The organism is Streptomyces sp. NPDC002896 (genome assembly GCF_040295225.1).
Lineage (GTDB): Bacteria > Actinomycetota > Actinomycetes > Streptomycetales > Streptomycetaceae > Streptomyces.
The window spans coordinates 1-204,761 of sequence record NZ_JBEOVA010000016.1 but is presented as its reverse complement, the minus strand read 5'-3'; the positions used below and the strand labels follow the sequence as shown (position 1 = coordinate 204,761).

General features: G+C 70.7%; 164 protein-coding genes, 7 tRNA genes and 1 pseudogene. 61 read left to right on the top strand and 111 right to left on the bottom strand.

The features are described 5' to 3' along the window. Window positions 1–189: 189 nt before the first annotated feature. Together ABT009_RS28340 and ABT009_RS28335 are read right to left on the bottom strand one after the other, a co-directional pair. On the bottom strand, window positions 190–1,080 hold the full coding sequence (locus ABT009_RS28340; RefSeq protein WP_351300757.1) for an ATP-grasp domain-containing protein: 891 nt from the start codon (window positions 1,078–1,080) through the stop codon (window positions 190–192). Between the two features lie 124 nt (window positions 1,081–1,204). Next, entirely contained in the window at window positions 1,205–1,924 is a 720-nt protein-coding gene (locus ABT009_RS28335; protein ID WP_351300755.1) for a FadR/GntR family transcriptional regulator, read from the bottom strand. 305 nt (window positions 1,925–2,229) lie between these two features. Here ABT009_RS28335 and ABT009_RS28330 point away from each other — a divergent pair, with 305 nt between their 5' ends. From ABT009_RS28330 to ABT009_RS28320, 3 genes are all read left to right on the top strand, one after another. After that, entirely contained in the window at window positions 2,230–3,534 is a 1,305-nt protein-coding gene (locus ABT009_RS28330) for an SLC13 family permease (RefSeq protein ID WP_351300752.1), read from the top strand. A 172-nt stretch (window positions 3,535–3,706) separates the two neighbouring features. Continuing rightward, window positions 3,707–5,179 carry an acyl-CoA synthetase gene (locus ABT009_RS28325; RefSeq protein ID WP_351300750.1) on the top strand — a complete coding sequence of 491 codons (1,473 nt, stop codon included), beginning with the start codon at window positions 3,707–3,709 and terminating at the stop codon, window positions 5,177–5,179. Continuing rightward, complete coding sequence (locus ABT009_RS28320; protein ID WP_351300747.1) at window positions 5,172–6,662, top strand: carboxyl transferase domain-containing protein; 1,491 nt, start codon at window positions 5,172–5,174, stop codon at window positions 6,660–6,662. Before ABT009_RS28325 ends, ABT009_RS28320 begins: the two co-directional genes overlap by 8 nt. A gap of 80 nt (window positions 6,663–6,742) precedes the next feature. Here ABT009_RS28320 and ABT009_RS28315 read toward each other — a convergent pair whose 3' ends face one another. Continuing rightward, window positions 6,743–10,477, bottom strand: a complete 3,735-nt coding sequence (locus ABT009_RS28315) for a S8 family serine peptidase (RefSeq protein WP_351300745.1) — start codon at window positions 10,475–10,477, stop codon at window positions 6,743–6,745. A gap of 323 nt (window positions 10,478–10,800) precedes the next feature. On the opposite strand from ABT009_RS28315, the gene ABT009_RS28310 reads away from it, so the two are divergent. Then, complete coding sequence (locus tag ABT009_RS28310) at window positions 10,801–11,838, top strand: rod shape-determining protein (RefSeq protein WP_351300742.1); 1,038 nt, start codon at window positions 10,801–10,803, stop codon at window positions 11,836–11,838. A gap of 64 nt (window positions 11,839–11,902) precedes the next feature. Here the strand turns inward: ABT009_RS28310 and ABT009_RS28305 are convergent, their stop codons facing one another. The 5 genes from ABT009_RS28305 to ABT009_RS28285 all read right to left on the bottom strand — a co-directional run bounded on the left by ABT009_RS28305 (window position 11,903) and on the right by ABT009_RS28285 (window position 14,429). Then, window positions 11,903–12,262: a VOC family protein gene (locus tag ABT009_RS28305; RefSeq protein WP_351300739.1), complete on the bottom strand. Its 360-nt coding sequence runs from the start codon at window positions 12,260–12,262 to the stop codon at window positions 11,903–11,905. A 116-nt stretch (window positions 12,263–12,378) separates the two neighbouring features. Beyond that, on the bottom strand, window positions 12,379–13,734 hold the full coding sequence (locus tag ABT009_RS28300) for an FAD-binding oxidoreductase (protein WP_351300737.1): 1,356 nt from the start codon (window positions 13,732–13,734) through the stop codon (window positions 12,379–12,381). Window positions 13,735–14,005: 271 nt separating this feature from the next. Beyond that, window positions 14,006–14,079 (bottom strand) — tRNA-Ile (locus ABT009_RS28295). 199 nt (window positions 14,080–14,278) lie between these two features. After that, a tRNA-Asn gene (locus ABT009_RS28290) sits at window positions 14,279–14,351 on the bottom strand. A gap of 5 nt (window positions 14,352–14,356) precedes the next feature. Then, window positions 14,357–14,429 (bottom strand) — tRNA-Asn (locus ABT009_RS28285). A 151-nt stretch (window positions 14,430–14,580) separates the two neighbouring features. Between ABT009_RS28285 and ABT009_RS28280 the strand changes: the two genes are divergently transcribed. From ABT009_RS28280 to ABT009_RS28265, 4 genes are all read left to right on the top strand, one after another. Next, the gene (locus ABT009_RS28280; RefSeq protein ID WP_351300734.1) at window positions 14,581–14,877 is read left to right on the top strand and encodes a YtxH domain-containing protein; all 297 of its coding nucleotides are present in this window, start codon (window positions 14,581–14,583) and stop codon (window positions 14,875–14,877) included. A 129-nt stretch (window positions 14,878–15,006) separates the two neighbouring features. Beyond that, the gene (locus ABT009_RS28275; protein WP_351300731.1) at window positions 15,007–16,455 is read left to right on the top strand and encodes an FGGY family carbohydrate kinase; all 1,449 of its coding nucleotides are present in this window, start codon (window positions 15,007–15,009) and stop codon (window positions 16,453–16,455) included. Window positions 16,456–16,667: 212 nt separating this feature from the next. Next, window positions 16,668–18,401 carry an ABC transporter ATP-binding protein gene (locus ABT009_RS28270; protein ID WP_351300728.1) on the top strand — a complete coding sequence of 578 codons (1,734 nt, stop codon included), beginning with the start codon at window positions 16,668–16,670 and terminating at the stop codon, window positions 18,399–18,401. Then, window positions 18,401–20,329: an ABC transporter ATP-binding protein gene (locus tag ABT009_RS28265; RefSeq protein WP_351300726.1), complete on the top strand. Its 1,929-nt coding sequence runs from the start codon at window positions 18,401–18,403 to the stop codon at window positions 20,327–20,329. The genes ABT009_RS28270 and ABT009_RS28265 overlap by 1 nt, the downstream gene beginning before the upstream one ends. 119 nt (window positions 20,330–20,448) lie before the next feature. Here ABT009_RS28265 and ABT009_RS28260 read toward each other — a convergent pair whose 3' ends face one another. Then, window positions 20,449–21,801, bottom strand: coding sequence for an RNA polymerase sigma factor (locus tag ABT009_RS28260; protein WP_351300723.1), 1,353 nt, complete (start codon window positions 21,799–21,801; stop codon window positions 20,449–20,451). 102 nt (window positions 21,802–21,903) lie between these two features. Here ABT009_RS28260 and ABT009_RS28255 point away from each other — a divergent pair, with 102 nt between their 5' ends. Next, on the top strand, window positions 21,904–22,566 hold the full coding sequence (locus ABT009_RS28255) for a hypothetical protein (RefSeq protein WP_351300720.1): 663 nt from the start codon (window positions 21,904–21,906) through the stop codon (window positions 22,564–22,566). A gap of 40 nt (window positions 22,567–22,606) precedes the next feature. On the opposite strand, the gene dnaG is transcribed toward ABT009_RS28255, so the two are convergent. The 4 genes from dnaG to ABT009_RS28235 form a co-directional block, all read right to left on the bottom strand. Then, window positions 22,607–24,517, bottom strand: coding sequence for a DNA primase (gene dnaG, locus ABT009_RS28250; protein ID WP_351300717.1), 1,911 nt, complete (start codon window positions 24,515–24,517; stop codon window positions 22,607–22,609). 81 nt (window positions 24,518–24,598) lie between these two features. Further along, on the bottom strand, window positions 24,599–25,861 hold the full coding sequence (locus tag ABT009_RS28245; protein WP_351300714.1) for an NAD(P)/FAD-dependent oxidoreductase: 1,263 nt from the start codon (window positions 25,859–25,861) through the stop codon (window positions 24,599–24,601). A 308-nt stretch (window positions 25,862–26,169) separates the two neighbouring features. Further along, window positions 26,170–27,465 carry a deoxyguanosinetriphosphate triphosphohydrolase gene (locus tag ABT009_RS28240; protein ID WP_351300712.1) on the bottom strand — a complete coding sequence of 432 codons (1,296 nt, stop codon included), beginning with the start codon at window positions 27,463–27,465 and terminating at the stop codon, window positions 26,170–26,172. Between the two features lie 90 nt (window positions 27,466–27,555). Beyond that, on the bottom strand, window positions 27,556–28,479 hold the full coding sequence (locus ABT009_RS28235) for a sirohydrochlorin chelatase (RefSeq protein WP_351300709.1): 924 nt from the start codon (window positions 28,477–28,479) through the stop codon (window positions 27,556–27,558). 203 nt (window positions 28,480–28,682) lie between these two features. Here ABT009_RS28235 and ABT009_RS28230 point away from each other — a divergent pair, with 203 nt between their 5' ends. Both ABT009_RS28230 and ABT009_RS28225 read left to right on the top strand, forming a co-directional pair. Continuing rightward, on the top strand, window positions 28,683–29,432 hold the full coding sequence (locus ABT009_RS28230) for a SanA/YdcF family protein (RefSeq protein WP_502989972.1): 750 nt from the start codon (window positions 28,683–28,685) through the stop codon (window positions 29,430–29,432). A 241-nt stretch (window positions 29,433–29,673) separates the two neighbouring features. Further along, window positions 29,674–31,944 carry a molybdopterin oxidoreductase family protein gene (locus ABT009_RS28225; RefSeq protein ID WP_351300706.1) on the top strand — a complete coding sequence of 757 codons (2,271 nt, stop codon included), beginning with the start codon at window positions 29,674–29,676 and terminating at the stop codon, window positions 31,942–31,944. 99 nt (window positions 31,945–32,043) lie between these two features. Here the strand turns inward: ABT009_RS28225 and ABT009_RS28220 are convergent, their stop codons facing one another. Then, entirely contained in the window at window positions 32,044–32,451 is a 408-nt protein-coding gene (locus ABT009_RS28220; protein WP_351300803.1) for a gamma-glutamylcyclotransferase family protein, read from the bottom strand. After that, window positions 32,451–32,813, bottom strand: coding sequence for a divalent-cation tolerance protein CutA (cutA, locus tag ABT009_RS28215; RefSeq protein ID WP_351300801.1), 363 nt, complete (start codon window positions 32,811–32,813; stop codon window positions 32,451–32,453). The genes ABT009_RS28220 and cutA overlap by 1 nt, the downstream gene beginning before the upstream one ends. A gap of 324 nt (window positions 32,814–33,137) precedes the next feature. Between cutA and ABT009_RS28210 the strand changes: the two genes are divergently transcribed. The 4 genes from ABT009_RS28210 to ABT009_RS28195 all read left to right on the top strand — a co-directional run bounded on the left by ABT009_RS28210 (window position 33,138) and on the right by ABT009_RS28195 (window position 37,443). Beyond that, window positions 33,138–34,829: a M4 family metallopeptidase gene (locus ABT009_RS28210; protein WP_351300703.1), complete on the top strand. Its 1,692-nt coding sequence runs from the start codon at window positions 33,138–33,140 to the stop codon at window positions 34,827–34,829. Between the two features lie 84 nt (window positions 34,830–34,913). Next, window positions 34,914–35,726, top strand: a complete 813-nt coding sequence (locus ABT009_RS28205; protein ID WP_351300700.1) for an aminotransferase class IV family protein — start codon at window positions 34,914–34,916, stop codon at window positions 35,724–35,726. A 255-nt stretch (window positions 35,727–35,981) separates the two neighbouring features. Further along, window positions 35,982–36,500 (top strand): GVDTG sorting domain-containing protein, encoded by a 519-nt coding sequence (locus tag ABT009_RS28200; protein ID WP_351300698.1) that lies wholly within the window; start codon window positions 35,982–35,984, stop codon window positions 36,498–36,500. A gap of 238 nt (window positions 36,501–36,738) precedes the next feature. Continuing rightward, window positions 36,739–37,443 (top strand): class F sortase, encoded by a 705-nt coding sequence (locus ABT009_RS28195; RefSeq protein ID WP_351300695.1) that lies wholly within the window; start codon window positions 36,739–36,741, stop codon window positions 37,441–37,443. 73 nt (window positions 37,444–37,516) lie between these two features. Here the strand turns inward: ABT009_RS28195 and ABT009_RS28190 are convergent, their stop codons facing one another. Continuing rightward, window positions 37,517–38,299, bottom strand: a complete 783-nt coding sequence (locus ABT009_RS28190; protein WP_351300692.1) for a sulfite exporter TauE/SafE family protein — start codon at window positions 38,297–38,299, stop codon at window positions 37,517–37,519. Window positions 38,300–38,552: 253 nt separating this feature from the next. Between ABT009_RS28190 and ABT009_RS28185 the strand changes: the two genes are divergently transcribed. The 3 genes from ABT009_RS28185 to nirD are packed head-to-tail and all read left to right on the top strand — an operon-like array spanning window position 38,553 to window position 42,731. Next, entirely contained in the window at window positions 38,553–39,773 is a 1,221-nt protein-coding gene (locus ABT009_RS28185) for an NAD(P)/FAD-dependent oxidoreductase (RefSeq protein ID WP_351300689.1), read from the top strand. A gap of 1 nt (window position 39,774) precedes the next feature. Beyond that, window positions 39,775–42,366 (top strand): nitrite reductase large subunit NirB, encoded by a 2,592-nt coding sequence (gene nirB / locus ABT009_RS28180; protein WP_351300686.1) that lies wholly within the window; start codon window positions 39,775–39,777, stop codon window positions 42,364–42,366. Further along, window positions 42,363–42,731: a nitrite reductase small subunit NirD gene (gene nirD, locus ABT009_RS28175; protein ID WP_351300683.1), complete on the top strand. Its 369-nt coding sequence runs from the start codon at window positions 42,363–42,365 to the stop codon at window positions 42,729–42,731. The genes nirB and nirD overlap by 4 nt, the downstream gene beginning before the upstream one ends. A 99-nt stretch (window positions 42,732–42,830) precedes the next feature. Here the strand turns inward: nirD and ABT009_RS28170 are convergent, their stop codons facing one another. Next, window positions 42,831–43,763, bottom strand: a complete 933-nt coding sequence (locus ABT009_RS28170) for an oxidoreductase (RefSeq protein WP_351300680.1) — start codon at window positions 43,761–43,763, stop codon at window positions 42,831–42,833. A 215-nt stretch (window positions 43,764–43,978) separates the two neighbouring features. Between ABT009_RS28170 and ABT009_RS28165 the strand changes: the two genes are divergently transcribed. Further along, window positions 43,979–45,139 (top strand): PhoX family protein, encoded by a 1,161-nt coding sequence (locus tag ABT009_RS28165; protein ID WP_351300678.1) that lies wholly within the window; start codon window positions 43,979–43,981, stop codon window positions 45,137–45,139. A 94-nt stretch (window positions 45,140–45,233) separates the two neighbouring features. Next, complete coding sequence (locus ABT009_RS28160; RefSeq protein ID WP_351300675.1) at window positions 45,234–45,836, top strand: nucleotidyltransferase family protein; 603 nt, start codon at window positions 45,234–45,236, stop codon at window positions 45,834–45,836. 163 nt (window positions 45,837–45,999) lie between these two features. Here ABT009_RS28160 and ppdK read toward each other — a convergent pair whose 3' ends face one another. Together ppdK and ABT009_RS28150 are read right to left on the bottom strand one after the other, a co-directional pair. After that, entirely contained in the window at window positions 46,000–48,729 is a 2,730-nt protein-coding gene (gene ppdK / locus ABT009_RS28155) for a pyruvate, phosphate dikinase (RefSeq protein WP_351300672.1), read from the bottom strand. Between the two features lie 440 nt (window positions 48,730–49,169). Then, the gene (locus tag ABT009_RS28150) at window positions 49,170–50,381 is read right to left on the bottom strand and encodes an ROK family protein (RefSeq protein ID WP_351300670.1); all 1,212 of its coding nucleotides are present in this window, start codon (window positions 50,379–50,381) and stop codon (window positions 49,170–49,172) included. A gap of 130 nt (window positions 50,382–50,511) precedes the next feature. Here ABT009_RS28150 and ABT009_RS28145 point away from each other — a divergent pair, with 130 nt between their 5' ends. Then, the gene (locus ABT009_RS28145) at window positions 50,512–52,125 is read left to right on the top strand and encodes an MGH1-like glycoside hydrolase domain-containing protein (RefSeq protein WP_351300667.1); all 1,614 of its coding nucleotides are present in this window, start codon (window positions 50,512–50,514) and stop codon (window positions 52,123–52,125) included. Then, entirely contained in the window at window positions 52,122–54,110 is a 1,989-nt protein-coding gene (locus ABT009_RS28140; RefSeq protein ID WP_351300665.1) for an amylo-alpha-1,6-glucosidase, read from the top strand. The genes ABT009_RS28145 and ABT009_RS28140 overlap by 4 nt, the downstream gene beginning before the upstream one ends. A 34-nt stretch (window positions 54,111–54,144) precedes the next feature. Here ABT009_RS28140 and ABT009_RS28135 read toward each other — a convergent pair whose 3' ends face one another. Together ABT009_RS28135 and dusB are read right to left on the bottom strand one after the other, a co-directional pair. Next, on the bottom strand, window positions 54,145–54,381 hold the full coding sequence (locus ABT009_RS28135) for a hypothetical protein (RefSeq protein ID WP_351300663.1): 237 nt from the start codon (window positions 54,379–54,381) through the stop codon (window positions 54,145–54,147). 31 nt (window positions 54,382–54,412) lie between these two features. Continuing rightward, on the bottom strand, window positions 54,413–55,576 hold the full coding sequence (gene dusB, locus ABT009_RS28130; RefSeq protein ID WP_351300660.1) for a tRNA dihydrouridine synthase DusB: 1,164 nt from the start codon (window positions 55,574–55,576) through the stop codon (window positions 54,413–54,415). A 76-nt stretch (window positions 55,577–55,652) separates the two neighbouring features. Between dusB and ABT009_RS28125 the strand changes: the two genes are divergently transcribed. Next, window positions 55,653–57,110: an MFS transporter gene (locus ABT009_RS28125; RefSeq protein ID WP_351300657.1), complete on the top strand. Its 1,458-nt coding sequence runs from the start codon at window positions 55,653–55,655 to the stop codon at window positions 57,108–57,110. On the opposite strand, the gene ABT009_RS28120 is transcribed toward ABT009_RS28125, so the two are convergent. Continuing rightward, window positions 57,077–58,090: a helix-turn-helix transcriptional regulator gene (locus ABT009_RS28120; RefSeq protein WP_502989974.1), complete on the bottom strand. Its 1,014-nt coding sequence runs from the start codon at window positions 58,088–58,090 to the stop codon at window positions 57,077–57,079. The two genes, ABT009_RS28125 and ABT009_RS28120, sit on opposite strands and share 34 nt — an antisense overlap. Window positions 58,091–58,200: 110 nt before the next feature. On the opposite strand from ABT009_RS28120, the gene ABT009_RS28115 reads away from it, so the two are divergent. The 3 genes from ABT009_RS28115 (at window position 58,201) to ABT009_RS28105 (ending at window position 61,394) form a co-directional block, all read left to right on the top strand. Then, window positions 58,201–59,640, top strand: coding sequence for an MFS transporter (locus ABT009_RS28115; RefSeq protein ID WP_351300653.1), 1,440 nt, complete (start codon window positions 58,201–58,203; stop codon window positions 59,638–59,640). A 101-nt stretch (window positions 59,641–59,741) separates the two neighbouring features. Then, window positions 59,742–60,758, top strand: a complete 1,017-nt coding sequence (locus tag ABT009_RS28110; RefSeq protein WP_351300651.1) for an aldo/keto reductase — start codon at window positions 59,742–59,744, stop codon at window positions 60,756–60,758. A 24-nt stretch (window positions 60,759–60,782) separates the two neighbouring features. After that, window positions 60,783–61,394 carry a TetR/AcrR family transcriptional regulator gene (locus tag ABT009_RS28105; RefSeq protein ID WP_351300648.1) on the top strand — a complete coding sequence of 204 codons (612 nt, stop codon included), beginning with the start codon at window positions 60,783–60,785 and terminating at the stop codon, window positions 61,392–61,394. A 36-nt stretch (window positions 61,395–61,430) separates the two neighbouring features. Here ABT009_RS28105 and ABT009_RS28100 read toward each other — a convergent pair whose 3' ends face one another. Continuing rightward, on the bottom strand, window positions 61,431–61,640 hold the full coding sequence (locus tag ABT009_RS28100; RefSeq protein ID WP_351300798.1) for a hypothetical protein: 210 nt from the start codon (window positions 61,638–61,640) through the stop codon (window positions 61,431–61,433). Between the two features lie 248 nt (window positions 61,641–61,888). Beyond that, complete coding sequence (locus tag ABT009_RS28095) at window positions 61,889–63,271, bottom strand: glycine--tRNA ligase (protein WP_351300645.1); 1,383 nt, start codon at window positions 63,269–63,271, stop codon at window positions 61,889–61,891. Window positions 63,272–63,467: 196 nt separating this feature from the next. Between ABT009_RS28095 and ABT009_RS28090 the strand changes: the two genes are divergently transcribed. The 4 genes from ABT009_RS28090 (at window position 63,468) to ABT009_RS28075 (ending at window position 66,787) form a co-directional block, all read left to right on the top strand. Then, the gene (locus ABT009_RS28090; RefSeq protein WP_351300796.1) at window positions 63,468–64,457 is read left to right on the top strand and encodes a metal ABC transporter substrate-binding protein; all 990 of its coding nucleotides are present in this window, start codon (window positions 63,468–63,470) and stop codon (window positions 64,455–64,457) included. Window positions 64,458–64,506: 49 nt separating this feature from the next. Beyond that, the gene (locus ABT009_RS28085) at window positions 64,507–65,295 is read left to right on the top strand and encodes a metal ABC transporter ATP-binding protein (RefSeq protein ID WP_351300642.1); all 789 of its coding nucleotides are present in this window, start codon (window positions 64,507–64,509) and stop codon (window positions 65,293–65,295) included. Window positions 65,296–65,305: 10 nt separating this feature from the next. Then, a complete protein-coding gene (locus tag ABT009_RS28080) occupies window positions 65,306–66,268 on the top strand; it encodes a metal ABC transporter permease (RefSeq protein ID WP_351300639.1) in 963 nt (320 codons plus the stop codon). Window positions 66,269–66,370: 102 nt separating this feature from the next. After that, a complete protein-coding gene (locus ABT009_RS28075; RefSeq protein ID WP_351300636.1) occupies window positions 66,371–66,787 on the top strand; it encodes a Fur family transcriptional regulator in 417 nt (138 codons plus the stop codon). A gap of 28 nt (window positions 66,788–66,815) precedes the next feature. Here ABT009_RS28075 and ABT009_RS28070 read toward each other — a convergent pair whose 3' ends face one another. The 6 genes from ABT009_RS28070 to ABT009_RS28045 form a co-directional block, all read right to left on the bottom strand. Further along, window positions 66,816–66,989, bottom strand: a complete 174-nt coding sequence (locus ABT009_RS28070; RefSeq protein WP_351300634.1) for a YcxB family protein — start codon at window positions 66,987–66,989, stop codon at window positions 66,816–66,818. Next, a complete protein-coding gene (locus tag ABT009_RS28065) occupies window positions 66,946–67,356 on the bottom strand; it encodes a hypothetical protein (RefSeq protein WP_351300631.1) in 411 nt (136 codons plus the stop codon). Before ABT009_RS28065 ends, ABT009_RS28070 begins: the two co-directional genes overlap by 44 nt. A 52-nt stretch (window positions 67,357–67,408) precedes the next feature. After that, complete coding sequence (locus ABT009_RS28060; protein ID WP_351300628.1) at window positions 67,409–68,242, bottom strand: isoprenyl transferase; 834 nt, start codon at window positions 68,240–68,242, stop codon at window positions 67,409–67,411. A 68-nt stretch (window positions 68,243–68,310) separates the two neighbouring features. Beyond that, window positions 68,311–69,057, bottom strand: a complete 747-nt coding sequence (recO, locus tag ABT009_RS28055; protein WP_351300625.1) for a DNA repair protein RecO — start codon at window positions 69,055–69,057, stop codon at window positions 68,311–68,313. Between the two features lie 39 nt (window positions 69,058–69,096). After that, a complete protein-coding gene (locus ABT009_RS28050) occupies window positions 69,097–69,312 on the bottom strand; it encodes a hypothetical protein (RefSeq protein ID WP_067285121.1) in 216 nt (71 codons plus the stop codon). Next, window positions 69,309–69,593 carry a hypothetical protein gene (locus ABT009_RS28045; protein WP_502989971.1) on the bottom strand — a complete coding sequence of 95 codons (285 nt, stop codon included), beginning with the start codon at window positions 69,591–69,593 and terminating at the stop codon, window positions 69,309–69,311. Before ABT009_RS28045 ends, ABT009_RS28050 begins: the two co-directional genes overlap by 4 nt. A 114-nt stretch (window positions 69,594–69,707) precedes the next feature. Here ABT009_RS28045 and ABT009_RS28040 point away from each other — a divergent pair, with 114 nt between their 5' ends. The 3 genes from ABT009_RS28040 (at window position 69,708) to ABT009_RS28030 (ending at window position 72,375) form a co-directional block, all read left to right on the top strand. Further along, window positions 69,708–70,541 (top strand): helix-turn-helix domain-containing protein, encoded by an 834-nt coding sequence (locus ABT009_RS28040; protein ID WP_351300619.1) that lies wholly within the window; start codon window positions 69,708–69,710, stop codon window positions 70,539–70,541. Beyond that, on the top strand, window positions 70,523–70,810 hold the full coding sequence (locus tag ABT009_RS28035) for a DUF397 domain-containing protein (RefSeq protein ID WP_351300617.1): 288 nt from the start codon (window positions 70,523–70,525) through the stop codon (window positions 70,808–70,810). Before ABT009_RS28040 ends, ABT009_RS28035 begins: the two co-directional genes overlap by 19 nt. A gap of 155 nt (window positions 70,811–70,965) precedes the next feature. Next, window positions 70,966–72,375: a hypothetical protein gene (locus ABT009_RS28030; RefSeq protein WP_351300614.1), complete on the top strand. Its 1,410-nt coding sequence runs from the start codon at window positions 70,966–70,968 to the stop codon at window positions 72,373–72,375. Between the two features lie 26 nt (window positions 72,376–72,401). Here the strand turns inward: ABT009_RS28030 and ABT009_RS28025 are convergent, their stop codons facing one another. Next, complete coding sequence (locus ABT009_RS28025) at window positions 72,402–73,151, bottom strand: FadR/GntR family transcriptional regulator (RefSeq protein WP_502989970.1); 750 nt, start codon at window positions 73,149–73,151, stop codon at window positions 72,402–72,404. Window positions 73,152–73,420: 269 nt separating this feature from the next. Here ABT009_RS28025 and ABT009_RS28020 point away from each other — a divergent pair, with 269 nt between their 5' ends. The 5 genes from ABT009_RS28020 to ABT009_RS28000 are packed head-to-tail and all read left to right on the top strand — an operon-like array spanning window position 73,421 to window position 80,107. Next, window positions 73,421–75,058, top strand: coding sequence for an ABC transporter substrate-binding protein (locus ABT009_RS28020; protein ID WP_351300611.1), 1,638 nt, complete (start codon window positions 73,421–73,423; stop codon window positions 75,056–75,058). Between the two features lie 24 nt (window positions 75,059–75,082). Next, on the top strand, window positions 75,083–76,042 hold the full coding sequence (locus ABT009_RS28015) for an ABC transporter permease (RefSeq protein ID WP_351300608.1): 960 nt from the start codon (window positions 75,083–75,085) through the stop codon (window positions 76,040–76,042). Further along, the gene (locus ABT009_RS28010) at window positions 76,042–78,096 is read left to right on the top strand and encodes a dipeptide/oligopeptide/nickel ABC transporter permease/ATP-binding protein (RefSeq protein WP_351300606.1); all 2,055 of its coding nucleotides are present in this window, start codon (window positions 76,042–76,044) and stop codon (window positions 78,094–78,096) included. Before ABT009_RS28015 ends, ABT009_RS28010 begins: the two co-directional genes overlap by 1 nt. Beyond that, window positions 78,093–79,172 (top strand): oligopeptide/dipeptide ABC transporter ATP-binding protein, encoded by a 1,080-nt coding sequence (locus tag ABT009_RS28005; RefSeq protein ID WP_351300603.1) that lies wholly within the window; start codon window positions 78,093–78,095, stop codon window positions 79,170–79,172. Before ABT009_RS28010 ends, ABT009_RS28005 begins: the two co-directional genes overlap by 4 nt. Continuing rightward, window positions 79,172–80,107 carry a dihydrodipicolinate synthase family protein gene (locus ABT009_RS28000; RefSeq protein ID WP_351300600.1) on the top strand — a complete coding sequence of 312 codons (936 nt, stop codon included), beginning with the start codon at window positions 79,172–79,174 and terminating at the stop codon, window positions 80,105–80,107. The genes ABT009_RS28005 and ABT009_RS28000 overlap by 1 nt, the downstream gene beginning before the upstream one ends. A gap of 82 nt (window positions 80,108–80,189) precedes the next feature. Here the strand turns inward: ABT009_RS28000 and ABT009_RS27995 are convergent, their stop codons facing one another. The 5 genes from ABT009_RS27995 to leuA form a co-directional block, all read right to left on the bottom strand. Next, window positions 80,190–80,906 (bottom strand): response regulator, encoded by a 717-nt coding sequence (locus ABT009_RS27995; RefSeq protein WP_351300598.1) that lies wholly within the window; start codon window positions 80,904–80,906, stop codon window positions 80,190–80,192. Beyond that, a complete protein-coding gene (locus ABT009_RS27990) occupies window positions 80,903–82,144 on the bottom strand; it encodes a sensor histidine kinase (RefSeq protein WP_351300790.1) in 1,242 nt (413 codons plus the stop codon). The genes ABT009_RS27995 and ABT009_RS27990 overlap by 4 nt, the downstream gene beginning before the upstream one ends. 112 nt (window positions 82,145–82,256) lie before the next feature. Then, the gene (locus tag ABT009_RS27985) at window positions 82,257–84,365 is read right to left on the bottom strand and encodes an MMPL family transporter (RefSeq protein WP_351300595.1); all 2,109 of its coding nucleotides are present in this window, start codon (window positions 84,363–84,365) and stop codon (window positions 82,257–82,259) included. Between the two features lie 195 nt (window positions 84,366–84,560). Beyond that, window positions 84,561–85,265, bottom strand: a complete 705-nt coding sequence (locus ABT009_RS27980) for a TerB family tellurite resistance protein (RefSeq protein WP_351300592.1) — start codon at window positions 85,263–85,265, stop codon at window positions 84,561–84,563. 173 nt (window positions 85,266–85,438) lie between these two features. Further along, the gene (gene leuA, locus ABT009_RS27975) at window positions 85,439–87,187 is read right to left on the bottom strand and encodes a 2-isopropylmalate synthase (protein ID WP_351300589.1); all 1,749 of its coding nucleotides are present in this window, start codon (window positions 87,185–87,187) and stop codon (window positions 85,439–85,441) included. A gap of 296 nt (window positions 87,188–87,483) precedes the next feature. Between leuA and ABT009_RS27970 the strand changes: the two genes are divergently transcribed. Both ABT009_RS27970 and ABT009_RS27965 read left to right on the top strand, forming a co-directional pair. Then, window positions 87,484–88,575 (top strand): M4 family metallopeptidase, encoded by a 1,092-nt coding sequence (locus tag ABT009_RS27970; protein ID WP_351300586.1) that lies wholly within the window; start codon window positions 87,484–87,486, stop codon window positions 88,573–88,575. Between the two features lie 177 nt (window positions 88,576–88,752). After that, window positions 88,753–89,019 (top strand): protealysin inhibitor emfourin, encoded by a 267-nt coding sequence (locus ABT009_RS27965; protein ID WP_351300584.1) that lies wholly within the window; start codon window positions 88,753–88,755, stop codon window positions 89,017–89,019. A gap of 42 nt (window positions 89,020–89,061) precedes the next feature. Here ABT009_RS27965 and era read toward each other — a convergent pair whose 3' ends face one another. Continuing rightward, window positions 89,062–90,030: a GTPase Era gene (gene era, locus ABT009_RS27960; RefSeq protein ID WP_351300581.1), complete on the bottom strand. Its 969-nt coding sequence runs from the start codon at window positions 90,028–90,030 to the stop codon at window positions 89,062–89,064. 211 nt (window positions 90,031–90,241) lie between these two features. On the opposite strand from era, the gene ABT009_RS27955 reads away from it, so the two are divergent. Continuing rightward, on the top strand, window positions 90,242–91,576 hold the full coding sequence (locus ABT009_RS27955) for an ammonium transporter (protein ID WP_351300578.1): 1,335 nt from the start codon (window positions 90,242–90,244) through the stop codon (window positions 91,574–91,576). Then, on the top strand, window positions 91,573–91,911 hold the full coding sequence (locus tag ABT009_RS27950) for a P-II family nitrogen regulator (RefSeq protein ID WP_351300575.1): 339 nt from the start codon (window positions 91,573–91,575) through the stop codon (window positions 91,909–91,911). The genes ABT009_RS27955 and ABT009_RS27950 overlap by 4 nt, the downstream gene beginning before the upstream one ends. A gap of 65 nt (window positions 91,912–91,976) precedes the next feature. Here ABT009_RS27950 and ABT009_RS27945 read toward each other — a convergent pair whose 3' ends face one another. Beyond that, a complete protein-coding gene (locus tag ABT009_RS27945) occupies window positions 91,977–92,330 on the bottom strand; it encodes a cytidine deaminase-like protein (protein WP_351300572.1) in 354 nt (117 codons plus the stop codon). 89 nt (window positions 92,331–92,419) lie between these two features. Continuing rightward, a complete protein-coding gene (locus ABT009_RS27940) occupies window positions 92,420–93,241 on the bottom strand; it encodes a helix-turn-helix transcriptional regulator (protein WP_351300787.1) in 822 nt (273 codons plus the stop codon). A gap of 157 nt (window positions 93,242–93,398) precedes the next feature. Here ABT009_RS27940 and ABT009_RS27935 point away from each other — a divergent pair, with 157 nt between their 5' ends. Continuing rightward, window positions 93,399–94,880 (top strand): MFS transporter, encoded by a 1,482-nt coding sequence (locus ABT009_RS27935; protein ID WP_351300569.1) that lies wholly within the window; start codon window positions 93,399–93,401, stop codon window positions 94,878–94,880. A 37-nt stretch (window positions 94,881–94,917) separates the two neighbouring features. On the opposite strand, the gene ABT009_RS27930 is transcribed toward ABT009_RS27935, so the two are convergent. The 6 genes from ABT009_RS27930 to ABT009_RS27905 form a co-directional block, all read right to left on the bottom strand. Beyond that, a complete protein-coding gene (locus tag ABT009_RS27930) occupies window positions 94,918–95,274 on the bottom strand; it encodes an MmcQ/YjbR family DNA-binding protein (protein ID WP_351300566.1) in 357 nt (118 codons plus the stop codon). Further along, window positions 95,271–96,572, bottom strand: coding sequence for a hemolysin family protein (locus tag ABT009_RS27925; RefSeq protein WP_351300563.1), 1,302 nt, complete (start codon window positions 96,570–96,572; stop codon window positions 95,271–95,273). Before ABT009_RS27925 ends, ABT009_RS27930 begins: the two co-directional genes overlap by 4 nt. 4 nt (window positions 96,573–96,576) lie before the next feature. Further along, window positions 96,577–97,074, bottom strand: a complete 498-nt coding sequence (gene ybeY, locus ABT009_RS27920; RefSeq protein WP_351300560.1) for an rRNA maturation RNase YbeY — start codon at window positions 97,072–97,074, stop codon at window positions 96,577–96,579. Between the two features lie 41 nt (window positions 97,075–97,115). Next, window positions 97,116–98,195 carry a PhoH family protein gene (locus tag ABT009_RS27915; RefSeq protein ID WP_351300557.1) on the bottom strand — a complete coding sequence of 360 codons (1,080 nt, stop codon included), beginning with the start codon at window positions 98,193–98,195 and terminating at the stop codon, window positions 97,116–97,118. Between the two features lie 237 nt (window positions 98,196–98,432). Continuing rightward, entirely contained in the window at window positions 98,433–99,548 is a 1,116-nt protein-coding gene (locus ABT009_RS27910; RefSeq protein ID WP_351300554.1) for a carbohydrate kinase family protein, read from the bottom strand. A 121-nt stretch (window positions 99,549–99,669) separates the two neighbouring features. Beyond that, a complete protein-coding gene (locus ABT009_RS27905; protein WP_351300551.1) occupies window positions 99,670–100,971 on the bottom strand; it encodes a glucarate dehydratase family protein in 1,302 nt (433 codons plus the stop codon). 246 nt (window positions 100,972–101,217) lie between these two features. Here ABT009_RS27905 and ABT009_RS27900 point away from each other — a divergent pair, with 246 nt between their 5' ends. Both ABT009_RS27900 and ABT009_RS27895 read left to right on the top strand, forming a co-directional pair. Further along, window positions 101,218–102,084: an IclR family transcriptional regulator gene (locus ABT009_RS27900; protein ID WP_351300548.1), complete on the top strand. Its 867-nt coding sequence runs from the start codon at window positions 101,218–101,220 to the stop codon at window positions 102,082–102,084. A gap of 305 nt (window positions 102,085–102,389) precedes the next feature. Then, the gene (locus ABT009_RS27895; RefSeq protein ID WP_351300545.1) at window positions 102,390–103,754 is read left to right on the top strand and encodes an MFS transporter; all 1,365 of its coding nucleotides are present in this window, start codon (window positions 102,390–102,392) and stop codon (window positions 103,752–103,754) included. Window positions 103,755–103,952: 198 nt separating this feature from the next. Here the strand turns inward: ABT009_RS27895 and ABT009_RS27890 are convergent, their stop codons facing one another. The 9 genes from ABT009_RS27890 to hrcA all read right to left on the bottom strand — a co-directional run bounded on the left by ABT009_RS27890 (window position 103,953) and on the right by hrcA (window position 114,520). Further along, window positions 103,953–104,951, bottom strand: coding sequence for an adenosine deaminase (locus tag ABT009_RS27890; protein WP_351300542.1), 999 nt, complete (start codon window positions 104,949–104,951; stop codon window positions 103,953–103,955). Window positions 104,952–105,118: 167 nt separating this feature from the next. Then, complete coding sequence (locus ABT009_RS27885) at window positions 105,119–106,069, bottom strand: ribonuclease Z (protein WP_351300539.1); 951 nt, start codon at window positions 106,067–106,069, stop codon at window positions 105,119–105,121. Between the two features lie 6 nt (window positions 106,070–106,075). After that, complete coding sequence (locus tag ABT009_RS27880; protein ID WP_351300536.1) at window positions 106,076–106,435, bottom strand: histidine triad nucleotide-binding protein; 360 nt, start codon at window positions 106,433–106,435, stop codon at window positions 106,076–106,078. A gap of 188 nt (window positions 106,436–106,623) precedes the next feature. Continuing rightward, complete coding sequence (locus ABT009_RS27875) at window positions 106,624–109,839, bottom strand: S41 family peptidase (protein ID WP_351300533.1); 3,216 nt, start codon at window positions 109,837–109,839, stop codon at window positions 106,624–106,626. 101 nt (window positions 109,840–109,940) lie between these two features. Then, window positions 109,941–110,333, bottom strand: coding sequence for a VOC family protein (locus ABT009_RS27870; RefSeq protein ID WP_351300530.1), 393 nt, complete (start codon window positions 110,331–110,333; stop codon window positions 109,941–109,943). Between the two features lie 73 nt (window positions 110,334–110,406). Beyond that, window positions 110,407–111,153: a 16S rRNA (uracil(1498)-N(3))-methyltransferase gene (locus ABT009_RS27865; RefSeq protein ID WP_351300527.1), complete on the bottom strand. Its 747-nt coding sequence runs from the start codon at window positions 111,151–111,153 to the stop codon at window positions 110,407–110,409. Beyond that, window positions 111,150–112,223, bottom strand: a complete 1,074-nt coding sequence (locus tag ABT009_RS27860; protein WP_351300524.1) for a nitronate monooxygenase — start codon at window positions 112,221–112,223, stop codon at window positions 111,150–111,152. Before ABT009_RS27860 ends, ABT009_RS27865 begins: the two co-directional genes overlap by 4 nt. Window positions 112,224–112,366: 143 nt before the next feature. Beyond that, on the bottom strand, window positions 112,367–113,503 hold the full coding sequence (gene dnaJ, locus ABT009_RS27855) for a molecular chaperone DnaJ (RefSeq protein ID WP_351300521.1): 1,137 nt from the start codon (window positions 113,501–113,503) through the stop codon (window positions 112,367–112,369). Beyond that, a complete protein-coding gene (gene hrcA / locus ABT009_RS27850) occupies window positions 113,504–114,520 on the bottom strand; it encodes a heat-inducible transcriptional repressor HrcA (protein WP_351300518.1) in 1,017 nt (338 codons plus the stop codon). It lies immediately after the preceding gene. Between the two features lie 270 nt (window positions 114,521–114,790). Between hrcA and ABT009_RS27845 the strand changes: the two genes are divergently transcribed. Together ABT009_RS27845 and ABT009_RS27840 are read left to right on the top strand one after the other, a co-directional pair. Beyond that, window positions 114,791–115,528, top strand: a complete 738-nt coding sequence (locus tag ABT009_RS27845) for an MBL fold metallo-hydrolase (protein ID WP_351300784.1) — start codon at window positions 114,791–114,793, stop codon at window positions 115,526–115,528. 34 nt (window positions 115,529–115,562) lie between these two features. Then, window positions 115,563–116,360, top strand: coding sequence for a DUF3097 domain-containing protein (locus ABT009_RS27840; protein ID WP_351300515.1), 798 nt, complete (start codon window positions 115,563–115,565; stop codon window positions 116,358–116,360). Between the two features lie 72 nt (window positions 116,361–116,432). On the opposite strand, the gene hemW is transcribed toward ABT009_RS27840, so the two are convergent. Further along, window positions 116,433–117,665: a radical SAM family heme chaperone HemW gene (hemW, locus tag ABT009_RS27835; RefSeq protein WP_351300512.1), complete on the bottom strand. Its 1,233-nt coding sequence runs from the start codon at window positions 117,663–117,665 to the stop codon at window positions 116,433–116,435. Between the two features lie 102 nt (window positions 117,666–117,767). Next, window positions 117,768–119,969 (bottom strand): SpoIIE family protein phosphatase, encoded by a 2,202-nt coding sequence (locus ABT009_RS27830; protein ID WP_502989973.1) that lies wholly within the window; start codon window positions 119,967–119,969, stop codon window positions 117,768–117,770. A 161-nt stretch (window positions 119,970–120,130) separates the two neighbouring features. On the opposite strand from ABT009_RS27830, the gene ABT009_RS27825 reads away from it, so the two are divergent. Continuing rightward, window positions 120,131–124,216, top strand: a complete 4,086-nt coding sequence (locus ABT009_RS27825) for a HAMP domain-containing protein (protein WP_351300510.1) — start codon at window positions 120,131–120,133, stop codon at window positions 124,214–124,216. Between the two features lie 56 nt (window positions 124,217–124,272). Here ABT009_RS27825 and ABT009_RS27820 read toward each other — a convergent pair whose 3' ends face one another. Together ABT009_RS27820 and lepA are read right to left on the bottom strand one after the other, a co-directional pair. After that, the gene (locus tag ABT009_RS27820) at window positions 124,273–126,162 is read right to left on the bottom strand and encodes an AMP-dependent synthetase/ligase (protein WP_351300507.1); all 1,890 of its coding nucleotides are present in this window, start codon (window positions 126,160–126,162) and stop codon (window positions 124,273–124,275) included. Between the two features lie 401 nt (window positions 126,163–126,563). Further along, window positions 126,564–128,435, bottom strand: a complete 1,872-nt coding sequence (gene lepA, locus ABT009_RS27815; protein ID WP_351300504.1) for a translation elongation factor 4 — start codon at window positions 128,433–128,435, stop codon at window positions 126,564–126,566. Window positions 128,436–128,676: 241 nt separating this feature from the next. On the opposite strand from lepA, the gene rpsT reads away from it, so the two are divergent. Further along, window positions 128,677–128,943 carry a 30S ribosomal protein S20 gene (rpsT, locus tag ABT009_RS27810; RefSeq protein WP_030042978.1) on the top strand — a complete coding sequence of 89 codons (267 nt, stop codon included), beginning with the start codon at window positions 128,677–128,679 and terminating at the stop codon, window positions 128,941–128,943. A gap of 922 nt (window positions 128,944–129,865) precedes the next feature. On the opposite strand, the gene holA is transcribed toward rpsT, so the two are convergent. The 8 genes from holA to leuS all read right to left on the bottom strand — a co-directional run bounded on the left by holA (window position 129,866) and on the right by leuS (window position 141,343). Beyond that, complete coding sequence (holA, locus tag ABT009_RS27805) at window positions 129,866–130,861, bottom strand: DNA polymerase III subunit delta (protein WP_351300500.1); 996 nt, start codon at window positions 130,859–130,861, stop codon at window positions 129,866–129,868. A gap of 82 nt (window positions 130,862–130,943) precedes the next feature. Beyond that, window positions 130,944–131,189, bottom strand: a complete 246-nt coding sequence (locus tag ABT009_RS27800) for a hypothetical protein (protein ID WP_351300497.1) — start codon at window positions 131,187–131,189, stop codon at window positions 130,944–130,946. Between the two features lie 49 nt (window positions 131,190–131,238). Beyond that, complete coding sequence (locus tag ABT009_RS27795; protein WP_351300494.1) at window positions 131,239–132,120, bottom strand: YceI family protein; 882 nt, start codon at window positions 132,118–132,120, stop codon at window positions 131,239–131,241. A gap of 140 nt (window positions 132,121–132,260) precedes the next feature. Next, on the bottom strand, window positions 132,261–134,936 hold the full coding sequence (locus ABT009_RS27790) for a ComEC/Rec2 family competence protein (RefSeq protein WP_351300779.1): 2,676 nt from the start codon (window positions 134,934–134,936) through the stop codon (window positions 132,261–132,263). 146 nt (window positions 134,937–135,082) lie between these two features. Then, window positions 135,083–136,285 carry a ComEA family DNA-binding protein gene (locus tag ABT009_RS27785; RefSeq protein ID WP_351300491.1) on the bottom strand — a complete coding sequence of 401 codons (1,203 nt, stop codon included), beginning with the start codon at window positions 136,283–136,285 and terminating at the stop codon, window positions 135,083–135,085. Window positions 136,286–136,444: 159 nt separating this feature from the next. Beyond that, window positions 136,445–137,290, bottom strand: coding sequence for a DegV family protein (locus tag ABT009_RS27780; RefSeq protein ID WP_351300489.1), 846 nt, complete (start codon window positions 137,288–137,290; stop codon window positions 136,445–136,447). A gap of 216 nt (window positions 137,291–137,506) precedes the next feature. Beyond that, on the bottom strand, window positions 137,507–138,274 hold the full coding sequence (locus tag ABT009_RS27775; RefSeq protein WP_351300486.1) for a hypothetical protein: 768 nt from the start codon (window positions 138,272–138,274) through the stop codon (window positions 137,507–137,509). Window positions 138,275–138,436: 162 nt separating this feature from the next. Beyond that, entirely contained in the window at window positions 138,437–141,343 is a 2,907-nt protein-coding gene (gene leuS / locus ABT009_RS27770; RefSeq protein ID WP_351300483.1) for a leucine--tRNA ligase, read from the bottom strand. Window positions 141,344–141,775: 432 nt separating this feature from the next. Between leuS and ABT009_RS27765 the strand changes: the two genes are divergently transcribed. Together ABT009_RS27765 and ABT009_RS27760 are read left to right on the top strand one after the other, a co-directional pair. After that, window positions 141,776–143,266 (top strand): ferric reductase-like transmembrane domain-containing protein, encoded by a 1,491-nt coding sequence (locus ABT009_RS27765; RefSeq protein ID WP_502989969.1) that lies wholly within the window; start codon window positions 141,776–141,778, stop codon window positions 143,264–143,266. After that, a complete protein-coding gene (locus tag ABT009_RS27760) occupies window positions 143,263–144,873 on the top strand; it encodes an NADH-ubiquinone oxidoreductase-F iron-sulfur binding region domain-containing protein (protein WP_351300478.1) in 1,611 nt (536 codons plus the stop codon). The genes ABT009_RS27765 and ABT009_RS27760 overlap by 4 nt, the downstream gene beginning before the upstream one ends. A gap of 219 nt (window positions 144,874–145,092) precedes the next feature. On the opposite strand, the gene ABT009_RS27755 is transcribed toward ABT009_RS27760, so the two are convergent. Next, window positions 145,093–145,165 (bottom strand) — tRNA-Ala (locus ABT009_RS27755). A gap of 113 nt (window positions 145,166–145,278) precedes the next feature. Here ABT009_RS27755 and ABT009_RS27750 point away from each other — a divergent pair. Then, a complete protein-coding gene (locus ABT009_RS27750; protein ID WP_351300476.1) occupies window positions 145,279–146,499 on the top strand; it encodes a glycosyltransferase 87 family protein in 1,221 nt (406 codons plus the stop codon). Here ABT009_RS27750 and ABT009_RS27745 read toward each other — a convergent pair. From ABT009_RS27745 to ABT009_RS27735, 3 genes are all read right to left on the bottom strand, one after another. After that, window positions 146,468–146,701 carry a hypothetical protein gene (locus ABT009_RS27745; protein ID WP_016643127.1) on the bottom strand — a complete coding sequence of 78 codons (234 nt, stop codon included), beginning with the start codon at window positions 146,699–146,701 and terminating at the stop codon, window positions 146,468–146,470. The two genes, ABT009_RS27750 and ABT009_RS27745, sit on opposite strands and share 32 nt — an antisense overlap. Window positions 146,702–146,704: 3 nt before the next feature. After that, window positions 146,705–146,959 carry a hypothetical protein gene (locus ABT009_RS27740; protein ID WP_351300812.1) on the bottom strand — a complete coding sequence of 85 codons (255 nt, stop codon included), beginning with the start codon at window positions 146,957–146,959 and terminating at the stop codon, window positions 146,705–146,707. Window positions 146,960–147,046: 87 nt separating this feature from the next. Beyond that, window positions 147,047–148,411, bottom strand: a complete 1,365-nt coding sequence (locus ABT009_RS27735; RefSeq protein ID WP_351300474.1) for an MFS transporter — start codon at window positions 148,409–148,411, stop codon at window positions 147,047–147,049. 199 nt (window positions 148,412–148,610) lie between these two features. On the opposite strand from ABT009_RS27735, the gene ABT009_RS27730 reads away from it, so the two are divergent. Next, entirely contained in the window at window positions 148,611–149,534 is a 924-nt protein-coding gene (locus ABT009_RS27730) for a helix-turn-helix transcriptional regulator (protein ID WP_502989968.1), read from the top strand. A gap of 54 nt (window positions 149,535–149,588) precedes the next feature. Here the strand turns inward: ABT009_RS27730 and ABT009_RS27725 are convergent. The 7 genes from ABT009_RS27725 to ABT009_RS27695 all read right to left on the bottom strand — a co-directional run bounded on the left by ABT009_RS27725 (window position 149,589) and on the right by ABT009_RS27695 (window position 154,543). Continuing rightward, window positions 149,589–149,661 (bottom strand) — tRNA-Ala (locus ABT009_RS27725). A 182-nt stretch (window positions 149,662–149,843) separates the two neighbouring features. Continuing rightward, complete coding sequence (locus ABT009_RS27720; RefSeq protein WP_351300773.1) at window positions 149,844–150,461, bottom strand: histidine phosphatase family protein; 618 nt, start codon at window positions 150,459–150,461, stop codon at window positions 149,844–149,846. Window positions 150,462–150,628: 167 nt separating this feature from the next. Continuing rightward, complete coding sequence (rsfS, locus tag ABT009_RS27715; protein ID WP_181660141.1) at window positions 150,629–151,084, bottom strand: ribosome silencing factor; 456 nt, start codon at window positions 151,082–151,084, stop codon at window positions 150,629–150,631. Between the two features lie 295 nt (window positions 151,085–151,379). After that, on the bottom strand, window positions 151,380–153,248 hold the full coding sequence (locus tag ABT009_RS27710) for an LCP family protein (RefSeq protein ID WP_351300471.1): 1,869 nt from the start codon (window positions 153,246–153,248) through the stop codon (window positions 151,380–151,382). A gap of 16 nt (window positions 153,249–153,264) precedes the next feature. Continuing rightward, window positions 153,265–153,897, bottom strand: a complete 633-nt coding sequence (nadD, locus tag ABT009_RS27705) for a nicotinate-nucleotide adenylyltransferase (RefSeq protein WP_351300468.1) — start codon at window positions 153,895–153,897, stop codon at window positions 153,265–153,267. Between the two features lie 67 nt (window positions 153,898–153,964). After that, window positions 153,965–154,126, bottom strand: coding sequence for a hypothetical protein (locus tag ABT009_RS27700; protein WP_351300465.1), 162 nt, complete (start codon window positions 154,124–154,126; stop codon window positions 153,965–153,967). A 174-nt stretch (window positions 154,127–154,300) separates the two neighbouring features. After that, window positions 154,301–154,543: a hypothetical protein gene (locus tag ABT009_RS27695; RefSeq protein ID WP_351300809.1), complete on the bottom strand. Its 243-nt coding sequence runs from the start codon at window positions 154,541–154,543 to the stop codon at window positions 154,301–154,303. 134 nt (window positions 154,544–154,677) lie between these two features. Here ABT009_RS27695 and ABT009_RS27690 point away from each other — a divergent pair, with 134 nt between their 5' ends. After that, the gene (locus tag ABT009_RS27690) at window positions 154,678–155,775 is read left to right on the top strand and encodes a M48 family metallopeptidase (protein ID WP_502989967.1); all 1,098 of its coding nucleotides are present in this window, start codon (window positions 154,678–154,680) and stop codon (window positions 155,773–155,775) included. Here ABT009_RS27690 and ABT009_RS27685 read toward each other — a convergent pair. From ABT009_RS27685 to proB, 5 genes are all read right to left on the bottom strand, one after another. After that, window positions 155,772–156,848, bottom strand: a complete 1,077-nt coding sequence (locus ABT009_RS27685; RefSeq protein WP_351300459.1) for an SCO2583 family membrane protein — start codon at window positions 156,846–156,848, stop codon at window positions 155,772–155,774. The genes ABT009_RS27690 and ABT009_RS27685 overlap by 4 nt on opposite strands. Window positions 156,849–156,972: 124 nt before the next feature. Then, complete coding sequence (locus tag ABT009_RS27680) at window positions 156,973–157,581, bottom strand: SCO2584 family spore wall biosynthesis protein (protein ID WP_502989966.1); 609 nt, start codon at window positions 157,579–157,581, stop codon at window positions 156,973–156,975. An 84-nt stretch (window positions 157,582–157,665) separates the two neighbouring features. Continuing rightward, window positions 157,666–158,949 carry a glutamate-5-semialdehyde dehydrogenase gene (locus ABT009_RS27675; protein WP_351300453.1) on the bottom strand — a complete coding sequence of 428 codons (1,284 nt, stop codon included), beginning with the start codon at window positions 158,947–158,949 and terminating at the stop codon, window positions 157,666–157,668. A gap of 114 nt (window positions 158,950–159,063) precedes the next feature. After that, the gene (locus tag ABT009_RS27670; protein WP_351300766.1) at window positions 159,064–159,534 is read right to left on the bottom strand and encodes a DUF8830 family protein; all 471 of its coding nucleotides are present in this window, start codon (window positions 159,532–159,534) and stop codon (window positions 159,064–159,066) included. Window positions 159,535–159,662: 128 nt separating this feature from the next. Continuing rightward, window positions 159,663–160,790, bottom strand: coding sequence for a glutamate 5-kinase (gene proB, locus ABT009_RS27665; protein WP_351300450.1), 1,128 nt, complete (start codon window positions 160,788–160,790; stop codon window positions 159,663–159,665). Between the two features lie 372 nt (window positions 160,791–161,162). Here proB and ABT009_RS27660 point away from each other — a divergent pair, with 372 nt between their 5' ends. After that, entirely contained in the window at window positions 161,163–163,259 is a 2,097-nt protein-coding gene (locus ABT009_RS27660; RefSeq protein WP_351300447.1) for a CDP-glycerol glycerophosphotransferase family protein, read from the top strand. Window positions 163,260–163,353: 94 nt separating this feature from the next. Continuing rightward, window positions 163,354–164,334, top strand: coding sequence for a phage baseplate protein (locus tag ABT009_RS27655; protein WP_351300444.1), 981 nt, complete (start codon window positions 163,354–163,356; stop codon window positions 164,332–164,334). A gap of 62 nt (window positions 164,335–164,396) precedes the next feature. Here the strand turns inward: ABT009_RS27655 and obgE are convergent, their stop codons facing one another. From obgE to ABT009_RS27560, 19 genes are all read right to left on the bottom strand, one after another. Further along, window positions 164,397–165,833 carry a GTPase ObgE gene (gene obgE, locus ABT009_RS27650; protein ID WP_351300441.1) on the bottom strand — a complete coding sequence of 479 codons (1,437 nt, stop codon included), beginning with the start codon at window positions 165,831–165,833 and terminating at the stop codon, window positions 164,397–164,399. A gap of 159 nt (window positions 165,834–165,992) precedes the next feature. Further along, window positions 165,993–166,247, bottom strand: a complete 255-nt coding sequence (gene rpmA / locus ABT009_RS27645; protein WP_023550764.1) for a 50S ribosomal protein L27 — start codon at window positions 166,245–166,247, stop codon at window positions 165,993–165,995. A gap of 14 nt (window positions 166,248–166,261) precedes the next feature. Beyond that, complete coding sequence (rplU, locus tag ABT009_RS27640) at window positions 166,262–166,582, bottom strand: 50S ribosomal protein L21 (RefSeq protein WP_067272111.1); 321 nt, start codon at window positions 166,580–166,582, stop codon at window positions 166,262–166,264. Window positions 166,583–166,852: 270 nt separating this feature from the next. Next, window positions 166,853–168,202 carry a phospholipase D-like domain-containing protein gene (locus ABT009_RS27635; protein ID WP_351300438.1) on the bottom strand — a complete coding sequence of 450 codons (1,350 nt, stop codon included), beginning with the start codon at window positions 168,200–168,202 and terminating at the stop codon, window positions 166,853–166,855. 415 nt (window positions 168,203–168,617) lie between these two features. Next, the gene (locus ABT009_RS27630; RefSeq protein WP_351300435.1) at window positions 168,618–172,889 is read right to left on the bottom strand and encodes an Rne/Rng family ribonuclease; all 4,272 of its coding nucleotides are present in this window, start codon (window positions 172,887–172,889) and stop codon (window positions 168,618–168,620) included. Between the two features lie 237 nt (window positions 172,890–173,126). Further along, complete coding sequence (locus ABT009_RS27625; RefSeq protein ID WP_351300432.1) at window positions 173,127–173,936, bottom strand: TIGR03936 family radical SAM-associated protein; 810 nt, start codon at window positions 173,934–173,936, stop codon at window positions 173,127–173,129. Window positions 173,937–173,984: 48 nt separating this feature from the next. Further along, window positions 173,985–175,142, bottom strand: a complete 1,158-nt coding sequence (locus ABT009_RS27620) for a hypothetical protein (protein WP_351300429.1) — start codon at window positions 175,140–175,142, stop codon at window positions 173,985–173,987. Between the two features lie 15 nt (window positions 175,143–175,157). After that, window positions 175,158–175,685: a GNAT family N-acetyltransferase gene (locus tag ABT009_RS27615; protein WP_351300427.1), complete on the bottom strand. Its 528-nt coding sequence runs from the start codon at window positions 175,683–175,685 to the stop codon at window positions 175,158–175,160. Window positions 175,686–175,755: 70 nt separating this feature from the next. Further along, window positions 175,756–177,681 (bottom strand): TIGR03960 family B12-binding radical SAM protein, encoded by a 1,926-nt coding sequence (locus ABT009_RS27610; RefSeq protein ID WP_351300424.1) that lies wholly within the window; start codon window positions 177,679–177,681, stop codon window positions 175,756–175,758. 141 nt (window positions 177,682–177,822) lie between these two features. Beyond that, window positions 177,823–179,331, bottom strand: a complete 1,509-nt coding sequence (locus ABT009_RS27605; protein ID WP_351300422.1) for a CYTH and CHAD domain-containing protein — start codon at window positions 179,329–179,331, stop codon at window positions 177,823–177,825. Between the two features lie 96 nt (window positions 179,332–179,427). Further along, window positions 179,428–180,627, bottom strand: a complete 1,200-nt coding sequence (gene rodA / locus ABT009_RS27600; RefSeq protein WP_351300419.1) for a rod shape-determining protein RodA — start codon at window positions 180,625–180,627, stop codon at window positions 179,428–179,430. Beyond that, a complete protein-coding gene (gene mrdA, locus ABT009_RS27595; protein ID WP_351300417.1) occupies window positions 180,624–182,879 on the bottom strand; it encodes a penicillin-binding protein 2 in 2,256 nt (751 codons plus the stop codon). Before mrdA ends, rodA begins: the two co-directional genes overlap by 4 nt. Beyond that, window positions 182,876–183,547, bottom strand: a complete 672-nt coding sequence (gene mreD, locus ABT009_RS27590; RefSeq protein ID WP_351300414.1) for a rod shape-determining protein MreD — start codon at window positions 183,545–183,547, stop codon at window positions 182,876–182,878. Before mreD ends, mrdA begins: the two co-directional genes overlap by 4 nt. A 12-nt stretch (window positions 183,548–183,559) precedes the next feature. Continuing rightward, window positions 183,560–184,507, bottom strand: coding sequence for a rod shape-determining protein MreC (gene mreC, locus ABT009_RS27585; protein WP_351300411.1), 948 nt, complete (start codon window positions 184,505–184,507; stop codon window positions 183,560–183,562). A gap of 196 nt (window positions 184,508–184,703) precedes the next feature. Then, window positions 184,704–185,723 (bottom strand): rod shape-determining protein, encoded by a 1,020-nt coding sequence (locus ABT009_RS27580; RefSeq protein WP_067272106.1) that lies wholly within the window; start codon window positions 185,721–185,723, stop codon window positions 184,704–184,706. A 333-nt stretch (window positions 185,724–186,056) separates the two neighbouring features. Then, complete coding sequence (gene ndk, locus ABT009_RS27575; protein ID WP_351300408.1) at window positions 186,057–186,470, bottom strand: nucleoside-diphosphate kinase; 414 nt, start codon at window positions 186,468–186,470, stop codon at window positions 186,057–186,059. 81 nt (window positions 186,471–186,551) lie between these two features. After that, window positions 186,552–186,920 (bottom strand): DUF4233 domain-containing protein, encoded by a 369-nt coding sequence (locus ABT009_RS27570; RefSeq protein ID WP_351300405.1) that lies wholly within the window; start codon window positions 186,918–186,920, stop codon window positions 186,552–186,554. A gap of 6 nt (window positions 186,921–186,926) precedes the next feature. Further along, a complete protein-coding gene (gene folC, locus ABT009_RS27565) occupies window positions 186,927–188,462 on the bottom strand; it encodes a bifunctional tetrahydrofolate synthase/dihydrofolate synthase (RefSeq protein ID WP_351300402.1) in 1,536 nt (511 codons plus the stop codon). 187 nt (window positions 188,463–188,649) lie between these two features. Beyond that, entirely contained in the window at window positions 188,650–191,274 is a 2,625-nt protein-coding gene (locus tag ABT009_RS27560; protein ID WP_351300399.1) for a valine--tRNA ligase, read from the bottom strand. A 139-nt stretch (window positions 191,275–191,413) separates the two neighbouring features. On the opposite strand from ABT009_RS27560, the gene ABT009_RS27555 reads away from it, so the two are divergent. Next, window positions 191,414–192,370 (top strand): hypothetical protein, encoded by a 957-nt coding sequence (locus ABT009_RS27555; protein WP_351300396.1) that lies wholly within the window; start codon window positions 191,414–191,416, stop codon window positions 192,368–192,370. 78 nt (window positions 192,371–192,448) lie between these two features. Here ABT009_RS27555 and clpX read toward each other — a convergent pair whose 3' ends face one another. From clpX to ABT009_RS27530, 5 genes are all read right to left on the bottom strand, one after another. Then, window positions 192,449–193,735: an ATP-dependent Clp protease ATP-binding subunit ClpX gene (gene clpX / locus ABT009_RS27550; RefSeq protein ID WP_351300393.1), complete on the bottom strand. Its 1,287-nt coding sequence runs from the start codon at window positions 193,733–193,735 to the stop codon at window positions 192,449–192,451. Between the two features lie 155 nt (window positions 193,736–193,890). Beyond that, window positions 193,891–194,586 carry an ATP-dependent Clp protease proteolytic subunit gene (locus ABT009_RS27545; RefSeq protein WP_309484446.1) on the bottom strand — a complete coding sequence of 232 codons (696 nt, stop codon included), beginning with the start codon at window positions 194,584–194,586 and terminating at the stop codon, window positions 193,891–193,893. Between the two features lie 52 nt (window positions 194,587–194,638). Beyond that, window positions 194,639–195,247 carry an ATP-dependent Clp protease proteolytic subunit gene (locus ABT009_RS27540; RefSeq protein ID WP_351300763.1) on the bottom strand — a complete coding sequence of 203 codons (609 nt, stop codon included), beginning with the start codon at window positions 195,245–195,247 and terminating at the stop codon, window positions 194,639–194,641. A gap of 410 nt (window positions 195,248–195,657) precedes the next feature. Beyond that, window positions 195,658–197,043 carry a trigger factor gene (gene tig / locus ABT009_RS27535; RefSeq protein ID WP_351300389.1) on the bottom strand — a complete coding sequence of 462 codons (1,386 nt, stop codon included), beginning with the start codon at window positions 197,041–197,043 and terminating at the stop codon, window positions 195,658–195,660. Between the two features lie 186 nt (window positions 197,044–197,229). Further along, a tRNA-Pro gene (locus tag ABT009_RS27530) sits at window positions 197,230–197,306 on the bottom strand. A 244-nt stretch (window positions 197,307–197,550) separates the two neighbouring features. Here ABT009_RS27530 and ABT009_RS27525 point away from each other — a divergent pair. Beyond that, a tRNA-Gly gene (locus ABT009_RS27525) sits at window positions 197,551–197,621 on the top strand. Window positions 197,622–197,817: 196 nt separating this feature from the next. Here the strand turns inward: ABT009_RS27525 and ABT009_RS27520 are convergent. Continuing rightward, on the bottom strand, window positions 197,818–198,012 hold the full coding sequence (locus ABT009_RS27520) for a hypothetical protein (protein ID WP_351300386.1): 195 nt from the start codon (window positions 198,010–198,012) through the stop codon (window positions 197,818–197,820). Between the two features lie 624 nt (window positions 198,013–198,636). Between ABT009_RS27520 and ABT009_RS27515 the strand changes: the two genes are divergently transcribed. After that, complete coding sequence (locus ABT009_RS27515) at window positions 198,637–199,863, top strand: acyltransferase family protein (protein ID WP_351300383.1); 1,227 nt, start codon at window positions 198,637–198,639, stop codon at window positions 199,861–199,863. On the opposite strand, the gene ABT009_RS27510 is transcribed toward ABT009_RS27515, so the two are convergent. Together ABT009_RS27510 and ABT009_RS27505 are read right to left on the bottom strand one after the other, a co-directional pair. Continuing rightward, complete coding sequence (locus ABT009_RS27510) at window positions 199,860–200,291, bottom strand: HD domain-containing protein (protein WP_351300760.1); 432 nt, start codon at window positions 200,289–200,291, stop codon at window positions 199,860–199,862. The two genes, ABT009_RS27515 and ABT009_RS27510, sit on opposite strands and share 4 nt — an antisense overlap. A gap of 120 nt (window positions 200,292–200,411) precedes the next feature. Beyond that, the gene (locus ABT009_RS27505) at window positions 200,412–201,560 is read right to left on the bottom strand and encodes a PP2C family protein-serine/threonine phosphatase (RefSeq protein WP_351300380.1); all 1,149 of its coding nucleotides are present in this window, start codon (window positions 201,558–201,560) and stop codon (window positions 200,412–200,414) included. A 163-nt stretch (window positions 201,561–201,723) separates the two neighbouring features. On the opposite strand from ABT009_RS27505, the gene ABT009_RS27500 reads away from it, so the two are divergent. After that, complete coding sequence (locus ABT009_RS27500) at window positions 201,724–202,953, top strand: GNAT family N-acetyltransferase (protein WP_351300377.1); 1,230 nt, start codon at window positions 201,724–201,726, stop codon at window positions 202,951–202,953. 61 nt (window positions 202,954–203,014) lie between these two features. Here ABT009_RS27500 and ABT009_RS27495 read toward each other — a convergent pair whose 3' ends face one another. Further along, entirely contained in the window at window positions 203,015–203,827 is an 813-nt protein-coding gene (locus tag ABT009_RS27495; protein WP_351300374.1) for an Fpg/Nei family DNA glycosylase, read from the bottom strand. A 70-nt stretch (window positions 203,828–203,897) separates the two neighbouring features. Beyond that, window positions 203,898–204,386, bottom strand: coding sequence for a ribose-5-phosphate isomerase (locus ABT009_RS27490; protein WP_351300371.1), 489 nt, complete (start codon window positions 204,384–204,386; stop codon window positions 203,898–203,900). A 195-nt stretch (window positions 204,387–204,581) separates the two neighbouring features. On the opposite strand from ABT009_RS27490, the pseudogene ABT009_RS27485 reads away from it, so the two are divergent. Continuing rightward, window positions 204,582–204,761: pseudogene (locus ABT009_RS27485) on the top strand (amino acid transporter); the annotation flags it as partial.

Below are 204,761 nucleotides of genomic sequence, written 5' to 3'. Positions count from 1 at the left end.
TGGTGATGCTCTACCAGGGCTGGACCTACTGGGTGTTCCGGAAGCGGATCGGTACGCAGCACATCGCGGACGCGCACTGATCGCCCGGCTTTTCGGGGGCGCGGGGCCGGGGCGGGTTTGGGCGCCTACCCCGGCCGCCGCCTCAGGACCCACGGCCTCGGCGGCGGTGTGGCGGTCGGCCGGCGACGGTCAGCCGGCGGCCGCCGCCTCGACGATCGCCTCCGCCACGACGGGCACCGAGTCCGTGTGCAGCGACAGGAAGATGTTCGGCTCGACGAGTTCCAGCTCCATCACGCAAGGCTCGCCGTCCTCGCCGTCGACGAGATCCACGCGCGCGTAGAGCAGTTCGGGTGATCCGGGTACGGCGGCCAGCGCGCGCTCCGCGACGGAGAGTTCCGCGAACGTCGGTTTCCAGGCCTCCAGCCGCGGGTGGGCGACCTTGTCCCCGTCGTACGGCGTGCCGGGAGTGAGCACGGCGCCCTTCCGGCTGGCGTGCAGGAAGCGACCGCCGATGAACTGGAGGGCACGCTCGCCACTGACGTCGATGTTCTGCAGGTAGGGCTGCACCATGGCGGTGAGCCCCTCGTGGTGCATCCGCGCGAGCTGGCGCCCGGCGGTCTCCCGCTCCTCGGGTGCGTACCGGGCGGCGAAGCGTGCGCCCGCTCCGGAGGTGGGCTTGACGACGTACTCGTGGTCGTCGGGCAGCTCGACGGGGTCCCCGGGCGCCACGTACCGGGTGGGCACGACGGGGATCCCCGCCTCGGCCAGGTCCCCGATGTACCGCTTGTCGGTGTTCCACCGCACGACGTCCGCCGGGTTGGCGAGTCTCGTGGCCTTGCCGCACCGCTCGGCCCACTCCGTGAACTCCGCCGCCCGCCAGCTGTAGTCCCAGGTGGAGCGGATCACGGCGAGGTCGAAGGAGCCCCAGTCGACATCCGGTGCGTCCCACGGCACGGCGACGGCCTCGCCCCCTGCCTCCGCCACCGCACCCACCAACACCGGCAGGTCGCGATCGACGCTGACCTTCGGGCCCGGACGGCAGGTGACCAGCGCGATCCAGGTGCGGGTGGGTACTGTCACTGCTGCTCCTCGCGTCGGGACGATTCCGACGCAGGCTAACAATCGCCTCGGCCGAGCAGCGACGGAGTTCGGGGCTCCGGACGGTGACGGGGTAAGCGTCAGGGCAGGGCACGGCAGGGCAGGGTCAGTCGACCGGCTCGCGTCCGTCGTCGGGGTTCCAGTCCAGCAACCGCACCTTCGCGACCGTACGCACATGGCGGCGCATCGCCGCGGCCGCCTGCTTGGGCTCCTGGGCCTCGATCGCGCGGAGGATCGCGCGGTGCTGAGTCAGGGAGCGGGCGGGTCGGCCCGGCTGGCGGAGCGACTCGTTGCGGCTCTCCGTGATCTGGTCGGCGATGGAGCGCATGAACTCCGCGAGCAGGCTGCTGTGCGCCGCGGCCGTCACCGCCGCGTGGAACAGGCGGTCGCCCTCGACGCCGGGTGCGCCCTGGGCGATCTCGTCGGCCATCTGGGAGAGCGCGAAGCGCAGGGCGTCGAGATCCTCGTCCGTACGGCGCTCCGCGGCGAGTTCGGCGAGCTTGGTCTCGAGCGCCTCACGTGCTTCGAGTACGTCGGGGAGGCGCCGGCGCCGTTCGACCAGATGCTCCACGGGCTCCGCGTCGAGGCTGTCCCGCACGAGGTACGTGCCGCCGCCGTGGCGGACCTCCACCAGGCCCTGGACCTCGAGGACCACGATCGCCTGCTTCACGGAGGCACGGCTGACTCCCAGGCGCTGGGCAAGATCGCGTTCGGGTGGCAGGCGGTCGCCGGACTGCAGGCCACCTTCCGCCGCGTAAGTGCGCAGCCGCTCGAGAACCTGCTCGTACAGGCGCGGTTTGGCCATCGGGCGCAGTGCGTCGGTCATGTGGTTCCCCCTCGCGTGATCCCGCCCGTCGGGAGCGTAACACCGGTGGTCGAGCTGCCTGGTGAGCCCTCGAGAAGTGGCTGGGTGGATCGGTGGCCAATTGACTCAGTGGACGAGTGGCTCAGCCAATTTCGTCCCACCTCTTGACGCTCCATCCAGCCAACACCCACTGTGGTTCAGCCACTTGGCCACCGAGTCCGCCAAGTGGCTCAGCCACTCTGCCACTTAGTCATCGGCATCGCACCACTCTGCCATCAAGTCACCTGTCACCGACCTCGACAAGGGACCCAGGGACGGGAGCCCGCATGTCCGCCGAACTGATATCGATCCTCGTGCTCGTCGTGGTGTTCGTCATCGCCACCACCCGCTCCATCAACATGGGGGCGCTCGCCTTCGCCGCCGCGTTCGCGGTCGGTGAGCTGGTCGCCGGCCTCGACGCCGACGGCATCTTCGCCGGCTTCCCCGGGGACCTCTTCGTAGTCCTCGTCGGCGTCACGTATCTCTTCGCGATCGCCCGCGCCAACGGCACCACCGACTGGCTGGTGCACGCCTCGATCCGGCTGGTGCGCGGTCGTGTGGCGCTGATCCCGTGGGTGATGTTCGCCCTCACCGGTGCGCTGACGGCGATCGGCGCGGTCAGTCCGGCCGCCGTCGCCATCGTCGCGCCGATCGCGCTGAGCTTCGCCGCCCGCTACTCGATCAGCCCGCTGCTGATGGGTGCGATGGTGGTGCACGGCGCGCAGGCCGGCGGCTTCTCGCCGATCAGCATCTACGGTTCGATCGTCAACGGCATCGTCGAGCGCGAGAAGCTTGCGGGCAGCGAGATCACGCTCTTCCTGGCCTCCCTCGTGGTAAATCTCGTCATCGCGGGCATCGTGTTCGTCCTCTTCGGCGGGCTCAGGCTCTGGGCGAAGGGTGATGTGACGGCCACCGGAACCGGCACGGCCACGCGAACCGGCACGGCCACCGACACCCGTGAGAACGAGGACGCGGACGAGGGGGCCGATACGCGGCTGACGCCCGCCCGCGGCGCGACGCTGGCCGCTCTGGTCGCGCTCGTCGTCGCCGTCCTCGCCTTCGACCTCGACGCCGGTCTGACGGCGATCACCCTCGCCGTGCTGCTCAGCGCCTGCTGGCCGGAGGACAGCCGGCACGCCGTGGGCCAGATCGCCTGGCCGACGGTGCTGCTGATCTGCGGTGTCCTCACGTACGTCGGCGTACTGGACGAGATGGGCACCATCAAGTGGGCCGGCGAGGGCGTCAGCGACATCGGCATCCCGCTGCTGGCGGCGGTCCTGCTCTGCTACATCGGCGCGATCGTCTCGGCGTTCGCCTCCTCCGTCGGGATCATGGGCGCGCTGATCCCGCTCGCTGTGCCGTTCCTCGCGCAGGGCGAGATCGGCGCGGTCGGCATGGTGGCGGCGCTCGCGGTGTCGGCGACGGTCGTGGACGTGAGCCCGTTCTCGACGAACGGCGCCCTGGTCCTGGCGGCGGCGCCGGACGTCGACCGCGACCGTTTCTTCCGGCAATTGATGATCTATGGGGGAATCGTGGTGGCCGTGGTACCCGCCGTGGTGTGGCTGGCGATGGTCGTACCGGGGCTCGGGTGACCTGCGGCACGGCGCGGGCCTGCCGCGGCGCGGAACATTACGGGTAGACCACACCGGAACACGTTCGACGGCCGAGGCCCCTCAGACAGCTACGAGCCACATCGACAGCGACAGCGACAGCGACAGCGACAGCGACAGCGACAGCGACAGCGACCAACAAGGAGTACGACGCGTGTCCTCTCTCTTTCCGGCCATGACCGCAGGTCCCGGCGGCGGTGCGGACCGGCCCGCCCTGCGTTTCGGTGACCGCGCCCTGACGTACGGCGAACTCGCCGCCGTGACCGGCTCCCTCGCCGAGCGCCTCCGCGGTGCGGGCCGGGTCGCCGTCTGGGCCACGCCCAGCCTCGAGACGGCGGTCGGTGTGGTGGCCGCGCTGGAGGCCGGAGCCGCCGCCGTGCCGCTCAACCCGAAGTCGGGCGAGAAGGAGCTCGCGCACATCGTGTCCGACAGCGCGCCGTCGCTGGTGCTCGCGGCACCCGGCGAAGAGCTTCCTCCGGCGCTGGGTGCGCTGACCCGTATCGATGTGGACGCCGACGTACGGGCGGCGGAAGCGGAGGGCCCGAAGCCGCTCCCCTCAGGGGAGACCGACGACGCAGCCCCGGCCTTCGTCGTGTACACCTCCGGCACCACCGGCCCGCCCAAGGGCGCCGTCCTCCCCCGCCGCGCGGTCGCCGCGACGCTGGACGCGCTCGAGGACGCCTGGCAGTGGACGGGCGACGACGTGCTGGTGCACGGGCTGCCGCTGTTCCATGTGCACGGGCTGATCCTCGGGATCCTCGGTCCGCTGCGGCGGGGCGGCTCGGTGCGGCATCTCGGCCGGTTCGGCACGGAGGGCGTGGCACGGGAGCTGAACTCCGGCGCCACGATGCTGTTCGGCGTGCCGACCATGTACCACCGCATCGCCGAGGCGCTGCCCGACGAGCCCGAGCTGACCAAGGGGCTCGCCCAGGCGCGGCTGCTCGTGTCGGGGTCGGCCGCGCTGCCGGTGCACGACCACGAGCAGATCGCGGCCGCGACCGGCCGCCGCGTCATCGAGCGGTACGGCATGACGGAGACGCTCATGAACACGAGCGTCCGGGCGGACGGCGAGCCGCGCGCGGGCACGGTCGGCGTACCCCTGCCGGGCGTCGAGCTGCGGCTCGTCGACGAGGCGGGTGCGGCGATCGAGGCGTACGACGGGGAGACGGTCGGCGAGATCCAGGTGTGCGGACCGAACCTGTTCACGGAATATCTGAACCGGCCGGACGCGACGGCGGCCGCCTTCGCGGAGGGCGGCTGGTTCCGCACCGGTGACATGGCGGTACGCGATGCCGACGGGTACGTGCGCATCGTCGGCCGCAAGGCCACCGACCTCATCAAGAGCGGCGGATACAAGATCGGTGCGGGCGAGATCGAGAACGCGTTGCTCGAGCACCCGGGGGTGCGGGAGGCCGCGGTGACCGGTGAACCGGACGCGGACCTCGGCGAGCGCATCGTGGCCTGGATCGTCCCCGCCGCACCGGAGGCCCCGCCGTCCGCCGACGAGCTGGCCGACCATGTCGCCCGCCGCCTCGCCCCGCACAAGCGGCCGCGCACCGTGCGCTACCTGGGCGCACTGCCGCGCAACGACATGGGCAAAATCATGAAGAGGGCACTCCATGACTGACGACGGCACCGGGCCTGCGGACAGCGGGTCCTGGAACGGCATGCCTGTGAGCGGCGGTCCCGGCGGGACCGGCAGGCCCGGGACCGGCAGGCCCGGGACCGGCAGCCACGGGACCACCCCCACCCGCCTCACCGCCCGCGAAGCCATCGCCCTCCTCGCCGACGACTTCTGCGAACTGCCCTCCCCCACGGCCGAGTACGCCCCCGACGGCCCCCTCGCCTGGCAGGGCTACGACGACTCGCGCGCCCAGGCCGCGGCCCGTACCGGCGAGCAGGAGTCGGTGGTCTGCGGCACGGCCACCGTGGGTGGTACGGGCGGCACGCGCGCCGTCCTGGTCTCCTTCGAGTTCGGCTACCTCGGCGGTTCGCTCGGCGAGCGCACCGGCGACCGCATCGAAGCGGCCTACACGTGCGCGCGCGAACAGCGCCTCCCCGTCGTCTCCCTCGTCGCGACGGGCGGCAGCCGTATGCAGGAGGGCATGCGCGCCCTGGCCCAGCTGCAGCGGGTGGCCCGGCAGTCGGTCCTCACCCGCGAGGCGCGCCTGCCGCAGCTCGCCGTCATCCGCGACCCGACGACGGGCGGCGGCTGGGCCACGCTCGGCGCGGGCGCCGACGTGATCCTGGGCCTCCCGGGCGCCCAGGTGGGCTTCGCCGGATCGCGGGTACGCCCACCGGACGCGGACCCGTACGCGTACACGGCCGAGGCCCAACTGGAGGCGGGCGCGATCGACGCGATCGTGGCCCCGGGCCGGCTCCGGGCCGAGGTCTCCCTGTGGCTGGAGCTGCTGACGAGGGTGGCCCCGGCGACCAGACGGGTCGCCCCTCCCCCGCCCCGCGCCCTCGCCGCCACCCCGCTCCCCCGCACGGGCTGGGACGCCGTCCTGCAGGCCCGGTCACCCGGGCGCCCTCGCGCCGAGGCGTACCTCGACGCGTACTTCACCCGGCGGGCCGCCATCAGCGGTGACCGCTGCGGCGGCGTCGATCCCGGCATGCTCTGCGGCTTCGGGGAGCACGCCGGGCGGACCGTCGCGTACGCCGCTCAGTGCGGTACGGCGACCCGGCCCGCGGGGTACCGGACGGCGGCCCGGCTGGTCCGGCTGGCCGGACGCCTGGGAATTCCCGTGCTCACGCTGGTGGACACGCCGGGCGCCGCCAATGACGCGGAGGCCGAGCGAGCCGCGGCCGGAGCGGCCATCGCGGACCTGTTCGCGGCCGTCGCCGCATCACCCGTGCCGATCACCAGCCTCGTCATCGGCGAGGGCGGCTCGGGCGGCGCGCTGGCACTGGCGGCGCCGGGCAACACCTGGGCCGCCCCGGACAGTTACTTCTCGGTCATCGCCCCCGAACTGGCGGCCGCCATACTCAAGCGCCCGCAGGACGAGCTCCGCTCCACGGCGGACCAACTCCGCCTACGCCCCCAGGACTTGGTGGAACTCGGCGTCGTACGCGGCATCGTGCAGCCGGAACGGGATCAGGAACCCTAGGGCGCAACGCGCGGTGCCGCCTCCCTCCACGTCCCGAGGGAAGACGGCACCGCAGCTCACGCACCTGGTGCGCCAGAGGACTACCTCACCCCCACCGCCCGAATGATCTCCTGCGTGACAGACCCGCCCCGGTCGTCGCTCACCGACGCGCGCAGCGACACGAACTCCGCGCCGCCCGGCACCTTCAGCAGCCCCTGCCACGCGGCCTTCGCACCATCGCGGTCCAGGTCGACGGCCGTCCAGGTCGCGCCGTCGTCGTACGACACCTCGAGCGAGCCGCCCCCGATGGTGCCGGTGCCCTCGGCCCCCTTCACGTACTCGGAGTAGATGCCGACGGGGATGCGCTGCCCGCCCCGCACGTCCCCGGCGAGGTCGGTGTCGATGTCGAAGCCGAGGTTGAGCAGCGGCAGGTAGGTCCACCGGTCGTCCGGGGTCTCGGCGGACTTGAAGGTCCACTCGGAGTGACCCTTCGTCGCCAGCTTCCAGCGCTCGGCGTCCAGGGCGGTGTCGGTGACGACCTTGTACGTGCGTTCGTCCGGAGAGGCGTTCCGGACGTACGCGCCCGAACTGGTGCGGCGGTCGACCCGCACGCCATCGACGTACACCTCGGTGACCTGCTTCATGGTGTCGTCGCTCCACACGTCGCCGAAGCCGGTGTGGTCGGGCCCGGAGTCGCCCCAGCCGGGGGTGTTGAACTGCAGGGTGTTGCCGCTGCGCTGCTGTCCCCAGCCGAGGCCGGTGCCCAGCCAGGGGTGCCAGACCGGCTTGAACCAGTCGAGCTCCGGATGCGTGCCACCGCGGTACGTCACAAGACCGCCGCGCTCCTCGATGGCGCCGGGACCGGTGGTCACGGACTCGTGCCACAGCTGGCCGGGGCCCGTGGAGACGTAGTCGGTGCGTTCGACGGGGTAGTCGATCTTCTGCTGGAAGCCGAGGCCGATGGAGAAGGTGTCGGTGAGGGAGTACCGGTACTCGCTGCCCGCCGCGGGCTTGACCGCGTGGAACTTCGCGTCCACGGCGGCCAGGTCGCGCGCGCCCGGCCGGTACGCCAGGTCCCGGGGGATCGCCCCGGGGTGGCCCTCGGACAGGTCGTACACGTAGGGGGTGTTGCGCGTCCCGGTCGTCTCGATGCGCGTGCCGTTCCCGGCGGCCGCGATGAGCCGGGCCGCGTCGGCCGCGTTGACGGTGGCGATCTGCAGCGGCCGGTCCGCGTTGTCGTCGGTGCCGAACCACGCCATGCGGCGGCCGGGCACGTCGTCGGTGACGAACAGCGCCTTCACGCCCGCGTCCTGCGCGGCCTGGGCGAGCTCCTCCGGTTCGGCTCCGGCCTCCAGGCGTACGATCACGGCCTTGCCCTGCACGTCCTTGCCCGCGTACTCGGCGGCCGTCCCCGTGCCCGCGTCGGCCACCGGGAGCTGGGTGCGTCCTTCGAGCAGGGTGCCGCCGGGCTGCGCGACGGCCTCGCCGAGCCGCTCCCCGTCCTCGGTGCGCACCTCGATCAGCGGCTTGCCGAGCCGCCACACCGTGCGGTACTCGAAGCTGCCCTCGGTCACTTCGGAGGTGGGCGTGGCGAAGATGCTGTCGTAGGTGAGCGGGACCTGGACGGCGCCGAACAGGTCTGCTCCGTTCGCCTGCCGGTCGTACTCCATCACCAGCTGGCGGGTCTCGGTGCGACGGCCGACGTCGGCGGTTATCTCCCGCAACTCCCGTCCGTCGAGGGTGACTTCGCGGTCGCGGGTGAGGTCGATCTCAGGGGCGGCGAGGAAGCCGAGGCCGAGCGAGTCCTCGCCCTTGCTGCCGCGCACGTCGAGGAACGACGTCAGGCTGTACGTGCCGGGCTTCAGCCGCAGCTTCAGGGTGCCGGATTCGCCGACCTGCGCCCGGTACGGGTCGACGCCGTCGGCCAGCTGCTGCACGACGAGCCCGGCTGCGGTCGCGGCGCCGTCGCGGTCCTTGACGTGGACGGTGAGCGTGTACCGCTCCTCCTCCTTGACCAGGCCGAACGCGGTGTGCGCCACCGGCGTGCCGGCCACGGAGGCGACGATCTGCCCCGAGGTGTTGCCCACGGGCGCCTTCGCTCCGTCGCCCGTCACGGTGGTCGACTCGGTGCCGTGCGCCGGCACGGTGAGAGTCGAGTCGGCGAGCGTGGCGACGCCGTCGGCCGCGCCCTGCACGGCGAGGCTCAACTCCACTGGCTCATCTGAGGAGTTGGAGTACGTGACCGTCCTGGTGACCGGCTTGTTGTCCTCGTACGGCCAGCTGTAGAAGCCCAGATCGGCGCTGCCCGTAGCGGTGATGAGCGCTGTGGTGGCGTCCGGCACGCTCACCCGCCCGGCACCCAGCTCGTAGACCGAGGCATCGAGCTGCTTCGACGTGGACATCAGCGCGTCCTTGAGCTGCGCGCCGGTCCAGTCGGGGTGCTTCTCGGCGAGCAGCGCGGCTACGCCCGCGACATGTGGAGTGGCCATCGACGTACCGCTCATGGACGTGTAGGAGCCGCTGCCGGAGTCGAACTGGGAGCGCGCGGCGAGGATGTTCACACCGGGCGCGGACAGGTCGGGCTTGAGAGCGTTGTCGCCGTAGCGCGGTCCCCGGCTGGTGAAGTACGCGGCGGTGTCGCCGGAGTCGACGGCGCCGATGGTGAGTGCGCTGTCGGCGGCGCCGGGCGAGCCGATGGTGCCGGGGCCCCCGGAGTTGCCGGCCGCGACGACGAAGAGGGCGCCGGTCTCCGCGGACAGAGTGTTGACGGCCTGCGCCATGGGATCAGTGCCGTCACTGGCCTCGGACGAACCGAGGCTCATGGACACGATCTTGGCGTGGATGTCCCGCGTGGCCCACTCCATGCCGGCGATGATCTGCGATTCGCTGCCGGATCCCTCGTCGCTGAGCACCTTGCCGACGGCGAGCGTCGCGCCGGGCGCGACGCCCTTCTCAGTGCCGTCGGACGCGGCCCCGCTGCCGCCGACGGTGGAGGTGACATGGGTGCCGTGCCCGTTGCGGTCGGCGACCTCCTGCCCTTCGATGAAGCTCTTGGCGGCGGATACGCGCCCGGTGAGGTCCGGGTGGTCCGCGTCCACGCCGGTGTCCAGCACGGCGACGGTGACGCCCTTGCCGGTGAGCCCGGCCTCCCACGCCCTCGGGGTGCCGATCTGCTCGTTGCTCTCGGCCATGTCGGCCTTCACGCGTCCGTCGAGCCAGACGCGCTCGATGCCCTGGGCGAACGCCGGGCTGCCCGTGCCGCGAGCCGACCCGCCGGCGGCGGGCGCCACGGACCGCCAGAACGTCCGTCCCTTGTCCGCCTCCACGGCCGCCCCACGGATGCTCGCCAGGGACCGCACCTTCTCAGCCCCGCGCGGCGCCCCGGCCGCGTCCCGCGCCACGCTCTTCTTATAGGTGACGATCAGCGGCAGCTCGTCGGCCTTCCGGTCGGCGAGCCCCTGCCGTATCAGCTCGGTCACATCGAACAGCCGCTCATCGAGCGTCCCGGCCTGCAGATACGGCAGCGCCTCGTCCGGTACGACGGTGATGCTGCCGCCGGACATCTGCGTACGGACGGCTCCGGTCGCGCCGTCCGGCCGGTCGACGGTGACGGTCTTCTTGCCGCCGCCGAGTTCGGTGACGGTCACCTTGTCGCCGGTCACCAGGGTCACGGTGTGTGCTGACCGGTCGGTCTTGGTGCGCCCGGCAGCCGGAGTGCCGTCGGCGCCCGTTCCGGCTGCGACGGCGGGTCCCACCGTGCTCACCGGGAGCAGAACGAGCGCGAGCCCGGCTGGCAACAGCCTTGCTCTGCGCCTCGCGGGTGCTGCTCTGGTCATGACACCTCTCTTCGTCGTCGGCCCCGGGAGGGGTGGTTCCCGAGTGCTGCGAAGAGTGTCAATGGGCTTGTGTTGCAGGAGAGTTGACGCGGCCTGGCGGAAAGGTGCCCCGGCGGCTTTCCGCCAGGCGGTTCCTGCCCTGCCGTCCGGAACCGGGGGATCCGCCCCCAGAGGGGCTCAAAGCACCGCGCCCGAGATCACCCGTTCGGCGCTCCCCCCGCCTGGCCCATCCCAGCGCGCGCACTCCGCACCGCCGCCTGACGATGCAGAGGAGGACCGCCGTCCGGCGGCCCGAACGGTCTGTGCTCTCGGGAGGACTCGCCATGACCGTCAATCTGGATCAGCTGCGCCGCTGCCATGTCGCAGTCGACCTGGGGGCTGCCAGGACCCGGGTGTTCGTGAGGGGGGCGGGCCTCGTCGTGGACGAGCCGAGCGCCGCCGCCGTCAACACCCGGACCGGCGCGCTGATCGCGGTCGGTGCGTTCGCCGAGCAGATGACGGGCCGCACACCCTCGTACATCCGTGTCGTACGCCCCGTCACCGGGGGTACCGTCGTCGACATCGACATGGCCCAGCGCATGCTGCGCGGCCTCATCGGCGAGAAGCTCCGCCGCAACCTGCGCCGCAAACCCCGGCTGCGGGCCGCCGCCTGCACCCCGCACGACGCCGACCCGCTGGCGCAGCGCGCCGCCGTCGAGACGCTGGTGGGCCTCGGTGCGCGGCGCGTGGAGTTGGTGGACACCCTGATCGCCGCCGCGGTCGGCTGCGGACTGCCCGTGGAACTCCCCGAAGCCACCATGATCATGGTGTGCGGGGCCGCCACCACGCAGGTCGCGGTGCTCTCGCTGGGTTCGATCGTGACCGCCGAGCGGATCCCGGTGGGCGGTGAGGCCATCGACCACGCGATCGTGCAACACCTGCGCCACCACCACGAGTTGATGCTGCCGTCACAGTCGGTACGCCCGCTGCAGATCGCGCTCTCCGGCAACGGTCTCACGCCGTACGGCCCGGAGACCACGGAGATCCACGGCCGGGACGTGGCCACGGGCCTCGCCCGCTCCGTATACGTCGACACCGCGGCCGTGCGCGACGCCATCCACACCCCGCTGACCGCCGTACTCGACGGCATCGGGAAGGTGCTGCGCGACTGCCCGCCGGACCTGGTGGCCGATCTGGCGGACCGCGGCATCATGATGGTCGGCGGCAGCGCCCTGCTGCCGGGACTCGACCAGATGCTGCGGAACGCCACGGGGATGCCGGTGACCATCGCTGAGCGTCCGGACGTGTGCGCGATTCTCGGCCTGGGCGCGATGCTGGAGGGCAGGGTTCAGCCGCTGGTCCTGAACCCGCTGGCCGGCTGACGGCCACGCCGGGCCGACCGCATGGCCGGCTTGAAGGGCTGGTCGCGGGTGAGCCGCGCGCCCCTCAGACGCCGCCGGCCGCCCCGTGCGCGACGGTGTGCCGCGGCTCGTACAGGCCGAGTTCCGCCCCACTGGGCAGCGTGATCGCGGTGAGCAGCCCCCACCCCTGATCGGTCACCGGCCCCACCGTCACGCCCTTCTCCCGCAGCTGCGCCAGCGTGCCCTCGATGTCGTCGCACATGAGATACAGCTCGTGGCTCGGCCGTTCCGTGGAGGGATGGACCGCGACCTCCGCGGGCGGCAGCGCGAAGATCAGCCAGCCGCCGCCGGCGTCGACTCCCGGAAACCCGAGCACGTCCCGGATGAAGGCACGATCGGCGACCGCGTCCCGGCTGTAGAGGATGACGTGAGCGCCATTGATCATGGCTTCATCCTCACATGGGTCCGGGGCCCGGGCCACACGGCCTACGCGCCCGGACGACCGGTCAGCGGGTCCGCATGATCGATCTCAAGACGTGACCGCAGGGCCCGCACCCCTGCTCACGGCGCAAGATACGTATGGAAGACCCCTTCGGGGTCGTACCGCTCCCGCAGCGCCTGCAGTCGTCGCCAGTCCTCGGGCGTGTACGAGCGCTCGGCGCGGGAGGGGTCGGCCGTCAGGTCGGCCTCGCCGACGTAGTGCCCGGTGCCCAGCGGTTCGGCGGCGCCCATCACGTCGCGGAGCCAGCGGATGTTGAGGGCGTCGTCCTCGGGATCGCTCCAGATGGCGAAGGGGGCGACATAGCTGTCGCCGAGCACGGAGAAGGCCATGTCCCGCGACAGGCCCCTGTCCCGGGACGCGGGCCAGAAGGGCGCGAGGACGAGCGACTGCTCGGAGGGGGCTTCCGCAACGAGGGGCGCGAGCCTGCGCAGCAGCGTCTCGAAGCTGTCGTCGGACCACAGGGTGTCGACCGCGCAGCGGCGGCCCTCGGGCCACAGGGTCTCCGAGGCGGTGTAGAGGGACTCGTACGACGCCGGCTCGTCGACCTTCCGTGAGAGGGCGCGGTCGGCGAGGGGACAGGTCCGGATCGGTTCCATGGACCGGAACGCTTCGTCCTCCGAAGCGGCGAAGGCGGTGGCGGTGACCTTGATCACCTTGGGCCGGTACGGTGCGGCGGAGTCGGACGGGTCGGCCGTCCCGAGCAGGAACGACGCCTCGACGTTGGGCGGGAGCCGGTCCGCGGCTTCGGTGGCCCACGCGGCGACGGCCCCGAGTTCGGCGAGCGGGAAGGTGTAGGCGGTCTCCAGGATGGCGGCCGGGAGCTCCCAAAGCCGCAGGTGGAACCGTGTGACGACGGCGAAGAAGCCGGGGCCGGCGCCGCGGGCGGCCCAGAACAGGTCGGGGTTCTCATGCTCGCTGCACCGGACGCCGCGCCCGTCCGCGGTGATGGCCTCGATCGCCCGGACACTCGCGCAGCCCGGCCCCCACGCACCGGAGTTCCAGCCGAGCCCGCCACTCAGCAGATAGCCGCTCATGGCGACGCTCCCGCAGTGCCCGGCCGGGAACGCGAGCCCGTACGGGGCGAGTTGGGCGGCGAGCGAGCTGCCGGTGACGCCGGGCTGCACGGCCGCCGTCCGCGCCTCCGGATCGACGACGCACTGACGGAGCCCGGACAGGTCGATCAGCATGCCGCCGTCACGCACCGGAGAGCCGATCCAGCTGTGACCGCCCGCGCGTACGGCGATCCGCAGCCCGTTCGAGCGGGCCAGCCGAACGGCCTCCTGAACGTCCTGCTCCGACTCGGCCCGGACGATCATCTCGGGAAACCGCTGCGGTTTGAGCTCGTTCCAGACCATCTCCGACCGGATGGCTTCATACGCGCTGTCGCCTCGCCGGACGATCTTCGTCTCGGGCATGATCACAGTTCCTTCAGCACAGCCGGTGGTCAGGCCAGGATGCGATGCACCAAGGGCATGAGCAACCGCGTCACACGCACGGCCCTTGACGGACGACTTCAGACGACTTCGCCGCGGAAACGCCCGCCGAAAGAGTGTCCCGAGCGCGACACGCGCCCGACGTACCCACATCCGCACGGAGCCCCGCCCTATGCTCGGGCTGAGCTTCGCCACACCCCGCAACGGGCATAAGCGTGCGCAGGTCAGAACGTTTCACCTGACCTGCGCTCGGTGGGGCGGGTGGGACTCGAACCCACGGCCGACGGATTATGAGTCCGCTGCTCTAACCGGCTGAGCTACCGCCCCGTTACGGCGCGTCGCGCACATTTGTACGCGCCGTCTGCCGCAGCATAGCCGTTCATACGATCTCCTGCGTCCCATGGTCGGCGTAGCCGCGACCATGAGGACACCAGGCATGCCCACGCGGTTCCCGCGGACGGTCCGATCATGCTCCGAAGATCGGACCGGACATGAAAAAGGACCCCTGAGGGGTCCTTCCCGGCAGCTCCCCCGACTGGACTCGAACCAGTAACCTGCCGGTTAACAGCCGGCTGCTCTGCCAATTGAGCTACGGAGGATCGAGCTCCCCCGACTGGACTCGAACCAGTAACCTGCCGGTTAACAGCCGGCTGCTCTGCCAATTGAGCTACGGAGGATCGCCTCGTTGCATCGAACGTACCTACCTGGGTATTCGCCAGGCGGCGCGCGCTCGCTGCAGCACATACATTAGCGCAAGCAGGGGGGTGCTCCGCCAATCGGTACTTCCGCGACCGACTCCGACGCCGACGCAAGGGAAGGGTGGCAGCCATGCGCTACCGGCTCACATTCATCGCCGGGGTTGTCCTCGGTTACGTGCTGGGTACGCGGGCCGGACGGGAGCGCTACGAGGAGCTGAAGAAGTCCGCCCGTTCGTTCGCGCAGAATCCGGCCGTCCGTAATGCCGCCGAGTCCGCGGCCCAGCAGAGCCGTGTCTATGCGGGCAGGGCTCTGCACGTGGTGGGCGAGAAGGTCGGCGACCACGTGCCCGACTCCGTGGCCGAGCGCGTACGGGCGCTGCGCGAGCGGACCGGCACCGACGATGACTGGGGCACCAGCAACACCTGAGCCGGCGCCCCGGACTGGGGGCTCCGCCCCCAGTCCCCCGTAATCGCCCTTCGGGCTCGTCCTCAAACGCCGGACGGGCTGAATCACTGTGGTACGGAACACTTCCCCTGGTGCGGCAGAATTTCTGCCATGGGGATAGTCGCCGGGTTGGACAGTTCGCCCGATTTCACTCGCATCATCGTGTGTGACACGGACACGGGGGCCGTGCTCAGGCAGGGGTACGCCCCTCATCCCGTCCCGGGCGGCGGTGACGGCGGGCGGCTCTCCGACATCGATCCGCAAGCGTGGCTGCTGTCTCTGGGCGAGGCCGCCGGCGGCGGGCTGCTCGAGGGTGTGCAGGCCATCGGTGTCTCCGCGCAGCAGAACGGGGTCGTGCCGCTGGACGCGCAGGGCGGCATCGTGCGCCCCGCGATCGTGGGCAACGACAAGCGGGCCCAGGTCGCGGCCGCCGACCTGATCGACCAGCTCGGCAGCCGGGAGGCGTGGGCGGCGGCGGTCGGGTGTGTACCGCAGGCGGCGCACCCGGTGACCAAGCTGCGCTGGCTTGCGAAGACCGAACCCGAGGCCGCACAGCGCACGGCCGCGATCATGCAGGCCCACGACTGGCTGGTCTGGCAGTTGCTCGGGCGGCCCGCGCGGCGTACGACGGACCGGGGCGGGGCGTCCGGCACCGGTTACTGGTCGGCGGCGACGGGTGCGTACCGGCCGGATCTGGTGGAGATGGCGCTGGGGCGGCAGGCCGCGGTGCCGGAGGTGATCGGGCCCGCCGAGGCCGCGGGGACCACGCCCGAGGGGCTGCTGATCTCGGCAGGCACGGGTGACACGATGGCGGCGGCGTTCGGGCTCGGGGTCGGGCTGGGTGACGCGGTGGTGTCGCTCGGGGCGTCCGGTTCGGTGATGGCCGTGCACCAGGAGGCGCTGATCGACTCGACCGGCATGATCACATCGCTGGCGGACGCCACGGGCGGGCATCTGCCGGTGGTCCACACGCTCAACGCCGTACGGGTCCTGCGCGGGACGGCGGAGCTGCTGGGCGTGGACCTCGAGGGGTTGTCGCAGCTGGCGCTGAAGTCGACGCCGGGCTCGCACGGGCTGGTGCTGCTGCCGTATCTCGAGGGCGAGCGCACCCCGAATCTGCCGCACACCGCAGGCACGCTTGCCGGGCTGCGCCGGGAGTCGATGAAGCCCGAACACCTGGCGCGGGCCGCGTTCGAGGGCATGCTGTGCGGACTCGCGGACGCGCTGGACGTGCTGCGCGGGCGGGGTGTGGAGGTGCGGCGGGTCTTTCTGCTGGGCGCGGCCGCGGAACTGACCGCGGTTCAGGTCGCGGCGCCGTCACTGCTCGGCGTGCAGGTCGTCGTGCCGCAGCCCGCGGACTACGCGGCGCTCGGCGCGGCGCGCCAGGCCGCCTGGGCGCTGGGCGTCTCGCAGGGCACGCTCGACCCGGGGACCCCGCCGGCCTGGCAGGGTGCCACCGCCCAGGTGTTCGAGCCGGGCGAGGAACTGGCGGTGGGTCAGGCGGTGCGGCAGCAGTTCACGGCGGTGCGAGAACAGACACATCCGGCCGCGTTCGGCTGACCGGCGTACCGGCGCGAGCGGCCGGTTGTTCGCATCGACTCCTCCATTTGCCCTACTTGGCCCAGCCTTGGGGCAAACATGAGGCAATCATGGGTGCGTCTCCCGGCGTAATTGCTTGAGGTAACGCAGGTGGAGTGTCGGACGATAGTGGGGTGGTGCACCCGACCCGTGGCCGGTGCACCGACCCTCCTGCCGACACCGAGAGACGAAGCGTGCTCATACGACTTCTGCGGACCTACCTCGGTCCGTACAAGAAACCGATCGCCCTGCTGGTGGTGCTGCAGCTGCTGCAGACCTCCGCCACCCTCTATCTGCCCACCCTGAATGCGGACATCATCGACAACGGTGTCGTGAAGGGCGACACCGGCTACATCCTGAGCTACGGCGCCTTCATGCTCGCGGTGGCCGTGGTCCAGATGACGTGCAACATCGGCGCGGTGTACTTCGGTGCGCGCACGGCGTCGGCGCTCGGACGCGACGTGCGCGCCGCGGTCTTCGACCGTGTGCAGTCCTTCTCCGCGCGCGAGGTGGGGCACTTCGGGGCACCGTCCCTGATCACCCGGACCACGAACGACGTGCAGCAGGTGCAGATGCTCGTCCTGATGTCGTTCACGCTGATGGCGTCGGCGCCCATCATGTGCGTCGGCGGCATCATCTTGGCGCTCGGTCAGGACGTGCCGTTGTCCGGTGTCCTGCTGGCGGTCGTCCCGCTCCTCGGCATCGGTGTGAGCCTCATCGTGCGCCGGCTGCGGCCGCTGTTCCGGACGATGCAGGAGCGCCTGGACACGGTGAACCGTGTGCTGCGCGAGCAGATCACGGGCAACCGCGTCATCCGGGCCTTCGTCCGGGACGCCTACGAGACGGATCGGTTCCGCGGCGCGAACGAGGAGCTGACCGAGGTGTCGCTCGGCACGGGCCGGCTGCTCGCGCTGATGTTCCCCATCGTCATGACCGTGGTGAACGTCTCGTCGATCGCGGTGGTCTGGTTCGGTGCGCACCGGATCGACAGCGGTGGCATGGAGATCGGCGCGCTGACGGCGTTCCTCATGTATCTGATGCAGATCGTGATGTCCGTGATGATGGCCACCTTCATGTTCATGATGGTGCCGCGTGCCGACGTCTGCGCCGAGCGCATCCAGGAGGTGCTGGGCACCGAGAGCAGCGTGGTGCCTCCGGCCGCTCCGGTGCGAGAGCTCAGGCGCCACGGCCATCTCGAGATCCGTGCGGCCGGGTTCCGCTATCCGGGTGCCGAGGAGCCGGTCCTGAAGGCCGTCGATCTGGTGGCGAAGCCTGGTGAGACGACCGCCGTGATCGGGTCCACGGGCAGCGGAAAGTCGACGCTCCTCGGCCTCGTGCCGCGGCTGTTCGACGCCACGGACGGCGAGGTGCTCGTCAACGGCGTGGACGTAGGGACCGTCGACCCGCAGCTGCTGGCGAAGACCGTGGGCCTCGTGCCGCAGAAGCCGTACCTGTTCGCCGGGACCATCGCGACCAACCTGCGCTACGGCAACCCGGACGCGAGCGACGAGGAGCTGTGGCACGCGCTGGAGGTGGCGCAGGCCAAGGAGTTCGTCGAGCGGCTCGAGGGCGGCCTGAACGCGCCCGTCGCACAGGGCGGGACCAATGTCTCCGGCGGCCAGCGGCAGCGGATCGCGATCGCGCGGACGCTGGTGCAGAAGCCGGAGATCTATCTCTTCGACGACTCCTTCTCGGCTCTGGACTACGCAACGGACGCGGCCCTGCGCGCGGCTCTGTCGCTGGAGACGGCCGAGGCGACCGTCGTGATCGTCGCCCAGCGCGTCGCCACGATCCGCGACGCCGACCGGATCGTCGTCCTCGACGAGGGACGGGTCGTCGGCACGGGCCGCCACCACGAGCTGATGGCGGACAACGAGACGTACCGGGAGATCGTGCTCTCCCAGCTGACGGAAGCGGAGGCAGCCTGATGGCCGGGCCTGGAGGGCGGATGATGGCCGGGGGCGGCCCGGACCAGCGCTCGATGGACTTCAAGGGGTCGGGCAAGCGCCTGATCGCCCAGTTCAAGCCGGAGCGCACCACGATGTACGCGATGCTGGCGGCCGGTGTGCTGAGCGTCGCGCTGTCCGTGCTGGGCCCGTGGATCCTGGGCCGGGCGACCGACCTGGTCTTCGCGGGCATCATCGGGCGGCAGATGCCCGACGGCGTCACGAAGGAGCAGGCGCTGCAGGGCCTGCGTGAGCGGGGCGACTCGGGCATCGCCGACATGCTCTCCGGGGTCGACTTCACTCCGGGTCAGGGCATCGACTTCGGCGCCGTGGGCTCCGTACTGCTGCTCGCGCTCGGCACGTTCCTGGTGTCCGGTCTGCTGATGCTGGTGGCCACCCGGCTGTCGACGTACGCCATCAACAAGACCGTGTACCGGATGCGCGAGGACATCCAGGCGAAGCTGTCGCGGCTGCCGCTGTCGTACTTCGACAAGCGGCAGCGCGGCGAGGTGCTCAGCCGCGCCACGAACGACATCGACAACATCGGCCAGACGCTGCAGCAGTCGATGGGACAGCTCGTCAACTCGGTGCTGAGCATCGTCGGCGTGCTGGTGATGATGTTGTGGATCTCGCCGCTGCTGGCGCTGGTCGCGCTCGTGACGGTGCCGCTGTCCTTCCTGATCGCGACGAAGATCGGCAAGCGGTCGCAGCCGCACTTCGTGCAGCAGTGGCGTACGACGGGCAAGCTGAACGCGCACATCGAGGAGATGTACACCGGCCACACGCTGGTGAAGGTGTTCGGGCGCCAGGACGAGTCGGCGAAGCAGTTCGCCGAGCAGAACGACGCGCTGTACGAGGCCGGGTTCAAGGCGCAGTTCAACAGCGGCATCATGCAGCCGCTGATGTTCTTCGTGTCGAACCTCAACTATGTGCTGGTGGCCGTGGTCGGCGGGCTGCGCGTCGCGTCGGGTGCGCTGTCGATCGGTGACGTGCAGGCCTTCATCCAGTACTCGCGGCAGTTCTCGATGCCGCTCACGCAGGTCGCGTCGATGGCGAACCTCGTGCAGTCCGGCATCGCGTCCGCCGAGCGGATCTTCGAACTCCTCGACGCCGAGGAGCAGGAGGCCGACCCCGTACCGGGCGAGCGGCCCGAACGGCTGCGCGGCCGCGTCGCGTTGGAGAAGGTGTCCTTCCGCTACGAGCCCGACAAGCCGCTCATCGACGGCCTGTCGCTCACTGTGGAGCCCGGCCACACGGTCGCGATCGTCGGCCCGACCGGCGCGGGCAAGACCACGCTGGTCAATCTGCTGATGCGGTTCTACGACGTGACGGGCGGCCGGATCACGCTGGACGGCGTCGACATAGCGAAGATGTCGCGCGACGACCTGCGCTCCGGCATCGGCATGGTCCTCCAGGACACCTGGCTGTTCGGCGGCACCATCGCGGAGAACATCGCGTACGGGGCCGCCAAGGACGTCACCCGTGAGCAGATCGAGGAGGCAGCGCGGGCTGCCCACGCCGACCGCTTCATCCGCACCCTGCCGGACGGTTACGACACGGTGCTCGACGACGAGGGCACGGGGGTCAGCGCGGGCGAGAAGCAGCTGATCACCATCGCGCGGGCCTTCCTGTCCGATCCGGTGATCCTGGTGCTCGACGAGGCGACGAGCTCCGTCGACACCCGTACCGAGGTGCTCATCCAGAAGGCGATGGCCAGTCTTGCGGACGGGCGGACGTCGTTCGTCATCGCGCATCGGCTGTCGACGATTCGGGATGCGGACACGATTTTGGTGATGGAGAACGGGGCGATTGTGGAGCAGGGGTCGCATGAGACCTTGCTTGCCGCCGATGGGGCCTATGCGCGGCTGTACAAAGCGCAGTTCGCGCAAGCTGTGGCTGAGGTGGACTGAACAGTTGCCCGGCGTCGGGGTGCCGCTGCCGCTGTGCCAACCCGTGCCGCCACAGCGGCACGATTGCCCACAGCGGCAGCAGCGGCGGCGCGACTGCCCACAGCGGCGCGCCGCGCGCCTCAGTCCAAGTAGCCCCGCAGCTGGTCCGCGTATGCGTGGTCCCTCAGTTTGTTGAGGGTCTTGGATTCGATCTGGCGGATGCGTTCGCGGGTCACGCCGAAGATGCGGCCTATCTCCTCGAGGGTGCGCGGGCGGCCGTCGGCCAGGCCGTAACGGAGCTGGACGACCTTCCGCTCGCGCTCCCCGAGGGTGGAGAGAACCGCATCGAGGTGCTCGCGCAGGAGCAGGAACGCGGCGGACTCGACGGGGGACGCCGCGTCCCCGTCCTCGATGAGGTCGCCGAGCGCGACGTCGTCCTCCTCGCCGACGGGGGCGTGCAGCGAGACCGGTTCCTGGGCGAGCCGCAGCACCTCGCTGACCCTCTCGGGCGGCAGTTCGAGATGGGCGGCGACCTCTTCGGGCGTGGGTTCGTATCCGCGCTCCTGGAGCATGCGCCGCTGGACCCGCACCACGCGGTTGATGAGCTCGACGACATGGACCGGGACGCGGATGGTGCGGGCCTGGTCGGCGAGGGCCCGCGACATCGCCTGGCGGATCCACCAGGTGGCATACGTCGAGAACTTGTAGCCGCGCGCGTAGTCGAACTTCTCAACGGCCCTGATCAGGCCGAGGTTTCCTTCCTGCACCAGGTCGAGCATGGTCAGGCCGCGTCCCACGTATCGCTTGGCGACCGAGACGACGAGCCGCAGGTTCGCCTCGATGAGGCGGCGCTTGGCCATGCGCCCCATGACGACGAGCTTGTCGAGGTCCATGGCGAGCTGGGAGTCGAGGTCGGGGGTCGAGCCGAGCTTCTCCTCGGCGAAGAGACCGGCCTCGACGCGGCGGGCGAGCTCGACCTCCTCGGCGGCGGTGAGCAGGGGGATGCGGCCGATCTCGCGCAGGTACTGGCGGAACAGATCGGCGGAGGGGCCCGCGGTCTCGGTGCGGCCGGAGGGTACGGGGACCTCCACGGGGTCGGCGACGTCCACGAGGTCGGGCTCCGGCTGCCCGTCCGCGGCGGCGTCCTCAGGCGCGGGAGGCTGGTCGGCGGGGTGCTCGGGCGGGCCCTGCGGATCATCGGGGCTCATCACTGGCGCTCCGATTGCGGGATGACGGCGAACCGCGCCCTGCGGCGGCATCGCCGTCAGCACATCGGTCTCCGCCTCCGGGTCCAGGGCGGTGTCGGTCTGGGCGAGGGTCTGGGTCTGCACGGGGGCGACCTCCAGGGTGATCGCTGCTGAGGCGTGCGACAGCGGTACGACGGGACCGGCGTGGGCGGCCTTGCCGCTGTCCGTCCCGTACGCGATGAGCGGAACCGCGGGGGTGTCGGGCCCGCCGTCTGCGGGCCGGCCGCGCTCCGAGGACTCAGGCACCGGAACCCAGTGTGGGGTACGACACATCACCGCCACGAGGGGCGTGCGGTGACTTTTTGAGTCCGGTCCGTGACTGGGTGGTGACACCCGCGGAAAACCCGAATGCCTGTGCGTGGACCGATCTGGCACGATCCCGGGGTGTCCGGTTCCCTCTACGAAACGCATGTGACCGTCCGCTGCGCCACCGCTGCCGACGCGGACCGGCTCGACCGCTGCGCGACAGCGGCGGGCCTCAAGCTGACGCACATCGTGCTGGCCCGCGGTCGGATGGCCGCGCAGCCGATGCTCACCCTGACCGGTTCCGCGTCGTACGCCGAGGAATCGGCGCGGGCGCGTGACGTGGCCGTACGGCTGCGGGCGGACGGCTTCGAACCGGTCCGTATCAAGATCGAGTGCTCCCCGTGGGCGCCCGAGGTGCCGCGCGAACCGTGCGGCGGCGGACGGTACTTCGAGCACCATGCGAAGCTGCTGATCGACGCAGACACGGACCTCGACGCGCTGGCGGCGCGGGGCGTCCCGCACGGCGCGCACCTTTCGTGGAACGCCCGGCGGGTGCGCGGCGGAGGCCGACACGAGCGGTTCGTGACGCAGCGGTGCCGCGGGGTGGACGCGGAGGGGGCCGGGCAGGCGCTGGACCGGCTGCTCAGGGAGCTACGCGATTACGAAGTGATCGATGTGGAGCGGGAGTTCGTGCTCCATGACAGCGACGCCTCGGTCGACGACGGGTGGATCGAGGAAGCGGTGCCGCAGGAGGTGCGGGGATGAGCGGAACGTGGCGGCGGGCTGACATCGCCCCCGGTCCCGGTCAGAGCGCGTCCGCGCCACGCTCCCGCAGCGCCTGCCCGTACTGCTGCAGCACCCACAACTCGTTCTGCACGGCGGCCAGATGGGCCGGGTCGGCGTGCGGGCCGAGGCGGGTGAGGGTGCCCTGGATCTCGCGGATGCGGCGGTCCACGGCGCGCAGGCGGACCTGGACGAGCTGGATGCCCGCATAGATCTCGTCGACGGTCTTGCGCAGGATCGGCTCTACCGCGAGCTCGGTGACCATGGCGCGCACCACGTCGTCGGGCGCGGCCTCGCGTACGCGGGCGAGGTACGCGGAGGCGTCGTGGGCGCCGAGCTCGGCGCCGCCCGCCACCTCGATGGTCTGCCGGACGGCAGCGTACGGCGGGGCGGTGAACTCGTCGACTCCGTACGCGTCGAAGGCCGGGGAGACCAACTGCGGGTACTGCAGGGCGAGTTTGAGCAGTTCGCGTTCGGTGCGGTGGGCCGGGCTGCGCAGGTTCAGGGCGGGGCCCGACGGCGCGCGCACCGGAGCGTACGACTGCGGGGCCCGCTGCTGTGCCGCCGCTGATTCCGTCGCCGGGCCGCGGCCGCCGCGGTCCCGGGCCCAGCGCGCCAGCTGCGCGACCCGCCGCACCACGAACTGGATGTCCAGGATGCCGAGCATGCCGGCGAGCTGCACCGCGACCTCGTGCTGCGTGGCGGTGTTCTTGATACGGGCGACGATGGGCGCCGCCTCGTCCAGCGCTGCCGCACGTCCGGCCGGCGTCTCCAGGTCGTAGCGGTTCACGATCTGGCGCAGGGCGAACTCGAACAGCGGGGTGCGCGGTTCGACCAGGTCGGCGACCGCTTCGTCGCCCTTGGCGAGCCGCAGATCGCAGGGGTCCATGCCGTCCGGGGCGATGGCGATGTACGTCTCGGCGGCGAACTTCTGGTCGTCCTCAAAGGCGCGCAGGGCCGCCTTCTGGCCCGCCGCGTCGCCGTCGAAGGTGAAGATCACGCGTGCGCTGCCGTTGTCCATCAGCAGCCTGCGCAGGATCTTGATGTGCTCGCCGCCGAAGGCCGTGCCGCAGGTCGCGATAGCAATGGTGACGCCTGCGAGGTGGCAGGCCATGACGTCTGTGTAGCCCTCGACCACGACCGCGCGGCTGGCCTTGGCGATGTCCTTCTTGGCGAGGTCGATGCCGTAGAGGACCTGGGACTTCTTGTAGATCGCCGTCTCGGGGGTGTTCAGGTACTTGGGGCCGGTGTCCGCCTCGTACAGCTTGCGGGCGCCGAAGCCCACCACCTCGCCGCCGATGTCGCGGATCGGCCACATCAGGCGGCCGCGGAAGCGGTCGATGGGGCCGCGGCGGCCCTCCTGGGAGAGGCCGGAGAGGAGCAGCTCCTTGTCGGTGAAGCCCTTGCCGCGGAGGTAGCGGGTGAGGTGGTCCCAGCCCTGGGGGCTGTAGCCGACGCCGAAGTGGGCCGCGGCGGCCTGGTCGAAGCCGCGCTCGGCGAGGAACTTGCGGCCGGTCTCGGCCTCCGGGCTGGTGTCGAGCTGCTCGACGTACCACTGGGCGGCGATCTTGTGGGCCTCGACCAGGCGGATGCGCTCGCCCCGCTGGTGGGCGGGGTTGTACCCGCCCTCCTCGTACCGCAGCGTGATGCCCGCCTGTGCGGCGAGCCGCTCGACCGCCTCCGAGAAGGAGAGGTGGTCGATCTTCATCACGAACGTGATGGTGTCGCCGCCCTCCTGGCAGCCGAAGCAGTGGAACAGCCCCTTGCTGGGGCTGACCTGGAAGGAGGGGGACTTCTCGTCGTGGAAGGGGCAGAGGCCCTTGAGGTTGCCGCCGCCCGCGTTGCGCAGCTGGAGGTACTCGGACACCACGGCGTCGATCGGGACCGCGTCCCGTACAGCCTTCACGTCCTCGTCATTGATCCTGCCTGCCACGCAGGAATTCTACGGGGACGGGCCGACAGCCATGAGACGACGGCCTCCTCCCGGTGGTGAGCGCGGCGAGGGCCCGGCAGCTCAGCCGGCGAGGCCCTCCAGCGGCACGGACGGGTCGGACAAGGCCTCGGGGCCGACCTGCGCGCGGGACCGGATCAGCCGCTGGATCGGCTCCGTGACATCCCACACATTCACGTTCATCCCGGCCAGCACCCGCCCGTCCGCGAGCCAGAACGCGATGAACTGCCGCTTGCCGACATCACCCCGGATCACGACCTCGTCGTACGTCCCCGGCGGCGCCCAGCCCGAGTACTCCATGCCCACGTCGTACTGGTCGGAGAAGAAGTACGGCACGCGGTCGTACGTCACCTCTTGACCGAGCATGGCGCGGGCCGCGGCCGGGCCGCCGTTCAGCGCGTTCGCCCAGTGCTCGACGCGAATCGGGAAGCCGAGCAGCGGATGGAGGGTGGAGGCCACGTCTCCGGCGGCGTAGATGTCCGGGTCGGAGGTGCGCAGCGACGCGTCCACGGCGATGCCGCCGCCGTGCGCCCGGTCGGCGATGGTGAGGCCCGCGGCCTCGGCGAGTGCGATGCGCGGGGCGGCGCCGATCGCGGCGAGCACGTCGTGCGCGGGGTGCTCCTCGCCGTCGTCGGTGCGGGCGGCGAGCACGACGCCGTCCTGGCCGGCGATCTCGGTGAGCCGACGGCCGAAGTGGAAGCGCACGCCGTGTTCGCGGTGCAGATCGGCGAAGAGCTGGCCGAGCTCGGGGCCGAGGACGGAGTGCAGCGGTGTCGGCAGCGGTTCGACGACGGTGACCTCGGCGCCGTACTCGCGCGCGGCCGCCGCGACCTCCAGGCCGATCCAGCCCGCGCCCGCGATCACGAGGTGGCCGTTGTCGCGGCCGAGCGAGGTGAGGACGCCGCGCAGCCGCTCGGCGTGCGCGAGCCGCCGCAGATGGTGCACCCCCGCCAGGTCCGTGCCGGGGACGTCCAGGCGGCGCGGCTCGGCGCCGGTCACGAGCAGCAGCTTGTCGTACTCGATGAGGGCGCCGTCACCGAGGCGCACCGCCTTGGCGTAGCGGTCGATGGACACCACGACCTGTCCGAGGTGCAGCTCGATTTCGGCCTGCGTGTACCAGGCCGGTTCGTGCACGAAGACGCTGTCGCGCTCCTCCTTGCCGAGGAGATAGCCCTTCGAAAGGGGCGGGCGCTCGTACGGGTGTTCGCGTTCGTCGCAGATAAGGATCACCCGTCCGGTGAAACCCTCCGCACGGAGCGTCTCGGCCGCCTTCGCACCGGCCAGCCCTCCCCCGACGATGACGAACGTCTGATCAGCGTCGACCACTTGATGCCTCCTCGTCGGGATCCGGCGACATCGGCGGAGACCGCTGATGTCGGAGCCCGGAACAACACGGTGCCGCCACTTGAGCGTCCCGCACGGAGCGTGAGGGGGGAAGAGGGAGTGGCCCGATCAGGCCACGCTGGGTCACGTCCGTGTGGCTCAGGCCCTGCCGTAAGGCGGCTCGGCTGCCTTCTGCCGCTGCATGGCCGTGAGCCGGACGACGAAAACGGCGCCCGCGGAAGAGCGTGCGCTGGGGGAAGATATGCCAGCCGTGACCTGCTCGTCCAAGAGGAATCCGAGGGCCGGAAGGCTCAGGGACGGGGCGCTGTGAGCCTGTCGTGCAGGGAGCGGGCCGAGGCGTCGGTCAGGGAGGCGATCTGGTCGACGATGACGCGCTCGCGCGTGCGGTCGTCGTCCGCCGCGTCGAAGAGCGCGCGGAACTGCGGGTCAAGGCCTTCGGGCGCCCGTACGGTGAGCGCCTCGGCCAGCTCGGCGACGACGATCCGCTGGTCGGCGCGGAGCCGTTCCTGTTCGGCGCGCTGCATGACGTAGCGGTCGGCGACGGCCTTGAGAACGGCGCACTCGTGGCGGGTCTCGCGGGGTACGACCAGCTCGGCCGCGTACCGCGTGAGCCGCCCTGAGCCCCATCTCGCGCGCGTGGCGCCCTCGGCGGCCAGGCAGAACCGCCCGATGAGCTGGCTCGTGGCGTCCTTGAGCCGGGCCTGGGCGACGGCCGAGCCGTCATAGCCGTGCGGCCACCACTCCTGGTCGAGGAGGCGGTCGAGGGCTTCTGCGAGCTCCTCGGGGTCCGTGTCGGCGGGCACGTACCGCCCGATGGCCACCGCGAAGATCTCCCTGCGCTCCGGATCGGCGTGCAGGCAGTTGGGGTCGATGTGCCCGGCGTGCAGGCCGTCCTCGACGTCGTGCACCGAGTACGCCACGTCGTCCGCCCAGTCCATGACCTGGGCCTCGAAGCAGGCGCGGGTGGCCGGGGCGCCTTTGCGGATCCAGTCGAAGACGGGACGGTCGTCCTCGTAGACCCCGAACTTGGGCGACGCGGGGTCGGCGGGATGGGCGCCACGCGGCCACGGGTACTTGGTCGCGGCGTCGAGCGCCGCGCGCGTGAGGTTGAGCCCGACGGGGACGAGCTCGCCGCTCTCCTCGTCCTGCACGAAGCGCTTGGGCTCGATACGGGTGAGCAGCCGCAGCGACTGGGCGTTGCCCTCGAAGCCGCCGCAACTCTGGGCGACCTCGTTGAGCGCCTGCTCGCCGTTGTGCCCGAAGGGCGGGTGGCCGAGGTCGTGGGAGAGGCACGCGGTCTCCACCAGATCCGGGTCGCAGCCCAGCGCGGCCCCCAGCTCACGGCCGACCTGGGCGCACTCGAGCGAGTGCGTCAGCCGTGTACGCGCGCTGGGGTCCCACGCCTGACTGCGCGTCCCGGGGGTCACGACCTGCGTCTTTCCGGCGAGGCGGCGCAGCGCGGCGGAGTGCAGCACCCGCGCGCGGTCGCGCTGGAACGCCGTACGCCCCGGCCTCTTGTCGGCCTCGACGGCCCACCGCTCGACGGCCGCCTCGTCGTAGTACGCGTTCAGCTCCGTGCCTTCCATGCACCGACAGTAGACGCAGGTGGCGACAGAGGCGGTAACAGAGAGAGCACGGACAGTGAGCTGCTTGGGATCCGGGGGGTTCAGGCGGGTTCAGGCCGTGGCGAGGTGCAGGGACGCGGTGGCGGCGGCCGACACGCGGGCCTCGTCGTAGCGGTGCAGGACGAGGCGGGCCATCGCGGCGTGCGCCCCCATCGGTTCGGCGGCGATCCAGGGTGCGGCCTCGGCGCACTCCGAGGCGAAACGTCCCGGCGCAGTGAAGTACGAGGCGACGGCCACGCGGTGGCGGCCGCGGGCCGCCAGGGCGCGCACCGCGTCGGGCACGGTGGGGGCGGCCGCGGAGGCGTACGCGGGGACGACCGGCACTCCGAGGCGCTCGGCGAGCAGCTCGGCGGTGCGCTTGGTGTCGGTGGCGGAGTCGGGGTCGCGGGATCCGGCCGCCGCCAGCACGACGGCGTGGCTGCGCCGGTCGGCCGCGCTGAGCCGGGTCCGCCATCCGGCCTCGACGAGCCGCGCGTACAGGGCCTCGACGAGGAGCGGGTGCGGGCCGAGCGGCGCCGCGATGCGTATGTCCAGGTGGGACGCACCGGCGGCGGCCTCGGGAATGTCCTGCTTGATGTGGTAGCCGCGGCTGAGCAGCAGCGGTACGAGGACGGCTCGGCCGGGCCGGAGAGCGGCGAGCGTGTCGGGGAGCAGCGGCTCGTTCAGCTCGATGTGGCCGAGTCGGACGGAGAGACCGGGGCGCAGCTCGCTCACGCGCTCGGCGAGGGTCTCGACCGTGCTCAGCGCTCTCGGGTCGCGGCTGCCGTGCGCCACGAGGACGAGGGCGGGCGACTCGGGGCGGCGACGCCTTCCGTCGAGCGCGACGAGGCTGAGCTGGCTGCCGAGCTGGCTGGTGATCCGGTTCATGAGTTGCGCCGTACTGTCGAGGTGGCCGTCGGTGCGCGCCGTGCCGGGCGGCAGGCTGCTGCCCGAGGGCTGGGTGGACTCGTCGCGAGGAGGGTTCGACGCCGTCATGAACCGATCGTGGCTGCGGCAGGTTGCCGCATCATTGCGCGACGGTGACAGCTCTTTTCCTCTGGGCTCACGCGGCGGGGAACGCCACTGTCAGCCGGGCCGCAACCCGGGGCCGTCCGGCGGCGTGATTGTCGGTGGGTTCGCCTACGGTTGATCACAGCTGGCCCGGAGCCGGGCGAGCACGGGGACACGGGGGGATTTGGATGCTACGGCAAGGCCGGCTGCGGAGGCTGGGCCAGGCGGTCCGTCTGCGTATCGGGCGGCCGCAGAGACCGGCGTGGCCGCCGTCCTGGTTCCGCCTGCCGCGGACGCGCTCGGGGCAGCGCCGGGCGGTGCAGGCGCTGATGCTGGCCTGTGTGCTGGCGCTGCTGCCCGCCACCTGGCTGTTCGTGTCGGCGGACAGCCGGCTGCGGACGACGGCGGACGTACCGCGGACCCCGGTGGCCGTGGTCTTCGGCGCCGGCCTGTGGAACGGCGAGCCGTCGCCGTACCTCGCCCACCGCCTGGACGCGGCGGCCGAACTGTACCGCGCGGGCCGGATCCAGGTGGTGCTGGTCACAGGCGACAACAGCCGCGAGGAGTACGACGAACCGGACGCCATGCGCGCCCATCTGACGGCTCACGGCGTCCCGGACGGGCGGATCGTGAGCGACTACGCGGGCTTCGACACATGGGACTCGTGTGTGCGGGCCAAGAAGATCTTCGGCGTGGACCGGGCGGTGCTGATCAGCCAGGGCTTCCACATACGCAGGGCGGTCGCGCTGTGCCGGGCAGCGGGGGTCACGTCGTACGGCGTCGGGGTCGACGACCGGCACGATGTCACGTGGTACTACGGGGCGGCTCGGGAGGTGTTCGCGGCCGGGAAGGCGGCGGTGGACGCCGCGCTCCGGCCGGATCCGCGGTTCCTGGGGCCCCGGGAACCGGGGGTTACGGACGCGCTGGCGTCCGGCTGAACGACGTCTATGGGTGCGCCCACCGCACGGCGCGGCCCCGACCCGGCCACCGGCAGGTGGCGCACCAACCGACGACGACCCGCAGACGCCGACGGCGCACGCCATGCCATGGGTAGTGCGCGGCACGGTCACGGAGTGCAACGGCACCTCACGTCGCCGCCCACCCGACCGGGAGGTCCCCGTACCTGCCGTGTAACGGGCCACACCGCGGCACGTAACACGCCCGACGCATGCTGGCAGCATGCACTCTGCCCCAGCGACGCCGACCCCGACGCCGGCCCCCGCGCCGACCCTGACGCCGACGCACTGCCCGTACTGCTCCCTGCAGTGCGGCATGAACCTGTCGGCGAACGAGGGCGGCGGCGTGGAGGTGGTGGAGCGCACCGAGTTCCCCGTCAACCGGGGAGCGCTGTGCGGCAAGGGCCGCACAGCGCCCGCACTGCTCTCCTCCCGAGTGCGCCTGACAGAGCCGCTGGTCCGCCGCCCTGCCACCGGCGAGCTCGAACCGGCCACCTGGGAGGAGGCCCTCGACCGTATCGCCGAGGGGCTGACCCGCACGCGCACGGAGCATGGCCCGGACGCGTGCGGGGTCTTCGGCGGCGGGGGCCTGACGAACGAGAAGGCGTACGCGCTCGGGAAGTTCGCGCGGGTCGTGCTCGGCACGTCGCAGATCGACTACAACGGCCGGTTCTGCATGTCGTCCGCGGCGGCCGCGCACAACAAGGCCTTCGGCCTGGACCGCGGCCTGCCGTTCCCGCTCGAGGACATCCCGCGGGCCGGCTGCGTGATCCTGGTCGGTTCGAACCTCGCGGAGACGATGCCGCCGGCGCTGCGCTTCCTGACGGAGCTCAAGGAGAACGGCGGCAAGCTGATCGTCATCGATCCGCGCCGTACGCGCACCGCCGAGCAGGCCGATCTGTATCTGGCCCCGCGCCCGGGGACGGACCTGGCACTGGCGCTGGGGATGCTGCACCTGGTGGTGGCGGAGGGCCGGACGGACGAGGAGTTCATCCGCGACCGTACGACCGGCTGGGAGGACGCGCGGGCGGCGGCGATGGCGCACTGGCCGGAGTTCGTGGAGCGGATCACGGGGGTGTCCGTTCCCGAACTCCGCGAGGCCGTACGGATGTTCTGCGACGCCGAGTCGTCGATGGTGCTCACCGCCCGCGGACCCGAGCAGCAGTCGAAGGGCACCGACACGGTGGGCGCGTGGATCAACCTGTGCCTCGCGACGGGCCGCGCGGGCCGCCCGCTGTCCGGCTACGGCTGCCTGACGGGCCAGGGCAACGGCCAGGGCGGCCGCGAACACGGCCAGAAGGCCGACCAGTTGCCGGGCTACCGCAAGCTGGACGACCCCGAGGCGCGTCGCCATGTCGCGGAGGTGTGGGGCGTCGACCCGGACAGCCTGCCGGGCCCTGGCCGCAGCGCGTACGAGCTGCTCGACGCACTGGGCCACGACGTGCGGTCGCTGCTGCTGATGGGCTCCAACCCCGTGGTGTCGGCCCCGCGCGCCGCGCACATCGAGGAGCGGCTGCGCTCCCTTGACTTCCTCGCCGTCGCGGACGTGGTCCTGTCGGAGACGGCCGCGCTGGCGGACGTCGTGCTGCCGGTGACGCAGTGGGCCGAGGAGACGGGCACGATGACGAACCTGGAAGGGCGGGTCCTGCTGCGCCGCCAGGCGCTGACACCGCCGCCCGGTATCCGCTCCGACCTCGTCGTACTGAACGAACTGGCCTCACGGCTGGGCGTGGAGAAGGGCTTCCCGACGGACCCGGAGGAGGTCTTCGAGGAACTGCGCCGGGCGTCGGCGGGCGGTCCCGCCGACTACTCGGGCATCGACTACGGCCGGCTGGCGCGGGAGCAGGGCGTGTTCTGGCCCTGCCCGGCGACCGAGGGGCCGCAGGAGGACGGGCCGCTGGAGGACAGCGAGGACGCCGCGTGCGACGTGCTGCCGGACGACCCGGCGGGGGATGCCGGGAGCGCGCGGGATACCGGGACTTCGGGGGACGCCGGGAGTACGCGGGGCGCAGCCGAGCACCCCGGGACCCCGCGCCTCTTCCTGGAGCGTTTCGCGACCCCGGACGGGCGGGCCCGGTTCGTGCCGGTCACGCACCGGCCGCTCGCGGAGGAGCCGGACGCCGAGTACCCGGTGCTGCTGACGACCGGGCGGGTCGTCTCGCAGTACCAGTCGGGCGCTCAGACGCGGCGCGTCGACGAGCTCAACTCGGCCGCGCCCGGGCCCTTCGTGGAGATGCATCCGCGGCTGGCCGAACGGCTCGGGGCCGCGGAGGGGGACGCCGTGGCCGTGGTGTCCCGGCGCGGGAAGGCCGTCGCGCCTGCGCGCATCACCACCGGCATCCGGCCCGACACCGTCTTCATGCCCTTCCACTGGGCGGGTGAGGGGCGGGCCAACACCCTTACGAATCCGGCGCTTGATCCGACGTCGCGCATGCCGGAGTTCAAGGCGTGCGCGGTACGCCTCGAACTCGCGCCCGCCCCGACACCGGCCTAGCGGCCGACGCCGGCCCGCCGCCGCTGTGGGCAGTCGTGCCGCTAGAGGGCTGCACGGGTGGGCACAGCGGTGTGGGTGCGGCGCGGCGGCGCGGGTGGCTCAGGACGCCCTCCAGTCGCCGCCGTCGATCGGCTTGCCGTTCGCGCGTAGGTCCGTTGCGATCGCCGGCGCTGCCACGTACACCCAGGCCCGCACCACCCTGCCGTCGCCGCACGTCACGGGCCGGGCCACGCGCTCGTAGAGGTTGGCGGGGTCGCCCGGGGCGTACCCCTCCAACCGGTCGAGCCTGGCGAGCAGTCGGACGTACTCGTCGGGCGCGGCGGTCACCAGTTCCCCGCGCACGACGCCCTCGTCCTCCTCGACGGCGTACGGGAAGCCCGGCCCCTCGTACAGCACCGCTCCCGCGAGCCGGGCCGGTTCCTCGGTGACCGTGCGTCCCCTCAGGAACACGTCGTGATTGCATTCGCCGGGGCGCAGCGTCCCGTAGACGAAGAACGGCAGCTGCATCACGCGCCGCTCTTCCCGGTCTTCCCGGTCTCCCCGTCTTCGCGGGTCTCTCGGGTCACCCACTCCAGATAGGCAGCGCTCCCCCGCACCACCGGCGTGGCGATGATCTCCGGCACGTCGTAGTCGTGGGCCTCGATGAGCCAGGACGCCAGCGCCTCGTACCGGTCGGCCGTCGTTTTGAACAGGACCTGCCACTCGTTCGCGGTCTCGACGGTGCCCTCCCAGCGGTAGACGGAGGTGACGGGCGCCGGGATCTGGGCGCAGGCCGCGAGCCTCGCCTCCACCGCTCCGCGGGCGAGCCGCCGCGCCTTCGCCTCGTCGTCCGTGGTGGTCAGCACGGTCAGCCACTCGGCCGTGGTCATGTACGGGTTCCCTTCCAACGGCAGATCCGGTCCGACGGGACCGCGGGTCCGGTCCACGCAACCGATTGTCGCCCCCCATCGCCGTCGCCTGCGCACCCTCCCCACCTGCACCTCTCCCCCACCCCCGCACCACAGCTCCACGACAGCGGCACAGGACCGCTATGGACATGACATGTCATGAGCCCGTAAACCTGAGCGAACGTCAGTGCGCTTCCCAGGCCACCCATCCGGGCTCACCCCCAAGCGCCCTCACCCCCAACCGTCCCAGCCCCCCACCGTCCCCAGCCACCAGGCCCATCCGCCAGGCCCCAGCCGAGGAGACCGATGAGACGACCGACGACTGCGACGCGTTCGACCCCGCCGGCCCCGAAGACCCCGCCGGCCCCCACGACCTCGCATCGCAGCGCCGCAGGCATCGCCGTGGCGGCCACCGCCCTCCTGGCCGGTGCCCTCACCCCCACCGCGGCCGCCGCCGACCAGCCGCTGCCAGGCCGGGCCGACGCGATCCGCCACGCGCAGACCGCGATCGCCTCGCTCGCCGGGCAACTCGGCATCACCGACGCGCAGTCCACCGCGGTGCGAGACGTCGTCGTCGACGCGGACGGCAGCCAGCACGTCCGCTACGACCGTACGTACCGTCAACTGCCTCTGCTCGGCGGCGACTTCGTCGTCCACCTGGCCCCGGACGGCAGCTACCGCAGTGCCGACCGGGCCGTGCTCGGCGATCTCGCCGTGCCGACCGTCAAGCCCTCGCTCTCCGCGCCGAAGGCCGCGAACCTGGCCACGGCGGCTCTGCGCGCGGCGAACCTCGGCGAGACGCTGCGCAAGGTCGTCGCCACGCCGCAACTGGTCGTCGACGCACTGCACGGCGAGCCCACGCTCGCCTGGCGCACCCAGGCCACCGGCCAGGACTCGCTCGGCAACCCGGTAGCACGCGTCATCCTCACCGACGCCCGCACCGGCCGGCAGATCGACGCCTGGGACAGCATCGAGACAGCGACCGGCGACGGCCAGTCCCTCTACAGCGGTACGGTGCCGCTGCAGACGACCCTGTCCGGCTCGACGTACCAGCTCAAGGACGCCACGCGCGGCAGCACGTACACCGGCGATGCGCAGAACAAGACGGACACCTGTCTCCTCACCATCTGCCTGGAACGCGCGCCCGCGGTGCTCTTCACGGACGCCGACAACCACTGGGGAACCGGGGCCGCTTCGGACCGTGCGACCGCGGCGGTCGACGCGCAGTACGGCACGGACACCACCTGGGACTACTACAAGAACGTGCACGGGCGCAACGGCATCGCCGGCGACGGCAAGGGGTCGTACAACCGTGTGCACTACGGGACCGACTACAACAACGCCTTCTGGGACGACACCTGCTTCTGCATGACGTACGGCGACGGCGACGGGACGACGTTCGGGCCGCTCGTGTCCCTGGACGTGGCCGGGCACGAGATGTCGCACGGCGTCACGTCCAAGACCGCGGGCCTCACGTACTCCCGTGAGCCCGGGGGCCTGAACGAGGCGACGTCCGACATCTTCGGCACGCTGGTGGAGTTCTACGCGGCCAACGCCTCCGACCCCGGCGACTGGCTGATCGGCGAGAAGATCGTGAAGCCGGGCTTCGGCAAGTCGGCGCTGCGCTATATGGACCAGCCGTCCAAGGACGGCAAGTCCGCGGACTGCTGGAGCTCGTCGGTCGCCGGTCTCGACGTGCACTACTCGTCGGGCGTCGCGAACCACTTCGCGTATCTGCTGGCCGAGGGCAGCGGCCCGAAGACGATCGGTGGGGTGCTGCACAACGGCACCACGTGCAACGGCGCGGCGGTGAACGGCATCGGCAGGGACAAGCTCGGGAAGATCTGGTACCGGGCGCTGACGGTCTACATGACGTCGTCGACGAACTACGCGGGCGCCCGCACGGCGACGCTGAATGCGGCGAAGGACCTGTACGGGGCGGGGAGCGCGGAGTACGCCGCGGTGGGCGCGGCGTGGTCGGCGGTGTCGGTGGGCTGACCGATCCGGCGGGGGACGGCCTGCGCGCCCGGGCCGTCCCCCCGCCCCATACCGTGCGGCGCATGCGCCTCGTACCGTGACGTCATGACGACCTCACCGGAGCTCCGGACGCAACCGGAACCGCCCCTCGTCCAGCGCATCGAGATCGACGGGCACCCCGCCACCGCAGAGCAGCTGCTGTGGCCGGCCCTCGTCAACGACGGGCACTTCACCGCGATGCAGGTCAGGGGCGGCCGGGTGCGCGGGCTCGGGGTGCATCTGGCGCGGCTGGACTCGGCGACCCGCGAGCTGTTCGGCCGCGAGCTGGACGGCGGGCGGGTGCGCGAGCTGGTCCGGCACGCGCTCGGGGACGACATCGCGGACGCCTCCGTACGGGTCTATGTGCACGCGCCGGGCGGCGAGCCGCGGATCATGGTCACGGTCCGGCCGCCCGCCGAGATGCCGGCGGCCGCGCAGTCGCTGATGTCCGTGCCGTATCTGCGGCCCGTGCCGCACATCAAGCATCTCGGCGGCTTCGGCCAGATCCACTACGGGCGGCTGGCCCGCCGGGCCGGCTTCGACGACGCGCTGCTGACCGGCACCGACGGCACGGTCAGCGAGGGTGCCGTCGCGAACATCGTCTTCTACGACGGTACGGACGTCGTACTGCCCGACGCGCCCTGCCTGGCGGGCACCACGCTGCAGCTGCTCGAGCCGCGGCTGGGCGACGCCGGACTCCGCTCCCGGCGCGCTCCCGTGCGCCTCGCCGACCTGGCCTCGTACGCCTCCGCCTTCGTGATGAACTCGCAGGGCATCGCTCCCGTGCGGCGGATCGACGACACGGACTTCACGGTCGACGAGAAGCTGATGGGCGCATTGGCGGACCTGTACGCCTCCGTGCCGTGGGAGGCGCTCTGACGCGCCGGGCGGCGCGGCCGAGTCACCCGTTCACAGCCTCGCCGCGCCCTTTGGGGTTTCTTTTCGCCGACACGCCGGTGACCTGCTGGAACGTTCGCGCTCGAGTGTCCGGAAAGGGCCCGCCCCCGGATTTCTGATGGCTCATCAGCAGGCGGGTGCCGCCGAGTGCCACTTACCTCGGAAGGGCAGGGACGCGACCGACTCGGCGGCACATGGGGATGCCGCGGGCCGCGCCCTCTCGGAGGTGCAAGCACCATGCGCAGACGCCGCCTGCTGACCGGTACCGTGCTCGCCGCCGCCGTGGCGGGCCTGTCGGCCGCCCCTGCCTACGCGGGCGACGCAAACGCCCTGGACCTGTATCCCTCCACCACGGCACCGGGCGCCACGGTGTCGGTGAACACCAAGGCGTGCGGCGCCGGCGAAACCGCGACGGGGGACGCGAGCGCGGTGGGCGCGGGCATGTTCACGCTGGCGCCGAGCGCGCACGAGGGTGAGGCGATCGGCCAGTTCAAGGTGCCGCCGTCCGCGCAGCCGGGCACGTACGAGATCGTCGCGAAGTGTTTCCGCGGAGACAAGCAGGTGGCGGGCGATCTGAAGGTCATCCTGGCCGTCGCCGGGGAGCAGCTGCAGCCGAAAGGACGTGTGGAAACGGGGGTCGGCGGCGCGCTCGGCCCCGACCCCGTGAAGACCGCGGCGGGTGTGGCGGCGCTGGCCGTGGCCGCCGCGGGCGGTACCTGGCTCCTGCATCGCCGGGCGAGAGGCGACAGGATCTGACGGACGCCCTCCGCTGTCCACCGGTACCGCTTCCCCTCCCCCTCCGGGCCCGTAGCCCCTCGCGGCGCCCGGAGGGGGACGCGGAAACCCCGCATCCGGACGGCCGCCGACCGCCGGGCAGCCGGCGCGACAGGCGGCCGGCGCAAGCCACGACCGGCCATCACCAGCGACAACCGGCCACCACCAGCGACCATCAGCCACCGGATCAGCCACCCGGACGAGCCACCCGGAGGTGCCCATGCGCAGGATCAGCGGGGCAAGGCCGGCCAGGGCCGGCAAGGCGCGGCCGGCACACGGCGCTCGCCGCCGAAGGGTCGCCGACGCCGCGATAGCCACCGTCACCGCCGTCGCCCTCTGCTCCGGCATATGGCTGGTGCGCGACGGCACCGAGGGCCACCTGCCGCCGCAGCCGTCCGCCGCGCAGGCCGACGACGCCGCGTCGGCCGGGCCCGGCACCGGCGGCGAAGCGCCCGCGGCGCCCCCGCTGCCGCCCTCGCCGCCCGACCGCATACGCATACCCGCGATACGTGTGAACGCGCCCCTCATAGGCCTCGGCCTGACGTCCTCGGGTAGCCTCGAGGCCCCGCCGCCCGAGCAGAAGAACGTCGCCGGGTGGTACGAGGCCGGGACGAAGCCCGGCGAGACCGGAACCGCCGTCGTGGCCGGACACGTCGACGACGCCGAGGGCCCCGCCGTCTTCTACAACCTCGGCGCGCTGAAGAAGGGCAACACCATCGAGATGGACCGGCGGGACGGATCTGTCGCCGTCTTCACGGTAGACGCCATCGATGTGTTCGACAGCCGGAACTTCCCGGACGAGAAGGTCTACGGCGCCGCCCGCCGCCCCGAGCTACGGGTGATCACCTGCGGCGGCGGCTATTCGAAGAAGACGGGCTACCAGGGCAACGTCGTGGTCTTCGCGCACCTGACCGGAAGCCACTAGACACAGACGGATACCCACCGGATAGACACAGACGGATACCCACCGGACGCGGGCAGACGCCGGTGGACGGGCCTCACGCCACCCACTGCTCGTACGCCAGGTTCGCGACCAGCGCGAGGACCACCGTCAGCAGCACGACGCGGACGAAGCCGCTGCCCTTCTTCAGCGCCGTGTGCGCGCCGAGGGTGCCGCCCGCCAGGTTGAACACCGCCAGCAGCGCCGCCAGTTGCCACAGCACCGTGCCCTGCCAGGCGAATATCGCGAGCGCTCCGGCGTTGGTGCAGCAGTTGACGATCTTGGCGGTGGCCGAGGCCGTCACCAGGTCCAGGTGGAGCACGGCGGTGAGCGTGAGCACGAGGAACGTGCCGGTCCCGGGGCCGATCAGCCCGTCGTAGAAGCCGATGCCCAGACCGGCCAGGCCGATGGCGGCGAGGATGCGGCGGCGGGACGCAGGGCCGGTCGCGGGTGCGGTGCCGAACGCGGGCTTGAGGATCACGAAGGCCGCGACGCACAGCAGCACGACCATGATCACCGGTTTCAGCACCTCCGTGCTCATCCCGGCCGCGAAGAACGCGCCGCCCATCGACCCGGCCATGGCGGCGAGACCGATACGGACCGCCGTCCACACGTCCACGGGCGCTTTGCGCACATACGTCACCGCCGCGCCCGTGGTGCCGACGATCGCGGCCGCCTTGCTCGTGCCGAGGGCGTACGCTGCCGGAGTGCTGCCCGGCAGACCGAGCAGCAGGGCGGGAAGCAGCAGCAGTCCGCCGCCGCCCACCACGGCGTCGACCCATCCGGCCGCGCCCGCGGCGAGGCAGAGCACGAGCACGGTCATCAGGGATATGTCAGGCATGATCGCGACCCTATGAACGCGATACATGCGCCGTCCATGGAATACGGCGAGTCTTGAGGCCCATCTGAGGTTGGACGACCGGAAACGGCCCCGACCAGGACAGACGGGCCTGGGGAGCAAGCCCCAGGCACCCCCACAACGGACCCCCTCACCCAAACCCTCACACCCGCCCCCGGCCACTGCTGAGCGCAGCGTTCCTCTCGGGAAACAGAGGGGATGCCGACGGGTAACACCCACGACGCACGCTCAAGTCATGACCTCGAAAACGCGTGTGGTGGTGATCGGCGCCGGCCCCGCGGGCGCACGGCTCGCCCAGCGGCTGGGCCCCGACGCCCTGCTCATCGGCGAGGAGGAGCACGCGCCGTACAACCGCCTGCTGCTCGCCGACGTGCTGGCGGGCAAGTACGCGCCCGAGATCATCGCGCTGCCCGCTCCGACGAGCCCCCAGCTCCGTGCCCGCGTCGTCCGCGTGGACCGCGAGGACCGGCTGGTGCACTGCGACGACGGCAGCGTGATCGCATACGAGACGCTGGTCCTGGCGACCGGCTCCAACCCGGTGCTGCCCGCGCTGCGCGGCCTGTTCGAGCCGGGCGCCCGCGACCTCCCCAAGGGCGTGCACGCCTTCCGCACGATGGACGACTGCCTGGCGCTCTCCTCGGCGGTACGTGAAGGGACACGCGCCGTCGTGATCGGCGGCGGCCTCCTCGGCGTCTCCGCGGCCCGGGCGCTCGCCGAGCGCGGCGCCCAGGTGGTCATGGCCCAGCAGGGCGAGCGCCTGATGGAGCGCCAGCTGGACGCGAAGGCTTCGGAACTGGTGCACCGCCACCTGACCGGCATGGGCGTGGAGATCCACACGGAGAACCGGGTCCGCGGCATCCACTGCGCCGACGGCGCGGTGCACGCTGTGGAGCTCGCCGACCACTATCGGCTCGGGGCCGACCTGGTCGTCCTCGCCTGCGGTGTCCGCCCCCGCACCGGCCTCGCCGTCGCGGCGGGCCTCGAGGTGCGCAAGGGCATCGTCGTCGACGACGAGCTGCGCACCTCCGACCCGCACATCAGGGCCATCGGCGACTGCGCCGAGCACGACGGTCACGTATACGGCCTGGCCGCACCGGCCCTCGACCAGGCCGACATCCTCGCGGCGCTCCTCACCTCGGACGCCGCACCGCGCTACACCGGCACCCGCGCCCTGACCCGGCTCACCCTCGCCGAACAGGGCACAGGCCCACTGGACGTCGCCGCCTTCGGGGAGACCGAAGCACTGCCCGGCGACGACGTCGTGCAGCTCACCGACGCCACCCGCCGCACGTACCGCAAGGTCGTCGTCCGCGGGAACCGGCTGGTCGGCGGGCTGCTCCTCGGCGAGCTCCGCAGTGTCGGGGCGCTCGCCCGGGCGTGGGAGAGCGACGAACCGCTCACGGAGTCCCCGTCGGCTCCGCTGCTCCACCTGCTCACCAACGATGGAGGCTTCTGAGATGTCCACGTCCACCCCCACGATCGTGGTCGTCGGCCACGGGATGGTCGGCCAGCGGTTCCTGGAGGCCCTCGCGGACAAGGGAGTCACCGAGCGGTCCCGCGTCGTCGTGCTCTGCGAGGAGCCGCGCCCCGCGTACGACCGAGTCCAGCTCACCTCGTACTTCTCCGGCCGCACGCCCGAGGAGCTCTCGCTCACGCCGGCCGGCTTCATGGAGGAGCACGGCATCGAGCTGCGCGTCGGCGACCCGGCCGAGCACATCGACCGGGACAGCCGGACCGTGACGGCCCACTCCGGGTTCACCGTCACCTACGACCACCTCGTGCTCGCGACCGGCTCGTACCCGTTCGTGCCGCCGGTGCCCGGCAAGGACGCCGCGGGCTGCTTCGTGTACCGCACGATCGAGGACCTGTTCGCGATCGAGGAGTACGCGAAGAACCACGCCACGACCGGCGCGGTCGTCGGCGGCGGTCTGCTGGGCCTGGAGGCCGCGGGCGCGCTGAAGGGCCTCGGGCTCGACACGCACATCGTGGAGTTCGCACCGCGCCTGATGCCGGTGCAGGTCGACGACGCGGGCGGCGCGGCGCTGCTGCGCACCATCACGGACATGGGCCTGACCGTGCACACCGGCACCGGCACCCAGGAAGTCGTCGCGAACGACTCCGGTGCGGTCACCGGGATGAAGCTGTCGGACGGCTCGGAGCTGGCCACCGACATGGTCGTGTTCTCCGCGGGCGTGCGCCCCCGCGACCAGCTCGCCCGCGACTGCGGCCTGACCGTGGGCGAGCGCGGCGGCATCACGGTGGACGAGCAGTGCCGCACCAGCGACGCGCAGGTGTTCGCGATCGGCGAGTGCGCGCAGGCCGTGGACGGCCGCGTGTACGGCCTCGTCGCGCCGGGCTACGAGATGGCAGAGACCGCGGCCGCCGCGATCGCGGGTGATTCTGCGGCGGCCGCTTTTACGGGTGCCGACATGTCGACGAAGCTGAAGCTCCTCGGCGTGGACGTGGCGTCCTTCGGCGATGCGCACGGCACGGCGGAGGGCTGCCTGGACGTCGTCTACTCGGACTCGCGTTCCGGCGTGTACAAGAAGCTGGTCATCGGCCAGGACGGGGAGCTGCTCGGCGGCATCCTCGTGGGTGACGCGGAGACGTACGGCACCCTTCGGCCGCTCACCGGTTCGATTCCGCCCGTCGCTCCCGAGCAGCTGGTCCTCCCGGCCGGCGCGGGCGGCCCGGTGCAGATCGGCCCGTCGGCGCTGCCGGACTCGGCCGTCATCTGCTCCTGCCACAACGTCACCAAGGGCACGATCCGCGGCGCCGTCACGGACCACCAGTGCACGACCGTGCCCGAGGTGAAGAAGTGCACCAAGGCCGGTACGGGCTGCGGCTCCTGCGTGAAGGTGCTGGGCCAGCTGGTCACGGCCGAGCTGGAGGCGTCCGGCGTCGAGGTCGACAAGGGCCTGTGCGGCTGCTTCGGCCAGACCCGCCAGGAGCTTTACGAGATCGTCCTCGCCCTGCGCATCACCTCGTACCAGGACCTCCTCGACCGCTACGGCCGGGAGGCGGCGCGCGGCGGCGACGGCTGCGAGATCTGCAAGCCGACGGTGGGCTCGATCATCGCCTCGCTCGCGCCGACGCTGGGCGCCAGCGGCTATGTCCTGGACGGCGAGCAGGCATCGCTGCAGGACACCAACGACCACTTCCTGGCGAACCTGCAGAAGAACGGCTCGTACTCGATCGTGCCGCGCATCCCCGGCGGTGAGATCACCCCGGAGAAGCTGATCGTGATCGGCGAGGTGGCCCGCGACTTCGGCCTCTACACGAAGATCACGGGTGGTCAGCGCATCGACATGTTCGGCGCGCGCGTCGAGCAGCTGCCGATGATCTGGGCGCGGCTGGTGGACGCCGGCTTCGAGTCGGGCCACGCGTACGGCAAGGCGCTGCGCACGGTGAAGTCCTGCGTGGGCCAGACCTGGTGCCGCTACGGCGTGCAGGACTCGGTCCGCATGGCCATCGACCTGGAGCTGCGCTACCGGGGCCTGCGCTCCCCGCACAAGCTGAAGTCGGCGGTCTCCGGCTGCCAGCGCGAGTGCGCGGAGGCCCAGTCCAAGGACTTCGGCGTGATCGCCACGGCCAACGGCTGGAACCTGTACGTGGCGGGCAACGGCGGCGCGACCCCGCGCCACGCGGACCTGCTCGCCCAGGACCTGTCCGACGCCGAGCTGATCCGACTGATCGACCGCTTCCTGATGTTCTACATCCGTACGGCCGACCGGTTGGAGCGCACCTCGACCTGGCTGGAGCGCATCGAGGGCGGCCTCGACCACGTGCGCGACGTAGTCGTCCACGACTCGCTGGGCATCTGCGACGAGCTGGAGAAGCTGATGGCCGACCACGTCGCGAACTACCGCGACGAGTGGGCCGAGACCATCAACGACCCCGAGAAACTGTCCCGCTTCGTCTCCTTCGTGAACGCGCCCGACACCCCGGACCCGACGGTCAGCTTCGTCCCGGAGCGCGACCAGATCAAGCCGGATCTGCCGCTGCTGTCCATCGGCACCCGACCCCTGGAAGGAACCGCCACCCGATGACGCTCGCCCCGGAAACCACGGATCTGAAGGTGCAGCTGCTACTCGACGGGACCGGTGACTGGTTCACGGTCTGCGATCTGACGCTGCTGACCCCCGGCCGCGGTGTCGCGGCCCTGCTGCCGGACGGCCGGCAGGCCGCGATCTTCCTCGACCGGACCGGCCGCCTGTACGCGATCGACAACCGTGACCCGTTCACGGGCGCCGCGGTCCTCTCGCGGGGCCTGCTCGGCTCGGCGCAGGGTCGCCCGTTCGTCGCCTCGCCGCTGCTCAAGCAGCGCTTCGACCTGGAGTCCGGGCGGTGCCTGGACGACGACGAGGTCGCGGTGACGGCGTACGAGGTGCGGAGCGCGGGCGTCGCGGTCTGAGCACGGACGATCGAGTGACGGCTCCGCGGTTCCTCCGCGGAGCCGTCACTGCGTTCCCTCGGGTGTCCGTCACTCCTTGAGCGTTCCGGCTGCAGGCCGTCACTCCTTCAGGGCGTCGTACGTGACGCCCGTCAGCCGCTCTGATGCGGCCCACAGCCGCTCGCCCGCCGTGTCGTTCAGCGTCCACGGGGCGCGCCACGACGGCGCGGGGGCTCCGCGCCAGCCCTGGAGGCGGGGGCCGGTGAAGGAGTCCGGGGCGACGCCGGGTGCCGTGGCCGCGTACAGCGTGGGCAGCGCGCCGGCCTCGGCCGACTGGGCGAAGACCCGGTTGCCGATGGCCACGAGACGCTCGACGGCCTTGCGGCCCTCCATTTTCGGGGCGCGGGTCTGCAGGTTCGTCGACGCGTAGCCGGGGTGCGCGGCGGCCGCGACGACGCCGGAGCCGGCGGTGGCGAGACGGCGTGCCAGCTCGTGGACGAACAGCAGGTTCGCGGTCTTGGAGCGGGCGTACGCGACCCAGCGCCGGTAGCCGCGCTCGCTGTTCAGGTCGTCGATGTCGATGTTGGCGAACGCGTGGGCGCCGCTGGAGACGGAGACGATCCGGGCCTCGGGCGCGGCCAGGAGCCGCGGCAGCAGCAGCCCGGTGAGCGCGAAGTGCCCGAGGTGGTTGACGCCGAACTGCGTCTCGAACCCGTCCGCCGTCCGGCCGTACGGCAGGGCCATCACGCCCGCGTTGTTGATGAGCAGATCGAGCCGCCCGTGGTCACGGTCGTAGCCGGAAGCGAACTCCCGTACGGAATCCAGCGAGCCGAGATCGAGCGGGACGAACTGCACGTCGGCGTCCCGGACTTCCGACCGGATCCGGTCCGACGCCTCGATGCCACGCGTCTCGCTTCGGCAGGCGAGCAGCACTCTGGCGCCGCGCCGGGCCAGTTCACGTGCCGTGACGTATCCGATGCCGCTGTTGGCGCCGGTGACCACGGCGACACGACCGCCCTGGTCGGGGATGTCGCCCGCGTTCCAGCCCGTCATGGCGAAAGCTCCCTCGTGATGACGTTGGTCACCTCACCGTACGACGGCCGGGCGATCCCTTCTCGGCCGTCCGACGCCAGAACAATGCCAAGACGCCGCCAAGACACCGTCATGAATTGGCCATGACCCGTCTACTCAGCGCGCCTAACGTCCATGACCGCTCGACCCCGGCGCCGACCGGTGCCCGGGGCCGTCACAGCACCCCTGGAGCGACAGTGGAACGTCGTACCTTCCTGCGCGGAGCAGTCATCGGCACCTCGGCCGCCGCCTTCGGCGGCACGCTCATGCACGGCGCCGCCTACGCGGCCCCCGCCCAGCCGGGCCCCGGCCCGTACGGGGCCCTCGGCGCCGCCGACGCCAACGGCATCCAGCTGCCCGCGGGCTTCACCAGCCGGGTGATCGCCCGGTCCGGCCAGCAGGTCGGCAGCACGTCGTACACCTGGCACAACGCCCCCGACGGCGGAGCCTGCTTCGCCGACGGCACCGGCTGGATCTACGTCTCCAACTCCGAGATCAACCCGAGCGGCGGCGCCAGTGCCGTCAGATTCAACTCGTCCGGCGCCATCACCGGCGCGTACCGCATCCTCTCGGGCACCCGGCAGAACTGCGCCGGCGGCAAGACGCCCTGGAACACGTGGCTGTCCTGCGAGGAGGTCAGCCTCGGCTACGTCTACGAGACGGACCCCTACGGCGTGAACGCCGCCACCCGCCGGGACGCCATGGGCAAGTTCAAGCACGAGGCGGCCGCCGCCGACCCGGTCCGCAAGGTGATCTACCTGACCGAGGACGAGTCGGACGGCTGCCTCTACCGCTTCGTCCCGTCCACCTGGGGCAACCTGTCCTCCGGCACGCTGCAGGTCCTCAAGGCGGGCACCGGCACCTCCGGCTCGTTCACCTGGGCGAACGTGCCCGACCCGGACGGCTCGCCCACCACGACCCGCAACCAGGTCTCCGGCGCGAAGCGGTTCAACGGCGGCGAGGGCTGCCACTACGCCAACGACACCGTCTGGTTCACCACCAAGGGCGACAACCGCGTCTGGCAGCTGAACCTCGCCAACAGCACCTTCGAGCTGGCCTACGACGACTCGCTGGTCTCGGGCGGCGGCGCGCCGCTGACGGGTGTCGACAACGTCACCGGCTCCTCCTCCGGCGACCTGTTCGTCGCCGAGGACGGCGGCAACATGGAGATCTGCATCATCACGCCCGACGACGTCGTGGCACCGTTCCTCCGCATCACCGGCCAGTCGGGCTCGGAGATCACCGGCCCGGCGTTCTCCCCCGACGGCACCCGCCTGTACTTCTCCTCGCAGCGCGGCACGACGGGCAGCTCGTCCGGCGGAATCACGTACGAGGTGACGGGGCCGTTCCGGTCCTGACCCCCTCCGGGGTGGGCGGCGCCCGTCCCGTACGGGCGCCGCCGCCCTTCGCTGTGTGCGGACGATTGTCGGCGGCCGGTGATAGGCATGGGCGATGACCGGCCGCCTGCCTCTCGACGAGCAACTCTCCGCATTCCAAGCGGCGCTGTCCCGCAACGACGTGTTGCTGGAGGTGCTGCACCGGACTGCGGCCATGCGCCTCCCGGGCTGGTATCTGACGGCCGGGTGCCTGTTCCAGACCGTGTGGAACGTCGTCACGGGGCAGCCGCCGACCGCCGGGATCAAGGATTACGACGTCTTCTACTTCGACGACGGCGACCTGTCCTGGAAAGCCGAGGACGCGGTGATCAGAACGGGACAAGAAGCCTTCGGTGATCTCCTGGCGCAGGTCGAGATCCGGAACGAAGCACGCGTCCACCTCTGGTACGAGCAGAAGTTCGGCGTACCCTGCGCCCCGCACACCTCCACGGAGTCGGCCATCGACTGCTTCGCCGCGACGACCTGCTGTCTCGGGGTCCGCCTGGAGCCCGACGGGCGGTGGCGCGTCTACGCGCCCCACGGTCTGGCCGACGTGTTCAACCTCGTCATCCGCCCGAATCCGGTGCTCGCCCCACGGGAGGTCTACGAGACCAAGGCCGCCCGCTGGAGGCAGCAGTGGCCCGGTCTCACGGTGCTGGACTGGCCGGGAGCGGTCTGAGTCCGAGCAGCACGGCCCGACGCACACAAAGGGGCGGCACCCCCGCACAGGGTGCCGCCCCTCCTGGTGAACCGGAGCCTTCGTGAGTCGGTGAGGGTCGGGGACCGACGGTGGCTCCGGGGCTCATGCGGTGGTCGGCGAACCGTCGCCGACCACCAATGAATCAGCGGTTGTCGCTGCCCTTCGCCGTGGATGCCGCGCGCCCCGCCTCCAGGCGCGCCACCGGGATCCGGAACGGCGAGCAGGAGACGTAGTCCAGGCCCACCTCGTGGAAGAAGTGGACGGACTCCGGGTCGCCGCCGTGCTCACCGCAGACGCCGAGCTTCAGGTCGGGACGGGTCTCGCGGCCTGCCTTCACGGCGTTCCGTACGAGCGAGCCCACGCCGTCCTTGTCGATGGTCTCGAACGGGGAGACCCCGAAGATGCCCTTCTCCAGGTAGGCCGTGAAGAACGAGGCCTCGACGTCGTCGCGGCTGAAGCCCCAGACAGTCTGCGTCAGGTCGTTCGTGCCGAAGGAGAAGAACTCAGCGGCCTCGGCGATCTGACCGGCCGTGAGCGCGGCCCGCGGCAGCTCGATCATCGTGCCGAGCGCGAGCTTCAGCTCGATGCCGGTAGCGGCCTGGACCTCGGCGATGACCTGCTCGGCCTCGTCGCGGACGATCTCCAGCTCCTGGACGGTGCCGACGAGCGGGATCATGATCTCGGCGCGCGGGTCGCCCTTGGCGTTCTTGCGCTCGGCCGCGGCCTCGGCGATCGCCCGTACCTGCATGGTGAACAGGCCGGGGATGACCAGGCCGAGGCGTACGCCGCGCAGGCCCAGCATCGGGTTCTGCTCGTGCAGCCGGTGCACGGCCTGCAGCAGCCGCAGGTCGTTCTCGTTGGCGTCCTTGCGGGACTCGGCGAGCGCCACGCGGACCGACAACTCGGTGATGTCGGGCAGGAACTCGTGCAGCGGCGGGTCGAGGAGGCGGACGGTGACGGGCAGGCCGTCCATCGCCTCGAAGAGCTCGACGAAGTCCTGCCGCTGGAGCGGCAGAAGGGCCTTGAGCGAGTCCTCGCGCTCTTCGTCGGTGTCGGCGAGGATGAGCCGCTCGACGTACTCGCGCCGCTCGCCGAGGAACATGTGCTCGGTGCGGCACAGGCCGATGCCCTGGGCGCCGAACCGCCGCGCCCGCAGGGCGTCCTCGGCGTTGTCGGCGTTGGCGCGGACGCGCAGCCGGCGCACCCGGTCCGCGTAGGCCATGATCCGGTGCACGGCGGCGACCAGCTCGTCGGCGTCGTCGGCGCCCGCGTGCATGCGGCCCTCGAAGTACTCGACGACCGGGGACGGGACGACGGGCACCTCACCGAGGTAGACCTTGCCGGTCGAGCCGTCGATGGAGACGACGTCGCCCTCCTCGACCACCGTGCCGTCGGACGTGGTCATCCGGCGCCGCTTGGTGTCGACCTCGAGCTCCTCGGCGCCGCACACACAGGTCTTGCCCATGCCGCGCGCGACGACGGCGGCGTGCGAGGTCTTGCCGCCGCGGGAGGTCAGGATGCCCTCGGCCGCGATCATGCCGTCGAGGTCGTCGGGGTTGGTCTCGCGGCGGATCAGGATGACCTTCTCGCCGGACCGCGACCACTTGACGGCCGTGTACGAGTCGAAGACCGCCTTGCCGACCGCCGCGCCCGGGGACGCCGCGATACCGCGGCCGACCTTCTCGACCTTGGCGGACTCGTCGAAGCGCGGGAACATCAGCTGCGCGAGCTGCGCGCCATTGACGCGCTGCAGCGCCTCGGCCTCGTCGATGAGGCCCTGGTCGACGAGCTGCGTCGCGATACGGAAGGCCGCGGCCGCGGTGCGCTTGCCGACGCGGGTCTGCAGCATCCACAGCTGCCCGCGCTCGATGGTGAACTCGATGTCGCAGAGATCCTTGTAGTGGTTCTCCAGGGTCTCCATGATCTGCATGAGCTGGTCGTACGACTTCTTGTCGATCTGCTCCAGCTCGGCGAGCGGCACGGTGTTGCGGATGCCCGCGACGACGTCCTCGCCCTGCGCGTTCTGCAGGTAGTCGCCGTACACGCCCTGGTGGCCGCTGGCCGGGTCACGCGTGAAGGCGACGCCCGTGCCGGAGTCGGGGCCGAGGTTGCCGAAGACCATCGAACAGACGTTGACGGCGGTGCCGAGGTCGTGCGGGATGCGCTCCTGGCGGCGGTAGAGCTTGGCGCGGTCGGTGTTCCACGAGTCGAAGACCGCGTGGATGGCGAGGTCCATCTGCTCGCGCGGGTCCTGCGGGAAGTCGCGCCCTGCCTCGGTCTTGACGATCCGCTTGAACTTCGTGACCAGCTTCTTCAGGTCGGCGGCCTCGAGGTCGGTGTCGACCGTGACCTTCTTCGCCTGCTTGGCCTTCTCCAGCGCCTCCTCGAAGAGTTCGCCGTCGACGCCGAGCACGGTCTTGCCGAACATCTGGATGAGGCGGCGGTACGAGTCCCAGGCGAACCGCTCGTCGCCGGCCTGGGCCGCGAGGCCCGTCACGGACTTGTCGGAGAGCCCGATGTTGAGGACGGTGTCCATCATGCCGGGCATGGAGAACTTGGCGCCCGAGCGGACCGAGACGAGCAGCGGGTTGTCGGCCTGACCGAGCTTCTTGCCCATCTTCTGCTCGAGGGCGTCGAGGTGCGCACTCACCTCGTCACGCAGTGCCGCCGGCTCCTCGCCGCTGTCGAGGTAGACCTTGCAGGCCTCGGTGGTGATGGTGAAGCCCGGAGGGACCGGAAGACCGAGGTTGGTCATCTCGGCGAGGTTCGCACCCTTCCCGCCGAGCAGATCCTTGAGGTCCTTGTTGCCCTCGGTGAAGTCGTAAACGAACTTCACGCCCTGAGGTACGTGGGGATCTTTGTTTTCCGACACGGGACTCGACTCCTCGAGGACGCGGTGGCTGCCCTGACGGCGAGGAACATACCCAGATCGAAGGCACCTCGGTACGTCCACTTGCGCGTCATACGGCTGTAACCACCCGTCCGCCAGCAGATCGAAAGTGATGGGGCCGTTCAAGTTTGGGTGTCGATGTTTTCAGATCTTGAAAGAATCAACGCCCGTAGATGCCTCATTGCGCTCATTCGAGCGCCTGTTATCACACCTGCTTCCACTTCTTGAAGTCAAGATCGATGGCACTCAGTGCCACCATTTGGAGAAGTGCAGCCGCCCAAGATCCGCTCATCTGAGCGCACCAGCTATCAAGGGTGGCGAGAATCACGCTACAGACGGGGACTGGATTTCACTATCCGGACGGGGGCGGAACCCCTTCCGGTGCGCGGATGGGGCGGGACACGGTCCCGGTGCGCAGACCGTCACAGGCCCATGGCCAGCAACCGCTCCTCCACGCGCTCCGGCGCGTACAGATGCTCCACGACCAGCGCCCCCGCTCCGATGAGCCCCGCCCGCTCGCCGAGCCGCGAGGTGACCACGTCCAGGCGGGCCGTCGAGCGCGGCAACGCCCGCTGGTACAGCAGCTCGCGGACACCGGTCAGGAACGGGGTTCCGGCCAGGTCGCCCGCGATCATCAGCACGCCGGGGTTGAGCAGCGTGACCACGGTGGCCAGCACCTCGCCGACCTGGCGGCCCGCATCGCGCGCCAGCCGCACCGCCTCCGGATGCCCGGCCGCCAGCAGCTCCCGCACGTCCGAGCCGGACGCCGCCGGCACACTCCCCTCGGTCAGCCGCTGCGCGACGGCGCGCCCGCTGGCCACGGCGGCCAGACAGCCGTACGAGCCGCACTTGCACAGCGCGTCAGCGCCCTCCGGTACCCGTATGTGCCCGATGTCCCCGGCGCCCCCGTCGATGCCCCGGTAGATCGCCCCGTCGACGACGACGCCCGCGCCGATGCCGGTGGAGACCTTGACGAGCGCGAAGGCCGAGCAGTCCGGGTATCCGGTGCGCTGTTCGCCGTACGCCATGAGGTTCGCGTCGTTGTCGACGAGCACCGGCACGTCGGCCGGACCGCCCGCGTGCTCGGCGAAGGCGCGGCGCAGCCGCCCCCGTATGTCGTAGCCGTCCCAGCCCGGCATGATCGGCGGCTGCACGACGCGGCCGGTGTCGCTGTCCACCGGTCCGGGCACGGCGAGGCCTATGCCGCACACGCGGTCGGCGTGGGTGCCGGTCTGCTTCAGCAAGTCGGCGAACCAGCCGCCGAGTTCGGCGAGGACCGCTTCCGGACCCTCGTCGACGAGCAGCGGGCCCGTGTGCTCGGCGCGTACCTCGCCGGCGAGGGAGAGCAGCGCCACGCGCGCGTGGCGGGTGTCGAGGTCGGCGGCGAGCACCACCGCGTGGGCGTCGTCGAACTCGAGCCGGATGGAGGGACGCCCGCCGAGCGGCGAGGCCGACTTGTCGAGAGGGCCGGCCTCGCCCTCGCGCAGCCAGCCCGCCCTGAAGAGCCGGTCGAGCCGCTGGCCGACCGTGGCCCGGGACAACCCCGTCACCTGCTGCAGCGCACCACGAGTCGTCGCCCGTCCACTGCGCACCAGGTGCAGCAGATCTCCGGCGCTCGCCTGGCCCCCGGCCATGTTTCCTCCTTCTGAACCCTCTTGCGTTGGGCAACTCCACATTACATATTGGGTTTTGCGTGTTAAATAGACGTAACCCTACGGTACCCATTGCCGAACTGGTCGGCCGGACGTCTTCGGGGAGACCTGCGTGGAACGCACAACCCAGCTCACCGCCCGTCGCAGCGGGCACGGCAGCACCGTGCGCACCGCCGCCTCACCCCCTGTTCCCAGCCATGGTGAGATCGCGCATACCGGAGCGATTGCATTCAATCCCGCGGACTCCGCACGGTCGCTGCACCTCAGCGCCGCCCGGGTACTGGGGGCCAACTGGACCGGAACGTCCACCGTGCCCTCGCGCGGCCTGTATCCGCACCAGTGGTCGTGGGACTCCGCGTTCATCGCCATCGGGCTGCGCCATCTGTCGCCGTTGCGCGCGCAGGTGGAGCTGGAGACGCTCCTGGACGCCCAGTGGAGTGACGGCCGCATCCCGCACATCGTCTTCAACCCCGCCATCCCCCTGGATGCCTACTTCCCCAGCCCGGACTTCTGGCGCTCCTCCACCGCGGGCAGCGCGGCCGGCGCCCCGCGCACCGTACAGACGTCCGGCATAGTGCAGCCGCCGGTGCACGCCCTGGCCGCCTGGCTGGTGCACCGGGCCGACCCCGAGCTCTCCCGCGCCCGCTCGTTCCTCCCGCGGCTCTATCCGCGGCTCGCGGCCTGGCACCGCTATCTGCTGCGTCGCCGCGACCTGGGCGGCCACGGCCTCGCGGCCGTCGTCCACCCCTGGGAGCAGGGCATGGACAACAGCCCCGCCTGGGACGCGCCCCTCGCGCGCGTGGAGCCCGCGTCCACCCGCACCTTCCGCCGCGCCGACCTGGACCACGGCGCCGCGGAGGACCGCCCCACCGACCTCGACTACGGGCGGTACGTGCGCCTGGCGGCCGACTACCGCGACGGGCGGTACGCGGACGGGGCGGGGGAGTTCGCGGTCGAGGACCCGGCGTTCAACGCGCTGCTGATCGCCTCCGAGCACGCCCTGGCCCGGATCGCCGGCGAGCTGGGAGCGGCCGGAACCGCGCGGCACGCGCGCGCGGAGCGGCTGACGCACACGCTCGTGGAGCGGCTGTGGGACCCGGCCGAGGGGCTCTTCTTCTGCCGCGACCTGCGCGATCCCGCCGCCCGCGGCCGGGGCTCGCTCGTCCCGGCGCGCAGTGTCGCGGGGCTGCTGCCGCTGATCCTGCCGGCGCTCCCCCGGCCCGTCGCCAGGGCACTCGTGGACACCGCGCGCGGGCCGCACTTCGAGCTCGGCGGCAGCGCCCGCCTGGTGCCCAGCTACGACCTGAAGGGCCCCGCCTTCGACCCGCACCGGTACTGGCGCGGCCCGGCCTGGTTCAACACCAACTGGCTGCTTGAGCGGGGCCTTCGGCTGCACGGCGAGCGCCCGCTCGCGGACGGGCTGCGCTCGGCGCTGCTGAGGACGGCGGCCGACTCGGACTTCGCGGAGTACGTGGATCCGTACACGGGCGAGGGGTGCGGCGCGCACGGCTTCAGCTGGACGGCCGCGCTCACCCTCGACCTCCTGCACGGCGACGCGCGCGCCAGGAGGTTCCAGCGCGACGGGTCCGGTCGGTACGACGGGCTCCACCGCCACGACGGCTTCGACCAGTGCGACGGGTTCGGCCGGTACGACGGCATCGACAAGCACGACGACCTCGACAAGCACGACCGCTTCGACAAGGACAAGGGAGGGGACCGGCGATGACGGACCGGCATCATCTGCTCGTGCACGGCGGGACGTTCGCGGCCGTGGGCCACGGCGGCGACATCAGCGGGGTGCGCGGCAGCACCTCGCCCGACGGGCTGTTCGTGCGCGACGCTCGGCATCTCAGCCGGTGGCAGCTGACGGTCGACGGGGCCGTGCCGGACGTCCTCACGCCGGTCGCGGACGGGCAGGACGGGCTGCGCGGACCGGACGGCTGGGGCGTCGCGGACGGGGCTGCCGCGGGCACGGCCCGCTGTGTGCTCGTGCCGCGCGGCGGCCGCCAGGAGCCGCCCGCGTACACGCTCTTCCGCGAGCAGGCCGTCGCGGACGGCTCGTTCGTCGAGGTGCTGCGCATCGCCTCCAACCGCCCCGTCCCGGCGACGGTCCGCGTCGGGCTCACCGTCGACGCCGACTTCACCGACCAGTTCGAGCTGCGCTCGGACCACCGTACGTACGCGAAGACGGGCGCGGTCCGCAGCCGGCGGGTCCTGGAGGACGGTGTCGAGTTCAGCTACCGGCGCGGGGAGTGGCGGTCCTGTACCACCGTCACCTCCGAGCCCGCGCCGGACGGCGTCGAGGAGACCGGGACCGGCGCCCGGCGCCTCGTCTGGACGCTGGAGCTGGAGCCGGGCGCCACGGCCGAGCTGACCCTGCGCGTCGCGGCCTGCCCGCACGGCGCCGCCGAGCCGCGCGTGCCGCTCTCCCCGTCCGCGGCCGCCTCCCAACTGGCCGACATCGAGCGGGATTTCACCGACGGCATCGCCCTCCCCGACGGCTGGCCGGAGCTGGCCGCCGCCTGCGCACGGGGCCTCTCCGACCTGGCCGTCCTGCAGGTCCCGGCGACCGGGCCCGACGGCGAGGAACTGCGCGTACCGGCGGCGGGCGTCCCGTGGTTCCTCACACTGCTCGGCCGCGACGCGCTGCTGACCTCGCTCTTCGCGCTCCCCTACCGTCCACAGCTGGCCGCCGCAACGCTTCCCGCGCTGGCCGCGGTGCAGGCCACGGAGGCATCAGCGGGCACGGTCGCCCAGCCCGGCAAGATCGTGCACGAGGTGCGCCACGGCGAGCTGGCGCACTTCGGCCAGGTTCCGTACGGCCGGTACTACGGCTCGGTCGACGCGACCCCGCTGTTCCTGGTGCTCCTCGGCGCCTACGTCGAGCAGACGGGCGACGCGGCCCTGGCCCGCCGCCTCGAGCCGCACGCGCGCGCGGCGGTCGGCTGGATGCTGGACCACGGCGGGCTCACCTCGCGCGGCTACCTCGTCTACCGCGCGGACGAGGGCGGCCTCGCCAACCAGAACTGGAAGGACTCACCCGGCGCCATCTGCTCGGCCGACGGCAGCCGCGCCACAGGGCCGGTGATGGCCGCGGGCGCCCAGGGCTACGCGTACGACGCCCTGCGCCGCACCGCGCAGCTCTCCCGCACCGTCTGGGGCGACGAGGTGTACGCGGACCTGCTGGAGCAGGCCGCCGCCGACCTGCGCGACCGCTTCCAGCGCGACTTCTGGATGGCCGACCACGACTTCCCCGCGCTCGCCTTGGACGGCGACGGCCGGCACGTCGACGCGCTCGCGTCGGACGCGGGCCATCTGCTGTGGTCGGGGCTGCTCGACAAGGAGTACGGCAAGCTGGTCGGCCGCCGTCTCCTGGAGTCGGACTTCTTCTCCGGCTGGGGCGTCCGCACGGTCGCCGCGGGCCAGCCCGCGTACCACCCGCTGTCCTACCACCGGGGCTCGGTCTGGCCGCACGACAACGCCCTGATCGCCCTGGGCCTGGCCCGGTACGGCCTGCACGACGAGGCGCGGGTGGTGGCCCACGCCCTGGTCGACGCGGCGAAGGCCGACGGCCACCGCCTCCCGGAGGTCCTCGCCGGCTACGACCGCACGACGCACCCGTCGCCGGTTCCGTATCCGCACGCGTGCGTACGGGAATCGCGGTCGGCTGCGGCGCCGTTGGCGCTGCTCACGGCGGTGGGGGGCGCGTAGGGCCAGGGCTCGGTGGCCGATGGTCCGCAGCGCGTCAGGTCCGAGCTGAGCGCTTCTCTGCGCGCCGGTTCGCACGCCTCTTGCGATGGTGTTCGCCCCATGTGCCGAGCGTTATGGCGATGGCGGCGAACACCCCGGCCTCGATCACGTTTGCAGGCTCGTCGTCGATGACGTGGGAGACGCCCCAGACCATGATCGTCGTCACGCCCCATGCCACGGCCCAGTCAGCCAGCTGCTTCCTAGTGGGCCGGCGCCGCCCCCCGTTCACCATGGCCAGAGGATAGGCGGGGAGTCGGGCCGCGTCAGCCCCCGGAGGTGTCAAGCTCCGCCTCTTCGCCCACCCCGGCACAGTCATAGGGGTCGGCCAGCCATCCGTCCGGCAGCGCCACCCGGTTCTTCCCGGACGTACGCCCCCGGGGCCCATCCGCCCCCGCGGGCCACTCCTGGTCGAGATCCAATTCGGAGAGCCCCGCCTCGAGATCGGCGAGCGACGAGGCGACCGCGAGGCGCTTGCGCATCTCGGAGCCGACCGAGAAGCCCTTGAGATACCAGGCGACGTGCTTGCGGAAGTCGATGACACCGCGCGGCTCGTCACCGAGCCACTCGCCGAGCAGCGTCGCGTGCCGCACCATGACGGCCGCGACCTCGCGAAGAGTGGGGCGGGCAAGATCCTCGCGCCCCTCGAAGGCGGCGACCAGGTCCCCGAACAGCCACGGCCGCCCGAGGCACCCGCGCCCGACGACCACGCCGTCGCACCCGGTCTCGCGCATCATCCGCAGCGCGTCCTCGGCGGACCAGATGTCGCCGTTGCCGAGGACGGGGATCTCCGGCACATGCTCCTTCAGCCGCGCGATGGAGTCCCAGTCGGCGGTGCCGCCGTAGTGCTGGGCGGTCGTCCGCCCGTGGAGGGCGATCGCGGTCACGCCCTCCTCGACGGCGATACGCCCCGCGTCCAGGTAGGTGATGTGGTCGTCATCGATGCCCTTGCGCATCTTCATTGTCACGGGCAGGTCGCCGGCCCCGCCGACCGCCTCGCGCAGGATGGCCCGCAGCAGGTTCCGCTTGTACGGCAGGGCGGAACCGCCGCCCTTGCGGGTCACCTTGGGTACGGGGCAGCCGAAGTTGAGGTCGATGTGGTCGGCCAGGTCCTCTTCGACGATCATGCGGACGGCCTTGCCGACGGTCGCCGGGTCCACGCCGTACAGCTGGATCGACCGCGGGGTCTCGCTCGCGTCGAAGTGGATCAGCTGCATGGTCTTCTCGTTGCGCTCGACCAGCGCCCGCGTCGTGATCATCTCGCTCACGAACAGGCCCTTGCCTCCGCTGAACTCACGGCAGAGGGTGCGGAACGGTGCATTCGTGATACCCGCCATGGGAGCGAGCACGACGGGCGGCTGCACCGTGTGCGGACCGATCGAGAGCGTGGAGGCGGTCATGGCGGACTGTGCGGTGGACGGCGTGGGCATTTCCTCATTGTCGCCCACTCGTCCCGCGTCGGACGAAAGTTTTTAGTTAGGCGTACTACAGGAGTACCTTTACGGCATGCCCGAGCTGAGCCATCGCCAACGGATGCTCGTCCTGACCATCTGCTGTCTGAGCCTGCTGATGGTCAGCCTCGACAACACCGTCCTGAACGTCGCCCTGCCGTCCCTGCAGAGAGACTTCGACGCGAGCGTCGCGGGACTGCAGTGGACCATCGACGCATACACGCTGGTGCTGGCGTCGCTGCTGATGCTCGCGGGTTCGACCGCCGACCGCATCGGCCGCCGCCGGGTCTTCCAGACCGGTCTTGTCGTCTTCACCATCGGCTCGGCGCTCTGCTCGCTCGCGCCCAGCCTCGACCTCCTCGTCGTCTTCCGGATGGTGCAAGCCGTCGGCGGTTCGATGCTCAACCCGGTCGCCATGTCGATCATCACGAACACCTTCACCGAGCCGCGCGAGCGCGCCCGCGCCATCGGCGTCTGGGGCGCTGTCGTCGGCATATCGATGGCGGCCGGACCGCTGGTCGGCGGCCTTCTGGTGGAGTCGGTCGGCTGGCGCTCCATCTTCTGGGTGAACGTGCCGGTCGGCCTCGCCGCATTCCTGCTGACCGCGCGGTACGTCCCAGAGTCCCGTGCGCCGAAGCCCCGCCGCCCCGACCCCGTCGGGCAGCTGCTGGTGATCGCACTGCTCGGCAGCCTCACATACGCGATCATCGAGGCGCCCGCCGCGGGGCTCACCTCGCCGCTCATCCTGGCCTGCGCCGCGGTCGCGCTGTGCGCGCTCGTCGGGCTGCTTGCCTACGAGCCGCGGCGCGACGAACCGCTCATCGACCTGCGGTTCTTCCGCAGCGCTCCGTTCAGCGGGGCCGTCGGGATCGCCGTGAGCGCGTTCGCCGCACTCGGCGGCTTTCTCTTCCTGTCCACGCTCTACCTCCAGAACGTACGCGGCCTGGACGCCCTCCACGCCGGTCTGTGGATGCTGCCCATGGCAGCGATGTGCTTCGTGTGCGCCCCGCTATCCGGGCGGCTGGTCGGCAGCCGTGGGCCGCGGCTTTCGCTGCTGGTCGCGGGCGTGACGATAACGGCGAGCGGCCTTCTCTTCGCGGCGTTCGAAGCGGAGACGGCGAACTCCACGCTCCTGATCGGCTATGTCCTGTTCGGCGTCGGCTTCGGCTTCGTGAACGCGCCGATCACCAACACCGCGGTCGCCGGGATGCCGCGCGCGCAGGCCGGCGTCGCCGCCGCGGTGGCCTCCACCAGCCGGCAGATCGGCGCGACGCTCGGCGTGGCGGTGATCGGCGCGGTGCTGGCATCGGGCGTGCGGGGCTCCGCGTACCGCGACAGCTTCGTCGCCGCCGCGAGCCCCGCCTGGTGGATCATCACGGCCTGCGGCCTGGCCGTCCTCGTCGTGGGCGCCCTGACGAGCGGCGCATGGGCACGTCGTACGGCCCGGCGCACGGCGGAGCGCCTGGAGACGGCGGAGATTCAGCAGGCGGCGGGGGTCCCAGACCGCGCATAACCAGCGTCCGCGTCCTGCCCGTCGGCGAGCGCCAGCGCGTGCAGCTTCTCCAGCCGCTCGCGCGACTCGGCGTCCGTCGGCGCGTACGTCACCAGGCGCGGGCCGTGCGCGGGGCCCAGCCAGAGGTCGGTGTGGTCCAGGGTGAGCAGCCCGACGTCGGCGTTGCGGAACTGCTTGGTCTTGCTCTGCGCCCCCAGCACCTCGTGCCGCTCCCACGCCTCGCGGAACTCCGGCGACTCCGACTCCAGCCGCTTGAGCAGCATCTTCCAGGCGGGCTCGGCGAGATGCCCGGCCATCGCCGCCCGGAACTTGGCGGCCATCAGCCGCATCGTCTCGTCGAGCAGCACGATCGACGACCGCCACTCCGCGTTGGTGAACGCGAGGATCATGCCGTTGCGGTCCTCGGACGGGATCGTGTCGAGGTTGCACAGCAGCCGCCCGTACGTGCGGTTGTACGCGAGGATGTCGTACCGGCTGTTCTGAATGCAGGCCGGCAGCGGCTCCAGCTGCTCCAGCACCTGGCGCAGCGCCGGGGTGATCGACGGGCAGGGCGTGCCGGGCGCGGGGTCGGCGGCGCCCGCCAGCTTGAAGAGGTGGGCGCGCTCGCTGGGATCCAGCAGCAGGGTGCGGGCCAGCGCGTCGAGGACCTGGCCGGACACCTGGATGTCCCGGGCCTGTTCGAGCCAGGTGTACCAGGTGACGCCGACCGCGGAGAGCTGCGCTACCTCCTCGCGTCGCAGGCCTGGGGTGCGCCGGCGGCGTCCGCGCGCAAGCCCGACCTGCTCGGGTGTGATGCGCTCACGGCGGCTGCGCAGGAACGCGGCGAGCTCGTGCCGCCGCACCTCGGCCGCTCCCTCCGCGACCTCTGCGGACTCCAGGGGCTCCGCGGACTCCACGGCCTCCGTGCCGGCCGCGGTCTCCGTGGCCGCCACCAGGGACTCCCGCTCCCTCGCCTGCGGCGTCATCATCTGTGGCGTCATGGTCGTCATGCCTCCAGCCTGCCGAACCGCCGAGCCTGTTTCCAGGTACTCCTTCTACCAGGATAAAGAGACTCTGGTACCAGTCTGAGTTCCGGACCAGGCTGACGTACGTGAGCGAATCCGGAACAACAACCCTGGCAACCGCAGTCCGCTCCCCGACCGCCGCGCCGCCTGCGCTCGACGGACTCGGCCTCTTCACCGTCCTGCTCGGTGCGGCACTCCCCCTCATCGACTTCTTCATCGTCAACGTCGCCCTGCCGACGATCGGCCACGACCTGGCCGCGAGCGAGTCGGTACTGGAGCTGGTCGTCGCCGGATACGGCGTCGCGTACGCCGTGCTGCTGGTCCTCGGCGGCCGGCTCGGCGACATGTTCGGCCGGCGCAGGCTCTTCATCGGCGGCATGGCGGCCTTCGGTCTCACCTCGCTGGCGTGCGGTCTCGCCCCGGACGCCTGGACCCTGGTCCTGGCACGGGCGGCACAGGGCGCCTCGGCCGCGCTGATGCTGCCGCAGGTGCTGGCAACGATCCAGGCGGCGACGGCCGGGCAGCGGCGCGCACGGGCGATGAGCCTGTACGGCGCCACCGCGGGCCTGTCCATGATCGCCGGGCAGATCCTCGGCGGCGTCCTGGTATCCGCCGACATCGCGGGCTCGGGCTGGCGGTCGGTCTTCCTGGTGAACGTCCCGGTCGTACTGGCCGGTCTTCCGCTCGCGGCACGCGTCGTACCGGAGACCCGCTCCCAGCACCCGGAACCGATCGACGGACCGGGCACCGCACTGCTGGCCGTGTCCCTGCTGACGCTGCTCGCGCCGCTGACCGAGGGGCGCGCGGCCGGGTGGCCGCTGTGGACCTGGGTGTCGCTGGCCGTCTTCCCGTTCGCGGCGATCGCGTTCTACCGGGTGGAGCGCGGCGCGGAGCGAAAGGGGCGTACGCCGCTGGTGCCGCCGAGCCTGTTCGGGCTGGTGTCGCTGCGGCGCGGCCTGGTGATGATCGTGCCGTTCTCGATCGGGTTCAGCGGATTCATGTTCGTCATCGCGGTGTCGCTGCAGCAGGGTGCGCGGCTCGACCCGGTGGCGGCGGGGCTCGCGCTGACGCCGATGGCGGTCGTCTTCTTCCTGACATCGCTTGCGGGACCGCGGCTCGTCGCCCGGTACGGGACACGCGTGGTGACCGCGGGCGGGCTGATCCAGGCGGTCGGCCTCGCGCTGATCGTCCTCGCGGCGTGGCGGAGCTGGCCGCACCTGGGCTTCGTGGAGCTCATGCCGGGCGCGGCGGTGGCGGGCATGGGCCAGGCGATGCAGCTTCCGCTCCTCTTCCGGATCGTCCTCTCCGAGGTCCCGGCGGCCCGCGCGGGCGTGGGCAGCGGCGTCATGATCACCACCCAGCAGTCGGCCCTGGCTCTGGGCGTCGCAACGCTCGGCACGCTGTTCGTGTCACTGGTGCCGGGCATGGGCATGCGGGACGCGCTGATGGTGACGCTGCTGGTGCAGCTGGCGGGGGTGGCCCTGACGACGGGGCTGAGCCTGCGGCTGCCGCGCGTGATCGGGTGACAGGACACCGAAATGACAGCTGACAGATATTGAAATCTGTCAGCTGTCATGCCATGGTGGGGGTGTCCTGCTTTTCCCAGCGAATGAGCCATGGAGCCACCATGCAAACGCGCACCCTCGGGTCCACGGGCCCGCGCACCTCCGCTCTCGGCCTCGGCTGCATGGGCATGTCCGCGCTGTACGGCGATGCGGACCGGGCCGAGTCGATCGCCACCATCCATGCCGCTCTCGAAGCGGGCATCACCCTGCTCGACACGGGCGACTTCTACGGCATGGGCCACAACGAACTGCTGATCAACGAAGCCCTGCGCACCGCCCCCGCCTCCCTGCGCGAACAGGCCCTCACCAGCGTGAAGTTCGGCGCACTGCGCGACCCGGACGGCCGCTGGTCCGGATACGACGGCCGTCCGGCCGCGGTGAAGAACTTCGCGGCGTACTCACTGCAGCGGCTCGGCGTCGCCCACATCGACATCTACCGGATCGCGCGAGTGGACCCCGAGGTGCCGATCGAGGAGACGGTCGGCGCCATAGCCGAACTGGTCGAGGCGGGACACGTCCGGCACATCGGCCTCTCGGAGGCGGGCGCCCACACCATCCGCCGGGCCGTCGCCACGGCTCCCATCTCCGACCTCCAGATCGAGTACTCGCTGATCTCCCGCGGCATCGAGGCGGAGATCCTCCCCACGGCCCGCGAACTGGGCGTCGGCATCACGGCGTACGGCGTGCTGTCCCGCGGTCTGATCTCCGGCCACTTCACCCGGGACCGGCAGCTGGCCGCGAACGACTTCCGCGGGATGAGCCCCCGCTTCCAGGGCGAGAACCTGCAGCACAACCTCGACCTCGTCGACGCCCTGCGAAAGGTCGCCGAACAGAAGGGCATATCGGTCGCCCAGACGGCGATCGCCTGGGTGCTGGCCCAGGCCGGCCGGCACAACGCCGACATCGTGCCGCTCATCGGCGCCCGCAGCCGCACACGGCTGACGGAGGCGCTCGGCGCCCTGAACGCCGTCCTCGACGAGGCCGACCTGAGGGCGATCGAGGAGGCCGTGCCGGCCGGATCCGCCGCGGGCGACCGCTACCCCTCGGCACAGATGGGACACCTCGACAGCGAGCACTGATCCACGACCGGTACGGTCAAGCCCATGGCACCCGAGCCCCTGACCGCCGAGCGCATCCTCGAAGCGACCGAGGAGGTGCTGCGCCGCCACGGCCCGGCAAAGGCCACCGTGGTCGACGTGGCCCGCGCACTCGGCGTCAGCCACGGCAGCGTGTACCGCCATTTCCGTACGAAGGCGGAGCTGCGGGAGGCGGTGACGAAGCGCTGGCTGGACCGCACGACCGAGACGCTGCAGCAGATCGCCCAGGCCGAGGGCGAACCGACACCGAAGGTGCTGAGGCAGTGGCTGGCCGAGCTGTTCGCGGCGAAGCGGCACAAGGCGGGCGGCGATCCCGAGCTGTTCGCCACGTATGAGGTGCTGCTCGATGAGAACAGCACCGTCATCGAGCAGCACATCGCCGATCTCGTGGGCCAGCTCACCCATATCGTCGAAGAGGGCGTCCAGCGGGGCGAGTTCACGGCCGGGGACTCGGATGCCACCGCGACGGCCCGTGCGGTGTTCGACGCGACGGGCCGCTTCCACGACCCGGCGTACGCGCCGGAGTGGTCGCGCCCCGGCATCGAGGACGCCTTCACGTCCGTGCTCGAGCTCGTGCTGCGCGGGCTGGGCGCCGACACCCACGGTTCCGCCGGCTGACCGCCAGACCTCGATCGCCCGGGCCTGCTACGGCCGCTACGCCTCGGCCGACGGATCCAAGGTCGCCTGGTGCGCCTCCGCCAGATGCTCCTGCGCCTTGAGCCAGGGCAGGAACTGGGCACCCTTGCGCCAGCCACAGGTGTCACAGACGAGCGAGCGCTGGACCCCCGCCCGCCGCACCCGGACGATGTGCTCCCGCCCGTGCTGGTCCCATCTGCTGACCTTGCTGGTGGTCATCGACGGCATCATGCCTCCCGGCCCTGGATACGTCGCGCCCAGTGTGCCCGAACACGAAGACGAACAGGACCACTTCCGCCGTTGTGGGCAATCGTTCCGCAGGGCGATGGGGGTCCCCCTGCAGCGAAGCCGAGAGCTTGGGGGAAGGTGGGCACAACCCACGACGGCGGGTGCGCTTCAAATGGGGGTGGGCCCAGGCATACGACGGTGCCGGGCCCCATTCAGGAACCCGGCACCGTACAAGCACAGCGCAGCGCCTAGCAGCCGATCAGTCGGCTGGCCAGATACCCCTCGATCTGGTCGAGAGAAACCCGCTCCTGCTTCATCGAGTCACGCTCACGAACAGTAACGGCGTTGTCCTCAAGCGTGTCGAAGTCCACGGTCACACAGAACGGCGTACCGATCTCGTCCTGGCGACGGTAGCGACGCCCGATGGCGCCGGCGTCGTCGAACTCGATGTTCCAGTTCTGCCGCAGCGTCTGCGCAAGGCCCTTGGCCTTCGGCGACAGCTCCGGGTTCCGCGACAGCGGGAGCACCGCGACCTTCACCGGGGCGATGCGGTGGTCGAAGCGCATGACCGTGCGCTTCTCCATCTTGCCCTTGGCGTTGGGCGCCTCGTCCTCGTTGTAGGCGTCCAGCATGAAGGCGAGCATGGTGCGGCCGACACCGGCCGCGGGCTCGATGACGAACGGCGTGTAGCGCTCGCCGGCCTCCTGGTCGAAGTACGACAGGTCCTGGCCGGAAGCCCCCGAGTGCGCCGACAGGTCGTAATCGGTGCGGTTGGCGACGCCCTCGAGCTCGCCCCACTCGCTGCCGCCGAACTGGAAGCGGTACTCGATGTCAGCGGTGCGCTTGGAGTAGTGGGAGAGCTTCTCCTTCGGGTGGTCGTACCAGCGCATGTTCTCCTCGCGCAGGCCGAGGCCCGTGTACCAGTTCCAGCGCTCCTGCATCCAGTACTCGTGCCACTTCTCGTCCTCGCCCGGCTTGACGAAGAACTCCATCTCCATCTGCTCGAACTCGCGGGTGCGGAAGATGAAGTTGCCCGGCGTGATCTCGTTGCGGAACGACTTGCCCATCTGGGCGATGCCGAACGGCGGCTTGCGGCGCGAGGTCTGCTGGACGGCAGCGAAGTTGGTGAAGATGCCCTGCGCGGTCTCGGGGCGCAGGTAGGCGATGGAGCCGCTGTCCTGCGTCGGGCCGAGGTGCGTGGACAGCAGACCCGAGAACTGCTTGGGCTCGGTGAACTGGCCCTTGTTGCCGCAGTTCGGGCAGTTGATGTCCGCGAGGCCGTTCTCCGGGAGACGGCCGTGCTTCGCCTCGTACGCCTCCTCCAGGTGGTCCGCGCGGTAACGCTTGTGACAGGAGGTGCACTCGGTGAGCGGGTCGGTGAACGTGGCGACATGCCCGGAGGCCTGCCAGACCTCGGTCGCAAGGATCACCGACGAGTCGATACCGACGACGTCCTCGCGCGAGGTGACCATGTAGCGCCACCACTGGCGCTTGATGTTCTCCTTCAGCTCGACGCCCAGCGGCCCGTAGTCCCAGGCGGCGCGCTGGCCGCCGTAGATCTCACTGCACGGGTAGACGAAGCCACGGCGCTTGCTGAGGCTGACGATGGTGTCGATCTTGTCGGCGGCCACGGTGCTCTCTTCATTACGACGGCGATGAAGCGGAGTGCTTCAGAGCGATAGCGATTGGTTCAGGTTACCGGCGCTCACACCCCCCGGATCAAATCGGTTCGCCCCTCCACGGCCCTCTGACCGCGCAGTGGCCGTGCACAGGGCTTTCCAAGACCTTTATTGACAATCGTTTCCAGATTTGTTGAAAATGACTGTCATGAACGTACGCCGCAATCCGGCCACCCCCCGACCCGGTTCCCGAATACGTACCGGCATCGCTGTCGCCGCCGTCACCGCGCTCGGCCTCGGCGCGCTCTCGGCCTGCTCCACCTCCAACGCCGCGGAGGGCAACAGCAGCGGCAAGCTCGACGTCGTGGCGTCGTTCTACCCCATGGAGTTCCTCGCCGAGGAGATCGGCGGGAACCACGTGGCCGTGACCACCCTCACCGAGCCGGGTCAGGAGCCGCACGACCTGGAGATCAGCGCCCGCCAGACCGCGCAGCTCCAGGAGGCCGACGCCGTCCTCTACCTCAAGGGCCTCCAGCCCGCCGTCGACGACGCGGTTCAGCAGTCCGAGGTCAAGACCAAGATCGACGCCGCCACGCTGACCAGCCTCGAGAAGCACGGCAACGAAGTCGGCGGGCACGCCGAGGAGCATGACGACCACGCGGCCGAGGAGGGCGGCGGCACGGACCCGCACATCTGGCTCGACCCCGTGAAGTACGCCCAGGTCGCAGAGGGCGTCGGCAAGGCCTTCGAGAAGGCCGACCCGGACAATGCCGCGGAATACAAGAAGAACACCGCCGCGTTGGTCAAGAAGCTCGACGGCCTGAACACGCAGTTCAAGGACGGTCTGGCGAACACCGACTCCAAGGTCTTCATCACCACCCACGCCGCCTTCGGCTACCTCGCCGAGCGCTACGGCCTCACCGAGGAGGCCATCACCGGTCTCGACCCCGAGACCGAGCCGAGCGCCGAGCGCGTCAGGGAGCTCCAGGAGATGGCCAAGGCCGACGGCGTCACCACCGTCTTCTACGAGACGCTCGTCAGCGACAAGACGGCGAAGACCATCGCGAACGACGCGAACCTGAAGACCGATGTGCTCGACCCGATCGAGGGCATCACCGACAAGTCCAAGGGCGACGACTACTTCGAGGTGATGGAGTCCAACCTCCAGGCACTGAAGAAGGCACTCGGCGCCAAGTGACGCCGGTACCCCCTCCGCACCGCCGGAGCAGCACGGAAAGGCGCAAGCCATGAAGGCCACCCGGGCCGAGAACCCCACCGACCCCGTCATCACACTGCGCAGGGTGACGGCGGAGCTCGGCTCGCGCCCCGTGCTGCGGGGCATCGACCTCACCGTGCACCGCGGTGAGGTCGTCGCCCTGCTCGGCGCCAACGGCTCCGGCAAGTCGACGGCGGTCCGGACGGTCATCGGCCAGGTGCCCGTCAGCGGCGGCGAGATCGAGATCTTCGGCACCCCGCGCCGCCGCTTCCGCGACTGGGCGCGCGTCGGCTACGTACCGCAGCGCACCACGGCCGCGGGCGGCGTGCCCGCCACCGTGACCGAGGTGGTCTCCTCCGGGCGCCTCTCGCGCGCCCGCTTCGGCATGCTGCGCAAGGCCGATCGGGAGGCCGTGCACCGGGCCCTGGAGCACGTCGGCATGGCGGACCGCGCGAAGGACTCCGTCAACGCGCTCTCCGGCGGCCAGCACCAGCGCGTACTGATCGCGCGTGCCCTCGCCGCCCAGCCCGAGCTGCTGATCATGGACGAGCCGATGGCCGGCGTCGACCTGGCCAGCCAGGAGGTGCTCGCGGCCACCCTGCGCGAGCAGGTCGCGGCCGGCGCCTCCGTCCTGCTCGTGCTGCACGAGCTCGGACCTCTGGAGCCGCTCATCGACCGCGCCGTGGTCCTCCGTGACGGCTGCGTCGTCCACGACGGGCCACCCCCGGCCGCGGTCGGCCAGCACGCGCTGCCCGGCCACGACCACGTCCACCCGCACACCGCCGACGCCGAGCCGGTACGTACCGGCCTGCTGAGTTAGGACCCCGGCGATGGAAATCCTGAACTACGCCTTCATGCAGCGGGCCCTGCTCGCCGCCGTCCTCGTCGGCATCACCGCACCCGCCGTGGGCATCTACCTCGTCCAGCGCCGCCAGGCCCTGATGGGCGACGGGATCGGCCACGTCGCGATGACCGGCGTCGGCCTCGGCTTCCTGCTGTCGACGTCCCCGGTGTGGATGGCGACGGCGGTCGCCGTGCTCGGCTCGGTGATCATGGAGCTGATCCGCTGGTACGGCAGGACGCGCGGCGACATCGCCCTCGCCATGCTGTTCTACGGCGGTATGGCGGGCGGTGTGATGCTGATCAACCTCGCGCCGGGCGGCTCCAACGCGAACCTCAGCTCCTACCTGTTCGGTTCCCTGTCGACGGTGTCGCAGGGGGACGTGCTCGCCATCTGCCTGCTCGCCGCCTTCGTCGTACTCGTCACGCTGGGCCTGAGGCGGCAGCTGTTCGCCGTCAGCCAGGACGAGGAGTTCGCGCGGGTGACGGGCCTGCCGGTACGAGCCCTGAACCTGCTCACCGCCGTCACCGCGGCGGTCACGGTGACCGTCGCCATGCGGGTCGTGGGCCTGCTGCTGGTCAGCGCGCTGATGGTGGTGCCCGTGGCGGCCGCCCAGCAGCTCAGCCGGAGCTTCGCCGCGACCTTCGGCATCGCGGTGACCATCGGCGTAGGCGTCACGCTCGGCGGCACGGTCACGTCGTACTACCAGGACGTGCCGCCCGGCGCGACCATCGTGCTGCTGACCATCGCCGTGTTCATCGCCCTGACCGCACTGGCCACGCCGCTCGCCCGGCGCAGGGCGCGGGCCGCCGCGGCCGCTGCCGGGGCCGAGGCGGGGGCGACGGACTGCGCGCTTCCGGAGGCCGGGACGGGGGCCGGAGCCGGGGCAGACGCGGCTCCGCAGCCGGCATCGGAGAAGGTGCCGGCCGGCGGCGCCGCGGCGCCGCGGTGAGTATCTGCCGGCACCGGGACGGGGCGCTTGGCGTGGACAAGCGTCCCACTGTGCCGGGGCCACCTGGCACAATGGCCCGGCAGCTGATGTGAGGAGGAACCGGTGACGACCGCTGGACCAGTACGGGGCCGATCCACCCGGCAGCGTGCAGCCGTGGCAGCCGCGCTGGACGAGGTGGACGAGTTCCGCAGCGCGCAGGACCTCCACGACATGCTCAAGCACCGGGGCGACTCTGTCGGGCTGACCACGGTCTACCGCACCCTGCAGTCCCTCGCCGACGCCGGTGAGGTCGATGTGCTCCGCACGAACGACGGCGAGGCCGTCTACCGCCGCTGCTCGTCCGGCGAGCACCACCACCACCTGGTCTGCCGCGTCTGCGGCAAGGCCGTCGAGGTGGAGGGCCCGGCCGTCGAGAAGTGGGCCGAGGCCATCGCGTCCGAGCACGGCTATGTGAACGTCGCCCACACGGTGGAGATCTTCGGCACGTGTGCGGAGTGCGCGGCGCGGGCCGAGAACTGAGCCCCGCCCCCGCGCTTTCGGGCCCTTCTCAGACCCGGCTCAGATGCCGGTCGAAGAGGGCCCGCAGCCGTTCCGCGTCCTGCGGGGAGCTCAGGCCACGCTTCGGCAACACCTCCAGGACCAGGATGTTCGGGTCGCGACTGAGCAGCACCAGGTGGTCACGCGTCTCGCGGTAGCCGCGGAACAGCGACCACCGCTGCACCAGGGTCGTGTGCTCGGTCTCGGCCCGCTATCCCGGCGTCGGTCACCGTCGTGCGGTATTCGCCCTGCCAGGAGACGAGCCGCAGTACGTGGTGGGCCTGGAGGTGCGGGAGGGACCAGATCAGCACCGGAAGCATGACCGCCAGGGCCAAGGAGAACGCGGCGGACGCGCTGTTCACCGCGTCCGCGGTCATTACGTGCCGAACGGCCAACGCCAGGAACATCAGCACGAAGGCCCACCGCAGCACCACGAGGCGCCGGATGCGGTCCCGCACCCCGATGCCCGTGCGTATGTCCCTACGCGTCGGCCGGTAGACCAGCTCGACGACGTCCGTGCCCTGGATGGTGTCCCGCCCCTGGTGAACCATGGGCGGAACCCTAACGTCCCGTTCCGCCTTCCGAAACCGAAAGCCGGACGCACTACGCCTGCTTGCCCTCCATGGCGAGCAGCTCCTCGTTCGGGATCGCCCCGCCGAAGCGGCGGTCGCGCGAGGCGTACTCCAGGCAGGCCCGCCACAGGTCGCGACGGTCGAAGTCCGGCCACAGGACGTCCTGGAAGACCATCTCGGCGTAACTGGACTGCCAGATCAGGTAGTTGGACGTGCGCTGCTCGCCGCTCGGGCGGAGGAAGAGATCTACGTCCGGCATGTCCGGGTAGTACAGATACTTCTGGATCGTCTTCTCGGTGACCTTGGCCGGGTCGAGCTTTCCGGCCGCGACGTCGGCCGCCAGCTTCTGCGCGGCGTCCGCGAGCTCGGCCCGCCCGCCGTAGTTCACGCAGAAGTACAGCGTCATCGCGTTGTTGTCCTTCGTCTGCTCCTGCGCGATCTGGAGCTCCTGCACGACGGACTTCCACAGCTTGGGCATGCGACCCACCCAGCGGATACGAATGCCGAGTTCGTCCATCTCGTCACGTCGGCGCCGGATGACGTCCCGGTTGAAGTTCATCAGGAAGCGGACCTCGTCCGGCGAACGCTTCCAGTTCTCCGTCGAGAAGGCGTACAGGGAGAGGTTCTTCACGCCCATCTCCAGGCAGCCCTTGAGCACGTCCATGACGACGCTCTCGCCGACCTTGTGGCCCTCGGTGCGCGGCAGACCGCGCTCCTTCGCCCACCGGCCGTTCCCGTCCATGACGATCGCCACGTGGTTCGGGATCAGCTCACCGGGCAGCTTCGGCGGACGCGCCCCGGACGGGTGCGGCTCGGGGGCCTTGTACTCGCGGCGGGGGCGTCCGAGGATCCCGCGTCGTGCCATGAGGCTCACGTCTCTCTGCTCTCGACTTTCTGCTTGCTGGGTGAGGGTCGTCGCTACTTGTCCACGTGCTACTTCTCCACGTACCGCAGGGAGCGCAGTCCCCGCTCCAGGTGCCAGTGCAGATACGCCGACACCAGGCCGCTGCCCTCCCGTACGTGCCGAGGCTCGCACGCGTCCGCGGTCTCCCAGTCGCCCGTCAGCAGCGCGCCGAGGAGGACGAGCGCCTCCGGCGAGGGTACGACGCTGCCGGGCACGCGGCAGTCGGCGCATACGGAACCGCCCGCCGCGACCGAGAAGAACCGGTTCGGACCGGGCATTCCGCACCGGGCGCAGTCGCCGAAGCTCGGCGCGTAGCCGTTCACGGCCAGCGACCGCAGCAGGAAGGCGTCCAGGATGAGATTCGGCGCGTGCTCGCCACGGGCGAGGGTGCGCAGGGCACCGACGAGCAGCAGGTACTGCTGCACCGCCGGCTCACCTTCATGATCAGTGAACCGTTCCGCCGTCTCCAGCATGGCCGTGCCGGCGGTGTAGCGGGCGTAGTCGGTGACGATCCCGCCACCGTACGGAGCTATCGTCTCGCTCTGCGTACAGAGCGGCAGCCCGCGACCGATCAGCTCGCTTCCGCGCGCGAAGAACTGCACGTCCACATGGGAGAAGGGCTCGAGCCGCGCCCCGAACTTCGACTTCGTCCGGCGCACTCCGCGGGCGACGGCACGCACACGGCCGTGTCCGCGGGTCAGAAGCGTGATGATGCGGTCGGCCTCACCGAGCTTCTGGGTCCGCAGCACGATGCCGTCGTCCCGGAACAGACTCATGGAGCCATTCTCTCCCACGGCCGGGCGTGCCGTGGCGGGTCACGGCACCTCGCCCCGGCTGCGCGCGTTCGCGTACGCGGTGGCCGCGCGCAACCGTTCCGCCGCGGTCGCGGCCCGTACGGCTCCGGGTTCGCAGTCCCACTCCCGGCCGCCGCCGAGCGGTCTGAGCTGAACGTACGACCCCTCGTGGCCCACCACCCGGCCCACCTTGCCGGTACGGGTGTCGACGGCGTACGAACCGATGGGGGGCTTCATCGTGCGGCGCCCCCGTTCGCGTCGGGGGCCGCATCCGGCGTCTCGGCCGCACTCGGCGCCCGGCCTCTGAGGGCCGCCGCCAGGCGCGCGGCGGTGTCGACCGAACATCGGCCCAATTCGATCAGCGGGCATGGGGCATCGCGCGCCACGGTCACCGGGTCGATCCGCAGGGAAGGCAATGCAATTCCCGCCCGCGCAAGCGCCATGCGCAATTCCGTCACCGTCTCCTCCGCCTCCTCGACACACCGCGCCGAGTGTCGTGTTCCATCTTCCGCCTTCACCGGTTCCCTTTCCCTCCGACTTTCCATGCTTCACATCTCCACGATGCCGTTCCACGCCTACACTCGACAGGAGCCGGATCTCTACAAGTGCGGTGCGCACCAAGGGGGTTGGCCATGGCCAACGGTTCACAGCAGGCGGCTTGGGAGTTCTTCGGGGCAGAACTGAAACGACGCCGCGAAGACACGGGTTTCACCCAGGTGGAGCTGGGTGCCCGGGTCTTCGTATCCGGTGCATACATCGGCCAATTCGAACAGGCAATTCGCAAGCCCCAGTTGGATGTCGCCCAACGGATCGACGACGTCCTGCAAACCGGCGGTTTTTTCGAGCGGATGTGCAAGAAGCTCATCAATGACCGGCGCTATGCGGATTACTTCGCGCCGGTAGCAGAACTGGAAGCTTTGGCCACGAAAATCTGTGAGTTTGCCCCCGCGGTCGTCCCGGGGCTGTTGCAGACAGCCCCGTACGCACAGGCCGTCACCATCGCGGCAAACCCGTTCGTCACGGACGAGTACGTGGAGGAGAAGGTGTCGGCCCGAGTGGAACGGGCCCGCATTCTCAGGGACGCCACAAGGCCGGAGTATTGGGCGATCCTGCACGAGAACGTGCTGCACGTGCCTGTGGGCGGCGCGGACGCCATGGCCGAGCAGCTGGAACACATCGCCGCGCTGGCTCGCGAACGCAAGGGGCTGGTGACGGTGCTCCCTCGCTCGGAGGGGGCACACGCCTCTATGGCCGGTGCCCTGAAGCTCATGGAGTTCGAAGACGCGCCGCCAACCGCCTATACAGAGACGTCGTTTTCCGGAGATCTGCTCGACGATCCGGCAGTGGTGAAGCGGGCCCTGCGCGCCTACGATCTCGCCAGGGCCGCCGCACTGTCGCCCAAGGCGTCCCTCGCTCTGATCGAGTCGACGGCTGAGGACTACAGACGATGCACCAGTACGACCTGACCGCCGCCCGGTGGCGCAAGAGCACCCACAGCAACGGCGAAGGTGGCGACTGCCTAGAAGTGGCCTCCGACTTCGCAGGCGCCGCCCGCTGGCGCAAGAGCACCTACAGCAACGGCGAAGGCGGCAGCTGCCTCGAGGTCGCCGACGGTCACCCCGGCGTCGTCCCCGTCCGGGACAGCAAGGTCCCGGACGGTCCCGTGCTGGTGGTGACCGCCGAGGCGTGGGCGCCGTTCGTAGCCGAGGTGGCGAGGACCGGCTGTTGCGTTTGAAGATCTATGTCGCAGAGGGAGACTCGCCCGGTCTGCGGAGTCGCCCAGGCCACGATGCGTACGCCAGCTTGTTCGACGGTGACGGAGCGGCTGTCACGCGAGATGGCGACGGCCTGACACGCTGGCAGACCGCCGACCTGCACGCTTCCACGAAGATGATCGAGGTCTCCGTGCCGGAGACCTCGACCGTCGACCAGTTCACGCAGACGTGTTTAGCCGAGGCACGCTCGGCACAGCTCGCCTGCTGGCCGACGGATCCGCTGGACGTATGGCTCGTCGATGCGGTCACGGGCAAGAGGCTGGAGGCTGGGCAGCGCGTCACCGACCTCGATCTGGCAGAGGGCGACGTGCTGGTGCTGTGTATCGAACATCCGCCCCAGGCTCTCTATTCGCTCGCACCCATCCCCGACTCGGCCGCGCTGATCCGCAGGCTGCAGCTCGCTGAAGGCGTACTCCCGCCGGACGGCGGCCCGCGTCTGTGGGGGGTGCTGCTGTACACCGACGCCGACGCGGAACTCGCGGCCTATGTCCGTACGCATTTCGAGGATCTGAACGCCCTCTCCGGGCCGGCGACCCGGGTCTTCGTCATCGAGCGTCCCGCCGACTGGCGTACGGCCAAGAGGTACTGGCGCAAGAACCTGGAACCGGAGTTGTACCGGGTGCTGTCCACGATGAGATGGCTCACCTGGCAGCCCTACGACCGTCAGGGCGCGTACGAGATCGCCGACCTCATGGGCGTGGACCGGGACCTCCTGCCATGCCTGGTGTTCTTCCACCCGTCCGGAGGGCCGCTGGCCGAGGCGGAGAAGGTCGTGTTCTGCATCGAGGATGTCTCGGTCGGCTACTTCCGCTCCCTGTTCGGCGGTATCTCGGCAGCCCTGCGGCCGGCCGATGGCGCGCCCTCCCCGAGCCTTCGGGAGCAGATGTCCGCCGAGGAGCGGGCGGCTCACTCGCGGTTCGAGGCATGGTTCGCGGAACTGCAGCGGCGTGATCCGGAATGGTGGCGCGGGCCGCTGCCGACCATGCCCGAGCCATCGCTGGAGGAGACGCTGCACACCCTCGCGGCCAGGGGGCGCGGCGCCGACGCCGAGGCATTCGCGCGGGTACGCTCGGCGGCGCAAGCCATCAGAAGCCGGCTGAGTCCCGCGCAGCCGACCCGTCCTGATCACACGCACACGTTCCACAACTGCCGAGTCGTCGTCACTTCAGGAGCAGCGGTGTCGGAGAACTTCTACTTTCAGGGCGAGAACACCACGTTCATCAACCGCCCGCAGGACACGGTCATCCGCGACTTCCAGAACACGTACGGGGCGGGCGCAGACGCCGAGGACCTGACCAGGCTGCTTGAACTGGTCCTGTCCAGCCGGGACTTGACGGACAGCGAGCGCAACGAAGCGGCAGGCGCGGTACACGACGTGGCCCGGCTCAGCGCCGAACCCGAACCCGACGCGCCCGCCGTCCGGACCCGGCTCCAGCGCCTTCGGGAGCTGCTGTCCAGCAGCGCGGACATCGCCCAGCCCGCGCTCGCCATCATCGCGTCGGTGACGGCCCTCTTCGCGGGCTGAACCACGTACGACCAAGGCGCGGCGCGTCAGCCGACCCCGCGAGTCGCCTGACCCGTCCGCGCCTCGATTCCCCTGAAATGGTCCGCCATCGCACGCTGCGCGCCCTCGACGTCGCGGGCGCGCAGCGCCGTCAGGATGTCGCGGTGGCGGCGGACGGTGAGGCCCGGGGTCGGGTCGTCGGTCCAGCCGCGGGCCGCGGAGACGCGGCGGAAGACGTTCCAGAAGGCGCCCAGAAGCTGGGGTACGAGCGTGTTGCCGAGCGACTGGTAGAGCACCTCGTGGAACTCTCGGTCGAGTTCCGGGAAGGGACTGCCCGTACCGCCGGTCTCCTCCATGCGGACGACGATCGCTTCAAGCCGGTCGAGTTCCGCGTCGGTCAGCGAGGCCGCGACCCTGCGTATGAGCCCCTCCTCCAGTACCTCTCTGACCTGCAGGATCTCGCCCAGGGCCCGGGTGTCGTCGTCGAGCTGGGAGAGCGCCCGGAAGGTGAGGCCGTCGACGAGAGGGGTCAGCGAGGCCTGGCCGACGTACGTGCCGTAGCCGTGGCGGATGTCGACGATGTCGAGGGCCTGGAGCGCCTTGAGGGCCTCGCGGACGGAGTTGCGGCTGACGCCGAGGTCCTCCATGAGCTCGGTCTCGGTGGGCAGCGGGGCTCCCGGCTGGAGCTTGCGGTCGAGTATCAGCTCCATGACCTCGCGCTGGATCTGGCCGCTCACGCGTCGCTCGCGGGCGGACCGGGGGCCGGGGTTCCTCGGCCCCGAGGGCTGCTCGGACATGCGGCACATCGTACGCGCGTGGACGTCCTACGTCCCACGTCTGCCGGAAACCTGTTCCCCGATCCGCCTGCGAGATCCACTCGCCAACTGCCCTGATTTCAAGGTGCCATTGGTCGCACCTCTGGAGGAAGTGCGATTCGTGCGCGGTCCCTTGACCGCCCTCGGACCCCCTCTTATGGTCACGCTGCTGGGCATGACGTAGGACGTCGTATCTCCCCCACTCCGCCCCCAGTCCCCCTCCCCCCAAACCTCTCCTCCCAGGAGGAACCGTGCGCGACGTGACCCATGTACCGGCGCTGCACCGCCGGTCGTTCCTGAAGTACACCGGCGCGCTGGGCGCGGCCGCCGCCGTCACCTCGACGCTGTCGGCCTGTTCGGCGGGGCCGGAGTCCACCAACGAGACCGACGACGGAAACGGCAAGGGCGGTCTCGACACGCTCACCGCGGTCATCGGCTATGGCAACGACCAGAGCTGGGATCCGCTGATGACGGCGTCGGCGTTCAGCATGGCCGCCAACCACCACATCTACGAGGGTCTCCTTGACACCGACCCGATCACCCGGGAGCCGTATCCCGCGCTGGCCACGGCGGTTCCGTCCGACCTGTCCGCGACGACCTGGAAGTTCACGCTGCGCGACGGCGCCAAGTGGCACGACGGGAAGCCGGTCACGGCCGACGACGTCGTCTTCACCTTCGGCCGGGTCCTGGACCCGGACACACAGACGCTCGCCAAGAACTTCTTCGGCTCCTGGCTGAAGGAGGTCAAAAAGGTCGACGACCAGTCCGTGGAGCTGGTGCTGAAGTTCCCGTTCCCGGAGGGCGCTCCCCGGCTGACGCTCGCCAAGATCATGCCGAAGCACGTGTACGACCAGCCGGGTGCGCTGGACGAGGCCGCCAAGGGGAAGGCGGTGGGCTCGGGACCGTACCGGCAGACCGCGCACCATCCGAAGTCAAACACCACGTTCGAGGCCTTCGCGGACTACAACGGGCCGCGCAAGGCCAACTTCAAGAAAATGAACTGGCTGTCGATCGTGGACGCCGCGCCGCGCGTCGCCAAGATCTCCGGCGCGAGCGCGGGCGCGCAGATCTCCGACAACATCCCGTACGCCAACATCGACCAGCTGAAGAAGGACGGGCTGACGGTCGAGGGCGGCGCCGGGATGAACCATCTGTTCCTGCTCTTCAACACCGCTCACAAGCCGTTCGACGATGTGCGGGTGCGGCAGGCGCTGCACTACGCGATCGACACGGAGAAGATGATCTCGGCCGCGCTGCGGGGGCACGGCAAGCCGGCGACCTCGTACCTCAACGAGGGCAACCCGACGTACCGCAAGGCGAAGACGGTCTACGCCTACGACCCGGACAAGGCCAAGCAGCTGCTGGAGGAGGCGGGAGTCAGCGGGCTGAAGGTCAATCTGATGGCCGTCAACGTCAGCTGGATCGTGGACTGCCTGCCGACCATCAAGGCCTCGTGGGACGCGATCGGGGTGAAGACGACGCTGGAGCCGCAGGAGACGGCGGCGCTGTTCACGAAGCTCGACCAGAAGCAGGACTTCCAGGTCGTCGCGGCCGCGTCCAACCCGAACCAGTTCGGGCTCGACGCGGACCTGATCATGCATTACAACTACGGGCCCGGCAACACCTGGATGCGGTACGCCCGCTGGGAGGACAGCTCCGAGGCCAAGGCCCTGTTCAAGATGATGGACCAGGCCACGCGCGAGCCCGACGCCGAGAAGAAGAAGCAGATGACGCAGGAGTACATCGACGTCGTCGCCGAGAACGCCGTGATCTACCCCGTCGTCCACAACGAGCTGATGACTGCCTGGGATCCGAAGAAGATCACCGGTATCAGGCCGCAGCCGTATCCCGGGATCAACGTCCTGCAGGCCAAGCCCGCCGCCGGCTGACCCGCCCCACACGGAGGCCTGACCGTGGTCGCGATCGCCAGGATCCTCGTCCGCCGTATCGCCCTGCTCGTCCCGCTGATGCTCGGCATCGTGCTGTTCGTCTTCCTCGTGATGCGGTTCTCGGACAGCGATCCGGCATCGGCGTACTTCCAGGGCGCGAACCCGACCGAGCAGCAACTGCACGACTTCCGTGAGGCGAACGGGCTGCTCGATCCGCTGCCGGTGCGCTACGTCGACTTCGTCGGCGACCTGCTCCGCGGCGACATGGGCATCAGCGTGCTGACCAGGGCACCGGTCGTCGACCAGGTCACCACCGCGCTACCGCTCACCATGCAGCTGACGTTCATGGGGCTCGGGATCGCGGTGGTGCTCGCCCTGCTCGGCGGGGTCACCGCCGCGATCTACCGGGACCGGCTGCCCGACCAGCTGATCCGGGTCGTGTCGCTCACCGGGGTCGCGGCGCCCGGCTTCTGGCTCGCGCTGCTGATGATCCAGTACCTGGCCGTCGACCGGGGCTGGTTCCCGACCGGCGGATACATCAACCCGGCGGACTCGTTCAGCGGCTGGCTGAAGACGATGACGCTGCCGGCGTTCGCGCTGTCGCTGCCGGTCGCCGCGCAGCTCATCCGCATCGTGCGTACGGCGGTGGTGGAGGAGCTGGACAAGGACTACGTGCGCACGGCGATCGGCAGCGGACTGCCGCCGGTCGTCGTGGTCGGGCGGAACGTGCTGCGCAACGCGCTGATCAACCCGCTGACCGTGCTCGGCCTGCGGGTCGGCTATCTGCTCGGTGGCGCCGTCGTCATCGAGACGATCTTCTCGTTGCCGGGGATGGGGAAGCTGATGATCGACGCCGTGAAGAACGGCGATCCGGCCGTCGTGCAGGGGGTCGTGCTGACGACGGCCTTCGGATTCGTGATCGTGAACCTGGTCATCGACATCCTCTATCTGCTGGTCAATCCGCGTCTGAGGGGTGCCGCGTGATGCCCGCTTTCCTTACGAGGGGGCGGCTGGCCGAGCGGCTCTCCCGGCCCGGCATACGGCTGCGCGGGTTCCGGGCACTGCCCGTCGTCTCGCGGATCGCCGTCGTGGTCATCGGCGTCGTCGTCCTGATGGCGCTGCTCGCCCCGCTCATCGCCCCGCACGACCCGCTCGACCAGGCCCCGCTGATCGACCGCGGCCACGGCGAGGGCGCCCCGTCGGGCGAGCACTGGATGGGGCAGGACAGCCTGGGCCGCGACATCCTCAGCCGGCTGATGTACGGGGCCCGCTGGTCGCTGGCCATCGGCCTTGGGGCCACCGGTCTCGCCCTCGTCGTGGGCGCGCTCCTCGGCGCGATCGCCGCGACCTCGCGCAAGGCGGTCGACGAGACGCTGATGCGGTGCCTGGACGTGGTCATGGCGTTCCCGGGGATCGCGCTGGCGGCCGTGCTCGTGGCCGTGTTCGGCGGTGGCATCCCCGTCCTGATCTGCGCGATCGCGTTCCTCTACACACCACCGGTGGCCCGGGTCGTACGGGCCAACGTGATGGACCAGTACGGCGAGGACTACGTCACCGCGGAACGCGTCATCGGGGCGCGGACGCCGCACATCGTCCTGAAACACGTGGCGATCAACTGCGCCGCTCCGGTGCTCGTGTTCTGCACCGTGCAGGTGGCGGAGGCGATCGTCTTCGAGGCGTCGCTGTCCTTCATCGGCGCGGGCGTGCGGCCGCCGGACCCGTCGTGGGGCAGCGTCATCGCCGACGGCAAGAACATGGTGCTGACCGGCGGCTGGTGGGCCACGGTCTTCCCCGGGCTGCTGATGCTGGTCACCGTCCTGTCGCTGAACATCCTCTCGGAGGGGGTGTCGGACGCGTGGGCCGCGCCCGCCGCCCGCGACGTACCGGCGGCGAAGGCGCGTACGGAGGACCGGTTGGAGGCGGCCGAGCCGGGGACAGGTGTGGTGCTCGAGCTGCCCGGGCTCACAGAAGCGGCGGCCCGGCTGCGTGAACGCGCCCGTCCGTTGCCGCAGGGCCCGCCCGTGCTGGAGGTGTCCGGGCTCGCCATCGGCTTCGACGCACGTCACGACGGCGTCGACATCGTCGACGGGATCAGCTTCGACGTACGCCCCGGTGAAGTCCTCGGCCTGGTCGGCGAGTCCGGCTGCGGCAAGTCGCTGACCGCGCTGACCGTGATGGGCCTCGAACCGAAGGGCACCCGCATCCGCGGCAGCGTCACGTTCGACGGCCGGCAGCTGATCGGCATGCCCATGCGCGCGCGGCGCCGCCTCCTCGGCCATGACATGGCGATGATCTACCAGGACGCGTTGTCGTCGTTGAACCCGGCGATGACGATCCGCGCGCAGCTGAAGCAGGTCGTACGCCGCGGAGGGAAGCGTTCGGCGACCGAGTTGCTGGAGATGGTGGGCCTCGACCCCGAGCGGACCCTGCGCAGCTATCCGCACGAACTGTCCGGCGGCCAGCGCCAGCGCGTACTGATCGCCATGGCCCTGTCGCGCAGCCCGAAACTGATCGTCGCGGACGAGCCGACGACCGCGCTGGATGTGACGGTTCAGGCGCAGGTCATCGAGCTGCTGTTGCGGCTGCGCGCGGAGCTGGGCTTCGCGCTGATCCTCGTCTCGCACGATCTGGCGCTGGTCGCGGACGTCACGGACCGGGTGGTGGTGATGTACGGCGGGCAGATCGTCGAGACCGGTGTGACCGCCGACCTCGTCGAGGCCCCGGCGCACCACTACACGCGCGGGCTGCTGGGTTCGGTGTTGTCGCTGGAGTCGGCGGCGGAGCGGATGACGCAGATCAGGGGCGTCGTGCCGTCGCCCGCGGACTTTCCGGCGGGCTGCCGGTTCGCCGACCGGTGCCCGATGGCGAGCGGGGTGTGCCGGGAAACGGCGCCGGATCTGGTGGGGCCGAGGGAGCTGGGGGACCGCGAGCCACGGGATCTGGCGGACCGCGGCCGCCGGCACGCCGTGGCCTGCCACCATCCCGCGGTCGGGGTGGACCTGGCCGGGCCCCGAGGGAACGAGGAGGCCGTCAAGTGAGTCTGCTCTCGCTTTCCGACGTGCATGTCGTGCACAAGGCGCGTACGGGCGGGCTGTTCTCCCGCGACCGGGTGTACGCGCTGACCGGCGCGGATCTCACCCTCGAGCCCGGCGAGACCCTCGGTGTCGTGGGCGAGTCCGGGTGCGGCAAGTCGACGCTGGCCAAGGTCCTGGTGGGAGTGCAGAGGCCGACGGCCGGCGCGGTGTCGTTCCGCGGCCGCGACCTGTGGGCCATGAAGCCCGCCGAGCGCAGGGCGACGATCGGCAGCCGCACCGGCATGATCTTCCAGGACCCGTCGACGGCGCTGAACCGCCGGCTGACCGTACGGCAGATCCTTCGCGATCCCCTGGACGTCCACCGACGAGGGACACCCGCCCAACGGGAGGAGCGGGTACGGGAGCTGATGGCGCTGGTCGGCCTGCCGCGCGTCCTCGCCGACGGGCTGCCCGGGCAGCTCTCCGGCGGGCAGCGGCAGCGCGTCGCCATCGCCCGCGCCCTCGCGCTGGAACCCGACCTGGTCGTTGCGGACGAACCGACCAGCGCCCTCGACGTGTCCGTACGGGCCCAGATCCTCAACCTGCTGCTGGATTTGAAGGAGCGGCTGGGGCTTGCGCTGGTGTTCGTGTCGCACGACATCCAGACGGTGCGGCGGATGAGCGACCGCGTGATCACGATGTACCTGGGGCGGATCGTCGAGGAGTCACCGGCCGGGGAGGTCACCGACCGGGCCAGGCATCCGTACACACGCGCGCTGTTCTCGGCGACCCCGGGGCTTCTGGACCCCATCGACCCGATCCCGCTGGTCGGGCCCGTCCCGTCGGCGACCCGCCCGCCGAGCGGCTGCCCGTTCCGTACGCGCTGCTGGAAGGCCGACGACGCGTGTGCGGTGGCCATGCCGGACTTCGCGGACGCGGCGACGCCCGGACACCGGTTCCGCTGCCACCATCCGGTGGGCGACGGCCAGTCGACGCACGAGCTGGTCGCCCAGGCTGCGACCCTCGATACAGCGGATGTCCGTATCGCGGCGGATGTCTCGCCGGACATCCCCACACAGATGAACGCCAGGGAGCCTTGATGACCTTTCCCGCCCCGCTGACCGGTGTCGTCCCGCCTGTCTGCACCCCCCTGACACCGGACCGCGAGGTGGACACCGCCTCCCTCATCAGGCTCGTCGACCATCTGGTGCAGGGCGGCGTGGACGGCCTGTTCGTCCTCGGGTCCTCGTCGGAGGCCGCGTATCTGCCCGATCGGCAGCGCCGGGCCGTCGTCGAGACGGTCGTGGGGCATGTGGGCGGGCAGCTGCCCGTACTCGCCGGGGTCATCGACATGACGACGCCCCGCGTCCTGGACCACGTCCGGTACGTCACCGAGGCGGGCGCCGACGCCGTCGTCGCCACCGCGCCCTTCTACACGCGGACCCATCCCGCCGAGATCGCCCGCCACTTCCGGCTGATCGCCGCCGGGTCGCCGGTGCCGGTCTTCGCGTACGACCTGCCGGTGTCGGTGCACTCGAAGCTGGCCGCCGGGCTGGTGCTCGAGCTGGCCGCCGAGGGGGTGCTGGCCGGGCTCAAGGACTCGAGTGGCGACGAGGGCGGGTTCCGGCAGGTGGTGATGGGGGCACGCGCGCGGAGTGATGTCGCCGGGTTCAGCGTCCTCACCGGGTCCGAGCTGGTCGTGGACTCGGCGCTGGCGATGGGGGCGGACGGCGTCGTACCGGGGTTGGGGAACGTTGATCCCGAGGGGTATGTGCGGCTCTATCGGTACTGCCGGGCGGGCGACTGGGAGCGGGCTCGGGCCGAACAGGAGCGGTTGTGTGGGCTGTTCGGGATGGTGGGGGTCGGGGATGCGGGGCGGATGGGGGGTAGTTCGTCGGCGTTGGGGGCGTTCAAGGCGGCGCTGTATCTGCGGGGGGTGATCGACTGTCCGGTGACCGCCGAGCCGCAGGTTCCGCTGTCCGCGGGGGAGGTGGAGCGGGTGGGGAAGTTCTTGGCGGGGGCGGGGTTGTTGTAGGGGGTTTCTCTTCCTCGATCCCGCCCCTTCCCGAACCTGGGGGCGCTGCCCCAGACCCCCGCATCGCCCTTCGGGCTCGTCCTCAATCGCCGGACGGGCTGAAATTGCGGGGTTGGGGAGAAACCAGCCCCGACTCATACGCCACGATCACCAACTGCGCCCGATCCCGCACCCCCAACTTCCCCATGATCCGACTGACATGCGTCTTCGCAGTAAGGGGACTCAACCCCAGCGCATCAGCGATCTCCGTGTTGTTGAGCCCCCGCGCAACCAACATCAGAACCTGCCGCTCACGCTCGGAGAGACAGTCGGGCCCGCCCGTCGCTGACGGAACCGTGTGCGCCCCCGGCCCGCGCAGGACACGGGCGATCAGCCGGGCCGTGGGCCCGGGCGAGAGCAGCGACTCCCCCGCGGCCACCGTACGGATGGCATCAAGCAGTTCCGCGGGTTTCACGTCCTTGACGAGGAACCCGGAAGCCCCTGCCCGCAGCGCCTCGATGATGTGCTCGTCCGTGTCGTACGTCGTGAGCACCAGGACCTTGACGCCCGCCAGATCCTCGTCCGCGGCGATGATGCGCGTCGCCTCGATGCCGTCCAGGTCGGGCATGCGGATGTCCATGACGACCAGGTCGGCGCGCGCGGACCGGGCCAGTTCGACGGCTTCCCGCCCGGTGGCCGCCTGGCCGACGACCTCCATGTCGCGGGCCGACTCGACGAGCATCGCGAAGGAGGCGCGCACCAGGGTCTGGTCGTCGGCGAGCAGCACCCGGATGGTCCCCGGCTCATGCGGCGGATTCATCGCACCTCATCTCGTATCGAAGTTCCCGGAGTTCGCAGAGGAAGGACGGCCCTGACCGCGAACCCACCCTCCGGCCGCGCCCCCGCCTCCAGCGTGCCGCCCACGCTGCGAGCCCGCTCCCGCATGCCGACGAGCCCGAACCCGGGCGTGCCGCCGGGCGCGGCCGCCCCGTCATCGGTCACCTCCACATGGAGCGCGCCCTCGGCCGCGCGAAGGCCGACGCTGACCGTGATGTCCGGGCCCGCATGGCGCACGGCATTGGTCAGCGCCTCCTGCACGATGCGGTAGGCGGCGGCGCCCACGGCGGGCGGCACATCCTCGGCAGCCACCGTCAGGTCGACCTTGGCGCCGGCGGTCCGTGCCGCCTCCGCCAGGTCCGGTACGCCGTCGAGGCCGGGCAGCGGGCCGCGGGCGTCGGCGGTCTCGGTGTCCCGCAGCACCTCGAGCGTGGCGCGCAGTTCGCCGCGCGCGGTACGGCAGGTCTCCGCGATGTCGTCCAGCGCCCCGGCGACGGCCTCCCGGTCGAGCCGGCCGGGGTCGGCGGCCAGCACATGCGCGGCCACCGAGGTCTGCACTCCGACGAGTGTGATGCTGTGCGCCAGCAGATCGTGCAGGTCCCGGGCGATGCGCAGCCGCTCCTCCGCGACCCGGCGGCGGGCCTCCTCCTCGCGGGTGCGTTCGGCGCGTACGGCACGCTCCACGATGGACGCGTGGTACTGGCGGTAGAAGCGGACGTCGACCCCCAGGAACAGCACCGCGATGAGCCAGCCGGAGATCCGCAGCAGTTCGAGGGCCTCGTGGGTGCTGACGGTGAGCATCACGCTCAGGGCGATGCCGAGGACGGCGAAGCCGGTCAGCATCGTGCGCAGCGGGCGGCCGGTGACGGCCACGGTGTAGAGCACGATGTACGACGCCGGGATCGGCGCGAGGTGGTTGTTGTCGAGGGCGTGGTACGGAGCGGCGCACACCACCAGCGCGGCCAGGGCCCGCAGCGGATGTCTGCGCCGCCACACGACCGGCGCATGGACCGCGAGCAGCAGCACCCAGCCGAGGGCGTCGGGCCTGCGCGCGTCGTCGGTCAGCAGCGCGATCAGTACGGCGGCGACCGCGACCGCCCCGGCGAGCAGGGCGTCCTTGCGCAGCGCGTGCGGCGCGGTCAGAGGGTCGCGGCTGATCGCCTCGATGATCCGCTCGCCCAGTAACGACCGCCGCTCCTCCGTTGACGATCGCGGGCCGATCCCGGCCGCCCCGCCCTGTGTCGCCGTCGTGCTCTCCCCGTCCTGCACGGCTTCATCCTCCCGTACGGAGACGCTCCTCCGGCAGGGTTCGGCCGGAGGAGCGTCCAGGCGGTCAGGGCACACGCACGGCCACTGGCTCGGGAGCGCGGGGCTCCGGGGCCTGCGGTGCCCGCGACAGCTTCCCCGGCCACCACACGGTCCGGCGCAGCAGCACGCTGGCCGTCGTCACCAGGTACGTCCGTACGAGGAACGTGTCCAGCAGGACGCCCACCGCGATGACGAAGCCGAGTTCCACCAGGCCCACGAGGGGCAGCGTGGTCAGGACGGCGAACGTCGCGGCGAGTACGACGCCCGCGGAGGCGATCACGCCGCCGGTCGTGCGCAGTGCGGTGAGCGCCGCGGTCTCGGGTTCCGCGCCCGACCGCGACTCCTCGCGCATGCGGTGCATCAGGAAGATGCCGTAGTCGACGCCGAGGGCGACGAGGAACACGAAGGACAGCAGCCCGAGTCCGGGGTCGGTGCCCGCGAAGCCGAGGACGGGTTCGAAGACCAGGCCGCCGATGCCGAGGGCCGCGCCCCACACGGCGACGACGGCGACGAGCAGCATCAGCGGCGCGACGATGCTGCGCAGCAGCGCCATGAGGATGACCAGGACGGCGCCGAGGACGAGCGGCACCACGACGCTACGGTCCCTCGCCTGACTGTCGGCCAGGTCGATCTGCTGGGCGCTGGGCCCGCCGACGTATGCGCCGTAGTCGTCGTCGAGCCCGTCGCGCAGCGCCTTGATCGTGCGGGTCTCGCCGGCCGTCTCGGGCGCGTCGGTGGCGAAGACGGAGATCTCGGTCCAGCCGCCGCCGCTGCGTCCGCGGACCGCCTCGGCGACGCCGTCCGTCGAGCGGGCCTTGTCGAGTGCCGCGCCGGCCCGGTCGGTGGGCGCGATCACGCTGATCGGCTGGCTGCTGCGCCCGGGGTACTCGCGGGCCAGCGTCTGCATCGCGGCGATCGACTCGGGCTTGTCCGTGAAGGAGTCCTCCTGCTTGAGGCCGCCGGGCAGGTTGAGCGCCCCCAGCGCCAGCGCGCCGAGCAGCACGGCCCCGCCCACGAGCACCACCGCGGGCCTGCGCGTCGCCGAGGTGCCCATGGCGGCGAACAGGGACCGGCGGGCCTTGGGTTCGCTGCCGAACGCGGGCACGAGCGGCCAGAACACGCGGCGGCCGAGCAGGACGAGGACCGCGGGAAGCAGCGTCGTCATCGCCACCAGCGCGGCCAGTACGCCGACCATGCCGACCGGGCCCATGCCGCTGCTGCTGTTGAGGTCGGCGGCGAGCAGGCACAGCAGCCCGGCCGCGACGGTGCCGGACGACGCGAGGATCGCCGGGCCGCAGCCGCGCAGGGCTGCGCGCATGGCGTCGTACGGCCGCTCGTGGCGCCGTAGTTCCTCGCGGTAGCGGGAGACCAGCAGTAGCGCGTAGTCGGTGCCGGCGCCGAGGACGAGGACGGTCATCACGCCACCGCTCTGGCCCGTGATGGTCACGTCGAAGGCCCGGTTGAGCCCGTACGCGGCGGCCATCGCCGTGCTCGCCGCGGCGCCCGCGACGGCGAGCGGCACCAGCCACAGGAACGGGCTGCGGTAGATGAGGATCAGCAGGACCGTGACGACGCCGAGCGTGGCGTACAGCAGCGTGCCGTCGATGGCCCCGAACACCTCGGCCATATCGGTGTTGAGGGCCCCGGGCCCGCCGACCTCGACGCTCAGTCCCCCGCCGCCGTCGGCGATGTCGCGGACGCCGTCGACGAACGCGTCGCGGGCCTCCTCGTCCTGGCCCGGGCCCGTGCTCGACACCGGGTACATCAGGGTGCTGCCGTCCTTGGACGGGACGCCCTCGGGCTTCGCCGTCAGGTCGTACGCCGACGCGACCTCACGGACCTGGTCGGCGGCCGTGTTCCGGTCGGCTGCGGTCAGTCCGCCCTCGCGGTGGTACACGAGGACGAGATCGGTGGACTCGCCGCCGGGCAACTCGTCCTGGATCCGGGCGACCTGCGTGGAGTCGGCGCTGTCGGGCAGGTAGTCGACCGCGCGGTTCTGCTGCGCGTCGCTGAACTTGCCCGCGAGCGGCCCGGCCAGCAGGAACACGGCCACCCACAGTCCGAGCACCACCCAGGGCACGGCTCGCCGGCGCCGTGCCGACGCCGGTCGCTTCATGGTCGTTGCGGGCCCCATCGACGGGCCTCCCTCCGCCAGAGGAGTCTGGATGATGTCCAGACTCCCGGCGGGGCGAGGTCGATTCGTCGCGCTCGAGGGCGAGTTCGCGGCTACTGCCGGGGGCGTCCCGGACCGGGAATTACTCCCCCGGGAGTACCGCCGGGCGCGGGCTCCGGCCCGCTGGGAAGGCCCCAGGCCCCCGAGACGCAGGCGTCAGAACGGCGCCCGCGCCGCCGCCAGCAACCGCGTCACATCGTCATCCGGAATCGTCAGCGCCCGCCCCACCGTGGTGAGGACGTCCCGCTCGGCGGGCGTGTACGGGCCGTCGGCCAGGGCGATGCGGGCGGCCTGCAGCACTACCGACTCCCGGCCCGCGGGGACGAGGTGGGGCGCCAGCGGATCGAGGGCTTCGTGAAGCTCTATGGCGAGACCGGCGAGGCTGGAACCGCACTGTTCGGGCAGCAGCCGGCCAGTATCGGCGGCCAGTGCCTCGATGAGCGCGGCGAGCTGTTCCTCGGTGCAGTCGTCGGATCCGGCGCAGCGCACGGCGGCGACGGCGGTCTCCAGCGCCGCACGCGAGGGGACACCGCCCGACGCAAGGACGGCTAGGGCCACGGTGTGGACGGCGTCGCGGAGCATCGCGGCGAGGCGGGTGGTCGTCGGGTGGCCGAGGACGTCCGTGCCGAAGCGGTGGCCGCACGCCGTGCATTCGACGACCGGTCCGATGGCACCGCGCGCCTGCAGTGGGACACCGAGCAGGATGAACCGGCGCCGCCCGGTCCTGCGCTGGTAGTTGCGGTCGCCCCCGCAGCCGGGGCAGAAGAACTCACCGTCGCCGACGGTGCTCCACACGGTGCGAATGCCGAGAATGCGCGCCATGGCAGAACTACGGCCGTTTCGTCCCCATCCTGGCAGCACGTCGTCGCACCTCCGTAACCCCGCGGCAACATCGTCGCGTTGGCGTGATGTTAGCCACATCGATGATGCGGCGTCAGTACGTAGGACCCACATGGCGCCGACATGGCCAAGACACGACGCGGCCCCGCCCGCCTCGAAGGCGGACGGGGCCGGACAATCCCAGGTGAACGGGGTTATCGCGCCGCGCGGTTGACGGCGGAGACGACGGCCTTCAGCGACGCGCGTGTCGTATTCGCGTCGATGCCGATGCCCCACAGCACCTTGTCGTCGATCGCGACCTCGATGTACGAGGCGGCCTGCGCGGAGGCGCCCTCGCTCATCGTGTGCTCCTGGTAGTCGAGCAGGCGGGCGTCGACGCCGATGGCGCCCAGGGCGTGGAAGAACGCGGAGATCGGACCGTTGCCGGTGCCGACCAGGGTCGTCTCGACGCCGTCCACCTCGGCCTCGACGGTGAGCGTGTCCACGCCGTCCTTGTCCGTCGTGGACTGGCCGGTCTTGACCTGGATACGGCCCCACGGGTTGTGGGGGTTGGGCAGGTACTCGTCCTGGAAGGTCGCCCAGATGTCCTTCGGCGTGACCTCGCCGCCCTCGGCGTCGGTCTTCGCCTGGATGATCTTCGAGAACTCGATCTGCATCCGGCGCGGCAGGTCCAGCTTGTGGTCGTTCTTCAGGACGTACGCGATGCCGCCCTTGCCGGACTGCGAGTTGACGCGGATCACGGCCTCGTAGGAGCGGCCGACGTCCTTGGGGTCGATGGGCAGGTACGGAACGGCCCACTCGATGTCGTCGACGGTGACGCCCTTGGCCTTCGCGTCGGCCTCCATCGCGTCGAAGCCCTTCTTGATGGCGTCCTGGTGGGAGCCGGAGAAGGACGTGTAGACCAGGTCGCCCACGTACGGGTGGCGCGGGTGGACCTCCATCTGGTTGCAGTACTCCCACGTACGACGGATCTCGTCGATGTCGGAGAAGTCGATCTGCGGGTCGACGCCCTGCGAGAACAGGTTCATGCCCAGGGTGACCAGGTCGACGTTGCCGGTGCGCTCGCCCTGCCCGAACAGGCAGCCCTCGACGCGGTCGGCGCCGGCCATCAGCGCCAGCTCGGCGGCGGCGACGGCCGTACCGCGGTCGTTGTGCGGGTGGATCGACAGGCAGACGTACTCACGGCGGGACAGGTTGCGGCCCATCCACTCGAAGCGGTCCGCGTGCGTGGACGGCGTCGAACGCTCCACGGTGGCGGGCAGGTTGAGGATGATCTCGCGGCCCGGGCCGGGCTGCCAGACGTCCATGACCGCCTCGCAGACCTCCAGGGCGAAGTCCAGCTCGGTGTCGGTGAAGATCTCCGGGCTGTACTGGTAGCCGAACTCGGTCTCGGGGCCCAGCAGCTTCTCGGCGTACTCCATGACCAGCCGCGTGCCGTCGACGGCGATCTGCTTGATGTCGTCCTTTGAGCCGCGGAAGACGACCCGGCGGAAGACCGGGGCGGTGGCGTTGTAGAGGTGGACGGTGGCGCGCTTGGCGCCCTTCAGCGACTCGACGGTCCGCTCGATCAGGTCCTCGCGGGCCTGGGTCAGTACGGAGATCGTCACGTCGTCCGGGATCGCGCCCTCTTCCTCGATGATCGAGCGCACGAAGTCGAAGTCGGTCTGACCGGAGGCCGGGAAGCCGACCTCGATCTCCTTGTAGCCCATCTTGACCAGCTGGTCGAACATCCGGCGCTTGCGCTCGGGCGACATCGGGTCGATCAGCGCCTGGTTTCCGTCGCGCAGATCCGTCGACAGCCAGCGGGGGGCCTTGGCGATCCGCGTGTTCGGCCAGGTGCGGTCCGGGATGTCCACGGCCTCGTACTGGCCGTACTTCTGGATCGGCATCGCGGTCGGCCGCTGGAAATGCGTCCCATTGGTGATGGGCGTGGGATTCGACATGATGCGTGGGGCTCCTCAGGGGTCCGCGGGGGACGGCCGACGGGTCGAAGCGCAACACCGAACTCCGCGGGGAGGGGGTCGGCCTACGACTACAGGCCCTCGCCGCGGCAGCTAAGGAGAAGCAGCCCGAAACGCATGATGCTCCGCAGCCTAGCCGAGACAGCGCTGTCTGGGGGGCCCGTATCAGTATGCGGGATCGTCGGCCGGTAACGGGCAAGAGGTGATCTGTCACTCCATTTCAGCAATCACCGTTGCAACTAGTGACAGCGGCATGACCCAGTGCCACATTTCACGCCATGACCGCCAACGCCATGACCCCCCACCCGGCAGACTTCGAGCCGGTTTTCTGCACCATCGTGCCGCCCCACGTCCTCGACACCCTCGCCCGGTACGAGGACCCCGCGCTCGCCGGTCCCGCACGCCGCACCCTGGAGCGGGATGCCCTCGAACGCACGCGCCGCCGGCTGACCACGGTGATCGGCGCACCCTCGGCGGCCCTGCCCTCTCAGGCCGCCGCCGAACAGCCGCACCGCACGGTCTACGACGCCGGTCACGGCACCGACCTGCCCGGCCGCAAGGTCCGCGGCGAGGGCGCCGAACCCGGCAACGACGCGACGGTCAACCGCGCGTACGCCGGTCTCGGCGCGACCTTCGACCTCTTCCTCAAGGCGTACGGACGCAACTCCATCGACGGCGAGGGCCTCGCGCTGAACGCGACGGTCCACTACGACGAGGACTACAACAACGCCTTCTGGAACGGTGAGCAGATGGTGTTCGGCGACGGTGACGCCGAGATCTTCCTCGACTTCACCATCCCCGTCGACGCCATCGGCCACGAGCTGACGCACGGCGTCACGCAGTACACCGCGAACCTGACCTACTTCGGACAGCCGGGCGCGCTGAACGAGCACTTCTCGGACGTCTTCGGCTCGCTGATCAAGCAGTACACGCTCGGCCAGACCGCCACCGAGGCGGACTGGCTGATCGGCGCGGGCCTGCTGGCGCCCCGCGTCACCGGCAAGGCCCTGCGCTCCATGAAGGAGCCCGGCACGGCCTACGACGACGACGTTCTCGGCAAGGACCCGCAGCCCGCGACGATGGACGGCTACGTCCGCACCGGCCGTGACAACGGCGGCGTCCACATCAATTCCGGCATCCCCAACCACGCCTTCTACCTGGTCGCCGACGCGCTCGGCGGCAACGCGTGGGAGCGCGCGGGACAGATCTGGTACGACGTGCTGACCGGCGGCAAACTGGACTCGCAGGCGCAGTTCACCGACTTCGCGCGGCTGACGGTCGCGGCGGCGGTGAGCCGCTACGGCGAGGGCGTGGAGCGGCAGGCCGTGCTCAAGGCGTGGGAGCGGGTCGGGGTGGCTGCGACGGAGTGAGGCCGACCGCCTGGGGGCACGGGCCGGCCACCGCCCGTGATATCGCTACGGCGACCCGCCGGGTTTCCGGCGGGTCGCATGCTCCTCGGGCGGTGGTCAGAGCCTTCCGGCGGGTGGGACACTCGCGCGCCGGGGTGGCTACTACCCCCGAGGCCCTCCGCGTACTAGACAGGGCCCATGCGTATCCAGGTGAAGCGCACGGGCGGATTCGCCGGCATCGACCGCCACGCCGAGGTGGACACCGCGGGGCGGGCCGACGCCCAGGAGTGGCAGGCGCTGGTCGAGGAGGCGGTGGCGGCCGCACGGGACACACCGCCGATCGGGGTGCCGGACGGGTTCAGCTACCAGATCACGGTCGACGACCGCACCGTGTACTGCGCGGATCCGCGGCTCACCGAGCCGCAGCGGAAGCTGATCTCCCGGGTGCTGAAGGAAGGGGCGTAGCCCCGGCTGGGGGCGTCGACCGCCTCGCGGCACTGCCGTGTCTCAGAACCCCAGGCGGCGAAGCTGCTTGGGGTCCCGCTGCCAGTCCTTCGCGACCTTCACGTGCAGATCGAGGAAGACCGGCGTGCCGAGCAGGGCCTCGATCTGCTTGCGGGACTTGATGCCGACGTCCTTCAGGCGCTTGCCCTTGGGGCCGATGACGATGCCCTTCTGGCTGGGGCGCTCGATGAACAGGTTGGCGTGGATGTCGAGCAGCGGCTTGTCCGCGGGGCGGTCCTCGCGCGGCAGCATCTCCTCGACGACGACTGCGATCGAGTGCGGCAGCTCGTCCCGTACGCCCTCGAGCGCCGCCTCGCGGATCAGCTCGGCCACCATGACCTGCTCGGGCTCGTCGGTCAGGTCGCCCTCGGGGTAGAGCGTCGGGCCCTCGGGCAGGAGCGGCACAAGCAGGTCGGCCAGCAGCTGCACCTGCTTGTCACCCACCGCCGACACCGGGACGATCTCCGCCCACTCGATGCCGAGGTCCTTGCCCATCTGGTCGACCGCGATGAGCTGTTCCGCGAGGGCCTTCGAGTCGACCAGGTCGGTCTTGGTCACGACCGCGACCTTGGGGGTCCGCTTGATCCTCGCGAGCTCCTTGGCGATGAAGCGGTCGCCGGGGCCGATCTTCTCGTTCGCCGGCAGGCAGAAGCCGATCACGTCGACCTCGGCCCACGTGGCGCGTACGACGTCGTTGAGGCGCTCGCCGAGCAGCGTGCGCGGCTTGTGCAGGCCGGGGGTGTCGACGAGCACCAGCTGAGCGTCGGGACGGTGCACGATGCCGCGTACCGTGTGCCGCGTCGTCTGCGGGCGGTTCGAGGTGATCGCCACCTTCTGACCGACCAGAGCGTTCGTCAGCGTGGACTTGCCGGCGTTGGGTCGGCCGACGAAACAGGCGAAGCCGGACCGGTGGACGGCCTCGGACGGCTCGGATGCCTCGGATGCAGGGGTGCGAACGCTCATGGCGCCCATTCTCCCTGATCATCCGGGCCCGCCGTACACACAGGCGTACACCGCCATGCGCAGCCTTGCGCAGCCGTGCACCACCCTCTCCCGGTGAGATTCCGGAAACTCCCACGCAACACGAAACATGCCGGAAACGCGAAGGTACCCATTGCGAAATGTGCGCCGGTGAGGCTCTCCGTCGCCGACGTCCCCCCACCGCATCCCGAGGAGAGACCTCTTGCCTCCCGAGACCCTGGCCGCGGCGCGCATCGACTCAGGCGACACTGCCTGGCTGCTCGCCTCCACCGCGCTCGTCCTGCTCATGACGCCCGGGCTGGCCCTCTTCTACGGCGGCATGGTCCGCACGAAGAGCGTCCTCAACATGCTGATGATGAGCTTCGTGTCGATTGCGCTGGTCACGGTCGTCTGGCTGGTCGCGGGCTACTCGCTCGCCTTCGGCGACGACGCGTTCGCCGGGATCATCGGCAGCCTCGACCACCTCGGCATGGCGGGCATCGGCCCGGACAGTGTCACGGGCACCGTCCCGACCCTCCTCTTCACCACCTTCCAGCTCACCTTCGCGATCATCACCGCGGCGCTGATCAGCGGCGCGATCGCGGACCGCACAAGGTTCGCGGCCTGGCTGGTCTTCGTACCGGTGTGGACGCTGCTCGTATACGTTCCCGTCGCGCACTGGGTGTGGGGACCGGACGGCTGGATCATGAACTCCCTCGGCGCCCTGGACTTCGCCGGCGGACTCGTCGTCGAGATCGCCTCGGGGGCGTCGGGCCTGGCCCTCGCCCTCGTGCTGGGCCCCCGCATCGGCTTCAAGAAGGACGCGATGCGCCCCCACAACCTGCCGATGGTGCTGATGGGCGCGGGGCTGCTCTGGTTCGGCTGGCTCGGCTTCAACGGCGGCTCGGCGCTCGGTGCCAACGGGCTGGCCGCGGCCTCGCTCCTCAACACCGTGGTCGCGGGCTGCACGGGCCTGCTCGGTTGGCTCTTCGTCGAGCAGCGCCGCGACGGCCACCCGACCACCTTCGGCGCGGCCTCGGGCGCGGTCGCCGGCCTGGTGGCCATCACGCCCGCGTGCGGCACGGTCGGCATACTCGGCGGCGCCGTGGTCGGGCTCGCCGCGGGCGTCGTCTGCTCCTACGCGGTCGCCTGGAAGTTCCGCTTGAACTACGACGACTCGCTGGACGTCGTCGGCGTGCACTTCGTCGGCGGAGTCGTCGGCACGCTGCTCATCGGCCTGTTCGCGACGGCCTCGATGACGGGCGGCAAGGAGGGCCTCTTCTACGGCGGCGGCCTTGCGCAGCTCGGCAAGCAGGCCGTGGCCGTGGTGGTCGTGGCCGCGTACACGTTCCTCGTGACGTACGGGATCGGCAAGGCCATCGACAAGGCCATGGGCTTCCGCGCCTCGGCGGAGGACGAGCTCACGGGCCTGGACCAGACAGTGCACGCGGAGAGCGCCTACGATCACGGCGTTCTGGGTCACGCTGCCCCGCAGACCGCGGCCCTCTCGGCCCACGTACCGGCGCCCGTTTCGAAGGACAGGAGCCCCTCCGCATGAAACTCATCACGGCCATCGTCAAGCCGTACCGCCTCGACGAGGTGAAGACCGCGCTCCAGGAACTCGGCGTACAGGGCCTGACCGTCTCGGAGGCCAGCGGCTACGGCCGCCAGCGCGGCCACACCGAGGTCTACCGGGGCGCCGAGTACCAGGTCGATCTCGTACCCAAGGTCCGCATCGAGGTCGTCGTCGAGGACGCCGACGCGGACCCGGTCATCGACGCGATACTGCAAGCCGCCCGCACCGGCAAGATCGGTGACGGCAAGGTCTGGGCAGTACCGGTGGACACGGTGACCCGGGTCCGAACGGGCGAACGGGGCCCGGACGCGCTGTAGCGAGCCGAGCCCCCTGCTGTGGGCAGGCGTTTCCGACCCCGTGGCTGTGCCCGGTCGACCCGGGCTCAGCCGGCGCTGACGGTGGCCCGGACCGTCCCATCGGGCCCGGCCACCAACACCGGCGTCCCCGCCCCACCCAGATCGCGGACGGCCGCAAGGTCGGCACCCGAGGCGGCCTCCGCCTCGGTCACGACCGCCGCGGCCTCAAGCGACTTCGCCCCGGACGCCACAGCCATGGCAACAGCCGTCTGCAACGCACTGAGCTGCAGCGACTCGAGCGCAACGGTCCCGGCAACATACGTACGCCCGGTCTCATCCCGCACGGCAGCCCCCTCAGGCACACCATTGCGGGCCCGTGCGGAACGGGCCAGTGTGACGATCTTGCGGTCCTCGGGATCAAGCGCGGTGCTCTCGGTCATGTGCCGAGCATACGAAGCGCTCCGCGGCCCCTGCCCAAGGGGCCGCCGGAACCGGCGGTAAGGGCCGCTCACCGGACCCGATGAGCCGGCTACCCCGCGACCGGATACATCGCCTCCCGCCGCCCCTCCGGCGTGGCCAGCCGCTCCAGCTTCGCGGCGGTTTCCGTGTCCGGCTGGGGCGTGTGCAGCACGATCGTCAGATCGGGCCGGGCAGGCACCCGCAGCTGCGTGGACTCGAAGAACAGCGTGCCGGCCACCGGGTGCTCGAGCTCCTTGGCGAGCTGCCCGCCCGGTGCGATGTCCCGCCGCTCCCACAGTTCGGTGAACTCGGGGCTGGCCGCCTTCGCCTCCGCCACCACGGCCTGGAAACCGTCGTCGTCCGGGCACTCCGAGCACGCTGCCCGGAACTGCGCGACGACCTGGTGGGCGTTCTGCTCCCAGCTCTTGGACCGCGCACGGTAGATCGGGTCCGTGAAGAACGTGATCAGACAGTTCTGCGAGGTCTCGGGCCGCATGCCGAGCACCATGGCCGCCGCGTCGTTGTACATCACGCAGTTCCAGTAACCGTCCATGATGTGCGCCGGGTACGGCATCCACGCGTCGATCAGCCGGTGCAGCCCCTCGCACATGTCCTGGTCGGCCTCCGCCGTCTCCGGCGGGGGCGGGTTGAGCCCGGCGAGCACGTACAGATGGCGCCGTTCGGCGCTGGTCAGCTTGAGCACCCGCGCGACCGAGTCCAGAACCTGCGGCGAGACCGAGATGTCCCGGCCCTGCTCCAGCCACTGGTACCAGGAGGCGCCGACGCCCGCGAGTACGGCAACCTCTTCACGCCGCAGACCCGGCGTACGCCTGCGGGCGCCGCCGTCCGGAAGACCCGCGTCGGCCGGGGAGACCCGGGCACGGCGGCTCATCAGGAACTCGCGCAGTTCACTCAGGCGGCGTGCCTTGGCTGCGTCCGTTTCCGCACTCGCCACGTACAACTCCCCCTGTACTCGTTGTCTGGTGGTGCGACCACCAGCATAAGTTCCCGCTCCCCACGGTTATTCCGGACGCACGAAGCTCATGGCCATGGCGATCGAGACCTCCTCATCCACCAACACCCATGCTGTCGCGGACACTTCGACGACCCCGGCGGTCTCCGTGCCGCACCCGTCCGGGACGGCTGGGCTGTCGACCCGGCTGTCGGCCCGCGACAAACTCGTTCTGTTCGTGCTGTGCGCGGCCCAGTTCATGGTCGCGCTGGACTTCTCCGTACTGAATGTGGCGCTGCCCGAGCTCGGCCGGGATCTCGGTATGAGCCAGGCCGCGCTGCAGTGGGCGGTGACGGCGTTCGCGCTGCCGTCCGGCGGTTTTCTGCTGCTGTTCGGCCGGATCGGCGACCTGTACGGGCGGCGCCGGCTGTTCGTTTTCGGGCTCGCCCTCTTCGGTGCGGCCTCCGTGCTGGCGACTTTCGCCTGGGATCCGGCGTCGTTCCTGGCCGGGCGGGCGCTGCAGGGTCTGGGCGCGGCGGTGATCGTGCCGACCGGCATGTCCCTGCTGACCACCACCTTCCCGGAGGGCCCGCAGCGCGACCGCGCGCTCGGCATCTCCGGCACGCTGCTGTCGCTCGGCTTCACGATCGGCATGGTGGCCGGCGGGGTCCTGACCGACACGGCCGGCTGGCGCTCCACGATGGGACTGCTCTCCGTCTTCGCGCTGCTCGTGCTGCCGCTCGCACCCGGCCTGCTGCCCGAGTCGCGCACTCCCGAGCGGCCGCACCTGGACGTACCGGGCGCGGTGACCGTCACCGGCGGCCTGCTCTCGCTCATCTACGCCCTGTCGACCGCCGCCGACCGCGGCTTCGGCGGCACGGACGTCATCGTCACGCTGGTCGCGGGCGTGGCCCTGCTGGCGGCCTTCGTCTATGTCGAGTCACGCACAGCGGCCCCGCTCGTCTCCCTGCCGATGCTGCGCCGCCGCACGGTGGCGTGGGGCAACCTGGGCGGTCTCGTCACCTTCTCGATGATGTCGACGGTCGTCTTCGTACTCACCCTCTACCTGCAGGAGACCCTGCAGCTGTCGGCCTTCGAGACGGGCCTCGTCTTCGGCGTGCAGGGCGTGCTGTCCGTGGTCGCCGGAACGTACGCGCCGAAGGTCATCGGCCGCTTCGGCGCCCGCCGGACACTGGTCGGCTCGCTGCTCGGCCAGGGCGCGTTCGTGACGACGCTGCTGGGTCTGGGCGAGGGCGGCTGGTCGGTGTGGCTGGCCGTGGCGGGCGTCTCGCTGGCGAGCATGTGCCACCTGGGCGCGATCATCTCGTACGGCCTGACGGTCACGTCCGGCGTGCCGGACGAGGAACAGGGCCTGGCGACGGGCCTGGTCACCTCGACCCAGCAGGTCGGTATCACGATCGGCATCCCGCTGCTGGGCGTGGTCGCGACGACGGCGCCCAACCTCATGCGGGGCGTCCACACGGTGCTGGCGGTGGACGCCGCGGTCGTGCTCGTGGCGGGGGTTCTGGTGGCCCTCGGCCTGGGCCTGGGTCGCCGACGGGAGGCGACGGCGAGCTGACCGGAGCCGCCCGGGAGGGGCCGCTCGGCCTGCTCCGTTACGGCCGGTCGAGGCGGAGGCGTTCCGCCCGTGGCAGGCCCGCGACCACCAGGTCGTAGGAGTCCTCGATCAGTTCACGGACGAGGCGGTCGGGCAGAGGCCCGACCGTCACCGTGTTCCAGTGGCGTTTGTTCATGTGCCAGCCCGGCAGGATCCGCCCAGGATGGTCGGCGCGCAGCCGCAGCGCGTCCTCGGGGTCGCACTTGAGGTTGACGGTGAGCGGCCGCCCGCCGAGGTTGCTCAGGGCGAACATCTTGCCGCACACCTTGAAGACCGAGGTCTCCGGATTGAAGGGGAAGTCCTCGACCGCAGCGTTGAAGGAGAGGCAGAAGGCGCGCAACTCGTCCGGGCTCACGCGGCGTCGTCCTCCTCCGGGGCCACCGGCTTCACCGGCTCGACAAGGACCGTCACGATCTTGTTCCGGCGGCCCGCGGCGGCCTCGGCCGTGAGCCGGAGCTCGCGGCCGTCGGGCAGCTCGACGTGCGCGGAGGCACCGGCGATGGGGACGCGTCCGAGCGCCTTGGCGAGCAGTCCGCCGACGGTCTCGACGTCCTCGTCGTCGTAGGACTCCAGGCCGTACAGCTCGCCGAGGTCGCCGATGTCGAGCCGGGCCGTGACCCGGTACCGGCTCTCGCCGAGCTCCTCGACAGGCGGCAGCTCACGGTCGTACTCGTCGGTGATCTCGCCCACGATCTCCTCGAGGATGTCCTCGATGGTGACGATGCCGGCCGTGCCGCCGTACTCGTCGATGACGACGGCGACGTGGTTGCGGTCCTGCTGCATCTCGCGCAGCAGGTCGCCGGCGTTCTTGGTGTCGGGCACGAAGGCCGCGGGCCGCATCGCGCTCGACACGAGCTCGGACTCGGCGTCCCGGCTGATGTGCGTCTTGCGGGCCAGATCCTTCAGATACACGATGCCGACGATGTCGTCCTCGCTCTCCCCGGTCACCGGGATGCGCGAGAAGCCGGAGCGCAGCGCCAGCGTCAGCGCCTGCCGGATCGTCTTGAACCGCTCGATGACGACCAGGTCCGTGCGCGGCACCATGACCTCTCGTACGAGGGTGTCGCCGAGCTCGAAGACGGAGTGCACCATGCGGCGCTCGTCGTCCTCGATCAGCGACTCCTGCTCGGCGAGGTCGACCAGCGCGCGCAGCTCGGCCTCGGAGGCGAACGGGCCGCGGCGGAAGCCCTTGCCGGGCGTGAGCGCGTTGCCGATGAGGATCAGCAGATACGGGATGGGGCCCATGATGCGGGCCAGCGGGACCAGGACGTACGCCGCGATCGTCGCCGTGTTCAGCGGGTGCTGGCGGCCGATGGTGCGCGGCGAGACGCCGACCGCGACATAGCTGACGAGCACCATGACCGCGATGGCGAGGGTGAGCGCCTCCCAGGTCTCGTCGAACTCGATCAGGCACGCGTACGTGACGATCGCGGCCGCCGCCATCTCGCAGGCCACGCGCACGAGCAGCGCGACGTTGAGATAGCGGGTGGGGTCGGACGCGACCTGGGCGAGCTTGGCGGCGCCGCGCCGCCCGCTGCGCACCGCCTCCGCCGCACGGAAGCTGGAGACGCGAGCGAGGCCCGCCTCCGCGCAGGCGGCGAGCCAGGCGACGACGACCAGCAGGACGGCGCCGATGATCAGTTGTCCGCTCACGGCACTATGAGACGGTCGGGGCCGGGGAGGGGCCGGTCATGCCCTTCTCCGCCCGCCAGCCGTCCACGATCGCCAACTGCAGGCCGAACATCTCGGCCTTCTCGTCGGGCTGCTCGTGGTCGTATCCGAGCAGGTGCAGCACTCCGTGGACGGTGAGCAGCTGGAGCTCCTCGTCCATGGAGTGCTGCGTCTCAGCCTCCTGGCCCTGCTTGGCGGCGACCTCGGGGCAGAGCACGATGTCGCCGAGCAGGCCCTGCGGGGGCTCCTCGTCGTCCTTCGACGGCGGGCGCAGCTCGTCCATCGGGAAGGACATGACATCCGTCGGTCCCGGCAGGTCCATCCACTGGATGTGGAGCTGCTCCATGGCGTCGGCGTCCACGACGATCACCGAGAGCTCGGAGAGCGGGTGGATGCGCATCCGTGCGAGGGCGTAGCGGGCGATGTCGAGGATCGCCTGCTCGTCGACCTCGGTTCCGGACTCGTTGTTGACGTCGATCGACATGGTCGTGCTGGTCTCCTGCTGGTGGACTGTCACTGCCCCGGTCACTGCCCCCGGGAGGCGCGGCCCTGGTGGGGGCCATGGGGACCGTGGGGGCCGTGGTCGGTGCCGTTGCGGCGGTCGTACTGCTCGTAGGCGTCGACGATACGGCCGACCAGCTTGTGCCGTACGACGTCGGACGAGGTGAGCAGAGAGAAATGGACGTCCTCGACGCCATCGAGGATCTCCCGGACCTGCCGCAGACCGCTCTTGGTGCCGCCGGGCAGGTCGATCTGCGTCACGTCACCCGTGATCACGATCTTCGAGTCGAAGCCGAGGCGGGTGAGGAACATCTTCATCTGCTCGGGGTTCGTGTTCTGCGCCTCGTCGAGGATGATGAACGCGTCGTTGAGCGTCCGGCCTCGCATGTAGGCGAGGGGGGCCACCTCGATGGTCCCCGCCGCCATGAGCCGCGGGATCGAATCCGGGTCGAGCATGTCGTGCAGCGCGTCGTACAGCGGGCGCAGGTACGGGTCGATCTTCTCGTAGAGCGTGCCGGGCAGGAAGCCGAGCCGCTCGCCGGCCTCGACGGCCGGGCGGGTCAGGATGATCCGGTTGACCTGCTTGGACTGCAGGGCCTGGACCGCCTTGGCCATGGCGAGATACGTCTTGCCCGTGCCGGCCGGACCGATGCCGAAGACGACCGTGTGCTTGTCGATCGCGTCGACGTACCGCTTCTGGTTGAGCGTCTTGGGGCGGATGGTGCGGCCGCGCGAGGACAGGATGTTCTGCGTGAGGACCTCGGAGGGGGTCTCCTGGGTGCCGCCGCTCTCGCCGTTCTCGCTCGCTCGGAGCATGGCGATCGAGCGTTCCACTGCGTCCTCCGTCATCGGTTGCCCGGTGCGGAGCACCAGCATCATCTCGTCGAACAGGCGCTGGATGAGGGCGACCTCGTGGGAGTCGCCGACGGCGCTGATCTCGTTGCCCCGGACGTGGATGTCGGTCGCCGGGAAGGCCTTCTCGATCACGCGCAGGAGGGAGTCTCCGGAACCCAGCACGGTGACCATCGGGTGCTTGGCCGGGACGGTGAAGTGCGCTCGTGCCTGCCCCTGCGCGGGGGTGTGAGCTGTGGGTGTCTGAGTCATGGGCCGGCTCTGAATGCCTGCTCATCCTCCTCAATACGGAACGCCTGCCTACCGCTTCGGCAGCCTGTGCACTGCCCAGGGTACGACGACCCACGGACATGCCCGTAGAACTTTTCGTACCGCTCCCGGTCACCGCTGTGGGCGGTCGCGCCGCGCGACACCGCTGTGGGCGGTCGCGCCGCGCCGCATCGCTGTGCCCACGACGCACGGTGCCGCTACTAGTAGGGCAACGAACGACTACCGGGCGGCGCGAAAGCCAATAGTCGGCACGGCCCGCCGAAGGGGCCAAGGCCGGGCAACATCGGGAAGCAACGCTTCCAGGAACGCGTACCGCCGCAACGCGGCGGGATCCTGGTCGTCATACGCCCGCACCCGCCGCCACCACGCGGCAATCTCCGCCCACCCGGGCGCCGAAAGCGACCCCCCGAACTCCTGCACGGACAGCGCCGCGGTCAGCCCCGCAAAGGCGACCCGGTCGGCCAGCGGCCACCCGGCCAGCGTGCCGGTGACGAACCCGGCGACGAAGACGTCCCCGGCCCCGGTCGGATCAAGCTCCTCCACCTCGATCGCGGGCACCTCCGCCGTCTCGCCCGTCCGCCCGTCCACGGCGTACGCCCCCTGCGCGCCGAGGGTCACCACGGCGAGCGGTACGTAGTCGGTGAGAGCGTGCGCCGCGGCACGCGGGCAGTCGGTGCGGGTGTACCGCATGGCCTCCTCGGCGTTCGGCAGGAACGCCTCGCAGTGCTCGAGGTCGGCCAGTCCGGCGAGGTCCCAGCGGCCGGTGTCGTCCCAGCCGACGTCCGCGAAGACCAGGGTCCCGTTGCTCGCGACCTCTGCGATCCACGGCGCGCGCCTGCCCGACGTGAGCGAGGCGATGGCGGCACGCGCGCGTGGCGGGCATTCCGGAGCGGGCCCGTCCGGTGGCGGCTCGTGCCCGTGGGACACCATGGCGCGTTCGCCTTCGTACGCCATGGAGACGGTCACCGGCGAGTGCCACTCCGGCACGCTGCGTGACGCCGAGAGGTCGATGCCCTCGCCCTGCTCCAGGGCGTCCCAGCAGTACTCGCCGTAGTGGTCGTCGCCGAAGGCCGCGGCCAGCGAGGTGCGCAGGCCCAGCCGGGCGAGCGCGGTCGCCATGTTGGCCACGCCGCCCGGGCTGGAGCCCATGCCCCGTGCCCAGGACTCCGTTCCGCGCTCGGGCGCGGAGTCGAGTCCGGTGAAGACGATGTCGAGGAAGACGGTGCCCGTGAGGTAGACGTCCCAGGGCGGGTCGTCGGCGGTACGCAGCTCGGCAAGCGGGTCCACATGGGCTCCGTGATACGCCCCTGGCGGCTCTCGGTCGTACGCGCTCACGACACGCTCCCGGTGAAAGGTGCTGGTGAGCCAAGTGTGCCGGAACCCGGGGCCGACGAACCGCTCCGAGCAGCAGTTGTCAACCACCCTGCCAGGGGCCTGTTGCCCGCCTTCGGAGGGGCTACCAGCGCGGCACAGCCGGCGGCGTCCACTCCGGGTCGGCGACCCGCATCGCCGCCTCGTCGTCGCGGTCGCGCATCGTCCCGTCGTCGTCGAGCCACCGCTGGTGCAAGAACGCCAGCTTGTCGCGGTCGAGTTCGACACCGAGGCCGGGAGCGTCGGTGACCTTCACGGTGCCGCCCTCGAAGGCGATGCGTTCGGTGAGGACGTCCTCGGACTGCCAGGGGTAGTGGGAGTCGCAGGCGTGATGGAGGTTCGGGACGGTCGACGCGACATGGGTCATCGCGGCAAGGCTGATCCCCAGATGGGTGTTGGAGTGCATGGAGACGCCGACGCCGAAGGTGCGGCAGATGGCCGCCAGTGCACGGGTGTTGTGCAGCCCGCCCCAGTAGTGGTGGTCGGAGAGCACCACCTGGACGGCGTCGCGTGTGAACGCCTCCTTGATCTCCGCGAAGGTCGTCACGCACATGTTGGTGGCGAGCGGGACGGACGTCTGCGCGGAGACCTCGGCCATGCCGTCGGTGCCGACCGTCGGGTCCTCCAGGTACTCGAGGACGTCGCCGAGTGCGGCGGCGATCTTCAGCGAGGTCTCCACGGACCAGGCGCCGTTGGGGTCGAGTCGCAGCGGGTGGCCGGGGAAGGCCTCGGCGAGCGCCTTGATCGCGGCGATCTCCTCGTCGGGCGGGAAGACACCGCCCTTGAGCTTGAAGGATGTGAAGCCGTAGCGCTCGGTGAACCTGCGGGCCTGCTCGACGATCCCGGCGGGGTCGACGGCCTCGCCCCAGTCGTCCTTCTCGCTCGCCACGCCCGCGGGGTGGTCGGCCCACTTGTAGAAGAGGTAGGCGCTGTACTCGACCGCGTCGCGCACCTTGCCGCCGAGCAGCGCGTGCACGGGCAGGCCGAGAGCCTTGCCGAACGCGTCGAGGCAGGCCACCTCGAAAGCGGACACGACGGACAGCCGCAGCTTGTCGGCGGTCTGGACGCCGCGCTGGCCGCCGACGTCGAGCGCGTTCTCGACGCGGGCGGCGTCCACGGCGACCTCGTCGGCGACGGTGAAGAGTCCGTTGAGTTCCGAGACCTGGCGCCCGACGAGCCGGTCGGCGAAGGGCCGGGCCAGCTCCAGGTACTTGGTGTCGCCGTACGTCTCGCCGACGCCCGTGATCCCGCCGGCGGTCACGACCTCCACGATCAGGCGGGGGGTGTAGGGCTGGTGGACGCCCTGCGCGTTCAGCAGCGGCGGGTCGGCGATGAGGACCGGCGTGAGCCGCACCTCGCTGATGGTCAGATCGCGTCCTGTCGTCATCCTCGCCCTCCCTGCCGTCCACGGCGTCCCGCCACTGACAGCGGCCACACCATCTTCATATGTAGATGATGTCCGTGCATGAGAATGGAGGCTAGAGAGACGAGCGGGCACCGTCAAGGACAAGCCGGACACGGGCCGCGCAATGTCCGCGACGACCGGCCGACCGGCACACACGCGGTCGCCCGGCCCGCCCCGACCACGCCCGCACCGGACCCCGCCCGGCCCACCTGCTACTACGATCGACGCATGTCGGAAGACGTCCGCCGGCGAACCGGCTCAGATGCCCCGCGAACCGGCCCGGATGCCGGACCGGCAGCGCGCCCGGCGTCCGAGCAGGGCGGCGTCCGCGAGGTGAAGTCCGCCGCACGCACGGTGGAGTTGCTGGAACTGCTGGCCGCGCGCGGCGACCGGCCTGCGCGCCTGCAGGAGCTCGCCGACGAGCTCCGCGTACCGCGCAGCTCGATGTACGCCCTCCTGCAGACGCTGATCAGCCGCGGCTGGGTCCGCACGGACACCACCGGCTCCCTCTACGGCATCGGCATCCACGCCCTGCTCACCGGCACGACCTACCTGGACTCCGACCCGCGCGTGCGCCTCGTCCGCCCCTACCTCGACGAGGCGTCGGAGGCGCTCGGCGAGACCATCCACATGGGCCGGCTCGACGGGGCGGACGTCGCATATCTGGCCACCCGCGAGTCGCACGAGTACCTGCGCACGATCACCCGGGTGGGCCGACGGCTCCCCGCCCACATGGGTGCGCTCGGGAAGGCACTGCTCGCCGAACGCCCGGACACCGAGCTGCCCGACGGCCCGTACGAACGCGCCACCCCGGACACCCTCACCGACCGCGCCTCACTCGCCGCCGACCTGGCCGCGGTCCGCGAACGCGGCTACTCCACGGACCGCGAGGAGGGCGTCATCGGCATCGTCGGCTTCGGCTTCGCACTGCGCTACGACGCGCCCGCACCCGCGCAGGACGCGATCAGCTGCTCGGTACCGGTGGCGCGACTCACGGACGAGCACGAGCAGCAGATCATCACCGTGATGCAGGAGATCCGCGCCAAGATCGAGGCGACCGCACCGCGGGCGAACGGCGCGCCGAACTGGCGCTGAGCCGGCCGCCGCACCTCACCCGCAACTCGCCGACGAGGAACCGGCACTCGGCGACCAGACACCGGCAACAGGCCCGAGCGGGCACCCGGCAACGCGCCGCCCGAGCCCGAGGCACTCGGCCGCGTAAGGCACTGCTGCTACCCGGGCCTTCGCACCGCAAACCCAATGTGCCGTAGATCACGCCACCCCGGCTTCTTCGCGGCTCTACGTGCTTGATACAAATTGGCGCGCGTTCCTGTCCGTCGACAGCCGCTCCACCCCTCTTCACCCCTCATCTGTCGTTTTCGCATGCCCTGGGAACGCCCGTGTCGCCGCGCCGCAACTCCGTGCCGCCCGCTGCCTCCTGGCCGCTCGTCGCCCTCTTCACGGCCGGCTACCTGGCCGCCTATCTCCTGCCCACCGTGGTGGGCCGTCTCGGCGCCGGCCTCGGCCTCGGCCCCACACAGGCCGGAGCCGTCGGCAGCGCACTGCTGCTGTGTTCCGCCTCCGCGGGCTTCGTCCTCGCCTCCCGCGTGGAAGCCTTCGGCCCGCGACGGCTGGCCCGGGCCGGGCTGCTGCTGGCGGCCGCCGGCTATGGCTGCGCCGCACTGTCCTCGGCCGTACCGCTCGTCGTGGCCGGCGCGGCAGCGGGCGGATTCGGCTCCGGTACGGCGACGACGGTCGCCGCGGCGGGCATCGCCGGCCGACGCGATCCGCACCGGACCTCGACGTTCGGACTGCTCGGCGTGTCGGCACTGGCCGGCGCCCTGTATCTGACGATCCCTCACCTCGGCGACGGGCACGGCCTGCCGTTCGCCGCACTCGCGCTCACGGCGCTGCTGGTCTGGCCCGCGACGGGCCGACTGGCCGAGCCAGGCGCCACGGCCGGCACCGCCGCCGCACCCGGCACTCCCCTCCCCCACCGCCGTTCGGGACTCGCCCTCGCAGGCGCCATGCTCTGCTGGTCGCTGGCCCAGAACGCCCTATGGGGCGTGAGCAGCCGTATCGGCACCGGCCAGGCGGGACTCGGCGAAGCCACCGTGGGCGCCGTCTTCGCGGCGGCACTGGGCGCCGCACTCCTCGGCGTCATCGGCGCCGGTGCGCTGGGCGCGCGGCTGGGGCGTGCACTGCCGATCGGCGCGGGCACCGCGCTGATCGCCTGCTGCATCGCGGTCAGCGCATCCGCCGACGACCTGCCGTCCTTCGCGACCGGCGAGATCGCCTGGAACACGGTCTACCCCGTGGTCCTGTCGTACCTCATCGGTCTGGCCGCGTCGCTGGATCCGCGCGGCCGCTGGGCGGTGCTGTGCGGCTCGGCCTCATCCCTCGGTACGGCGTGCGGACCGCTGGCCGGCAGCCTGCTGTCGGCATGGGCGGGCTACCCGGCGATGGGCGCCCTCCTGGGCGCCGGGCTCCTCGTCCTGGCCGCACCGCTGACAGCGGTCGCCCTGCACACCGGCGGCCGCCCGCTCGTACCCGGCGCCGTCCGCCGCCGGGGCGGCGCGCCCGCGGCGGTACTCGCCGCCAAGACCGGCGCCCCGACCGGACCGCTCCCCCAGATCGGCACACCGGAACAGCCGGTCGTGGAGATCGCGGTCCGGCGCCCACGACGCCCCCTGTCCCAACGGCCGTTCGCCCCGGCGGCCCCGGAGCGGACGCCCCAGAGGAAGACGCCGACGGCGGCCCGCTGAGCCGAGGAGGGGGCCAGGCGGAGCGGCGTGAGGGTGGCCGTGGAGCGGCCGGGGTCGGGGCCCGGCAGGGCCAAAGGGGCCGGGTGGGCGGGAAACCCGCCGCGGAGCGGCGAAGAAACCAGCCGCGGAGCGGCGTGATCCAGGGCCGCGGAGCGGCACAGCCCCGCCGCGGAGCGGCGTAAAGGCCCCCCAACGGCGTCACCCGACGCCGAACTCGTACGCCTCCACCTCCGCGAGATACCGCGCCCGCCGCCCCTCGTCATGCTCAAGGAACGCCGCCTCGAAGGAGTTCCGCGCAAGCACCCGCATCTGCTCCAGCTCAAGCCCGAGCGCATCCCGAACCGCATGGAAGTTGTCCCCGACGTACCCGCCGAAATAGGCGGGATCGTCGGAGTTGACCGTGCACATCAGCCCGGCGTCGAGCATCCGCCCCAGCGGGTGCTGCTCGAGGACGTCCACGGCACGCAGCCGTACGTTCGACAGCGGGCACAGCGTCAGCGGCACGCGTTCCCGCACCAGCCGCTCCACCAGCTCCGGGTCCTCCATGGCCCGCAGCCCGTGGTCGACGCGCTCGACGCCGAGCACGTCGAGGGCTTCCCAGATGTACGCGGGCGGCCCCTCCTCGCCCGCGTGGGCGACACGTCGCAGCCCGAGGGCGGCCGCCGCCTCGTACACCTCGCGGAACTTCACCGGCGGGTGCCCCACCTCGGCCGAGTCGAGCCCGACGCCCACGATCCGGTTCAGATACGGCTTCGCGGCCTCGAGGGTCTCCATCGCGGACTCGGCGGACTGGTCCCGCAGGAAGCACATGATGAGCTGCGTCGATACGCCGTGCCGCTCCTCGGACCGGTCCAGCGCCCGCGCCAGGCCCTCGATCACCGTGCCGATGCCGACCCCGCGCGCGACGTGCGCCTGCGGGTCGAAGAAGATCTCCGCATGCCGCACACCCTGCGCGGCGGCCCGCTCGAGATAGGCGTCCGCGAGCTCCTCGAAGTCCTGCTCGGTACGGAGCACGGCCATCAGCTCGTAGTACAGGTCGAGGAACGACTGCAGATCACTGAACTGGTACGCCTTGCGTAGCTCTTCGGTGTCCGCGTACGGCAGCTCGACGCCGTTGCGCGCAGCGAGCGCGAAGGCGAGCTCGGGTTCGAGGGTGCCTTCGATGTGGAGGTGGAGTTCGGCCTTGGGGAGGGGCACGGGCGCGCCTTACGTCGAGTCGTGGGGTGCGTGCCATGGGGCGGCACGGGATCTTCATCGTACGAGGAGCGCCGCACAGCGGAGAAAACGGCCCAGACACGGACGACCCACGCGGACGACCCACGCGGACGAGACGAGCAAAAACAGAGGCACGCGCGCGTGCGTACTCATCCCGCGCCGGCGCCGCGCCTCGGCAGCGGCACCCGCATCAGATCCGCGGCCACCGTCAGCTCCCCGTCGAACCCCGCGACGCGCGCCTCGCGCTCGAACTCGTCCGCGACTCCGGCCCCCGTCCCGGTCGGGCCGCCACGGTCGTTGTAGCGCTGGCTGAAGTGCGTGAGTACGAGGTGCCGTACGCCGGCATCCCTCGCCACCCGGCCCGCCTGCAGGGCGGTCAGGTGACCGTGTTCCACAGCCAGGTGCTCGTCCTCGTGAAGGAACGTCGACTCGATGACGAGCATGTCGCACCCTTCGGCGAGCGCGTGCACGCCGTCGCACAGCCGAGTGTCCATGACGAAGGCGAACCGCTGGCCGCGCCGCACCTCGCTGACGTCCTCGAGCGCCACGCCGTCCAGCACGCCCTCGCGCTGGATGCGGCCCACGTCCGGCCCTTTGATGCCCTGTGCGGCGAGCCGCTCGGGCAGCATGCGGCGGCCGTCCGGTTCGACCAGCCGGTAGCCGTAGGACTCGACGGGGTGGGAGAGCTTGCGCGCCTCGAGGGTGTACGAGGGAGTGGCGGCCACCACCCCGTCGGCGGAGACCGGAACCTCGGTCAGGCCGACCGTCTCGCGGTACGCCGTCGCGTACCGCAGACGGTCGAAGAACCGCTTCCCCGACCGCGGATAGTGCGCGGTGATCTCGTGCGGCACCCGGTCGAGGTTGATCCGCTGGATCACCCCGGCGAGACCGAGCGAGTGGTCGCCGTGGAAGTGCGTCACGCACAGCCGGTTCAGGTCGTGCGCGGCGACCCCGGCGCGCAGCATCTGCCGCTGGGTGCCCTCGCCGGGGTCGAAGAGCAGACCCTCGCCGTCCCAGCGCAGCAGATAGCCGTTGTGGTTGCGGTGCCGGGTCGGCACCTGACTGGCGGTGCCGAGCACCACCAATTCACGTACGGACACCGGCTGTTACCCGGGGGGCCACTGGAGGCCGCGGCCGCCCAGCACGTGCAGGTGCGCGTGGAACACGGTCTGGCCCGCGCCCGTGCCGGTGTTGAAGACGACCCGGTAGCCACGGTCCTCGACCTTGTCCCCGGCGGCGACCTCGCGGGACTCACGCAGTATGTCGGCGATGATCGTCGGCTCGGCGGCGGCTAGCGTCGCGGCGTCCGGGTAGTGCACCTTGGGGATGATCAGCACGTGGGTCGGTGCCTGGGGGTTGATGTCGCGGAAGGCGACGGTGGTCTCGGTCTCCCGTACGACGGTTGCCGGGACCTCTCCCGCGACGATCTTGCAGAACAGGCAGTCGGCCTGCGCTTCGCCCGCCATCTGCGGCCTCCTCACGACGCTGATCGTTTACAACGGCATGGTATCCACCACGCCCAGCCCACGGCCGCGCCGCTCCCACCCTCCGCTGTGGGCAATCGTTCCTCTGGGGCGGAACGCCTGCCCACAACGGGAGCGGCGTGCCCGCGCACAGCGAGTGGGCGCTGCCCCGCCAAGGGGCAGGCGGCGCGTCAGTCCAGCGCCGGCAACCCCGGCGCCCCCTTCGCCGGATTCTCCGCCAGCGCCGCCAGCGCAATCCGTATCGCCTCGTCCAGCTGCGGATCCCGCCCCGCCGCATGGTCCTGCGGCGCCTGGACGACCTCGACGTCCGGGTCGACGCCGTGGTTCTCGACGCCCCACCCGTACCCCTCCAGCCAGAAGGCGTACTTGGGCTGGGTGACGAGCGTGCCGTCGACGAGCCGGTACCGGCTGTCGATGCCGATGACCCCGCCCCAGGTCCGCACGCCCACGACGGGCCCGATGCCCAGCGCCTTGATCGCGGCGTTGACGATGTCGCCGTCCGAGCCGGAGAACTCGTTGGCGACGGCGACGACGGGCCCGCGGGGCGCGTCCAGCGGATAGCTGTACGGCTGCATTCCGCGCGGCAGGTCCCAGCCGACGATGCGCCGGGCGAGCTTCTCGATGACGAGCTGCGAGGTGTGGCCGCCGCGGTTCTCACGGACGTCCACCACCAGTCCCTCGCGGGCGACTTCGACGCGCAGGTCGCGGTGGATCTGGGCCCAGCCGGGCGCTTGCATGTCGGGGACGTGGAGATAGCCGAGCCTTCCGCCGGACTTCTCGTGGACGTACGCACGGCGGTCCGCGACCCAGGCGTGGTACCGCAACGGCTCCTCGTCGTCGATGGGCACGACCACCGGATGGCGCAGGTCTCCCCCGCCGACCGGTGAGATCGTCAGTTCGACGGGCTTGCCCGCCGTGCCGACGAGCAGCGGTCCGGGCCCGGCCACCGGGTCGACGGGCTGCCCGCCGACCGCGACGATCGCGTCCCCGGCGCGCACGGCGACGCCGGGCGCGGCGAGCGGCGAGCGCGCGTCGGGGTCGGACGTCTCCGACGGCAGGATGCGGTCGATGCGCCAACTGCCGTCCTCGTGCCGCGAGATGTCGGCGCCGAGCAGCCCCTGCCGGGTCCCGGAGCCGCCCCAGCCGCCGCGCGGTGTGACGTAGGCGTGCGAGGTGCCGAGCTCGCCCTGGACCTCCCACAGCAGGTCGACGAGGTCGTCGTGGGTGGCCACGCGCTCCAGGACGGGCCGGTAGCGGTCGAGTACGCCGTCCCAGTCGACGCCGCCGAGGTCGGGCCGCCAGAAGTTGTCCCGCATGAGGCGGCCGGTCTCGTCGAACATCTGCCGCCATTCGGCGGCGGGGTCGATGGTCCGCCGGACGCGGGACAGATCGACGGTGATGTTGGTGTCGCTGTCGTCGTCGTTCGAGGCGCGCCGATCGCTCGGCACCACCTTGAGCCGTTCCCCGGTCCAGAGCAGGACGCGTTTGCCGTCGCCGGTGACCGCGAAGTGGTCGGCGTCCCCGGCGAGTTCCTCGAGGCGCTGCTGCACGAGGTCGTAGCGCTCGAGCTCGGTCTTCGGTTCGGGGTCGGAGGGCGTGGCGCGGGAAGTGCCGAGCGCCCCCAGCACCGGGTGGCGCAGCCACAGCACGCCGTCCTTGGCGGCCCGCAGGGTCGTGTAGCGGGCGGCCTCGACGGGGAACGGCACGATGCGGTCGGCAAGTCCGTCCAGGTCGATACGGGTCACGGGGGCGCCCTCACTGTCGGGCGTCTCGTCCTTGTCGGGCGCGTCGAAGGGCCTGCCGTGCCGCTGCGGCCCGAAGGGCGAAGGAGTCGTGGCGGCCAGGGTGATCAGATGTGGCCGCGATCCGCCCACGAACGCCAGGTCGAAGACGTGCTCGTCGTAGACCGGGTCGAAGGACCGTGCCGAGAGGAACGCCAGGTGCTTGCCGTCCAGCGTGAACGCGGGCGAGTAGTCCTGGAACCGCAGGGGGGTCGCCTCGGTGACCGACAGGTCCGCGGTGTTGGCGAGTTTGAGCTGGCGCAGCGGTTCGGGGCCCGCGTGGGACCAGGCGAGCCACGCCGAGTCGGGTGAGAAGACCAGCCCGCTGGCATCTGCGTGTTCGCTGCGGTCGACCTCCCGTACCTCTCCGGTCTCGCGTTCGACGAGCAGGACCCGCCCGTCGTGCGAGGCGACGGCGGCGCGGCTGCCGTCGGGGGCCATCGCGAGGCTCAGGACGCGGCCGAGCTGCCCCGCGGCGAGCCGCCGCGGTGTCGCGCCGGGTGCGAGGCCGGTGGCGGGGGCGAACTCCAGCGCGTCGTCGCCTTCGGCGTCGGTCACCCACACGGCGTGTTCCTCGCCGTCCACCCGGAAGGTCCGCGGCAGCCGGGCGCGTACGCCGTGTGTGGCGGCGAGCGCGCGGGTGGGGCCCTCGCGGTGGGTGACCCAGTGGACGGCGCCGCGGACGGAGACGGCGCTGCCGCGCCCGGTGTGGTCAGGTGCGGCGGCGCCGAACCAGCGGGCGGCGCTGACCGGGTGCGGCTGGAGGTCGACCCGCTGCCCGCCGAGGCGCAGGTCGAGCCGGCGGGGCTCCGCGGCGTCGAGGTCGTCCAGAAGCCACAGTTCACCGGCGGAGGCGTAGACGACCCGGCTGCCGTCGGTCGAGGCGTGCCGTGCGTAGAAGCCGGTCGCGGTGTCCACGGGGGTGTGTCGCCGCAGGTCGGAGCCGTCGGCGAGGGACGAGTAGACGGCATTCGTGCCTTCGTGGTCGGAGAGGAACGCGACCCTCTCGCCGACCCACATCGGGTACTCGATGTTCCCGTCGAGATCGGCATGCAGCCGGACGAACTCGCCGTCCCCCTCGCGGTCGATCCACAGCTTGCCCGCGGTGCCGCCCCGGTACCGCTTCCACCAGGCGGCCTCGCGTCCCATCGTCGCGGACAGCAGCACGACCTGGGACTCGGGGCCGTACGCGACGGCGCCCACGGGCCCGTACGGAAGGGTGGCCGCGGGACCGCCGTCGAGCGGTACGGCCCGCGCCCAGCTGCGGCGCAGCGAGGCCTGACCGTGCGTGGTGAGCGCGAGGACATGCCCGTCGGGGGTCCAGCCGCGGACGGTCGTGCGCTGGCTGCCCCAGTACGTCAGCCGCCGGGACGGTCCCCCGTCGACCGGTGCGACATGCACCTCGGGCGCCCCGTCGCGGGTGGAGGTCCAGGCGACGGTGGTGCCGTCCGGAGAGATCCGGGGGTGGTTCACGGGCACGTTGTCGGCGCTGACCCGCCAGGCGCGGCCGCCGTCGAGGGGCGCGACCCAGACGTCGTCCTCAGCGGTGAAGGCGAGCAGGTCGCCGTGCAGATGCGGGAACCGAAGGTACGCGGGCTGTGTCACCCGATCACACTAAGCAGTCACCGCCGTCCAGGTCAGCCTTTTCGATCAGTTCGGGCCGCGGACCTGCGCGGTCACCTGCCCTGTCGTGCCGCCCGGGGCCCTCAGCCGCGCATCAGCAGCCACTCCTGAAGCTCCACCAGATTGCCCTCGGGGTCCTTGAGATGGGCGACGCGCATACGGTCCGTCATGGCGGCAGGGCCGTGCTCGAGGATCGCTCCACGGCCCACGAGTTCCGCGCAGTACGCGTCGAGGTTGTCGACGCGCAGCACCACCAGGGAGCGGTGCCCGTTCACGGAGTCGGCGAGTTCCCCGAGCACCTCGGCCATCATGGCGCGGTCCTGCAACGCGATGCCCGCCGAGCCGACGGCCGGGCTGAACTTCTCGTACGGGCCGTGCTCCGCGCCCGACTGCGGCTTCAGCCCGAGCACGTCGGCGTAGAAGCGGTAGCAGGCCTGGAAGTCAGAGACGAGCAGCCTCACCTGGGCGAGTTCCAACGGGGCCTCCTTCGTGGCGCACATCCGGGGCCGCCCTGCGGTGACCGGTGAGGTCGCCGGGATCGGCCAGGCGTCAGGACCAGCGGCCGGTGCGGCCGAGCAGCAGCGCGACCGCCGCCGTCCCCGCGGTCGACGTACGCAGCACGGTACGCCCCAGCCGGTACGTCCTGGCGCCTGCCGCCGCGAAGACCTGGAGCTCTTCGGGTGAGACTCCCCCTTCGGGCCCTACGACGAGCACGATCTCGCCGCTCGCGGGGAGTTCGACGGTGGCCAGCGGCTCGCTGTCGTAGTCCCGTTCCTCGTGCAGGACGGCCGCGAGGTCGGCCTCGGCCAGAAGCGCGGCGACCTGTTTGGTCGTCATGGCGTCCACGACCTCGGGGAAGCGCACCCGGCGCGACTGCTTGCCCGCCTCGCGCGCCGTCGCCCGCCACTTGCCGAGCGCTTTGACGCCCCGCTCGCCCTTCCACTGCGTGATGCAGCGCGACGCCGACCACGGCACGATCACGTCGACGCCGGTCTCGGTCATGGTCTCCACGGCGAGCTCGCCCCGGTCGCCCTTGGGGAGGGCCTGCACGACGGTGATCCTGGGCGTGGGCGGCGGCTCCTCCTCGACGGCCGTCAGGTCCGTCACGACGAGCCGGTCCTTGCCCTCGGCCGCCTTGACGACGCCTTCCGTCCAGCGGCCGCGCCCGTCGGTGAGCACGACGTCCTCGCCCGGCCGCAGCCGCTTCACCGATACGGCGTGTCGCCCCTCGGGCCCGTCCAGCACGTACTCGGGGCCGCCCGGGACCTCGTCCACCACGAACACCGGCGCGGTCATGAGCCGGCCTCCGCCGACAACGCCGCCTTCGCCGCGTCCAGTTCCGCGGCCAGCACCTCGACGAGCTGCCCGGCCGGGAGCTCCCGCGCCAGCCGGTGCCCCTGCCCGGCCCACAGCGCCATGCCCTGCGGGTCACCGGCCGCCGCGGCGGCCTTGCGCAGACCGGAGGTGAGGTGGTGGATCTGGGGGTACGCGGCCGGGGCGTACGGGCCGTGCTCGCGCATGAAGCGGTTGACGAGACCGCGAGCCGGGCGCCCGGAGAAGGCGCGCGTCAGTTCGGTGCGGACGAAGAGGGGGTTGGTCAGCGCGTCCTTGTGCAGGGCGTTGGCGCCCGACTCGGGCGTGACCAGGAACGCCGTGCCCAGCTGCGCCGCCTGGGCGCCGGCCGCGAGCGCCCCGGCGATCTGCGCGCCGCGCATCATTCCGCCGGCCGCCACGATCGGCAGCCGCACGCTCTCGCGCACCTGCGTGATCAACGACAGCAGGCCGATGCCCGCGGCGTCGTTCTCCGGGTTGTCGCGATGGGTGCCCTGGTGGCCGCCTGCCTCGACGCCCTGTACGAGCACGGCGTCGGCGCCGGCCCGCTGCACGACCTGGGCCTCCTCGACCGTGGTGGCGGTGACCATGGTCAGCGTGCCCGCGCGCGAGAACGACTCGAGCACCTCGGGGGTCGGGCAGCCGAAGTGGAAGGAGACGAGCGGGACCGGGTCGTCGAGGAGGATCGCCAGCTTGGCGTCGTAGCCGTCGTCGCGGCCGCTGTCGGGGTCACCGAGCTCGGTCCCGTACCAGGCGGCCTCACCGGCGAGCTGATTGCGGTAGACGTCGACGGCCGCCGGGTCCGCGTAGTCGGGCTGCGGCATGAAGAGGTTGACGCCGAACGGCCGGCCCGTCAGCGAGCGAAGCTGTTTGATCTCCTGGTACATCCCGTCGGCGGTCTTGTACCCGGCCGCGAGGAAACCGAGCCCGCCGGCCTCCGAGACGGCCGCGGCAAGCTGCGGCCGCGACACACCACCCGCCATGGGGGCCTGCACGATCGGAACAGGAAAGAGATCGCTCAGTGCGCTGAACATGACCGCATGTTGTCACGTCCCACAAACAAGACCGAATCGACCCTTCCGCATAGCGCTGACAGTCGCTGGTAGCGCTGTGGGCTGTGCCTATCCGTTCCGCCGGGGCAGAACGGATAGGCACAGCCCACAACGCACAGCAGCCGTCACCGCCCGTTGAACGCGTCCTTGAGCCGAGAGAAAAGCCCCTGCTGCCCCGGCTGGAACTGCCCCGTGGGCCGCTCCTCCCCCCGCAGCTGCGCCAGCTCCCGCAGCAACCGCTCCTGCTCGGGATCAAGCTTCGTAGGCGTCATCACCTCGACATGCACGACAAGATCGCCACGCCCGCCGCCCCGCAGATGCGTGATACCGCGCCCGTGCAGCGGAATCGACTGCCCGGACTGCGTACCGGGCCGGATGTCGACCTCCTCCAGCCCGTCCAGCGTCTCCAGCGGCACCTTCGTGCCGAGGGCCGCGGCCGTCATCGGAATGGTGACCGTGCAGTGCAGATCGTCGCCGCGCCGCTGGAACACCGGATGCGGCAGCTCGTGGATCTCCACGTACAGATCACCGGCCGGCCCGCCGCCGGGCCCGACCTCGCCCTCACCTGCGAGCTGGATCCGCGTGCCGTTGTCGACACCGGCGGGGATCTTCACGGTCAGCGTCCGCCGCGAGCGCACACGCCCGTCGCCCGCGCACTCCGGGCACGGCGTGGGCACGACCGTGCCGAAGCCCTGGCACTGCGGGCACGGCCGCGAGGTCATGACCTGGCCGAGGAAGGACCGCGTGACCTGCGACACCTCACCGCGGCCGCGGCACATGTCACACGTCTGCGCCGAGGTGCCAGGGGCGGCACCCTCGCCGTTGCAGGTGTTGCACACCACGGCCGTGTCGACCTGGATGTCCTTGGTGGTCCCGAACGCCGCCTCGTCCAGCTCGATCTCGAGCCGGATCATCGCGTCCTGACCGCGCCGCGTACGCGACCGCGGGCCCCGCTGGGACGCCGTACCGAAGAAGGCGTCCATGATGTCCGAGAAGTTGCCGAAGCCACCGGCGCCGAAGCCGCCTGCGCCCGCGCCGCCGCTCGCCGAGAGCGGGTCGCCGCCGAGGTCGTAGACCTGCTTCTTCTGCGGGTCCGACAACACCTCGTACGCGGCGTTGATCTCCTTGAAGCGCTCCTGCGTCTTCGGGTCCGGGTTGACGTCCGGGTGCAGCTCGCGGGCGAGCCTCCGGAAGGCCTTCTTGATCTCGTCCTGGGAAGCGTCGCGGCGCACGCCGAGTACGGCGTAGTAGTCCGTGGCCACTTACGACTCCGCCAGGATCTGTCCGACGTAACGTGCCACTGCGCGTACTGCTCCCATCGTTCCCGGGTAGTCCATGCGGGTCGGGCCGACCACGCCGAGCTTGGCGACTGCCTCGCCGCCCGAACCGTAGCCCACCGACACCACAGACGTGGAGTTGAGCCCCTCATGGGCGATCTCGTGACCGATTCGTACGGTCATTTGCGAATCCTTGGCCTCGCCGAGCAGCTTGAGAAGCACGACCTGCTCCTCCAGCGCCTCGAGCACCGGCCGGATGGTGAGGGGAAAGTCATGTCCGAAGCGGGTGAGATTGGCGGTGCCGCCGATCATCAGCCGCTCCTCGGTCTCCTCGACCAGGGTCTCGAGCAGCGTCGAGAGCACGGTCGAGACGGTGCCGCGGTCCTCGGTCTCGAAGGCCTCCGGCAGATCCTGCACCAGCTGCGGGACGTCGGTGAAGCGGCGGCCGACGACCCGACTGTTGAGCCGCGCCCGCAGATCGGCGAGCGAGGTCTCGCCGAAGGGTGCGGGGCAGTCGACCATGCGCTGCTCGACACGGCCGGTGTCCGTGATCAGTACGAGCATCAGCCGGGCCGGAGCCATCGACAGCAGCTCCACATGGCGCACCGTCGACCGCGTGAGCGACGGGTACTGCACCACCGCGACCTGCCGGGTCAGCTGGGCGAGCAGCCTCACCGTACGTGCCACGACGTCGTCGAGGTCGACGGCGCCGTCGAGGAAGTTCTGGATGGCCCGGCGCTCGGGCGGGGTCATCGGCTTGACGCCCGCGAGCTTGTCGACGAAGAGGCGGTACCCCTTGTCCGTGGGGATCCGCCCCGCGCTGGTGTGCGGCTGGGCGATGTACCCCTCCTCCTCCAGCACCGCCATGTCGTTGCGTACGGTCGCCGGGGAGACACCGAGACTGTGCCGCTCTGTCAGGGCCTTGGAGCCGACGGGCTCCTCGGTGCCGACATAGTCCTGGACGATGGCGCGCAGTACTTCGAGTCTGCGTTCACTGAGCATCCGCGCACACCTCCAGGTCGTGTCGTCCCTTGCCGCCTCTCGCCTGGCACTCACTGTGCCCGAGTGCCAGCCTTCCCGGGCCAAGTGTACGGCCGGTGGGTACGGCCCCGGCAAGGGCGGTCACACCGGAGCGCTGCCGATATGTGCGGTCTGGGCTGGGGTGTCGCGCCGCGACAGGCCCCGGGGACTAGCGTCGCCGGTAGGGAAGTGGCAACCGGATGGTGAAGGTCGTGTCGTGGGACTCGTGACGGACGTGGCGTGGGGAACCTGATGGACGTGGCGTGGGGAACACGGGGCTGGGAAGGGATGTCGCCCCGCGTGGGCAGGCGCCGGCTGCCGGTGTGGGACTGCACGGTGGGCCTGATCGTGGGCGAGGGGGCGGCGCTCATGGTCGACGCGGGGTCGAGCCTGCGGGAGGGTGCTCAGTTGCGCCAGGAGGCACAGCAGCTGCTCGGCCCCGGCCGGCGCGTGACGCATCTCGCACTGACCCATCCGCACTTCGACCATGTGCTGGGCGCGGCGGCGTTCGCGGGGGTCGAGGTGTACGGCCCGGTGGGGCTCGACTGGGTCTTCGCGGCGGGCCGGAAGGATCTCCTGGCCGACGCGGTACGGCACGGGCTCGACCCGGCGGACGCGGCGGAGGCCGCGGACCTCCTCGTCGCTCCGCGTCACCGGGTCAGCGGCGAATGGACCCTCGACCTGGGCGACGGCCACCAGGTGCTCCTTGCGAATGTGGGCCCCGGCCACACAGGACACGACATGGTGGTCCTGGTCCCCGCCACCTCCGCAACTCCCGAGATCGTCTTCTGCGGAGACCTGGTCGAGGAGTCGGGCGAACCACAGGCGGGCCCGGACGCGGTGCCGTCCCACTGGCCCGCCGCCCTGGACCGGCTGCTCAGTCTGGGCGGCGAGGACGCGGTGTACGTACCCGGCCATGGAGCCGCGGTGAATGCGGCGTTTGTCCGGGCGCAACGCGATCAGCTGGCGGCCCGATTCGGCGTGTCGTAGTCACGGCCCGCGCCTTCTCCCTATCGTCATCCGAATGCGCCAGTACTCCCCGGATCTGACCCCGCCCTGGAAGAAGCCGAAGCCGGCACCGGAGGTCCCTGCGGAGCCAGGACTGGTCGTCGAGGAGCCGGGGACCGGCTTCTGCGGCGCGGTGATCCGCTGCGAGGCGGGCACGGTCACGCTGGAGGACCGCTTCGGCAAGCACCGGGTGTTCCCGCTGGAGCCCCGCGGGTTCCTGCTGGAGGGCAAGGTGGTGACCCTGGTCCGGCCGTCATCGGCTCCGGTAAGGCCCACCCGTACGGCATCCGGCTCGGTGGCTGTCCCGGGCGCACGAGCGCGTGTGGCACGCGCCGGGCGCATCTACGTCGAGGGCCGCCACGACGCCGAACTGGTCGAGAAGGTGTGGGGCGACGACCTGCGCATCGAGGGCGTCGTCGTCGAGTACCTGGAGGGCGTCGACGACCTTCCGGCGGTCGTCACGGACTTCGCACCCGGCCCGGACGCCCGCCTCGGTGTCCTGGTGGACCACTTGGTCCCCGGCACGAAGGAGTCCCGCATCGCGGAGTCGGTCACGAGCGAGTACGCGCTGGTGGTCGGCCACCCGTTCATCGACATCTGGGAGGCGGTGAAGCCGTCGGCGGTAGGCATCCGCTCGTGGCCGACGGTGCCGCGGGGCCAGGACTGGAAGACGGGCGTGTGCCGGGCACTGGGCTGGCCGGAGAACACGGGCGCGGCGTGGCAGCACATCCTGTCCCGGGTCCACTCGTACAAGGACCTGGAACCGGCGTTGCTGGGCAGGGTGGAGGAGTTGATCGACTTCGTGACGTCGTAGCTACCGGGCGATCGTGCCGCTGGGGCGGCACGGGTAAGCGACCCCCACCCCCGCCCCCCAATCGGGCGCGCCTCAGTCCACCAGGTCCCGGACCACCGCGTCCGCGAGCAACCGCCCCCGCAGCGTGAGAACGGCATACCCGTCCTCGTACGGACCGCTCTCGAGAAGCCCCTCGGACAGCGCCCGCCGGGACGCGGCGAGGCCGTCCGGGCGGAGGAGGGACAACGGGCACCCCTCCCGGAGCCGCAGCTCCAGCAGGACCCGCTCGACACGCCGGTCCTCCTCGGAGAGGACCTCGCGTCCGGCCCCGGGCGACCGCCCCTCCGCCAGAGCAGCCGCATAAGCCCCGGGATGCTTGACATTCCACCACCGCACCCCGCCCACATGGCTGTGCGCCCCGGGTCCGGCGCCCCACCAGTCGGCGCCCCGCCAGTACAGCTCGTTGTGCAGGCACCGCCCGGCCTCCGAGGTGGCCCAGTTGGACACCTCGTACCAATCGAAGCCGGCCCCGGACAGCACCTCGTCCGCGATCAGATAGCGGTCCGCGTGCACGTCGTCGTCCGTCATCGGGATCTCGCCGCGGCGGATCCGCCGGGCGAGCTGGGTGCCCTCCTCGACGATCAGGGCGTACGCCGAGACGTGGTCCGGGCCGGCCCCGATGGCCGCGTCGAGGGAGGCCCGCCAGTCGTCGTCGGACTCCCCCGGCGTGCCGTAGATCAGGTCGAGGTTGACGTGGTCGAAGCCCGCCGCGCGGGCCTCGGCGACGCAGGCCTCGGGGCGTCCGGGGGTGTGCGTGCGGTCCAGGATCTTCAGGACGTGCTGCCGGGCGCTCTGCATGCCGAAGGAGATCCGGTTGAAGCCGCCCTCGCGCAGGGCCGCCAGGTACGCCGGGTCGACGGACTCCGGATTGGCCTCCGTGGTGATCTCCGCGTCGTCAGCGAGCCCGAACTCGTCGCGGATCGCTGCCAGCATGCGTACGAGATCGTCGGCGGCCAGCAGGGTCGGCGTACCGCCACCGACGAAGACAGTCCGCACCTGCCGCGGGTCGTCGCCCAGCACCTTGCGGGCGAGGCGGATCTCGTCGGTCAGGGTCGCCGCGTAGTTGTCGCGGGACGCGAGCACACCGCCGGTGCCGCGCAGCTCGGTCGCGGTGTACGTGTTGAAGTCGCAGTAGCCGCAGCGGGTGGCGCAGTACGGGACGTGCAGATAGAACCCGAGGGGGCGGTCGGCGGCGCCGGCCAGGGCGTGCGCGGGCAGCGCGCCGTCCTCGGGCACGGGCTCGCCGTCGGGGAGTGCGGAAGGCATGCGTTCCATTGTCCCGTACCGGAGGAATCGGCCGGACCGCGCCGAGTCACCGCGCCGTTCCGCCGGGCTGCCGCCGGGCCGCCGGGAGCCTGAAGGGGCAGCTCACTGCGCCTGGAGCACCAGCAGCGCCAGATCGTCCTCCGGCGGCCCGTCCGCGAACTCGTGGACCAGCCGCCGGATCCGCTCGGCCACGAGGGGCGCGCTCAGCCCCGCGCAGTCGGCGAGCGCGGCCGCGAGCCCGTCGCCGTCGTCGAACTGGCGCCTCCCGGAGCGGCGCTCCGTCACCCCGTCCGTGACGCACAGCAGCGTGTCGCCGGACCGCAGGTCGAAGCTCTCGCTGTGGTACGCCACGTCCTCGACGACCCCCAGCAGCACCTGCGGCGCGGCCGTGGGTCGTACGTCGCCGTCGGGGCGCAGCAGCAGCGGCAGCGGGTGCCCGGCGGAGGCGAGGGTGCAGCGCACTCCGTCGCCGGTGGGGACCAGCTCGCCGTAGAGGACGGAGAGGAAGCGGGGCATGGAGCCCTCGGGCGGTACGTCGGGGCCGCCCACCGCGGCGATGGCGCGCGCGGCGGCGTCCGCGGCCTCCGTGGCGTCGTCGAGCAGCATCTGGTTGAGGCGGTCGAGGACCTCGGCGGCCTGGTAGCCCTCGCGGGCCAGCAGCCGCAGCCAGGGCCTGGCAAGACCGATGACGACGGCGGCCTCGGGCCCCTTGCCCTGGACGTCGCCGAGCGCGAAGCACCAGCGTCCGTCTCCGGCGGGGAACACGTCGTAGAAGTCGCCGCCCGGGCCGCCCTTGTCGCGCGGCTCGTAGACGAGGGCGGACTCGACGCCGGGGATCTTCGCGACCGCCGTGGGCAGCAGGCCGCGCTGCAGGACGCGGCTGATGGTGGCCTGGCGGGCGTACTGCCGGGCCGCGCCGATGGCGAGCGCGACGCGGCGGCAGAAGTCCTCGACGAGCCCGGTGATCTCGTCGGGGAAGCGGGCGAGACCGGACCTGCCGATGACCAGGGTGCCGAGCGGCCGCCCACCAGCGATGAGCCGGTACGCGAGAGCCGCCCCGGGCGCCTCCGACGCGTCCTCCGGCAGGCCGGCGGATGCGCCGTCCGATGCGCCGGATGACGCCTCCGCGCCGGGCCAGGGCACCGGAACCGCTCCCGAGCGCAGCGTGTCGGGCAGCATCGGCGGTTCCTTCTCCAGGAGGCGGCGGAGCTCCTCGATGCGGTTCTCGCTGACGTGCCAGACGCGGGCGAGCCGAGGCCAGCCGGACGGTCCCGTCCCGGCGCCGGCGTGCCCGTCGCCCCCGCGCCGGCCGCCCGTTCCGGCGTCCGTGCCCCAGCCCGCCCTGCCGTCCTCGTCGTTCAGCCACACGGCGCACCAGTCGGCGAGCCGCGGCACCAGGAGCTGTCCGGCGAGGGCCGCGACGAGGTCCTCGTCGAGCTGCCCGGCCAGCAGATCGGACGCCTCGGCGAGGAACGACAGGGCACCTCGGTTGACCCAGTCCTGATCAGCGGAGGTGCGCCCGGGCGACGGGAAGGGATCGCCGACCGCGCTTGACCCGCGCTGCACGGCGCTCTGCCCTGCGTACTCCTCGGTCTCCGGCACGGCGGGCATGCCGGCGATCGGCAGCCGCGCCCAGACGGTCTTGGTGCCGGTGCGGTAGGTGACGCCCCAGGACGTGGAGAGCGCGGAGACCAGATGCAGACCGCGCCCGAACTCGGGGGTCCCCTGCGCCACGGCGAGCCCGTCGCCGCGCACCTCGCGCGCGGGGTGCTGGTCGGAGACCTCGATGACGAGAGATCCGGAGGCGGCCTCTGCCGTGTACGCACTCGGCTCGGTGGCCGCCGTGTCGTCCGACGCGTACTCGGCAGTTTCCGTGTCCTGACCGTTCGGAGGGTACGCGGCGGGCTCCGCGACCCGGGCACCCGAGTCATACGCGGCGGCTTCGAGCGGCTCGTCGGGTTCGAGCCGGCACAGCAGCTCCACGTCGGTGCCCGCGTGCACAACGGCGTTGGTGACGAGCTCGCTCACGAGGACCATCGCATCGTCGGCGAGACGTTCGGCGACGGACGCCGCCAGAAGGGCCTGCGAGGTGGACTGATCCGTGGCCACGGCTTCGGCGGCCACGGCGTCCGCGGCCGCGACGTCGGCAGCGACCGCCGATGCCATGCCGGCGGTCCCGCAGCCGGCCGTCCCGTCGACCCCCGCCCACTCCGCCAGCACCGCCCGCACGAAGCGGCGCGCCGCGGCCGGTGCGAGCGGGTTGCCGGGCAGCGACGTACGCGCGACCGGCGGTGTTCCGGGCAGGTGCGCCGGTGACGCAGCGGCACGGAACGCAGTCTTCCGTTGCCTCGGGATGGGCCCCACGGTGCGGCTCCTGAGCAGTTCGGGGAATACGCCTCAGGCGACTCGGACAGAGTGACAGACTGGCCGCGCCCATAAGCACCGAGTTACCGAAGTGGCCGGTCATGACTGAGAACAGTGCTATGCGCGTGCTCGAAACGGGACAGATTCCGCCATCGGATCTGCGCCCTCTGCTCGCCGCCATGACGGCTCTGCGCGACGGTGACTTCCGTGTGCGGGCCCCCGAGGGAGCCGACGGAATCACGGCCGAACTGAACGCCGTCTTCAACCAGATCGCCGACCGCGAGCAGCATCTCAGCGATGAGCTGACGCGCGTGCGCCGGGAGGTCATACGGCACGGCCGGCTCGACGAGCGGCTGTCGGCGAGCCCGGGCCAGGGCCACTGGTCGACGTGTGTGACGGATGCGAACACGCTGATCGACGCCCTGGTGGCGCCCGTGGCGAACGCCACGCGCGTGCTGGACGCCGTCGCGGGCGGCGACCTGACGCAGCGGGTCGATCTGCACGACGGCAACCGCCAGTTGAGAGGCGATCTGCGCCGTCTGGGCCGCACCGTCAACAGGACGGTGGATCAGCTGTCGCTCTTCACGGGAGAGGTGACCCGGGTCGCGCGCGAGGTCGGCACCGAGGGGCGGCTGGGCGGCCGCGCGAAAGTGCAGGGTCTGTCCGGAAGTTGGCGTGATGTGACCGAAGCGGTCAACACCATGGCCTCCCGGCTGACCGCACAGGTGCGCGACATCGCGCTGGTGACCACGGCGGTGGCGCGCGGCGACCTGACACGTACGGTCACGGTCGAGGCGACCGGTGAGCTGCTGGAGCTGAAGCTCACCGTGAACACGATGGTGGACCAGCTGTCGGCGTTCGCGGCCGAGGTGACCCGCGTCGCCCGCGAGGTCGGCACGGAGGGCCAGTTGGGCGGCCGCGCGCAGGTGCGCGGCGTGTCGGGCGTATGGAAGGACCTCACCGACAACGTCAACTTCATGGCGTCCAACCTGACCTCGCAGGTCCGCAACATCGCCCAGGTCACCACCGCCGTCGCCAACGGCGACCTCAGCCAGAAGATCACCGTGGACGCGCAGGGCGAGATCCTGCAGCTCAAGTCCACGATCAACACGATGGTGGACCAGCTCTCGGCCTTCGCCGACGAGGTCACCCGCGTGGCCCGCGAGGTCGGCACGGAAGGCAACCTCGGCGGCCGTGCTCAAGTACGCGGCGTGTCGGGCGTATGGAAAGACCTCACCGACAACGTCAACTTCATGGCCGACAACCTCACGTCCCAGGTGCGGAACATCGCGCTCGTGTCGACGGCGGTGGCCCAGGGCGACCTCGGCAAGAAGATCACGGTCGAGGCGAAGGGCGAGATCCTCGAGCTGAAGTCGACGATCAACACGATGGTCGACCAGCTCTCCGCCTTCGCCGACGAGGTCACCCGCGTGGCCCGCGAGGTCGGCACCGAGGGCAACCTCGGCGGTCAGGCCCAGGTCCGCGGTGTCTCCGGCGTATGGAAAGACCTCACCGACAACGTCAACTTCATGGCGCTGAACCTGACCTCGCAGGTCCGCAACATCGCCCAGGTCACCACCGCCGTCGCCAACGGCGACCTGTCCAAGAAGATCACCGTCGACGCGCGCGGCGAGATCCTGGAGCTCAAGGACACCGTCAACACGATGGTGGAGCAGCTGCGCGCGTTCGCCGACGAGGTCACACGCGTGGCCCGCGAGGTGGGTACGGACGGACGGCTCGGCGGCCGCGCCCAGGTGCTCGGCGTCTCCGGTGTGTGGCGGGACCTCACCGACAACGTCAACTACATGGCGGACAACCTCACATCGCAGGTGCGGAACATCGCACAGGTCGCGACCGCCGTGGCCCAGGGCGACCTGTCGAAGAAGATCGACGTGGACGCGCGCGGCGAGATCCTCGAGCTGAAGACCACCATCAACACCATGGTGGACACGCTGTCGTCATTCTCCTCCGAGGTCACGCGCGTGGCCCGAGAGGTCGGCTCCGAGGGGCAGCTCGGCGGCCAGGCCCGCGTCGAGGGCGTCTACGGCACGTGGAAGCGCCTGACGACGAACGTGAACGAGCTCGCATTGAACCTCACCACCCAGGTGCGCGCCATCGCCGAGGTCGCCTCCGCCGTGGCGCAGGGCGACATGTCCCGCTCCATCACCGTGGAGACGCAGGGCGAGGTCGCCGAGCTCAAGGACAACATCAACCTGATGGTGGCCAACCTCCGCGAGACCACCCGCGCCAAGGACTGGCTGGAGTCCAACCTGGCCCGCCTCGCCGCGCTGATGCAGGGCCACCGCGACCTGATGGAGGTCGCCGACCTGATCCTGCGCGAGCTGACCCCGCTGGTGAACGCGCAGTACGGCGCGTTCTTCCTGGCCGACCCGGACGAGGACGGCGCCGCGCTGCGCACCTCCGTCCCCGCCAAGGGCCTGGCCTTCATCGCCGGTTACGGCTCGGCGCAGGGCTCCGTCGTCGACACCGGCGGCATGCCGGTCCACGGCCTCGTACGGCAGGCGGCCCGCGAGAAGAAGCGGATCCTCGTCGATGAGGCCCCGCCCGGCTACATCAAGATCAATTCGGGTCTCGGGGAGGCGGCGCCCGCCAGCGTCGTCATCATCCCGATCCTCTTCGAGGACAAGCTGCTCGGCGTGATCGAGCTGGCTTCCTTCTCGCGCTTCTCCGACGTCCACCTGGCGTTCTTCGACCAGTTCGTGAACACCATCGGCGTCGCGATCAACACCATCATCGCCAACTCCCGCACCGAGTCACTGCTCGGTGAGTCCCAGCGGCTCGCGATGCAGTTGCAGGAACGCTCGGACGAACTCCAGCGCCAGCAGGCCGAACTGCAGCGCTCCAACGCCGAGCTGGAGGAGAAGGCGGCACTGCTGGCCACGAGCTCCCAGTACAAGTCGGAGTTCCTGGCGAACATGTCGCACGAGCTGCGCACCCCGCTGAACTCGCTGCTGATCCTCGCCCGCCTGCTCTCCGACAACCCCGACGGCCATCTCTCCGACCAGGAGGTGCAGTTCGCGGCCACGATCCACCGCTCGGGCTCCGATCTGCTCCAGCTGATCAACGACATCCTGGACCTGTCGAAGATCGAGGCGGGCCGCATGGACGTCCGCCCGAAGCGGCTGCCGCTGATCAAGCTGCTCGACTACGTCCACGCGACGTTCCGCCCGGTCACCCTCGACCGCGGCCTCGCCTTCGACGTCAAGGTCGACGAGGACGTACCGCGCGAGATGTACTCCGACGAGCAGCGGCTCCAGCAGATCCTGCGCAACCTGCTGTCCAACGCCATCAAGTTCACCGCCCACGGCCGCGTCGAGCTGCGCGTGAGCCGCGTCAAGGACCCCGAGCACCGCTTCGTACGCGACCACGACGAGGTGGTCGCCTTCGCCGTCAGCGACACCGGCATCGGCATCGCGGCCGAGAAACTCCCGGTGATCTTCGAGGCGTTCCAGCAGGCCGACGGCACCACCAACCGCAAGTACGGGGGCACCGGCCTCGGCCTGTCCATCAGCCGCGAGATCGCGGGTCTCCTCGGCGGCCGCATCATCGCCGAGTCCACGCCCGGCGCCGGCTCCACCTTCACGCTGTACGTCCCGGTCGTCAGCCCCGGACACACCGCGACCGGCCCGTCGCCGGACGCGCGCACACTCGCCCTGCCCGGACAGCAGAGCACGGACCTCCAAGCCGTCCACGACCAGGACGACAACTGGCCGACGCCCACCAAGCTGGAGGAGTGGAAGTCTGGCCGTGCCGGCCGGGTGCTCGCGGGACGCCGGGTGCTGATCGTCGACGACGACATCCGCAACGTCTTCGCCCTCACCCATGTGCTGGGACGCGTGGGCATGCCGGTGCTGTACGCGGAGAACGGCCGCGAGGGCATCGAGGCCCTGGAGCGCAATCCGGACGTCGAGCTCGTCCTGATGGACATCATGATGCCGGAGATGGACGGCTACGAAACGATCTCCGCCATCCGCCGCACCCCGCGCTGGACCGGCCTGCCCATCGTCGCGCTCACCGCCAAGGCGATGCTGGGCGACCGCGAGAAGTCCATCGCCCGCGGCGCCAACGACTACGTACCCAAGCCCGTGAACGTGGACCAGCTACTGACGGTCGTCTGCACCCTCCTGGACCCGGAGGGCGCGGAGCCGTCCGCCGAGGCCGAATAGCCGAACCGTTGGCGGGCCCGGGCGCCCATCAGGCGCCCGAGCCGCCCACCGTACGGTCACGCCTCCCGCGCCCCCGCGTACATCTCATCAATGAGGTGCTGATACTCCCGCTCAACAACCGGCCGCTTGAGCTTCAGACTGGGCGTCAACTCCCCGTGCTCGACGTCCAGATCCCGCGGCAGCAACTTGAACTTCTTGATGGTCTGCCAGCGCTGCAGCCCCTCGTTCAGCTGCCTGACGTACCCGTCGATGAGCTCGACCGTCTCCGGCGCCGCGACCACCTCGGCGTACGACTTGCCGGCCAGGCCGTTGTCCTTGGCCCAGCCGAGGACCGCGGCCTCGTCGAGCGCGATCAGCGCACTGCAGAAGTTCCGGTCGGCGCCGAGCACCACGATGTTGGAGGTGTACGGGCACACCGCCTTGAAGTGGCCCTCGATCTCGGTCGGCGCGATGTACTTGCCGCCGGACGTCTTGAAGAGGTCCTTCTTGCGGTCGGTGATCTTCAGGTACCCGTCCGGGGACAGCTCGCCGATGTCGCCGGTGTGGAACCAGCCGTCCGGCTCGAGGACCTCGGCGGTCTTCTCGGGCAGCCCGTGGTAGCCCTCCATGATGCCCGGGCCACGCAGCAGGATCTCGCCGTCCTCCGCGATGCGCACCTCGCAGCCGGGCAGCGGCTTGCCGACCGTGCCGGTGCGGTACGCCTCACCGGGGTTGACGAAGGACGCGGCGCTGGACTCGGTGAGTCCGTAGCCCTCCAGGATGTGGATGCCGGCGCCGGCGAAGAAGTAGCCGATCTCGGGCGCCAGCGCGACCGAGCCGGAGACGCACGCGCGCAGCCGGCCGCCGAAGGCCTCCCGCAGCTTCGCGTACACGAGCGCGTCGGCGATCTTGTGCTTGGCGGAAAGGCCGAAGGGCGCCGAAGCGGCACCGGTGCGGCGGAAGTTGTCCTGGGTGACCTTGGCGTACTCGCGGGCGACCTCGGCCGCCCACTGGAAGATCTTGTACTTGGCCGGGCCGCCCGCACGGGCCTTCGCGGCGACGCCGTTGTAGACCTTCTCGAAGATGCGCGGCACCGCGGCCATGTACGTCGGCTGCACGACCGGCAGATTCTCGATGATCTTGTCGACCCGGCCGTCGACGGCGGTGACGTGCCCGACCTCGATCTGGCCGCTGGTCAGCACCTTGCCGAAGACGTGCGCGAGCGGCAGCCAGAGGTACTGCACGTCGTCGGCCGTGACCAGGCCGGTCGCCGCGATGGCCTTCGCCATGTACGACCAGTTGTCCTGCGGCAGTCGCACACCCTTGGGACGGCCGGTGGTGCCCGACGTGTAGATCAGTGTCGCAAGCTGGTCGGCGGTGATCGCCGAGACCTTCTTCTTGATCAGGTCCGGGTTCTTCTCCAGGTACGCGGCGCCGCGTACCTCCAGCTCGGCGAGCGTGAGGACCCAGCCCTCGGGGTCGTCGTCGGAGGGCTCGACACCCTTCGGGTCGATCACCACGACATGTGTGAGGTCCGGCAGCTCGGGGCGCTTCTCGCGCGCCTTGGCGAGCTGCGCGGCGTCCTCGGCGATCAGCACCCGGCTGTCCGAGTCGGACAGGATGAAGGCGGACTCCTCGGCGTTCGTCTGCGGATAGACGGTCGTCGTCGCCGCACCCGCACAGAGGATGCCGAGGTCGGAGAGGATCCACTCGACCCGGGTCGAGGAGGCGAGAGCCACCCGCTCCTCCGGCTGCACGCCCAGCTCGATCAGTCCGGCCGCGATGGCGTAGACCCGGTCGGCCGCCTCCGCCCAGCTCAGCGACTTCCAGTCGTCCGGCCCCTCACCGGAGGCCGGCGGCACGGGATAGCGGTAGGCCTCGGCGTCCGGTGTGGCCGCCACGCGCTCCAAGAAGAGAGTCGCCACGGACGGCGGTCGGTTCTCGATCAGGGTCTGTGTGTCGCTCACGACATCCTCCGGGCCCGCGGCAGTGCGTCTCCACTGACTCACAGTGCGTGCGACTGACTAGTGCGGCTGGTGTTGTTTAACTCACGAGTAACCATCGAGCAGTGATCAGGGTAGAGCGGAGAGGCCCCGCACGTAAGAGGCCACGGCCTGTCACTTCCTACAGAGACGGGGCATGCCCTGCGGAGAGAGGGCGTGCCCCACGGAGGGGGAGCGCGACGGGAGCCACGCAACGACGAACTCACGACACAGGGCATATACGCCCACATATACGGACGGGCCCGTCGCGCCGTGGTGGCGCGCCGGACCCTCCCCCAGTGCCTTAAGGGCCTGGGAGGTACCCCCGCCTCGTCCTGATGCCCGGCCGTGGGCCGGTGTCTGACCCCGGCCCCGGTCTCTCGGCCCTACTTCTTGCCCTTGGACTGGCCGCTGTCGTCGCTGGACAGCACCGCGATGAAGGCCTCCTGCGGGACCTCCACGGAGCCGACCATCTTCATCCGCTTCTTGCCTTCCTTCTGCTTCTCCAGCAGCTTCCGCTTACGGGAGATGTCACCGCCGTAGCACTTGGCGAGGACGTCCTTGCGGATGGCGCGGATGGTCTCGCGGGCGATGACCCGGGAGCCGATGGCGGCCTGGACGGGCACCTCGAACGCCTGCCGCGGGATTAGCTCCTTGAGCTTGGCGACGAGCCGCACCCCGTAGGCGTATGCCTGGTCCCGGTGCGTGATTGCGGAGAACGCGTCGACCTTGTCGCCGTGCAGCAGGATGTCGACCTTGACGAGGTGGGCCGTCTGCTCGCCCGTGGGCTCGTAGTCGAGGGACGCGTAGCCGCGGGTCTTGGACTTCAGCTGGTCGAAGAAGTCGAAGACGATCTCGGCGAGCGGCAGCGTGTAGCGGATCTCGACGCGGTCCTCGGAGAGGTAGTCCATGCCGAGCATCACGCCGCGCCGGCTCTGGCAGAGCTCCATGATCGAGCCGATGAACTCGGACGGGGCGAGGATCGTCGCCCGTACGACCGGCTCGTAGACCTCCCCGATCTTGCCCTCCGGGAACTCGCTCGGGTTGGTGACGATGTGCTCGCTGCCGTCCTCCATGATCACGCGGTAGACCACGTTGGGCGCGGTGGCGATCAGGTCGAGCCCGAACTCGCGCTCCAGGCGCTCACGGATCACGTCCAGGTGCAGCAGGCCCAGGAAGCCGACGCGGAAGCCGAAGCCGAGCGCGGCCGAAGTCTCCGGCTCGTAGACGAGGGCTGCGTCGTTGAGCTGCAGCTTGTCGAGGGCGTCGCGCAGCTCGGGGTAGTCCGAACCGTCGAGGGGATACAGCCCGGAGAACACCATGGGCTTCGGGTCCTTGTAGCCGCCGAGCGCCTCGGTGGCCCCCTTGGACTGCTGGGTGATCGTGTCACCCACCTTGGACTGCCGGACGTCCTTCACACCGGTGATCAGGTAACCGACCTCGCCGACGCCGAGGCCATCCGCGGGCAGCATCTCGGGCGAGTTCGTCCCGATCTCGAGAAGCTCATGGGTCGCGCCCGTCGACATCATCCGGATCCGCTCACGCTTGTTGAGCTGGCCGTCGACGACTCGTACGTACGTCACGACGCCGCGGTAGGAGTCGTAGACCGAGTCGAAGATCATCGCGCGGGCGGGGGCGTCGGCCACGCCGACCGGGGCCGGGATCTCGGCGACGACCTTGTCCAGCAGCGCCTCCACACCCAGGCCGGTCTTGGCGGAGACCTTCAGCACGTCCTCGGGCTCGCAGCCGACCAGGTTGGCGAGCTCCTCGGAGAACTTCTCCGGCTGCGCGGCCGGCAGGTCGATCTTGTTGAGGACCGGGATGATCGTGAGGTCGTTCTCCATCGCCAGATACAGGTTGGCGAGGGTCTGCGCCTCGATGCCCTGGGCCGCGTCGACCAGCAGGACCGTGCCCTCACAGGCCGCGAGGGACCGGGAAACCTCATACGTGAAGTCGACGTGCCCGGGGGTGTCGATCATGTTGAGGATGTGGGTCCGGCCCTGGCTGTCGCCCGTGGTGGGCGCCCAGGGCAGCCGCACGGCCTGGGACTTGATCGTGATACCGCGCTCGCGCTCGATGTCCATACGGTCGAGGTACTGAGCGCGCATCTGCCGCTGCTCGACCACACCGGTCAGCTGGAGCATCCGGTCGGCGAGCGTGGACTTGCCGTGGTCGATGTGCGCGATGATGCAGAAATTGCGGATCAGAGCCGGGTCTGTACGGCTCGGCTCGGGCACATGGTCAGTGATCGCGGGCACGCAGGGTCCTGTCTCTTGAGGCGCCTGTCGCCTCGGGTCGGATCAAGTCGGATCAATACGCAGGTTCCATGGTCCCACGGGCCGGGCAGTGCGACGGGTTTGGGCCGCCAGGGGAGCCACTGGTAACGTGGGCAGCTGTGTCTCATGCCTTCTCAGCGCGAGGCACGAAGCAAGACTAGGAAGAGAAATCACCGGTACGGGACCTGCACGGCTCCGTGCCTGAACCTGAAAAGGCTCATTCGTGGCGAACATCAAGTCCCAGATCAAGCGGATCAAGACCAACGAGAAGGCTCGGCTGCGCAACAAGGCCGTCAAGTCCTCCCTGAAGACCGCGATCCGCAAGGCCCGCGAGGCCGCTGCCGCGGGTGACGCCGAGAAGGCCACCGAGTACCAGCGCGCTGCCGCGCGCCAGCTCGACAAGGCCGTCTCGAAGGGCGTCATCCACAAGAACCAGGCCGCCAACAAGAAGTCGGCGCTGGCTTCCAAGGTCGCTTCCCTCAAGGGCTGAGTCGGCTGGGTCCTCGCGACCCATCCCCTGACTTGACCGCCGGAAGGACCCAGAGCGGGCCCTCTCTCATCCGCTCCCGACCGGCCCCCGGCACCGCACGCGGCCTGCGTTCGCCACGCGGGTGCGGCGCCACAACTGCTTGACCCGAAGGCCCCGGCCACCGCCCCTCCCCCGGGCGGCGGCCGGGGCCTTCGGCGTGCGCGGCGTGGTGCCTCCTCTGACGGGCGGCGCCTCTGAGGCTGCCGCCGTCAGAGGGGGGCGCTGGTGGAGGTACGGCTGCCCACCGGTCGGCCCGGCCCGCCCGCGCAACGCCGGAACCGGCCACCGGCCGGCAGCCGCAAGCGGACCGAAGGGGATGTGCCGGGATGTGCGCCCGCAGCGGCTGGCGCGAATTCCGGGCTCGCCCGACGACGTACGGCTCGGCGCCAGACCGAGGACGTACATCCCGGCGCAGCCCCGACCCACCCACCGACACATGGCGCACCAGCCGACGACGACCCGGAGACGCGAACGCCCGACCATCCACCGACAGGCGGCGCACCGGAGCGGACCCGCAGACGACCACGCCCAACCCGCCCACCGACCAGGTGGCGCACGGACCGGACCACAGACGCGAACCACGCAACCCACCCACGACCAGGTGGCGCACCAGAGCGGACCCGCAGACGCACACGCCCAACCCACCCACCGACCAGGTGGCGCAGCAGCCGGCGACGGTCCGCAGACGCCTGGGCGGGCAGACACCCCGATGATGGATAGGCGCGTGACCACGCAGCTGCGTCAGCAGCGCGAGCGACGCGAACAGCGCGAGCAGCGCGGCCAGCGCGAGCAGCGCGGCCAGCGCGAGCAGCGCGGCCAGCGCGAGCAGCGCGGGCTCCCGCAAGGGGCCGCACCCGGGGCCATACCGAAGAGGTACGGCCCCCTACCCCCGCCGGGCCCGCGCGGCCCGAGCGATCGTGACGACGGCCTTCTCGAGGGCGTACTCAGGATCGTCCCCGCCTCCCTTGACACCGGCGTCCGCCTCCGCCACCGCCCGAAGGGCCACCGCAACCCCCTCCGGCGTCCACCCCCGCATCTGCTGCCGCACCCGATCGATCTTCCACGGCGGCATACCCAGCTCTCGAGCGAGATCCGCGGGCCGGCCGCCACGGGCGGCCGACAGCTTTCCGATGGCCCGCACGCCCTGCGCCAGTGCACTCGTGATCATCACGGGTGCGACCCCGGTCGCCAGCGACCAGCGCAGCGCCTCGAGCGCCTCGGCCGCCCGCCCCTCCACGGCACGGTCGGCCACCGTGAAACTGGAGGCCTCTGCGCGGCCCGTGTAGTACCGGCCCACCACGGCCTCGTCGATGGTGCCCTCGACGTCCGCGACCAGCTGTGACACGGCGGATGCCAGCTCCCGCAGATCGCTGCCTATCGCGTCGACCAGCGCCTGGCACGCCTCGGGCGTCGCCGAGCGCCCCAGCGTCCGGAACTCGCCCCGCACGAACGACAACCGGTCCGCCGGCTTGGTCATCTTGGGACAGGCGACCTCCCGCGCACCCACCTTGCGCGCGGCGTCCAGCAGTCCCTTGCCCTTGGCACCGCCCGCATGCAGCAGCACCAGCGTGATCTCCTCGGCCGGAGCGGCCAGATACGCCTTCACATCCTTGACCGTGTCGGCCGACAGATCCTGCGCATTGCGCACGACCACGACCTTGCGCTCGGCGAAGAGCGAGGGGCTCGTCAGCTCCGCGAGCGTGCCGGGCCCGAGCTGGTCCGGGGTGAGGTCACGCACGTCCGTGTCGGCGTCGGCGGCACGGGCCGCAGCCACGACCTGCTGCACGGCACGGTCGAGCAGCAGATCCTCCTGCCCCACGGCAAGCGTGACGGGCGCGAGCGGATCTGCCTGACCGGCGGTTTCAGTCTTCCTTGCCATCGCGCCCAAGCATCCCACGCCCCACTGACAACGCCCTGCGGCATACGCCTACGGACGTCGCCCGCGGCCGCGGGCGACGAGGTCATGGTTCCTCGCGCCACCCGTCCCACTCGCCCGCGAACTCGTCCAGCGCCACGGGGTCGAGCCGGTCCTCGGGGTCCGCCACGACCACGAGCCACTGCGCGTCCTCGGCATCGTCCTCGCCGGCCAGCGCGTCCCTGACGAGCTGCGGCTCCTCGTCCAATCCGAACCGTTCGCCGAACGCCTCGGCCGCCTCCTCCGCGGCATCCCGGTCGGGCAGCACCAGCACATGTCTCACATCACTCACGTGCACATTTTCCGGTACCGCCGAGGGCCTCGATCCGTCGGGCCCTGCCTCACGCCTTGGGCACGACCTGCACATCCAGGTCGATCTTGATGCTGGGTCCGACCACCGCGATGCCGCGCGTGAGCATCGTCTGCCAGCTGATCGTGAAGTCGTCGCGGTGCAGCTCGGTGGTGGCGCGGCACGCGGCCCGCGTCTCGCCCTCCATGCCGGTGCCGACACCGAGATACTCGGTGTCGAGCGTGACCGTGCGGGTCACGCCGTGCAACGAGAGCGCACCGGTGATCGCCCACCGGCTGCCGCCCTTGTGTACGAACCGGTCGCTGTAGAACTCGAGCACCGGAAAGCGGTCCACATCAAGGAAGTCGGCCGACCGCAGGTGATCGTCGCGCATCTTGACATTGGTGTCGATGGAGGAGGCATCGATGACCACATGCATGGCGGAGTGCTCGATGCGCTCGGCTATGCGTATGACGCCCGCGAACGTGTTGAACCGGCCGTGGATACGGGCCAGCCCGATGTGCCGCGCGGTGAAGCCGATCGAGGAGTGCGCCGGCTCGATCTCCCAGTCCCCGGGCTGCGGCAGCACTGGGAGCTGGGCGACCTGCAGTGTGACATCGCCGAGCGAGGCGTGCGCGCTCTCCCCGACCGATGCGTTCCCGTGGTACGGAGTGAAGCCCTCCGCCGAGACCGCCAGGCGGTAGTCGCCGGCCGGTACGGTCGCGACGAAGGAGCCGAACGGGTCAGTGCTTCCGCTGACCACCGTGCGTCCCATTACGTCATTGATGGCGAACTCGGCGTTCAGCACGGGCTCGCTCACCGGGTCGAGCACCCGGCAACTGACCACACCGGCCGAGGGCGGCACCTGCGCCGCGGAGAAAGGACCCGAGCGCAGAGCCCGATTTGTGTGACTTCCCCGCCGACGGCCGAACATGCCCAACATCCCCCTGTGCGACTTGCCTCACCCTTATCGAGGATGCATTCGACCACCGATGCGGCATTCGAGGCAACACACGCTCACATTACGGGAATGCAGCGGATGTAATGCGAGCTGGCACGAGTAATCCGAATTCATCACTGCAGTTGCCGTTTCTTCAGGTGAGAGGTGGTTTCTCCGGGTAGCACCCGCAGCCACGCCGCAATCACGGCCACGACGTGAGCCTCAGGCCCTCTGCCCGGCCCTTGTCCCGGCGGTGCGCGAGCCTCACGGCCGGTCGTCGGCCCTGCCTCGGCGGCCGCCCACATCAGTCCCTCGGCCACCGCGCCCACAACGGCCAACGCCCCGTTCCTGTCCGTTCGGAGCACCGTGGCGCCCCCGCTCTGCAGCGCCGCGACGGTGCTTGGGGAAGGATGCCCATACGGGTTGTCCTCGCCGCACGAGATGAGGGCCAGCCGTGGAGCGGCGCGACGCAGGAGCACCGGGTCCTGGTACGCCGAACCGTGATGGGCCACCTTCAGCACGTCCACGCGCGGCAGCCGGACACCCGCAGGAGTCCGCAGCAACGCCCGCTGCGCAGGCGGTTCGAGGTCGCCGAGAAGCAGCATGGTCAGCCCTGCGGTGCGTACGAGCAGCGTGACGCTGGCGTCGTTCGGGCCCTCCGGCACGGGCGCCGGGCGCGGTGGAGGCCACAGCACCTGCCACTCGAGGGAGCCCGTGCGCCGCCGCTCGCCCGCCACGGCCCGGGTCACCGGAATGTGCCGGACAGCGGCCTGTCTGCGAACGAACTCGGCTTGGTCGGACGGCTCCTGAAATCCGGTCGTCTCGATCGCCCCGACCGAACGCCCACGCAACACCCCGGGCAGCCCAGCCACATGGTCGGCATGGAAGTGGGTCAGCACTACGAGCGGAATGCGAGTGATCCCGAGCGAGCGCAGGCAACGGTCGGCCAGCACCGGGTCGGGCCCGGCATCGACGACCACTCCGCTGCCGTGACCTGCGGAGAGCACGGCGGCGTCCCCCTGGCCCACGTCGCACATCACCAGACGCCAGCCGGGTGGCGGCCAACCGGTGATCACCCGGGTCAGCGACGGCGGTTGCACCACCACGAGCAGGAGCAGCAGGGCACAGGCCACGACCCACCAGGGGTGCCTCACCAGCCGCCGGCCCACCAGCACGAGCACGGCCGTGGCGAGGGCGAGCAGCAGCCCGCCGCTCCAGCCGCCCGGCCAGTCCACTCCGTTCCCCGGCAGTGCCGCTCCGGTGCGGGCGATCTTCGCGACCCACCCGGTGGGCCAACTCGCGTACCAGGAGAGCGCCTTGGCGAGGGGCATAGCCACGGGTGCCGCCGCCAGCGCGGCGAATCCCAGCACCGTGGCAGGAGCCACCGCGAACTCCGCCAGCAGATTGCAGGGCACCGCCACCAGACTCACCCGCGCAGCCAGTACCGCCACGACCGGGGCACACACCGCTTGGGCGGCAGCCGCCGCGGCAAGGGCCTCGGCCGCTCGCGGCGGCACACCGCGGCTCCTGAGTGCCGCACTCCACCGCGGGGCGACGGTGAGCAGGGCGCCAGTGGCCAGTACGGAGAGCAGGAAGCCGTAACTGCGCGACAGCCACGGGTCGTACAGCACGAGAAGCAGCACCGCCGCGGCCAGCGCGGGAATCAGGGAACGACGGCGCCCGGTGCCGATCGCCAGCAGCGCGATGCCTCCACAGGCCGCCGCCCGCAACACGCTCGGGTCCGGCCTGCACACAATGACAAAACACAGGGCCAAAACCCCGCCGAGCAGCGCGGTCGCTCGCAGCGGAATGCCGAGGCGTGGAGCGAGACCGCCTCTCTCCGCCCTGTGAGCCCTTCCGGGCGGTCCGATCAGCAGGGCCAGCAGAATCGTGAAATTGGCCCCGCTGACAGCAAGCAGATGCGTCAGATCAGTCGCCCTGAAGGCATCCTGCAGGTCGGCCGGTACGCGGGAGGTGTCCCCCACCACGAGTCCCGGCGGCAGCCCGTCCGTGGCCTCGCGCAGCCCGCCGCGCAGCTTTCCGGCGAACCGCTGCAGCCCGGACGGTGCTCCCACGACGTGGGGGACTTCGCCTCCGTTCACCCGCATCACCGCCGCGATCCGTCCGCTGTCGGCGAGCGGCGGCGCGAGCCGCGCCTGCACACGCAGTCGTGTCGAGGGCAGCAGAGCAAGCCAGGGCAAGCTGCCGGGGTCCCGCGCCGTGGGCGGGCCCGTGGAATGAGACCTGCCGGAATCCGGTGGGGTGGGCGGGATCGCGTTGGCGATCAGGAGAACCGGTGTGCGTGTCGACGTCTCCATGCCGTCCGCCGTCACGACGCGGAGCACCCGGGCGTCGATGACCACACTGGTGGGTGCCAGGTGATCCCCCGTGACGCGTGGTCTGGTGAGGCGCGGGTCCGAGCTGACTTCCAGCTCCGCCGTCACCTCGGCGTATCGCGCCGCCAAGGCGGGGACGGGACCACGGCGTACGTCGGCCCCGTGGAGAGCGGCCGAGGCGGTGGATGCCGCCGTGCAGAGAAGGACCGCGGCCACCGAGAGGCGTCCCCAAGCGCGCCGGGATCCAGCGGGGCGCGCCTGCCTCCTCACCGTGCCCACCACCCCTGGCAGCAGCAACACCCCGGCTGCCACAGCGCAGAATCCCACCGCAAGTGCCGCCCAGCCCGGAGACGCACCCAGCGCGAGGGCCGCCGCCGCCCACGCCGCGAGCGCGGGCGCCACGAGGCGGAGGTCCAGAGGCCCTTCCTGACGCGGATGGGCCACACCGAGCCGGTTCCCGGACGCGGCGTGCACCGCCTGGCGAGGGGGCTGTGGGGGTGCCGTGCCGACCGAGGCGACGGACGCAGGCGGTGGTGCCGTGCCGGCCGAGGGGATGGACGCCGTCGCGCCGCTCGTGGACACGTGCCCTCGCGTGCCGCGCGTGCGAACTGCCCGGCCCCTCATGGCCCCACGAGATTCTGCAGGTCGGCGAAGCGTCGGTCGCCGATGCCGTTGACCTCTCGGAGCTCGTCGACGGAGCGGAAACCGCCGTGCTGGGTGCGGTAGTCGATGATGTGCTGTGCCAGCACAGGACCGACGCCCGGCAGCGTGTCCAGTTGTTCCGCCGTGGCCGTGTTGAGGCTGACGGGACCGGCGGCGGCAGCGCCGGGGCCGACCCCTGCTGCACCTGCACCCGGTACGGCAGGCCCTCCACCCGCGGCGCCCGGGGGCACCCCGACGACGACCTGCTCGCCGTCCATGAGGAGGCGCGCCCGATTGAGTCCGCCGATGTCCGTGCCGGGGCGGACACCGCCCGCCGCCCGCAGCGCGTCCGCAACCCTGGAGCCGGCGGGCAGCTCGTGGATTCCGGGATTGCGCACCTTCCCGCTGACGTCGACGACGATCGCTGCACCGCCTCCGTCCGGGACGGCACCTGCCGTCGCCCCTGCGCCCGCCCCGGCCGAGGCGTCCGGCACCGCTTCCTCACCGCCGGCCGGGGCCTCGGCGCGCACCACGTCAGGCACGCGCACCGGCTCCGTCCGCCCGGTCCAGAAGTGCTGCACCGCGAAGACCGCTGCAGCGACGAGGACCACTGCGAGCGCCGCCACGCTGCGCCGCTCGAGACCGCACCTCAACTGCAGCCACAGCGGAAGCCGTTCCCGTAAGGCAAGCACGGCCCGCCCCCGCCACGACGGCTCCGCGCGTTCCGCGTCCCCCGTGGAGCCGGCAGTGTCCTCCACCGCGCCCGGACCATCCGGCCCTCCACCAGGCGCACCATGTGGCCTTCCGCCAGGCGCAGCATCCGGCCCGCCACCAGGCGCAGCGGCAGGCGCGCGAGCAGGCGCTAGACCAGCAGAAGCAGAACCATTGCCAGCCGGCACCCCGGACGGCGGGCCATGCTCCGGATCCCCCCGACCCCGCCGCCCTTCCTGTTCCGCCTCCGCGAACAGCGCCTCCGCCCGAAGGCGCAACATCTCAGCCGAGGCGCGACGGCGGCCGACTCGCCCCCGCCCGTACCCGTAGCCGTAGCCGCGGCCTTGGCTGTAGCCGTAACCGTGAGATCGGCTGCGGCGTCGCCGTGCCCGGACATCGGAGGCGGGCCCGCGGCCCGGCCCACTCGTGGCGACAGGGGTCCTGTGACTGGAAGGTGATCGAAGTCCCATGGCCGCGAAGCTATGCCTCGCGAGAGCAACCGGCTGATCTTGCTCGAATCCCGTGGATTACCCAGCAGTTGTGGATAACTCCGTCACCCATAAGGGGCGCCTGAGCGTCGGCTCACTACGGGCCGGGCGCCCACGCGCCCATTCTCCACGTCCCACCCCTCACCGAGGCGAAACGACAACCCCCAGCAGCCCAGGTCCCGTATGGGCCCCGATCACCGCACCCACCTCGCTCACATGCAGGTCGGCTACCCCGGGCACCCGCTGCCGCAGCCTCTCCGCGAGCGCCGATGCCCGTTCCGGCGCCGCCAGATGGTGGACGGCGATGTCGACGCGGCCCGTTCCGGCTCGCTCGGCCACGACCTCCTCGAGCCGGGCGATCGCCTTGGACGCGGTCCGCACCTTCTCCAGGAGCTCGATGCGGCCGCCGTCGAGCTTCAGCAGCGGCTTCACGGCGAGAGCCGATCCGAGAAGCGCCTGTGCGGCACCGATCCGTCCGCCGCGGCGCAGATAGTCGAGCGTGTCGACGTAGAAGTACGCGTACGTGCCCTTGGCCCGCTTCTCGGCGGCCGCGACCGCCTCGTCGACCGTGCCGCCGGCCGCCGCGGTTTCGGCCGCCGACAGGGCGCAGAAGCCGAGGGCCATGGCGACCATGCCCGTGTCCACGACGCGCACGGGCACAGACGCTCCCACCGCGGCGAGCACGGCGGCGTCGTAAGTCCCCGACAGCTCAGAGGACAGATGCAGTGAGACGATCCCCGTGGCCCCAGCCTCAGCGACCTTGCGATACGTCTCGGCGAAGACCTCCGGGCTGGGCCGGGAAGTGGTCACGGGCCGCCGCTCCTGCAGCGCCTGGGCCAGGGAACGTGCCGAGATCTCGGTGCCCTCGTCAAGCGCCTGGTCTCCCAGAACCACCGTCACAGGAACCGCTGTGATGCCGTGGCGCTCCATCGTCGGCTGCGGCAGGTAGGCCGTGGAATCCGTGACGATGGCGACATGGCGGGACATGAGCTGGAGATTACCTGTCGGGGCGCCCGGGCGGCAGCCCGGCCCCACGGGCCTTGCGGCCGGATCACCCACCGGCATGCTGCAGGACCGGCCTCGGGCCTTCTGCCCGATCGCCGCGACGGCACACGCGGAACGAGCCACGGCGGCATACGGATTCACTCACCGGCCGCAGCGGAACAGGACCCCACCGCATGAGACACCAGCCGTCCGCCCGCATCAAGTCGTGTTCTCGGGACGGGCCTTCTTCTGCCACGAGTACGTGAACCGCGGGCCTGGAGGTGTGATCGCGGGCCGCGTCGGCTCCTGGTCCGCCGCCGCCGACGAGTCCGGCCAGGTCTGTTCGGAGGCTGCCCGTTCCGGCCCCGGGGCCTCCGGCCACGAGGCGGCCGTACGCGACGCCGGCCCCGGCGACGCCCCCGCATGCCGCGGCTGCTCCGGCTCCGTCGTCCAGTGCCGCAGAGCGCCCGCCTCCACGTCGATCTGGGCGCTCAGCGACTCCAGGTCGTCGTCCGCGAAGCGGCGCGCACGGTCCCGCGCAGCCCAGCGCAGCGCGTCCGCCGACTTGGTGATGCGCTCCGTACGCTCCCGCAGCGCGGGCAGCCGCTCGGAGAGGCGGGCTTTGTCCGGCTCGCTCTCCAGCCGCTTGAGCTCGTCGTCCAGCTCGTGGCCATGGACGCTGAGCCGCTCGAAGAGGCCGAGGGACTCCTTGAGCGAGGCGTCCTCGGCCACGGCCGCGTGCAGCGCGTCCTGGGTGGCCCGCATCGAGGTGCGCAGGTCCAGCCGGAGCTGGGCCAGCTCACCCACCGCGCCGGGCTGTGCCAGCGTCCTCGCACGCAGCGTGGTGTCCTCCACCGTGCGGCGGGCCTGGGTGATCGTGCGGTCCACGCCGCGCTTCGCGGCGCCGACGACCTTCACCGTGGCGTACCCGGCCACCACCAGGAACAGCACGAAGATCAGCGCCACGACTGCGATCACGGCTTCCATGACGCTCCTCCCAGGACCTGTGCCGGTTCTCCCACGGTAAACGGAAGAGGCAGGCCGAGGGTTCCTGTGGAACCCCCAACCTGCCCGTAGGGGACTACCCCGACCCGCTCACGCAGGGACGATGTGCAGCCACCCCGATCCGCAGCCCGCGTTTACGCAGCGTCACGCCGGAACGATGTTGACCAGCTTCGGCGCCCGCACGATCACCTTGCGGATGCCCGCACCGCCCAGCGCCGCCACGACCTTCTCGTCACCCAGGGCCACCTTCTCGAGCTCCTCGTCGGAGATCGACGGGGAGACGTCCAGGCGGGCCTTGACCTTGCCCTTGACCTGCACGACGCAGGTCACGGTCTCGTCCACGACGTACACCGGGTCGGCGACCGGGAAGTCCTCGTGGACGACCGAGTCGGCGTGGCCCAGCCTGCGCCACAGCTCCTCGGCGACGTGCGGGGCCAGCGGCGCGACCAGCAGCACCAGGCGCTCGGCGACCGACCGCGGCACCGGGCCCCCCGCCTTGGTCAGGTGGTTGTTCAGCTCGGTGACCTTGGCGATGGCGGTGTTGAAGCGCATGCCCTCCAGGTCCTGGCGCACGCCGTCGATCGCCTTGTGCAGGGCGCGCAGCGTGTCCTCGTCGATGTCGGACTCCGCCACGTCGACGACGGTGACGTCTCCCGTCGTCTCGTCGACGACGTTGCGCCACAGCCGCTGCAGCAGCCGGAACTGGCCCACCACCGCGCGCGTGTCCCACGGCCGCGACACGTCCAGGGGGCCCATCGCCATCTCGTACAGACGCAGCGTGTCCGCGCCGTACTCGGCGCAGATCTCGTCCGGAGTGACCGCGTTCTTCAGGGACTTGCCCATCTTGCCCAGCAGCCGGGAGACCTTCTCGCCCTGGTAGTAGTACGCGCCGTCGCGCTCCTCCACCTCGGCGGCCGGCACCGCGATGCCGCGGCTGTCCCGGTAGACGTAGGCCTGGATCATGCCCTGGTTGAACAGCTTGTGGAACGGCTCCGCCGAGGACACATGCCCCAGATCGAACAGGACCTTCGACCAGAAACGTGCGTACAGCAGGTGCAGTACGGCGTGCTCCGCACCGCCGACGTACAGGTCGACGCCGCCGTGCGGCTGGCCCTCACGCGGACCCATCCAGTACTGCTCGATCTCCGGGTCGACCAGCTTCTCGCTGTTGTGCGGGTCCAGATAGCGCAGCTCGTACCAGCACGAACCGGCCCAGTTGGGCATGGTGTTGGTCTCGCGGCGGTACTTCTTCGGTCCGTCGCCCAGGTCCAGCGTGACGTTGACCCACTCCTCGTTGCGCGACAGCGGGGTCTCGGGCTGGGTGTCGGCGTCGTCCGGGTCGAAGGTGCGCGGCGAGTAGTCCTCGACCTCCGGCAGCTCCAGCGGCAGCATCGACTCAGGCAACGCGTGGGCGACGCCGTCCTCGTCGTAGACGATGGGGAACGGCTCGCCCCAGTAACGCTGGCGGCTGAACAGCCAGTCGCGCAGCCGGAAGTTGACGGTGCCCTGGCCGATGCCCTTGCGCTCCAGCCACTCGGTGATGCGCGCCTTGGCCTCGACGACGCCCAGGCCGTCCAGCGAGATGTCGTCGTTGGAGGAGTTGACGATCTTCGCGTCGTACGAGGCGAAGGCGTCCTCCCACGTCGACGTGTCGGTGCCGCGGCCGTCGGTCGGCTCGACGATGCAGTGGATCGGCAGCTCGAAGGCGCGCGCGAACTCGAAGTCGCGCTGGTCGCCGGCCGGGACGGCCATGATCGCGCCGGTGCCGTAGCCCATCAGGACGTAGTCGGCGATGAAGACCGGGACCTGGTCGCCGTTGACCGGGTTGGTCGCGTACGCGCCGATGAAGACGCCGGTCTTGTCCTTGGCCTCGGCCTGCCGCTCGACGTCGGACTTCGAGGCGGCCTGCGCACGGTAGGCGGCGACGGCCTCGGCCGGGGTCGCGTGGCCGCCGGTCCACACGTCGTGGGTGCCCTCCGGCCAGGCGGCCGGGGTGAACTTCTCGACCAGCGGATGCTCGGGGGCCAGCACCATGTAGGTCGCGCCGAACAGGGTGTCCGGGCGCGTCGTGAAGACCGTGATGCGCTCGCCGTCGATGGGGAAGTCGACGCGGGCGCCCTCGGACCGCCCGATCCAGTTGCGCTGCTGCAGCTTGATGGCCTCGGGCCAGTCCAGCGCTTCCAGGTCGTCAAGCAGCCGGTCGGCGTAGGCCGTGATGCGCATGTTCCACTGGCGCAGCTTGGCCTTGAAGACGGGGTAGTTGCCGCGCTCGGAGCGCCCGTCGGCGGTGACTTCCTCGTTGGCCAGCACGGTGCCCAGGCCCGGGCACCAGTTGACGGGCGCGTCCGAGGCGTACGCCAGGCGGAACTCGCTCAGGACGTCCGCGCGCTCGGCGGCGGTCAGCTCGTTCCACGCGCGCGTGGTGCCCGGAACGGCACGTTCACCGCTCTCGAACTGGGCGACCAGCTGCTCGATGGGGCGGGCCTTGTCCGCCTCCTCGTCATACCAGGAGTTGAAGATCTGCAGGAAGATCCACTGGGTCCACTTGTAGTAGTCCGGGTCGATCGTGGCGAACGACCGGCGCTTGTCGTGGCCCAGGCCCAGGCGGCGCAGCTGCGCCGTCATGTTCTCGATGTTGGCCTCGGTGGACACCCGCGGGTGCGTGCCCGTCTGCACGGCGTACTGCTCGGCGGGCAGGCCGAAGGCGTCGAAGCCCAGGGTGTGCAGGACGTTGTGGCCCGTCATGCGCTGGAAGCGGGCGAAGACATCCGTAGCGATGTACCCCAGAGGGTGGCCGACGTGCAGCCCCGCACCGGACGGGTACGGGAACATGTCCATGATGAACTTCTTCGGCCTGGCCGCCAGTGCGGGGTCGCCCGCCAGGTCACCCGTGGGGTTGGGGGCCTCGTACGTCCCGTCGGCCTCCCAGAAGTCCTGCCAGCGTGCCTCGATCTCGGCGGCCATGGCGGCCGTGTAGCGGTGCGGCGCGGCCACCTCGGCCGTGGCCCCTCCCACGCCTTCGGCAGCGGGGGAGGAATTCGTCTCGCTCATGATCCTCAAAGCTCCATCGATCGTCTCTGCCAGCGGTCCGGAAGCCGTTCGCAACCGGTTCGGAAACGAAAAAGCCCCTCGCACAGGAGGGGACGCCGCGCCGATTCCGACGGGACTATTCATCCGTCGGCACTGATCAGCGCGGCCCGCTAAGCAGAAGGCGTACGGCACGCATGGCGTCAGGGTACCGCAGCCCTCGCGCGCCCCGCGACGAGCTTCCGCCCGGGCGTGGAACCGTCGGCCACGCGCGCGTGGCGTGCCTCACACCGTTGAAGGGGCGGGCTTCACCCCGCGTACTGCTATCGGGGCAGCAGAAATCCCGGGTTGCCCTTTGATAACAACGCAATAACTCAAACCACGTACCCAACGGTTTGCTGACACCTAGCATGCGGCTGTGGGAACGCTTTGCCGAACCTTTCGGAGTCGCCGCCCATGAACCCTCGTCGCAAGATCCGTTCTCTTCCGCTTCCGAGCCCCACGGCCCGGGGCGGGGTGGCGGCGATGACGCTGCTGCTCATACCCGTGCTCGTGTTCGTTGGAGGTGACGGCTTCCGCGACTTCCTCAACTTCGGCGCGGGCGTCCTGTCACTCGTCTCCCTGACCAGCTCCGTGCTCTGGGGCCTGGTCGCCACGGACCGGCTGTTCCTCAACTCCCGCCAGCGGCTGCTCGCCCAGGCCGTGCACCGCGCGACCGCGGTCGCCGCGCTGGCCTTTCTGCTGCTGCACATCACCGTCAAGCTCGCTCTGGACCACACCACGCTGCTGGCCGCGCTGATCCCGTTCGGACTGGGCTTCACCGGTACGCAGGGCCTCATCGGCTTCGGCTCACTCGCCGCCCTGCTCATGGTGGCGACAGGGCTGACGGGAGCTCTGCGGAGCGCCTTCGCATCGCCGGTCCAGGTGGCCGCCCGCTGGCGCGCGGTCCACATGCTGGCCTATCCCGCCTGGTGCTCGGCGCTGGTCCACGGGCTGTACGCGGGCCGTCCCGCCGCCACCTGGGTGACGATGATGTACTGCCTGGCCCTGGCGGCGGTCATGGGCGCCATCGCACTGCGTGCCGCGCCCCTCCCGGTCAAGCGCCAGGTCGCCGCCCGGATCCTGGCGGTGCTGCAGCCGGACGACAGGGGTCCCCGTGAGTCGCGGGCGCGCCGGGACACGGCGGACGCCCCGCTGCCCGGCACCGATCTGCCCGGCAGCTCGCTGAGCGACACGGCACCGGGTGGTCCGACACGAGGCACGACCCTGGATGGCAGGCCCCTGGGCGACTCCACACTCGGCGGCACGACCACTCTGTCTCGCCCCGAGAGCGCTTTTCGGTCCCCCTCGAACACGCCTCTGCGCGGCATGACACCCCCCTCCCCGCCGCTCTACGAAGCCCCGCCGCGGCCGCGCTCGCACAGCGCGGGCGCCGGAATCTCGGCCGCCTACCGGGCGGTCTCATCGAGCCCCCGCGCGCGGGACGGCCTGCGGCACGACGCGACCGAGCGCTTCGACCTGCCCCTGGACCGCCGTCCGACCGAGACCCTCCCACGCCTCGACGACACCGGAACGACCTCGACGACGAACCGCTGGCCGGCTCCGTCCCCGCCGCCGCCCGGCGAGGCTCCCCCGTCCGCCTTCGGCTCGTCGGACACGTACAGACCGTCCGCCCCCTACCGTCCGTCCGACCCCTACCGCCCGTCCGGCACCTCGTACGGCACGGACCTCTCCCACGGGAGGACCGACGACTCGTACGACCCGTACGAATGGCCCTCCACCGGCGCCTACGACCCCACGTACGACACCCCCCACAACGGCACCCCGTACACGGCTGCTGCCGATCCCGCGTACGACAGCCGCCCCGCCACCGAGCCCCTCCCCGGCACCTTTCAGGCGCCCAGCTCCGGCGAGCCCTGGAACGCCCCCACCGGAGGCATGAAGTGAACGCCGCTCTGCCCGACGTCCCCGAGGTCCGTGTCGTCGGGCTCCCCCAGCTCACCTCCGGCTTCGATCTCGTCGAACGCCTGGACCTCGCCATGCACTTGAAGGTGCACGGCCCGCTCGAGCCGGTGGGCGGTGAGCAGCTCGCCTCGCTCGCGGAGCAGATCTCCCTGAAGGGCCGCGGCGGAGCGGGCTTCCCCTTCGCCAAGAAGCTGCGGGCGGTCGCCGAGTCGGCGATCCGCCGAGGCGTACGTCCCGTGGTGGTCGTGAACGGCAGCGAGGACGAGCCAGCCTGCCGCAAGGACACGGTGCTGATCAACCGTGCCCCGCACCTGATCCTGGACGGCGCCCTGCTGGTCGCCGAGGCACTGGGCGCCCGCACGCTGGTCGTCGGTGTGACCCGCGCCTCCACCGAGGCGTCGATGCAGGCCGCCCTCACCGAGCGCGGCCTCACCAACCGGCGCGGAGCGCCCCTACGCGCGCGCGTGCAGCGTAATCCGGTGCGCATGGTGACCGGCGAGTCCTCGGCGCTGATCCGCTCGGCGGACGGCGGCCCGCCGCTGCCGCCCGGGCGCAAAGTGCGCGCCTCCGACAGCGGCGTCGGCGGCGCGCCCACACTGCTGTCGAACGCCGAGACGTTCGCCCAGCTGGCGGTCGCCGCGCGGATCGGCGCCGACCGCTACCGCAACACCGGCCTCTACGACGAGCCGGGCACGGTGATGCTGACCATCTCCGGCGCGGTCGCCCGCCCCATGGTCGTGGAGGTCCCCACCGGGGTGCCCCTGCGGTACGTACTGCAACTGGCCGGCGCGCCTCCGCTGCCGCAGGGCGTGCTCACCGGCGGCTACCACGGCAAGTGGCTGGACGGGGCCGCCGTGCACGATGCGGTCGTCTCGCGTGCGTCGCTGGACGCTCTCGGGGGTGCCCTCGGCGCGGGCGCCATCCTGCCGATCGGCCCGGAAACCTGCCCGCTAGGCGAGTCGCTTCGGGTGGCGAACTGGCTAGCCGCGGAGAGCGCCGGACAGTGCGGCCCCTGCTACCTCGGCCTCCCCGCGGCGGCCCGGGGGCTCGCGGACATCCTGAACGGCGGCGGCCCGGCCGCTCTGGAGGCCCTGCGCCAGGTCACCAAGGCCGTGAAGCGGCGCGGTGCGTGCAAGCATCCCGACGGCTCGGCCGCCTTCCTGGACTCCACCATCTCGGCCTTCACGGACGATCTCGCGGCACATGTCCTGGGCAGCGGCTGCGGCAGACCTGTCGCGGGTGTCCTGCCGCTCCAGCAGGAGGGCGCCGCTGGCGGAGGCGCCGGAGGCGGAGCCGGCGACGCGCCGACCGGGCAGCGGCTCGCCGTCGACTGGACGCTGTGCCAGGGCCACGGCCTGTGCGCGGACATCGTCCCGGAACTGATCCAGCTGGGTCCTGACGGCTTTCCGTCCCTCGCGGAGGCGTCGGTGCCGCAGTACTCGGCGGCACGCGCCATGCGGGCCGTGCGCCGCTGCCCCGCGCTCGCGCTGCGGATCGAACAGGAGCAGCCGCCTGCTCCGAAGCGCTCCAACCTGCCGGTCCTGCCCCCGGGCGGGGGCCGCCGGGCGCTCGGCAGCGGACGGGGTTGACGCCGGTCAAAGGCCCACAACGAAGGCGCGTCACCCGATTCGGTGGCGCGCCTTTCATGTCCTGCGGCCCTTGCGCCACTTGGTCCCCGCTTCCGGCAACCCCGACTGCCCAAAGGGGTGCGGGTGGCAAAGCCCCCGCAACGCGCGGCGCAGCCGCGCAAAAACGACGAGGGCGACCCTATCCGCGATTTCCGCGGACGCAGGTCGCCCTCGCACTCGTGGAGCTAAGGAGAATTGAACTCCTGACCTCCTGCATGCCATGCAGGCGCTCTACCAACTGAGCTATAGCCCCTTGTAATGTTCCGCCCGGTTTCCCCGGCGGCTCCGCCAACATTACACGGTCATCCCGGTGCATCACCAAATCGTTTCCTGGATGTACCGATAAGGCCGGTACTGTCGGCCTTCGTGACCGTGATCGCGTTCCCCCGCACCCGCCTGCGTGTGCCCGTGGCCGTCGGGGCCTGCCTGGTCTCCTTCACGGCCTTCTGCGTCGCGCAGCGCGTCGCCGACGTCTCGATGATCGATCTGATGGTCTACCGGGCCGAGGGCGAGGCGGTACGCGCCGGCGAGGACCTCTACGCGCTGCGCGCCACCGACGCCCGTCTGCCCACCACGTACCCGCCGTTCGCAGCTCTGTTGTTCACGACGTTGACGCTTCTGGACACGGCGAGCATGCGCCTGCTGGCAACTGCCGGGAACCTCGGGCTTCTGGTCACGTTCGTCTGGCTCACTCTGCGGCTCGTCGGGCACACGCGCGTGGCCGTCGCCTGGTGGATCGCCGCGCTCGCGGTCTGGTGCGAGCCGGTGTGGACGACGCTGCGGTACGGGCAGGTCAACCTGCTGCTGGCCGTACTGGTGCTGTGGGATCTGTCGCGGAGGGACCATCGTCGCTGGGCCGGTGCGGGCATCGGCATCGCGGCTGCGATCAAACTCACACCCGCGCTCTTCATCGTCTTTCTGCTGCTGACGGGCAGCGTGGCAGCGGTACGGCATGGCGCGGCGTGGCCATGGTTGCGGCACGCGTGCGTGGCGGCCGCCTCGTTCGCCGGCGCGACACTGCTCGCGGCGGCCGTCCTGCCGTACGACTCACGCCGTTTCTGGACACGGATGGTCTTCGAGACGGGCCGTGTCGGGCGCACCGAGGACACCGCCAATCAGTCGCTGCGCGGCGTGCTGGCCCGGCTTCTACACACCGCGGATCCCGGCGGCTGGTGGCCTGCGGTCGCCGTGGTCGCCGCGGCGGCGGGTCTGGCGGTCGCCGTGGCCGCGGCGCTGCGCTGCGAACGTGCCTGGGCCGCGTCCGCCTGCGCGGCCACGGGTCTGCTGATCAGCCCCATCTCGTGGTCGCACCATTGGGTGTGGTGCGTGCCCATGGTGGTGCTGCTCGGCAGCGAGGCGGCAGGCCGGGGTCACGGCGGCCGGGCATGCCGGGCCGCGGCCGCCGTCCTGGGTCTGGTCTTCTGTTCGTACGCCCTGTGGTGGGTGCCGCACGGCAGCGGGAGGCCCGAACTGCACCAGAGCGGCGGACAGTTGGCGCTGTCCGCGCTCTACGTGGCAGCCGCCTGTGCCTTTCTGGCGCTCACCGCGCTGAAGGTCACGCGGTGGCGAACGAGTAGAACCGCTTGAGTGTGCAGTGTTCGTCGAGGAGCCGCCCGTAGATGGGCTCGCCCTCGAGCTCGCGGTAGGTCTCGATCGGGTCGCCTTTTATGATCAGCGCCCGCGCGCATTCCTCACACCAGTACTGGTAGTCCGGGTTGACCGGCTCCATGTCGCGGACGATCGGCGTACCGCTGCCGCACCAGTCGCACTTCCGCCTGTGTGCACCCATCGATCAGCTCCAGCTGTGGCCGCAGGCCGTGCACACGAAGGAGACTCCGCCGTTGTCGCCGAGAACCTGGGCGACGTGGGCGGAGCCACAGGACGGGCAGTTGAGGCGGGTTGCGCAGGCCGCGAGGGGAGCGCCGTCACCGCCGGAGGGGGCGCCTTCGTTCGCGGGAGAGGTGGTTTCCGCCCTGAGGAGTGTGGCTCTGTTGGTCAGGTCAGCCACATCGAGGAGGCCGTCCTCCTCGAGGATGCTCGCAGGCATCGCGCTCTCCCTTCAGTCGGGCCACGCTCGGCGAAGGTCGCAGCTCCCTTCCGGCCGTCCGATTCTGCCACGGCTGGAGCAATACGGTCAGCGACGCCTCAGTACCAGTCCGGACACGGCACCCACCGCGGCCGTCGCGGCCAGCGCGTACGTGCACGCCAGAAGCGCCTCCGCAGACGTATACGCGCTGAGGGCGCCGCGTGACTCAAGCCGGTTCAGGAACAGTGTGCCGAACGCCGCGACGCCGATCAGCTGACCGAGCTGTGTGACCGTCGCGAGCAGGCCGCTGGCGTCCGCCGCGTCCTCGGGACGGACCCTGGCCAGCGCTCCCGTGAGCGTCGGGCTGAAGCCGAGCGCCAGCCCGACGCCCATGCAGGCGTACGCGACGTACAGCAGTGCGCCGCCCTCGTCACCGCCCTTCAGGACCAGGCCCACGACTGCCACGGACAGCGCGGTGAGCACGAACCCGGCCGGGGCCAGCCGACGCTGCCAGGACACGGGCCAGCTGCGCCAGGTCAGACCGACCACGCCGAAGACGACCGCGGTCGGCGCGAAGGTGAGGCCCGCCCGCAGCGCGCTGTAGCCGAGGCCGCCCTGGACGTGCAGCGTGAGCGCGAACAGGAAACCGCCGTTGACAGCCATGACCGCGATGATGCGGAAGACGGCGAGGCCCATGCCGGGGCGGCGCAGCACGCGGGGCGCGATCAGCGGGGCGCCGCCGCGCCGGGCGAGCCGCGACTCGTACGCGCAGAACAGTCCGAACAGGACGGCAGCCGCGGCCAGCGACAGCCAGGACCACAGCGGCCAGTCCTCCTCCTGCCCGAGCACCAGCGGCACCGTGAACAGCGACACGGCGGCGCCGAGCAGCACCAGGCCGGGCAGGTCGAGACCGCGTGCCCGCTCCCGCACCTCCGCGTCGTCCCGCGGCAGTACGCGCCTGCCGATGGCCAGCAGTACGACGCCCACGGGCACGTTGACGAGGAACACCGGCCGCCATCCGGTGCCGAACAGGTCGGCGCTGACCAGGATTCCGCCGAGCACCTGCCCGGCCGCGGCGCCGGTCGCGATGACCGCCGCGTACACGCCGAGCGCCTTCGCCCGGGCCTCGCCGGTGAAGGTGCGCTGGATCAGGCTGAGCACCTGCGGGATCATCACGGCCGAACCGGCGCCCTGCACCAGCCTGAACACGATGAGTTCGGTGGAGCCCTGCGCCAGACCGCAGGCGAGCGACGCGGCCGTGAAGAGGGCGAGTCCGGCGAGATGGACCCGGCCGTGGCCGAGCCGGTCACCGAGGCGCGCACCGGTGATCAGCAGCACGGAGTACGTGATGGCGTATCCGGCGATGACCAGCTGTAAGTCGGCACCCGACGCATGGAGTTCGGTGCCGATCGTGGGGGCTGCGACGTTCACGATGAACACGTCGAGCAGCGCCATGAACTGGGCCGCGAGCACGACCGCGAGCAGCGGCCGGGGCCGATTGTCAGTGCCGGGGGCTTTACTGACTGCAGGACTTGGAACGGGTGCTGGACCCGGGCCCGTCTGAGGTGTCGTCGTCATGCCGTCGAGCGTGGCCACGCTTCGGTACGGGTGCCGAGTGCCCGCTGATGCTGGTACCCACAGCACCTGGCAGGGGACAAGTCGGGCGTCGACGATGGGGGACGTGACGATGGGGACGACACAGCGCCGCCGGCCTGAGCTGGCCGCCTTTCTGCGCAGCAGGCGCGCCCGGGTGACACCGGCCGACGTGGGCATGCCGCCCGGCCTGCGGCGCCGCACGCCGGGGCTGCGCCGGGAGGAGGTCGCCCAGCTCTCGGGCGTGGGCGTCACCTGGTACACCTGGCTCGAACAGGGCAGGCCGATCAACGCCTCCGCGCAGGTCCTGGACGCCGTGGCGCGCACGCTGCGGCTCGACCCGCCGGAGCGGGAGCATCTGTACCGCCTGGCGGAGGTGCCCTTCGAGCCCGCCCCGGAGCAGTTGGCGCAGCAGGTCGGGCCTGGGGTGCAGGGCATCATCGACGCGCTCGACCCGCATCCGGCGGTGGTCTACAACTCGCGGTACGACATCCTCGCCACCAACCCCGCCTACCGCGACCTGTTCGTGGTGCCGGAGACGCTCAGGATCCGTGTGCCGAACGTGCTGTGGACGTTGTTCACGGTCTCCGACGAGGCCTGCCCGGTGGTGCACCGGGAGCGCGAGCTGCCGGTGATGGTGGCGACCCTGCGGTCCTCGTACGGCAGACATGTCGGCGAGCCGGCCTGGGAGCAGTTCATACGGGCGCTGTCGGCCGCCAGCCCGTACTTCGCGGAACTGTGGGCGAGCGGTGAGGTCATACCGCCGGGGCCGCGGGTGAAGACGTTCCGCCACGAGGCGGTGGGCGAGCTGAAGACGACCTCGCAGTCGCTGTCGATCGACGGGATGCCGGAGTGCCGCATCGTGGCCTACTCGCCGGAGGACGAGGAGTCGCGCGAGAAGGTCGCACTGCTGAGGGAGCGGAGGCAGCGGTTGTGGCCGCCATCGGACGAGGCGGCCGCGGAGATCATGCGCATGTGGAGCACAGAAAATCCCGCCCCCTGAGGGGACGGGATTCCTGATCACCGATCTTTGACAACTCAACAGAGTGTCGATCCGTGGAGCTAAGGAGAATTGAACTCCTGACCTCCTGCATGCCATGCAGGCGCTCTACCAACTGAGCTATAGCCCCTTGTGTTCTCTCCCGCTCGGCGGGGCGAACAAGAAGAACTTTAGCTTGCGACCTGCCGGAAAGTGAAATCCGGTCCCGGTCAGGCACCGGGACCGGACGCGGGACCGGCAGACGGGATCCGAGCGGCCGACGGAGCCGGCCGTCGAGATCAGCGACAGGAACGTCGAGGTCGACGACGGGGATCAGTCGTCGTCGCCTAGGACCGGTTCCGGCAGCGTGCCGGCGTTGTGCTCGAGCAGCCGCCAGCCGCGCGCGCCCTCGCCCAGCACGGACCAGCAGCAGTTGGAGAGGCCGCCGAGCCCCTCCCAGTGGTGGGCCTCGAGGCCCAGCAGCCGCCCGATGGTCGTACGGATCGTGCCGCCGTGGCTGACCACCACCAGCGTGCCGTCCTGCGGCAGCTTGTCGGCGTGCCGCAGCACGACCGGGGCGGCGCGGTCGGCGACCTCGGTCTCCAGTTCGCCGCCGCCGCGGCGCACCGGCTCACCTCGCTTCCATGCGGCGTACTGCTCGCCGTACCGCGCGATGATCTCGTCGTGGGTCAGGCCCTGCCAGGCGCCGGCGTAGGTCTCCCGCAGGCCCTCGTCCTGTGTCACCTCGAGTCCGGTGATCGCGGCCAGCTCGCGGGCCGTGTCGATCGCCCTGCTGAGGTCGGAGGCGACGATGGCGTGCGGCTTCAGGGAGGCCAGCAGCCGTGCGGCGCGGCGGGCCTGGCCGAGCCCCGTCTCGGTCAGGGCGACGTCCGTGGTGCCCTGGAAGCGGCGCTCGAGGTTCCAGGAGGTCTGGCCGTGCCGCCAGAGGATGACCCGGCGGCCACGGCCCGCCTGCTGCGACGGCTCGGGCTCGGCGCCCCGTGCGGCGCCCTGTCCTGCCCCGTCACCGTCCGTCCGCGCCCATGCGTCCGCATCCGCGGCGCCCGGCACGTCGGCTCCCTCGGAAGCGGGCGCGCCGGCGCCCTCGGAGGCGCTGCTCAACGCAGCTCACCGCCCAGCTGCCGCAGCTCGGCGGCCTCCTCCGCGGCCAGCTGCTTGGCGTGCGCCTGGGCCTTGCCGCGGGTGGCCTGCGCGTCGGCGGGCAAAGCGATCTCGGGGCAGTCCTTCCAGAGCCGCTCGAGGGCGTAGAAGACGCGCTCCTCGCTGTGCTGGACGTGCACCACGATGTCGACGTAGTCGAGCAGGATCCAGCGTGCGTCACGGTCGCCCTCGCGGCGCACCGGCTTGGCGCCGAGCTCCTTGTTCAGCCGCTCCTCGATCTCGTCGACGATCGACTTGACCTGGCGGTCGTTGGGCGCGGAGGCCAGCAGGAAGGCATCCGTGATCGACAGCACGTCGCTGACGTCGTATGCGATGACGTCGTGCGCGAGCTTGTCGGCGGCCGCCTGGGCGGCGGTGGTGATGAGCTCCAGGGAGCGGTCCGTAGCGGTCACTACAAGGCTTTCCGTCGGCGGTCGGGGGTTCGGTGCTGGGGCTGCCGTACCGCGCGGGGGCTCACGGCCGGTCGCCAGACCGGCCGCCCCCTCGCACAGGGCAGCACCTCAAGGGTCTCACGGACCGCCGACACCACCCCAAACGATTACCTGATCACCCGCCGGAGCCACCGGTCCCGCAGGCGGGCCCGCCCGCGCAGGCGAGCCTTCACGGGTCAGCCCGCCCCCAGGTGAGCCTTCCCGCGGGTCAGCCCGCTCGTGAGCCCCTGCCGCAGGTCAGCCCTCCCCCCGCTCGTCAGCCCGTCCCGCTCGTCGTGCTGGTCCCGCTCGAGGAGCCGGTGCCGGTCGACGACTGGACCTTGTAGTTCTGGCCCAGCACCACCGACACATCGGCGTTCGACGCGGTCTTGCCCTTCTTCACGGCGCTCGTCGGCAGGCCCAGCGTCTTGGCGACCTCGACGGCGTCGTCCTTGTCGGCTGCGTCCGCATAGACGACCTGCGACAGGGCCTGGGCGACGGAGCCCGTACCACTGTCGACGAAGGTGTAGCCGCCGTTGAGCAGGACGACCCGGGCCTGGTCCTTGGCGCCCTTGTTGCCGGTGGCGTTCTTGACACCGACCCGGACGGCCGCGCCCTTCTCGGGGCTCTTCACGGTGCCGCCGAGCACGTTCTTGACCACTCTGTCGGTGGCCTGCTCGCTCACCGTGCCGTCCTGCTGCACGGGCAGCATCTCGGTTTTGTAGTCGCCGCCCTTGGCGAGGTCGGAGAGCTTGGCGAGGAAGGCGCCGAGGTCCTTGTCGTTCAGCGACGGGTCGAGGATCTGGGCGAGTGACTGCACGGTGGTCGTGGCCGCCTGGGGATCGGACGACATCTTGCGCAGCACGCCCAGCATGACCTGTCCGAACCGCTCCAGCTGCGCGTTCTCGGACTCGCCGGAGGCCCGGTAGGTGGCGTAGGCGACGGCCATCGGGCCGCTCAGCGTCTGGTCCTGGCCCTTCTTCACGAGGGGCGAGGCGCCCTTCTTGGCCTTGGGGTCCGGGTCGGGGACATCGGTGTTGGTGTCGACGTCGATGTTGCCGACAAGCTCGACGAGGTTGTTGAGGTAGGGGGTGTCCAGCCGCCAGGTGCCCTGGATCTCCGTGCCGAGCAGATTGTCGAGGGACTCGCGCGTGCCGTCCGAGCCGTCGCCGTCGACCGACTTCGCCAGCGTGGTGGTGGTGCCGTCGTCGTCGGTCAGGGCGAGGGAGTTGGGCAGCAGGACGGTGGTGCCCCGCTTGGTCGTGGTGTTGTCGACGAGCAGCGCCGTGGAGGTGCCGCCCTTCTTGGTGTTGTGCAGATGGACGACGATCACGTCGCGGTTCTGGGGGCCCGCCGCGGCCGTGCCGCCGCCCTTGGTGTCGGCGGACATGCCGGGCAGCTTGCCCGCGAACCACAGGTAGCCCACGCCTCCGACCGCGACCAGCGCGAGGACCACGACCAGGGCGACCATGCGGTTGCGTCCGCGGCGCCGGGCCTCCTCGCGTCGCTCGGTGCGGCTCTCGGTGAACTTCAGCCAGTCGATGACGTCTTCGGAGTCCTCGTCCGGCTCTTCCACGAAGGAGAACTGCCCGGTGTGGTAGTCGCGGTCCTCACGCGGCCCGGACTCCGGCGTCGGCCGACCCTGCTGCGGGATGTAGGCGGTCTGCTCGGCGGTGCGCGCGCCCCGCGGCTCCACGCGCGGCTGCGGGCCGGTGCCGGCGGCCTGCCCGTAGGGGTCGTACGCGGCAGGAGAGGGGCCCGCGGTCCCGGGGCCGGCGGCGCCGTAGGGGTCATAGGAGCCGTACGGGGAAACGGGCGGCCGCTGGCCGGTCGAGCCCGGGTCGTACGGAGGGACGGGCGGCTGCCGGCCCGTCGAGCCCGGGTCATACGGAGGGACGGGCTGCTGCCGGCCCGTCGATCCCGGGTCGTACGGAGGGACGGGTGGCTGCTGTCCCGTGGCGTAGGGGTCGTAGCCATAGCCTTGCTGCTGCCCTGAACCGTACGAGCCGTAGCCCTGCGGGGGGACCTGCGGTGGCTGGCCGGGCACCTGCCGGTAGACCGGCTGCCCGAACTCGTCGTATCCCACGAGCTCGTACTGGTCGCCCTGGCCCCCGCCCGCCGCGTACCCGTCGTATCGGTCGTTCACCGGTGCCCCTCTCGGCTCACTCGCCGCGGTACAGCTTGCGCTTGTCGATGTAGCGCACGACGCCGTCCGGCACCAAGTACCAGACCGGGTCGCCCTTGGCGACTCTCGCACGGCAGTCTGTGGACGAGATGGCCAGCGCCGGCACCTCCACCAGGGAGACCCCGCCGTCCGGCAGGCCCGGGTCGGCCAGCGGGTGGCCGGGGCGTGTGACGCCGATGAAGTGCGCGAGGGAGAAGAGTTCGTCCGTGTCCCGCCAGGTCAGGATCTGGCCGAGCGCGTCGGCGCCGGTGATGAAGAACAGATCCGTGTCGGGGTTGAGCGCGCGCAGATCGCGCAGGGTGTCGGCCGTGTATGTCGGCCCGCCGCGGTCGATGTCGATGCGGCTCACGGAGAACTGCGGGTTCTCGGCGGTCGCGATGACCGTCATGAGATAGCGGTCCTCGGCCGGGGAGACCCTGCGGTCGGTCTTCTGCCACGGCTGCCCGGTCGGTACGAACACCACCTCGTCGAGGTGGAACTGGGCGGCGACCTCGCTGGCGGCCACCAGATGGCCGTGGTGAATCGGGTCAAACGTTCCGCCCATGACGCCGAGGCGACGCTTGGCCGTACTCACCGGGCCGGTACCGGTAGGCATGTCCTGCTCTCCCATGCGTGCAGACCCTACCGGCCCGGCCGGCCGGCTCCGGCCGCGAGGGCCACGGCCCGGGGCCCGGGGATCAGCGGTCCCGGTTGAAGCGCGTGGTGATCCACAGCAGCAGGAGCAGGACGAAGAGCGCACCGCCACCGGTGAGGAGCGGGCTGAGGCTTTCGTGGTTGCCGCCGTGCTCGCCCTCGGCAGCGAGGGGGGCCAGCTGGGCTGCGGTGCTGTAGAGACTCATCGTCAGCAGGACCTATCCGGAGGTGGGATCGGGAAATGACTTCGCGCCCATCGTAAGCGCCGGTCTCGTCCGCGATCACGCCGACTCAGGTGTTGCCGACGGGACGGGCCGCGCCCCGCCTGTCCCATGGGCATCTGCGACATGGAACGAAGGGCGTCTGCGCCCGGCGCGGGATCAGTTGCCGCCGCCACCAGTGCCGCTGCCGCTGCCGCCGTCGGCCCCGGTGCCGCCGCTGCCGCCGTCGCCGCCCCCGCCGTCCCTGCGGTACCCCCGCAGCAGGAACCAGGCGAGCAGGACGGAGCCCACGATCGCGACGACCAGCACGGTGCGCAGCAGATTGCCCGCTCCCTGCTGTTCCTGCTGTGCGGCCGCGTTCGCAGCCTCGGTGAGCCAGGCGGCTGCGCTGACGTGCTCCATGGCGGACTCCTTAGGTCTGCTGCCCCAGGTCTGCTGCCCCGCCACGGTAACTCCGCCTAATGTGGACACCATCTCGGGGGCCGCCGGAGCAGCCGTACGCCGCGGCGGACAGACGGGCGACGGACACAGAGGACATGGGGGACGGCATGACCGACGACAGCCACGACAACGTGCCCGGCAGGCAGCGCAGGCGCTTTCCGGAGATATCGTCCCGGGCGTACGAGCATCCCGCGGACCGTTCGGCGCTGGTGGCCCTGCGCAGGCTCAGCGGGTTCGACACCGTCTTCAAGGCCCTCAGCGGACTGCTGCCCGAGCGGAGCCTCAGGCTGCTGTTCCTGTCCGACTCGGTGCGGGTGTCCGACGCACAGTTCGCGCACCTCAACGACATGTTGCGGGACGCCTGTTACATCCTGGACCTGGAGAAGGTCCCGCCGATGTACGTCAACCAGGACCCGCAGCCGAACGCGATGTGCATCGGCCTGGACGAGCCGATCATCGTGGTCACGACCGGTCTCGTCGAGCTGCTCGACGAGGAGGAGATGCGCGCGGTCATCGGCCACGAGGTGGGCCACGCGCTCTCCGGCCACTCGGTGTACCGCACGATCCTGCTGTTCCTGACGAGCCTGGCGGTCCGGGTCGCCTGGATCCCGCTCGGGAACCTCGCGATCATGGCGATCGTGACGGCGCTGCGCGAGTGGTTCCGCAAGTCGGAGCTGTCCGCCGACCGCGCAGGGCTCCTGGTGGGCCAGGATCTGCAGGCCTCGATGCGCGGCCTGATGAAGATCGCGGGCGGCAACCATCTGCACGAGATGAACGTGGACGCGTTCCTGGCCCAGGCCGAGGAGTACGAGGCGGGTGGCGACCTGCGCGACTCCGTGCTGAAGATCCTGAACGTCCTGCCGCGCACGCACCCGTTCACGGCGGTGCGCGCGGCCGAGCTGAAGAAGTGGTCCGAGTCCCGCGACCACCAGCGGATCATGGACGGTCACTACCCGCGGCGCAGCGAGGACAAGGACACCTCGGTCTCGGATTCCTTCCGCGAGTCGGCGGCGGGTTACGCCGACGAGGTACGCCAGTCCAAGGACCCGCTGATGAAGCTGGTCACGGACATCGCGGGCGGCGCGGGCGACCTCGGTGCCCGGGTCCGCAACACGTTCGGCGGCTTCGGTAACACGGCGAAGGCCGACCCTGAGGGAGACCGGGAACGGGGAAACCAGGACAGGGACGACTAGGAGAGGTTCGGCTGCGCGCCCGGCGCCAGCGTCCCGCACAGCGAGGCCGCACTGTCGGTCGCGAACGGATCGGTACCGGCCGCGGGGCCGCCCGCCTTCGCCGTCTGGCCGGCGAGCAGCGGCTGCAGCCGGTTCGCCGAGTCCACGGAGCAGGACAGCGGTCCGGCCTGCAGATACGAGACGACCACCTCGGCCTGGTGCATCCGCAGGTCGTCGCGGTCGAAGCGGAACTGCAGCTCACGGCGGACGGTGAACAGCGAGGCCTTCTCGTCGCCGTCGGCGCCGGCCGGCCGCAGGGCGTAGACGAAGGTGTGGTCGGAGGTCACCTCGAGCGTGCCCGAATCCGTCTCGACGGCGCTCATGGTGCCCTGCACACGGATCCCCGGGGCGGCGAGCTGCGCCTTGGCCGGGTCGAAGCGCACCAGCCAGCCGGTGGCCGCATGCCGCCCGTCGGCTGCCGGGTGGTCGAAGCTCTGGTCGAACTGGTCGAGCTGCTGCGGGTCGAGCAGTATCCGCACGGACCGTACGGGCCCGCCGGTGAGCACCTCCGGGTCCAGGGACGACTCGACCAGGTAGTCCTTCGCCGTGGTCAGCGCGGTCACGACCTGGCTGTCGGAGAAGTGCGCGGTGCGCCGGGACGCGGGCAGTGTGATGCCGTCGGCGCCGACCCGGAAGTCCGCGGCCTTGCTGTGCGCGAACAGCTTCGCGGTGTCGGCGGCGCCGGGTACGGGATCGTGCGGGGCGAGCGGGATGACCGTCATGCGCAGCGGCTCGGTGTGCTGGGCGGTCGCCGGCGCCTGGTAGGGGTGCCGTACGCCCATGTAGACGGCGGTGCCGAAGGCGAGGGCGATCAGCAGGACGAGGATCAGGGCCTGCCGGGACAGACCGCGGCGCAGCGCCGGGCGCCGCCGCACGGCCGGGGCGTGATCGGTCATCCGCTCCCGCGCCGAGGATTCCTGGAGGCGGGCAGCACGAACGAACGACTCGTCGAACACGACGGATCGGTACTCGTCTTCACCACCGCCGGGAGCTCCCTCGGGTACCCCCTCAGGTGGGTCTCCAGGCCCGCCCATACATTCAGAGTAGGTCTCCGAGCTCCCAGGTAAACGCCCTGCTGCGCGCCAAGTTCTGACAGGTTCTCACCATGAATTCCGACGGGTCCGCACAAGCGTCGGCGCCCGGGCCCGCGGGAGGGCCTCAGGGCGTGCGCGGGACGGCCGAGACAGCCGGCTGGGAGTAGTCGGCGGACGCGGAGGGGCTGGTCGGAACGGGATCGTCCGCTCCCTGCTCCAGTCCGGTCGACGCGGGCGGCGGAGGAACGTCCTGGCTGCCGCCCGAGGAGGCACCGCGGTAGACCGCGGTGAAGGCCAGGGCGACCATGCCGATGCCCATCACCAGGGCGAGCATCCAGGCGACGGGGCGGTGCCAGCGGGCGTGGCCCGTATAGGTTCCCGTCCGCCCGTATCGGTCCTCGACGAAGTCCGGGTCGTACAGGTCGTCGTCGAAGTCCCGGTCATGGCCGAAGCCGGGGTCGTCGTCCGTGCCGAAGCCGTCGTCGTAGAGGTCGTCGTCGGCGCCCGGGCCTCTGGCACCCGCCCGGCGCGCCTCGGCCTCCGATGCCTCGGCACGCGCCTGCGCGGCGGCCACGAGCCGCTCCACCGCGGTGGGCTCATGGAAGGCTGCCGAGCGGATGAAGTCCTCGTCGAAGACCACGGTGGCGAACTCTTCGTCCGCGCCCCCGCGGTCGTGGTCGTCGTCGGGCTCCCAGCCGTCGGGAAACGGCGTGCCCCCCACGTCCTCCGGCACGGAACCAGAGTAGACCTGGGGGGTCATTTTGGGCAGACGGTATGAGAATTCATGCGCAGGGCACGTGCCCGGGCCGGATACCGCTCAGCGGGTGTGCCCGTCGCCGGTGACGATGTACTTCGTGCTGGTCAGCTCGGGCAGGCCCATGGGGCCGCGGGCGTGCAGCTTCTGTGTGGAGATGCCGATCTCGGCGCCGAATCCGAACTGGCCGCCGTCGGTGAACCGCGTCGAGGCGTTGACGGCGACCGTCGTGGAGTCCACCAACTGGGTGAACCGGCGGGCTGCCTGCTGCGAGGTGGTGACGATCGCCTCCGTGTGCCCGGAGGACCACAGCCGGATGTGCTCCACGGCCTTGTCGAGCGAGTCGACGACGGCGGCCGCGATGTCGTACGAGAGGTACTCGGTCTCCCAGTCGTCGGCGGTGGCCTCGACGACGGTGGCCTTCGACCGCTCTGCGTAGGCCAGGATCCGCGGATCGGCGTGGACGGTCACGCCCGCCTCGGCCAGGGCGTCCAGGGCGCGCGGGACGAAGACGTCAGCGATGTCCTGGTGGACCAGGAGCGTCTCGGCGGCGTTGCACACGCTCACCCGCTGCGCCTTGGAGTTGATCAGGATGTCGACGGCCATGTCGATGTCGGTCTGCGCGTCCACGTAAACGTGGCAGTTTCCGGTGCCGGTCTCGATCACCGGGACCGTGGACTCCTCCACGACCGTCTTGATCAGCGAGGCGCCGCCGCGCGGGATGAGCACGTCGACGAGGCCGCGGGCGCGCATCAGCTCGTGCACGGACTCGCGGCTCTCGCCCGGGACGAGCTGGATGGCGTCGGCGGGCAGCCCGGCGCCGTGCACGGCGTCGCGCAGTACACGCACCAAGGCTGTGTTCGACTCGTACGCCGAGGACGAGCCGCGCAGCAGCACCGCGTTGCCGGACTTCAGGCACAGGGCGGCGGCATCGACGGTGACATTGGGCCGGGCCTCGTAGATGATCCCGACCACGCCGAGCGGGACGCGGACCTGGCGCAGGTCGATGCCGTTGGGGAGGGTCGAGCCGCGGACGACCTCGCCGACCGGGTCGGGCAGGGAGACGACGTCGCGCACGTCGGAGGCGATGGCCCGCACGCGCTCGGGGGTGAGCGTCAGCCGGTCGATGATCGCCTCGCTGGTGCCGGCCTCGCGGGCCTTGGCGATGTCCTCGGCGTTGGCCTCGACGATCTCGGCCGTACGCACTTCCAGCGCGTCCGCGATGGCCAGCAGCGCGTCGTCCTTCGTGGCGCGCGGCAGCGGGGCGAGCTGCTCGGCGGCGGCCCTGGCCTGGTAGGCGGCCCGGGTGACGGGGGACAGGTTGTCGTACGGCAGGAGCGAGGTCATGGGGGAAGGGTAGTGCGACGACGTGGGCCATCCCAGCCGATGTCCCACAAACCGAGACAGGCCACCGTCCGGTGGCCGCTTGCGCCCCGATCCGCCCACCCGGCCACGGCCGCGCTAGAACGGATGCACTCCCACCGGGCTCGCCGGCAGCGGTCCGTGGCCCTCCGCGATGCGCTGGTGGTACGTGTCGCGGTCGATGACCTCTAGGCCGACGATCTCCCAGGGCGGCAGCTTGGCGCTCTGCCGGTGCTCGCCCCACAGGCGCAGCGCGACGGCGGCCGCATCGTGCAGGTCGCGGGCCTCCTCCCAGTACCGGATCTCCGCGTGATCGTTCGCGTACCGGCTGGTGAGCAGGAAGGGGTGGTCGTGGGCGAGCTGTTCGAGGGCGCGGCGGACGTCCTTCAGCGGGGCCTCGGCCCCCGAGACGCTCAGCGTGACGTGCCAGAGCCGGGGGGCCGGTGGCCCGTCGGCCTGCCCGCCCTCGTAGGTCTCCCCCGCCGCGACACTGGTCAGCGCCCGTCCCTCGCCCGCCGGACCGAAGGCACGGGAGGAGCTCCCACCGCGGGCCGCCGCTCCTGGGCGCACGCGTCTCACGACGGCCTCCTTCACGCAGTGGTCGTGTGAACCTTCCTGCACAGAAGTTGAGCAGCCCGAGGGCCGTCGTGTGGTGCTTTTACGGAACGTCCACCGCCGGAGGCGGGGCTTTCAGCCGTTTACGGGTGCAATACGACCAGATCGTCCCGGTGTACGACCTCGCGTTCGTACGCCGGTCCGAGTTCCCTGGCCAGCTCGCGGGTGGAGCGGCCGATCAGCTGGGGGATCTCCTTGGCGTCGAAGTTCACGAGGCCCCGGGCGACCGCGCGGCCCGCGGTGTCCCGCAGCTCGACGGGGTCGCCCGCCGCGAACTCGCCCTCGACCGCCGCGATGCCCGCGGGCAGCAGCGACTTGCGCCGCTCGACCACCGCGCGCACCGCCCCGTCGTCGAGGGTGATCGCGCCCTGCGGGGCCGAGGCGTGCTGCAGCCACAGCAGCCGGTCCGCGGAGCGGCGTCCCGTGGGGTGGAAGTACGTGCCGGTGTCGCGGCCGGCCAGGGCGTCGCCGGCGTCGAACGCGCTGGTCAGCACGACCGGGATGCCGGCCGCTGTGGCGATGCCGGCGGCCTCGACCTTGGTGACCATGCCGCCGGTGCCGACGCCCGCCTTGCCGGCGCTCCCGATCTCGACGCCCTCAAGATCCTCTGGCCCCCGGATCTCCGCGATCCGCGAGGTGCCGGGCTTGCTGGGATCGCCGTCGTACACGCCGTCGACGTCGGAGAGCAGCACCAGCAGATCGGCGCGGACCAGATGGGCCACGAGGGCGGCGAGCCGGTCGTTGTCGCCGAAGCGGATCTCGTCGGTGGCGACGGTGTCGTTCTCGTTGACGACGGGCAGCGCGCCCATCGCGAGGAGCTTGTCGAGGGTGCGCGCCGCGTTGCGGTGGTGGGAGCGGCGGCTGGTGTCGTGGGTGGTCAGCAGCACCTGACCGACGCGTACGCCGTAGCGCGCGAAGGACGCCGTGTAGCGGGCGACCAGCAGGCCCTGGCCGACGCTGGCGGCGGCCTGCTGACGGGCGAGGTCCTTGGGACGACGGCGCAGCCCGAGCGGGGCGAGCCCGGCGGCGATGGCGCCGGAGGAGACGAGGACGATCTCCTTCTCTCCGCCGCTTCTGCTCTTGGCCAGGACGTCGACGAGGGCGTCCACGCGGTCCGCGTCGAGCCCACCCGCCGCGGTGGTCAGGGACGAGGAACCGACCTTGACCACGACCCTGCGGGCGTCCGCCACTTCCTGCCTTGCCGCTGACACGCGCTACCCCACTGTTCCGACCTGCTCAGGTCCTCTACTCTCCTTGCAATTTACGTGAGAGGGGTTCTGGGACGCCCTCGCATTCCGAGGGGCGGACGGCGGCGGGAGAGACGGGGGACGGTCGCCGAGGGACCCGGTGACGATCACCGAGGACATATGAGCGCTGCTGAACAGCACGTGAAGGTCCACTGAGAGGAGAGTGAAAGCAGTCACCAACTAGTGACGTTTTCATCTGCTTTGCGGTGATTGTTCTCACTCAAGATTGCTTGCCAGGGTGCGAAAGTCATACGGTCAGTGGTCAGCCTTTCGTCATGTCCGTCGACATGACCGCCACGCGTCCCAGCATCCGACCCCCCGCCAGGAGCCTTGCCCGTGCCCTCCGCCGGACTCGCCCCCCGCCGCATCGTGCAGCTCTCCGCGCCGTCCGCGATGTTCGCGCTCTTCGCAGCGCAGCTCGTCGGCGCGCTGCTGCCGAACCTCCCGGTGTTCATCGCCGCCTCAGCCGCGGGTCTCGCATTCGACACGTATCTGCAGCACAAGCAGCCGGGGATGCTCTCGCTCCTTGCCAAGGTCCGCTTCGACGTCACCGTGCGCCAGCTCCTGCGCGACATGCTGATCGTGGTGGGCCTGCTGCACATCGACGGCGTCGACCCGCTCAGCGGGCAGGCTCCGCTCACCGTCGCGCTGCTCTGCGTCTACCTGCTGCACTTCGCCTGCCAGGGTGTCGCCGTGCTGGTGCGCCGCACGCGCACGCTGCCGATCGTCACCCGCAACATCGACGCCTCGGCGCTCCGGCTGACCACCTCGCCGCCGCGCATCCTGGCCCGCCGCGCGAGCCATCGCCTGCTTCTCTTCTCCGTCCCGGCGACCGCGGGCCTGTTGATCACCGCGGCCACCAAGGCCGCGTACTGGGGCGGCATCGGCCTTGGCGTCTCGCTCGCGCTGATGCTCCTCGGCACCCTCCACCTTGGGACCTGGCTGCTGCCGAAGAAGCGGGCGAAGAGCGAGCAGAAGGTCATGGAGTGGCTGGACAAGTGGCTGGCCGACTACCAGCCGACGGTCGCCATGTACTTCTCGGGCGGCACGACCTCGGCGTACCAGGCGAACATGTGGCTCTCCACCCTCTCCCGGCTCGAGAAGCCGCTGATCGTGCTGCGCGAGCGGTTCATGGTGCAGAAGATCGACGCCACCGACGTGCCGGTCATCTGCTTCCCGAAGGTCGCCACGATGTTCTCCCTGGAGAACTCGACGCTGAAGATGATGCTGCACCCGGCCAACTCCGGTAAGACCTCGCAGGTGCTGCGCATCCCCACGATCAAGCACGCGTTCATCAACCACGGCGAGAGCGACAAGCTGTCCTCCTGCAACCCGTACGCGAAGGCGTACGACGAGGTGTGGGTCGCGGGCCCGGCGGCGCGCGAGCGGTACGCGCTCGCCGAGGTCGGCGTCGAGGACAAGGACATCGTGGAGGTCGGCCGCCCCCAGCTCGCGCCGATCCGCCCGTACGCGGGCCCGCCCACCGGCACGTACACGACCGTGCTGTACGCCCCCACCTGGGAGGGCTGGGACGGCAACCCGGGCAACACCTCGGTGGTCCTCGCAGGCGAGAGCATCGTCCGGCAGCTCCTCGCCGACGACGGTGTGTGCCTGCTCTACAAGCCGCACCCGATGACCGGCTCCGTCGACCCGCGGGCGGGCGCCGCCAACGAGCGGATCATGGCGATGATCCGTGAGGCGAACACCAAGCGGTCCGGTGCCCGCCCCGGCCCGGAGGCAGCGGCCGAGCTGGCCCGCCGCACCGCCGAGCTGGACAAGCTCACCTCCACCGCCTTCCGCGCCAGCGCGGACGAGATGGAGCGCATGCTGCTCCAGGGCGCCCCGCAGGGCGACCGCGACGCCGCCATCGCCAAGGCCACGGCGGCCTGGGAGACCGCGTACTGGTCGTCGTTCCCCGAGTGGGAGCACCAGATCATCACCGACGCCCGGCCGGCCATCTTCGCCTGCTTCAACCAGGCGGACCTGCTGATCAGCGACGTCTCCAGCGTGGTCTCCGACTGGCTGTCCAGCGAGAAGCCTTACGCCGTCGCCAACACCTCCGGCATGACCGAGGCCGCGTTCCGGGCGGGCTTCCCGACCGTGCGGGCCGCGACGATCCTCACGCCCGAGGCCGACGGCGTCCCGTCGCTCCTGGAGTCCGTGCGCGCCCCGGAGAAGGACCGCTTCACGGAGGCCCGCACGGAGCTCAAGGAACATCTGCTGGGCCCCTCCGACCCGCCGTCCCTGGTCCGCTTCGACGAGGCTGCGCGTGCCCTGTGCGCCAAGGCCGACGATCGGCGCGCCCGGATGGCCTCGCGTCTCGCCGCGGAGATCCCCTCCCCCCGCGGCGCCGCCGACGCCGAGGACTTCGCGCCGGATGCGAACGGCGCGGAGGACTCGGTCAACGACACCGAGGATTCCGTCAACGCCTAGGCGAGCACAGCCAGTTGGGCCCCGGGAGCACTCTCCCGGGGCCCTTCGCATAGGGTCACGCCTGATCGTTTCGCCCCCACGCAGGAGGAGACCCATGACACACGAGCCGCGAACTTCCCTGAGCAGGCGAGGACTGCTGCGCGCGGGCACCGGGCTCGGCGTGGCCGCGCTCGGCCTCGGATTCGGCGCGGGCGCCGCATCCGCCGCAGTCCCGACGTCGCAGCGCTTCGACCTGACGGAGCCGTCGTACGACCTGTTCCGCGGCAAGTCGCTGCACGACGTGACCGTGCAGCAGGGTTTCGCGTACGACAACGTCAACCGCCGGCTGTTCGTGGCGCAGCGGCGCGACGGCTCCGCCGAGACCGCCGGTGATCTGTGCATCACCCAGCTCGACTTCGACGGCAACTACATCGGCTACATGCATCTGACAGGCTTCGGCCACGGCGTCGCCTTCGGCGCGCAGGGCGTCGGCACGTCGACGTACCTGTGGACCGAGGCGGAGGCGAACTCGAACGGGTACGGCAAGAAGCTCGCCCGCTTCAAGTTCACCAGCGGCACGACGCTGTCCAACACGTCGTCCGCGCTGACGAAGTACACGCCGGTGTCCACGGCGACCGAGCACACCTGCTCCATCGACCCGGTCAACAACCGGCTGATCGTCCGCTACAACCTGAGCGACGGCAAGCACATCGCGGTCTACGACCTCGCGGACGCGACGAACGGCGACTTCAGCTCCCCGCTGGCGGACTTCAAGCAGCCGAGCCTGCCGACGCTGTCGTCGACGTTCCAGGGGTACGCGGCGTACGGCCAGTACCTGTACGTGCTGACCGGGACCTCGTACGACGCGAGCGGTGGCGTGGTGAACTCCGAGGTCACCAGCATCGACATGAACACCGGCACGATCAAGCAGGGGCCGGTCCTCACGCAGGCCGGCTCGACCCTCGACTTCCGCGAGCCGGAGGGCCTGGCGATCTACCAGACGGTCGCCGGCGAGGTCCGCCTCTTCCTGGGCTTCGCCTCAGGAGCGGCAGGCGACCGCCGCTCGAACCTGTTCTACAAGAACGCGCTGGTCTGACACGAGAGCGCCCTGGCCACCGGCCAGGGCGCTCTTGAAGGCTCGGAACGGCCTGAGGCCGCCTAGAACGGCTCGAAGTCGTCGTACTCCCGCTCCGCCTCGTCCCGCTCCGCCTGACGGTCCTTGCGCCGCTGCGCGGCGGGGCGGGGCGCCTCGAAGCGGTGGTCCTCGCCCCGGCGGCCGAGCATCTCGGCGCCGGACATCATCGTCGGCTCCCAGTCGAAGACGACCGCGTTGTCCTCGGGACCGATGGCCACACCATCGCCCGAGCGGGCGCCCGCCTTCATCAGCTCCTCCTCGACACCGAGGCGGTTGAGACGGTCGGCGAGGTAGCCGACGGCCTCGTCGTTGTTGAAGTCGGTCTGGCGCACCCAGCGTTCGGGCTTCTCGCCGCGGACGCGGTAGAGACCGTCCTCCTCCTGCACGACCGTGAAGCCCGTGTCGTCCACGGCCTTCGGGCGGATGACGATACGGGTCGCCTCCTCCTTGGGCTTCGCGGCACGCGCCTGCGCGACCAGCTCGGCGAGCGCGTACGACAGCTCCTTGAGGCCGATGTGGGCCACCGCGGACACCTCGAAGACGCGGTAGCCGCGCTCCTCAAGATCCGGGCGAACCATCCCGGCCAGGTCCTTGCCGTCCGGTACGTCGATCTTGTTGAGGACGACGATCCGCGGGCGGCCGTCGAGGCCGCCGTACTGCCTCAGCTCCTCCTCGATGACGTCGAGGTCGGAGACGGGATCGCGGTCCGACTCGAGCGTGGCGGTGTCCAGGACGTGCACGAGGACGCTGCAGCGCTCCACGTGCCGCAGGAACTCCAGGCCCAGGCCCCTGCCCTCGCTGGCGCCCGGGATCAGGCCGGGCACGTCGGCAATGGTGTAGACGGTCTCGCCCGCCGTCACCACACCCAGGTTCGGGACGAGCGTCGTGAAGGGATAGTCGGCGATCTTCGGCTTGGCGGCCGAGAGGACGGAGATCAGGGACGACTTGCCCGCGCTCGGGTAGCCGACAAGCGCCACGTCCGCGACGGTCTTCAGCTCCAGGACGATGTCCTGCAGATCTCCCGGCTCGCCGAGCAGCGCGAAGCCCGGCGCCTTGCGGCGGGCCGAGGCCAGCGCCGCGTTGCCGAGCCCGCCGCGGCCGCCCTGGGCCGCCACGAAGGACGTGCCGTGGCCGACCAGGTCCGCGAGGACGTTGCCCTGCCTGTCGAGGACGACCGTGCCGTCCGGCACGGGCAGGATCAGGTCCTGGCCGTCCTTGCCGGACCGGTTGCCGCCCTCGCCGGGCTTGCCGTTGGTGGCCTTGCGGTGCGGGCTGTGGTGGTAGTCGAGGAGCGTCGTCACGGACTGGTCGACGACGAGGATCACGTCACCGCCGCGCCCGCCGTTGCCCCCGTCGGGGCCGCCGAGGGGCTTGAACTTCTCGCGGTGGACGGAGGCACAGCCGTGACCTCCGTTACCCGCGGCGACATGCAGCTCGACGCGGTCCACGAAGGTGGTCATGGGATGTGCCTCCAGTTACGACTGCGGATACGCACAGTCACGTACGTACGGGAAATGTCTTACGTCTCAACACGCGAAAGGCGGACCCGCTTCCCGTACGGAGTACGTACGGGAAGTGAGGTCCGCCTCGCGAAAGAACCGTTCTACGGGTGCCTGAGGTCAGGCGACCGGAACGATGTTCACGACCTTGCGGCCACGGTGGGTACCGAACTCCACCGCACCGGCCTGCAGCGCGAACAGCGTGTCGTCGCCGCCGCGGCCGACGCCCGCGCCCGGGTGGAAGTGGGTGCCGCGCTGGCGGACCAGGATCTCACCGGCGTTGACGACCTGACCGCCGAAGCGCTTCACGCCGAGCCGCTGAGCATTCGAGTCGCGACCGTTCCGAGTGGACGATGCGCCCTTCTTGTGTGCCATCTCTCCTCAGTCCCTTACTTCGCAGCCGTGGGGATCTCAGTGACCTTGATCGCCGTGTACTGCTGGCGGTGGCCCTGACGACGGCGGTAGCCGGTCTTGTTCTTGTAGCGCAGGATGTCGATCTTCGCGCCCTTGGTGTGGTCCACGACCTCGGCCTGAACCTTGATACCGGCCAGCACCCACGGGTCGCTGGTCACGGTGTCGCCGTCGACGAGCAGCAGGGTAGAGAGCTCTACCGTGTCGCCAGCCTTGGCAGTGGAAATCTTGTCAACCTCAACGATGTCGCCGACAGCAACCTTGTGCTGCCGACCACCGCTGCGCACGATGGCGTACACGCGGATCTCTCTCTCTGGCTCGAAACGGGACCCCCGCAGTCCAGCCGCCCGCACGGACAGCCTCTCCCTGGAACCTGGAATCCGCGGTAGAACCTTGGAATCCCCGGAATCCGGGAGGAAAGGGTTTACAGGGGTGGGGCGCATCAGTGGACACGCCGACGGTCAAGGTTACGGGGCCCGAAGTGAGGGGTCAAACCGGCCCTCCCCGAGCCCGTCCCCGCCTCACCTCGAGCCCCGTCACCAGCTCCAGGCCGTGCCGACGTCTCCGCCTCAGGTCGTCGGCTTCTCGCCGTCCTGCGGCAGCGGCTTGACGCCCTTGCACAGGTCGGTCGTGTCGGCGGTGCCCGGCCAGGCGACCGACCGCACACGGTCGAAGTGGACGCGGTACGCGTCGTGCACCGAGTCGTCGTCGACCTTGACGATCGTCTCGTCGTTCTCACGCAGCGCGGGCCCGGTGTAGTTGCCCGACCCGACGAAGCTGACCTTGTTCACCTTGCCGTCGTACATGCCTTCAACGAGCACGTACTTCGAGTGGATGATGAACGGCGTCGTGAGCTTCTTGGTCGGGTCCGTGGGGTCCCGATCGTCGTTGTAGCAGCTCACAGAGGGGCCGCCGGTCGTGTGGAGGGCCTCCCAGGTGCCCTTGGAGCCCGAGCTCTTCACGCTGTCGGACTCGGCGTAGACGACGCTGACCGAGCAGCCGGCCTTCTTCAGCGAGACGAGCTTGTCCGCGATGGCCTGCCGCGTGAGCTTGAAGATCGCGACACGGACTTTGGTGCTCTGCGTCACTCCGGCGGAGTTCTTGTACGTGCACTGCACGTTGTTCAGCACCGAGTAGACCGTGTCGGAGTCCCTGGTGGAGCCGGCCCGCGGGAAGAAGTACGCCTTGTACAGGCCGTTGCTGACCGAGCGGTAGTCCCAGGCCGCCCAGTTCTTGCCGACCATCTCCACGAAGTAGTCCGAGTACGCGTCGTACATCGTGGGGTTGTTCGGCAGCAGCAGCGCGTCGTTGAAGAACCTGGTGTGCGCCGACGGCGTGGAGTTCGACGTCGTCTGCACGACGACGTTCGTCGCGCCCTGGACCGCCGAGAACAGCCAGAACTTGTTGTGCATGATCGACACCCCGTCCTTGGGGTTGCCCATGCAGGACTTGTCGACGGGGCAGGTCGTGACGTAGGACGACAGCTTGGTGTTGGTGCCGAGCGCGGCCGCGAGCGTGTTGTACGAGGTGTTCGTGGGCCGGTCGCTGATGCTGGACTCGTCGAGCAGGATCTGCACGTTCACGCCGCGGTTCTTGGCGTTGACGAGGGTGTTGACGACCGACGCCTCCCACACGTGGTAGACGGCGACCTTGATCGTCGAGCCGGGCAGGGCGGCGTTGGTGAGCTCGATCAACCGGGTGCGGATCGCGTACTGCTGGTCGGTGGTGCCCAGCGGGTCGTTGAAGATCGGGCCCTCCGTCCAGGTCGGCGTGTCCGCCGCGCTGGCCGTCCCCGCTGTGCCGACTGCCTGGATCCCCGCCGCCGACAGCACGGTGGCCAGGGCCACCGCCTGGCGTCCGCCCTTCACCGGCTTCACCGCGCGGTGTCGTCCGGTGCCCTTGAGGCGCACGTGCGCCATCAACCATCCCCTCCCCTGGCGCAGGCGCGGTTCTCCCCAACTCGCGCGTGCGCGTTGTTCATTGCGACAGATGAGTTTTACACGTAATTGACTGAGCACCAAGAGGCGGGGTGGCCTGACGGGAGACTTGTACCCCTTTGAGGGATCCGCGCTCTGACGTGCGGGGATGCAGTTCGCGGGGCGTACGAGATCTCGAACTCGCATGCCGTTGTGGGCAGGCACTCCGACCGACCGTTGTGGGCAGGCGTTCCGCAGGGCGTTGGGGGTCCCCCCTGCTCGAGCGAAGCCGAGAGCTTGGGGGGAGGGTGCGCACAACCCACGACGCGGGGTGCCCTTCAGGCAGACAGTGCCCGGGTGGGCAGCCCGACGCCCCCTGCGCAGCGACAACGCTGCGCAGGGGGCGTCAGACCAACGCTCAGGCCTCGTCGGCCGAGGCCGTGACGGTGGACGGCGTCTGCTGCTCCGCCGCCGCGGTCTTCTTGACCGCGGACTTGGCGGTCGCCGCCTTCTTCACCGTGGCCTTCTTGGCGGCCGTCTTCTTGGCCGCCGTCTTCTTCGTGGCGGCCTTCTTCGCGGTCGCCTTCTTGGCCGTCTTGCGCGCCGTCTTCTTGGCGGCGGCCGGAGCGGCCTCCTCGGCGGCAACATCGCCCGGGGCCGCCTCGGGCTGCTCGCCCGCCGACCCCGGCTCCGCGGCCGACGGCACGACCACGACGGCCGCCTCCTCGGGCGCGGTCGGCGCGGTCTCCTTGCGGACCGCACGGCGCCGCGGACGGGCCGGGGCTGCCGGAGCCACGGCCTCGGCCACCGGCTCGGACACGTGCTCGGCCTGCGGCTCGACGGCCTCCGGGGCCTTGGCCTCTGCCGCCTCCGGGACAGTCACCTCGCTGATGTCCGCGCCCTTCGGCGAACCGGCCGGAGCCGTCGCCTTACGGGTTGCCCGGCGACGCGTACGGCCCTTGGGCGCGGCCTCCTCCTGAACGGCCGCCGGAGCCACCGCCTCGGACGGGGCGACGGCCTGCTCCTCCGCAACGGAAGCAGCCGGAGCCTGCGGAGCCTCGGCCTCCGCCGCAGGCGCCTCCGGAGCCCGCGTCTCCACCCTGGTGGGCGAGCCGGCCGGAGCCGACGCCCGCCGGGTCGCGCGGCGGCGCGAGCGACCCCGGGTGGCGGCGGCCTCCGCCTCGGCGGCGCTGCTGTACAGCTCCTCGTCCGGCGCGAAGCCAGGCGAGGGCAGTGCCACCGGTGCCGCGGCCTCGGCGGCCACCTCGGCCTCGGTCTCCGCCTCGGCCTCCGGCTCCGTCACGACGGCGGCCTCCACCACGGCGGTCTCCGCCGCGGCCTCGGACACCTGCTCGGCGCCGCCGCGGCCGCGCTTCTTGCGCTTGCCGCCGTTACCGGCGACGGACGGCTGCTCCATGTGCACGATGACGCCGCGCCCGTTGCAGTGGACGCAGGTCTCGGAGAACGACTCCAGCAGGCCCTGGCCGACCCGCTTGCGGGTCATCTGGACGAGGCCCAGCGAGGTCACCTCGGCGACCTGGTGCTTCGTACGGTCCCGGCCCAGGCACTCGAGCAGACGCCGCAGCACGAGGTCCCGGTTGGACTCCAGCACCATGTCGATGAAGTCGATGACGACGATGCCGCCCAGGTCGCGCAGGCGCAGCTGGCGCACGATCTCCTCGGCCGCTTCGAGGTTGTTCCTCGTCACGGTCTCCTCGAGGTTGCCGCCCTGGCCGGTGAACTTGCCGGTGTTGACGTCGATCACGACCATCGCTTCGGTCTTGTCGATCACCAGCGAGCCACCGCTGGGCAGCCAGACCTTGCGGTCCAGCGCCTTCATCAGCTGCTCGTCGATCCGGTACGTCGCGAAGGCGTCGACCTCGGAGGTCCACCTCTGCAGCCGGTCGGCCAGGTCGGGCGCGACGTGCGAGACGTAGCCGTGGATCGTCTCCCACGCCTCGTCACCGCTGACGATGACCTTGGAGAAGTCCTCGTTGAAGATGTCGCGGACGACGCGGACGGTCATGTCCGGCTCGCCGTACAGCAGCGTCGGGGCGTTGCCGTTCTTCGACTTCTTCTGGATGTCCTCCCACTGCGCCTGCAGCCGCTCCACGTCGCGGCGCAGCTCGTCCTCGCTCGCGCCCTCGGCGGCGGTGCGCACGATGACGCCCGCGTCCTCGGGGACGATCTTCTTGAGGATGGTCTTCAGGCGCGCGCGCTCGGTGTCGGGCAGCTTGCGGCTGATGCCGGTCATCGACCCCTCGGGGACGTAGACCAGGTAGCGGCCGGGCAGCGAGACCTGGCTGGTGAGCCGGGCGCCCTTGTGACCGATCGGGTCCTTGGTGACCTGCACGAGGACCGACTGGCCGGACTTCAGGGCCGACTCGATGCGCCGTGGGCCGTTGGCCATGCCCAGCGCCTCGAAGTTGACCTCACCGGCGTACAGGACGGCGTTACGGCCCTTGCCGATGTCGATGAAGGCGGCCTCCATCGACGGCAGCACGTTCTGCACCTTGCCCAGGTACACGTTGCCGACGTACGACGTCGACTGCTCCTTGTTGACGTAGTGCTCGACGAGCACGTTGTCCTCGAGGACGCCGATCTGGGTGCGGTCGCCGTTCTGCCGGACGACCATCACGCGCTCGACGGCCTCGCGGCGCGCCAGGAACTCGGCCTCGGTGATGATCGGGACGCGGCGGCGGCCCTGCTCGCGGCCCTCGCGGCGGCGCTGCTTCTTGGCCTCCAGACGGGTCGAGCCCTTGATGGACTGCACCTCGTCCGAGACGGGCTTCTCCTTGCGCGGCTCGCGGACCTTGACGACCGTACGCTCGGGGTCGCCCTCGCCCGGCTCCGTGTCGACCGGCGCATCACCGGCACGGCGGCGACGACGGCGGCGACGGCGGGTACCGGCGGAACCGGAGACCTCGGTCTCCTCGTCGTGCTCCTCGGCGTCCTCCTCGACCTGCTCGGCCGTGTCCTCGGCGTCCTGCTCGGCCTGCTCCGCGGCGACCTCGTCGGTGTCGAGGGCCTCGCCCGACTCGGACTCGGCGGACTCGCCACGGCGGCGACGACGGCCACCGCGGCGGCGACGACGGCGCGAGCCGGTCTCCTCGGCCTCATCGGCCTCGGTGATGTCCTCGGCCTCGATGTCCTCGGCCGTCTCCGGCTCCTCTGCCGCGGCGGGCTCGACGGCCTCGGCGGCAGCGGGTGCCTCGTCGGCGCCCCGACGGCGGCGGCGACGACGCGGGCCGGTGTCCCCCTCGTGCTCCTCCGCGACGCCTGCCTCGGCGGTCTCGGCGGATTCCTCAGCGGCCTCGGCGGCGGCTGCCGCCGCGGCGCGCTCCGGGGTCTGGAACATCGGCTCGGCGAACACGGGCGGCTGGAAGACGGCGACGGCGGGGCGTGCGGGCCGCCGCGAGGCAGCTGCGCCCTCCGCCTCGTCCCCGGCGGCCTCGGCCTTGCCCGCGCTGTGCTGAGCGGGCGCGGAGAAGCCAACGGCAGCCTTGCGGGTGACCCGGCGCCGCGTACGCCGGGAAACGGCGCCCTCGTCCTCGGCCGACGCCTCCGCGGCGGCAGCCGGCGCGGTCGCGGCCGGAATCTGCACAGGCTCGGCGGTGGGCGCCTGGGGCGCGGCGACGGCGGCCTGAGCGGAGGCAGCGGCCGGGATCCGGACGGACTCAGGCGCTGCCGCCTGCTGGGCAGCCGAGGCCGCGGTCTCCTGCACTGCGGTCTCCTCGGCCTTGGCTTCCTCAGCGGGTGCGGTGGCGCGACGCGTGGCGCGACGGCGCGTACGCCGGGGTGCGGCACCCTCGTCGGGCGCCTGCGCGGCGGCCGCGATCTGCTGCTCGGCCTCCGGCCGGTCGCTCTCCTGCTGGTCGGCGGCGACAGCCACGGCGCCCACGACTGCCTCCGTCACCTCGGCCGGCTCCCCGGCCTCGGGGGCCTTCGGCGCGCCCGCAGGCGCACTGGCCCGACGTCCACGCCGACGCGGCGCCACAACCTGAGCAGGTTCGGACGCGGCGGCCTCGGCCAGCTCCTCCACCGGCTGCGGCTGACCGGCAGCGGCAGCGGCGGTCTCGCCGCCCACGACCGCCTGCGCGACCTCAGCCGGCTCCGTGGGCTCGGGGGCCTTCGGTGCTCCCGCAGGCGCAGTGGCCCGGCGCCCGCGACGACGCGGCGCCACAACCTGAGCAGGTTCGGACGCGGCAGCCTCGGCAGGCTCCTGCGCCTGCTCGACGGCGGGCTCAGGCGTCTCCGTCACGGTCTCGACGGCCTCGGCGCCCGCGGTCTCGACCGCCTTGGGCGCCCCTGCGGGCGCGGTGGCACGGCGCGTCGCACGACGGCGCGTACGCCCGGCGGCGGCAGGCTCGGACTCCTCGGCGGCGGCCTCGGATGCCGGGGCCTCCTCCGGCTCGGTCACGGCCTCCGCGGCCACGACCTCGGTGGCCTCGATCGCATCGGCGACCTCGGCGGCCACCACGGCCTGCTCAGTCTCGACGGCCTCATCGGTGTCGTTCACGGCTGACGAAGCGGACGCCTCGGCAGGTATGGCCGACGCAGCGGCCTCGGCGGCCGCCACGGGCGGTCCTGCCGGACGCGACGCGGCACGGCGCCGCCGGCGCGGCGGCAGCGTGTCGCTCGGGGTGTTGTTGTTCTCGGAGCCCTTGTTGGGTTCGATCGGCTCGAGCATGCGGGCGGTTCTCCCGTCAGGCTCCCGGGCGCCGCACCTGGTCCGGTGACGTCCGCGGCTCGCGCGTCCTGCGCGCTGCCGCCCTCCGGGGCGCGAGCGCCGCTCGGGAGCTCTCTGTGTCCTGTCTCGCCGGTTCCGTATGCCATGTTGCGTACGGCCTGGCGAAAGTCTTCTGGTCGGTGCGCTGCCCGACCCAGGTGGCTCCCGAGTACGAGGGCGGCGCTACGACGTCCGTCCTTACGCGGGACCTTCCGGCGTCGCCGCCGTCGCGGTGGCAGGTCCGGTGGCCCCTTGTGTGACAGATGGGGCTGCCGTGACTGCCTCGCGGTCAGGCGCGAGCGGGTCGGTCACCGTGCCGGTCTCCTCATCGAAAAGCCCCTGCGCCAGCCTGGTCACCGCTGCGGGGACCGGCGGCGCCAGGTCGGCCACAGCTCGGAGACCGGACAGGACGTCGTCGGGTCGTACGGCAGGCGTCACGTGCCGAACAACCAGCCGCAGTATCGCACAGGGCTGGTCGGTCGGCCTATCAGCCCGTGCGTCGCGGGCGGCGAGGCCGTCGTGCGCCTCGATGCTCACGACCGCCGGACGTGCGTCGAAGGTGCGCATGCCGTTCTTCGTTCTGCGCTGGACCTCGACGGAGTCCGCCGCCTGGAATGCGGCGACGGCACGCTCCGCGTCGGCGAGTGCCACGCCGTCGAGGCGCAGCTCCCATACGGAGGCGGTGAGCCGGTCGGCGAGGCCCGAGGTGCGGGCCTCCACCGCCTCGGTGATGTCGAGCCCGGTGGGCAGCGACTCGTCGAGGAGCTCACGCAGTTTGTCGGGGTCGCACGCTTCGGTGAGCGCGATCTCCAGGTACTCGGCCTCGCTGCCCGTGCCGGTGGGTGCGGCATTGGCGTACGACACCTTCGGGTGCGGCGTGAATCCGGCCGAGTACGCCATGGGCACCTCGGCGCGGCGCAGCGCACGCTCGAAGGCGCGCTGGAAGTCACGGTGGCTGGTGAACCGGAGGCGGCCGCGCTTGGTGTAGCACAGTCGGATGCGCTGCACCGCTGGTGCGGGCGGCGGGCCTTCGGGCTGTCGCTTGCCCAGTGTCGTTCATTCCTTCGTGAGAGCCGTCGTACCTCTATCAAGGGTACGTGCCTCGCGGGCCACAGGTTCCCGCCGGGTTCGGCCGAGCGCATCCGGGAGCGCATCTGGCTCGGGCTCCCGCGGCGTTCCGAAGACCATCCGCCGGAAGTCCGCGCGGGCCTGCCGGGCCGACTCGCGTGCGGAGGCCAGGGCCTGCCGGACCGCGCGGCCCACGGTCTTCGCGGCCTCGGCGGCGGGCCGCCACACCGCGTCGCGCACCACGTGCCCGACCGGTGTGAGCACGCTCCGGTACACCCAGCGCACCGGCTCCACGAAGATCATCCGCAAGAGCCGCCCGAGGAAGCGCCCCACGGCGAGCGACACGTGCCCGGCGACGCGCCACGCGTGCACCAGCGCGTCGCCGACCTCCCGCGCGACGACGGCGAGCACCCGCCCGAGGGGCGCTAGCACCCATCGCCAGACGGCGAGAGCGGGCAGTACGAGAAGGACACGCAGGGTCCAGTACACGGCGGCGCCGATGCCGGTGGCGACGATCCGGGCGGTCCAGGCGACCCCGCGTCCCACCGGCGCGAGCACCCACCGGTACAGCCACACGGCCGGTACGACGATCAAGTACCGCACCAGCCACGCCACGGCCGTGTACACGCCGATTCCGACGGCCGCGAGCACGGCCCCGATGCCCCTGAACAGCCAGGTGATCCCGTGCCCCACGGGCGTGAGCAGCCGCGCGTACACCCAGGCCAGACCGGCGCCGATCCAGCCCAGCAGCCGGGCGAGACCGGCGCCGACGCCCCGCACCACCCAGGCGATGCCATGCCCGACCGGCGTCAGCACCCGCTGGTAGCACCACACGGCGGGCACCACGAGCAGCACGTTCCCGAGCCAGGCGACCCCCTTGCCCACGGGCACGACGACGTGGCGCCACAGCGCCACCCACGGCCATACGAACAGGGCCCGCCCCAGCCACAGCAGCGCCCTGCCCACCGGCCGCAGCACCGTGTCGTTCAGGAACCGCCCCGCGACGACGAGCGCGTCCCACACCATCCGCACCGGCACGACAAGCACGAGCACCACGATCCGCACCGGAAGGCGGACCGCCACAACAAGGCATCCTTCGGGTGGCGTCTGCGGGGGCCGTTCGGCCGGCGGCTTCTCGAGGTCCATGTCCGAGAGGACGCCTCAGAGCCCCGTCCGGATCCAGAACCGCAGCTTTCCGCCGCGCTCGTCCTCGAACTCCCCGCCGTTGGCCTCGATCACCTTCCGCGAGGCGGTGTTGGTGGTGTCGCAGGTGACCAGGACCGGATCGATACCCAGCCCGTGGCACACGGGCAGCGCCTGGCGCAGCATCGCGGTGGCGTGCCCGCGCCGCCGGGCAGCGGGACGGACGTCGTACCCGATGTGGCCCCCTCGCTCCAGCAGGAACGGCGTGAGCCGGTGGCGGATGGCGAGGCGACCGAGGTACGTGTCGCCCTCCGCGTACCAGAGGGTGGTCGCCGGAACCCAGTCGTCCCTGCGCGGCCGTTCCCGCTCAGCGAGCAGCCACGCCACGTACACCGCGAAGACCGCCGGATCCTGCCAGCTGTCCCCGTACTCCTCGATCTCCTGCGCGAGCAGGCTGTTCGGGTCCATGCCCGCGTCGGTGAACTCCTTCACGGCGGCGAGGAAGGAGGCGTGAAAGCGGACGTCGGGAAGCGTCAGCTGCGGCATCGCCTCATTCTGCCGACACACGCCAGGGCCCGGCCACGGATTTCCGCGACCGGGCCCTGGCGGACACCTGCTACTTGACCACGGTCAGCGGCAGCAGCTTCTTGCCCGTGGGGCCGATTTGGATGGACGTATCCATCTGAGGACACACGCCGCAGTCGAAGCACGGCGTCCAGCGGCAGTCCTCGACCTCGGTCTCGTCGAGCGAATCCTGCCAGTCCTCCCAGAGCCAGTCCTTGTCGAGACCGGAGTCCAGGTGGTCCCAGGGCAGGACCTCCTCGTACGTACGCTCGCGGGTGGTGTACCAGTCGACGTCCACGCCGTAGGCGGGCAGCGTCTTCTCGGCGCAGGCCATCCACCGGTCGTACGAGAAGAACTCACGCCAGCCGTCGAAGCGGCCGCCGTCCTCGTAGACGGCGCGGATGACGGCGCCCACGCGGCGGTCGCCGCGCGAGAGCAGGCCTTCGACGATGCCGGGCTTGCCGTCGTGGTAGCGGAAGCCGATGGAGCGGCCGTACTTCTTGTCGCCGCGGATCTTGTCGCGGAGCTTCTCCAGGCGTGCGTCCGTCTCCTCGGCGGAGAGCTGCGGCGCCCATTGGAACGGCGTGTGCGGCTTGGGCACGAAGCCGCCGATCGAGACCGTGCAGCGGATGTCGTTGGACCTGGAGACCTCTCGGCCCTTGGCGATGACGTTGGCCGCCATGTCGGCGATCTGCAGCACGTCGTCGTCCGTCTCGGTGGGCAGGCCGCACATGAAGTACAGCTTCACCTGGCGCCAGCCGTTGCCGTACGCCGTGGCGACGGTCCGGATGAGGTCGTCCTCCGAGACCATCTTGTTGATGACCTTGCGGATGCGTTCGGAGCCGCCTTCGGGGGCGAACGTCAGACCGGAGCGGCGGCCGTTTCGGGTCAGTTCGTTGGCCAGGTCGATGTTGAAGGCGTCGACGCGGGTGGAGGGGAGGGAGAGGCCGATCTTGTCGTCCGTGTACCGGTCGGCGAGGCCCTTGGCGATGTCGCCGATCTCCGAGTGGTCCGCGGAGGACAGCGACAGCAGGCCGACCTCCTCGAAACCGGTCGCCTTCAGGCCCTTGTCGACCATCTCGCCGATGCCGGTGATGCTTCGCTCCCGCACGGGGCGCGTGATCATGCCGGCCTGGCAGAAGCGGCAGCCGCGCGTGCAGCCGCGGAAGATCTCCACGGACATGCGCTCGTGGACGGTCTCGGCGAGCGGGACAAGCGGCTGCTTCGGGTACGGCCACTCGTCGAGGTCCATGACGGTGTGCTTGGACACGCGCCACGGGACGCCCGACTTGTTCGGTACGACGCGGCCGATACGGCCGTCCGGCAGGTACTCCACGTCGTAGAAGCCCGGGACGTACACCCCGCCGGTCTTCGCGAGGCGGAACAGCACCTCCTCACGGCCTCCCGGGCGGCCCTCCGCCTTCCACGCGCGGATGATCTCAGTCATCTCGAGGACGGCCTGCTCGCCGTCGCCGATCACCGCAGCGTCGATGAAGTCCGCGATCGGCTCGGGGTTGAAGGCGGCGTGACCGCCGGCGAGCACGATCGGGTCGTCGAGGGTCCGGTCCTTGGCCTCGAGCGGGATGCCCGCGAGGTCCAGGGCCGCGAACATGTTGGTGTACCCGAGCTCGGTGGAGAAGCTCAGGCCGAACACGTCGAAGGCCTTGACCGGCCGGTGGCTGTCGACGGTGAACTGCGGCACCCCGTGCTCACGCATCAGCTCCTCGAGGTCCGGCCACACGCTGTAGGTGCGCTCGGCGAGCACGCCCTCACGCTCGTTCAGGACCTCGTAGAGGATCATGACGCCCTGGTTGGGCAGCCCGACCTCGTACGCGTCGGGGTACATGAGCGCCCAGCGCACGTCGCACTCGTCCCAGGCCTTGACAGTGGAGTTGAGCTCTCCACCGACGTACTGGATCGGCTTCTGCACATGCGGGAGCAGGGCTTCGAGCTGCGGGAACACCGACTCGACAGACATCGCGGGGACTTTCGTGAGCTGGACTGGGGCACCCCCGGCCGGAGGCTGGGGGGAGGGTGACCATCAAGCCTAACGCGGCCGGAGACGCACCTCGTACGGCGAGCCCGGGGCCCGTCCTGCGGGCAGCCCGGCGCCCGCCCCTCACACCTGCGCCGCCTGCGCGATCTTCGCCCACGCCTCCGGCAGCGCCGCCTCGTACCCCGCGGCCGCCTGCTCCTCCCTCCCGTACAGCACCCCGTACGTGAAGGTGCTCTCCCCCGCCGCATGCGCCTGGGCCGCCAGGTCACGCAGGGCGAGGCGGGCCATCACGCTGTCCTGGTGGTCGCCGAGCAGGCCCTGCAGGGACTTCATGGAGCGGACCAGGTCCTTGGCGGGGCTTCCGAGTGCCGGGGTCGCGGCCTCCGCGGCGTAGCGGGTGCGTTTGGCCTCCTTGCGGGCCTCGTGCATGGCCACGTCGCGGTCGTCGCCGGGGGGTGCGTCCAGGGCCCGCTCCACCAGCGCCGACAGCCGTTTGAAGTCGCGCCGCACGGCCTTGCCGATCACCTTGGCGGGCTTTCCGCCGGCCGCCTTCAGCAGCGGCGGCCGGTCCAGCAGCGCGTCGATGGTGTCCAGGAGCGCGAGGTACCGCTTGCCGTCCAGCACCGCGATCAGCCGGCGCCGGGAGCCGCCGCGCCGGGCGTGGGACCAGGTGCGCATGCGGGAGCGGACCGGTCCGGCGTGCAGCGCCCGCGGCAGCTCGCGCAGGGCTGCCGTCAGCCGCTCGTTCAGCACCTCCTGGTCCCGGTCCACGCCGAGCTCGGCGGCCAGCCATTTGAGCTCGTCGCCGATGGGGCGTGTGACGGCCCGGTCCAGGACCTTGCCGTACGAGCGGAAGGCGCTGCGCATCCGGCGAGTGGCGACCCTCATCTGGTGCACCGAGTCGGGGAGGTCTCGGCGTACGGCGGGGTCGAGCTCGACGAGGGCGTCGCGCTGGGCGCGGATGTAGGCGAGTACGTGGTCGCCCGCGGTCTCCGGGCTCTGGACAGCGGGCGGGGCCGGCCGCCCCGGTGCCGTCTCCGCCAGCGCTCTGGCGAGCTTCGAGGGCGCCGCCGACGCCCGCAGCCCCGCCTTGGTCAGCTTCTTGTCGACCTTGTCGAGGAAGCGCGGGTCGCCGCCGTCCGCGAGCTCCACCTCGATCTCGGTCCAGGCGGCGGTGGCGCCCTCCCCGCCCCCGCCGAGCCGCTCTGCACGTACGGCGTCGACGCTGACCTCGGCGAGCAGCGCACCGTCGGAGTCGAGGAGGTCGCGTACGTCGCGCGCGGACTGCAGCCGGACGACGGGAGTCAGTTCGGCGCCGCGGATCCGCGAGCGTACGAGGCCGGAGAGCGCGCCGGGCACCGTTTCCGAGAGCGGTGCCCGGATCTCGTCCCGGACTCCGCTGTCGACGGGGAGCTTCAGATGCCAGCCGGCGTCGCCGCCGCCGGTGCGGCGGCGCAGGGTGATGGCGGCGGAGGCGAGCCGCTCGTCCGCGGTGTCGTAGTAGACGGCGTCGAGTTCGGCGACACCCTTGTCGACGACGGTCGATACCCCGGCGACACCGGTCAGATCCGGCAGCTGGGCGCTCTCGTCGGCTTCGTACTTACGCTCGATCTCACGCTTCGTCTCCGCCATGAACTGAATCTAGACGCGAACACGGCCCGGGTCAGTACCCAAGCTGTCGCAGATGCGACTACTCACGCCTACTCACGCACTCAGACGATGACGCACTCACGCCGACATCGGCCGCTGCACCCTGATCGACTGCAGAAGCCCGATCGCCACCCACACCGCGAACATCGACGAACCGCCGTAAGACACGAAGGGCAGCGGCAGGCCGGCCACCGGCATGATGCCGAGCGTCATGCCGATGTTCTCGAAGGACTGGAAGGCGAACCAGGCGATGATCCCGGCGGCGACGATCGTGCCGTAGAGCTCGGTCGTCTCGCGGGCGATACGGCAGGCCCGCCACAGCACGACGCCGAGCAGGACGATGATCAGGCCCGCGCCGACGAAGCCGAGCTCCTCTCCGGCGACCGTGAAGACGAAGTCCGTCTGCTGTTCCGGCACGAACTGGCCGGTGGTCTGCGAGCCGTGGAAGAGGCCGGTGCCGGTCAGGCCGCCCGAACCGATCGCGATGCGCGCCTGGTTGGTGTTGTAGCCGACGCCCGCCGGGTCCAGGTCCGGGTTCGCGAAGGCCGCGAAGCGGTTGATCTGATACTCGTCCAGGATGCCCAGCTGCCAGATCGCGATCGCGCCGGCCGCGCCGGCGCCGAGCAGGCCGAACACCCAGCGGTTGGGTGCTCCGGAGGCCAGCAGCACACCGAGGACGATCACCGCCATCACCATGACCGAGCCGAGGTCGGGCATGAGCATCACGACCATTATCGGGACGGCGGCGAGGCAGAGGGCCTGGAAGACGGTGCGGTGGTCGGGGTGCTCCTTGTCCCCGGCGTCGACCCGGGCCGCGAGCAGCATCGCCATGCCCAGGATGATCGTGATCTTCACGAACTCGGAGGGCTGGAGCGAGAATCCGCCGCCCAGGACGATCCAGGCATGGGCGCCGTTGATGGTCTTGCCGAGCGGGGTCAGCACCAGCAGGACCAGGAAGACCGAGAGGCCGTACAGGATCGGCACGGCGGTGCGCAGGGTGCGGTGGCCCAGCCAGATCGTGCCGACCATCAGGGCGAGCCCGATGCCGGTGTTCAGGACGTGCCGGAACAGGAAGTAGTACGGGTCGCCCTGGTTGAGCTCGGTGCGGTTGCGGGTCGCCGAGTAGACGAGCGCGGTGCCGATGAGCGAGAGCGCGAGCGCCGACAGCAGAATCGGCCAGTCGAGCCTGCGGACCAGGGAGTCGCGGGCGGTCAGGCGCGCCCATGCGGAACGCTCGGGCCCATACCCGGAGACGGAGAAGCCGTTGGTGCCGCTCATGTGCTCCTCCGCCCCGTTCCCCGGCGGCGCGCGGAACGCCTTCGGGTGTCGCGGTTGCTGGGCTCGGGCGATGGCGTGGTGGCCGCGGGCGACTGCTGGTCGTCTCCCGCCGGCTGTCCTTCCTCGCTCGCCTGCTCGTCCTTGGACGGGTCGTACGTCTCGATCTTCGGGGCGTCGATCGATCCGTCGGCCTCGATCTTCGGCAGGCTCTTCTGCGGCTCGGGCAGCAGGGCCTTCTTCAGGTTCTGGTTGCCGTCCTCGTCCAGGCCGTAGATGGCGTCATAGATCTTGCGCACGGCGGGGCCCGATGCGCCGGAGCCCGTACCACCCTGGGAGATCGTCATGACGACCGTGTAGTCCTTGGTGTACGTGGCGAACCACGAGGTCGTCTGCTTGCCGTAGACCTCGGCCGTACCCGTCTTGGCGTGCATCGGGATCTTGTCCTGCGGCCAGCCACCGAAACGCCAGGCGGCCGTACCGCGGGTGGCGACTCCCGCGAGGGCTTGGTCTATCTCGTCGCGGGTCTTCTTCGTCATCGGCAGCTTGCCGTGCGACTTGGGCTTGATCTCCTGGATGCTCTTGCCGTCGGGGCTGATGACCGCCTTGCCGACGGTCGGGTCGTAGAGCGTGCCGCCGTTGGAGATGGCCGCGTAGATCGTGGCCATCTGGATCGGCGTGACGAGCGTGTCGCCCTGGCCGATGGCGTAGTTGACGGAGTCACCGGCGCGCAGTCTGTTGCCTTCGAGGCAGTTCTCGTACGCGATCTTCTCGGCGTAGGTGCCGTCCTTCTTGCCCGACTTGCACCAGGCGTCCTTGTTGGCCTCCCAGTAGTCCTTCTTCCACTGGCGGTCGGGGATGCGGCCGGTGACCTCGTTGGGGAGGTCGATGCCGGTCTCCGCGCCGAGACCGAACTGGTGGGCGGTCTTGTAGAACCAGTCGTTGGCGCCCTTCTTCGGCTTCATGCCGCCGTCCTTCAGCCACTCCTGGTGCGAGAGCCGGTAGAAGACGGTGTCGCAGGAGACCTCCAGCGCCCTGCCGAGGCTGATGGGGCCGTAGCTCTGGGACTCGAAGTTCTTGAAGACCTGGCCGCCGATCGAGTACGAACTGGAGCAGTCGTAGTGCCCGTCGAACGGGTAGCCCGCCTTGACCGCCGCGGCGGTCGGGACGACCTTGAAGATCGAGCCGGGTGCCGCCTGGCCCTGGATCGCGCGGTTGAGCAGCGGGTAGTTGGAGTCCTTGCCGGTGAGCCTGGCGTAGTCCTTGCCGGAGATGCCGCCGACCCAGGCGTTGGGGTCGTAGGACGGGTTGGATGCCATGGCGACGACGCGGCCGGTCTTGGCCTCCATGACGACGACGGCGCCGGAGTCGGCCTTGTAGTTCTCGTTGGTGTTGTCGTCGAACTGCTTGCGGGCCTCCTTCATCGCCTCGTTGAGCTCGTACTCGGCGACGCGCTGCACGCGTGCGTCGATGCTCGTGACGAGGTTCGCGCCGGGCTCGGCCTCGTCGGGCTTGGCCTGGCCGATGACGCGCCCGAGGTTGTCGACCTCGTACCGGGTGACGCCCGCCTTGCCGCGCAGCTCCTTGTCGTACTCGCGCTCCAGGCCCGAGCGGCCGACCTGGTCGGAGCGGAGATACGGCGAGTCGGAGTCCTTGGCCTTCTCGATCTCCTCGTCGGTGACGGGCGAGAGATAGCCGAGCACCTGCGCGGTGTTGGCCGCACCGGGGCTCGGGTAGCGGCGGACGGCGGTGGGTTCGGCGGTGATGCCGGGGAAGTCCTCGGAGCGCTCCCGGATCTGCAGGGCCTGGCGGGGCGTTGCCTCGTCGGTGATGGGGATGGGCTGGTACGGCGAGCCGTTCCAGCAGGGCTGGGGTGTGTCGGCGTTGCACAGCCGGACCTTGTCCATGACGTCCTTGGGCTTCATGCCAAGGACGCCGGCGAGCTTGGCCAGTACCGCCTTGCCGTCGTCCTTCATCTTCATCAGGTCGGTGCGCGAGGCGGAGACCACGAGCCGCGTCTCGTTGTCGGCGAGCGGCACACCGCGGGCGTCGAGGATCGAGCCGCGTACGGCGGGCTGGACGACCTGCTGCACGTGGTTGCCGGAGGCCTCCTTGGCGTACTCCTCGCCGTTGCGGATCTGGAGGTACCAGAGGCGGCCGCCGAGGGTGAGGAGGAGTGAGAGGACGAGGATCTGCATGATGACGAGCCGGATCTGCACCCGCGGGGTCCGGCCGGTCTCCGGAATGTTCGTCACAGCCGCTTGACCCCCTTGATGCGTCCTGCGCGCGCCACCCGTGCCTTCGCAGACCTGCCGCGCAGCCCGCCCCGCGGGGAGCCGATGCTCAGCCCGGTGCCGGAGGCGAACCAACCGGAGGAGGCGCCGCCCGCCGCGCCGGCGGCGCCGGTCTCGGCGAGCGGATCGTTCTCCGCCCGTCTGGCCAGGGCCATGATCGCGGGGACGACGAACGGTGCCAGCAGCAGGTCGTAGAGCGCGGCGGTGAACAGCAGCCCGGCCAGGCCGACATGGCGGGCGGCGGTGTCGCCGACGAGGGCGCCCACGCCCGCGTACAGCAGGGTCGAGCCGATGGCGGCGGCGACCACGACGACCATGGGGGCGGTGGCCGACTTGAGCTGCCCGTTGTCCGGTTTGACGAGGCCCGCGAGGTAGCCGATGACGCACAGCACGAGGGCGTAGCGGCCGGCGGCATGGTCGGCGGGCGGCGCCAGGTCGGCGAGGAGGCCTGCGCCGAAGCCGATGAGGGCGCCGCCGACATGGCCGTAGACGAGGGCGAAGGCAAGCACGGTGAGCAGCATCAGGTCCGGTACGGCGCCGGGCAGTTGCAGGCGCGCGAGGATGCTCACCTGGATCACCAGGGCCACGACCACCAGCGTGGTGGAGAGCAGGATCCGGTTGAAGCGCATGGGACTCAGCTCCTACTGCTCTCGCTCGACGGCCGCGCCGGCGGTCGCCTCCGCGGACGGGGTCACCGTGACCGTCACGGTCGGTGTGGGCGTCGGCTTCGGTTCGGGCGGCAGGACGGTGTCGCGTGGGTCCTTGCGGGGTGCCACGACGACGACGCCGACGATGTCGAGCTTGGTGAAGCCGACGAACGGCTTGACGTAGACGGTGCGGGTCAGGTCGCCGCCGGAGGGGTCGACGCGCGAGACCACGCCGACCGGGACGCCGGGCACGAACGGCTTGTCGGCCTGCGAGCCGAAGGTGACCAGGCGGTCGCCCGTCTTCACCTTGGCCTTGCCGTTGAGCAGCTGGACGCGCAGCGGGCGGTCACCCTGGCCGGAGGCGAAGCCGAGCTCGTCGGTCTTCTCCATGCGCGTACCGACCGTGAAGTCGGGGTCGTTGGCGAGCAGCACGGTGGAGGTGCTGGGGCCGACGGTGGTGACGCGGCCGACGAGTCCGTCGCCGTTGATGACGGTCATGTCGCGCTTGATGCCGTCGTCGGCGCCGGCGTCGATGGTGACGGTCCAGGAGAAGCCCTGCGAGGCGCCGATCGCGATGACTTCGGCGCCCTTGATGCCGTACTGCCCGGCGCCCGCGGTCTTCAGCATCTTGTCGAGCTGCCGCACCTGGCTGCGGTTGCGGTCGTTACTGCCCAGTTTCGTCTTGAGCTCGGCGTTCTCACGCTCGAGCCCGGCGATGCGGTCGTGCCGGTTGCCGGAGTCGCGGACCGCGGCGATCGCGTTGCCGAGCGGGTTGACGGCGGACGACACGCCGTTCTCCACCGGGCCGAAGACCGTGGCGGCGGCCTGGCGTGCACCGTCGACCGGGGAGTCCTCGCCGCCGCGGATGTCCACCGTGATCAACGCGAACGCGATGGCGATCAGCAGCACCAGGAGCAGTCGGCTCTCTCGGGAGTCCCTCACGTGCGGCGGCCGTGCCTTCCTCGTCGGAAATCCTTGTCGCTCTTGCCTCTATATCAACGATCCGCGGCACGGGAGAGCACGTGCGCTCCGTACGGCGGATGAAGCGCGCGTGTCGTCCCTTATGTGGGCCCCGTACGGCGGACGAAGCGCGCGTGTCGCTGCGGACACGCGCGCCGCGTGGCACCGCACGCGCGTGTCATCTGCGCGGCTGCGCGTCCAGCACCTGCTGGAGCGCCTCGAACTCCTCGACGCACTTGCCGGATCCGAGCGCCACGCTGTCCAGCGGGTCCTCGGCGATGTGGATCGGCATGCCGGTCTCGCGGCGCAGCCGCTCGTCGAGGCCGCGCAGCAGGGCGCCGCCGCCGGTGAGGACGATGCCGCGGTCCATGATGTCGCCGGACAGCTCCGGCGGGCACTTGTCGAGGGTGGTCTTGACCGCGTCCACGATCGCGTTGACCGGTTCCTCGATGGCCTTGCGGACCTCGGCCGCGGAGATGACCACGGTCTTGGGCAGGCCGGAGACCAGGTCGCGGCCGCGGATCTCGGTGTGCTCGTCGTCCTCGAGTTCGTACGCGGAGCCGATCGTGATCTTGATCTGTTCCGCGCTGCGCTCGCCCAGCAGGAGCGAGTACTCCTTCTTGATGTGCTGGATGATCGCGTTGTCCAGCTCGTCGCCGGCGACGCGGATCGACTGCGCCGTGACGATGCCCCCGAGGGAGATGACCGCGACCTCGGTGGTGCCGCCGCCGATGTCCACGACCATGTTGCCGGTGGCCTCGTGGACGGGGAGACCGGAGCCGATGGCTGCGGCCATCGGCTCCTCGATGATGTGCACCTGGCGCGCACCGGCCTGCGAGGACGCCTCGATCACCGCACGGCGCTCGACACCGGTGATCCCGGAGGGCACGCACACGACGACACGCGGACGGGCGAGATAGCGCCGCTTGTGGATCTTCAGGATGAAGTACCGGAGCATCCGCTCGGTGATCTCGAAGTCCGCGATGACGCCGTCCTTGAGCGGTCGCACCGCGACGATGTTGCCCGGCGTCCGGCCGATCATCTTCTTCGCCTCGGCGCCGACCGCGAGGATGCCACCGGTGTTGGTGTTGATCGCGACGACGGACGGCTCGTTGAGAACGATCCCCCGGCCCCTGACGTACACCAGCGTGTTGGCGGTCCCGAGGTCGACAGCCATGTCACGGCCGATGAACGACATGTTGTTCCCCATGAGGATGCGTCTGGCCTTCCTAAATCGAGCGTTGATGGCTTGTTAGGCAGGCGAGGTGGGTGCTGCTGTGGTGTGAAGGCTTCCATCGTAGTCTCGCCCCCGCGGACACGGCGCGATGGTCTCCGCCAATGTCAGCAGATGCTGTGTCGCCTCGCTTCTGGAGACGTACCAACGGAGGCACGGGTTCCCCCGATCGGGGCGCATATGCCAAGGGACGGCGGGGAATTCCCAGCCGTCCCCGGTCAGGCACCCAGACTTTTGACAGTGTGTCAGAAGAATCGGGCACGGCGGCCGAGCCGCCCGCGTACGCGCCGGTGAATGTCAGACACGCCCGGGGAAGAAGATCTTCAGCTCGCGCTCGGCGGACTCCCCGGAGTCCGAGGCGTGGATCAGGTTCTCCCGGGTGATCGTGCCGAAGTCGCCGCGGATGGAGCCGGGGGCGGCGGCGATCGGGTCGGTCGGGCCGGCCAGCTGCCGGACGCCCTCGATGACCCGCTCGCCCTCGACGACCAGGGCGACGACCGGGCCGGAGGACATGAAGGCGACCAGCGGCTCGTAGAACGGCTTGCCCTGGTGCTCGCCGTAGTGCTGCTCCAGGGTGTCCTGGTCGAGCGCCCGCAGCTCCAGCGCGGTGATCTGCCAGCCGGCCTTGCGCTCAATACGGCCGATGATCTCGCCGATCAGGCCGCGCCGGACGGCGTCGGGCTTGAGCAGGACGAGGGTGCGCTGGGACATGGTGTGCGGCTCCTTCGAGGTCGCTTGGGTGTGCGGGGGTTGTCCGAGGCTACAGGGCCCGTCTGAGCGCCTGTTGTGCAGCTATGCAGCGTCAGGCCCCGGCTGGGCCTGCGCCGCCGCGCTCTGTGCCGCGAAGCGGGCCTTGGCCTCGTCGATCTTGCGGCCGAAGTGCACCGAGCACCACCACAGGACGGCGAACACGGCGCCGAGGAAGAACATGACCGGGACGATGAAACCGCTCGCGATCAGCCCGATCTGCAGGGCCCAGCCCAACTGCACCCCGCCGGGCCGGGTGATCATCCCGCAGAGCAGCACGGACAGCACCATCGCGATGCCGGAGACCGTCCACACCGTCCCCATCGCCAGATCCGGGTCCTTCATGGCGACGAGCCCGGCGAATCCGATCACGAAGAACTCGCCGATCAGAGTCGAAGCACAGAGCGTACGCACAGCAGTTCAGCCCTTCCCCAGAAGCAGTCGGGCCTCGCCGACGGTGATGACGGAACCGGTGACGAGAACGCCGCCACCCGCGTACTCGCCCTCCTCCTCGGCCAGCGTGACGGCGGCCTCCAGCGCGTCGTCCAGGCGCGGCTCGACCTGCACCCGGTCCTCGCCGAAGACCTCGACGGCGATCGCGGCCAGCTCGTCCGCGTCCATCGCACGGTGGCTGGAGTTCTGCGTGATCACGACCTCGGTGAAGATCGGTTCGAAGGCCTCGAGCAGGCCGCGGACGTTCTTGTCGCCGCTCGCGCCGACGACACCGATCAGCCGGCTGAAGTCGAAGGCCTCGCGGATCCCCTCGGCGGTGGCGCGAGCGCCCGCCGGATTGTGCGCCGCGTCCAGGACGACGGTCGGCGAGCGGCGTACGACCTCCATCCGGCCCGGCGAGGCCACCGAGGCGAACGCCTTGCGGACCACATCGATGTCGAGCGACTCGGCCCGCTGCGCACCGACGCCGAAGAACGCCTCCACGGCGGCGAGCGCCACCGCGGCGTTGTGCGCCTGGTACTGGCCGTGCAGCGGCAGGAACACGTCGGTGTACTCACCGCCGAGCCCGCGCAGCGTCAGCAGCTGCCCGCCGACCGCGACCTGGCGCGAGACGACACCGAACTCGAGCCCCTCACGGGCAACGGTGGCGTCCACCTCCACGGCCTTCTTGAGCAGCACTTGGGCCGCGTCGACCGGCTGCTGGGCGAGGATCACGGTCGCGCCCTGCTTCACGATCCCGGCCTTCTCGCCGGCGATCTCGGCGTGCGTTTCGCCGAGCCGGTCCGTGTGGTCCAGATCGATCGGCGTGACCACGGCGACGTCCGCGTCGATCACGTTCGTCGCGTCCCAGCTGCCGCCCATGCCGACCTCGACGACGGCGACATCCACGGGCGCGTCCGCGAAGGCCGCGTACGCCATGCCCGTGAGCACCTCGAAGAACGACAGCCGGAACTCCTGCTGCGCGTCCACCATCTCGACGTACGGCTGGATGTCCCGGTACGTCTCGACGAACCGCTCCGCGTCGATCGGCGCGCCGTCCAGGCTGATCCGCTCGGTGATCGACTGCACGTGCGGCGACGTGTACCGCCCGGTGCGCAGCTCGAAGGCGCCGAGCAGCGCCTCGATCATGCGGGCCGTGGACGTCTTGCCGTTCGTGCCGGTGATGTGCACCGACGGGTACGAGCGCTGGGGCTCGCCCAGCACATCCATCAGCGCCGAGATCCGGCCGACCGACGGCTCCAGCTTCGTCTCGCCCCAGCGCGTTGCGAGCTCCGCCTCGACCTCGCGCAGCGCCTTGTCGACCTCGGGGTCGGTCGGGCGGGCCGGCACCTGGTCGGCCCCCTCCGGCGGCCCCGCCTGGGTACGCAGGGTGCGGCTGCCGGCCTCGATCACGGCGAGGTCGGGATCGCGGTCGGTTTCGGCCTCGATGATGTCCTCGAACTGTGCCAGGGGGTCGGGCTCGCTGTCGTCGGGCAGGCTGTCGTGCGGGGGGAGGTCGCTCACGGGGTCCAGTCTACGGAGGGGTGCGGCGAGGGTGCTTTGTCCCCCACCCCGCCCCTTCCCGTAGCCAGGCGGCAAAGGCCGGACGGGCTGAATTTTCAGCCCGTCCGGCCTTTGAGGACCGGGGTCTGGGGCGGAGCCCCAGTTTCGGGAAGGGGCGGGGTGGGGGAATGGCCCGCCGCAGGCGCCCTCAGGCCCCCGGAAGCCCCTCGATCTGCCGGGTGATCCGCGCGATGTCCTCGTCCGCCTTGGCAAGGCGAACGCGGATCTTCTCCACCACCGGCTCCGGCGCCTTGGCCAGAAACGCCTCGTTCCCCAGCTTCGCCGTAGCCTGCGCCTTCTCCTTCTCCGCAGCCGCAAGATCCTTCGCAAGCCGCTTCCGCTCAGCAGCGACATCGATCACACCGGAGAGGTCGAGCGCGACCTCGGCCCCCGCGACCGGCAGCGTCGCCGTCGCGGAGAACCCCTCGCCCTCCGGCTGCAGCCGCAGCAGCTGCCGGATGGCGGCCTCGTGCGGCGCCAGGTCCGTGCCGTCGAGCGTGAGCCGGGCCGGCACCCGCTGGCCGGGCTGCAGGCCCTGGTCGGCGCGGAACCGGCGGACCTCCGTGATGACCTGCTGAAGGGTCTCGATCTCCTTCTCCGCGGCGGCGTCGCGGAAGCCGGAGTCGGTAGGCCACTCGGCGATCACGACGGACTCGCCACCCGTGAGGGTGGTCCACAGCGTCTCGGTCACGAACGGAACGACCGGGTGGAGGAGCTTCAGCGTGACATCGAGCACCTCGCCGAGGACCCGCTTGGAGACCTCAGCGGCCCGGCCGCCCGCCTGGAACGTCGTCTTGGACAGCTCGACGTACCAGTCGAAGACCTCGTCCCACGCGAAGTGGAAGAGCGCCTCGGACAGCTTGGCGAACTGGTAGTCCTCGTAGTACGCGTCGACCTCGGCGACGACCGCGTTGAGCCGCGACAGGATCCACCGGTCGGTGGAGGACAGCTGCTCGGCGGGCGGCAGGTCGCCCTCGACCGTCGCGCCGTTCATCAGCGCGAAGCGGGTGGCGTTCCAGATCTTGTTGGCGAAGTTGCGGGAGCCCTGGACCCAGTCCTCGCCGATCGGCACGTCGACGCCGGGGTTGGCGCCACGGGTGAGCGTGAACCTCAGTGCGTCCGAGCCGTACTTGTCCATCCAGTCCAGCGGGTTGACCGCGTTGCCGAAGGACTTCGACATCTTCTTGCCGAACTGGTCGCGGACCATGCCATGCAGGGCGATGGTGTGGAACGGCGGGGTGCCGTCCATCGCGTACAGGCCGAACATCATCATCCGGGCGACCCAGAAGAAGAGGATGTCGTAGCCCGTGACCAGCACGGAGTTCGGATAGAACTTCGCAAGGCTCTCGGTCTGCTCGGGCCAGCCGAGCGTGGAGAACGGCCACAGGCCGGAGGAGAACCAGGTGTCGAGGACGTCCGTGTCCTGGTGCCAGCCCTCGCCGCTCGGCGCCTCCTCGTCAGGCCCGACGCAGACGACTTCACCATTCGGCCCGTACCAGACCGGGATCCGGTGGCCCCACCACAGCTGACGCGAGATGCACCAGTCGTGGAGGTTGTCGACCCAGTCGAAGTACCGCTTCTCCATCTCCTGCGGGTGGATCTTGACCTTGCCGTCGCGGACGGCGTCACCGGCGGCCTTCGCGAGCGGGCCGACCTTGACCCACCACTGCATGGAAAGACGCGGCTCGATGGTGGTCTTGCAACGCGAGCAGTGGCCCACGGAGTGGACGTACGGGCGCTTCTCGGCGACGATCCGGCCCTCGGCGCGCAGGGCCGCGACGATGGCGCTGCGGGCCTCGAGACGGTCCAGGCCCTGGAAGGGGCCATGTGCGGTGATGACCGCGTGCTCGTCCATCATGGAGATCGACGGCAGGTTGTGGCGCTGCCCGATCTCGAAGTCGTTCGGGTCGTGGGCGGGTGTCACCTTGACGGCGCCGGTGCCGAACTCCGGGTCGACGTGCTCGTCGGCCACGACGGGAATGGACCGCTCGGTCAGCGGCAGCTTGATGGTCTTCCCGACGAGGTGCTTGTACCGCTCGTCGTCCGGGTGCACGGCGACCGCGGTGTCACCCAGCATCGTCTCCGCACGGGTCGTGGCGACGACGACGGTCTCGTCACCCTCCCCGTACTTGATCGACACGAGCTCGCCGTCGTCCTCCTGGTACTCCACCTCGATGTCCGAGATGGCCGTCAGACAGCGCGGGCACCAATTGATGATGCGCTCGGCGCGGTAGATCAGCTCGTCGTCGTAGAGCTTCTTGAAGATCGTCTGGACGGCCTGGGACAGGCCCTCGTCCATGGTGAAACGCTCACGTGACCAGGCGACACCGTCGCCGAGGCGGCGCATCTGACCGGAGATCTGCCCGCCGGACTCGGCCTTCCACTGCCAGACGCGCTCGACGAACGCCTCACGGCCCAGGTCGTGCCGGGACTTGCCCTCCTTGCCGAGCTCGCGCTCGACCACGTTCTGCGTGGCGATGCCGGCGTGGTCCATGCCGGGCTGCCACAGCGTCTCGTAGCCCTGCATGCGCTTGCGGCGCGTGAGGGCGTCGATGAGCGTGTGCTCGAACGCGTGCCCGAGGTGCAGGCTGCCGGTGACGTTCGGCGGCGGGATGACGATGGTGTACGGCGGTTTGTCGCTCTTCTCGTCGGCCTCGAAGTAGCCGCGCTCTACCCAGCGCTCGTACAGCTTCCCCTCTACCTCGGCCGGCGCGTACTGGGTCGGCAGTTCGGTGGTGGTCGCTGGTTGCTGCTGCTGAGTGTTCTCGGTCACGGGCTCAGTTTAGAGGTGTCACGGAGGCGTCCTGAAACCGGAAGGTTTCGTAACGGTGCGGCCCCTGCCGCCCCGGCCCGCCACGGCTTCGGCAAGGATGTCAGGGACGCATAAACAACAGAGGGGGACTGAGACCTCGATGAGCTACAACCAGCCGGGCCCGTACGGCGGTCAGCCTCAGCAGCCCGGCCCGTACGGCCAGCCGGGCCCCTACGGCCAGCCGCCGCAGGCACCCCAGCCCGGCTACGGCCAGCAGCCGCAGGCCCCGGGGCCCGGCTACGGCTATCCGCAGCAGGCTCCGCAGGGAGTCCCGCAGCAGCCAAACCCCTACGGCCAGCCGAACCCGTACGCGCAGCAGCCTCCCTACGGCCAGCAGCCTCCGGGCGCTCCGTACGGAATGCCGCAGCCGCCGGCGCCGGCGGGCGGCAAGAAGAAGACGGGGCTCATCATCGGCGCGGTCGCGGTGGTCGTGGCTATCGGGGTGGGCGCCTACTTCGTGTTCGGCGGCGGGGGCGGGTCCGGTCTGGCGGACGACGGGCCGCACAAGCTGACGGCGCCCTCGTCCGTGCTGTCCGACAAGTACAAGCGCCAGGGCAAGTCGGCTGAGGAGGAGGCGAGCTCCAGCGACGCGAAGGACCTGGCGAAGGCCGGAGTCACCAATGCCACGGCGATCGGCGCCGTTTACTCGACGCTCGACCTGACGTCCCTCGACCCCGAGAACCCCGCTGACGTGGCGAAGACCCAGACCGCCGAGAACTTCACGTACTTCGGCGTCTACGGCGAGGTGAAGGATCCGGAGAAGGCGCTCGACACCACCTTCGCGCAGATGAAGAAGGATCCGGGCGACGGCGTCAAGCTGATAGGCGACGCCGAGTCGGTCACGCCCGACGGCTTCGAGGGTGCCGTGATGAAGTGCCAGCAGGCGGAGAGCAAGAACGCCGTCACACAGAAGACCCAGACGACCTTCATGTGTATCTGGGCGGACTACAGCACCATGGGCGTGGTCGAGCCGACCGCCGGGTCCAAGACGTACACGCTGGACGAGTCGGCCAAGATCGCCTCCGACGTCCGTAAGGAAGTCCGCGTCGAGAAGTAGCACCACCTGGACAACAGAGAAGGGGCGCCCGGCGATGTGTCGCCGGGCGCCCCTTCGTCGTAGGTGTGCGCGTGCCGCTTACGCGGACTTCTGCTCTCCCGGACCGCGCCCCCGCGCATCCCGCGGAATCAGCGTCGGGTTGACGTTGGAGTGGACGACGTCCGGGGTGATGACGACGCGGGCGACGTCCTTGCGGGACGGGACCTCGTACATCACCGACATCAGGACCTCCTCCATGATGGCGCGCAGGCCGCGGGCGCCCGTCTGGCGGAGGATCGCCTGGTCGGCGATGGCTTCGAGGGCCTCGCGCTCGAAGTCCAGCTCGACCCCGTCGAGTTCGAACAAACGCTGGTACTGCTTGACCAGCGCGTTGCGCGGCTCGACCAGGATCTGCAGAAGCGCCTCCCGGTCGAGGTTGTGCACGGACGTGATGACCGGGAGGCGGCCGATGAACTCGGGGATCATCCCGAATTTCACCAGGTCCTCGGGCATCACGTCCTCGAACTGGTCCTTGGCCTCAAGCTCGCGCTTGGAGCGGATGGTCGCGCCGAAGCCGATGCCCTTCGCGCCCGCCCGGGACTCGATGATCTTCTCCAGACCCGAGAACGCGCCGCCCACGATGAACAGCACGTTCGTCGTGTCGATCTGGATGAACTCCTGGTGCGGGTGCTTGCGGCCGCCCTGCGGCGGGACCGAGGCGGTGGTCCCCTCCAGGATCTTCAGCAGGGCCTGCTGGACGCCCTCGCCGCTGACGTCACGCGTGATCGACGGGTTCTCGCTCTTACGGGCGACCTTGTCGATCTCGTCGATGTAGATGATGCCGGTCTCGGCCTTCTTGACGTCGTAGTCGGCGGCCTGGATGAGCTTCAGGAGGATGTTCTCGACGTCCTCGCCGACATAGCCCGCCTCCGTCAGCGCCGTCGCGTCGGCGATGGCGAACGGGACGTTGAGCATCCGGGCCAGCGTCTGGGCCAGAAGTGTCTTGCCGGAGCCCGTGGGCCCCAGCAGCAGGATGTTCGACTTCGCCAACTCGATGGCGTCGTCACGGCCTTGGGAGCCGCCGTTCTCACCGGCCTGAACCCGCTTGTAGTGGTTGTACACAGCGACCGAGAGGGCCTTCTTCGCGGGCTCCTGGCCGACGACGTACCCCTCGAGGAACTCGTAGATCTCGCGGGGCTTGGGCAGTTCCTCCCAGCGCACCTCGCTCGTCTCGGCGAGCTCTTCCTCGATGATCTCGTTACAGAGGTCGATGCACTCGTCGCAGATGTACACACCGGGGCCTGCGATGAGCTTCTTGACCTGCTTCTGACTCTTTCCGCAGAACGAGCACTTGAGCAGGTCGCCGCCGTCACCGATGCGTGCCACGAGGTGCTTCCCCTTCGCCTGGGAGACGCCACGTTCAGCGGCTCCTGGTGCCTCATATCCGACGGTACCTTGCCGGGCCCCCCGTTCGGGCCCCTCTTGGCACGGTTGACTTTGACGCGAACCGTGCCAAGGGCGGCAAATGCTACTGCGCTTGCTCAGACGACCAAGGGGTTGTTCATCTTCCGCGTGGAGATGATCTGGTCGATCAGGCCGTACGACAGCGCTTCCTCGGCGGTGAGGATCTTGTCGCGCTCGATGTCCTCGCGGATCTTCTCGATCGGCTGCGTGGAGTGCTTGGCCAGCATCTCCTCCAACTGCGCACGCATCCGGAGGATCTCGTTCGCAGCGATCTCCAGGTCGGAGACCTGACCGCGACCCGTCTCGCTGTACGGCTGATGGATCAGGACACGGGCGTTCGGCAGCGCCATGCGCTTGCCCGGCGTGCCCGCGGCCAGCAGGACCGCGGCGGCGGAGGCGGCCTGGCCCATGCAGACCGTCTGGATGTCCGGCTTCACGAACTGCATCGTGTCGTAGATGGCCGTGAGCGCCGTGAAGGAGCCGCCGGGGCTGTTGATGTAGACCGAGATGTCACGGTCGGGGTCCATCGACTCCAGGCACAGCAGCTGCGCCATGACGTCATTGGCGGAGGCGTCGTCGATCTGGACGCCGAGGAAGATCACGCGCTCCTCGAAGAGCTTCGCGTACGGGTCGTACTCGCGGACGCCCTGCGAGGTGCGCTCGACGAAGCGCGGGATCACGTAGCGGGACTCGGCGCGGGGGCCGGTGTACTCGGCCTGGCCGCGCTCAGCGCGCGTGCGCTCGTACAGGCCGCTGCCGGGAAAGTCGTTCACGGTGTTCTCCTATGGCCTAAGGGCTGTGGCGGTGGCTGGGGGCGGAAGGGGCTCAGGCCGCCCCGGTGCCGCCGCCGCCCGGCATGCCGGCAGCGGTGGGCATGATGTCGTCGATCAGGCCGTACTCCTTGGCCTCGACCGGGTCGAACCAGCGGTCGCGGTCCGAGTCGCGGGTGATCTGCTCCACGCTCTGGCCGGTGTGGAAGGCTGTCAGCTCCGCCATCCGCTTCTTGGTGTGCAGCAGCCGCTCGGCGTGGATCTTGATGTCCGACGCGGAGCCCGCCAGGCCCGCGGAGGGCTGGTGGATCAGGATCTCGGCGTTCGGCAGGGCGAAGCGCTTGCCGGGCGTGCCCGCGCTCAGCAGGAACTGACCCATGGAGGCCGCCATGCCCATGGCGATGGTCACCACGTCGTTCTTGATGTACTGCATGGTGTCGTAGATCGCCATGCCCGCCGTGATCGAGCCACCCGGGCTGTTGATGTAGAGGTAGATGTCCTTGTCGGGGTCCGAGGCAAGGAGCAGCAGCTGCGCGGTGATCTTGTTGGCGATGTCGTCGTCGACCGGCTGGCCCAAGAAGATGATCCGCTCGTTGAGCAGCCGGTTGTAGACCTGGTCACCGAGGCCGCCACCGATGGAAGGCTCGCCGGCGGCGGAGGGCATCAGATTCGTCACGTATCCACCTGCTCGTCTTACGACGGCGCCGGGCCGTCTCACGTCTTCTGCTTCAGGCTGGGACCCCGCCGCGTAACCGTCTGCCGACGGCGTGTGGGGACTCCCCTGCCCTCGTATTCATGGACCCTAACGCGCAGGCAGGCGGGTGCCATCCCGCATTCGGAACTGTTCGCTGTGAGCGCAGGTTCCGGCCGGGGGACCCCACCGCTGTGGGCAGGCGTTCCGCAGGGCGATGAGGGCCCCTGCTCGAGCGAAGCCGAGAGCTTGGGGGGGAGGGTGGGCGCAGCACCACGACACAGGGTGCCCTTCAGGGCGCACAGGGGCCCCCGTAAGGGCCGACGGGCCCCGAGGTGCCGCAGCACCTCGGGGCCCGTCGTTCAGCGTGGGAGACGCGAGGCTCAGGCCTCGGACTTCTCGTCGTCGCCGGAGGCCTCGGCGGCCTCCTCGGAGGCGGCCTCGACGGTCTCGTCCTCCTCGTCGTCCAGGTCGACGACCTCACCGTTCGTGTCCTTGACCGTGGCCGCCTCGACCACGACCGCCAGCGCCTTGCCGCGGGCGACCTCGCCCACGAGCATCGGCACCTGGCCGCCCTGGACGACCGCCTGGGCGAACTGGTCGGGGGACATGCCGGAGGAGGCCGCACGGCGCATGAGGTGCTCGGTGAGCTCCTCCTGGCTGACGTTGAGCTTCTCCTTGGAGACCAGCTCGTCGAGGACGAACTGGGTCTTGATGCCCTTGATCGCCGCTTCGCGGGTCTCGGCGTCGAACTCCTCGACGGTCTTGCCCTGGATCTCCAGGTACTGCTCGAGGTTCAGACCCATCTGGCCGAGCTGGTGGTGCTCGAGGTTGTGCTTACGGGTGTTGACCTCGTCCTCGAGGAGCTTCTCGGGGACCGGGACCTCGACCAGCTCGAGCAGCTTGTCCAGCACGCGCTCCTGGGCCTGCGTGGCCTGGTCGTACTGCTTCATGTTCTCGAGGCGCTTGCGGCTGTCCGCCTTGAGCTCCTCGAGGGTGTCGAACTCCGAGGCAAGCTGAGCGAACTCGTCGTCGAGCTCCGGCAGCTCACGCTTGGCGACCTGGGTGACCTTGACGGTGACCGCGGCCTCCTTGCCGGCCGCCGAACCGCCCTTGAGCTCGGAGGCGAAGGTGGCCTCGCCACCGGCCTCCAGGCCCTTCACGGCGTCGTCGATGCCGTCCAGCAGCTCGCCGGAGCCGATGGTGTACGAGACACCCTCGGCGACGCCGTCCTCGAGGACCTCGCCGTCGACCTTGGCCTCCAGGTCGATCGTCACGACGTCGCCGTCCTCGGCGGCCCGCTCGACCGGGGAGGTGGAGGCGAAGCGCTCGCGCAGCTGCTCCACGGACTTCTCGATGTCCTCGTCGGTGACCTCGACGGCGTCGACCTCGACCTCGATGCCGGAGTAGTCCGGAATCTCGATGGTCGGGCGGATGTCGACCTCGGCGGTGAAGGTCAGCAGCTCGCCGTCCTTCAGCTCGGTGATGTCGACCTCGGGCTGACCGAGGACGTTCAGCTCACCCTCGTTGACCGCTTCGGTGTAGAACTTCGGGAGCGCGTCGTTGACGGCCTCCTCCAGCACAGCACCGCGACCGAACCGCTGGTCGATGACGCGCGCCGGAATCTTGCCCTTCCGGAAGCCCTTCACCGTGACCTGCTGGTTGATCTTCTTGTACGCCGCGTCGAGGCTGTCCTTGAGCTCCTCGAAGGGCACCTCGACAGTGAGCCGAACCCGGGTCGGGTTCAGGGTCTCCACGGCGCTCTTCACGGTTCGGTCTCCTTGTGGCTGACTTCTTGGTTTCTGCTGAGCCAGAAGGCTTCAGCGGATCGCGTCGCCCGGAAGACATCAGACCTGAGACACACGGGCGTGCAGTCTGCATAGTAACGGCAGGTGGTACACGCCCCAAAAGGCGATCAAGGACCCTGCCGGTCAACCGGCTCCGGATCCCGGTGGTGGTCGGGGTGGCGGGATTTGAACCCACGGCCTTCCGCTCCCAAAGCGGACGCGCTACCAAGCTGCGCCACACCCCGTCGGTGCGACAGGTAGGGTACATGCCCGCAGGCAGTGCGGCTCCCGTTGATTCGGGTGCGACGCCGGGCTACCGTCACGACACGCTCTCCGCGACCGAGTGGACACGCTGCGTCCGGTCCACCAGCACCTCGTACGGCGCGCCCCCACCGTGAGTGCCGCCCCGTGACGGCGGGGTGTGCGGCGGAGGGGTGCGACCCGCTACGATGCTTTCCGTGCCGCGGGGTGACCTGCGGCGCACACTGTGCGGGCGTAGCTCAATGGTAGAGCCCTAGTCTTCCAAACTAGCTACGCGGGTTCGATTCCCGTCGCCCGCTCTTTCGCCTCCGGCCCGGTCCGCAGATTTACGTGGACCGGGCCGGAGGCCTTTCTGTACGCCGTACGGGTTCATGGCGCCCGCCGTCGCGGGTTGTGCCCACCCTCCCCCAAGCTCTCGGCTTCGCTCGAGCAGAGGGGACCCCATCGCCATGCGGAACGCCTGCCCACAACGGAAACGGGCCACCGGTCCCGGTCTCAGAAGCTGATCGAGTTGATCGTGTCCGCTATCGAGTCGAGGAACCGGTTGATGGAGGGGGCCATTCCGGTTGAGGCGAGGAAGAAGCCGAAGAGCACCGCGATGATCGCTGGGCCCGCCTTGATCGAACCCCCGCGGATCAACACCACGAGGATGATCGCCAACAGCAGCACCACTGACAGTGAAATGGCCACAACTGATCACACCCTAGGTCGGTCCGCTCTCCCGGCCCGGAGGTGCGATCCCGCACACCCCCGCCCAGAACCATCGTGCCACCAACCCGGCCGCGCTATGCGACGCGTGACGCATCGTCGGCCATGTGTGCTCCCGCAGCCCGCGGCTGCGCATCCGTGTGGCACTTGAACGCCACGCGCGCGTAGGGCAATTCGCGTGACCTGCACGGTCATCAATTCGGCTTGATCGTTTCGATGTCCACACAAGGTGTGCGCAGGGAATTCGAATTGTCGTCACAGGCACATCCGCCCGTTACCACAGACGCATCTGTGAGACTGACGACACATCAAAGCCGTCATCCAAAAAGCCAATGAATCGGACATTTCACCAGAGTCGCCCGCGGACGTTATGCCCCAATTAATGGGGATGAGTTCGGACGTAGCGGTCAACAGTCAGCTGTGTGGAGGAGATTGCGGATCGCTATGTCGACTTCCCCGAATCCCGGGTACTCGCAGGCCATAAGCAGGATTTGAGTTGATGGTTTTACGAAATCACACAGACAACGCTAGGGTGCCTCAGATGTTTCACGCTGCCTCGTCCCCAGTAAGCGCAGCCGTCTTGCCGAGCTCTTGGTGGGAGGGCCTGTGACGAACTCGCTGCGACCGCACGGCAACCACAGAGCGCCACTCCCCCCGGTGCAGGAGCCGGCGGCGGGAGTGCCGGGCCCGCGATCCCCGCGGACCACCCAGGCGGCCGACGCTTCCCGCAGCCCGGGGGCCAACACCCCGGACCGCAGGGCCCCGAGCGGCAGCGCTCCGGGCAACAAGCCCGCGAAGCAACGTGACGCGTTCTTCGACAACGCCAAGTACCTGGCGATCGTGCTGGTCGCGATGGGGCACGCGTGGGAGCCCCTGACGGATCACAGCCGGGCCGCCGAGGCCCTGTACATGACCGTCTACACGTTCCACATGCCAGCCTTCATCCTGATCTCCGGCTACTTCTCGCGCAGTTTCGACATGCGCCCGGACCGGCTCAGGCGGCTGGTGACCGGCGTCGCCGTGCCGTACGTCATATTCGAAGTGGCGTACTCCTTCTTCAAGCAGTGGGCTGACGACGATCCGACGCACCCGATCAGCCTGCTCGATCCCTGGTACCTCACCTGGTTCCTGGTCGCGCTCTTCGTGTGGCGGCTCACCACCCCGCTGTGGAAGGTGGTCCGCTGGCCGGTGCCGCTCGCGCTCGCCATCGCGACGCTGGCCACCGTCTCGCCCGACATCGGCGACGACCTGGACCTCCAGCGCGTCCTGCAGTTCCTGCCGTTCTTCGTCATGGGCCTGTTCATGAAGCCCGAGCACTTCCAGATGCTGCGGCGGCGCGAGGTGCGGCTGCTGTCCGTCCCCGTCCTCGCGGGCGCGCTCCTGGTGGCTTACTGGGCCGCCCCGCGCATGTCGTCGGCATGGTTCTACCACCGCGACAGCGCGCAGGAGCTGGGCTCGCCCTGGTGGGCCGGTGTCGTGATGACGCTCGCGCTCTTCGGCTGCTCGATGGTGCTGACCGCGTGCTTCTTCGCCTGGGTGCCGCGGCGGCGGATGTGGTTCACGGCACTCGGCGCGGGCACGCTGTACGGCTATCTGCTGCACGGCTTCCTCGCCAAGGGCTCGCGCTTCTGGGGCTGGTACGAGGACTACGAGTGGCTGCACAAGCCGCTGGGTGAGATCTTCGTGACGCTCGTCGCGGCCACGGTCATCACCCTGCTGTGCACACCGCCCGTACAGCGGGTGTTCCGGTTCGCGATGGAGCCGAAGATGGAGTGGGCCTTCAAGCGGGACGCGACAGAGCTGGCGCGGGAGCGGGCGAAGACCGCGTCCTAGAGGCCCAGCAGGTCGCGCATCGTCGCGTACTTCCGTGTCAGGCGGGCGCGCGTGAGCTCGTCAAGAAGGGCGAGGCGGGCCGGGTCGGCGTTGCTGGCGAGGTCCGCCTCCTTCACCAGGAGGGCTCCGGGTGTGGCCAGGATGCGCTGCGCGTAGGCCTCAGGGGGCTCGGCCGGGCGCTTGGTGAGCGCCAGCACGATGTCCTTCGTACGCTGCGTCAGCGGGGCACCGTGCAGCCACTCCTCGGACAGCACGTCGTCCTCGACGGCGTCGTGCAGCCAGGCCGCTGCGATCTGCTCGTCGCTGCCGTCGCGGGCGCGGACGCCCTCGGCCACCTCCCGCAGATGCTCGGCGTAGGGGCGGCCGGCCTTGTCGGTCTGGGCCGAGTGCGCCTCACGGGCGAGGGCCTCGACCTCGGCCGGCGTCATGATCTCGTGGGTGTCGTTCCGCGTCACACGTCGAGTGTCCCGCTTCGGCACCTCGAGGGTCCCGCGTCCGCACACAGAGGATCGCATCCGCGCCTCGAGAGTCGCGCGTCCGGCCGAGCGTCACGTCTCCCGGCAGACGAGCAGCAGCGCCCGGTCGTCGTTGACGTCTTTCGCCACCGCTTCGATCAGGTGCCAGGCCGCCCCGTGGAAGCCGCCCGCGACATAGCGGTCGGCCTCACCGGTGAGGCGGTCTATGCCCTCCGAGATGTCCCGGTCGGCCGTTTCGACGAGGCCGTCGGTGAAGAGCATCAGGACGTCTCCGGGGCGCAGCGAGCCCTTGACGGGGTCGAACTGGGCGCCGTCGTAGACCCCGAGCAGCGGCCCGTCCGCCGCCTTCTCCTCCCAGCGGCCGCTGCCCGCGTGCAGTTGTACGGCCGGCGGATGGCCCGCGGTGAAGAGTTCGTAGTCGCCGGAGTCCAGGTCCAGGACGAGGTGGATGGAGGTGGCGAAGCCCTCGTCCCAGTTCTGGCGGAGCAGATAGCCGTTGGCGGCGGGCAGGAACGCGTGCGGCGGCAGCGAGCCGAGGAGGCCGCCGAACGCGCCGGACAGCAGAAGGGAACGGGAGCCCGCGTCCATGCCCTTGCCCGAGACGTCCGTGAGAACGACCTCCAGGGTGCGGCCGCCGTTGGTGCGGGCCGCCACCACGAAGTCGCCGGAGAAGGACTGGCCACCGGCCGGCCGGAGCGCGATCTCGCGGTGCCAGCCCTTCGGCAGGACCGGGAGCTTGCCGTGCACTCGGATACGTTCGCGCAGGTCGAACAGCATCGTGCCGCCGCGCCGCCACGGCACGCCGACCCTGCTGCGGAACTGGGCGATCAGCAGTCCGAAGAAACCGCAGGCGGCCACCACCAGGACCGTTCCCGGAGTCACCCGGGCGGGGCCCTCCGCGTACGGACCGAGTTTGACCGACTCCACGATCAGGGCAGTCGCCGCCGCCGCGTACAGGCCGAGGAGGCTCGCGGGGCGCAGCAGCAGTCCGCCCGCCACGATCGGCAGGACGAGGACGGCCGGGGAACACCACACGGGATTGGCGAGGGTGACGCCCGCGATCAGCGGGATCGTCAGCAGCAGACCGGCGAGGGCTATCCAGTCGGAGCCGTCTCCGCGGAAGTAGTCGACGCCCGATTTGCGCAGGCCGACGCGGACCCGGTGCAGTTGCCTCTTCATCCGGGCCGGGAGCGTCTCGGCTGCCGCGCGTTGTCCTGCCATTGCTCGGGACCTTATCCATCGGGCCAGGTCCCTCGCACGGGAGGTCCTACTTGTCCCCCTCATCAAAACTGTCGTCCCTCTCCCGAGGGGCCTTGGAGGCGGCTTCCGGAGGCCTGCGCGAAATCGGCTCGCCCCGTCCTCAACTCCCTGGTACTCATGGCATATGACGACAGACCTGCGGGTACTGCAGCCGGCCGAGTGGGACACGTGGTACGGGAAGTTGGTGCTCGCGTTCGGCGGAGTGCCGGAGGCGGACGAGGAGCGCGCCCTGTGGGAACGCCTCACCGAGTTCGAGCGGTCGCTCGGCGCCTGGGACGGCGACGACTGCGTGGGGACGGCGGGGGCCTTCTCGTTCCGGATCACGGTGCCGGGCGGTGCACTGGTGCCCGCGGCAGGCGTCACGATGGTGAGCGTCGCGGCGACGCACCGCCGGCGCGGCGTGCTCACGGCCATGATGCGGCGTCAGCTGGACGACGTCCGGTCCTGGGGTGAGCCGCTCGCCGTGCTGACGGCTTCGGAACCCGCGATCTACGGCCGGTTCGGATACGGCGTCGCCACACAGCTGTTGTCCGCCGAGATCGACACGGCGCGCGTCCGGCTGGCCGTGCCGCCGGGCACGGATGGCGTCCGTCTGCGGTTCGCCGCCCCCGTCGATGCGGCGGATGCCTGCGAGGCCGTGTACGCGCGGCGGGTGCCCGGGCGGCCTGGGATGCTCGCCCGGCGGCCCGGCTGGGAGCAGCTGCCGCTGCTCGACCCGGAGAGCGAGCGGCAGGGCTCCTCACCACTGCAGTGCGTGCTGGCCGAGCGGGCCGGGGAAGTCGTGGGCTACGCCCGCTTCCACAACAAGCCCGAGTGGAAGGCGGCCGGACCCGAGGGCACGATCGTCCTGCGCGACCTGGAGGCGCTCGATCCGGCGGCGTACGCGGCGCTGTGGCGGTTCCTGTTCGAGATCGACCTGACGTCCACGCTCGAGGTGCGCAGCCGTCCCGTGGACGACGCCTGGCAGCATCTGGTGTCCGACATCCGCCGGTGCCAGGTGCGACTGCGGGACTCGCTGCACGTACGGCTCGTGGATGTGGGCGCGGCCCTGGAGGCGCGTACGTACCAGGCGCCCGTCGACGTAGTGTTCGAGGTCGAGGACGCCTTCTGCCCCTGGAACGAGGGGCGTTGGCGGCTCACCGGCGACGGCAAAGGCGCTTCCTGCAAGCGGACGGACGACGACGCCGATCTGGCGCTGTCCGTACGGGACTTGGGCGCGGTCTACCTCGGCGGGGTGTCCCTGTCGGCGCTGGCCGCGTCGGGGCGGGTGCGGGAGCTGCGGGCGGGGGCGGTTGCGGAGGCCGCGGTGGCCTTCTCGTCGGCGGTGGCGCCGTGGCTGCCGCACGGGTTCTAGCCGGGGCATTCCGGCTTATAGCAGCGGGCATTCCGGCTTGCGCCGGCCGCCGCCGGTGGATTTATCCGGGCGGCTGGCAGCCCGGGCACCAGAAGAGGTTGCGGGCGGCGAGATCGGCGGTGCGGATCTCGCCGCCACAGATGTGGCAGGGCTGGTGCGCCCTGCGGTACACGTACACCTCACCGCCGTGGTCGTCGACACGCGGCGGGCGGCCCATCGCCTCGGGGGTGTGCTCGGGACGCACGGTGTCGATGCGGTTGTTGCGTACGCCCTCGCGCATCAGCTCGACCAGGTCCGCCCAGATCGCGGTCCACTGGTCGTACGTCAGGTCCCTGCCCGGTCGGTACGGGTCGATGCCGTGCCGGAAGAGAACCTCCGCCCGGTAGACGTTGCCGACGCCCGCGATGACCTTCTGGTCCATCAGGAGGGCCGCGATGGTGGTACGGCTGCGGGAGATGCGCTTGTACGCGCGGTCGGGGTCGTCGTCGGGGCGGAGCGGGTCGGGGCCGAGCCGGTCGTGTATCGCCTGCTTCTCGGGGTCCGTGATGAGAGCGCAGGTCGTGGGGCCGCGCAGATCGACGTACGCCGTGTCGTTGAGCAGACGGAGGCGGACCGTCTCGGTCGGCGGGGGTGCGGGGACCTCGCCGAAGCCGACCTTGCCGAACAGGCCGAGGTGGATGTGGACCCAGTCCGGGCCCTCGAAGCCGAGGAAGAGGTGCTTGCCGTGGGCCTCCGCGGTGGTGAGGACCGTGCCGGTCAGGAGTGCGGCGGCGTCTCCGAACTTGCCCTGCGGGCTTGCGGCTTGCGCCGGGCGGCCGCCGAACCTTGACAGGTAGTCCTTGGCCAGGCGGTGGATGGTGTGCCCCTCCGGCACGGCTCCTCTTTCCTCGTCTTTTCTTCGCCGCTCCGCGGCGAACCCAGGCCGCGGGGCCCCGGGCCGCGGCCTACTGCTGCTGCGGGTGGTGCGCCGGGATCGGCGGCAGCTCGCCCTTGGTCTCGTATGCCGAGAGCATGTCGATGCGGCGGACGTGACGTTCGTCACCGGAGAACGGCGTGTTGAGGAAGATCTCGACGAACTTCACGGCCTCGTCGGTGCTGTGCATGCGGGCGCCGACGGCGACGACGTTGGCGTTGTTGTGCTCGCGGCCCAGCGCTGCCGTCTGCTCGCTCCAGGCCAGTGCCGCGCGGACGCCCTTGACCTTGTTCGCGGCGATCTGCTCGCCGTTGCCGGAACCGCCGATCACGATGCCGAGGGACTCCGGGTCCGCGACCGTCCTCTCGGCTGCACGCAGGCAGAACGGCGGGTAGTCGTCCTGGGCGTCGTAGATGTGGGGCCCGCAGTCGACGGGCTCGTGGCCGTGGGCCTTGAGCCACTCGACGAGGTGGTTCTTGAGTTCGTAGCCGGCATGATCCGAGCCGAGGTACACGCGCATGGGTCCGAGTGTGGCATGTCCAGGTGCCGGGGCCCGCGTGCGGGTCCGGGACACGCGCCAGGGCGTCTCGAGAGCATCTTCATCCGAAACAAGTCCCGCTATGTGAAACACAACAATCCGGAACTGTGTCTTCCGTCCGTAACAACCCTGGGCTTGAATGCGAGGGCTCGTCCCCGAGAACTTAAGGATTCGTCTATGACCTCGCAACCATCCCTTGCGAAGGCAGACACCAAGGCCTCCGATCCCGGTAATCCCCAGGGCACAGGCGGAGACGGACTGAAGGCAGGCCTCAAGAACCGCCACCTGTCGATGATCGCCATCGGCGGTGTCATCGGTGCCGGACTCTTCGTCGGCTCCAGTTCCGGTATCGCCACC

Bases quoted from the DNA above. Each gene is read 5' to 3' on its own strand.
- ABT009_RS28335 (WP_351300755.1), bottom strand. From the start codon at position 1,924: ATGACCGACGCACTGCGCCCGATGGCCAAACCGCGCCTGTACGAGCAG.
- ABT009_RS28330 (WP_351300752.1), top strand. From the start codon at position 2,230: ATGTCCGCCGAACTGATATCGATCCTCGTGCTCGTCGTGGTGTTCGTC.
- ABT009_RS28320 (WP_351300747.1), top strand. From the start codon at position 5,172: ATGACTGACGACGGCACCGGGCCTGCGGACAGCGGGTCCTGGAACGGC.
- ABT009_RS28315 (WP_351300745.1), bottom strand. From the start codon at position 10,477: ATGACCAGAGCAGCACCCGCGAGGCGCAGAGCAAGGCTGTTGCCAGCC.
- ABT009_RS28310 (WP_351300742.1), top strand. From the start codon at position 10,801: ATGACCGTCAATCTGGATCAGCTGCGCCGCTGCCATGTCGCAGTCGAC.
- ABT009_RS28305 (WP_351300739.1), bottom strand. From the start codon at position 12,262: ATGATCAATGGCGCTCACGTCATCCTCTACAGCCGGGACGCGGTCGCC.
- ABT009_RS28300 (WP_351300737.1), bottom strand. From the start codon at position 13,734: ATGCCCGAGACGAAGATCGTCCGGCGAGGCGACAGCGCGTATGAAGCC.
- ABT009_RS28280 (WP_351300734.1), top strand. From the start codon at position 14,581: ATGCGCTACCGGCTCACATTCATCGCCGGGGTTGTCCTCGGTTACGTG.
- ABT009_RS28275 (WP_351300731.1), top strand. From the start codon at position 15,007: ATGGGGATAGTCGCCGGGTTGGACAGTTCGCCCGATTTCACTCGCATC.
- ABT009_RS28265 (WP_351300726.1), top strand. From the start codon at position 18,401: ATGGCCGGGCCTGGAGGGCGGATGATGGCCGGGGGCGGCCCGGACCAG.
- ABT009_RS28255 (WP_351300720.1), top strand. From the start codon at position 21,904: ATGCCTGTGCGTGGACCGATCTGGCACGATCCCGGGGTGTCCGGTTCC.
- ABT009_RS28240 (WP_351300712.1), bottom strand. From the start codon at position 27,465: ATGGAAGGCACGGAGCTGAACGCGTACTACGACGAGGCGGCCGTCGAG.
- ABT009_RS28235 (WP_351300709.1), bottom strand. From the start codon at position 28,479: ATGACGGCGTCGAACCCTCCTCGCGACGAGTCCACCCAGCCCTCGGGC.
- ABT009_RS28230 (WP_502989972.1), top strand. From the start codon at position 28,683: ATGCTACGGCAAGGCCGGCTGCGGAGGCTGGGCCAGGCGGTCCGTCTG.
- ABT009_RS28225 (WP_351300706.1), top strand. From the start codon at position 29,674: ATGCACTCTGCCCCAGCGACGCCGACCCCGACGCCGGCCCCCGCGCCG.
- ABT009_RS28220 (WP_351300803.1), bottom strand. From the start codon at position 32,451: ATGCAGCTGCCGTTCTTCGTCTACGGGACGCTGCGCCCCGGCGAATGC.
- cutA (WP_351300801.1), bottom strand. From the start codon at position 32,813: ATGACCACGGCCGAGTGGCTGACCGTGCTGACCACCACGGACGACGAG.
- ABT009_RS28210 (WP_351300703.1), top strand. From the start codon at position 33,138: ATGAGACGACCGACGACTGCGACGCGTTCGACCCCGCCGGCCCCGAAG.
- ABT009_RS28205 (WP_351300700.1), top strand. From the start codon at position 34,914: ATGACGACCTCACCGGAGCTCCGGACGCAACCGGAACCGCCCCTCGTC.
- ABT009_RS28200 (WP_351300698.1), top strand. From the start codon at position 35,982: ATGCGCAGACGCCGCCTGCTGACCGGTACCGTGCTCGCCGCCGCCGTG.
- ABT009_RS28195 (WP_351300695.1), top strand. From the start codon at position 36,739: ATGCGCAGGATCAGCGGGGCAAGGCCGGCCAGGGCCGGCAAGGCGCGG.
- ABT009_RS28190 (WP_351300692.1), bottom strand. From the start codon at position 38,299: ATGCCTGACATATCCCTGATGACCGTGCTCGTGCTCTGCCTCGCCGCG.
- ABT009_RS28185 (WP_351300689.1), top strand. From the start codon at position 38,553: ATGACCTCGAAAACGCGTGTGGTGGTGATCGGCGCCGGCCCCGCGGGC.
- nirB (WP_351300686.1), top strand. From the start codon at position 39,775: ATGTCCACGTCCACCCCCACGATCGTGGTCGTCGGCCACGGGATGGTC.
- nirD (WP_351300683.1), top strand. From the start codon at position 42,363: ATGACGCTCGCCCCGGAAACCACGGATCTGAAGGTGCAGCTGCTACTC.
- ABT009_RS28170 (WP_351300680.1), bottom strand. From the start codon at position 43,763: ATGACGGGCTGGAACGCGGGCGACATCCCCGACCAGGGCGGTCGTGTC.
- ABT009_RS28160 (WP_351300675.1), top strand. From the start codon at position 45,234: ATGACCGGCCGCCTGCCTCTCGACGAGCAACTCTCCGCATTCCAAGCG.
- ABT009_RS28150 (WP_351300670.1), bottom strand. From the start codon at position 50,381: ATGGCCGGGGGCCAGGCGAGCGCCGGAGATCTGCTGCACCTGGTGCGC.
- ABT009_RS28140 (WP_351300665.1), top strand. From the start codon at position 52,122: ATGACGGACCGGCATCATCTGCTCGTGCACGGCGGGACGTTCGCGGCC.
- ABT009_RS28135 (WP_351300663.1), bottom strand. From the start codon at position 54,381: ATGGTGAACGGGGGGCGGCGCCGGCCCACTAGGAAGCAGCTGGCTGAC.
- dusB (WP_351300660.1), bottom strand. From the start codon at position 55,576: ATGCCCACGCCGTCCACCGCACAGTCCGCCATGACCGCCTCCACGCTC.
- ABT009_RS28125 (WP_351300657.1), top strand. From the start codon at position 55,653: ATGCCCGAGCTGAGCCATCGCCAACGGATGCTCGTCCTGACCATCTGC.
- ABT009_RS28120 (WP_502989974.1), bottom strand. From the start codon at position 58,090: ATGACGCCACAGATGATGACGCCGCAGGCGAGGGAGCGGGAGTCCCTG.
- ABT009_RS28110 (WP_351300651.1), top strand. From the start codon at position 59,742: ATGCAAACGCGCACCCTCGGGTCCACGGGCCCGCGCACCTCCGCTCTC.
- ABT009_RS28105 (WP_351300648.1), top strand. From the start codon at position 60,783: ATGGCACCCGAGCCCCTGACCGCCGAGCGCATCCTCGAAGCGACCGAG.
- ABT009_RS28100 (WP_351300798.1), bottom strand. From the start codon at position 61,640: ATGCCGTCGATGACCACCAGCAAGGTCAGCAGATGGGACCAGCACGGG.
- ABT009_RS28090 (WP_351300796.1), top strand. From the start codon at position 63,468: ATGAACGTACGCCGCAATCCGGCCACCCCCCGACCCGGTTCCCGAATA.
- ABT009_RS28085 (WP_351300642.1), top strand. From the start codon at position 64,507: ATGAAGGCCACCCGGGCCGAGAACCCCACCGACCCCGTCATCACACTG.
- ABT009_RS28080 (WP_351300639.1), top strand. From the start codon at position 65,306: ATGGAAATCCTGAACTACGCCTTCATGCAGCGGGCCCTGCTCGCCGCC.
- ABT009_RS28065 (WP_351300631.1), bottom strand. From the start codon at position 67,356: ATGGTTCACCAGGGGCGGGACACCATCCAGGGCACGGACGTCGTCGAG.
- ABT009_RS28060 (WP_351300628.1), bottom strand. From the start codon at position 68,242: ATGGCACGACGCGGGATCCTCGGACGCCCCCGCCGCGAGTACAAGGCC.
- recO (WP_351300625.1), bottom strand. From the start codon at position 69,057: ATGAGTCTGTTCCGGGACGACGGCATCGTGCTGCGGACCCAGAAGCTC.
- ABT009_RS28050 (WP_067285121.1), bottom strand. From the start codon at position 69,312: ATGAAGCCCCCCATCGGTTCGTACGCCGTCGACACCCGTACCGGCAAG.
- ABT009_RS28040 (WP_351300619.1), top strand. From the start codon at position 69,708: ATGGCCAACGGTTCACAGCAGGCGGCTTGGGAGTTCTTCGGGGCAGAA.
- ABT009_RS28035 (WP_351300617.1), top strand. From the start codon at position 70,523: ATGCACCAGTACGACCTGACCGCCGCCCGGTGGCGCAAGAGCACCCAC.
- ABT009_RS28030 (WP_351300614.1), top strand. From the start codon at position 70,966: ATGATCGAGGTCTCCGTGCCGGAGACCTCGACCGTCGACCAGTTCACG.
- ABT009_RS28025 (WP_502989970.1), bottom strand. From the start codon at position 73,151: ATGTCCGAGCAGCCCTCGGGGCCGAGGAACCCCGGCCCCCGGTCCGCC.
- ABT009_RS28010 (WP_351300606.1), top strand. From the start codon at position 76,042: ATGCCCGCTTTCCTTACGAGGGGGCGGCTGGCCGAGCGGCTCTCCCGG.
- ABT009_RS28000 (WP_351300600.1), top strand. From the start codon at position 79,172: ATGACCTTTCCCGCCCCGCTGACCGGTGTCGTCCCGCCTGTCTGCACC.
- ABT009_RS27995 (WP_351300598.1), bottom strand. From the start codon at position 80,906: ATGAATCCGCCGCATGAGCCGGGGACCATCCGGGTGCTGCTCGCCGAC.
- ABT009_RS27985 (WP_351300595.1), bottom strand. From the start codon at position 84,365: ATGGGGCCCGCAACGACCATGAAGCGACCGGCGTCGGCACGGCGCCGG.
- leuA (WP_351300589.1), bottom strand. From the start codon at position 87,187: ATGTCGAATCCCACGCCCATCACCAATGGGACGCATTTCCAGCGGCCG.
- ABT009_RS27970 (WP_351300586.1), top strand. From the start codon at position 87,484: ATGACCGCCAACGCCATGACCCCCCACCCGGCAGACTTCGAGCCGGTT.
- ABT009_RS27965 (WP_351300584.1), top strand. From the start codon at position 88,753: ATGCGTATCCAGGTGAAGCGCACGGGCGGATTCGCCGGCATCGACCGC.
- era (WP_351300581.1), bottom strand. From the start codon at position 90,030: ATGGGCGCCATGAGCGTTCGCACCCCTGCATCCGAGGCATCCGAGCCG.
- ABT009_RS27950 (WP_351300575.1), top strand. From the start codon at position 91,573: ATGAAACTCATCACGGCCATCGTCAAGCCGTACCGCCTCGACGAGGTG.
- ABT009_RS27945 (WP_351300572.1), bottom strand. From the start codon at position 92,330: ATGACCGAGAGCACCGCGCTTGATCCCGAGGACCGCAAGATCGTCACA.
- ABT009_RS27940 (WP_351300787.1), bottom strand. From the start codon at position 93,241: ATGAGCCGCCGTGCCCGGGTCTCCCCGGCCGACGCGGGTCTTCCGGAC.
- ABT009_RS27935 (WP_351300569.1), top strand. From the start codon at position 93,399: ATGGCGATCGAGACCTCCTCATCCACCAACACCCATGCTGTCGCGGAC.
- ybeY (WP_351300560.1), bottom strand. From the start codon at position 97,074: ATGTCGATCGACGTCAACAACGAGTCCGGAACCGAGGTCGACGAGCAG.
- ABT009_RS27915 (WP_351300557.1), bottom strand. From the start codon at position 98,195: ATGACTCAGACACCCACAGCTCACACCCCCGCGCAGGGGCAGGCACGA.
- ABT009_RS27905 (WP_351300551.1), bottom strand. From the start codon at position 100,971: ATGACGACAGGACGCGATCTGACCATCAGCGAGGTGCGGCTCACGCCG.
- ABT009_RS27900 (WP_351300548.1), top strand. From the start codon at position 101,218: ATGTCGGAAGACGTCCGCCGGCGAACCGGCTCAGATGCCCCGCGAACC.
- ABT009_RS27880 (WP_351300536.1), bottom strand. From the start codon at position 106,435: ATGGCGGGCGAAGCGCAGGCCGACTGCCTGTTCTGCAAGATCGTCGCG.
- ABT009_RS27865 (WP_351300527.1), bottom strand. From the start codon at position 111,153: ATGACCGCGCCGGTGTTCGTGGTGGACGAGGTCCCGGGCGGCCCCGAG.
- ABT009_RS27860 (WP_351300524.1), bottom strand. From the start codon at position 112,223: ATGTTCAGCGCACTGAGCGATCTCTTTCCTGTTCCGATCGTGCAGGCC.
- hrcA (WP_351300518.1), bottom strand. From the start codon at position 114,520: ATGCTCAGTGAACGCAGACTCGAAGTACTGCGCGCCATCGTCCAGGAC.
- ABT009_RS27845 (WP_351300784.1), top strand. From the start codon at position 114,791: ATGGACGTGGCGTGGGGAACACGGGGCTGGGAAGGGATGTCGCCCCGC.
- ABT009_RS27840 (WP_351300515.1), top strand. From the start codon at position 115,563: ATGCGCCAGTACTCCCCGGATCTGACCCCGCCCTGGAAGAAGCCGAAG.
- hemW (WP_351300512.1), bottom strand. From the start codon at position 117,665: ATGCCTTCCGCACTCCCCGACGGCGAGCCCGTGCCCGAGGACGGCGCG.
- ABT009_RS27825 (WP_351300510.1), top strand. From the start codon at position 120,131: ATGACTGAGAACAGTGCTATGCGCGTGCTCGAAACGGGACAGATTCCG.
- holA (WP_351300500.1), bottom strand. From the start codon at position 130,861: ATGGCAAGGAAGACTGAAACCGCCGGTCAGGCAGATCCGCTCGCGCCC.
- ABT009_RS27795 (WP_351300494.1), bottom strand. From the start codon at position 132,120: ATGTTCGGCCGTCGGCGGGGAAGTCACACAAATCGGGCTCTGCGCTCG.
- ABT009_RS27785 (WP_351300491.1), bottom strand. From the start codon at position 136,285: ATGGGACTTCGATCACCTTCCAGTCACAGGACCCCTGTCGCCACGAGT.
- ABT009_RS27780 (WP_351300489.1), bottom strand. From the start codon at position 137,290: ATGTCCCGCCATGTCGCCATCGTCACGGATTCCACGGCCTACCTGCCG.
- ABT009_RS27775 (WP_351300486.1), bottom strand. From the start codon at position 138,274: ATGGAAGCCGTGATCGCAGTCGTGGCGCTGATCTTCGTGCTGTTCCTG.
- leuS (WP_351300483.1), bottom strand. From the start codon at position 141,343: ATGAGCGAGACGAATTCCTCCCCCGCTGCCGAAGGCGTGGGAGGGGCC.
- ABT009_RS27765 (WP_502989969.1), top strand. From the start codon at position 141,776: ATGAACCCTCGTCGCAAGATCCGTTCTCTTCCGCTTCCGAGCCCCACG.
- ABT009_RS27745 (WP_016643127.1), bottom strand. From the start codon at position 146,701: ATGGGTGCACACAGGCGGAAGTGCGACTGGTGCGGCAGCGGTACGCCG.
- ABT009_RS27740 (WP_351300812.1), bottom strand. From the start codon at position 146,959: ATGCCTGCGAGCATCCTCGAGGAGGACGGCCTCCTCGATGTGGCTGAC.
- ABT009_RS27730 (WP_502989968.1), top strand. From the start codon at position 148,611: ATGGGGGACGTGACGATGGGGACGACACAGCGCCGCCGGCCTGAGCTG.
- nadD (WP_351300468.1), bottom strand. From the start codon at position 153,897: ATGGGAGAGCAGGACATGCCTACCGGTACCGGCCCGGTGAGTACGGCC.
- ABT009_RS27700 (WP_351300465.1), bottom strand. From the start codon at position 154,126: ATGAGTCTCTACAGCACCGCAGCCCAGCTGGCCCCCCTCGCTGCCGAG.
- ABT009_RS27695 (WP_351300809.1), bottom strand. From the start codon at position 154,543: ATGGAGCACGTCAGCGCAGCCGCCTGGCTCACCGAGGCTGCGAACGCG.
- ABT009_RS27690 (WP_502989967.1), top strand. From the start codon at position 154,678: ATGGGGGACGGCATGACCGACGACAGCCACGACAACGTGCCCGGCAGG.
- ABT009_RS27685 (WP_351300459.1), bottom strand. From the start codon at position 156,848: ATGGGCGGGCCTGGAGACCCACCTGAGGGGGTACCCGAGGGAGCTCCC.
- ABT009_RS27675 (WP_351300453.1), bottom strand. From the start codon at position 158,949: ATGACCTCGCTCCTGCCGTACGACAACCTGTCCCCCGTCACCCGGGCC.
- ABT009_RS27655 (WP_351300444.1), top strand. From the start codon at position 163,354: ATGACACACGAGCCGCGAACTTCCCTGAGCAGGCGAGGACTGCTGCGC.
- obgE (WP_351300441.1), bottom strand. From the start codon at position 165,833: ATGACCACCTTCGTGGACCGCGTCGAGCTGCATGTCGCCGCGGGTAAC.
- rpmA (WP_023550764.1), bottom strand. From the start codon at position 166,247: ATGGCACACAAGAAGGGCGCATCGTCCACTCGGAACGGTCGCGACTCG.
- ABT009_RS27635 (WP_351300438.1), bottom strand. From the start codon at position 168,202: ATGGCGCACGTGCGCCTCAAGGGCACCGGACGACACCGCGCGGTGAAG.
- ABT009_RS27630 (WP_351300435.1), bottom strand. From the start codon at position 172,889: ATGCTCGAGCCGATCGAACCCAACAAGGGCTCCGAGAACAACAACACC.
- ABT009_RS27620 (WP_351300429.1), bottom strand. From the start codon at position 175,142: ATGGACCTCGAGAAGCCGCCGGCCGAACGGCCCCCGCAGACGCCACCC.
- ABT009_RS27615 (WP_351300427.1), bottom strand. From the start codon at position 175,685: ATGCCGCAGCTGACGCTTCCCGACGTCCGCTTTCACGCCTCCTTCCTC.
- ABT009_RS27610 (WP_351300424.1), bottom strand. From the start codon at position 177,681: ATGTCTGTCGAGTCGGTGTTCCCGCAGCTCGAAGCCCTGCTCCCGCAT.
- ABT009_RS27605 (WP_351300422.1), bottom strand. From the start codon at position 179,331: ATGGCGGAGACGAAGCGTGAGATCGAGCGTAAGTACGAAGCCGACGAG.
- rodA (WP_351300419.1), bottom strand. From the start codon at position 180,627: ATGAGCGGCACCAACGGCTTCTCCGTCTCCGGGTATGGGCCCGAGCGT.
- mreD (WP_351300414.1), bottom strand. From the start codon at position 183,547: ATGCGCTTCAACCGGATCCTGCTCTCCACCACGCTGGTGGTCGTGGCC.
- ABT009_RS27580 (WP_067272106.1), bottom strand. From the start codon at position 185,723: ATGTCGTTCATCGGCCGTGACATGGCTGTCGACCTCGGGACCGCCAAC.
- ndk (WP_351300408.1), bottom strand. From the start codon at position 186,470: ATGTCCCAGCGCACCCTCGTCCTGCTCAAGCCCGACGCCGTCCGGCGC.
- ABT009_RS27555 (WP_351300396.1), top strand. From the start codon at position 191,414: ATGAGCTACAACCAGCCGGGCCCGTACGGCGGTCAGCCTCAGCAGCCC.
- ABT009_RS27540 (WP_351300763.1), bottom strand. From the start codon at position 195,247: ATGCCCTCCGCCGCCGGCGAGCCTTCCATCGGTGGCGGCCTCGGTGAC.
- ABT009_RS27510 (WP_351300760.1), bottom strand. From the start codon at position 200,291: ATGACGCCGGCCGAGGTCGAGGCCCTCGCCCGTGAGGCGCACTCGGCC.
- ABT009_RS27505 (WP_351300380.1), bottom strand. From the start codon at position 201,560: ATGGCAGGACAACGCGCGGCAGCCGAGACGCTCCCGGCCCGGATGAAG.
- ABT009_RS27500 (WP_351300377.1), top strand. From the start codon at position 201,724: ATGACGACAGACCTGCGGGTACTGCAGCCGGCCGAGTGGGACACGTGG.
- ABT009_RS27490 (WP_351300371.1), bottom strand. From the start codon at position 204,386: ATGCGCGTGTACCTCGGCTCGGATCATGCCGGCTACGAACTCAAGAAC.